The sequence below is a fragment of the Methylobacterium sp. J-076 genome (assembly GCF_022829405.1).
GTDB lineage: Bacteria > Pseudomonadota > Alphaproteobacteria > Rhizobiales > Beijerinckiaceae > Methylobacterium.
This window is the reverse complement of sequence record NZ_JAKSXW010000133.1, coordinates 1-226,158: the sequence shown is the minus strand read 5'-3', so window position 1 is coordinate 226,158 and position 226,158 is coordinate 1. Positions and strand designations below refer to the sequence as shown.

At 71.0% G+C, this 226,158-nt stretch carries 205 protein-coding genes and 2 tRNA genes (1 of these 207 only partly in view); 124 read left to right on the top strand and 83 right to left on the bottom strand.

Annotated features, from left to right (window positions below):
- The 13 genes from MKK53_RS16505 to MKK53_RS16445 form a co-directional block, all read left to right on the top strand.
- Positions 1-34: the end of an NAD(P)-dependent methylenetetrahydromethanopterin dehydrogenase gene (locus MKK53_RS16505; RefSeq protein WP_243929788.1), read on the top strand. It extends 860 nt beyond the left edge of the window; the window shows 34 of its 894 coding nt (coding positions 861-894); its start codon lies beyond the left edge, outside the window; the stop codon is at positions 32-34.
- A gap of 11 nt (positions 35-45) precedes the next feature.
- Positions 46-1,200, top strand: a complete 1,155-nt coding sequence (locus tag MKK53_RS16500; protein WP_243929787.1) for an ATP-grasp domain-containing protein — start codon at positions 46-48, stop codon at positions 1,198-1,200.
- Positions 1,197-2,171 carry a methenyltetrahydromethanopterin cyclohydrolase gene (mch, locus tag MKK53_RS16495; RefSeq protein ID WP_243929786.1) on the top strand — a complete coding sequence of 325 codons (975 nt, stop codon included), beginning with the start codon at positions 1,197-1,199 and terminating at the stop codon, positions 2,169-2,171. The genes MKK53_RS16500 and mch overlap by 4 nt, the downstream gene beginning before the upstream one ends.
- A 6-nt stretch (positions 2,172-2,177) precedes the next feature.
- Complete coding sequence (locus MKK53_RS16490) at positions 2,178-3,086, top strand: RimK family alpha-L-glutamate ligase (RefSeq protein ID WP_243929785.1); 909 nt, start codon at positions 2,178-2,180, stop codon at positions 3,084-3,086.
- Positions 3,087-3,292: 206 nt separating this feature from the next.
- Entirely contained in the window at positions 3,293-4,126 is an 834-nt protein-coding gene (locus tag MKK53_RS16485; RefSeq protein ID WP_243929784.1) for a triphosphoribosyl-dephospho-CoA synthase, read from the top strand.
- A 252-nt stretch (positions 4,127-4,378) separates the two neighbouring features.
- On the top strand, positions 4,379-4,891 hold the full coding sequence (gene fae / locus MKK53_RS16480) for a 5,6,7,8-tetrahydromethanopterin hydro-lyase (RefSeq protein ID WP_243929783.1): 513 nt from the start codon (positions 4,379-4,381) through the stop codon (positions 4,889-4,891).
- Between the two features lie 397 nt (positions 4,892-5,288).
- The gene (locus MKK53_RS16475) at positions 5,289-5,603 is read left to right on the top strand and encodes a polyhydroxyalkanoic acid system family protein (RefSeq protein WP_243929782.1); all 315 of its coding nucleotides are present in this window, start codon (positions 5,289-5,291) and stop codon (positions 5,601-5,603) included.
- 81 nt (positions 5,604-5,684) lie between these two features.
- On the top strand, positions 5,685-5,909 hold the full coding sequence (locus tag MKK53_RS16470) for a hypothetical protein (RefSeq protein ID WP_243929781.1): 225 nt from the start codon (positions 5,685-5,687) through the stop codon (positions 5,907-5,909).
- Positions 5,910-6,077: 168 nt separating this feature from the next.
- Complete coding sequence (locus MKK53_RS16465) at positions 6,078-7,889, top strand: ATP-binding cassette domain-containing protein (RefSeq protein ID WP_243929780.1); 1,812 nt, start codon at positions 6,078-6,080, stop codon at positions 7,887-7,889.
- Between the two features lie 72 nt (positions 7,890-7,961).
- Positions 7,962-9,863, top strand: coding sequence for a hypothetical protein (locus MKK53_RS16460; RefSeq protein ID WP_243929779.1), 1,902 nt, complete (start codon positions 7,962-7,964; stop codon positions 9,861-9,863).
- A 37-nt stretch (positions 9,864-9,900) separates the two neighbouring features.
- Entirely contained in the window at positions 9,901-10,170 is a 270-nt protein-coding gene (locus MKK53_RS16455) for a hypothetical protein (RefSeq protein WP_243929948.1), read from the top strand.
- Between the two features lie 47 nt (positions 10,171-10,217).
- Positions 10,218-10,499, top strand: a complete 282-nt coding sequence (locus MKK53_RS16450) for a hypothetical protein (RefSeq protein WP_313901560.1) — start codon at positions 10,218-10,220, stop codon at positions 10,497-10,499.
- A 47-nt stretch (positions 10,500-10,546) separates the two neighbouring features.
- Positions 10,547-11,209 (top strand): YidB family protein, encoded by a 663-nt coding sequence (locus MKK53_RS16445; RefSeq protein WP_243929778.1) that lies wholly within the window; start codon positions 10,547-10,549, stop codon positions 11,207-11,209.
- Positions 11,210-11,388: 179 nt separating this feature from the next.
- Here MKK53_RS16445 and fabF read toward each other — a convergent pair whose 3' ends face one another.
- The 4 genes from fabF to fabD all read right to left on the bottom strand — a co-directional run bounded on the left by fabF (position 11,389) and on the right by fabD (position 14,940).
- Positions 11,389-12,648, bottom strand: coding sequence for a beta-ketoacyl-ACP synthase II (gene fabF, locus MKK53_RS16440; protein ID WP_243929777.1), 1,260 nt, complete (start codon positions 12,646-12,648; stop codon positions 11,389-11,391).
- Positions 12,649-12,737: 89 nt separating this feature from the next.
- Positions 12,738-12,977: an acyl carrier protein gene (locus MKK53_RS16435; protein WP_066926221.1), complete on the bottom strand. Its 240-nt coding sequence runs from the start codon at positions 12,975-12,977 to the stop codon at positions 12,738-12,740.
- A 272-nt stretch (positions 12,978-13,249) separates the two neighbouring features.
- On the bottom strand, positions 13,250-13,987 hold the full coding sequence (gene fabG / locus MKK53_RS16430) for a 3-oxoacyl-[acyl-carrier-protein] reductase (protein ID WP_243929776.1): 738 nt from the start codon (positions 13,985-13,987) through the stop codon (positions 13,250-13,252).
- Between the two features lie 20 nt (positions 13,988-14,007).
- Positions 14,008-14,940, bottom strand: coding sequence for an ACP S-malonyltransferase (gene fabD / locus MKK53_RS16425; RefSeq protein ID WP_243929775.1), 933 nt, complete (start codon positions 14,938-14,940; stop codon positions 14,008-14,010).
- A 193-nt stretch (positions 14,941-15,133) separates the two neighbouring features.
- On the opposite strand from fabD, the gene MKK53_RS16420 reads away from it, so the two are divergent.
- On the top strand, positions 15,134-16,054 hold the full coding sequence (locus MKK53_RS16420; protein ID WP_243929774.1) for a bestrophin family protein: 921 nt from the start codon (positions 15,134-15,136) through the stop codon (positions 16,052-16,054).
- Positions 16,055-16,135: 81 nt separating this feature from the next.
- The gene (locus MKK53_RS16415) at positions 16,136-17,500 is read left to right on the top strand and encodes an NAD(P)H-dependent oxidoreductase (RefSeq protein ID WP_243929773.1); all 1,365 of its coding nucleotides are present in this window, start codon (positions 16,136-16,138) and stop codon (positions 17,498-17,500) included.
- Between the two features lie 64 nt (positions 17,501-17,564).
- Here MKK53_RS16415 and MKK53_RS16410 read toward each other — a convergent pair whose 3' ends face one another.
- On the bottom strand, positions 17,565-17,777 hold the full coding sequence (locus MKK53_RS16410) for a hypothetical protein (RefSeq protein ID WP_243929772.1): 213 nt from the start codon (positions 17,775-17,777) through the stop codon (positions 17,565-17,567).
- Between the two features lie 298 nt (positions 17,778-18,075).
- Positions 18,076-18,152: transfer RNA gene (locus MKK53_RS16405), tRNA-Pro, on the bottom strand.
- Positions 18,153-18,325: 173 nt separating this feature from the next.
- On the opposite strand from MKK53_RS16405, the gene MKK53_RS16400 reads away from it, so the two are divergent.
- From MKK53_RS16400 to MKK53_RS16365, 8 genes are all read left to right on the top strand, one after another.
- A complete protein-coding gene (locus MKK53_RS16400; RefSeq protein WP_243929946.1) occupies positions 18,326-19,606 on the top strand; it encodes a glycosyltransferase family 4 protein in 1,281 nt (426 codons plus the stop codon).
- 85 nt (positions 19,607-19,691) lie between these two features.
- The gene (locus MKK53_RS16395; RefSeq protein ID WP_243929771.1) at positions 19,692-20,012 is read left to right on the top strand and encodes a rhodanese-like domain-containing protein; all 321 of its coding nucleotides are present in this window, start codon (positions 19,692-19,694) and stop codon (positions 20,010-20,012) included.
- Between the two features lie 107 nt (positions 20,013-20,119).
- The gene (locus MKK53_RS16390) at positions 20,120-21,256 is read left to right on the top strand and encodes an efflux RND transporter periplasmic adaptor subunit (protein ID WP_243929770.1); all 1,137 of its coding nucleotides are present in this window, start codon (positions 20,120-20,122) and stop codon (positions 21,254-21,256) included.
- Positions 21,257-21,460: 204 nt separating this feature from the next.
- The gene (locus MKK53_RS16385) at positions 21,461-24,658 is read left to right on the top strand and encodes an efflux RND transporter permease subunit (protein ID WP_243929769.1); all 3,198 of its coding nucleotides are present in this window, start codon (positions 21,461-21,463) and stop codon (positions 24,656-24,658) included.
- A 13-nt stretch (positions 24,659-24,671) separates the two neighbouring features.
- Positions 24,672-25,175 (top strand): hypothetical protein, encoded by a 504-nt coding sequence (locus tag MKK53_RS16380; RefSeq protein WP_243929768.1) that lies wholly within the window; start codon positions 24,672-24,674, stop codon positions 25,173-25,175.
- Positions 25,176-25,200: 25 nt separating this feature from the next.
- On the top strand, positions 25,201-25,977 hold the full coding sequence (locus tag MKK53_RS16375) for a lysophospholipid acyltransferase family protein (protein ID WP_243929767.1): 777 nt from the start codon (positions 25,201-25,203) through the stop codon (positions 25,975-25,977).
- Positions 25,978-26,102: 125 nt separating this feature from the next.
- On the top strand, positions 26,103-26,549 hold the full coding sequence (locus MKK53_RS16370) for a hypothetical protein (RefSeq protein ID WP_243929766.1): 447 nt from the start codon (positions 26,103-26,105) through the stop codon (positions 26,547-26,549).
- Between the two features lie 103 nt (positions 26,550-26,652).
- The gene (locus tag MKK53_RS16365; RefSeq protein ID WP_243929765.1) at positions 26,653-27,768 is read left to right on the top strand and encodes a DUF2125 domain-containing protein; all 1,116 of its coding nucleotides are present in this window, start codon (positions 26,653-26,655) and stop codon (positions 27,766-27,768) included.
- A gap of 15 nt (positions 27,769-27,783) precedes the next feature.
- Here the strand turns inward: MKK53_RS16365 and MKK53_RS16360 are convergent, their stop codons facing one another.
- The 4 genes from MKK53_RS16360 to MKK53_RS16345 form a co-directional block, all read right to left on the bottom strand.
- Entirely contained in the window at positions 27,784-28,179 is a 396-nt protein-coding gene (locus tag MKK53_RS16360; protein WP_243929764.1) for a hypothetical protein, read from the bottom strand.
- On the bottom strand, positions 28,172-28,423 hold the full coding sequence (locus MKK53_RS16355; protein WP_243929763.1) for a prevent-host-death protein: 252 nt from the start codon (positions 28,421-28,423) through the stop codon (positions 28,172-28,174). Before MKK53_RS16355 ends, MKK53_RS16360 begins: the two co-directional genes overlap by 8 nt.
- 66 nt (positions 28,424-28,489) lie before the next feature.
- Positions 28,490-29,437: a prephenate/arogenate dehydrogenase family protein gene (locus tag MKK53_RS16350; RefSeq protein WP_243929762.1), complete on the bottom strand. Its 948-nt coding sequence runs from the start codon at positions 29,435-29,437 to the stop codon at positions 28,490-28,492.
- Positions 29,430-30,542: a pyridoxal phosphate-dependent aminotransferase gene (locus MKK53_RS16345; RefSeq protein ID WP_409564354.1), complete on the bottom strand. Its 1,113-nt coding sequence runs from the start codon at positions 30,540-30,542 to the stop codon at positions 29,430-29,432. The genes MKK53_RS16350 and MKK53_RS16345 overlap by 8 nt, the downstream gene beginning before the upstream one ends.
- Positions 30,543-30,858: 316 nt before the next feature.
- On the opposite strand from MKK53_RS16345, the gene MKK53_RS25460 reads away from it, so the two are divergent.
- The 3 genes from MKK53_RS25460 (at position 30,859) to metW (ending at position 32,996) form a co-directional block, all read left to right on the top strand.
- The gene (locus tag MKK53_RS25460) at positions 30,859-30,993 is read left to right on the top strand and encodes a hypothetical protein (protein WP_279599115.1); all 135 of its coding nucleotides are present in this window, start codon (positions 30,859-30,861) and stop codon (positions 30,991-30,993) included.
- A gap of 120 nt (positions 30,994-31,113) precedes the next feature.
- Positions 31,114-32,319, top strand: coding sequence for a homoserine O-acetyltransferase (locus tag MKK53_RS16340; protein ID WP_243929760.1), 1,206 nt, complete (start codon positions 31,114-31,116; stop codon positions 32,317-32,319).
- Positions 32,316-32,996: a methionine biosynthesis protein MetW gene (gene metW, locus MKK53_RS16335; protein WP_243929759.1), complete on the top strand. Its 681-nt coding sequence runs from the start codon at positions 32,316-32,318 to the stop codon at positions 32,994-32,996. The genes MKK53_RS16340 and metW overlap by 4 nt, the downstream gene beginning before the upstream one ends.
- 64 nt (positions 32,997-33,060) lie before the next feature.
- Here metW and MKK53_RS16330 read toward each other — a convergent pair whose 3' ends face one another.
- The gene (locus MKK53_RS16330) at positions 33,061-35,250 is read right to left on the bottom strand and encodes a transglycosylase SLT domain-containing protein (RefSeq protein WP_409564353.1); all 2,190 of its coding nucleotides are present in this window, start codon (positions 35,248-35,250) and stop codon (positions 33,061-33,063) included.
- A 229-nt stretch (positions 35,251-35,479) separates the two neighbouring features.
- On the opposite strand from MKK53_RS16330, the gene dapA reads away from it, so the two are divergent.
- The 3 genes from dapA to MKK53_RS16315 are packed head-to-tail and all read left to right on the top strand — an operon-like array spanning position 35,480 to position 37,497.
- Complete coding sequence (gene dapA / locus MKK53_RS16325) at positions 35,480-36,376, top strand: 4-hydroxy-tetrahydrodipicolinate synthase (protein ID WP_243929757.1); 897 nt, start codon at positions 35,480-35,482, stop codon at positions 36,374-36,376.
- A 27-nt stretch (positions 36,377-36,403) separates the two neighbouring features.
- On the top strand, positions 36,404-36,877 hold the full coding sequence (gene smpB / locus MKK53_RS16320) for an SsrA-binding protein SmpB (RefSeq protein ID WP_243929756.1): 474 nt from the start codon (positions 36,404-36,406) through the stop codon (positions 36,875-36,877).
- A 47-nt stretch (positions 36,878-36,924) separates the two neighbouring features.
- Positions 36,925-37,497: a peroxiredoxin gene (locus MKK53_RS16315; RefSeq protein ID WP_243929755.1), complete on the top strand. Its 573-nt coding sequence runs from the start codon at positions 36,925-36,927 to the stop codon at positions 37,495-37,497.
- Positions 37,498-37,513: 16 nt separating this feature from the next.
- Here the strand turns inward: MKK53_RS16315 and MKK53_RS16310 are convergent, their stop codons facing one another.
- The 3 genes from MKK53_RS16310 to rpoZ all read right to left on the bottom strand — a co-directional run bounded on the left by MKK53_RS16310 (position 37,514) and on the right by rpoZ (position 41,353).
- The gene (locus tag MKK53_RS16310; protein ID WP_243929754.1) at positions 37,514-38,149 is read right to left on the bottom strand and encodes an NYN domain-containing protein; all 636 of its coding nucleotides are present in this window, start codon (positions 38,147-38,149) and stop codon (positions 37,514-37,516) included.
- 298 nt (positions 38,150-38,447) lie between these two features.
- Entirely contained in the window at positions 38,448-40,670 is a 2,223-nt protein-coding gene (locus MKK53_RS16305) for a RelA/SpoT family protein (protein ID WP_243929945.1), read from the bottom strand.
- Positions 40,671-40,942: 272 nt separating this feature from the next.
- Entirely contained in the window at positions 40,943-41,353 is a 411-nt protein-coding gene (gene rpoZ, locus MKK53_RS16300; RefSeq protein WP_243929753.1) for a DNA-directed RNA polymerase subunit omega, read from the bottom strand.
- A 318-nt stretch (positions 41,354-41,671) separates the two neighbouring features.
- On the opposite strand from rpoZ, the gene rpoN reads away from it, so the two are divergent.
- The 5 genes from rpoN to MKK53_RS16275 all read left to right on the top strand — a co-directional run bounded on the left by rpoN (position 41,672) and on the right by MKK53_RS16275 (position 48,709).
- Positions 41,672-43,243, top strand: coding sequence for an RNA polymerase factor sigma-54 (gene rpoN, locus MKK53_RS16295; RefSeq protein WP_243929752.1), 1,572 nt, complete (start codon positions 41,672-41,674; stop codon positions 43,241-43,243).
- 214 nt (positions 43,244-43,457) lie between these two features.
- Complete coding sequence (gene glmU, locus MKK53_RS16290) at positions 43,458-44,831, top strand: bifunctional UDP-N-acetylglucosamine diphosphorylase/glucosamine-1-phosphate N-acetyltransferase GlmU (protein ID WP_243929751.1); 1,374 nt, start codon at positions 43,458-43,460, stop codon at positions 44,829-44,831.
- Positions 44,832-44,866: 35 nt separating this feature from the next.
- Complete coding sequence (locus MKK53_RS16285; RefSeq protein ID WP_243929750.1) at positions 44,867-45,682, top strand: aldolase; 816 nt, start codon at positions 44,867-44,869, stop codon at positions 45,680-45,682.
- Between the two features lie 216 nt (positions 45,683-45,898).
- A complete protein-coding gene (glmS, locus tag MKK53_RS16280; RefSeq protein WP_243929749.1) occupies positions 45,899-47,725 on the top strand; it encodes a glutamine--fructose-6-phosphate transaminase (isomerizing) in 1,827 nt (608 codons plus the stop codon).
- A gap of 135 nt (positions 47,726-47,860) precedes the next feature.
- Complete coding sequence (locus MKK53_RS16275) at positions 47,861-48,709, top strand: collagen-like protein (protein WP_243929748.1); 849 nt, start codon at positions 47,861-47,863, stop codon at positions 48,707-48,709.
- On the opposite strand, the gene MKK53_RS16270 is transcribed toward MKK53_RS16275, so the two are convergent.
- Positions 48,640-49,917, bottom strand: coding sequence for a TIGR03862 family flavoprotein (locus MKK53_RS16270; RefSeq protein WP_243929747.1), 1,278 nt, complete (start codon positions 49,915-49,917; stop codon positions 48,640-48,642). The genes MKK53_RS16275 and MKK53_RS16270 overlap by 70 nt on opposite strands.
- 186 nt (positions 49,918-50,103) lie before the next feature.
- On the opposite strand from MKK53_RS16270, the gene MKK53_RS16265 reads away from it, so the two are divergent.
- On the top strand, positions 50,104-51,141 hold the full coding sequence (locus tag MKK53_RS16265) for a TerC family protein (protein WP_243929746.1): 1,038 nt from the start codon (positions 50,104-50,106) through the stop codon (positions 51,139-51,141).
- Between the two features lie 74 nt (positions 51,142-51,215).
- On the opposite strand, the gene MKK53_RS16260 is transcribed toward MKK53_RS16265, so the two are convergent.
- The 3 genes from MKK53_RS16260 to MKK53_RS16250 form a co-directional block, all read right to left on the bottom strand.
- Positions 51,216-51,992, bottom strand: coding sequence for an N-acetylmuramoyl-L-alanine amidase (locus MKK53_RS16260; RefSeq protein WP_243929745.1), 777 nt, complete (start codon positions 51,990-51,992; stop codon positions 51,216-51,218).
- 153 nt (positions 51,993-52,145) lie between these two features.
- Positions 52,146-52,901: a TerB family tellurite resistance protein gene (locus MKK53_RS16255; protein ID WP_243929744.1), complete on the bottom strand. Its 756-nt coding sequence runs from the start codon at positions 52,899-52,901 to the stop codon at positions 52,146-52,148.
- A 103-nt stretch (positions 52,902-53,004) separates the two neighbouring features.
- A complete protein-coding gene (locus MKK53_RS16250; protein ID WP_238251715.1) occupies positions 53,005-53,274 on the bottom strand; it encodes a hypothetical protein in 270 nt (89 codons plus the stop codon).
- Positions 53,275-53,469: 195 nt separating this feature from the next.
- Here MKK53_RS16250 and MKK53_RS16245 point away from each other — a divergent pair, with 195 nt between their 5' ends.
- The 3 genes from MKK53_RS16245 to MKK53_RS16235 all read left to right on the top strand — a co-directional run bounded on the left by MKK53_RS16245 (position 53,470) and on the right by MKK53_RS16235 (position 55,435).
- Positions 53,470-54,102, top strand: a complete 633-nt coding sequence (locus MKK53_RS16245) for an urease accessory protein UreE (protein ID WP_243929743.1) — start codon at positions 53,470-53,472, stop codon at positions 54,100-54,102.
- Positions 54,092-54,880 carry a CDP-diacylglycerol diphosphatase gene (locus MKK53_RS16240; RefSeq protein WP_243929944.1) on the top strand — a complete coding sequence of 263 codons (789 nt, stop codon included), beginning with the start codon at positions 54,092-54,094 and terminating at the stop codon, positions 54,878-54,880. Before MKK53_RS16245 ends, MKK53_RS16240 begins: the two co-directional genes overlap by 11 nt.
- A gap of 66 nt (positions 54,881-54,946) precedes the next feature.
- Complete coding sequence (locus MKK53_RS16235; RefSeq protein WP_243929742.1) at positions 54,947-55,435, top strand: hypothetical protein; 489 nt, start codon at positions 54,947-54,949, stop codon at positions 55,433-55,435.
- A 19-nt stretch (positions 55,436-55,454) separates the two neighbouring features.
- Here the strand turns inward: MKK53_RS16235 and MKK53_RS16230 are convergent, their stop codons facing one another.
- Positions 55,455-56,321 (bottom strand): NAD(P)-dependent oxidoreductase, encoded by an 867-nt coding sequence (locus MKK53_RS16230; RefSeq protein ID WP_243929741.1) that lies wholly within the window; start codon positions 56,319-56,321, stop codon positions 55,455-55,457.
- Between the two features lie 646 nt (positions 56,322-56,967).
- On the opposite strand from MKK53_RS16230, the gene MKK53_RS16225 reads away from it, so the two are divergent.
- The 4 genes from MKK53_RS16225 (at position 56,968) to MKK53_RS16210 (ending at position 63,376) form a co-directional block, all read left to right on the top strand.
- On the top strand, positions 56,968-59,025 hold the full coding sequence (locus MKK53_RS16225) for a carbon starvation CstA family protein (RefSeq protein WP_243929740.1): 2,058 nt from the start codon (positions 56,968-56,970) through the stop codon (positions 59,023-59,025).
- 3 nt (positions 59,026-59,028) lie between these two features.
- Complete coding sequence (locus MKK53_RS16220) at positions 59,029-59,250, top strand: YbdD/YjiX family protein (RefSeq protein ID WP_243929739.1); 222 nt, start codon at positions 59,029-59,031, stop codon at positions 59,248-59,250.
- Between the two features lie 81 nt (positions 59,251-59,331).
- Positions 59,332-59,766: a tellurite resistance TerB family protein gene (locus tag MKK53_RS16215; RefSeq protein WP_243929738.1), complete on the top strand. Its 435-nt coding sequence runs from the start codon at positions 59,332-59,334 to the stop codon at positions 59,764-59,766.
- A 337-nt stretch (positions 59,767-60,103) separates the two neighbouring features.
- Positions 60,104-63,376, top strand: coding sequence for an efflux RND transporter permease subunit (locus MKK53_RS16210; protein ID WP_243929737.1), 3,273 nt, complete (start codon positions 60,104-60,106; stop codon positions 63,374-63,376).
- A gap of 60 nt (positions 63,377-63,436) precedes the next feature.
- Here the strand turns inward: MKK53_RS16210 and MKK53_RS16205 are convergent, their stop codons facing one another.
- From MKK53_RS16205 to MKK53_RS16190, 4 genes are all read right to left on the bottom strand, one after another.
- On the bottom strand, positions 63,437-64,654 hold the full coding sequence (locus MKK53_RS16205; protein ID WP_243929736.1) for a methyl-accepting chemotaxis protein: 1,218 nt from the start codon (positions 64,652-64,654) through the stop codon (positions 63,437-63,439).
- A gap of 175 nt (positions 64,655-64,829) precedes the next feature.
- Positions 64,830-67,787: a ribonuclease E/G gene (locus MKK53_RS16200; RefSeq protein ID WP_243929735.1), complete on the bottom strand. Its 2,958-nt coding sequence runs from the start codon at positions 67,785-67,787 to the stop codon at positions 64,830-64,832.
- Between the two features lie 553 nt (positions 67,788-68,340).
- Positions 68,341-69,672 (bottom strand): glycolate oxidase subunit GlcF, encoded by a 1,332-nt coding sequence (gene glcF / locus MKK53_RS16195; RefSeq protein ID WP_243929943.1) that lies wholly within the window; start codon positions 69,670-69,672, stop codon positions 68,341-68,343.
- 47 nt (positions 69,673-69,719) lie between these two features.
- Entirely contained in the window at positions 69,720-70,907 is a 1,188-nt protein-coding gene (locus MKK53_RS16190; protein ID WP_243929734.1) for an FAD-binding protein, read from the bottom strand.
- Between the two features lie 234 nt (positions 70,908-71,141).
- Between MKK53_RS16190 and MKK53_RS16185 the strand changes: the two genes are divergently transcribed.
- Positions 71,142-71,375 (top strand): hypothetical protein, encoded by a 234-nt coding sequence (locus tag MKK53_RS16185; protein WP_243929733.1) that lies wholly within the window; start codon positions 71,142-71,144, stop codon positions 71,373-71,375.
- 25 nt (positions 71,376-71,400) lie between these two features.
- Here MKK53_RS16185 and MKK53_RS16180 read toward each other — a convergent pair whose 3' ends face one another.
- Positions 71,401-72,000, bottom strand: coding sequence for a TetR/AcrR family transcriptional regulator (locus tag MKK53_RS16180; RefSeq protein ID WP_243929732.1), 600 nt, complete (start codon positions 71,998-72,000; stop codon positions 71,401-71,403).
- A gap of 172 nt (positions 72,001-72,172) precedes the next feature.
- Between MKK53_RS16180 and MKK53_RS16175 the strand changes: the two genes are divergently transcribed.
- From MKK53_RS16175 to MKK53_RS16155, 5 genes are all read left to right on the top strand, one after another.
- Positions 72,173-73,528 (top strand): HlyD family secretion protein, encoded by a 1,356-nt coding sequence (locus MKK53_RS16175; protein WP_243929731.1) that lies wholly within the window; start codon positions 72,173-72,175, stop codon positions 73,526-73,528.
- The gene (locus tag MKK53_RS16170; RefSeq protein WP_243929730.1) at positions 73,525-75,102 is read left to right on the top strand and encodes a DHA2 family efflux MFS transporter permease subunit; all 1,578 of its coding nucleotides are present in this window, start codon (positions 73,525-73,527) and stop codon (positions 75,100-75,102) included. The genes MKK53_RS16175 and MKK53_RS16170 overlap by 4 nt, the downstream gene beginning before the upstream one ends.
- A gap of 1 nt (position 75,103) precedes the next feature.
- Positions 75,104-76,702 (top strand): efflux transporter outer membrane subunit, encoded by a 1,599-nt coding sequence (locus MKK53_RS16165; protein WP_243929729.1) that lies wholly within the window; start codon positions 75,104-75,106, stop codon positions 76,700-76,702.
- Between the two features lie 98 nt (positions 76,703-76,800).
- A complete protein-coding gene (locus MKK53_RS16160) occupies positions 76,801-77,352 on the top strand; it encodes a sigma-70 family RNA polymerase sigma factor (protein ID WP_243929728.1) in 552 nt (183 codons plus the stop codon).
- Entirely contained in the window at positions 77,349-78,071 is a 723-nt protein-coding gene (locus MKK53_RS16155; protein WP_243929727.1) for an anti-sigma factor domain-containing protein, read from the top strand. Before MKK53_RS16160 ends, MKK53_RS16155 begins: the two co-directional genes overlap by 4 nt.
- Positions 78,072-78,258: 187 nt before the next feature.
- Here the strand turns inward: MKK53_RS16155 and MKK53_RS16150 are convergent, their stop codons facing one another.
- Positions 78,259-78,807: a fasciclin domain-containing protein gene (locus tag MKK53_RS16150; RefSeq protein ID WP_243929726.1), complete on the bottom strand. Its 549-nt coding sequence runs from the start codon at positions 78,805-78,807 to the stop codon at positions 78,259-78,261.
- A 192-nt stretch (positions 78,808-78,999) separates the two neighbouring features.
- Between MKK53_RS16150 and MKK53_RS16145 the strand changes: the two genes are divergently transcribed.
- The 4 genes from MKK53_RS16145 to MKK53_RS16130 all read left to right on the top strand — a co-directional run bounded on the left by MKK53_RS16145 (position 79,000) and on the right by MKK53_RS16130 (position 85,507).
- Positions 79,000-80,238: an exonuclease SbcCD subunit D gene (locus tag MKK53_RS16145; protein WP_243929725.1), complete on the top strand. Its 1,239-nt coding sequence runs from the start codon at positions 79,000-79,002 to the stop codon at positions 80,236-80,238.
- 2 nt (positions 80,239-80,240) lie between these two features.
- Positions 80,241-83,732, top strand: coding sequence for a YhaN family protein (locus MKK53_RS25455; RefSeq protein WP_279599077.1), 3,492 nt, complete (start codon positions 80,241-80,243; stop codon positions 83,730-83,732).
- A 429-nt stretch (positions 83,733-84,161) separates the two neighbouring features.
- The gene (locus MKK53_RS16135; protein WP_243929724.1) at positions 84,162-84,848 is read left to right on the top strand and encodes a class I SAM-dependent methyltransferase; all 687 of its coding nucleotides are present in this window, start codon (positions 84,162-84,164) and stop codon (positions 84,846-84,848) included.
- 47 nt (positions 84,849-84,895) lie between these two features.
- Complete coding sequence (locus MKK53_RS16130) at positions 84,896-85,507, top strand: hypothetical protein (RefSeq protein WP_243929723.1); 612 nt, start codon at positions 84,896-84,898, stop codon at positions 85,505-85,507.
- Positions 85,508-85,876: 369 nt separating this feature from the next.
- Here the strand turns inward: MKK53_RS16130 and MKK53_RS16125 are convergent, their stop codons facing one another.
- The gene (locus MKK53_RS16125) at positions 85,877-87,538 is read right to left on the bottom strand and encodes an aminotransferase class III-fold pyridoxal phosphate-dependent enzyme (RefSeq protein WP_243929722.1); all 1,662 of its coding nucleotides are present in this window, start codon (positions 87,536-87,538) and stop codon (positions 85,877-85,879) included.
- Between the two features lie 34 nt (positions 87,539-87,572).
- On the opposite strand from MKK53_RS16125, the gene asd reads away from it, so the two are divergent.
- From asd to phnE (MKK53_RS16090), 7 genes are all read left to right on the top strand, one after another.
- Positions 87,573-88,448: an archaetidylserine decarboxylase gene (asd, locus tag MKK53_RS16120; protein WP_243929942.1), complete on the top strand. Its 876-nt coding sequence runs from the start codon at positions 87,573-87,575 to the stop codon at positions 88,446-88,448.
- 127 nt (positions 88,449-88,575) lie between these two features.
- Positions 88,576-89,256, top strand: a complete 681-nt coding sequence (locus tag MKK53_RS16115; RefSeq protein WP_243929721.1) for a DUF1045 domain-containing protein — start codon at positions 88,576-88,578, stop codon at positions 89,254-89,256.
- Positions 89,249-89,866 (top strand): DapH/DapD/GlmU-related protein, encoded by a 618-nt coding sequence (locus tag MKK53_RS16110; protein WP_243929720.1) that lies wholly within the window; start codon positions 89,249-89,251, stop codon positions 89,864-89,866. Before MKK53_RS16115 ends, MKK53_RS16110 begins: the two co-directional genes overlap by 8 nt.
- A 202-nt stretch (positions 89,867-90,068) precedes the next feature.
- Positions 90,069-90,893 (top strand): phosphonate ABC transporter ATP-binding protein, encoded by an 825-nt coding sequence (phnC, locus tag MKK53_RS16105; protein ID WP_243929719.1) that lies wholly within the window; start codon positions 90,069-90,071, stop codon positions 90,891-90,893.
- Positions 90,894-90,995: 102 nt separating this feature from the next.
- On the top strand, positions 90,996-91,925 hold the full coding sequence (phnD, locus tag MKK53_RS16100) for a phosphonate ABC transporter substrate-binding protein (RefSeq protein WP_243929718.1): 930 nt from the start codon (positions 90,996-90,998) through the stop codon (positions 91,923-91,925).
- Positions 91,926-92,065: 140 nt separating this feature from the next.
- Positions 92,066-92,947 carry a phosphonate ABC transporter, permease protein PhnE gene (phnE, locus tag MKK53_RS16095; RefSeq protein WP_243929717.1) on the top strand — a complete coding sequence of 294 codons (882 nt, stop codon included), beginning with the start codon at positions 92,066-92,068 and terminating at the stop codon, positions 92,945-92,947.
- Entirely contained in the window at positions 92,944-93,813 is an 870-nt protein-coding gene (phnE, locus tag MKK53_RS16090) for a phosphonate ABC transporter, permease protein PhnE (protein WP_243929716.1), read from the top strand. The genes phnE (MKK53_RS16095) and phnE (MKK53_RS16090) overlap by 4 nt, the downstream gene beginning before the upstream one ends.
- Before the next feature lie 12 nt (positions 93,814-93,825).
- Here the strand turns inward: phnE (MKK53_RS16090) and phnF are convergent, their stop codons facing one another.
- Entirely contained in the window at positions 93,826-94,572 is a 747-nt protein-coding gene (phnF, locus tag MKK53_RS16085) for a phosphonate metabolism transcriptional regulator PhnF (protein WP_243929715.1), read from the bottom strand.
- Positions 94,573-94,703: 131 nt separating this feature from the next.
- On the opposite strand from phnF, the gene phnG reads away from it, so the two are divergent.
- From phnG to phnN, 8 genes are all read left to right on the top strand, one after another.
- Positions 94,704-95,162 (top strand): phosphonate C-P lyase system protein PhnG, encoded by a 459-nt coding sequence (gene phnG, locus MKK53_RS16080; protein WP_279599076.1) that lies wholly within the window; start codon positions 94,704-94,706, stop codon positions 95,160-95,162.
- A gap of 1 nt (position 95,163) precedes the next feature.
- Entirely contained in the window at positions 95,164-95,748 is a 585-nt protein-coding gene (phnH, locus tag MKK53_RS16075) for a phosphonate C-P lyase system protein PhnH (protein ID WP_243929714.1), read from the top strand.
- 3 nt (positions 95,749-95,751) lie between these two features.
- Positions 95,752-96,840, top strand: coding sequence for a carbon-phosphorus lyase complex subunit PhnI (locus MKK53_RS16070; RefSeq protein ID WP_243929713.1), 1,089 nt, complete (start codon positions 95,752-95,754; stop codon positions 96,838-96,840).
- Positions 96,837-97,808, top strand: coding sequence for an alpha-D-ribose 1-methylphosphonate 5-phosphate C-P-lyase PhnJ (locus tag MKK53_RS16065; RefSeq protein WP_279599075.1), 972 nt, complete (start codon positions 96,837-96,839; stop codon positions 97,806-97,808). The genes MKK53_RS16070 and MKK53_RS16065 overlap by 4 nt, the downstream gene beginning before the upstream one ends.
- Positions 97,809-97,863: 55 nt before the next feature.
- Positions 97,864-98,637 (top strand): phosphonate C-P lyase system protein PhnK, encoded by a 774-nt coding sequence (gene phnK, locus MKK53_RS16060; protein ID WP_243929712.1) that lies wholly within the window; start codon positions 97,864-97,866, stop codon positions 98,635-98,637.
- Positions 98,634-99,338, top strand: a complete 705-nt coding sequence (phnL, locus tag MKK53_RS16055) for a phosphonate C-P lyase system protein PhnL (RefSeq protein WP_243929711.1) — start codon at positions 98,634-98,636, stop codon at positions 99,336-99,338. The genes phnK and phnL overlap by 4 nt, the downstream gene beginning before the upstream one ends.
- 112 nt (positions 99,339-99,450) lie before the next feature.
- Entirely contained in the window at positions 99,451-100,587 is a 1,137-nt protein-coding gene (locus MKK53_RS16050) for an alpha-D-ribose 1-methylphosphonate 5-triphosphate diphosphatase (RefSeq protein WP_243929710.1), read from the top strand.
- The gene (gene phnN, locus MKK53_RS16045; protein WP_243929709.1) at positions 100,587-101,123 is read left to right on the top strand and encodes a phosphonate metabolism protein/1,5-bisphosphokinase (PRPP-forming) PhnN; all 537 of its coding nucleotides are present in this window, start codon (positions 100,587-100,589) and stop codon (positions 101,121-101,123) included. Before MKK53_RS16050 ends, phnN begins: the two co-directional genes overlap by 1 nt.
- A 352-nt stretch (positions 101,124-101,475) precedes the next feature.
- On the opposite strand, the gene MKK53_RS16040 is transcribed toward phnN, so the two are convergent.
- The 4 genes from MKK53_RS16040 to MKK53_RS16025 form a co-directional block, all read right to left on the bottom strand.
- Entirely contained in the window at positions 101,476-102,969 is a 1,494-nt protein-coding gene (locus tag MKK53_RS16040) for a carboxypeptidase M32 (RefSeq protein ID WP_243929708.1), read from the bottom strand.
- Positions 102,970-103,024: 55 nt separating this feature from the next.
- Entirely contained in the window at positions 103,025-104,614 is a 1,590-nt protein-coding gene (locus MKK53_RS16035; protein ID WP_243929707.1) for a gamma-glutamyltransferase family protein, read from the bottom strand.
- Between the two features lie 773 nt (positions 104,615-105,387).
- Positions 105,388-106,116 (bottom strand): acetoacetyl-CoA reductase, encoded by a 729-nt coding sequence (gene phbB, locus MKK53_RS16030; protein WP_243929706.1) that lies wholly within the window; start codon positions 106,114-106,116, stop codon positions 105,388-105,390.
- A gap of 133 nt (positions 106,117-106,249) precedes the next feature.
- Positions 106,250-107,434, bottom strand: coding sequence for an acetyl-CoA C-acetyltransferase (locus MKK53_RS16025; RefSeq protein WP_243929705.1), 1,185 nt, complete (start codon positions 107,432-107,434; stop codon positions 106,250-106,252).
- Positions 107,435-107,813: 379 nt separating this feature from the next.
- Between MKK53_RS16025 and phaR the strand changes: the two genes are divergently transcribed.
- Both phaR and MKK53_RS16015 read left to right on the top strand, forming a co-directional pair.
- Positions 107,814-108,401, top strand: coding sequence for a polyhydroxyalkanoate synthesis repressor PhaR (phaR, locus tag MKK53_RS16020; RefSeq protein ID WP_243929704.1), 588 nt, complete (start codon positions 107,814-107,816; stop codon positions 108,399-108,401).
- A gap of 91 nt (positions 108,402-108,492) precedes the next feature.
- Positions 108,493-108,783: a hypothetical protein gene (locus MKK53_RS16015; RefSeq protein ID WP_243929703.1), complete on the top strand. Its 291-nt coding sequence runs from the start codon at positions 108,493-108,495 to the stop codon at positions 108,781-108,783.
- A gap of 245 nt (positions 108,784-109,028) precedes the next feature.
- On the opposite strand, the gene rpmF is transcribed toward MKK53_RS16015, so the two are convergent.
- Both rpmF and MKK53_RS16005 read right to left on the bottom strand, forming a co-directional pair.
- The gene (gene rpmF, locus MKK53_RS16010; protein ID WP_003601373.1) at positions 109,029-109,217 is read right to left on the bottom strand and encodes a 50S ribosomal protein L32; all 189 of its coding nucleotides are present in this window, start codon (positions 109,215-109,217) and stop codon (positions 109,029-109,031) included.
- Between the two features lie 292 nt (positions 109,218-109,509).
- Positions 109,510-110,052: a PAS domain-containing protein gene (locus MKK53_RS16005; protein ID WP_243929702.1), complete on the bottom strand. Its 543-nt coding sequence runs from the start codon at positions 110,050-110,052 to the stop codon at positions 109,510-109,512.
- A 230-nt stretch (positions 110,053-110,282) separates the two neighbouring features.
- On the opposite strand from MKK53_RS16005, the gene MKK53_RS16000 reads away from it, so the two are divergent.
- The gene (locus tag MKK53_RS16000) at positions 110,283-110,639 is read left to right on the top strand and encodes a ComEA family DNA-binding protein (protein ID WP_243929701.1); all 357 of its coding nucleotides are present in this window, start codon (positions 110,283-110,285) and stop codon (positions 110,637-110,639) included.
- Between the two features lie 27 nt (positions 110,640-110,666).
- On the opposite strand, the gene MKK53_RS15995 is transcribed toward MKK53_RS16000, so the two are convergent.
- Together MKK53_RS15995 and MKK53_RS15990 are read right to left on the bottom strand one after the other, a co-directional pair.
- A complete protein-coding gene (locus MKK53_RS15995; protein WP_243929700.1) occupies positions 110,667-111,251 on the bottom strand; it encodes a hypothetical protein in 585 nt (194 codons plus the stop codon).
- The gene (locus MKK53_RS15990; RefSeq protein ID WP_243929699.1) at positions 111,248-111,505 is read right to left on the bottom strand and encodes a hypothetical protein; all 258 of its coding nucleotides are present in this window, start codon (positions 111,503-111,505) and stop codon (positions 111,248-111,250) included. The genes MKK53_RS15995 and MKK53_RS15990 overlap by 4 nt, the downstream gene beginning before the upstream one ends.
- Positions 111,506-111,627: 122 nt before the next feature.
- Here MKK53_RS15990 and MKK53_RS15985 point away from each other — a divergent pair, with 122 nt between their 5' ends.
- The 4 genes from MKK53_RS15985 (at position 111,628) to MKK53_RS15970 (ending at position 118,249) form a co-directional block, all read left to right on the top strand.
- Positions 111,628-114,498: a phosphoenolpyruvate carboxylase gene (locus MKK53_RS15985; RefSeq protein ID WP_243929698.1), complete on the top strand. Its 2,871-nt coding sequence runs from the start codon at positions 111,628-111,630 to the stop codon at positions 114,496-114,498.
- A gap of 405 nt (positions 114,499-114,903) precedes the next feature.
- Complete coding sequence (locus tag MKK53_RS15980) at positions 114,904-116,001, top strand: glycosyltransferase family 4 protein (protein ID WP_243929697.1); 1,098 nt, start codon at positions 114,904-114,906, stop codon at positions 115,999-116,001.
- A gap of 119 nt (positions 116,002-116,120) precedes the next feature.
- Entirely contained in the window at positions 116,121-117,212 is a 1,092-nt protein-coding gene (locus MKK53_RS15975) for a glycosyltransferase (protein ID WP_243929696.1), read from the top strand.
- On the top strand, positions 117,209-118,249 hold the full coding sequence (locus MKK53_RS15970) for a glycosyltransferase (protein WP_243929695.1): 1,041 nt from the start codon (positions 117,209-117,211) through the stop codon (positions 118,247-118,249). Before MKK53_RS15975 ends, MKK53_RS15970 begins: the two co-directional genes overlap by 4 nt.
- A gap of 150 nt (positions 118,250-118,399) precedes the next feature.
- Here the strand turns inward: MKK53_RS15970 and MKK53_RS15965 are convergent, their stop codons facing one another.
- Positions 118,400-118,579, bottom strand: a complete 180-nt coding sequence (locus MKK53_RS15965) for a hypothetical protein (RefSeq protein WP_243929694.1) — start codon at positions 118,577-118,579, stop codon at positions 118,400-118,402.
- 173 nt (positions 118,580-118,752) lie between these two features.
- On the opposite strand from MKK53_RS15965, the gene MKK53_RS15960 reads away from it, so the two are divergent.
- The 4 genes from MKK53_RS15960 (at position 118,753) to MKK53_RS15945 (ending at position 124,391) form a co-directional block, all read left to right on the top strand.
- Positions 118,753-119,949 (top strand): efflux RND transporter periplasmic adaptor subunit, encoded by a 1,197-nt coding sequence (locus MKK53_RS15960; protein ID WP_243929693.1) that lies wholly within the window; start codon positions 118,753-118,755, stop codon positions 119,947-119,949.
- 9 nt (positions 119,950-119,958) lie between these two features.
- A complete protein-coding gene (locus tag MKK53_RS15955) occupies positions 119,959-123,096 on the top strand; it encodes an efflux RND transporter permease subunit (protein WP_243929692.1) in 3,138 nt (1,045 codons plus the stop codon).
- An 83-nt stretch (positions 123,097-123,179) separates the two neighbouring features.
- On the top strand, positions 123,180-123,737 hold the full coding sequence (locus MKK53_RS15950; protein ID WP_243929691.1) for a DUF4337 domain-containing protein: 558 nt from the start codon (positions 123,180-123,182) through the stop codon (positions 123,735-123,737).
- Positions 123,738-123,860: 123 nt separating this feature from the next.
- A complete protein-coding gene (locus MKK53_RS15945) occupies positions 123,861-124,391 on the top strand; it encodes a phosphate-starvation-inducible PsiE family protein (protein ID WP_243929690.1) in 531 nt (176 codons plus the stop codon).
- A gap of 143 nt (positions 124,392-124,534) precedes the next feature.
- On the opposite strand, the gene MKK53_RS15940 is transcribed toward MKK53_RS15945, so the two are convergent.
- On the bottom strand, positions 124,535-125,053 hold the full coding sequence (locus MKK53_RS15940) for a TspO/MBR family protein (protein ID WP_243929689.1): 519 nt from the start codon (positions 125,051-125,053) through the stop codon (positions 124,535-124,537).
- A gap of 80 nt (positions 125,054-125,133) precedes the next feature.
- Between MKK53_RS15940 and MKK53_RS15935 the strand changes: the two genes are divergently transcribed.
- The 4 genes from MKK53_RS15935 to MKK53_RS15920 all read left to right on the top strand — a co-directional run bounded on the left by MKK53_RS15935 (position 125,134) and on the right by MKK53_RS15920 (position 129,712).
- Positions 125,134-126,339, top strand: coding sequence for a trans-sulfuration enzyme family protein (locus MKK53_RS15935; protein WP_409564347.1), 1,206 nt, complete (start codon positions 125,134-125,136; stop codon positions 126,337-126,339).
- Between the two features lie 86 nt (positions 126,340-126,425).
- Positions 126,426-126,902: a hypothetical protein gene (locus tag MKK53_RS15930; RefSeq protein ID WP_243929687.1), complete on the top strand. Its 477-nt coding sequence runs from the start codon at positions 126,426-126,428 to the stop codon at positions 126,900-126,902.
- Positions 126,903-127,446: 544 nt separating this feature from the next.
- Complete coding sequence (locus MKK53_RS15925; RefSeq protein ID WP_243929686.1) at positions 127,447-128,376, top strand: AEC family transporter; 930 nt, start codon at positions 127,447-127,449, stop codon at positions 128,374-128,376.
- 106 nt (positions 128,377-128,482) lie between these two features.
- Positions 128,483-129,712, top strand: coding sequence for an acyl-CoA dehydrogenase (locus tag MKK53_RS15920; RefSeq protein WP_243929685.1), 1,230 nt, complete (start codon positions 128,483-128,485; stop codon positions 129,710-129,712).
- Between the two features lie 293 nt (positions 129,713-130,005).
- On the opposite strand, the gene MKK53_RS15915 is transcribed toward MKK53_RS15920, so the two are convergent.
- The 5 genes from MKK53_RS15915 to MKK53_RS15895 form a co-directional block, all read right to left on the bottom strand.
- Positions 130,006-132,423, bottom strand: a complete 2,418-nt coding sequence (locus MKK53_RS15915) for a penicillin-binding protein 1A (RefSeq protein ID WP_243929684.1) — start codon at positions 132,421-132,423, stop codon at positions 130,006-130,008.
- Positions 132,424-132,562: 139 nt separating this feature from the next.
- On the bottom strand, positions 132,563-133,813 hold the full coding sequence (locus tag MKK53_RS15910; RefSeq protein ID WP_243929683.1) for an N-acetylmuramoyl-L-alanine amidase: 1,251 nt from the start codon (positions 133,811-133,813) through the stop codon (positions 132,563-132,565).
- Between the two features lie 214 nt (positions 133,814-134,027).
- Positions 134,028-134,519 (bottom strand): hypothetical protein, encoded by a 492-nt coding sequence (locus MKK53_RS15905; protein WP_243929682.1) that lies wholly within the window; start codon positions 134,517-134,519, stop codon positions 134,028-134,030.
- Positions 134,520-134,670: 151 nt separating this feature from the next.
- Entirely contained in the window at positions 134,671-135,024 is a 354-nt protein-coding gene (locus MKK53_RS15900; protein WP_243929681.1) for a phasin, read from the bottom strand.
- 379 nt (positions 135,025-135,403) lie between these two features.
- A complete protein-coding gene (locus tag MKK53_RS15895) occupies positions 135,404-136,633 on the bottom strand; it encodes a glycosyltransferase family 4 protein (protein ID WP_243929680.1) in 1,230 nt (409 codons plus the stop codon).
- Between the two features lie 103 nt (positions 136,634-136,736).
- Between MKK53_RS15895 and MKK53_RS15890 the strand changes: the two genes are divergently transcribed.
- Together MKK53_RS15890 and MKK53_RS15885 are read left to right on the top strand one after the other, a co-directional pair.
- Complete coding sequence (locus MKK53_RS15890) at positions 136,737-138,005, top strand: glycosyltransferase family 4 protein (RefSeq protein ID WP_243929679.1); 1,269 nt, start codon at positions 136,737-136,739, stop codon at positions 138,003-138,005.
- Between the two features lie 102 nt (positions 138,006-138,107).
- On the top strand, positions 138,108-138,284 hold the full coding sequence (locus MKK53_RS15885; protein ID WP_243929678.1) for a hypothetical protein: 177 nt from the start codon (positions 138,108-138,110) through the stop codon (positions 138,282-138,284).
- Between the two features lie 516 nt (positions 138,285-138,800).
- Here the strand turns inward: MKK53_RS15885 and MKK53_RS15880 are convergent.
- The 4 genes from MKK53_RS15880 to MKK53_RS15865 form a co-directional block, all read right to left on the bottom strand.
- A complete protein-coding gene (locus MKK53_RS15880; protein ID WP_243929677.1) occupies positions 138,801-140,483 on the bottom strand; it encodes an acyl-CoA dehydrogenase family protein in 1,683 nt (560 codons plus the stop codon).
- A 108-nt stretch (positions 140,484-140,591) separates the two neighbouring features.
- A complete protein-coding gene (locus MKK53_RS15875) occupies positions 140,592-140,798 on the bottom strand; it encodes a hypothetical protein (protein ID WP_243929676.1) in 207 nt (68 codons plus the stop codon).
- Between the two features lie 218 nt (positions 140,799-141,016).
- Positions 141,017-142,567 (bottom strand): FAD-dependent oxidoreductase, encoded by a 1,551-nt coding sequence (locus tag MKK53_RS15870; protein WP_243929675.1) that lies wholly within the window; start codon positions 142,565-142,567, stop codon positions 141,017-141,019.
- A 91-nt stretch (positions 142,568-142,658) separates the two neighbouring features.
- Entirely contained in the window at positions 142,659-143,555 is an 897-nt protein-coding gene (locus MKK53_RS15865; RefSeq protein WP_243929674.1) for a DMT family transporter, read from the bottom strand.
- 214 nt (positions 143,556-143,769) lie between these two features.
- Between MKK53_RS15865 and MKK53_RS15860 the strand changes: the two genes are divergently transcribed.
- The 6 genes from MKK53_RS15860 (at position 143,770) to MKK53_RS15835 (ending at position 148,348) form a co-directional block, all read left to right on the top strand.
- The gene (locus tag MKK53_RS15860; protein ID WP_243929673.1) at positions 143,770-144,687 is read left to right on the top strand and encodes a YihY/virulence factor BrkB family protein; all 918 of its coding nucleotides are present in this window, start codon (positions 143,770-143,772) and stop codon (positions 144,685-144,687) included.
- 54 nt (positions 144,688-144,741) lie between these two features.
- Entirely contained in the window at positions 144,742-145,611 is an 870-nt protein-coding gene (locus tag MKK53_RS15855; protein WP_243929672.1) for a dienelactone hydrolase family protein, read from the top strand.
- A gap of 432 nt (positions 145,612-146,043) precedes the next feature.
- Positions 146,044-146,490 carry a response regulator gene (locus MKK53_RS15850; protein WP_243929671.1) on the top strand — a complete coding sequence of 149 codons (447 nt, stop codon included), beginning with the start codon at positions 146,044-146,046 and terminating at the stop codon, positions 146,488-146,490.
- Positions 146,491-146,609: 119 nt separating this feature from the next.
- Positions 146,610-146,807 (top strand): hypothetical protein, encoded by a 198-nt coding sequence (locus MKK53_RS15845; RefSeq protein WP_243929670.1) that lies wholly within the window; start codon positions 146,610-146,612, stop codon positions 146,805-146,807.
- Positions 146,808-146,905: 98 nt separating this feature from the next.
- Positions 146,906-148,054 (top strand): chlorophyllase/cutinase-like alpha/beta fold protein, encoded by a 1,149-nt coding sequence (locus MKK53_RS15840; RefSeq protein ID WP_243929669.1) that lies wholly within the window; start codon positions 146,906-146,908, stop codon positions 148,052-148,054.
- 93 nt (positions 148,055-148,147) lie between these two features.
- Positions 148,148-148,348 carry a hypothetical protein gene (locus MKK53_RS15835; protein ID WP_243929668.1) on the top strand — a complete coding sequence of 67 codons (201 nt, stop codon included), beginning with the start codon at positions 148,148-148,150 and terminating at the stop codon, positions 148,346-148,348.
- A 311-nt stretch (positions 148,349-148,659) separates the two neighbouring features.
- Here MKK53_RS15835 and MKK53_RS15830 read toward each other — a convergent pair whose 3' ends face one another.
- The 7 genes from MKK53_RS15830 to MKK53_RS15800 form a co-directional block, all read right to left on the bottom strand.
- Positions 148,660-149,580 carry a YncE family protein gene (locus MKK53_RS15830; RefSeq protein WP_243929939.1) on the bottom strand — a complete coding sequence of 307 codons (921 nt, stop codon included), beginning with the start codon at positions 149,578-149,580 and terminating at the stop codon, positions 148,660-148,662.
- 44 nt (positions 149,581-149,624) lie between these two features.
- Positions 149,625-150,158 (bottom strand): SRPBCC family protein, encoded by a 534-nt coding sequence (locus tag MKK53_RS15825; RefSeq protein ID WP_243929667.1) that lies wholly within the window; start codon positions 150,156-150,158, stop codon positions 149,625-149,627.
- Between the two features lie 20 nt (positions 150,159-150,178).
- Positions 150,179-150,784: a DUF447 domain-containing protein gene (locus MKK53_RS15820; protein WP_243929666.1), complete on the bottom strand. Its 606-nt coding sequence runs from the start codon at positions 150,782-150,784 to the stop codon at positions 150,179-150,181.
- Positions 150,785-150,788: 4 nt separating this feature from the next.
- On the bottom strand, positions 150,789-152,342 hold the full coding sequence (locus MKK53_RS15815) for a DUF6513 domain-containing protein (RefSeq protein WP_243929665.1): 1,554 nt from the start codon (positions 152,340-152,342) through the stop codon (positions 150,789-150,791).
- Positions 152,339-152,914, bottom strand: coding sequence for a uridylate kinase (locus MKK53_RS15810; protein ID WP_243929664.1), 576 nt, complete (start codon positions 152,912-152,914; stop codon positions 152,339-152,341). The genes MKK53_RS15815 and MKK53_RS15810 overlap by 4 nt, the downstream gene beginning before the upstream one ends.
- Positions 152,911-153,609, bottom strand: a complete 699-nt coding sequence (locus MKK53_RS15805; protein ID WP_243929663.1) for a (5-formylfuran-3-yl)methyl phosphate synthase — start codon at positions 153,607-153,609, stop codon at positions 152,911-152,913. Before MKK53_RS15805 ends, MKK53_RS15810 begins: the two co-directional genes overlap by 4 nt.
- A gap of 280 nt (positions 153,610-153,889) precedes the next feature.
- A complete protein-coding gene (locus tag MKK53_RS15800) occupies positions 153,890-154,414 on the bottom strand; it encodes a DUF3280 domain-containing protein (protein WP_243929662.1) in 525 nt (174 codons plus the stop codon).
- 194 nt (positions 154,415-154,608) lie between these two features.
- Between MKK53_RS15800 and MKK53_RS15795 the strand changes: the two genes are divergently transcribed.
- From MKK53_RS15795 to MKK53_RS15755, 9 genes are all read left to right on the top strand, one after another.
- Positions 154,609-155,835 (top strand): ABC transporter substrate-binding protein, encoded by a 1,227-nt coding sequence (locus MKK53_RS15795; RefSeq protein ID WP_243929661.1) that lies wholly within the window; start codon positions 154,609-154,611, stop codon positions 155,833-155,835.
- Between the two features lie 131 nt (positions 155,836-155,966).
- Complete coding sequence (locus tag MKK53_RS15790) at positions 155,967-156,950, top strand: YVTN family beta-propeller repeat protein (protein WP_243929660.1); 984 nt, start codon at positions 155,967-155,969, stop codon at positions 156,948-156,950.
- A gap of 169 nt (positions 156,951-157,119) precedes the next feature.
- Complete coding sequence (locus MKK53_RS15785) at positions 157,120-157,506, top strand: hypothetical protein (protein ID WP_243929659.1); 387 nt, start codon at positions 157,120-157,122, stop codon at positions 157,504-157,506.
- Positions 157,507-157,703: 197 nt separating this feature from the next.
- Positions 157,704-157,940 carry a hypothetical protein gene (locus MKK53_RS15780; RefSeq protein WP_243929938.1) on the top strand — a complete coding sequence of 79 codons (237 nt, stop codon included), beginning with the start codon at positions 157,704-157,706 and terminating at the stop codon, positions 157,938-157,940.
- Positions 157,937-158,683, top strand: a complete 747-nt coding sequence (locus tag MKK53_RS15775) for an ABC transporter ATP-binding protein (RefSeq protein WP_243929658.1) — start codon at positions 157,937-157,939, stop codon at positions 158,681-158,683. The genes MKK53_RS15780 and MKK53_RS15775 overlap by 4 nt, the downstream gene beginning before the upstream one ends.
- 7 nt (positions 158,684-158,690) lie before the next feature.
- Positions 158,691-159,584, top strand: coding sequence for an ABC transporter permease (locus MKK53_RS15770; protein WP_409564346.1), 894 nt, complete (start codon positions 158,691-158,693; stop codon positions 159,582-159,584).
- Positions 159,581-160,201, top strand: a complete 621-nt coding sequence (locus MKK53_RS15765; RefSeq protein WP_243929656.1) for a hypothetical protein — start codon at positions 159,581-159,583, stop codon at positions 160,199-160,201. The genes MKK53_RS15770 and MKK53_RS15765 overlap by 4 nt, the downstream gene beginning before the upstream one ends.
- A gap of 227 nt (positions 160,202-160,428) precedes the next feature.
- Positions 160,429-162,981, top strand: a complete 2,553-nt coding sequence (locus MKK53_RS15760) for a TonB-dependent receptor (protein ID WP_243929655.1) — start codon at positions 160,429-160,431, stop codon at positions 162,979-162,981.
- 179 nt (positions 162,982-163,160) lie between these two features.
- The gene (locus tag MKK53_RS15755; RefSeq protein ID WP_243929654.1) at positions 163,161-163,520 is read left to right on the top strand and encodes a hypothetical protein; all 360 of its coding nucleotides are present in this window, start codon (positions 163,161-163,163) and stop codon (positions 163,518-163,520) included.
- A gap of 109 nt (positions 163,521-163,629) precedes the next feature.
- Here MKK53_RS15755 and glpX read toward each other — a convergent pair whose 3' ends face one another.
- Together glpX and MKK53_RS15745 are read right to left on the bottom strand one after the other, a co-directional pair.
- Positions 163,630-164,619 carry a class II fructose-bisphosphatase gene (gene glpX, locus MKK53_RS15750; RefSeq protein ID WP_243929653.1) on the bottom strand — a complete coding sequence of 330 codons (990 nt, stop codon included), beginning with the start codon at positions 164,617-164,619 and terminating at the stop codon, positions 163,630-163,632.
- A 134-nt stretch (positions 164,620-164,753) separates the two neighbouring features.
- Complete coding sequence (locus tag MKK53_RS15745) at positions 164,754-166,070, bottom strand: homoserine dehydrogenase (RefSeq protein WP_243929652.1); 1,317 nt, start codon at positions 166,068-166,070, stop codon at positions 164,754-164,756.
- 202 nt (positions 166,071-166,272) lie between these two features.
- Between MKK53_RS15745 and xth the strand changes: the two genes are divergently transcribed.
- Both xth and MKK53_RS15735 read left to right on the top strand, forming a co-directional pair.
- Complete coding sequence (gene xth, locus MKK53_RS15740) at positions 166,273-167,067, top strand: exodeoxyribonuclease III (RefSeq protein ID WP_243929651.1); 795 nt, start codon at positions 166,273-166,275, stop codon at positions 167,065-167,067.
- Between the two features lie 19 nt (positions 167,068-167,086).
- Entirely contained in the window at positions 167,087-167,710 is a 624-nt protein-coding gene (locus MKK53_RS15735) for a glutathione S-transferase family protein (RefSeq protein ID WP_243929650.1), read from the top strand.
- Positions 167,711-167,910: 200 nt separating this feature from the next.
- On the opposite strand, the gene MKK53_RS15730 is transcribed toward MKK53_RS15735, so the two are convergent.
- From MKK53_RS15730 to MKK53_RS15715, 4 genes are all read right to left on the bottom strand, one after another.
- Complete coding sequence (locus tag MKK53_RS15730) at positions 167,911-168,792, bottom strand: tetratricopeptide repeat protein (RefSeq protein WP_243929649.1); 882 nt, start codon at positions 168,790-168,792, stop codon at positions 167,911-167,913.
- Positions 168,779-170,509, bottom strand: coding sequence for a dihydroxy-acid dehydratase (ilvD, locus tag MKK53_RS15725; protein ID WP_243929648.1), 1,731 nt, complete (start codon positions 170,507-170,509; stop codon positions 168,779-168,781). Before ilvD ends, MKK53_RS15730 begins: the two co-directional genes overlap by 14 nt.
- A 1,116-nt stretch (positions 170,510-171,625) precedes the next feature.
- Positions 171,626-172,486, bottom strand: coding sequence for a transglutaminase-like domain-containing protein (locus MKK53_RS15720; RefSeq protein WP_243929647.1), 861 nt, complete (start codon positions 172,484-172,486; stop codon positions 171,626-171,628).
- Between the two features lie 230 nt (positions 172,487-172,716).
- Positions 172,717-174,249: a helicase HerA-like domain-containing protein gene (locus MKK53_RS15715; protein WP_243929646.1), complete on the bottom strand. Its 1,533-nt coding sequence runs from the start codon at positions 174,247-174,249 to the stop codon at positions 172,717-172,719.
- Positions 174,250-174,403: 154 nt separating this feature from the next.
- On the opposite strand from MKK53_RS15715, the gene MKK53_RS15710 reads away from it, so the two are divergent.
- Complete coding sequence (locus tag MKK53_RS15710; protein WP_243929645.1) at positions 174,404-174,799, top strand: DUF2267 domain-containing protein; 396 nt, start codon at positions 174,404-174,406, stop codon at positions 174,797-174,799.
- A gap of 207 nt (positions 174,800-175,006) precedes the next feature.
- Positions 175,007-175,225, top strand: coding sequence for a hypothetical protein (locus tag MKK53_RS15705; RefSeq protein WP_243929644.1), 219 nt, complete (start codon positions 175,007-175,009; stop codon positions 175,223-175,225).
- A 10-nt stretch (positions 175,226-175,235) separates the two neighbouring features.
- Here the strand turns inward: MKK53_RS15705 and MKK53_RS15700 are convergent, their stop codons facing one another.
- Both MKK53_RS15700 and MKK53_RS15695 read right to left on the bottom strand, forming a co-directional pair.
- The gene (locus tag MKK53_RS15700; protein WP_243929643.1) at positions 175,236-176,093 is read right to left on the bottom strand and encodes a hypothetical protein; all 858 of its coding nucleotides are present in this window, start codon (positions 176,091-176,093) and stop codon (positions 175,236-175,238) included.
- 195 nt (positions 176,094-176,288) lie between these two features.
- Complete coding sequence (locus MKK53_RS15695; RefSeq protein WP_243929642.1) at positions 176,289-178,364, bottom strand: M3 family metallopeptidase; 2,076 nt, start codon at positions 178,362-178,364, stop codon at positions 176,289-176,291.
- Positions 178,365-178,493: 129 nt separating this feature from the next.
- On the opposite strand from MKK53_RS15695, the gene MKK53_RS15690 reads away from it, so the two are divergent.
- The 3 genes from MKK53_RS15690 (at position 178,494) to MKK53_RS15680 (ending at position 181,164) form a co-directional block, all read left to right on the top strand.
- Entirely contained in the window at positions 178,494-179,333 is an 840-nt protein-coding gene (locus MKK53_RS15690; RefSeq protein WP_243929641.1) for an extensin family protein, read from the top strand.
- 82 nt (positions 179,334-179,415) lie between these two features.
- Positions 179,416-180,477 carry a L,D-transpeptidase gene (locus tag MKK53_RS15685; RefSeq protein WP_243929640.1) on the top strand — a complete coding sequence of 354 codons (1,062 nt, stop codon included), beginning with the start codon at positions 179,416-179,418 and terminating at the stop codon, positions 180,475-180,477.
- 297 nt (positions 180,478-180,774) lie between these two features.
- Entirely contained in the window at positions 180,775-181,164 is a 390-nt protein-coding gene (locus tag MKK53_RS15680) for a response regulator (protein WP_243929639.1), read from the top strand.
- A gap of 179 nt (positions 181,165-181,343) precedes the next feature.
- Here the strand turns inward: MKK53_RS15680 and MKK53_RS15675 are convergent, their stop codons facing one another.
- The gene (locus tag MKK53_RS15675; protein WP_243929638.1) at positions 181,344-181,727 is read right to left on the bottom strand and encodes a YraN family protein; all 384 of its coding nucleotides are present in this window, start codon (positions 181,725-181,727) and stop codon (positions 181,344-181,346) included.
- A complete protein-coding gene (rsmI, locus tag MKK53_RS15670; RefSeq protein ID WP_243929637.1) occupies positions 181,724-182,668 on the bottom strand; it encodes a 16S rRNA (cytidine(1402)-2'-O)-methyltransferase in 945 nt (314 codons plus the stop codon). Before rsmI ends, MKK53_RS15675 begins: the two co-directional genes overlap by 4 nt.
- Before the next feature lie 137 nt (positions 182,669-182,805).
- Between rsmI and MKK53_RS15665 the strand changes: the two genes are divergently transcribed.
- A complete protein-coding gene (locus MKK53_RS15665; RefSeq protein WP_243929636.1) occupies positions 182,806-184,020 on the top strand; it encodes a penicillin-binding protein activator in 1,215 nt (404 codons plus the stop codon).
- Positions 184,021-184,044: 24 nt separating this feature from the next.
- On the opposite strand, the gene MKK53_RS15660 is transcribed toward MKK53_RS15665, so the two are convergent.
- The 4 genes from MKK53_RS15660 to MKK53_RS15645 all read right to left on the bottom strand — a co-directional run bounded on the left by MKK53_RS15660 (position 184,045) and on the right by MKK53_RS15645 (position 188,936).
- Positions 184,045-185,565 carry an undecaprenyl-phosphate glucose phosphotransferase gene (locus MKK53_RS15660; protein ID WP_243929635.1) on the bottom strand — a complete coding sequence of 507 codons (1,521 nt, stop codon included), beginning with the start codon at positions 185,563-185,565 and terminating at the stop codon, positions 184,045-184,047.
- A gap of 117 nt (positions 185,566-185,682) precedes the next feature.
- A complete protein-coding gene (locus MKK53_RS15655) occupies positions 185,683-186,870 on the bottom strand; it encodes a glycosyltransferase family 4 protein (protein ID WP_243929634.1) in 1,188 nt (395 codons plus the stop codon).
- A 121-nt stretch (positions 186,871-186,991) separates the two neighbouring features.
- A complete protein-coding gene (gene trhA, locus MKK53_RS15650; RefSeq protein WP_243929633.1) occupies positions 186,992-187,675 on the bottom strand; it encodes a PAQR family membrane homeostasis protein TrhA in 684 nt (227 codons plus the stop codon).
- Positions 187,676-187,826: 151 nt separating this feature from the next.
- Positions 187,827-188,936, bottom strand: a complete 1,110-nt coding sequence (locus MKK53_RS15645) for a COX15/CtaA family protein (protein ID WP_243929632.1) — start codon at positions 188,934-188,936, stop codon at positions 187,827-187,829.
- A gap of 159 nt (positions 188,937-189,095) precedes the next feature.
- Between MKK53_RS15645 and MKK53_RS15640 the strand changes: the two genes are divergently transcribed.
- Both MKK53_RS15640 and MKK53_RS15635 read left to right on the top strand, forming a co-directional pair.
- Positions 189,096-189,299 carry a DUF2842 domain-containing protein gene (locus MKK53_RS15640; RefSeq protein ID WP_243929631.1) on the top strand — a complete coding sequence of 68 codons (204 nt, stop codon included), beginning with the start codon at positions 189,096-189,098 and terminating at the stop codon, positions 189,297-189,299.
- A 108-nt stretch (positions 189,300-189,407) separates the two neighbouring features.
- Positions 189,408-189,749 carry a hypothetical protein gene (locus MKK53_RS15635; protein WP_243929630.1) on the top strand — a complete coding sequence of 114 codons (342 nt, stop codon included), beginning with the start codon at positions 189,408-189,410 and terminating at the stop codon, positions 189,747-189,749.
- A 9-nt stretch (positions 189,750-189,758) separates the two neighbouring features.
- Here the strand turns inward: MKK53_RS15635 and MKK53_RS15630 are convergent, their stop codons facing one another.
- On the bottom strand, positions 189,759-190,820 hold the full coding sequence (locus tag MKK53_RS15630) for a polysaccharide deacetylase family protein (protein WP_243929937.1): 1,062 nt from the start codon (positions 190,818-190,820) through the stop codon (positions 189,759-189,761).
- A gap of 188 nt (positions 190,821-191,008) precedes the next feature.
- Between MKK53_RS15630 and MKK53_RS15625 the strand changes: the two genes are divergently transcribed.
- Positions 191,009-192,217 (top strand): GNAT family N-acetyltransferase, encoded by a 1,209-nt coding sequence (locus tag MKK53_RS15625; RefSeq protein ID WP_313901559.1) that lies wholly within the window; start codon positions 191,009-191,011, stop codon positions 192,215-192,217.
- Between the two features lie 129 nt (positions 192,218-192,346).
- Here MKK53_RS15625 and MKK53_RS15620 read toward each other — a convergent pair whose 3' ends face one another.
- Entirely contained in the window at positions 192,347-194,686 is a 2,340-nt protein-coding gene (locus tag MKK53_RS15620) for a GumC family protein (protein WP_243929629.1), read from the bottom strand.
- 184 nt (positions 194,687-194,870) lie between these two features.
- Here MKK53_RS15620 and MKK53_RS15615 point away from each other — a divergent pair, with 184 nt between their 5' ends.
- The gene (locus MKK53_RS15615; RefSeq protein WP_243929935.1) at positions 194,871-195,449 is read left to right on the top strand and encodes a polysaccharide biosynthesis/export family protein; all 579 of its coding nucleotides are present in this window, start codon (positions 194,871-194,873) and stop codon (positions 195,447-195,449) included.
- A 46-nt stretch (positions 195,450-195,495) separates the two neighbouring features.
- On the opposite strand, the gene MKK53_RS15610 is transcribed toward MKK53_RS15615, so the two are convergent.
- A complete protein-coding gene (locus MKK53_RS15610; RefSeq protein WP_243929628.1) occupies positions 195,496-196,113 on the bottom strand; it encodes a hypothetical protein in 618 nt (205 codons plus the stop codon).
- Positions 196,114-196,175: 62 nt separating this feature from the next.
- Positions 196,176-196,424, bottom strand: a complete 249-nt coding sequence (locus tag MKK53_RS15605; protein WP_243929627.1) for a hypothetical protein — start codon at positions 196,422-196,424, stop codon at positions 196,176-196,178.
- A gap of 261 nt (positions 196,425-196,685) precedes the next feature.
- On the opposite strand from MKK53_RS15605, the gene MKK53_RS15600 reads away from it, so the two are divergent.
- Positions 196,686-196,898 (top strand): hypothetical protein, encoded by a 213-nt coding sequence (locus MKK53_RS15600; protein WP_243929626.1) that lies wholly within the window; start codon positions 196,686-196,688, stop codon positions 196,896-196,898.
- 176 nt (positions 196,899-197,074) lie between these two features.
- On the opposite strand, the gene MKK53_RS15595 is transcribed toward MKK53_RS15600, so the two are convergent.
- A complete protein-coding gene (locus MKK53_RS15595) occupies positions 197,075-198,130 on the bottom strand; it encodes a hypothetical protein (protein WP_243929625.1) in 1,056 nt (351 codons plus the stop codon).
- A gap of 22 nt (positions 198,131-198,152) precedes the next feature.
- Positions 198,153-201,215 (bottom strand): penicillin-binding protein 1A, encoded by a 3,063-nt coding sequence (locus MKK53_RS15590; protein WP_243929624.1) that lies wholly within the window; start codon positions 201,213-201,215, stop codon positions 198,153-198,155.
- A 497-nt stretch (positions 201,216-201,712) separates the two neighbouring features.
- On the opposite strand from MKK53_RS15590, the gene MKK53_RS15585 reads away from it, so the two are divergent.
- The 3 genes from MKK53_RS15585 to gyrB all read left to right on the top strand — a co-directional run bounded on the left by MKK53_RS15585 (position 201,713) and on the right by gyrB (position 206,085).
- The gene (locus MKK53_RS15585; protein ID WP_243929623.1) at positions 201,713-202,357 is read left to right on the top strand and encodes an MBL fold metallo-hydrolase; all 645 of its coding nucleotides are present in this window, start codon (positions 201,713-201,715) and stop codon (positions 202,355-202,357) included.
- A gap of 4 nt (positions 202,358-202,361) precedes the next feature.
- Positions 202,362-203,330, top strand: a complete 969-nt coding sequence (locus tag MKK53_RS15580) for an aldo/keto reductase (RefSeq protein ID WP_243929622.1) — start codon at positions 202,362-202,364, stop codon at positions 203,328-203,330.
- Between the two features lie 310 nt (positions 203,331-203,640).
- On the top strand, positions 203,641-206,085 hold the full coding sequence (gene gyrB, locus MKK53_RS15575) for a DNA topoisomerase (ATP-hydrolyzing) subunit B (protein WP_243929621.1): 2,445 nt from the start codon (positions 203,641-203,643) through the stop codon (positions 206,083-206,085).
- Positions 206,086-206,697: 612 nt separating this feature from the next.
- Here gyrB and MKK53_RS15570 read toward each other — a convergent pair.
- From MKK53_RS15570 to MKK53_RS15550, 5 genes are all read right to left on the bottom strand, one after another.
- A complete protein-coding gene (locus tag MKK53_RS15570; RefSeq protein WP_243929620.1) occupies positions 206,698-208,047 on the bottom strand; it encodes an NTP/NDP exchange transporter in 1,350 nt (449 codons plus the stop codon).
- Between the two features lie 202 nt (positions 208,048-208,249).
- Positions 208,250-208,990 (bottom strand): NADPH-dependent F420 reductase, encoded by a 741-nt coding sequence (locus MKK53_RS15565; protein ID WP_243929619.1) that lies wholly within the window; start codon positions 208,988-208,990, stop codon positions 208,250-208,252.
- Positions 208,980-209,885 carry an aldo/keto reductase gene (locus MKK53_RS15560; protein ID WP_243929618.1) on the bottom strand — a complete coding sequence of 302 codons (906 nt, stop codon included), beginning with the start codon at positions 209,883-209,885 and terminating at the stop codon, positions 208,980-208,982. The genes MKK53_RS15565 and MKK53_RS15560 overlap by 11 nt, the downstream gene beginning before the upstream one ends.
- 32 nt (positions 209,886-209,917) lie before the next feature.
- Entirely contained in the window at positions 209,918-210,253 is a 336-nt protein-coding gene (locus tag MKK53_RS15555) for a hypothetical protein (protein ID WP_243929617.1), read from the bottom strand.
- A 30-nt stretch (positions 210,254-210,283) separates the two neighbouring features.
- The gene (locus MKK53_RS15550) at positions 210,284-210,706 is read right to left on the bottom strand and encodes a CHRD domain-containing protein (protein WP_243929616.1); all 423 of its coding nucleotides are present in this window, start codon (positions 210,704-210,706) and stop codon (positions 210,284-210,286) included.
- 127 nt (positions 210,707-210,833) lie between these two features.
- Here MKK53_RS15550 and MKK53_RS15545 point away from each other — a divergent pair, with 127 nt between their 5' ends.
- The 6 genes from MKK53_RS15545 to MKK53_RS15520 all read left to right on the top strand — a co-directional run bounded on the left by MKK53_RS15545 (position 210,834) and on the right by MKK53_RS15520 (position 218,809).
- Positions 210,834-212,819, top strand: a complete 1,986-nt coding sequence (locus MKK53_RS15545; RefSeq protein ID WP_243929615.1) for an OPT family oligopeptide transporter — start codon at positions 210,834-210,836, stop codon at positions 212,817-212,819.
- 93 nt (positions 212,820-212,912) lie between these two features.
- A tRNA-Met gene (locus MKK53_RS15540) sits at positions 212,913-212,989 on the top strand.
- A gap of 203 nt (positions 212,990-213,192) precedes the next feature.
- Positions 213,193-214,515, top strand: coding sequence for a tyrosine-type recombinase/integrase (locus tag MKK53_RS15535; RefSeq protein ID WP_243929614.1), 1,323 nt, complete (start codon positions 213,193-213,195; stop codon positions 214,513-214,515).
- Between the two features lie 126 nt (positions 214,516-214,641).
- The gene (locus tag MKK53_RS15530) at positions 214,642-216,483 is read left to right on the top strand and encodes an AAA family ATPase (RefSeq protein ID WP_243929613.1); all 1,842 of its coding nucleotides are present in this window, start codon (positions 214,642-214,644) and stop codon (positions 216,481-216,483) included.
- Positions 216,483-217,373: a sensor histidine kinase gene (locus MKK53_RS15525; RefSeq protein WP_243929612.1), complete on the top strand. Its 891-nt coding sequence runs from the start codon at positions 216,483-216,485 to the stop codon at positions 217,371-217,373. The genes MKK53_RS15530 and MKK53_RS15525 overlap by 1 nt, the downstream gene beginning before the upstream one ends.
- A gap of 2 nt (positions 217,374-217,375) precedes the next feature.
- Positions 217,376-218,809 carry a phosphotransferase gene (locus MKK53_RS15520; RefSeq protein WP_243929611.1) on the top strand — a complete coding sequence of 478 codons (1,434 nt, stop codon included), beginning with the start codon at positions 217,376-217,378 and terminating at the stop codon, positions 218,807-218,809.
- 82 nt (positions 218,810-218,891) lie between these two features.
- Here the strand turns inward: MKK53_RS15520 and MKK53_RS15515 are convergent, their stop codons facing one another.
- Positions 218,892-219,461, bottom strand: coding sequence for a tyrosine-type recombinase/integrase (locus tag MKK53_RS15515; protein ID WP_243929610.1), 570 nt, complete (start codon positions 219,459-219,461; stop codon positions 218,892-218,894).
- Positions 219,462-219,680: 219 nt separating this feature from the next.
- Between MKK53_RS15515 and MKK53_RS15510 the strand changes: the two genes are divergently transcribed.
- Positions 219,681-220,052 (top strand): DUF2958 domain-containing protein, encoded by a 372-nt coding sequence (locus tag MKK53_RS15510; protein WP_243929609.1) that lies wholly within the window; start codon positions 219,681-219,683, stop codon positions 220,050-220,052.
- Between the two features lie 307 nt (positions 220,053-220,359).
- On the opposite strand, the gene MKK53_RS15505 is transcribed toward MKK53_RS15510, so the two are convergent.
- The 3 genes from MKK53_RS15505 to MKK53_RS15495 form a co-directional block, all read right to left on the bottom strand.
- Entirely contained in the window at positions 220,360-220,707 is a 348-nt protein-coding gene (locus MKK53_RS15505; RefSeq protein ID WP_243929608.1) for a hypothetical protein, read from the bottom strand.
- A 171-nt stretch (positions 220,708-220,878) separates the two neighbouring features.
- Entirely contained in the window at positions 220,879-221,685 is an 807-nt protein-coding gene (locus tag MKK53_RS15500; RefSeq protein ID WP_243929607.1) for a hypothetical protein, read from the bottom strand.
- Positions 221,686-221,759: 74 nt separating this feature from the next.
- The gene (locus MKK53_RS15495) at positions 221,760-222,365 is read right to left on the bottom strand and encodes a hypothetical protein (protein ID WP_243929606.1); all 606 of its coding nucleotides are present in this window, start codon (positions 222,363-222,365) and stop codon (positions 221,760-221,762) included.
- A gap of 403 nt (positions 222,366-222,768) precedes the next feature.
- Between MKK53_RS15495 and MKK53_RS25735 the strand changes: the two genes are divergently transcribed.
- The gene (locus MKK53_RS25735; protein WP_409564352.1) at positions 222,769-223,314 is read left to right on the top strand and encodes an FAD-dependent monooxygenase; all 546 of its coding nucleotides are present in this window, start codon (positions 222,769-222,771) and stop codon (positions 223,312-223,314) included.
- Between the two features lie 152 nt (positions 223,315-223,466).
- Positions 223,467-224,342, top strand: a complete 876-nt coding sequence (locus MKK53_RS15485) for a transporter (RefSeq protein ID WP_243929604.1) — start codon at positions 223,467-223,469, stop codon at positions 224,340-224,342.
- Between the two features lie 283 nt (positions 224,343-224,625).
- Here MKK53_RS15485 and MKK53_RS15480 read toward each other — a convergent pair whose 3' ends face one another.
- Complete coding sequence (locus tag MKK53_RS15480; protein ID WP_243929603.1) at positions 224,626-225,621, bottom strand: aldo/keto reductase; 996 nt, start codon at positions 225,619-225,621, stop codon at positions 224,626-224,628.
- Positions 225,622-226,158 lie beyond the last annotated feature (537 nt).

The window sequence follows — 226,158 nt, the reverse complement described above, 5'->3', positions numbered from 1 at the left end:
CGCCTACCCCCTCGCGGTGGAGATCGCCGGCTGAGACCGGGCCGGATGGGCGGGGCACTCCTGATCGCGGCACAGTCCGGGCGTGCCCTCGCCCAGGCGGCCCGGCGGGCGGGCCTGCGCCCCTGCGTCGCCGACCTGTTCGGGGACGAGGACACCCGCACCCTGGCCGCCGCCTCGCGGGTGATGCCGGGGTGGTTCGGCCGCGGCATGGTCGCCGGGGCCGTCCTCGACGCCCTCGAGGCCCTGGCTTCGGAGGCCGGGGAAACGATCGGCGTCGTCCTCGGCAGCGGGTTCGAGGACGATCCCGCCCTCGTCGCGGAGATCGGCCGGCGGCACCGCCTGGTCGGGGCCTCGGCGGAGGCGGTCGCCGCCCTGAAGGATCCCTTCGCCTTCGCGCACCTGTGCGCCCGGCTCGGCGTGCCGCATCCCCCCGTCGCGGCGGGGCCGGTGGACGATCCCTCGCGCTGGCTGTCGAAGGCCGTCGGAGGCTCGGGCGGCGGGCATGTCGGCCCCGCCACCGGCCCGCTGCCGGAGCCCGGCCACTACCTCCAGGCGCGCGTGTCCGGGCGCCCCTACGCCCTCAACGTCCTGGCCGGGAGGGACGGCGTGCAGGTCCTGGCCGTGACGGCGCAATGGTGCGCCCCCTCCCCGAGCCATCCGTTCCGCTACGGCGGCGCGCTGGCCTATGCCGCCGCCGAGCCCCATCCTTTGCCGGCTTCGCTCATCGCCGACGTGGCCGCCGCCGCCGAGAGGATCGCCGGGGCGACGGGCCTGCGCGGCCTCGCCAGCGCGGATTTCCTCTGCGACGGGGCCGCGTGGTGGCTCACCGAGATCAACCCCCGCCCCGGCGCCACCCTCGACGTGCTCGACAGGCGCCCCGTGCCGCTGCTGGCGGCGCATGTGGAGGCATGCCTCTCCGCCGGGCCACCGATGCATCCCGGTGCGCCGCCGGTGGATGCGGCGGCTTCGGCGATCTGTTACGCCCGGATCGATCACGCGCCGGTGCCCGCCGTCGCGTGGCCCGAGCACATCCGCGACCGGCCCGCCGCAGGCAGCACCGTGCGGCGGGATGCGCCGCTCTGCACCGTCTTCGCGACGGGCGCCGACGGGCGATCCGCCCGCGCCGCCCTCGATGCACGGACGGGGCGGCTGCGGATGGCCCTCAACGAGAACACAAAGGACGAGGAAGCCCGAGTATGAGCGACAGCCAGAGCCTCCCGAGCATCAACGCGCTGAGCGCCCCCCTGGTCGAGCGCCTCGTCGCCGAGGCGGGGGCCCTGCGGCTCGCCGTGTCGCAGGCGCCCGGCGGCGCCCGGATGGTGGATGCGGGCTCGGCGGCCCGCGGCTCCATCGAGGCGGGCCGGCGCATCGCCGAGATCTGCCTCGGCGGCCTCGGCACCGTCACCATCGCCCCCACCGGCCCGGTCGCCTCCTGGCCCTACACCGTCACGGTCCACACCGCCGATCCGGTGCTCGCCTGCCTCGGCAGCCAGTATGCCGGCTGGAGCCTCGCCGACGAGACCGGCGGCTCGGGCTTCTTCGCCCTCGGGTCCGGCCCCGGCCGGGCCGTGGCCGCCGTGGAGGACCTGTTCGGGGAACTCGGCTACCGCGACACGGCCGCCGCCACCGCCCTCGTCCTCGAATCGGCCGGCGGCCCCCCGGAGAGCGTCGTCGCCAAGGTCGCCGAGGCGGCGGGCGTGCGCCCCGAGGACCTGACCTTCATCTTCGCCCCGACCCAGAGCCTCGCGGGCTCCACCCAGGTCGTCGCCCGGGTGCTGGAAGTCGCCCTGCACAAGGCGCACACGGTCGGCTTCGACCTGCATGCCATCCTCGACGGGATCGGCTCGGCGCCGCTCTCCCCGCCGCACCCCGACTTCATCAAGGCGATGGGCCGCACCAACGACGCCATCATCTACGGCGGCCGGGTGCAGCTGTTCGTGGATGCCGACGAGGCGGATGCCCGCCAGCTCGCCGAGCAGCTCCCCTCCAGCGGCTCGGCCGACCACGGCGCGCCCTTCGCCGACATCTTCTCCCGGGTGAACGGCGACTTCTACAAGATCGACGGCGCGCTGTTCTCCCCGGCCGAGGCCATCGTCACCTCGGTCCGCACCGGCGCGACCTTCCGCGGCGGCCGGCTGGAGCCGTCGCTGGTCGAAGCCTCCTTCGCCTGAGCCGCGATGCGCATCGCCCTCGCGGCCGATAACGGCAACTGGCACAAGGCCCGGCTCCTCGCGGCGCTCCGGGCGCAGGGCGTCGAGCCGGTGCTGTTCTCGCTGGCCGACGTCACCGTCGAGACCGGCGGCGGCGAGCCGTTGCGGGTGCCGGGATTCGAGGGCGCCCTGCCCGACGGGGTGCTCCTGCGCACCATCGCGGGGGGGACCTTCGAGGCGACGACGATGCGGCTCGGGGTGCTCCACGCCCTGGTCGCGGCGGGCTGCGTGGTGTGGAACTCGCCCTCCGCCATCGAGCGGTCGGTGGACAAGGCCGCGACCTCCCTCCTCGTCGCCCGCGCCGGGTTGCCGACGCCGCAGACCTGGGTGGTCTCCACCCGGGCCGCCGCCGCCGCCATCGCCGCGCGGGAGGCCCGGCCCGGCGATCCCCTCGTCCTCAAGCCGCTGTTCGGCTCGCAGGGGGAGGGGCTCGCCCTGATCGAACGGCCCGAGGACCTTCCCGACGAGGAGGCCGTGGCGCGGGTCTTCTACCTGCAGCGCTACGTCCCCCGCCGGGACGGTCTGTGGCGGGACTACCGGGTGTTCGTCTGCGACGGCCGGGCCGTGGCGGGCATGATCCGCGAGGGCGACGGCTGGATCACCAACGTCCACCGGGGCGGCCGCCCGCTGCCCTGGGCGATGCCCGCCGCCGCCGCCGAACTGGCCGAGGCCGCCGCCGCCGCGGTGGGCGTCGCCTATTCGGGGGTCGACCTCGTGGAGGACGGGGAGGGCGGTTTCGCCGTGCTCGAAGTGAACTCGATGCCGGCCTGGTCCGGGCTCCAGACGGTCTGCGAGGCCGATATCGCGGCGCTGGTGGTGCGCGGGTTCCTGGGGGCGGTGCGGGCGGAGACGCGCCCGCGCCTCGTCGTCGCCTGAGCGGCGCCCGCTGCCGGAACACGTCCTATCGGACCCCCTCATCCTGAGGGGCCCGCCCCAGCGGGCCTCGAAGGAGGGCTCCGGGGACCGCGGAGCCTTCTGGAACCCTCCTCCGAGGCTGCTTCGCGGCACCTCAGGATGAGGGGGTTCAGCGGGAAAGCTCTGTCGTCTTCCGCGAAGGATCCCAACGAAAGGCGCCGAGACCCATGCTTACCCCCGCCCGGATCGCCGGCCTCTACCGCGACGCCTGCCTCACCGAACTCGACGCGCTGAAGGTCGGCAACGTCCACGCCTATGCGGCGGGGCACCGGATGGAGGTGGCCGATTTCGTGCGCAGCGCCGAGGTCTCCGCCGGGGGGCTGGCCCGCGAAGGGGCCGGGATCGGGGCGCGGGTGCTCGAAGGCGTCGCCGCCACCCGCGAGGCGGTGGGGCAGAACACCAACCTCGGCATCCTGCTGCTCTGCGCCCCCCTCGCCGTCGCGGCCGAGCGTGGGGTCGGCCTCCGGCAGGCGCTGGATGCGATCACGCCCGAGGACGGGCGCGACGTCTTCGCCGCGATCCGCCTCGCCTCACCCGGCGGCCTCGGCCGGGCGTCCCGCTACGACGTGACCGCCGGGGAGGCCGAGGCGCCGCCCCTCGCCGCCGCCATGGCGGAGGCCGCCCCCCGGGACCGGATCGCCCGGGCCTACGTCACCGGGTTCGAGGATATCCGCGCGGTCGGCCTGCCGGCGCTGGCCGCCGCCCGGGCGGCGGGGCTCGACGCGGCCTGGACCGCGAGTGCGGTCCACCTCGCCTATCTCTCGGCCTTCCCGGACAGCCATGTCCTGCGCAAGCACGGCGCCGCGGTCGCCGAGCAGGTCCGGGCCCAGGCCGCCGCCCTGCGCGCCGGGCTCGACATGGCGGCCCGGCCGGTGGCTCCGCTCCTCGCCCTCGACGCAGATTTGAAGGGGCGGGCCATCAATCCCGGCACCAGCGCGGACTTCACCGTGGCCACGCTGTTCTGGCAGGCTTTGGCGCAGGATGGGGCGCGCCTGACCTGATCCGGCTACGCTTCCCACGTCATCGCGAATCACGGGCGATCCTTTCGCCGGCATAAGATAATCCTCAAAATCAGGGCGTTGCGCGCCTTGTGACAGCCAGGGGGTCGCTGTAGGGTCCGCCGCGCTATCCGGCCGAACCGGCCCGGCCCCGCCCCATGAGGGGCGTGCCGGGCGCCGATAACAAGGATGGCTTCCCGGCAGCGGCTTCGTCCGGCGCCGCAGCCACGTACGGATTCCAGGGAGAGACACCGAATGGCGAAGATCAACAAGGTCATGGTCGGCGAGGCCCTCGTCGGCGACGGCAACGAGGTCGCCCACATCGACCTGATCATCGGACCGCGCGGCTCGCCCGCCGAGACCGCTTTCTGCAACGGCCTGGTCAACAACAAGCACGGCTTCACCAGCCTGCTCGCGGTCATCGCGCCGAACCTGCCGTGCAAGCCGAACACGCTGATGTTCAACAAGGTCACAATCAACGACGCCCGCCAGGCGGTGCAGATGTTCGGACCGGCCCAGCACGGCGTGGCCAAGGCTGTGCAGGATTGCGTTGCCGAGGGCATCATTCCGGCGGACGAGGCCGACGACCTGTACGTGCTGGTCGGCGTGTTCATCCACTGGGAAGCGGCCGACGACGCCAAGATCCAGCAGTACAACTACGAGGCCACGAAGCTGTCGATCCAGCGCGCGGTCAACGGCGAGCCGAAGGCGTCCGTCGTCACCGAGCAGCGCAACACGGCCAAGCACCCCTTCGCCTCCAACGCTTAGATCGGGGACGGCCCTGGGCAGAGCGCACCTCCGCCCGCACCGCGGGGTCTGCTCCAGCGGCTGGCATCGATCTTCCTCGGTCGTTGAGGCGTGAGGCGGAACACCGGTTCCCGGTGATCCGCCGCGCCACGGCGAGGACAAGGACATGCCGCCGTCCGCACGGACGGCGGTTTGGTCCGGGCTATGCTCCGCCCGGGGCGTTTCTCGGTTGGGCCCAAGGCCCAGACGGACCACGATTGGACGGGGCGGCGCGAGCCGTCCCGTTTTTCGTTTCGGCCTTCGTTGCCGGACGCGCGGGACGACCCCATCTGGAGGGTCCGGCTGCCCCCGCCGCGGATCCCCACCACCGCACGCCCCTCCGCGCCCCTCGCGCAGCGTGCCCAGCCCCGGTCGTCCCATGCCGAAGCCCCTCATCGTCGACATCCCGCACGACCTCGGCCAGGCCGAGGCCAAGCGTCGCCTCGAGGAGGGCACCGAGCAGGCCCGCGCCATGCTGTCGAAGAGCGGCATCGCCATCGATCAGCTCGCCTGGACGGGAGACCGGCTGGATTTCGGCGTCTCGGCGGTGGCCCAGAAGATCGCCGGGACGATCGATGTCGGTCCCGAGAGCGTGCGGCTGGAGGTGAAGCTGCCGTTCCTGCTCGCGCTGTTCGCCGAGAAGATCCAGCGGGTGGCGAGCAAGGAAGGCAACCTGCTGCTCACCAAGAAGTAGGCGGAACATCCCGCCCCCGCGCGCCGTTCGCCTTGCCAAAGCGGCCCCGGTCCAAGGGGCCGCGCAGTGAGGAGGCCCGCCATGGCGAACCCGTCCGATCCCGGCTCCATCCCGGAAGTGCCGCAGCCGACGCCCGCCCCCGATACGCCCTACGATCCGCCGCAGGTGCCGGCCCCCGGTCCCTCGCCCGAGATCCCCGGCAACACCCCCTCCGAGGCCCCGGGCATCCAGCCGCCGGAGATCCCGGTGAACGATCCCGGCAGCCAGCCGATGAGCCCGCCCGGCCCCGCCAACCCGACGGCCTAGGGCCCACTCCCTCGTCCCGAGCTCCGGCCGTGCGGGCGACGCGAAGCGACCCGGGGAGGCGCGAGGTCCCGAAGGGGTCCGCTGCCCTGGGTTGCATCGCGCCGCCTGCGGTGACGAGGCCGGATCGGAGCGTTTGAAGAGCCGGCGCCGCGCTGCCATAAGCGCCCCATGGCCGCCCCCCCGCTTCTCACCCTTCAGGATGCCGCGCTGACCTTCGGCGGCACGCCGCTGATCAGCCGCGCCGACCTCACCATCGCCCCCGGCGACCGGACCTGCCTCGTCGGCCGCAACGGCTCGGGCAAGTCCACCCTGATGAAGATCGCCGCCGGTCTCGTGGAGCCGGACAAGGGCCGTCTCTTCGTCCAGCCCGGCACGACGATCCGCTACCTCGCCCAGGAGCCGGATTTCTCGGGGTTCACCACCACCCTGGACTTCGTGGAGGCCGGGCTCGCGCCGGGCGATCCCATCCACCGGGCCCGCTACCTGCTGGAAAGCCTCGGCATGACCGGCGAGGAGGATCCGGCCCGTCTCTCCGGGGGCGAGGGGCGCCGGGTGGCGCTGGCCCGGGCGCTGGCGCCGGAGCCCGACGTGCTGCTCCTCGACGAGCCGACCAACCACCTCGACCTGCCGGCCATCGAGTGGCTGGAGGCCGAGCTGAAGGGCGTCCGCGCCGCCCTCGTCCTCATCAGCCACGACCGGCGCTTCCTCTCGGCCCTGTCGCGGTCCACCGTCTGGCTCGACCGCGGTGAGACCCGCCGGATCGAGCAGGGCTTCTCCGGCTTCGAGGCGTGGCGCGACGCCTTCCTCGAAGAGGAGGAGCGCGACCAGCACAAGCTCGAACGCAAGATCGCCGCCGAGGAGCACTGGCTGCGCTACGGCGTCACCGCCCGGCGCAAGCGCAACGTCCGCCGCCTCGGCAACCTCCACGCCCTGCGCGACGACCGGCGGGAGCACCGCCGCCCCGTCGGGCAGGTGAGCATGCAGGCGGGCGATGCGGAATCCTCCGGGACGCTGGTGATGGAGGCGCGGGACGTCGCGAAATCCTACGGCGAGCGGCGGATCGTGGACGGGCTGTCGCTCCGGGTGATGCGGGGCGACCGCCTCGGCATCGTCGGCGCGAACGGGGCGGGCAAATCGACCCTGATCAAGCTCCTGACCGGGGAGATCGGCCCGGATTCGGGGGCGATCGTCCTCGGCACGAACCTCAAGCCGGTGATCCTCGACCAGGGCCGGGCCGCCCTGGAGCCCGGCATGACCGTCACCGACGTGCTCACCGGCGGCCGGGGCGACAGCGTCGTCGTCAACGGCCGCAGCCGTCACGTGGTCGGCTACCTGAAGGACTTTCTGTTCGCCCCCGAGCAGGCGCGCACCCCCGTCTCGGTCCTGTCCGGCGGGGAGCGCAACCGGCTGCTGATCGCCAAGGCCCTGGCGCAGCCCTCGAACCTCCTCGTGCTCGATGAGCCGACCAACGACCTCGACCTCGAAACCCTCGACCTGCTCCAGGAGATGCTGGACGATTACGAGGGCACCCTGCTCCTCGTCAGCCACGACCGCGACTTCCTCGACCGGGTGGTCGGCGGCGTGCTGGTGTCGGAGGGGGAGGGCCGCTGGGTGGAGTATGCCGGCGGCTATACCGACATGCTGACCCAGCGCGGCAAGGGCGTCGAGGCCCGGGCGGCGGCGGGCAAGAAGGGCGAGGCCCGGGGGGAGAAGGCCGAGCCGCGCGAGCGTGCCGCCCCCCCCGCCGGCAAGCCCAAGCTCGGCTTCAAGGACCAGCACGAGCTGAAGACCCTGCCGGCCCGCATCCAGAAGCTCGAGGCGGCGATCGTCCAGATCAAGGCCATCCTCGCCGACCCCGACCTCTACGCCCGCGACCCCGCCCGCTTCGAGAAGGCGAGCACCACCCTGGCCCAGGCGGAGACGGAGCTGTCCTCCGCCGAGGATCGCTGGCTGGAGCTGGAGATGCTGCGGGACGGCTGAGGGCCCGCTGCCTTCGTGCTGCCGGAAACGGGCTGTGCTATAGGGCGCCCTCCCTCACCTCGGACCCGATCCGTGCCGCGACCCGAGACGTCCGCCCGAGCCCTGCGCCGCGCCGGCTGGCTCGCCGGCCTGCTGCCGCTCGCCGGGATCTGGGCCGCCCTCGCCCTCTGGGCGGGGCCCGGCATCGCCGGGAAGGTGGCGGCCGCAGGGGAGGGCATCGCCGCATCGACCTCCGCCGCGAACGGCGAGCCCTGGTTGCGGATCGCGGCCAGGGGCCGGGATCTGGTGGCCCAGGGCGAGGCGCCCGACGCGGCCGGCCGCGCCATCGTCCTCGCCCGGCTCGCCGCCCTCGACGGCCCCCGGCGCATCGTCTCGGAGATCGGCCTCGTGGAGACCGCCGCCCCCTTCCAATGGGCCGCGACCTGGGCCGGCGGCGCGGGGGTGACCCTGGAGGGCAGCCGCCCCGTCGAGATCGGCCGGCGCGCCCTGGAGGTGGAGGTGACCGGGGCCATCGGCGCGGGCACGCCGCTCAAGGACGGCGCCCGCGCGGCCCGGGGGGCCCCGCCGGATTTTCCCGCCGCCGCCGCCTTCCTGGCCGCGCGCCTGCCGAGCCTCATCCCCGGCGGCAAGGCCGTGCTGACCGACACGGTCCTCAGCATCTCGGGTGAAGCGGTCGACCTCGCCGCCTACGATTCCCTGCGCGCCGCCCTCGCCCGGCCGCCGGAGGGTTACAGCCTCGGCCGGGTCGACATCCTGCCGCCGAGGATCTCCGATTACCGCTTCAGCATCGCCCGGGACGGGGCCGGCGCCGCGCTCGCCGGCTACGTCTCCTCGGAGGCCATCCGGCAGGAGGCCGTCACCCTTGCGGCGGGGCTGACCGAGGGCGGCCCGGTGGAGGACCGGCTTCAGGCCGCCCGCGGCCTGCCATCCTCCGTCGATCCCCGGGCGCTGGTGGCGTTCATGGGCCGGCTCGCCGCCCTGATCCAGCGGGGCGAGGTCTCCTACGCGGGCGGCGCCGTCTCGGTGGGCGGTGACGCCATCGACCCGCAGGCGATCCCGGAGGCACAGGCCCTCCTGCGCGACGGACGCCCGGCGGGCGTCGGGGCCGGCACGGTGGCGCTCGCCGCCAAGCCGCTCTCGCCCTACCGGGTGAGCCTGCGCCGGAGCCCGGAGGCGGTGACGGTGAGCGGCCACCTGCCCGACGAGGAGACCCGCCGCCGGGTCCTCGCCGCCCTGCGCCAGCGCCTCTACCGCGAGGCGGTGGTGGACCGCACGCGCCTCGCCGAAGGCGCGCCCGCCGGGCTCGCCGCCGCCCTGGAGGCGGGGGCGGGGATGCTCTCCACCCTCGCCACCGGCGAGGCGACGGTGACGGACCGCAACCTCGGCCTGTTCGGCGAGAGCCTCTATCCCGAGGCGGCCGCCCGCGCCCCGGACCGCCTCGCCTCCGTCCTCCCGCCGGGGTGGACCGGCGAGGTCGCCGTCGAGCCGAAGGATCCGGACACCCGGCGCGATGCGGATTCCTGCCGCCAGGGCGTCGCCGCCGCCACCGCCACGGCGGACCTGCGCTTCCCCGTGGGCAGCACGGGCCTGACCCCGGCCTTCTACCCCGCCCTCGACGCCCTGGCCGCCCTGGCCAAGGCCTGCCCCGATCTGCGCCTCGCCGTGTCGGGCCCCGCCGACCCGCCGGGGGCCAAGCCCCCGCCCTCCGCCGACGAGCCGAAGAAGCCCGCGCCGGTCGCGGACCGGAAGAAGGCCCCGGCCAAGCCGGCCAAATCCGACGAGAAGGCGCCGTCCAAGCCGTCCCCCGAACCCTCCGCCGAGGCCAAGCCGCCGGAGGAGGAGGGCGCCGGCCTCGCCCGCCAGCGGGCCCTGGCGCTGGTGGAGTATCTGCTGCAGGCGGGGATGCGGCCGGGTCAGGTGGCGGCGGGGCCCGACAGGGGGGCGGGGCCGGCCACGGTCGCGCTGGCGCCGTGACCGCCGGATCGCACCCCTCGGAGGCCCGACACCCGTGATGCTCCTCCTCGCCGCCTTCTGGCCCGGACTCGCCGGCGCGGTGGCGCTCGGCGGCCTCGTGGGCTTCCTGGCGGGCTGGCCCGGGGGAAGGGCGGTCCCCCTCGCCCTCGGCGGCCTCGCTGCCCTCGTGATGCTGCTGGCGCTCGCCCAGGCCGTGCCCGGCCTGCCGGGCCTGTGGCTCGACGGGGCGGCTTTGATGCTCCCCCTTTACCTCGCGGGCTGCGCGATCGGGGCGATGGGGAACCGAACGACCGACGCGGGACGTTGAACCGGCATTCGGGCGGCCATCGGAACCGCCCCGGCCGGAGACAGACCTTGCGCCAGCTCTCGATGACGATCGCCCTCCTCGCCGGCCTGGCGGCGGCTGGACCCGCCGCGGCGCAATCGGCCGCCAGCGCCATCGATCAGCCGACCGCCGGCACGCTGCCCGCCGGAACCTCGACCGTGAAGGGCACGGGAGGCTCCGCGGCGAGCGGCCAGGTCTCCCCGCCCAGCGCCCTGGCGCCGTCGACGGATGTCATGGCCGGCGGCAAGGGGAGCGGACAGAGGGTGGATCCGAAGGAGCACCTGCCGGATTCGATGCGCCGGACCAAGTGACGGGCTAGGATCGGGCACCACGCGAGTCGCGCAGGGGGGAGGGGCTGATGGGCATGCTGGAATCGGTGATCGGCGGGGTTCTCGGGCAGGTCTTCGGCGGCCGCCAGGGCGGGATGTCGCCGCTGGTGAAGGCGCTGCTGATGCTCCTCCTCGCCAAGGGGACGAGCGGCGGGTTCGGCGACATCTTCGGGCAGGGGCGGCAGGGTGAGCCCGGCCCCGAGGCCGACCGCTCCGGCGGCCAACCCTCCGGCCACCACGCGCCCGCGCCGAACCCGCAGGGCGATTCCGGCGATCTCGGCGGTTTCGATCAGCAGGGCGGGCGCCGGGACACCGGCCCCTCCGGCGCCGGGGCGTCCCCCGCCGACGAGTCCCTGCCCGGCAGCGGCTTCGATGACCTTTCCGGCATGCTCGGCGGAGACGGCCCCTCGCGCGGGGCGAGCCGGCCCGCGCCCGAGGAGGCCGGCGGCCTCGGCCCCCTGGTGGACAGTTTCCGGCAGGCCGGGCTCGGGGAGGTGATCGGCTCGTGGATCGGGCACGGGGCCAACCATGCCATCGACCCGGATCAGCTCGCCCGCGGCCTCGGGGGCGACACCGTCGCCGCCCTGGAGCGCGAGACCGGGATGGACCGCGGGGCGTTGCTTTCGGAGCTCGCCAAGGCGCTGCCGGAGGTGGTGCATCGGCTCACGCCGGAGGGGCAGCTGCCCCGCTGAGGGACGCGGCGCCGACGACGGAGTCGTCGCGGTACTCTCCCCGCAGGCGGGGAGAGGGGGACGGGCTGTGCGAGGACGAGGTCGGGTGTCCGGCTGGACACCGACGTGCCGCCGAACCGGCCTTCAGCCGTCGCCGAGAGCCGGCAATTCCAGGCTTCCGGGATCCTGCGGGCGGGGCGTCAGACCCGCCGCATCACCAACGACGCGTTGGTGCCGCCGAAGCCGAAGGAGTTGGAGAGCGCCACGTCCACGCGCTTGCGCTTGGCCTCGTGCGGCACGAGGTCCATCCGGGTCTCGACGCTGGGGTTGTCGAGGTTCAGGGTCGGCGGGATGACGCCGTCGCGGATGGTCAGGACCGAGAAGATCGCCTCCACGGCGCCGGCCGCGCCGAGCAGGTGGCCCACCGAACTCTTGGTGGAGGACATCGTCGCCTTCGCGGCGCCCTCGCCCAGCAGCCGCTCCACCGCCTTCAGCTCCAGCTCGTCGCCCATGGGCGTCGAGGTGCCGTGGGCGTTGATGTAGTCGATCTCGTCGGGCGAGATGCCCGCGCGCTTCACCGCCGCCGTCATGCAGCGGAAGGCGCCGTCGCCGTCCGGCGAGGGGGAGGTGATGTGGTAGGCGTCGCCCGACAGGCCGTAGCCGATGATCTCGGCGTAGATCTTCGCGCCGCGGGCCTTGGCGTGCTCGTATTCCTCCAGCACCACTACGCCCGCGCCCTCGCCCATGACGAAGCCGTCGCGGTCCTTGTCGTAGGGGCGGGAGGCCTTCTCCGGGGCGTCGTTGAAGCCGGTGGAGAGGGCGCGGCAGGCCGAGAAACCGGCGATGGAGAGCCGGTTCACGGGCGATTCGGCGCCGCCGGCCACCATCACGTCCGCGTCGCCCAGGGCGATCAGGCGGCTCGCGTCGCCGATGGCGTGCGCGCCGGTAGAGCAGGCGGTGACCACCGCGTGGTTCGGGCCCTTCAGCCCGTGCTTGATCGAGACCTGCCCCGCGGCGAGGTTGATGATCCGGCCGGGGATGAAGAACGGCGAGATCCGGCGCGGGCCCTTGTCGTGCAGGGTCACGGAGGCCTCGTAGATGCCCCCGATCCCGCCGATGCCCGAGCCGATCAGCACGCCGGTGGCGTAGCGCTCGTCCTCGGTGGCGGGCTTCCAGCCCGAATCCGCCAGGGCCTCGTCGGCCGCCGCCATCGCGTAGACGATGAACGGATCGACCTTGCGCTGCTCCTTCGGGTCCATCGCGGCGTCGGGGTTGAACGTCCCGTCCGTGCCGTCGCCGAACGGGATCTGGCAGGCGATCCGGCAGGGCAGGTCGGCCGATTCGAAGCCGCGGATCGGGCCGGCGCCGCTGTCGCCCGCGATCAGGCGGCTCCAGGTGTGCTCGACCCCGCTGCCGAGCGGCGTGACCATCCCCAGACCCGTGACCACAACCCGCCGCATCGTATCCGTCCCGTCAATCCTTCAAAACGCATAACGGCGCGGGGGCGAAATCGCCTCAACCGCGCCGCGTGGAACCTCGCGTCGGCCCCTCAGGCGGCCGAGTTCTTCTCCAGGAACTTCACCGCATCCCCGACCGTCTGGATGGTCTCGGCGGCGTCGTCCGGGATCTCGACGTTGAACTCCTCCTCGAAGGCCATCACCAGCTCGACGGTGTCGAGGCTGTCGGCACCGAGGTCGTCGATGAAGTTGGCGCCCTCGACCACCTTCTCGGGCTCCACGCCCAGGTGCTCGACAACGATCTTCTTCACGCGCTCAGCGATATCGCTCATCGGTCTTGCGTCCTCGTCCTTGTTGGTCTGTTCGCGTTTTCTTGTGCCGTGGCCCGCCTCGCCTGAGGGCACTGGAGGGCCGGTGTCCGATTGCGCGTGTTTCGAGGTGAACCGGGCTGGCCCCGAGACAGGGGCTTTGGACTGAAAACCCGCTGAACCGTCAACCCCCTGTACGGCTGCCGGGTTGGTAGCACAGGGTTTTCGCGCTGGCGAGAGGCCGTTCACAACCCGTTCAGAGGTGTGGTTTTTCAGTGCCTTGACGGCGTTGGACTTCAGATCATCGCCATCCCGCCATTCACGTGCAGCGTGTGGCCGGTGACGTAGCCCGCCTCCGCCGAGGCGAGGTAGAGGCACGCCGCGGCGACCTCCGCGCCCTCGCCGAGCCGCCCGGCGGGCACCCGGGTGAGGATGCCCTCGCGCTGCTTCTCATTGAGGGCGTCGGTCATCGGCGAGGCGATGAAGCCCGGCGCGATGCAGTTCACGGTGATCCCGCGGGAGGCGACCTCGCCGGCCAGCGCCTTGGTCAGGCCCACGAGGCCCGCCTTGGCAGCGGCGTAGTTGCCCTGGCCGGGATTGCCGGTCGTGCCCACCACCGAGCCGATGCCGATGATCCGGCCGTAGCGGCGGCGCATCATGCCCTTCACCGCCGCCCGCGACAGGCGGAAGGCGGCGGTGAGGTTCACGGCGATCACCGAATCCCACTCCTCGTCCTTCATCCGCATGAAGAGGTTGTCGCGGGTGATGCCGGCATTGTTCACGAGGATGTCGAGGGGGCCGATCGCCGCCTCGGCGGCGGGCACCAGCCCCTCGACGGAGGCCGTGTCCGCGAGGTTCGCCGGCACCACGGCGGCGCGCTCCCCGAGCTCGGCGGCCAGGGCCTCCAGGGATTCGGCGCGGGTGCCCGAGAGGGCGACCGTGGCGCCGGCCGCATGGAGGCCGCGGGCGATGGCCCCGCCGAGGCCGCCGGTCGCGCCGGTGACGAGGGCCTTCCGGCCGGTCAGATCGAACATGGGTCGGGTTCCGTTTGCGATCAGAGCGCGAAGGCGGCGATGTCGGCCGGGGTGCCGACCGAGCTGGCCTGCGCGCCGGGTGCGATGCGCTTGACGAGGCCCGCGAGGACCTTGCCGGCGCCGAGTTCGACGAACTGCCCGACCCCGGCCTGCGCCATGGCGGCGACGCTCTCGCGCCAGCGGACGGTGCCGGTGACCTGCGCCACCAGGGCGGCGCGGATCTCGTCGGGCCCCGAGACCGGCGCGGCGGTGACGTTGGCGTAGAGCGGGACCCGCGGCGCGGCCAGGCTCACGGCGGCCAGGGCCTCCGCCATGGTGCGGGCGGCGGGCGCCATCAGGCGGCAATGGAACGGCGCGGAGACGTTGAGCATCACCGCGCGCTTGATCCCCTTCGCCGAGGCGAGGGCGACGGCGCGCTCCACCGCGGCCCGGTCTCCCGAGATCACCACCTGTCCGCCGCCATTGTCGTTGGCGACGTCGCAGGCCTCGCCCTCCGCGGCCTCCTCGGCCAGGGCGTGGGCGGCGGCCACGTCGGTGCCGATGAGGGCGGCCATGGCGCCCGCCCCGGGGGCGACGGCGGCCTGCATGGCCTCGCCGCGGATGCGCAGGAGGCGCGCCGCGTCGGTGACGGAGAGGCTGCCCGCGGCGGCCAGCGCCGCGTATTCGCCCAGCGAATGGCCGGCGACGCAGGCCACGTCCCGGGCGAGGTCGAGGCCGCCCTCGGCCTCCAGCACCCGCAGGGCGGCGAGGCTGGCGGCCATCAGCGCGGGCTGGGCGTTGGCGGTGAGGGTCAGCTCCTCGGCCGGGCCCTCGGCCATGAGGTGCGAGAGCTTCTGCGACAGGGCCGCATCGACCTCGTCGAGCACCGCTCGCGCCTGCGGGAAGTGGGCGGCGAGGTCCTTGGCCATGCCGACGGCCTGGCTGCCCTGGCCCGGAAAGATGAGTGCGCGCATCGCTGCCGCGGCGCCGCGCGCCGCCCCCTTCAAGGCCTCCCCGCCGGGGTGGAGGCCGGCGCGGCGGAGGGACCCCCCGCCGTGAAGGCGGCGCAGTCGCACCCGTCGCGCCGCCTTGTCAACAACGCGGCGCACAATCGCGGGTCGCGCGGCGGAGGCTGTCTTCTTCCGGCGGCCATGGCAGAAACCGGCCATGATCGTCCGTCCGCGCCCCACGCTGCTCACCGTCATGTTCGCCCTGCGCGGCTCCATCCTGCCGCAGGTGGCCCCCACGGTGATCGGGCTCACCGTTTTCTCGGTGGGGGTGACGGCGGCCGAGCAGCGCTGGCCCTGGGCCTTCCCGGTGACGGCCGGCGCGGGGCCGTTCACGCTGATCGGCCTCGCCCTCTCGATCTTCCTGAGCTTCCGCAACAACGCCTGCTACGACCGCTGGTGGGAGGCGCGCAAAGTCTGGGGCTCGCTGATCGTGGAGGCCCGGGGCCTCGCCCGGACCATCCCCGCCCTGCTGCCGGGGGAGGAGCACGCCGCCCTGCGCCGGGCCTGCCTGCTGCGGGTGGCCGCCTTCACCAGCGCCCTGCATGCCGGCCTGCGCGAGGGCGACGAGGCGAAGGCCGCCGCCGCGTGGCTGCCGGGCGCCGACGAGGCCGCCCTCCGGGGCCGGCCGAGCCCGGCGGACGCGACCCTCGCCCTGATCCTGGCCGACCTCGCCGCGGCGATGCGGCGGGGGGCGCTCACGGACGTGCTGCTCGGGCTGCTCGAACGGAAGGTCGCCGACCTGTCGGCGCTGCACACCGCCTGCGAGCGCATCCGCCACACGCCGGTGCCCTTCGCCTACACCCTCCTCGTCTACCGCACGGCGTGGCTCTACTGCCTGTTCCTGCCGGTGGGCCTCTCGGGCTCCCTCGGCTGGGCGACGCCCCCGGCCGTGGCGCTGGTCGCCTACACGTTCTTCGGCCTCGACGCCCTGGGCGACGAGCTGGAGGAGCCGTTCGGCACCGCCCCCAACGACCTGCCGATGGATGCGATGCTGCGCACCGTCGAGCGCACGGTGCTCGACGCGCTAGGCGATCCGCTTCCCCCCGCCATCGCCCCCGACCGCTACTGGCTGCGCTGACGCGCCGAGGCGGCCGCCCGGGCTTGCCAAGGGCGCCGGGATCGTGCTGCACCGGTGGCAAAAATCCAGGGAGGTTCGGCCATGTCGTTGTTCGCGCAGTTGCAGCGTCGCGCGCAGGAGAAGCGGCCCGTGCGCGTCGGGCTGATCGGGGCCGGCAAGTTCGGCTCGATGTACCTGTCGCAGGCGCCGCGCACGCCGGGCATCCACCTCGTCGCCGTGGCCGACCTGTCGCCGCCGCGGGCGAAGGAGTCCCTGCGCCGGGTCGGCTGGGCGGACGAGCGCTTCGGCGCCGCCTCCCTCGAGACGGCCGCACGGGACGGCACCACCTGCGTCACCGACGATGCGGACGGCATGATCGCCAGCCCCTTCATCGACATCGTCATCGACGCCACCGGCAGCCCCGCCGCGGGCATCCATCACGTCCTGAAGGCCTGCCAGCACCGCAAGCACGTGGTGATGGTCAACGTCGAGGCGGACGTGCTCGCCGGCCCCTACCTCGCCCGGAAGGCCGCCGAGGCGGGCATCCTCTACAGCATGGCCTCCGGCGACCAGCCCGCGCTGATCGCCGAGCTGGTGGACTGGGCGCGCACCATCGGACTCGAGGTGGTCTGCGCCGGCAAGGGCACGAAGTACCTGCCGGTCTACCACGCCTCCACCCCCGACACGGTCTGGGGCCATTACGGCTTCAGCGAGGAGCAGGTGGCCGGCGGGGACTTCAACCGGCAGATGTTCAACTCCTTCCTCGACGGCACCAAGTCCGCCCTGGAGATGGCGGCGGTGGCCAATGCCTGCGGCCTCACGCCCCCGCGGGACGGCCTCGCCTTTCCGGCCTGCGGCGTGGACGACCTGCCCGACCTTCTGCGCCCGGTCGACGAGGGCGGCATCCTGGCGGAGAAGGGCACGGTGGAGGTGGTCTCGTCCCTGGAGCGGGACGGGCGCCCGGTCTTCCGCGACCTGCGCTGCGGCGTCTACGCGGTGTTCGAGGCCCCGAGCCGGTACGTGCAGGATTGCTTTGCCCAGTACGGCCTGAAGACCGACAGCACCGGCCGCTACGCCGCCACCTACAAGCCCTACCACCTGATCGGCCTGGAACTCGGCATCTCCGTCGCCTCCATCGCCCTCCGGGGCGAGGCGACCGGGGCCACCACCGAGTGGCGCGGCGACGTGGCGGCCACCGCCAAGCGCCCCCTGAAGGCCGGCGAGCGGCTCGACGGGGAGGGCGGCTTCACGGTCTACGGCAAGCTGATGCCCGCCGCCGACGCCCTGGCGCAGGACGCCCTGCCCATCGGCCTCGCCCACAACATGGTGCTGACGAACGACGTGCCCGCCGGGCGCCCGGTGCGCTGGAGCGACGTCGCCTTCGACGCCACCCATGAGGCGATCCGCGTGCGCCGGGACATGGAGGCGATGTTCCGGGCCGAACTCGGCGCCGCCCCCGCCCGATGACCGGGCGCCTCCTCCGGAATCGCCCGATCCCGGAGGAGGCGTCGTCGCCGGCCGCGCGGTGCCGCTACTGGCGCCACCGGTAGATGTCGAAGTCGCTCTTCTTCAGTTGGAACCATCGGCGCCCCGTCGCGGGGTCGTGGCCGTTCACGCGGAACGACTTCGCGATGCGGCGGACCAGGCGGTTCGCCAGGGAGATGCTGTCGATATCGTAGGCTACCAGTTCCGGCGGCCGTTGTTGTCCGTCTTTGCGCTCTCGGATGAAGATCGAATGAGGCATTGCCGCCACCAATCGCGAGTTGCTGATGGCGACTAACGGTCAAACACAGGTGGTGTTCAGATCGGATAAAGGGTCGGTTAATGAATACAAATGTGTTGAGCCGGACCCGACCGCCGAGACCATCAAATTCATTGAATTTCGGACGGTCAGCTTCGCGCTAGGGGGCTGCGGCGGATGTCCACGGCAGGGCGACCGGCGCCCATGGGCACGGAAAGCGGCCTTAGCCGCGACGCCGACGATGGTAAATGGATGGCGGTGTTCCGCCGGCCGGTTCGGGGCCCGGCCCTTCGGGAATGAATGGTCGGAGTGGCCGGACTTGAACCGACGACCCCCTGTCCCCCAGACAGGTGCGCTACCGGGCTGCGCTACACTCCGATGCCCCGAAGGGTCCGTGGCTTTTAGCGTCTCCGGACGGGACAAGGCAAGCCCTGAAACGCACGGAACCCCATGGGCACGGCCGCCGGGTGCGCCGATGCTGGCCGTGGGCGGCGGCGGCGGGTAGGCAGGGGGCCTGTTCCCCCGATAGGCGAGGCTAAGCCCAGCCCGTGATCACAGAGCGCCCCACCGCCTTCGACCTCACCCGCCTCGTCACCCGCCTGCGGCATACGAGCCCGTCCGGGATCGACCGGGTCGACCTCGCCTACGCCCATGCCGTCCTCGGCGGACATGCGCGGAGCGTCGGCGTGGTCTCGACGGCCCTCGGTCCGCGGGTGCTGCCCCGGGACGAGGCGCTGGCCATCGTGGCCGCGGTGGAGGCCGGCTGGGTCGAGGATCGCCCGGCGGGAGAGGATCCGGCGTACCGGCGCCTCGCCGGGCGCCTCGGGGCATCGGCCGGCGGCGAGGCGCCGGCCGCGCCGGGCGGAGCGCGGGCGCGGGACCGGAGGCTCATCCAGGCCCGCGCCGCGGCGCGGATCCTCGCCCGGTCGCGGCCGGTCTCGGCGCTCCCGCGGGACAGCCTCTACCTCCACACCTCGCACCTGCGCCTCGACCGCCCCGGCCGGTTCGACTGGCTCTACGACCGCCGGGACGTGCGGGCGGCCTTCTTCGTCCACGACGTCATCCCGATCACCCATCCCGAATACGGCCGCGCGGGCGAGGCGGCCCGGCACGAGGCGCGGATGCGCACGGTGGGGCGGCACGCGGCGGCGATCCTCGTCAATTCCGAGGATACGGGCGCGCGCACCCTCGGCCTCCTCGACGCCTGGGGCTTTCCCCGTCCGCCGGTGGCGGTGGGGCATCTCGGCGTCGAGCCGGCCTTCGGGCGGGAGGGGGCGCGCCTCACCCTGCCGCGGCCGACCTTCCTCGCCTGCGGCACCATCGAATCGCGCAAGAACCACCTGCTGCTGTTCCAGCTCTGGCGGGTGCTGGCGGAGCGGCACGGGGCGCGCACGCCCCGCCTCGTCGTGGTCGGCCGCCGGGGCTGGGAGGCCGAGAGCGCCATCGACATGCTGGAGCGCTGCCCCGGCGTGCGGGCGCACGTGATCGAGGCATCAGGCCTTTCGACGCACGGGCTCGCGGCGCTGATGCGCTCCTGCACCGCCCTGCTGATGCCGTCCTTCACGGAGGGCTACGGCATCCCCGTGGTCGAGGCCGCGGCCTCCGGCCTGCCGGTCGTCGCCTCCGACATCCCCGCCCATCGCGAGATCGCCCAGGGCCTCGCCCTGTTCCGCGATCCCCTCGACGGGCCGGGCTGGCTCGCGGCGATCGAATCGCTGGCGGAGCCGGGCTCCCCCGGGCGCGCCGCCCTCGCGGGCCACCTCGACGGCTACCGGCCGCCGGACTGGGCCGGGCATTTCACGGCGGTGGGGCCGACCCTCGCCGCCCTCTGAGGCGACCCCGAGTTGCGTCGGGGGACACTGACGAATATGGAAAAGCGTCAGTGCCTGAATTGCACAGTGCGGGGAGCGACGTCGGATGAAGGTGGTCGACCTCGATCGCGAGACGGTCAAGCAAGGTCTCGCGGATGGGTCGATCCTCCTGATCGACGTGCGCGAGGAGCACGAATTCGAGGCGGGCCACATTCCCGGCTCGGTCTCGCATCCCCTCTCGGAATTCGACCCCGCCGCCCTGGCCGAGATGGTCCGGGCGGACGGAAGGCGGCCCGTCCTCTCCTGTGCCGCGGGGGTGCGCTCGGCCAACGCCCTCGTCGTGGCGCAGAGGGCGGGCGTGGATCTCTCCGAGCATTACCGGGGAGGCTTCAAGGATTGGTATTCCGCGGGCGAGGATATCGCCTAGAGTTTCCGGCGCGTTCGCGGCGCGGACGCTGGCATGTGTGCCCGCGCACAAGCGTTTTGGCCGGTGCGGGAGTAGCGCGCCATTGCCAAGGGACCAGAAAAAGATCGATGCGCAGCCCGCTCGCACGCTACCTTCCGCTCCTCGTCGGCCTCGCCGCGGCAGCGACATCCGCCCACGCCCAGGCCCCCGGCGGTCCGCCGCCGAAGGTGACGGTGGCCAAGCCCGTCGTCCGTGAGATCGTCGAGAAGGACCAGTATACCGGCCGCTTCGACCCCATCGAGTACGTCGAGGTCCGCGCCCGGGTGACCGGCTACCTGGAGAAGATCAACTTCTTCGACGGGCAGACGGTGAAGAAGGGCGACGTGCTGTTCGTGATCGACCGGCGGCCCTACAAGGCCGCCCTGGAGCAGGCCCAGGCCGCCGTCACCTCGGCCAAGGCCCGGCAGAGCTTCTCGGTCACCGACCTGGAGCGCGCCCAGACCCTTTCGAAGAGCGGCAACATCTCGGAGCAGGTCACCGACCAGCGCCGGCAGGCCTCGCAGACCGCCCAGGCCGACGTCGACAGCGCCCAGGCCGCCTTCGACAATGCCCAGCTCAACTACAACTTCACCGAGGTGAAGTCGCCAATCGACGGGCGGATCAGCCAGCGCAACGTCACCGAGGGCAACATCGTCATCGCGGACCAGACTCTGCTGACGACCATCGTGTCCCTCGACCCGATCTATTTCAGCTTCACCGTCGATGAGAAGTCGTTCCTGAAGTACCAGAACTCCATCGGGATCGGCATGGGGCAGACCCAGCGCGGCAAGGGCGTTCCGATCCTGATCGCCCTCTCCGGCGAGGCGAAGCCGACCCGCAAGGGCACCCTCGACTTCGTGGACAACCGGGTCGACAACGCCACGGGCACGATCCTGCTGCGCGCCACGGTCGACAACGGGGACAAGTTCATCAAGCCCGGCCTGTTCGGCATCGTCTCGATGCCCGCCACCAAGCCGGCCCAGGGCGTTCTGCTGCCCGACGAGGCGGTGGCCGCCAACCAGGACAAGCGGATCGTCTACGTGGTGGGGCCGGACGACGTGATCCAGCAGCGCGACGTGAAGCTCGGGCCGAAGGTCGACGGTTACCGGGTGATCCAGGACGGCCTGAAGGGCGACGAGCGCGTGGTGGTCAACGGCCTCGCCCGCGTCCGCGCCGGGGTCAAGGTGGCGCCGGAGACGACCGAACTCCCTCCGAGCAAGACCTGAGCCGGGACGACTCGAACGAGGGCGCCGCCGCCGGTGGCGCCGCATGGACGATGCGGGGCGGAGGTCCGGGGGTGAGCCCCGGGCTGCGCCCCGGTGCGGTCCCCCGGCTGCGGAGCCCGCTCCGGCGCCGGGGAGCGCGAGGCAGAGACTGACGAGGCGCACCCGGTCCGCGAGGGCCGCTTGCGACTCCATGAGGTTCGACCGATGCGTTTCGCCCATTTCTTCGTCGACAGGCCGATCTTCGCGTCCGTCACGTCGATCGTGTTCCTGATCCTGGGCTTCGTGGCCTACGAGAGCCTGCCGGTCTCCCAATATCCGGAGATCGTGCCGCCGACCGTGACCGTGCGCGCCTCCTACCCGGGCGCCAACGCCGAGACCGTGGCCGCGACCATCGCGACGCCGATCGAGCAGGAGGTCAACGGCGTCGACAACATGCTCTACATGACGTCGTTGTCGACCAACGACGGCAACATGCTGCTGACCGTGACCTTCAAGGTCGGCACCAACCTCGATATCGCCAACGTGCTGGTGCAGAACCGCCTGTCGGTCGCCCAGCCGCGCCTGCCGCCGGACGTGCGCAACCTCGGCGTCACCGTGCGCAAGGCCTCGCCCGACCTGATGCTGGTCGTGCACCTGCTCTCGCCGAACAAGACCTACGACCAGAATTACCTCGCCAACTACATCTACCTGAACATCCGCGACGAGCTGCTGCGCCTCGACGGCGTCGGCGACATCACGATCTTCGGCGGCAACGAGTACGCCGAGCGCATCTGGGTCGATCCGAACAAGCTCGCCGCCTACGGCCTCTCGGTCACCGACGTCACCACCGCCCTGCAGGAGCAGAACGTCCAGGTGGCGGCGGGCCAGCTCAACGGGCCGCCGGCCGCCAAGGGCGAGGCGTTCCAGCTCGTCGTGCAGTCCCAGGCGCGCTTCAAGACGCCCGAAGAGTTCGCCGAGGTCATCATCAAGGCGCAGAACGGGCGCCTCGTGCGGGTGAAGGACATCGCCCGCGTCGAGATGGGCCAGAAGGACTACACCACCAACTCCTACCTCAACGACACGCCGGCGGTGGGCATCGGCGCGTTCCAGCGGCCGGGCACCAACGCCCTCGATGCCGCCGCCTCGGTCAAGAAGGTGATGGAGGTCGTCAAGGCCAAGTTCCCGCCGGACGTCGAGTACCGCATCGCCTACAACCCCACCGAATTCATCGAGGAATCGATCCAGGAGGTCTACAAGACCCTGTTCGAGGCGGTGGGCCTCGTCGTCATCGTGGTGCTGGTGTTCCTCCAGAGCTGGCGCACCGCGCTGATCCCGGTCATCGCGATCCCGGTGTCGCTGATCGGCACGTTCGCGGCGATGGCGGCTTTCGGCTTCTCCCTCAACAACCTGACGCTGTTCGGGCTGGTGCTCGCCATCGGCATCGTGGTCGACGACGCCATCGTGGTGGTGGAGAACGTCGAGCGCAACATGGCCGAGGGGCTCTCGGCGGGCGATGCCGCGCACAAGACCATGGACGAGGTCGGCGGCGCGGTCATCGCCATCGCCCTGGTGCTGGCGGCGGTGTTCGTGCCCACCGCGTTCATCCCCGGCATCTCGGGCCAGTTCTACAAGCAGTTCGCCCTGACGATCGCGGCCTCGACGCTGATCTCGGCGTTCAACTCGCTCACCCTGTCGCCGGCGCTCTGCAAGCTGCTCCTCGTGCCGCACCACGCGCGCAAGGAGCCGAAGTTCTTCCTCACCCGGTTTATCGCGTGGCTGGCCAACGGCTTCAACCGCGCCTTCGACGCCACGTCGAACGCCTACGGCCGCATCGTGCAGGTCCTGACGGGCGGGTTCGTCGGCCTCGCGGCGATGCTGCTCGTGTACGCCGCCGTGATCGCCGGCACGCTGCACCTCGCCAGCACGACGCCGACGGGCTTCATCCCCGACCAGGACCAGGGCTACCTGATCGGCGTCGTCCAGTTGCCGTCCGGCTCGTCCCTCGACCGGACGACCGCGGTGATCCTACGCGCGGCCAAGCAGGCGCGGACGGTGAAGGGCGTGGCCAACGCGGTGATCATCGCCGGCTTCGACGGGGCGACCTTCACCAACACCACCAACGCCGGCGTGATGTTCCTGACCCTGACGGGGGCGAAGGAGCGCGCCGGCGAGGGGCGCAGCGCCGGGGTGATCACCGGCGAGGTGCTGAAGGCGACTTCGGACATCCAGGAGGCGCGGGTCATCGTGATCCCGCCGCCGCCGGTCCGCGGCCTCGGCAACGGCGGCGGCTTCAAGATGCAGATCGAGAGCCGCCAGTCCTCCGAGATCGGCCCGCTCATGGCAGCCGCCGGCCAAATGATCGCCCAGGCGAACCAGAGCGCGGACGTGCAGCGCGTGTTCACCACCTTCGACAACGCGACGCCGCAGCTGTTCCTCGACATCGACCGCACCATCGCGCGGATGCTGAACGTGCCGCTGGCCAACGTGTTCTCGTCGGTCCAGGCCGATCTCGGCGGCACCTACGTGAACGACTTCAACACGTTGGGCCGCATCTATCAGGTGCGCCTGCAGGGCGACGCGGCCTTCCGCAGCTCGATCCAGGACATCTCCCAGATCAAGGTGCGCTCCTCCACCGGGGCCCTGGTGCCGATGGGCACGCTCGCCTCGGTGCGCGACGTCACCGGCCCGCAGATCGTGCAGCGGTTCAACCTGTACTACTCGGTCCCCGTGCAGGGCGTGGCCAAGCCCGGCGTCTCCACCGGCCAGGCGCTGACCGCGATGGAGGAGATCGCCAAGAAGGCCCTGCCCGACGGCTACGCCTACGACTGGACCGAGATCGCCTTCCAACAGAAGGCCGCGAGCGGCACGGCGGGCGCGGTCTTCGCCCTGGGTGTGCTGCTGGTGTTCCTGGTGTTGGCGGCCCAGTACGAATCGTGGGCGCTGCCGCTGGCGATCCTGCTGGTGGTGCCGACGGGGGTGCTCGCCGCCCTGGGCGGGGTGCAGTTCCGCGGGCAGGACAACAACATCCTCACCCAGATCGGCCTGATCGTGCTCATCGGCCTCGCCGCCAAGAACGCCATCCTGATCGTGGAGTTCGCCCACGACATCGAGCAGCGCGAGCATCGCGGCCCGGTGGCGGCGGCGGTGGAGGCCTGCCGGCTGCGCCTGCGGCCGATCCTGATGACCGCCTTCGCCTTCATCCTCGGCACGCTGCCCCTCGTCATCGCGACGGGGCCGGGTGCCGAGATGCGACAGGCACTCGGGACGGCGGTGTTCTTCGGGATGATCGGCGCGACGTTCTTCGGCCTGTTCCTCACCCCGGTCTTCTACGTGGTGATCCGCCACTTCTCGCTCTGGGTCGGCCGCCTGCGCCGGAAGAAGGACGACCACGGCGGGGGAGGGGCCACGCCCGCCCATTCGTGACGCGCCCGACCTGATGCGCCTCGTCGGACGGCTCCTGCTCGGTGCCTTCGCCCTGCTCCTCGCGGTCTCCGCGGGGGGCGTGGCCCTGGCCGTGGCGCTCCTCGTCGATCCGGGGGCGAATGCGTGGCTGACGAACGGCGCCCTCGCCGGGTTGAACGCGGCCCTCGGCGACGTCGCGGCCGGGCTCCCGCCCGAGGGGTTCGCGATCCTCGTCGCCGGGCTCGCCTGGGCGATGTTCCTCCTGCTCTTCGTGCCGCCCGCGCTGACGGCCCTCGTGGGGGAATTCCTGGGGCTGCGGGGGCTCCTCTGGTACGGCGGCGGTTGCGGCCTGCTCACCGCCTCCCTGCCCTGGCTGGTGCGCGGCGCGGCCCGCCCCGGCGCATCGCACCACACCGCCGCCGAGGCGCGGCTCACCCTCATCCTGTTCGTGGTGGGGGGCTGCGCTGGCCTCGTCTACTGGCTCGTCGCCGGCCGAAGGGCCGGGAAGGCCTTGGACCCCGGGCGGCCGTCGCGCTAAAGGGGTCGCCCACGGAACGGTCCCGATGCTCGCCCTGCGCTCCTTCGTCTTCAACATCTCCTTCTATGTCGCCACCGGGCTCATCGCCGTGCTCGGATCGCCGTGCCTGGTGGCGCGGCCCTCGGTCCTGCGCGTCGCCGGGTTCTGGGGGCGGGCCTGCCTGTGGCTGCTGCGGGTCCTGGCCGGGACGAAGGTCGAGTTCCGCGGCTTGGAGAACATCCCCGCGGGCCCGCTCCTCGTCGCCGCCAAGCACCAGTCGGCCCTGGAGACCCTGGCGCTGTGCACGGTGTTCCCGCAGTTCGCCTACGTCCTCAAGCGCGAGCTGCTCTCGATCCCGGTGGTCGGCTGGTACTTCTCCCGCGGCGGCATGGTGGCCATCGACCGCTCCAAGGGCGCCCGGGCCATGGCCCTGATGAACGTCGCCGCCGTCGAGTCCATCCGCGACGGCGCGCAGCTGATCGTCTTCCCGGAGGGCACCCGCCGGGCGCCGGGGGCGCCGCCGGCCTACAAGCAGGGCCTGTCGCACCTCTACACCTCCCTGAAGGTGCCCTGCGTGCCGGTCGCCCTGAACACCGGCCTGTTCTGGTCGCGCGACGGGTTCGTCCGCCTGCCGGGGAAGGCGGTCATCGAGTTCCTGCCGCCGATCCCCCCCGGCCTGCCCCGGGCGGAGTTCCAGGCCCTCGTGCAGGAGCGGATCGAGACGGCCTCCGACGCCCTGGTCGCCGCCGGCCTCGCCGACCTCGCGGAGGCCGGTTACGCGGTGTCCCCCGCCGAGGCGCCGGCCGCCGCCCCGCGCGCCTGAGACGCCCCTGGGCGGGGGTCGCGGACGCCCCCGCGACCTTGTGGATAACTCGCCGCGAACCCACATTCCGTCCAACGGCACAGCGTCCTTGACGCCTGTGGATAATGCCGGCTAGAAGAGAACAAATGACGAACAGACGTGCCCTGTCCTGGTCGGCCGCGCTCCGCGACCTGAAGGACGATCGCTTACGGAGGCAGGACGTGCGTGAGGAACGCCTGAGGACGGCCCAGGGCCTGCGGGGCTCCCCCGCCTTGGCCCTGTCTGCGTGGCGGGGGCGCTCGGGACGGCGCTACGTCGTCGGCGTCCACCCGGCCGTCGCGCTGGATCCGGAGGAGCTGTCCGACTCGGTGACCATCGCCGTGCGGCGGGATGCATCGGGCATCGCGCAGATGGTGTCGGTGGCCAGTTCGGGCGAGAGCCCCCGGGACCATCTGCGCCGGGTCTGGCTCGACCGGGCCCGCCGGAGCGGCGCGACGGAGGTCCATATCCACCGCCTCGCCGAGGACGAGCGCGAGCGCGGCGTCATCGTCGAGGACCTTCGCCCCGAGACGGCCGAGCCCCGTCAGATCTGACGACCCCTGCGGCGTGACCTGTTTGCCGTAGCCCTTGCGCCGCGGTGGGTCGCCGGGATAGGGCCGCGGGCCGGGTGAGGCGGCCCTCGGAGGGACGGCACGCATGACGCAGGGGATGGACGGCCGGAACGGGGCCGTGGGCGGGGCACCCCGGCCTGGAACGCGCCGGGGCCGGATGGGGCTGTTCCTGCCCTACATCCTCCTCGCCCTCGTGGTGGTGGCGTGGTCCGGCGCGTGGTTCTGGATCCGCGGCCGGGCGGAGTCCGAGATGGACGCCTGGATGGCCCGCGAGGCCGCCGCCGGCCGCACCTGGACCTGCGAGGACCGCAGCCTCACCGGCTATCCGTTCCGCATCGAGCTGCGCTGCGCCTCCCTCGCCCTCAGCCGCGCGGATGGCAGCTTCCGCCTCGGTCCGACGACCGCCGTCGCGCAGATCTACCAGCCCCGCCTCGTGGTGTTCGAGAGCCGGGGGCCGTTCCATGCGGAGCAGGGCGACCTGACCGGGGACGCCTCGTGGAAGGCCCTCCAGGGCAGCTTCCATGGCGCCGCCGAGGGCTTCACCCGCGCCTCCCTGGTGGTGGACGGGCCGACGGTGAGCGTGTCCGGCGCGGGGCCGCAGCCCATCGCCATGGCGGGCCGGCATCTGGAGCTCCACGCCCGGCCGTCTCCGGCCCGCTACGAGAGCGACGGCGCCGTGGACGTGAACCTGCAGCTCGCCGAGACCGCCGTCCCCGCCCTCGACGCCCTGACCGGCAGCGCCGCCCCGGCGGATGCCGCCCTCGACGCCACGGTGACACGGGCCACGGTGATCGGCACCGGCGCGGTGCCGAAGGAGCTGGAGAAGTGGCGGCAGGCCGGCGGCCTTCTGGAGATCGCCGCCCTGTCCCTCGCCAAGGGCGACCAGCGCATCCAGGCCAAAGGGCAGGTCGCCCTGGACGCGATGCACCGGCCCTCCGGCCAGATCGACCTGCGGGCGGCGGGCATCGATGCCGTGATCGGCACCGTGGTCGGGCAGCGGTTCGGCTCGAAGGAGGGGGCACTGGTGGGCCAGCTCGTCGGCGGCCTGCTCGGCCTCGGCCGCGGCCCCGCCCGGGCGGATCAGGCCACGCCGGGCTCCGGCCCGCCGCTGAAGCCGCTGCCGCCCCTCAAGCTGGTGGACGGCCAAGTGCTGTTCAGCGGCTTCCCGATCCCCAACCTACGGGTGCCGCCGCTGTATTGACGCTCCCCGCGCAGGTCACCGCCGTGTCACGGCGCGCAGCCGTCGGCTCTGGGCGAGGTCCTTCACCGAAGCGGCGACCTTGCGCAGGAAGCTGCCGCTGAACGCCCCGATCGGTTCCGGGGCCTCCAGGTCGAAGGCTTCGGTGACGAGGAAGCGGTTGTACTCGTCCAGAATGAGGAAGGACGGGCCGCCGAGACCCCCACGCCGACACTCGATCTCCGGGACCGACAGAAAGGCGCGGTCCGGGCCCGGATGCTGGGAGGTCAGCGGGAAGACGAAGAGGCAGGCGGGATCCGCCGGCGTGCGGACGACGATGCAGGCGGGTCGGGCCTTGCGGCCGGATTCTTCGCCCTGAGCGGCTTCGCGCGCCCAAAGGTAATGGTAGCGGATCAGATCGCCGGGCTTAAGCATTCCGGGGTTCGTCCGCGAGGATGCTGTCGAGCCCTTCCATGAGTTCGGCATGGACGGTGTCGGGGGCATCCTCGAGCGTGAAGGCGGTCTGCGGCAGACGACCGGTGAGACTCCGGTACCGGTCGGCGGGGATGATCACCAGCCGCTCCTTGCCGTATTTGGTCAGGGCCACGGGCTCGGACAGGGCGGTTTCGAGGATCTCCCCGGACAGGCGATTCATGTCTGAGAACGAATAGCGCTTCATCGCCTGCTCCTGCGTTGTACCTAGGTTAGGTAACCTGCATGGTTCCAGCAAGGCGGCGTCGAACCCTCATCCCCCATCCTCCGCCGGCCGCGGCCGGCCGAAATCCGGGGCCGCCGTGTCCTGGCCCAGGGCGACGATGCTGCGCCGGATCGCCCGGGTGCGGGTGAACATCGCGTGCAGGGCGTCGCCGTCCCCCCAGCGCACGGCCTTCGCCAGGGCGGCGAGGTCTTCGTTGAAGCGGCCGAGCATCTCCAGCACCGCGTCGCGGTTGTTCAGGAAGATGTCGCGCCACATGGTCGGGTCGGAGGCGGCGATGCGGGTGAAGTCGCGGAAACCGCTGGCGGAGAACTTGATCACCTCCGATTGCGTCACCGCCTCCAGGTCCGCGGCGGTGCCGACGATGTTGTAGGCGATCAGGTGCGGCACGTGGCTGGTGATGGCGAGCACGAGGTCGTGGTGCTCGGGGCTCATGGTCTCCACCAGGGCGCCCATGCCCTCCCACAGGGCGCGCACGCGTTCGGCGGCCTCGTCCGGCGTGCCCTCGGGCGGGGTGAGGATGCACCAGCGCCCGGCGAACAGGGTCGAAAAGCCGGCATCCGGCCCGGAATACTCGGTGCCCGCGATGGGGTGGCCGGGCACCAGGGCGACGCCCGCCGGCAGGTGCGGCTGGATCGCCGCCACCACCGAGCCCTTCACCGACCCCACATCGGAGACGACGGCGCCGGGCTTCAGCCGGGGCGCCATGGCGGCCGCGACCGCGGCCATGGCGCCCACCGGCACGCAGAGCACGACGAGATCGGTGCCCGCGGCGCCTTCGGCCGGATCGCCGGTCACGTGGTCGGCGAGGCCGAGTTCGCGGACGCGCTCCCGCACCGCCGGGTCGGCATCGACGGCGACGATCTCCCGGGCGAGCCCGTAGCGGCGGGCGGCGCGGGCGATGGACGAGCCGATCAGCCCGAGGCCGACGATGGCGAGCCGCTCGACCGGCGGCGTGGTGCGGGCGGTCTCAGGCACGCGCGCCCCGCACGAACTCGCCCAGCGCCGCCAGGAACGCGGTGTTGGCCTCCGCCCCCGCCACGGTCACGCGCAGGGCGTTCGGCAGGCCGTAGGCGGTGACGCGGCGGGTGATGAGCCCGCGCTCGGTGAGGAAGGCGTCGGCATCCTCCGCCGAGCGGCCGGGCTCGTCGGGGAAGTGAATCAGCACGAAGTTCGCCACGCTCGGGGTGACGGTGAGGCCGAGCGCCCGCGCGCCTTCGGTGAGCGTCTGCAGCCATTCGGTGTTGTGGGCGGCGGCGGCGGCCATGTGCGCCTCGTCGGCGATGGCGGCGGCGCCCGCGGCGATGGCCGGGCCCGAGACGTTGAACGGCCCACGGATCCGGTTGACGGCATCGACCACGTGGGTGGGGGCGAGCATCCAGCCGATCCGCACGGCGGCGAGGCCGTAGATCTTCGAGAAGGTCCGCGTCATCACGACGTTCTCGGCCTCGAGCGCCAGCTCGAGCCCGGCCGTGTAGTCGTTCGCCCGCACGTACTCGGCATAGGCCCCGTCGATGACGAGGAGGACGTGCGGCGGCAGGGCCGCATGCAGCCGGCGGATCTCCTCGTAGGGGAGATAGGTGCCGGTGGGGTTGTTGGGGTTGGTGACGTAGACGATCCGCGTGCGCGGGGTGACGCGGGCCAGGATCGCGTCCACGTCCGTCGTCAGGTCGCGCTCGGGGGCGACCACGGGGGTGCCCCCCGAGGCGAGGATCGCGATCCGGTACACGAGGAACCCGTGCTCCGAGTAGATGCCCTCGGCCCCGGGCCCGCAATAGGCGTAGGCGAGCAGCGACAGCAGCTCGTCCGAGCCGGCGCCGCAGACGATCCGCTCGGGGTCGAGCCCGAACCGCTTGGCGATGGCGGTGCGCAGCGCGGTCGCGCGGCCGTCCGGATAGGTTTCGAGCTTGGCGGTGGCCTCGTGCAGGGCGGCGACGGCGGCGGGGCTCGGGCCCAGCGGCGTCTCGTTGGAGGACAGCTTGTGGACCTTGCCGCCGCCGGGGCGCCCGCTCTTGCCGGGGACGTAGAGGTCGACCGCCATCACGCCGGGGCGCGGTTCCGGGCGGGGGGAGGGCGTGGGCATAGGGCTGGAAGACATGGGGCGCGTGCCGATCGGCGGTTCGGATGCGACGATGCGGTCCCTGTACAGCATTTCGCCCGACGGTGAAGCTGCGCCGGTTGTCCCAACAGGGTTGCCCTTCGGTCCCGTCGCGAAACGCCGCGGCGTCGGCGCGGTGCCTGACAGGCAAAGGTTGGCCCGGAACAAATGTCGCGGGGCACCGTCCACTATCCGGCCGGTTTAGTCTCTGTAATGCCCTCTGCATGGCCGCTCCCTATGGCGGCCGACCTGTCGGGATTCGTGCACGATGCTGAATGGTGTGCTTCCAAGCAGCCTTTTCGTGGTTGGAATTCTGGTATCCGTCGCCGCCGACTTACGCCTGCGGCGGACGGATACCGGTTCGTTCTCGAACGGCTGCATCACGGTGGCGGGGGCGGGGCTCGTCTTCATGGCCTGTGCGGCCGCGATCCGCTGACCGGACGGGACGATCCGCGTTGACGCTGCCGGGGCGGGCCATTACCTCCGGCCGGTGCCGCACGGTGGTACGCTGCCCGCGGCACCGCCGGACCATGCGGTGCACCGCCGAAGACCCGCGATGGATACCCGACTGGACACGGCCCCCCGGCAGGACGACCCCGAACGGACCGCCCCGCGCGCCGTGGAGCCGTCCCAGTCCCTCGATCCGAAGAGCCCCGTGGCGCGCTTCGGGCCCGACAGGCCGCTCCTGACGGATGCGGGCGTGCGCCTCGCGCCGTTCCAGATCGCCTACCAGACCGCCGGCACCCTGAATGCCGACCGCTCCAACGCGGTGCTGATCTGCCATGCGCTGACGGGCGACCAGCACTTCGCCCACACCCACCCGCTCACCGGTAAGTCCGGCTGGTGGGAAACCCTCGTCGGCCCCGGCAAGCCTGTGGATACGGACCGGTACTTCGTCGTCTGCTCGAACGTCGTCGGCTCCTGCATGGGCACGACGGGCCCGGCCTCGATCGACCCCGCGACCGACCGGCCCTACGGCCTCGACTTTCCCATGGTGACGATCCGCGACATGGTGCGGGCGCAGGCGATGCTGCTCGACCATCTCGGGATCGACAGCCTGTTCCTGTGCATCGGCGGCTCGATGGGGGGGATGCAGGTGCTGCAATGGGCGGCGCTCTACCCCGAGCGCGTCTTCGCCGCGATGCCGATCGCGACCGGGGCCCGGCACTCGGCTCAGAACATCGCCTTCCACGAGGTCGGCCGTCAGGCGATCATGGCCGATCCCGCCTGGGCGGACGGGCGCTACCTCGAGGAGGGCACGCGGCCCGCCAAGGGCCTCGGCGTGGCGCGCATGGGCGCGCACATCACCTACCTGTCGGAGCCGGCGCTCCACCGGAAGTTCGGCCGCCGCTTCCAGGGCGGCTCGGCGCCGACCTTCTCGTTCAACGCCGACTTCCAGATCGAGAGCTACCTGCGCCACCAGGGCCTGAGCTTCGTGGAGCGGTTCGACGCCAACGCCTACCTCTACCTGACCCGCGCCATGGACTATTTCGACCTCGCAGAGGACCATGGCGGCGCCCTCGCCAATGCCTTCCGCGGCACGAAGACCCGGTTCTGCGTGATCTCCTTCACCTCCGACTGGCTGTTCCCCACCGCGGATTCGCGGGTCATCGTCCACGCCCTGAACGCCGCCGCCGCGCCGGTCGCCTTCGTGGAGGTGGAGACCGACAAGGGCCACGACGCCTTCCTGCTGGACGAGCCGGCGATGTTCGCCGCCGCCCGGGGCTTCATCGACGCCGCCGCCCGGGCCCGCGGCCTGTGAGCGCCCGGCAGAACCACACCCATCCCTGGGAGGCGGCCGAGGCGGCGCCGCGGGAGAATACCGGCGCCCGCGTCGACCATCTCCTGATGCTCGACCTCGTGCCGGCCGGCGCCCGGGTCCTCGACATCGGCTGCGGCGACGGCGCCCTGCTCGCCCTCCTGCGGGACCGGCGGGGCGTCGACGGGCGCGGGATCGAGCTGTCCCGCGAGGGGGTGAACGCCTGCCTCGCCCGGGGCCTGCCGGTGATCCAGGGCGACGCCGACACCGACCTCGAGAACTATCCCGACGGCGCCTTCGACGTGGTGTTGATGTCGCAGACCATCCAGGCGACGCGCCAGCCGCGGGAGGTGCTGGAGCATCTCCTGCGCATCGGGCGGCACGTCATCATCTCGTTCCCGAATTTCGGGCACTGGCGCGTGCGGACCGAACTCGCCCTCCGCGGGCGGATGCCGGTGACGGACCTGATGCCGGACGCGTGGTACGAGACCGCCAACATCCACCATTGCACGATCCGGGACTTCGTCGGCCTGTGCCGGATCCTCGGCGCGAAGATCGAGACCGCGGCGGCCCTCGATTCCCGCGGCCGGGCCATGCGTTTCGCCCTGCCGTGGTGGGTGTGGAACATGTTCGGCGCGCAGGGGGTGTTCCTGCTGAGCAAGGAGGGGCGGGAGGGCTGACGCCTCCGCCGTCCTGGCTTCGCTGCGCGCCACGACGGGTGGGAGAAGGGCGGCGCGGACCGCCCTACTTCGCCCCCCGGTGGAGATCCCCCTCGATCAGCAGCGCGCTGCGGCTGTCGAGGCGGGTGCGGTAGACCTGAAGGTTCTCCATGACCCGCTGGACGTAGTTGCGCGTCTCGGTGAACGGGATCCGCTCCACCCAGTCGAGCACGTCCACCTCGCCCTTGCGCGGATCGCCGTAGGCGTCGATCCACTTCTTCACGTTGCCGCCGCCGGCGTTGTACGAGGCGAAGGCCAGCACGTAGGAGCCGCGCCAATCCTCCATCAGCTCGCCGAGATGGGCTTGGCCGAGCTTGGCGCAGAAGGCCGGGTCGCTCGTCAGCCGGTCCGGGTCGAAGGCGGTGGAGACGCGCTTGGCGGTGCGCAGGGCGGTGGCCGGCATCATCTGCATCAATCCGCGGGCGCCGACGCCGGAGCGCGCCCGGGCGTCGAACTGGCTCTCCTGCCGGGCGATGGCGTAGACCATCGCCCGCTCCACCTGCGGCACGGCGGTGAAGGTCTCGTAGGCGGGGATGCCGATGGTCGGGAAGGCGTGGGCGTCCAGCGGCAGGCCCCGGTGCAGGGCGAGCTTGCCCACCGCCACGAGGGCGCGGGCGTCCCGGGTCTCCGTGGCGACGTCGCCCAGGGCCTGCATCTCCCGGGCATCGGTCAGGGCGCGGGCCGAATCGATGTAGAGGGGCAGCGCGAGGTCCGTCAGGCCCGCCTGCTCCAGCAGGCGCAGGGCCCGCACGGAGAGCCGGTCGTCGAAGGCCTGCCGCCCGGCGCCTTCGAGGGCGGGCACGGCGCGCAGGGGGAGGCTGGTCTGCCCGAGCTTGGCGCGGGCGACCTGCCCGTAATAGGCGATGGGCTGGGCGGCCGCCTTCTCGTAGTAGCGCCGCGCCTCGTCCGTCCGCCCCAGCGCCTCGGCGGCCCGGCCCTGCCAGTAGGCGCCGCGGGAGAGCGAGTTCGGCCCCTCGGCGAGCGCCGCCACCTGCGCGAAGTGGCCGGCGGCCTTCTCGGGGTCCGAGAGGAAGCGGAGCGCGATCCAGCCCGCGTGGAACTCGGCCTCGATCCGCTTCTCGGGCGTGCGGGCGGAATGGCCGCTCACCACCGCGTAGGCGGTCTTGGCATCGCCGGCATCGAGGAGCTTGCGGGCGACGATCCGGCGCTCCACCCACCACTCGTCGCCATCGACCAGCACGTCCGGGTTAGTCGGCGCGGTGGCGAGGACGGCGGCCGCCTCCACCGCCCTGTCGGCCCGGCGATGGAACTGCGCCCGCGAGAAGATGTAGGACGAATCGTTGCGGAGCGAGGGCGGCACCGCGGCCAGGGCCGCGGCGGCGCCGGCGCTCTTGTCCTCCACCGCCCGGCGGGCGCGGACGAGGCTCGCATAGGCGCCGCCGGCATAGCCCGCGGCCCGGCCGGCGGTGTCCCAGTCCTCCTTGAGGAGCGCCCGCTCCATCCGGTAGCGATGGTCGGGGCGGGTGAGCACGCCGGGGAAGGCGTCCTGCACCTTCGCCTCGAGGCTGCGGCCGAAGCTCTCCGTCCGCCACAGGTCCCGGACGAAGTCGGCGGCGTCGGCCTCCAGCCCGTCCGCGCGCAGGGCCAGCGCCAGGGCGAACTTGCCCGGCGCGCTCGCCGGCTTGGCGGTGGCGAAGAAGCTCCGCACGGTGGCGGGCGCCTTGCGCTCGCTCAGCAGCGTCTCCTCCGCCCGGCGGCGCAGGAGCGGGCCGCCCGGCCAGTCCGGGTTGGCGCGGGTGAAGGCCACGGTGCGCTCGAAACCGATGCCGGCTCCGGCGCGGATCGCCACCCATTGCAGCAGGGCGCGGGCGGCGGGGTCGGTGAAGGTCTCGGCCATCCGGTCGGCGTCGGCGACCTTGCCCTTGCGGTAGAGGTCGATGGCCCCGCGCAGCAGGGTGAGGTCGGTGTCGCCGGAGGCCTTGGGCCGGGCGAGGTCGGGCACCTCCGGCACGGGGGCGGCGGGCGCCACCGCGGCCTCGGGCATCGGGAAGGCGATCGCCGCGTCGGGGTCGGCGGAGGCGTAGGCCGAGGCGGCGGCGGGCTTGTGATCCGAGTCGTCGGCCCGGACGGCATCGGCCCTCAGGGCCTCGCCGCCGGGCTCCGCGGAGTCCTGCGCCGGCACGGGGGCGGGCGGGGCGGCGTCCGGCCCGGCCGGACCCGCGAGGGCCGCCCCGGCCCCCGCCGCCAGGGCGATGAGCGTGAGATGCGGGCGCTTCCAGGCGATGGCTCGGATCACGACCTCACCTCTCCGCAACGGGTGCGTGAAGGACACAGCTTGGGCGGGGACTGGTGAAGAGCGCGTTAACCGTGTCCGTGATCCGTTTGCGCGAGGCCGCACGAACCCCTATGTCTGCGCGCTCGCGCCGAGACAGCGCGGGTGAATGGCGGCGACGCGACCGCACGACTCCCCTGGGACGCCTGAAATGACCGAGACGACCGCCCGCCTGCGGGGCTCGATGACCGCGCTGGTGACCCCCTTCCGGGATGGCGCTTTCGACGAGCAGGCCTTCCGAAAGTTCGTGCGCTGGCAGATCGAGCAGGGCAGCCACGGCCTCGTGCCCACCGGCACCACCGGCGAGAGCCCGACCCTCACCCATGCGGAGCACGACCGGGTGGTCGAGGCCTGCATCGACGAGGCGGGCGGCCGGGTGCCGGTCGTGGCGGGGGCGGGCTCGAACTCCACGGCCGAGGCCGTCGAGCGGGCGCAGCACGCCGAGCGGGCCGGCGCCGACGCGGTGCTCGTCGTGACGCCCTATTACAACAAGCCGACGCAGGGGGGGCTCTACGCCCACTTCAAGGCCGTCAACGATGCCGTCGGCATTCCGATCATCATCTACAACATCCCGCCCCGATCCGTCGTCGACATGAGCGTCGAGACGATGGCCCGGCTCTTCGAGCTGAAGAACATCGTCGGCGTGAAGGACGCGACCGCGAAGATCGACCGTGTCAGTCAGCAGCGACTGGCCATGGGCGAGAGCTTCGTCCAGCTTTCGGGCGAAGATGCGACCGCCATCGGCTTCAACGCGCAGGGCGGCCGTGGCTGCATCTCGGTGGTGGCCAACGTCGCCCCGCGGCTGTGCGCCGACCTGCAGGAGGCCTCCCTGGCGGGCGACTACGCCAAGGCGCTGACGATCCAGGACCGCCTGTTCCCGCTCCAGGTCGGCCTGTTCGCCGAGGCCAATCCCGGCCCGGTGAAGTACGCCCTGTCGCGCCTCGGCCATATGGGCGAAGAGTTGCGCCTGCCCCTCGTCGGGATCTCCGACGAGACGCGGCGAATCGTGGACGGCGCCCTGCGCCATGCCGGCCTGCTCGAAGGCTGACGCGACAGAAAGAGAGACCGCACCGACATGGCGCCGAAGACGGAGCCCGGACGGCGCGTGGTGGCCGACAACCGGGCCGCGCGCTTCCACTACTCGATCGAAGACACCCTCGAGGCCGGCATCTCGCTCACCGGCACCGAGGTGAAGTCCCTGCGCGGCGGCAAGGCGACGATCGGGGAGGCCTATGCCGGGCCCTCCGGCAGCGACCTGATGCTGTTCAACGCCTACATCCCGGAATATCTCGAGGCGAACCGCTTCAACCACGACACGAAGCGGCCCCGCCGCCTGCTGCTGCACCGCCGCCAGATCGACAAGCTGATCGGCGCCACCCAGCGCCAGGGCTACACGGTGGTGCCTCTGAAGATCTACTTCAACGACAAGGGCCGGGCGAAGGTGGAACTCGGCCTCGGCCGGGGCAAGCAGGCCCACGACAAGCGCGAGGCCGCCAAGGAGCGCGACTGGCAGCGCGACCGGGCACGCCTGCTCCGCGACAGGGGATAAGCGACTGGAAGGGGCGTTCCGCCCCCTTCGCCGGGAGGGAGCACACCGTGACCACCAACCTGCTGAGCCTGCCGGAGGACCTCCCGGTCCCCGAGGATGACGGCGCGGCCGACCACCTGCGCGGCGCCCGCCTGCCCGACGTGGCCCTGCGAGCGACGGACGGGAGGACCGTGTCCCTCGCCCGCCTGACGGGCCGCACGGTGGTCTACGCCTATCCGCGCACGGGCGAGCCGGGCAAGGCGGCCCTCACGGCGGATTGGGACGCCATCCCCGGCGCCCGGGGCTGCACCCCGCAATCCTGCGACTTCCGCGACCATTTCAGCGCGCTGAAGGCCCTCGGGGTCGATCACGTCTTCGGTCTCTCGACGCAGACGGGCGAGTACCAGAAGGAGGCCGCGGAGCGCCTGCACCTGCCGTTCCCGCTGCTCTCCGACGCCCACCGCGCCCTGGCGATGGCGGCCCGGCTGCCGACCTTCGAGGCCGGCGGCCTGACCCTGCTGCGGCGCCTGACCCTGGTGATCGAGGACGGGGTGGTGACCCACCTGTTCTATCCGGTCTTCCCGCCGGGCGAGAGCGCCCGGCAGGTCGTCGCGTGGCTGGAAGCGCGCGGCCGGGCCTGACCCCCGGCCGGGCCGCCTACTCCTCGTCCTGGTCCGGCTGGCGGATGCCGTAGCGGTTCTCGAGGTTCGGGCGGCTCTCGGCGCGGTGGCGCGTCGGGGTCTCGCCGGCCGGGCGCGCCGAGCGCTCGCCGGGCTCGCGGCCGATCCGTGAAGCGAGGCTCGACAGGTCGACGAACTCGTCGGCCTGCCGCCGCAGCTCGTCGGAGATCATCGCCGGCTGGGTCTGGATCGTGGAGATCACCGTGACGCGCACGCCGCGCCGCTGCATCGCCTCCACCAGCGAGCGGAAATCCCCGTCGCCGGAGAACAGCACCATGTGGTCGAGGCGCGGGGCGAGCTCCAGGGCGTCGATGGCCAGTTCGATGTCCATGTTGCCCTTGAACCGGCGGCGGCCGGCGGGATCGGTGAATTCCCGTGCCGGCTTGGTCACCACGCGGTAGCCGTTATAGTCCAGCCAATCGACCAGTGGCCGGATCGAGGAGTATTCCTGGTCCTCGATCATCGCAGTGTAATAAAAGGCGCGGATCAGTGTCTCGCGCGACTGAAAATCCTTCAAAAGTTTTCTGTAGTCGATATCGAAGCCGAGGGCCTTCGTGGTCGCGTAAAGGTTTGCGCCGTCGATGAAGACGGCGCAGCGCTGCGTAGACTGCATGAACAATGTTCCGTAAAACCAGAGATATCAAAATCGAACGATTTATGCGTGGCGCATCGCCGTCAGCGGATCATCGGGTAACATCTTTCACAATAACAATAAGAAACGTCTTTATTGACGATCAATAAAGGATTCAGAAATTTCGGCGCCGAGGGCAGGCGCGCAATCGCGAGCCGTCGGAGACCTGTACAGGATCGCGGAGGGGCGTTGCGAAGTCAAGGCGAGTTGAAGATCGCTTGGTCGCACCGGCACAATTGGCAACCTCAAGTATCACCGGGGTCGATCGGCCGGGCCGACCTCAGCCGTTCACCCGCTGGACGCTGCTGACGGGCCTCTTGCTGCGCAACTCGGCGACGATGGCGTTGAGATGCTGAAGATCCCAGACCGACAGGTCGAGGGTGATGTCGGTGAAGTCCTGGGTGCGGCGCTTCATCGAGATGTTGTCGATGTTGCCGTCGTGGTCGGCGATCACCTGGGCGATCTGCGCGAAGACGCCCGGCTCGTTGATCGATTGCAGCGACAGGCGGGCGGGGAACCGCTCCATGCTCGACGCCTCGGTGTCCCAGCGGACGTCGAGCCACCGCTCGGGCTCGTTGTCGAAGGCGGCGAGCGCGGCGGACTGGATCGGGTAGACCGTCACGCCGACGCCGGGCGTGAGGATGCCGACGATCCGGTCCCCCGGCACGGCCCCGCCGTTGGGGGCGAAGGTGACCGGCAAATCCCCCGCGAGGCCGCGGATCGGGATCGCGTCCAGGGAGGCCTCGTCCCCCCCGTTGAAGGTGAGGCGCATGGTCTGGTCCGGCGAGCGGACGAGGCGGCCCGCGCCGTTGACCGGCGCCTGCCCCGCGGCGGGGCGGCGCTCGTCCCGGTGGTCGGGATAGACCGCCCGCACGACGTCGCCGGAGAACATCTCGCCGCGCCCGACGGCGGCGAACACGTCCTCCGTGGTGGACCGGGCGAGGCGGGGCAGCGCCCCGCGCAACTTGTCCTCGGAGAAGCTCTTGGCCGCCCGCTCGAAGGCCCGTTCCAGGATCTGCCGGCCGAGCCCCGCGTATTGCCGCCGCACGGCCGCGCGGGTCGCCCGGCGGATCGCCGAGCGCGCCTTGCCGGTCACCACCAGGGATTCCCAGGCGGCGGGGGGCGAGGCGCCGTCCGAACGGCTGATCTCCACCTCGTCGCCGTTCGCCAGCTCATGCAGCAGCGGCGCCATGCGGCCGTTGATCTTGGCGCCGACCGCCGAGTTGCCGACATCGGTGTGCACGGCATAGGCGAAGTCGATGGGGGTCGCGCCCCGGGGCAGGGCGATCAGCCGGCCCTTCGGGGTGAAGCAGAACACCTGGTCCTGGAAGAGTTCGAGCTTGGTGTGCTCCAGGAACTCCTCGGGGCTGTCGCCCTCGGCCAGGAGCTCGATGGTGCGCCGCAGCCACTGGTAGGCGCCGCTCTCCGTGGCGAGCGTCGGGTGGATGCCGCCCTCGGTCCCACGGCCCTTCACGTCCTTGTAGTGGGCATGGGCGGCGATGCCGTACTCGGCGATGTCGTCCATGGCCTGCGTGCGGATCTGAAGCTCGACGCGCTGGCTCTGCGGGCCGATCACCGTCGTGTGGATGGAGCGGTAATCGTTCTGCTTGGGGGTCGAGATGTAGTCCTTGTAGCGACCCGGCACCATCGGCCAGCTGGTGTGGACGACGCCCAGCGCCGCGTAGCAATCCTCCAGGGCGTTCACGATCACCCGGAAGCCGAAGATGTCCGACAGCTGTTCGAAGGCGAGCGACTTGCGCTCCATCTTCGACCAGATGGAATAGGGCCGCTTCTGCCGCCCCGTCACCTCGGCCTCGAGGCCCCGGGCCGAAAGCTTGTCCGACAGGACCTGCTCGATGTCCTCGACCATCCGGCCCGACTTGGCGGTGAGCCGGGACAGGCGCTCGGTGATCGTCGCGTAGATCTCGGGTTCGAGGAAGCGGAAGCCCAGATCCTCCAGCTCCTCGCGCAGCTCCTGCATGCCCATCCGGGCGGCGAGCGGCGCGTAGATGTCCAGGGTCTCCTGGGCGATGCGGCGACGCTTGTCGTCGCGCATGTGCTCCAGGGTGCGCATGTTGTGCAGCCGGTCGGCGAGCTTCACGAGAAGCACGCGCACGTCCGCCGCGACGGCCAGCAGCAGCTTGCGGAAGTTCTCGCCCTGGGCGGCCTGTTTTGAGACGAGGTCGAGCCGCTTGAGCTTGGTCAGCCCATCGACCAGGGCGCCGATCTCGTCGCCGAACAGGCGCCGGATCTCCTCCAGGGTCGCCTCGGTGTCCTCCACCGTGTCGTGCAGGACGGCGGCGATGATCGTCGCATCGTCGAGGTGGAGATCGGTGAGGATCGCCGCGACTTCGAGGGGGTGGGCGAAGAACGGGTCGCCCGAGGCCCGCTTCTGCGTCCCGTGGGCCTGCATCGCATAGACGTAGGCGCGGTTGAGCAGATCCTCGTTCGCTGCGGGGTTGTAGCGCTTGACCCGCTCGACGAGTTCGTACTGGCGCATGATCCGCCGGGAAATCGTGGCCTCCTGAACGCTGCACGCGCCGCTGTTGGGTGGGAAAGTCTCCCGCAATGCGGCGGTGAACACCAGAGGCATGGCGCCGCAATCGGCGTACGGATGGGATTTTTCTCGACCGGGCGACGTCACGGCGAACGCGAGCGACGGCGACGCGATCCCGGGAGGCGCCCCGTCCTGAGACGGGCTGCTGCCCCGGATCGCGTCGCCGTCGCTCGCGGTGGCGGTGGGAGTGAGCGGGGCTGGGCGAATCGCCCGGCCGGTCACTCGCTCTCTTCGTCGGTCTCGACCGGCGGGGCGAGGTTCTCGAGGCCGCGGAGGAGGTCCTCCTCGCTCATGCGGTCGAACTGCACGCTGGCGTCGTCGCTGGAGGATTGCGGCGCGTGCGCGGCGGCGGCCGGCGAGCTCGACAGGAGCGGCACGGTCTCGGCCTCCGGCTCGTCCACCTCGACGTACTTCTGGAGCGAGTGGATCAACTGCTCCTTCAGGTCCTCGGCGGTGATGGTGCCGTCGCCGATCTCGCGCAGGGCCACGACGGGGTTCTTGTCGCGGTCGCGGTCCACGGTGAGGGGGGCGCCGGCGGCCAGGAGGCGCGCCCGGTGGCTCGCCAGCAGGACCAGCTCGAACCGGTTCTCGACCTTCTCGATGCAATCTTCGACGGTGACGCGCGCCATGCCTGACGGCTCCTTCGCGGAACGAATTCTCTTGGGATTGGCGTCCTCTTACACCGGAAGCCGTGTGGCAACAAGGCGAGACCCTTGACGGCGCGCCGCCCGGTTCCAGGCCCCCCGCCCCGCGCGCAAACCTTCGTTAAGGACGAGCCCCGACACTGGCGCCATTCGCCCCGCTGCCGCTGCACACGGGACCGGTCGATGCCGGGCTTTGACGCGCCGCGGCATCCGGGTTAAAGAATGGGCAAAACCAACAAGCAAGAATCGTGCCGGGGCCTCCTGCCCTGGCGGTGCCGGACCATGGATTGATCGGGGCTTGGTATGAGTCTGCTGCAAAGGCTGGAGGTGCGTCAGGGCCAAGCCCTGGTCATGACGCCTCAGCTCCTGCAAGCGATCAAGCTCCTTCAGCTGTCGCACCTCGATCTCGCCGCCTACGTCGAGACGGAGCTGGAGCGGAACCCCCTCCTGGAGCGGGCGGAGCCCGAGGCGCCCGGCGCGCAGGACGGCCCGGAGGCACCCGCCGCCGAGGACGGCCCCGGCGGTGACGGGTTCGAGGCCGCCGACGCCGATTCGTGGTCGCCGGAGGAGCTGCATCCCGGCCGCGGCGAGATCGACGGCGACATCGACGCCCGCCTCGACAACGTCTTCCAGGACGAGACCCCCACCCGCATCCGTGAAGCGGAGGCGGGGGACACGCTGAGCCTCACGCCCGCGCCCTACGGCAACACGGGCGGCAGCTTCGACAGCGAGGCCCCCGACTTCGAGGCGACGCTGACCGCCGAGGTGAGCCTGCGCGAGCACCTCGTGGCGCAGCTCGACCTCGCCACCCGCGACCCCGTCGAGCGGCTGATCGGCGGTTTCCTGATCGATGCGGTGGACGAGGCGGGCTACCTGCGGGAGACGGTGGAGGCCGTGGCCGACAGGCTGGCGGCGCCGCCCGCCACCGTGGCCCGGGTGCTGGGCCTCGTGCAGAGTTTCGACCCGGCCGGCGTGGCCGCCCGGGACCTCGCGGAATGCCTCGCCATCCAGCTGCGGGAGCAGGACCGGTTCGACCCGGCGATGGAGGCCCTGGTCTCCCGCCTCGACCTCGTGGCCAAGCGCGACTTCGCGGGCCTGCGCCGGCTCTGCGGCGTCAACGACGAGGACCTCGTGGACATGCTGGCCGAGATCCGGCGGCTCGACCCCAAGCCCGGCCGCGCCTTCGGGTCGAGCGCCGTCGAGGTGCTGGTGCCGGACGTGTTCGTCCGCGCCGCGCCGGACGGGTCGTGGCTGGTGGAGCTCAATGGCGAGGCCCTGCCGCGGGTGCTCGTGAACCAGAGCTACTACGCCCGCGTCTCCCGCACCGCCCGCGCCGAGGGCGACAAGGCGTTCCTCTCCGAGGCCCTGCAGAACGCCAACTGGCTGACCCGCAGCCTGGAGCAGCGGGCGCGGACCATCCTGAAGGTCGCCACCGAGATCGTCCGCCAGCAGGACGGGTTCTTCGCCCACGGCGTCGCCCACCTGCGGCCCCTCAACCTGAAGACGGTGGCCGAGGCCATCGGCATGCACGAATCGACCGTCTCCCGCGTGACCTCCAACAAGGCCATCGGCACCAGCCGGGGCACCCTGGAGATGAAGTACTTCTTCACGGCGGCGATTCCCGGGGCGGCGGGGGCGGCAGCCCATTCCTCCGAGGCGGTGCGCCACCGGATCAAGCAGCTCGTGGACGTCGAGACCTCCGACAACGTCCTTTCGGACGACGCCCTGGTGCAGAAGCTGCGGGACGAGGGCGTCGACATCGCCCGCCGGACGGTCGCCAAGTACCGGGAATCCCTGCGGATCCCCAGCTCCATCGAGCGGCGCCGGGAGCGTTCCGCCCAGGCGGTCCAGCACGGTGCCCTGGCCCTGGGCTGAGCGTTCGGTCCAGCCCCGCCGTGCGATTCGGGGATGCGGGACGATTGCGGGGTGGGTGGCGGCCCCGGGCTGTGTCGCCGCCCCCGCGGGGACGGGCGGGCGCTGGTCCATGCCGGCGGGCGGAAGGGAATCGTATCGCCCTCCGCCCATCCCGGTGCTTGCGTGAACGCCGCGTTCGGCCCAATCACGCCCGCGACCCAGACCGGACCACGCGATGACCTCCTCCCCTTCGCCGCGCAGCCTGACTGCCATCGTCCTCGCCGCCGGCAAGGGCACGCGGATGCGCTCCGACCTGCCGAAGGTGCTCCACAAGGTCGCCGGGCGGACCATGCTCGGCCATGTCCTCGCCGCCGTGCAGGCGGCCGGCGCGACGCGGGTCGGTGTCGTCGCCGAGCCCGGCCGGGCGGACGTCGCCGCGGAGATCGAGCGGCAGGCCCCCGGTGCCGGAATCTTCGCCCAGGCCGAGCGCCTCGGCACTGCCCACGCCGTCCTCGCCGCCCGTTCCCTGCTCGTGGCGTGCGGGGACGACGTGATCGTCGCCTTCGGGGACACGCCCCTCGTCACCCCCGAGACCTTCACCCGCCTGCGCGCGCCCCTCGCCGCCGGGGCGGGCGTCGCCGTGCTGGCCTTCGAGACCGCGAACCCCACCGGCTACGGACGGGTCCTCACCCAGGGCGACCGGGTGTCGGCGATCCGCGAGGAGAAGGATGCGAGCCCGGACGAGCGACAGGTCCGCCTGTGCAACGCCGGGCTGATGGCCCTCTCCGGCGCCCACGCCCTCGCCCTGCTGGAGCGGATCGGCAACGACAACGCCGCGGGCGAATACTACCTGCCCGACGCGGTGGCGCTGGCGGTGGCGGACGGGCTCTCCGTCGCCGTGGTCCCGGTGGACGAGGCCGAGGCCCAGGGCGTCAACGACCGGGTGCAGCTCGCCGCCGCCGAGGCGGTGGTCCAGGGCCGCCTGCGCCGGGCGGCGCTGCTCGGCGGCGCCACCCTCGCGGCCCCCGAGACGGTATTCCTCAGCCACGACACGGTGCTCGGCCGCGACGTGATCGTGGAGCCGCACGTGGTCTTCGGCCCCGGCGTCGTCGTCGCCGACGGCTGCACCGTGCGCGCCTTCTCCCACCTCGCCGACGTGCGGCTCGGCGAGACGGTGAAGGTCGGCCCGTTCGTGCGGATGCGCGGCGGCGCGGTGCTGGAGCCCGGCGCCGAGATCGGCAACTTCGTGGAACTCAAGAACACCCGGATGGGCCCCGGCGCCAAGGCCGCCCACCTCACCTATCTCGGCGATGCCGAGGTGGGGGCGAAGGCCAATGTCGGCGCCGGCACCATCACCTGCAATTACGATGGGGTGTTCAAGCACCGCACCACCATCGGCGCGGGGGCCTTCATCGGCTCGAACTCGGCCCTCGTGGCCCCGGTGACGGTGGGCGCCCAGGCGATCATCGGCGCGGGTTCGGTGATCACGCACGACGTGCCGGAGGGCGCCCTCGCCGTCGCCCGGGGCCGTCAGGTGATGAAGGCCGGCTGGGCGGTGCGGATGCGGGCGCAGCTGCTCGCGCTGAAGGAACGTCGCCGGGGCCAGTGACGGATCCGTCGGGGACATGAAGGGGGGGCATCGAGATGGCTCATGAATTCCGCGTCCTGGAGGGCGGCAAGTCGGAGGGGGGCAAGGCGGAGGGTGGCAAGGCGGAGGCCGGTGCCATCGACCGCGAGGCCCTGTGGCAGGCGCGCGTCGACCTCGCCGCCTGCTTCCGCATGGCGGCCCGGCTCGGGCTGGAAGAGGGGATCTGCAACCATTTCTCGGCCCTGGTGCCGGGCCGGGACGACCTGTTCCTCGTGAACCCCTACGGGCTCGCCTTCTGCGAGGTCACGGCGTCGAGCCTGTTGGTCTGCGACTTCCACGGCCGGGTGGTGGAGGGGGACGGCCAGCCGGAGGCGACGGCGTTCTTCATCCACGCCCGCCTGCACAGGCATCTGCCCCGGGCGCGGGCGGCCTTCCACACGCACATGCCCTACGCCACGGCGCTGAGCATGACCGAGGGCGAGCCCCTGGCCTATGCCGGCCAGACCTCGCTGAAGTTCTACGGCCGCACGGCGGTGGACGACGCCTATAACGGCCTCGCCCTGGACGAGGCCGAGGGCGACCGCATCGCCGCGACCCTCGGTGACGCCGACATCGTGTTCCTGCGCAACCACGGGGTGATGGTCACCGGCCCGACCATCGCCGAGGCCTGGGACGACCTGTATTATCTGGAGCGCGCCGCCGAGGTGCAGGTGAAGGCCCTCTCCACGGGCCGCAAGCTCCTGCCGGTGGCCCCCGCCATCGCCAAGGCCGCCGCCGCCCAGATGCGCGAGGGCGACCCGGAGAGCGCCCGGCTGCACCTCGCGAGCATCAAGCGGGTGCTGACGCGGGATGGGGAAGACTTCGCGGTGTAGCTTCACCGCGTCGCGTTCATCCCATCCCGGACCTCAGAGCTCGACCGCGACGGTTGCGACGGCGCCTCATACCTCGCCGTCATTGCTTCGCTCCGCCCGCAATGACGAGGTGTGCCGAGCGGCCGGGGCTGTGACCGCCTGGTGCGATGCGGTAACTTCGACCGCATATAAGGGCCTGGTCCCGGCCGGGCGGACCTTTCGAATGGAAGACGGATCATGTGCGGCATCGTCGGCATCGTCGGGCGCGACGCGGTGGCGGGACAGGTGGTCGAGGCGCTGCGACGCCTCGAATACCGGGGCTACGATTCCGCCGGCATCGCCACCCTTGAGCACGGCAGCCTCCAGCGCCGCCGCGCCTCGGGCAAGCTCGTCAACCTCGAGGCCAAGCTCGCCGAACAGCCGCTGACCGGCACCATCGGCATCGGCCATACCCGCTGGGCCACCCACGGGCGCCCCACCGAGGCTAACGCCCATCCCCACGCCACGGCCCGGCTCGCCGTCGTCCATAACGGCATCATCGAGAACTTCCGCGAATTGAAGCGGGACCTCGAAGGCCAGGGCGTCCGCTTCGAAAGCGAGACCGACACCGAGGTCGTCGTCCAGCTCGTCAGCAGCCTGATGGACGGCGGGATGGGCCCGGTCGAGGCCGTGGCCGCCGCCCTGCCGCGGCTGCGGGGCGCCTTCGCCCTGGGCTTCATCTTCGCGGGGGAGGAGAACCTGCTGATCGGCGCCCGGCACGGCGCGCCGCTGGCGGTGGGCTACGGCCACGGCGCCACCTATCTCGGCTCGGACGCCCTGGCGCTCGCCCCCTTCACCGACGCCATCGCCTATCTCGATGAGGGCGACTGGGCGATCCTCACCCGCGAGGGCGTCGAGTTCCGCGACGCCTCGGGGGCCGTGGTGCAGCGCCCGCGCCAGACCATCGCCACCCAGGCGTTCCGGGTCGACAAGGGCGAGTACCGCCACTTCATGGCCAAGGAGATCCACGAGCAGCCGGAGGTGGTCGGCCGCACGCTCGCCCACTACGTCGACATGGCCGAGGGCCGGGTGATGCTGCCGGAGGCGCTGCCCTTCGATTTCGCCAAGCTCAGCCGGGTCTACATCACCGCCTGCGGCACGGCGTTCTACGCCGGCCTCGTCGCCCGCTACTGGTTCGAGCAGATCGCCCGCCTGCCGGTGGAGATCGATGTCGCCTCCGAGGCCCGCTACCGGGAGGCGCCCCTGGAGCGCGACGGGCTGACGCTGGTCATCTCGCAATCGGGCGAGACCGCCGACACCCTGGCCTCCCTGCGCTACGCCAAGTCGCAAGGGCAGCACACGCTGAGCGTCGTCAACGTGCCGACCTCCACCATCGCCCGGGAATCCTCCGTGGTGATGCCGACGCTCGCCGGGCCGGAGATCGGCGTGGCCTCCACCAAGGCGTTCTCGTGCCAGCTCACGGTGCTGCTCTGCCTCGCCATCGCGGCGGGCCGGGCGCGGGGCACCCTCGATGCGGCGGGCGAGCGGCGGCTGATCGACGGGCTCATCAAGGCGCCGGGCCTGATGGCCGAGGCCCTGGCGCAGGAGCCGGACATCGAGGGGCTGGCCCGCGAGGTCGCCAAGGCGCGGGACGTGCTCTACCTCGGCCGCGGCACCAGCTACCCCATGGCCCTGGAAGGCGCCCTGAAGCTCAAGGAAATCAGCTACATCCACGCCGAGGGCTACGCGGCCGGCGAGCTGAAGCACGGGCCGATCGCCCTCATCGACGAGACCGTGCCGGTCATCGTCATCGCCCCGCACGACGCGGTGTTCGAGAAGACCGTCTCCAACATGCAGGAGGTCGCGGCACGGGGCGGGCGCATCGTGCTGATCGGCGACGCCGCGGGGGCGGCCGAGCACGGGCTCGACACCCTGGCGACCTTCACCATGCCGGCCCTCGACCCGGTGGTCGCCCCCATCGTCTACGCGGTGCCGATCCAGCTCCTCGCCTACCACGTCGCCGTGGTGATGGGGAAAGACGTCGATCAGCCGAGGAATCTCGCCAAATCCGTCACGGTGGAGTGAGGCGGGGCCGCTCCCGGCTGCCGCGGTGCTTCTACCAGGGCGTGTCGGACTACGGACTTTGCAATTGACCTTCCCCCGGAGCCGACGCCAATGTCCGCCGCCGCCCGACAGGGGCGGTGGAAATCCGGGTGGAGCATGCGCGCAGCCCTCGTCCTGCCTCTGCTGATTGGCCTCGCGGCGCCGGCCGTGGCGCAACCGTCGCCCCCGGATCCCGGCTTGGCGTCGCCCGCGCCCCGCGCGGCGCGCCGGCCCCACCGCCGCCCGCAGAACCCCGCCCAGCCGATCACCGTCTACGATGCGAGGATCGAGGCGGGCGACCTGCGCCTGTCGGGCTCGGTGCGCAAGCCCGGCACCATCGTGGAGATGGACGGCGACGTCTCGGTGCAGGCCGACAGCCGCGGCCGGTTCCTGTTCAAGCTGCCCTACCGCTCCGCGACCTGCATCGTGACGCTCAAGAACGGCGAGGACGAGCGCGAGGCGGCCATCGCCAACTGCGCCCCCGAGGGCGCCCCCGGACCCGCCGGGCCCCAGGGCGTGCCCGGCCCCGCGGGCGAGAAGGGCGCGACCGGCGAGACCGGCCCCCGCGGCGAGGCGGGCGCGCCGGGCGAACCGGGGCCGCGCGGCGAGGCGGGCCCCCGCGGCGAGCAGGGATCCGCAGGGGCGAAGGGCGAGGCGGGCGTGCCCGGCCTCCCCGGCCCGCGGGGGGAAACCGGCCCCGCCGGACCGGCCGGTCCTTCGGGGGCCGCCGGCCTCCGGGGCGAGACCGGTGGGGCGGGCGCCGCCGGCCAGCCGGGCGCCACGTCCCCGGGCCTGCGCACCCTGCGCAAGACCGGCTGCACGGGGGGCTGCACCATCACCTGCGAGGGCGAGGAGGCGATGGTGGCGGCCCGCTGCCTCGGGACGGGGGCGCCGGCCTACGAGGCCGAGGGCGCGTCCTGCCCGCCGGAGGCGACGGGCATCGTCGGGTTCTGCACGAAGCCCTGATCCGACCCCAGCCAGCGCAGCAGGCCCTCCGCGGCGGCCCGGCCGCCCGCGATGGACCCCTGGAGGAGGTAGCCGCCGGTCGGCGCCTCCCAGTCCAGCATCTCGCCGGCCAGGAACAGGCCGGGCCGGGCGCGCAGCATGGCGTTGCCGTCGAGGGCCGCCAGGGCGACGCCCCCGGCGGTGGAGATCGCCCGGTCGAGGCCCATCGTGCCGGTGAGGTCGAGGGCCGTCGCCTTGATCAGGCGGGCGAGGGCGGCGGGCTCCGAGGGCAGGGCGGGGCCCGCGGATTCCCGCAGCAGGCCGATCGCCACCGGCGACAATCCGGCGGACTTCCGCAGCCGCGCCGAGAGGGTATCGCCCTTCCGGCCGCCACCGAGCCGGGCCGCCAGCGCCTCCTCCGCGAGGTCCGGGCGCAGGTCGAGGACGAGCCGCGCCGCGCCCCGCGCCGCCACCGCGTCGCGCAGGGTCCGTGACAGGGCGTAGACGGCCCCGCCCTCCAGCCCCGCCCGGGTGACGACGGCCTCGCCGCGCACGGTCTGCCCGGCGAAGGTGAGGGCGATGCGCTTGAGCGGCGTCCCGGCATGGCGCTCCCGGAACGGCGCCGACCACGCCACCGTGAAGCCGGCATTGGCCGGGCGCAGGGGCGAGACCGCCGCGCCGAGCCCTTCGAGGAGGGGCACCCAGGCCCCGTCCGACCCGAGACGCGGCCAGCTCGCCCCGCCCAGGGCCAGGAGCGTGGCCCCGGGCCGCACCGCCAGGGGGCCGTCGGGCGTGTCGAAGGTCAGTCCCTCCGCACCGAGGCCGGTGAGGCGGTGGCGCGTGCGGATCGCGACGCCGAGCCGGTCGAGGCGGGCGAGCCACGCCCGTAGCAGCGGCGAGGCCTTGAAGCTCTCCGGAAACACCCGCCCGCTCGATCCGACGAAGGTCGCCTCGCCCAGGTCGGCGCACCACGCCCGCAGGGCGGCGGGGGGGAACGCCGCGACGGCGGCGGCGAGGCTCCCCTCCGGATGGTAGCGGGCCAGGAAGGCGGAGAGCGGCTCGCTGTGGGTGAGGTTCAGGCCCCCCCGTCCGGCCATCAGAAGCTTGCGGCCGAGGGAGGGCATCCGGTCGTAGACCGTGACCGCGCGGCCCGAGCCCGCGAGGATCTCGGCCGCCGCCAGCCCCGCCGGGCCGCCGCCGACCACCGCGATGGGGATCTCCTTCACCATGGCGCCGAGAGGCCCGCCGCCGGGGGGCATGTCAAGCCGAGGGGCCGGCGCCTCGCCCTTGATTCGCCCGCTTCGGGGTCTTACGTCGCCGCCATCGACTGCGGGCCCCTCTGGCGGACGCTCCTTGAAGCGTTCGTGATGTCGGAGTCGATGCTTTCCTCCCGGAAGGAACATCAGGTCCCGCCTATGGTCGATTTTCTGTATGTCGAATGGCTCGGCAAGCCGCTGTGGATGTGGCTCGGCTTCCACGTCCTCATCGCCGCTCTGCTCGCCTTCGATCTCGGGCTCCTGCACCGGGACAAGGACCACGAGATCGGCGTGCGCGAGAGCCTCGCTCTCACCGCCTTCTACTTCACCCTGGGCATCGCCTTCGGCGGCTTCGTGTGGTGGCAGCTCGGCTGGTCCTCGGCCGAGGAATACGTCACCGGCCTCGTGGTGGAGAAGTCGCTGTCCATGGACAACGTCTTCGTCATCGCCATGATCCTGACCGGGCTCGGGGTGCCCCGCACCGCCCAGCACAGGGTGCTGCTCTGGGGCATCCTGGCGGCGGTGCTGCTGCGTGGCCTGATGATCGGCCTCGGCGCGGCCCTGGTGCATCAGGTGCACTGGATCCTCTCGGTGTTCGCGGCCTTCCTGATCTATGCGGGCCTGAAGATCCTGTTCTCCGGAGAGGAGGAAGCGGGCGACTTCGGCAACAGCGCCACGGTGCGGTGGTTCAAGCGCACCTTCCGCGTCACACCGGAGCTGCACGGGCAGAAGTTCGCGGTCCGCAAGGCCGATCCCAAGACCGGCCGCAAGGCCCTTTGGTTCACGCCCCTGGCGCTCGCCCTGGTGCTGGTGAACGGCGCCGACGTGATCTTCGCCGTAGACAGCGTGCCGGCGATCTTCGCGATCACCACGGACACGTTCGTGGTCTACACCTCGAACATCTTCGCGATCCTCGGTTTGCGCGCCCTGTACTTCGCCCTCGCCGCGATGGTGGACCGGTTCGCCTACCTGAAGACGGCGCTCGCCTTCATCCTGATCTTCATCGGCACGAAGATCGTGCTGGCGGACACGTTCGGGCTGCTCGACGTGCCACCGTGGGTCTCGCTGATCGTCACCCTCGTCCTGCTCGCGGGGGGCGTCGCCTACAGCCTGTGGCGCACCCGCGGCGAGGCGGCCGCCGCGCTCCCGCAGACGCCGGCCCGGCCCGAGCGGGAGGCCCGGGCGCACCGGGCCTAGGGGCTTTGCCGGCGCCGTGACCGCACCGGGACGATCCGGGGATGCGCGGGTCGCGCCGGCCCTGGGCCGCTCGGCTACCCCCGCGACGAGGGGTCCGTCGCCGGAGGCAGGGCGGCCAGCAGGTCGCGCAGGGTGGTGATGGTGGAGCTGTCGGCGACCCCATCGACCCGCGCCTGCCGGAAATGGCGCTGGAAGGCGGTGACCACCGCCGCCGTGCGGGGGTCGAAGGTCCCGGTCACCGGCACGGCGTAGCCGTAGAGGGCGAACATCGCCTGGAGCGCCTCCACCGGCGGGCCGGAATCGCCCTGGGCGAAGAAGCGTCCGTCGCGCAGGGGGGCGGGCGGCACGCAATGGCCGAGGCCCGCCGCCGCCAGCCGCAGCCAGGGAAACGTCTCGCCGGGGTCCTCCTTGCGCTCGGGCGCGATGTCCGAATGGGCGAGCACCCGCTCCGGCGGGATGCCCCAGCGCCCGGCGATGTCCCGCCCGAGGGCGGTCACCGCCGCGACCTGCGCCTCGGGATAGGGCGGCAGGCCCCCCGCATGGCCGGGATGGACGATCTCGATGCCGATGGAGCGCGAGTTGATGTCGGTGGCCCCCTTCCAGGCCCCGGCCCCCGCGTGCCAGGCCCGCGCGCTCTCCGGCACGAGCTGGAGGGTGCCGCCATCCTCGAACACGACGTAATGGGCCGAGACCTCGCTCAGGGGATCGCGCAGCCGCGCCAGCGCCGCCGCCCCGCTCTCCATCCCGGTGTAGTGGAGGATCAGCATGTCCGGCCGCAGGCCCCGCCGCTCCCCCTGGTTCGGGGAGGGGGCCACCTTGCGGGCGAGGGGGGTGTCGGGGGTGAGGGGCATCGGCGCGTCTCGAGGGGGCGATGCCCCATATCATGTTCGCCCCCCGCCGGGACCGGCCGGCGCGCCTCGCCCCACGGGATGCGCGCGCCGCGCGGGTGCCCTACGGCCGAACCGGCGAAAGCCCGGCCGGCCGCATCCGGGGCCGGCGGCGCCTCACCGCAACCCCCGCTCCGCCGCGATGAGGTCGTAGGCGGCGTTGATCGCCGCGAGGCGCTTGCTCGCGATGGCCACCGCCTCGGGGGGCAGGCCGCGGGCGAGCGCCCGGTCGGGATGGTGTTCCAAAGCGAGGCCGCGGTGGCGGGCCTTCACCGCCGCGTCGTCGGCCGTGCGGTCGAGGCCGAGCACTTCGTACGGGTCGTCCTTCAACCGGACGTGCCGGGCCGCGATGCGCCGGAACGCCGCCTCGTCGAAGCCGAAGATCGCTGAGACCGCGCGCAGGTAGCGCTCCTCCGCCTCGTGGATCGCCCCATCGGCCCCGGCGATCTGGAACAGGCCGTCGAGCACGTCCTCCAGGAGCGCCGGCTCGTCGCCGAAGGTGGTGGCGAGCTGGTGGGCGTAGGCCTCGTAGCCGTCGGTGGTGCGCTTGGCGAGGTCGAACAGGCGGGTCACGCCCGCCTGCGCCGCGGGCTCGACATGCACCACCCGGGCGAAGGCCTCGACCTCCGAGGGCAGCACCACGCCGTCGGACTTGGCCATCTTCGCCGCGAGTGCGACGAGGCCGGTGGTGAAGATCACGTCGCGGGGGGTGGGGCCGAACGGGGCGCCCTTGCGATCCACCAGGAAGTGGCCGGCCACGCCGCCGATCAGGGCGCCGAGGGGGCCGCCGACCGCGAGCCCGATGCCGGCGCCGCCGAGCTTGCCCCAGATCCCGGAGGCGCGGGGCGAGTGCGTCCGGATATCCTGATTCATCGGGCGGCTGTGCGGTCATCCGCCGGGACGCTCCGGCCGCCACCGGATAGACCGGCTGCGGCCGGGGTGGAAGGGCCGGGATCGCCTCCCGGCCCGCCGGATCTTAGCGGCAGTACACGTTGCCGTAGGGGTCGCGGTAGGTGCCGTAGGGGCAGCGCGGCGCGGTCGAGGCGCCGACGATGGCACCGCCGGCACCGCCGATGGCCGCACCCGCGAGGGCGCCGCCGGCCCGGCCGGTGGCGGCACCGCCGATGGCCGCACCCGCCAGGGCGCCGAGGCCGGCGCCGCCGAGGGCCCGGTCCTCGGGGGTGTTGCAGGCGCCGAGCGACAGCGCCGCGAGGCCGGCGAGGGCTGCCGCGATGGTCTTCTTCATCTCTCTACAACTCCCTTGTGCATCCGTGTGGCTTATGCCGTTTTGGGTGCGGATCGAGCTTAGCAGGAGAGCAACGCCGCCTGAATGGCTAAGGTTCCGGCGCGGCGTGAGGCAGTTGCGTCCCGTCATCCTCCGGCCCTATGCCACCCCCCTGAGGCGACACGGCGCGTGCCGCCCCCGGAATCCGAGGCGTCCATGCTGAAAGCCACCACCATCGTCCGCCGCCCGGCCGTGCGCGCCGACCGCGTCGCCGATACGGTCGAACTCGACCACGGCGGCCGGGCCTCGCCGCCGGAATCCCTCACGGCCCTGGGCGGCCTCGCCTTCGCGGTGGCCCTGCCGAAGGCCGGCACGCTGGAGGACGGCGACGCCCTGCGCCTGGAGGACGGCCGGCTCATCGCCGTGAAGGCGAGCGCCGAGGATCTCCTGGAGGTGCGGGCCGAGAACCCCGCCCGGCTGATGCGCCTCGCGTGGCAGCTCGGCGGCAACCATGTCGAGGCCGAGATCGGCGCCGACGTGCTCCACATCCCCGCCTCCCCCGCCAATGCCGAGCTGGTGCGCGGCCAGGGCTGCCTCGCCACCCCGGTCGCCCGCGCCTTCCGCCCCGAGAAGGCCGCCCACGACCACTCCACCTGCGGCCACGACCACCATGACCACGATCATGGCCCCGGACACGAGCACGGGCACGAGCCCGCGCACGACCATCATGCGCACGACCATCATGCGCACGAGCACGGCCATTCCCACGAGCACGGCCACGATCACGATCACCATGACCACGCGCACGGACACAGCCACGGCCATTCCCACCACGGGCATGAGCACTGAGCCGCGGACCTCGCGCAGGGCTGCGCTCTCCGCGGGACTGATCGGCCTCGTCCTGGCCTTTCCCGCGGCGGCGGGGCCGGATCCGACCCGCGACGTCCTCTGGGTCGCGCTGAAGACCTGTGTCCTGGCGAAGAGGGTCGCCGACCGCACCTTCCCCTGCCTCGCCGTCGATCTCGGCGAGGGCGCGCGTCCGGGGACGGCGGTGATGCGCGCCCCCGGCGAGCCGACGCACATCGTCGTCATGCCCACCGAGACGGTCTCCGGCCTCGAATCCTCGCCCCTGCGCGGCCCCCGCGGCACGGCCTATTGGCGGGCGGCGCTGGCGGCCCGGCATTTCGTGTCGGATGCCCTGCAGGACCGGGTGCCGGAGGGCGAGGTCGCCCTGGCGGTGAACTCCGCCCGCGGCCGCAGCCAGGACCAGCTGCACATCCACCTCGATTGCCTGCGGCCCAGGGTGGTCGAGGCCCTGGACCGGCATGGAAGGCAGGTGCGGCGGCAATGGGCGCCGTTCCCGGTGCCCCTGGCGGGGGACAGGTTCCAGGCGATGCGGGTGCGCGCCACCGAGGCGGACGCCTTCAACCCCTTCGCGGCCCTCACGGCACTGCCCGGCCGCCGGGACCTCAGCCGCACCAGCTTCGCCGCCGTGGCGACACGGCCAGACGACCCGGAGCCCGGATACATCCTGTTGGCCTACCGCGCCCCCGGCGCCAGCGCCGAAGACGTCATGGACCACGGCTGTGCCATCGCCGGCCCCCGGCCCCCGCGGGCCTCGGGTTAGCCAGCACATCCGCCGCCACGATGCAAGCGAAGCGGAACCGTGAGCTTGGCGGCACGTTCTGCTGCCATGGAACACTTCAAGTCCACCATCGCCACGGCAGCGATTGCAGCTTTCGGCCTCATCGCCGCAGCGCATGTCCTGCATCCGGGCAACTACGAGCGCACGACATACCCTTCGCGTCCCGTCGCGGCGGTGGCCCCCAAGGCCGTGAGCTGGATCAACCCGCCGGCCATGTCGACGCTCGGCCCGGAGGCCCGCCTGGCCGTCGCGGCGCGGGCGGAGACCATGCCCGAGTCCGTGCCCGTGGCCTGGACGTCGGCCCGCGCCGAGGCACCGGCCCCCGCACGGACGGCGGAGGCCGCCCCCGAGCCTAGCCGGAAGGCGGGTACCCACCGCCGCAAGCTCGCGCAGCGGCCGGCCCCCGTCCGTCAGGCCGCCCTCGACCACACGGCCCCGCCCGCGGCCGAGGCCGTTCCGGCCCCGAAGCCCCAGGCGGGCAAGATCGACCCGATCGGCGACATCATCCGCGGCCTCGGGCTCGGCAGCGACAGCTGAGCCCGGGCCGGGACGCCCGTCAGCGTTCCAGGCGGGCGACGAGGCTCGACGTGTCCCAGCGGCGGCCGCCCATGGCCTGCACCTCGGCATAGAACTGATCGACCAGGGCCGAGACGGGGAGCTTCGCCCCGTTGCGCCGGGCCTCGTCGAGGAGGATGCCGAGGTCCTTGCGCATCCAATCGACCGCGAAGCCGAAATCGAACTTGCCCTCGTTCATGGTCTTGCCGCGGTTCTCCATCTGCCAGGAGCCGGCGGCGCCCTTCGAGATCACCTCCAGCACCGCCTCGACGTCGAGGCCCGCGCGCTTGGCGAAGTGGACGCCCTCCGACAGGCCCTGCACCAGCCCGGCGATGCAGATCTGGTTGACCATCTTGGTGAGCTGGCCCGATCCGACGGGGCCCATCAGCCGGCAGGCCCGGGCGTAGGCCTTGATGGCCTCCTCGACCTTCGCGTAGGTGCCGGCCTCGCCGCCGCACATCACCGTCAGCACGCCGTTCTCGGCGCCCGCCTGCCCGCCGGAGACGGGGGCGTCGATGAAGCCGAAGCCCTTCTCCGCCGCCGCCGCGGCGAGTTCCCGGGCGACCTCGGCCGAGGCGGTGGTGTGGTCCACGAAGACCGCGCCGGACTCCATGCCGGCGAGGGCGCCGTCATCGCCGAGGACCACGCTGCGCAGGTCGTCGTCGTTGCCGACGCAGGCGAAGACGATCGTCGCCCCGCGCACCGCCTCGCGCGGGGTCGAGGCGTGGGCGCCGCCATGGGCCTTCACCCAGGCCTCCGCCTTGGCGCCCGTGCGGTTGTAGACCGTGACGTCGTGGCCCTTCTTCGCGAGATGCCCGGCCATCGGGCCCCCCATCACGCCGAGTCCCAGAAAAGCGACCTTGGCCATCATCCGTCTCCACCCGAACGCCGGGGGCCTGCGCGAAGCGGCCCGCGATTTTTCGCCGCCGGTCCGCGGCGGGCGCCCGACCTATAGCGCAAGGTGCGGGGAGCGACACGGGAGGGGAGGGCGCCGGGGGGGAGAAATTGCGCGCCCCCGTCGCCGGGTGCCCCCTCCGCATCCCGAGCGTCGAGGGGGAAAAAGGCCCGGCGGAATGGACCGCCCGTCGTGGTCCGACCGCGTCCTTGCGAGCATAGCGGCGCCATCCGGGGGCAGGCTCCGTCTTGAAGTGTCCCGCCGCCCTGGATGGCGTCGCTGTGCGCGCCAAGACGGATGGGGGACGGACTTCCCGATCGGACTTCGGGATGCGAAGCTGCCCTCCTTCGAGATCCGCACACACGGGACCTTCAGGACGAGGGGGCGGGCGGGACGACACTGAGCGTCCGGCCTCACTCGCTTGACGAACACCTGGGGCAGAGGGCTTCAACCGGTTGTTTGCCCCGGCGCCGAAGAAGCCGGGCGACAACGCCCCGTGCTTTGTCCGATGCCCCCCGGGCGACAATCTTTGCAGGGCGCGGATTTTCCGGCAGAACGCGGATCAGAGCACAGGCCCTGTCAGGGCCGGACCGCGCCGCGGGCCAGGGGAGGCCACGCCATGACCGCATTGCAGAAGCACGGGCCCTGGGCCCTCGTCGGGGCGCTCGGCGCCGCCGCCCTGTCCATCGTCGCGGTCGAGCGCGGCGAGGCCGTGAACGCCCTCTGGATCGTGGTCGCCGCGGTCTGCGTCTACCTGATCGCCTACCGCTACTATTCGAAGTTCATCGCCGAGAAGGTGATGCAGCTCGATGCCCGGCGCGCCACCCCGGCCCTGCGCCACAACGACGGGCTCGACTACGTCCCCACGAACAAGAGCGTGCTGTTCGGCCACCACTTCGCGGCCATCGCGGGCGCAGGCCCGCTGGTGGGCCCGGTGCTCGCCGCGCAGATGGGCTATCTGCCTGGCATGCTGTGGATCCTGGCCGGCGTGGTGCTGGCGGGGGCGGTGCAGGACTTCATGGTCCTGTTCGTCTCCATGCGCCGGGACGGCCGGTCCCTCGGCGAGCTGATCCGGGCCGAGCTCGGCGCGGTGCCGGGCGTCATCGCCCTGTTCGGCACCTTCCTCATCATGGTCATCCTGCTGGCGGTGCTGGCGCTGATCGTGGTCAAGGCGCTCGCCGAGAGCCCTTGGGGCACCTTCACGGTGATGTCGACGATCCCGATCGCCATCCTCATGGGCGTGTACACTCGCTACATCCGCCCCGGTAAGATCGGCGAGGTCTCGGTCGTCGGCTTCGTGCTGCTCATGGCGGCGATCTTCGGCGGCGGGCAGGTGGCGGACAGCCCGGTCTGGGCCCCGGCCTTCACCTTCACCGGCACGCAGCTGTGCTGGATGCTGATCGGCTACGGCTTCGTCGCCTCGGTGCTGCCGGTGTGGCTGCTGCTGGCCCCGCGCGACTACCTCTCGACCTTCCTCAAGATCGGCACCATCGCCGGCCTCGCCCTCGGCATCGCCTTCGTGGCGCCGCACCTCCAGATGCCGGCGATCACCAAGTTCGTGGACGGCACCGGCCCGGTCTGGGCGGGCAGCCTGTTCCCGTTCCTGTTCATCACCATCGCCTGCGGCTCGGTCTCCGGCTTCCACGCCCTCATCTCGTCGGGCACCACGCCGAAGCTCATCGCCAACGAGCGCGACGCCCGCTTCGTGGGCTACGGCGCGATGCTGATGGAATCCTTCGTGGCGATCATGGCCCTGGTCTCGGCCTGCGTGATCGACCCCGGCGTGTACTTCACCATGAACTCCCCGGCCGCCCTGGTGGGCACCACGCCGGAGACGGCCGCCGCCGCGGTCACGAAGCTCGGCTTCGCCACGACCCCCGAGGTCATCACCCAGACCGCCGCCGATGTCGGCGAGCACACCATCATCTCCCGGGCCGGCGGCGCGCCGACCCTGGCGGTGGGCATGGCGCACATCATCTCCTCCGCCATCGGCGGCAAGGCGATGATGGCCTTCTGGTACCACTTCGCCATCCTGTTCGAGGCGCTGTTCATCCTCACCGCGGTGGATGCGGGCACCCGCGCCTGCCGCTTCATGGTGCAGGACCTCGTGGGGCTCGTGGCCCCGGGCTTTAAGCGCACCGATGCCTGGGTGCCGAGCATCCTCGCCACGGCCATCTCGGTCGGCGCCTGGGGCTACTTCCTGTACCAGGGCGTCACCGACCCGCTGGGCGGCATCAACACCCTGTGGCCGCTCTTCGGCATCTCGAACCAGATGCTCGCGGCGGTGGCGCTGACGCTCTGCACCGTGGTGATCTTCAAGATGAAGCGCGAGAGATACGCCTTCGTCACGATCATCCCGACGGCGTGGCTGTGCATCTGCACCCTGACGGCCGGCTACCAGAAGATCTTCTCCGCCGACCCGAAGATCGGCTTCCTCGCCCATGCCGACCGCTACGCCTCGGCCGCCGCCGAGGGCAAGCTGCTGGCGCCCGCCAAGAACGCCGGCCAGATGAGCCAGATCGTCCTCAACGACCGGATCGATGCGGTGCTGGCGGCCCTGTTCATCGCCCTCGTGGTGGCGATCGCGGTGTTCGGCATCATGGCCTGCGTGAAGGCGCTGCGCGCCGACCGCTGGACGGCGCTGGAGACCGAGCCCACGCTGGTCCCCGCGGAGTAGGCCATGGCATCGACGCGGGGGTTTCGCGACCAGATGCGGACGCTGACGAAATGCGTCTGCGACGGCGCCCGGCTGATGGTGGGGCAGGGGGATTACGGCGCCTACGCCGAGCACATCCGCCGCACCCACCCCGACCGGGAGCCGATGACCGAGACGGAGTTCTTCCGCAACCGGGAGAACGCCCGCTTCGGCGTCGGCAACACCTCGGGCTTCCGCTGCTGCTGATCCGGGCGGTTCGTGCGCACGGGGCCACGTCTTGACTCGGCCGGCCCTTTTCCCGCCATCTTGATCTGACGGGAGAGTGGCATGAGCATTTTTCAGGACGCGATCCTCCGTTTCGGCCGGACCATCATGTCGTATGCCGGCGACGCCCTGTTCCTGCAGGCGGCGGTCTCGGCGGCGGCCAACGTGATCGTGGCGGACGGGGATGTGGCGGAGGAGGAGGTGGAGGCGGCCATCGTCGGCATCCGCGCCAACCCGATCCTCGAGAAGTCCTACGACACCCTGCGGGTGGAGCAGGAGCTGTACGAGGCCATCACCCGCGCCAAGAGCCGCGCGGGCCGCATCGAGAACCTGCGCGCCGCCTCGGCCATCGCCGAGCGGCCCGTCGAGCAGCGGCAGGACGTGTTCCTGATCGCCGCCGACGTCGCCGATTTCGGCGGCATCAGCGCGGTGGAGCACACCGCCCTGGACGAGATCGCGAATGCGCTGGAAGTCGAGAAGTCGGCGCTGCTGCGCTGAGCGCCCTCGTCGTCGCGTTCAGCCCCCACCCGTCATTGCGAGGAACGAAGCAATCCCGGGGCGGGAGGGCCGTTTCCGAGCGTGGCGCGTCCCTGGATTGCATCGTTCCTCGCAATGACGGTGCAAGATCAAGGGGCCGCCCAGACTTCCCGGCCGGACACTCAGAACGCGGCGCGTCCCTCGATTCCTTCACCCCGCCCGCGATGACGACAGTGTTTCCGTGGGAAACAACTTAATCCGGCCTGCGGCAACGCGCGTCCGATCCTTGCGGATGCGGGCGCGCTAGGACAATCCTCGTGGCCGTCGCATCGGATCGGGTCGCGGGCCGGGAGATCGCATGGGCCTCGTCCTCTATGCCCTGAAGTTCCGCATCACGACCTACGTGCTGGCGGTGCTGATGATGCTCGGCGGCCTGGGCGCCATCGTCGTCACGCCCAAGGACGTGCTGCCCGTCGTCAACATCCCCGTCGTCGTGGTGGTCTGGACCTATACCGGGCTGTCCACGCCGGAGATGGAGACCCGCGTCACCACCTATGCCGAGTTCGGCATCTCCAACAACGTCAACAACATCCGCCGGATGGAATCGACCACGCTCCAGGGCACGGCGGTCCAGCGGATCTACTTCGACCCCAGCGTCAGCATCGACCTCGCCATCGCGCAGGTCGTGTCCTCCACCAACTCGATCCGCGCGGCGATGCCCCCGGGCATCCAGCCCCCGGTGATCGTGCGCTACTCGGCCTCCTCCGTGCCGGTGATCCAGCTCGCCCTGTCCTCGGCGCGCCAGAGCCTCAACGAGATCTACGACTACGCCCAGTACCGCATCCGCCAGACGCTGGCGCAGGTGCCGGGCTCGACCCTGCCCGCGCCGTTCGGCGGGGCGCCGCGGCAGATCATGGTCGACCTCGACCTCGACGCCCTCCAGGCCCTCGGCCTGACGCCGCTCGACGTCACCAACGCCATGACGGCGCAGAACCTGACGGTGCCCTCCGGCCTCGCCAAGATCGGCGAGCAGCAATACCCGATCCAGCTCAACGCCACCCCTCCCTCGATCGAGACCCTGAACCTCGCCCCGATCAAGATCGTCGCCGGCCAGCCGGTGCTGGTGCGGGACGTGGCCTACGTGCGCGACGGCGGGCCGCCGCAGATCAACGTGGTCCGCGCCGACGGCAGCCAGGCCGTGCTGATGCAGGTCATCAAGAACGGCAACGCCTCGACGCTGAGCGTCGTCGACAACGTCAAGGCGGCGATGCCGACGATCCACGCCGCCGCCCCCGAGGGCATGAACATCAAGCTGCTGTTCGACCAGTCGATCTTCGTGTCGAACGCCATCGAGGGCGTCCTGCACGAGGCGGCCACCGCCGCCGCGCTCACCGGCCTCGCGATCCTGCTGTTCCTCGGCTCCTGGCGCTCCACGGTGGTGGTGCTGATCTCGATCCCGCTCTGCGTGATGACCTCGCTCGCGGTGCTGGCGGCGTTGGGCGAGACCATCAACGTGATGACGCTCGGCGGCCTCGCCCTGGCGGTGGGTATCCTCGTGGACGACGCCACGGTGGCCATCGAGAACACCTACCGGCTGTTCGAGGAGGGCGAGGAGTTCCGGGAGAGCGTCGTCCACGGGGCGGCGGGCATCGCCAAGCCGGCCCTGATCTCGACGCTGTCGATCTGCGCCGCCTTCACCGCGGTCTTCGCCCTCACCGACACGCCGAAATACCTGTTCACCCCGCAGGCGCTCGCGGTCGTGTTCGCGATGCTGACCTCCTACCTGCTGTCGCGGACCCTGGTGCCCCTGCTGATCGACGTGATCGTGGCGCCGGAATACGCGCAGAAGCACGCCAAGGACCGGCCGCAGGAGGGCGAGCCCCGGCGCGGCACGCGGATCGGCCGGGCCTTCGGCACGGTGGCGGCGCCGCTCCTGAGGCTCGCGGGCGCGTTCCACCGGGGCTTCGAGCGGCGGTTCACCCGCTTCCACCGGGGCTATGTCGGGCTGCTGCACGCCGCCCTGCGCCACCGGTTCGTCACCGTCGCCGTCACCGCCGGCGTGCTGGCGCTGGGCGGCACGCTGTTCCTGTTCACGGGGCAGGACTACTTCCCCGAGATCGAATCGAGCCAGATGACGATGCACCTGCGCGCCCGCGCCGGCCTGCGCATCGAGACGACCCAGCAGGTCTTCGCCCAGGTCGAGGACGTGGTGCGGGAGGTGATCCCCGAGGGTGAGATCGAGCAGATCCTCGACAACATCGGCGTGCCGTCGATCAACTACAACTTCGCCTTCTCGGACGGCTCCTTCGTTTCCTACAACGACGGCCAGATGCTGATCAGCCTCAAGGAGGGGCACGGGTCGGTGGCGGGCTACAAGAAGCGCCTGCGCGAGGTGCTGATGCAGCGCTTCCCCGACCTGATCGCCTATTTCCAGCCGGCGGACATCATCACGCAGATCCTGAACTTCGGCGTCATCACGCCGATCGACGTGCAGGTCTCCGGCCGCCACAGGGAGAAGGACCTGGAGGTCGCCCAGAGCATCGTCCGCCGCCTGCGCGAGACGAAGGGCCTCGTGGACGTGCATCTCCAGCAGATCGTCAACGTCCCGCAATTCTACGTGGACGTGGACCGGCGGCTCGCCTCCGAACTCGGGCTCACCGAGCAGTCGGTGGCGCAGAACATGAACATCTCCCTGTCGGGCAGCTATCAGGTCACGCCGAACTTCTGGCCGGACCCCAAGACCGGCATCCCCTACCAGCTCTGGGTGCAGACGCCGGAATACCGCAACGCCTCCCTCACCGACCTGCGCAACACGCCGCTCTTCGTGCGGGCCGCCGCCACGCCGGGCTCCGGGCCGGGGGTGCTGACCCTGCTGTCGAGCGTCGCCGACATGCGCCGGGTGCCGACGCAGACGGTGATCAACCACGTCAACATCCAGCCGACCTTCGACGTCTTCGCCTCCGTGCAGGACCGCGACCTCGGTTCGGTCGCCCGGGAGATCGACGCGATCGTGCAGGACGAGCAGAAGAACCTCGAGGCCCCGGACAAGATCACCGTCCGCGGGCAGATCGAGAACATGCGCTCGGCCTTCCTGCGCCTGGGCATCGGCCTCGCGATCGCGCTGATCGCCGTCTACCTGCTGATGGCGGTGAACTACCAGAGCTGGGGCGACCCCTTCGTGGTGATCGCGGCGCTGCCCATCGCCTTCTGCGGCATCACCGCCGGCCTGTTCGTGACGGGCACCACCTTCTCGATCCCCTCGATCTTCGGGGCGATCATGTCGGTGGGCATCGCCTCGGCGAACTCGATCCTGCTCGTCACCTTCGCCAAGGAGCACCGGGAGGCCACCGGCTGCAGCGCGGCCGAGGCCGCCATCGCGGCGGGGGAGACGCGCCTGCGGCCGGTGCTGATGACCGCCTCGGCGATGTTCCTGGGGCTGATCCCGATGGCCCTGGGCTCGGGGGAGGGCGGCGAGCAGAACGCGGCGCTGGCCCGGGCGGTCATGGGCGGCATCGCCTTCGCGACGCCCGCCACCCTGCTGCTGGTGCCGTTCCTCTACACGCTCCTGCGCGGGGGCGCGGCGCAGCCGGTGGAGGATTACCTGCCGCCCGAGGACGCCAAGGCCGCCTGAGACGCCGCCCCGTGATGGCGGGGAGCCGCCCGTGCGGCCCCCCGCGCGGGAGGGGGAGGCTCAGGCCGCGGCCTGGGCCTCGGCGATGGCGCCCTCGAAGGCCTGGAAGGCGGCCGTGGCCTCGTTCCAGCGGGACGCCTGGATGTGGCCCAGCATCGCCCGGCAGTCGCCCCGCGCCTTGGCGAGGGCGGCTTCCACGGGGGCGGGGAGGGCCGGGTGCGGGGCGACCTCGCCCTGGTCGAGGTCGGCGGCCCGCATCCCGACCAGCACCGCCGCGAGGCGGCGGCGCCAGGCGGCGCAATCCGCCGGCAGGCGGGCGAGGCGATGCTCCCGGGCGTCGCCGCCCTGGCGGTCGAGGAGCGTCTGGCTCAGGGTCTCGATCCGGTCGATCCGGTCGATGGCATCGCTGATCTCCTGCCGCGCCTTGTCGGCCCCGGCGGCGACCCGCCCGACGCTGTCGGCGATCTCGCTCGTGGCTTGGATCTGCTGGTCGAGGAGGCCGGAGGCGGCCCGCATCTCGGCCGCCACGGTGGCGACCTTGCCGCTCTCCGTCCCGACGCGGTCGCTGGCCCGGGCCATGGCCTGGGCACCGGTCTTCACCGCCTCGCGGCTCTGGCTCACGGCCTCCCGCATGGCGGACATCTCGTCGCGCAGGTGCTTGATGCGCTGGTGGATCTCGTCCGTCGCCCGGGCGGTCTGGGCCGACAGGGCCTTCACCTCGGCGGCGACCACGGCGAAACCCCGCCCCGCCGCGCCGGCACGGGCGGCCTCGATGGTCGCGTTGAGGGCGAGGAGATTGGTCTGCCCGGAGATGGCCGCGATGGCGCCGGCCATCTCCTCGATGCGGGCGGCGGCCTGCGAGAAGCCATCGAGGCGCCGGCCGATCTCGTCGGTGCCGCCCTCGATCTGGCGCATCCCGTCGGAGGCCCGGTGGATGTCCTCGGCGCAGGCGGCGATGCCGGTGCTCGCCGCCTCGGCGCCGCCGGAGACGTCCGACGAGCGCGAGGCGATCTCGCGGGTCGTCGCCGCCAGCTCTTCCGTCGCCGCCGCCATCAGCCGGGCCTGCTCGGCCGTGCCCGTGGCATCGTAGGCCATCCAGCCGAGGGACGTGCCGGCCTCGGAGGCCGCCGCCGAGAGGCGGCCGGGGAGAGCGAAGACCTCGTGGTCGATCAAAGGGGCGGGGGGGACGAGCGTGATGGCCGGCTCGGCGACCGCGGCCACCGGAGCGACGGTGGGGGCCGCGTTCGCCATCGGCTTCTTCTTGGAAAGGCTGAACATCCGGCGGCTCGGCAGTGTTTCGGGTACGCGGCCCCGATTCTGGCCGACATCCTTAAACAAACCGTCCACGCACAGGTTGTTACCCCACTTCCGCGGCTACCGTGCGGTGATGGGTCTTCGTTCTTTTCCCCGGGATCGCCACCGGAGGCGGACTGTGCCTCCGGCGGCCGGGTGATTACTCGCCGGTCAGGGCGGCCTTGGTCCGCGACCACCAGCCGGCCCGCTTCGGACGGCTCGGATCGGAGGGCGGCGTCAGGACGACGGCGACGGGCTCGGCCGGCCGCTCGACGGGGGCGGGCTCGGCGGGTTCGGCGGCCTGCGCCACCTCTTCCGCGGTCACCGGCTGCTCGGCGGTGGGCTCGACGGGGCGGGTCAGCATCGGCTCGGCCTCGACGGCTTCGAGGGTCTCGGCCGAGACCGGCTCCTCGGAGGCGAAGTGCACGGCAGTCTCCCCGTGGTCCGGGACCTCGGTCGCCGTGGCCTCGACCGTCATCACCTCGTCGGCGGAGGCCTCGTCGGCGGAGGTCTCGTCCGCGGACGACTCGTCCGACTGTCCCTCGTCCTCCCGCTGGCCGGTGCGCTCGGTGCGGCCGCGGCCGCCCCGGCGACCGCGACGGCGGCGGCGGCCCTTGTCGCCATTGCCGTTCGCGCCGTCCTCACCCTCCGTGGCGGCGACCTCGACGGCCTCGCCCGCCTCGTCCTCGCCTTCGGAGGCCGTGGGCTCGGTGGTCTCGTCCTCGGATTCCTCGTCGCCCTCGTCGGAGCCCGCCTCACGGGTCTCCGAACCCTCGGGGCGACCGCCCCGGCGGCGGCGGCGACGGCGGCGGCGCTTGCCCTCGCCGTCCTCGCGGGTCTCGTCCCCGGCGGTCTCGACGGCGGCGGTGTCGGCCTCCGGCGCCTCGACGGCCTCCAGCTCCTCGGTCTCGTCCTCAGCCTCGTCCTCGAAGTCCGTGGTCGGGGAGATCGCCGTGGCGCGCACGCCGGTCACCGGGCCCTCGGCGCGCTGGGCGGGGTCGCCCCGGTCGAGCTGGAAGGCCGAGGTGGCGGGCAGGCGCTCGTCGGCGGCGATGGTCACCGTCACGCCGAAGCGCATCTCGATCTCGTGCAGGTGCGCCCGCTTCTGGTTGAGGATGTAGAGCGCCACCTCGGTGCGGGTGCGCAGGATCAGGTTGTGGCTCGCCGACTTGAGCAGCGCCTCCTCGATCGAGCGCAGGATGTGCAGGGCCACCGACGAGGTCGCCCGGACGAAGCCCGAGCCGCCGCAATGCGGGCAGGGGATCGAGGAGGATTCGAGCAGGCCGGTGCGGATGCGCTGGCGGCTCATCTCCATCAGGCCGAAGGGCGAGATCCGGCCGACCTGGATGCGGGCGCGGTCGCTCTTCAGGCAGTCGTTCAGCTTCTTCTCGACGGCGCGGTTGTTGCGCTTCTCCTCCATGTCGATGAAGTCGATGACGATCAGGCCCGCGAGGTCGCGCAGGCGCAGCTGCCGGGCGACCTCCTCGGCGGCCTCCAGGTTCGTCTTGAGGGCGGTGTCCTCGATGTCGTGCTCGCGGGTGGCGCGGCCCGAGTTCACGTCGATCGAGACCAGGGCCTCGGTCGGGTTGATGACGAGGTAGCCGCCCGACTTCAGGGAGACGTGGGTGGAGAACATCGCGTCGAGCTGGGCCTCGACGCCGAAGCGGGCGAAGACCGGGGTGGTGTCGCGGTAGGGCTTCACGACCTTCACCTGGTCGGGCATCAGCATCCGCATGAAGTCCTTGGCCTCGCGGTAGGCGTCTTCGCCCGCCACCAGGACCTCATCGAGTTCCTTGTTGTAGAGGTCGCGGATCGCCCGCTTGATGAGCGACCCCTCCTCGTAGACCAGCGACGGGGCGATGGAGGTGAGGGTCAGCTCCCGCACCGATTCCCACAGGCGCATGAGGTATTCGAAATCGCGGGCGATCTCGGGCTTCGAGCGCGAGGCGCCGGCCGTGCGCAGGATGACGCCCATCCCCCCCGGCACGTCGAGGTCGGCCACGACGTCCTTGAGCCGCTTGCGGTCGGCCGCCGAGGTGATCTTGCGGGAGATGCCGCCGCCGCGCCCGGTATTGGGCATCAGCACGGAGTAGCGGCCGGCGAGCGACAGATAGGTGGTGAGGGCCGCGCCCTTGGTGCCGCGCTCCTCCTTGACCACCTGCACGAGGATGATCTGGCGGCGCTTGATGACCTCCTGGATCTTGTAGTGGCGGCGCGGCGCGCGGGGGCGCTCGGGGATCTCGGCCAGGGCATCGCCGTTGCCGCCGATCTGGGCGATCTTCGGCTCGGCGTCGGGATCGTCGGAGTCGTCCTCGCCCTCGTCCTCCTCGTCGCCGTCCTCTTCGTCCTCGTCCTCTTCGCCGTCGTCCTCGTCCTCGTCGTCTTCGGACTCGTCGTCCTCGTCGGCGTCGAGTTCCTCGTCGGTCTCATGCTGCCCGGCGACGTCGGACGCGGCGTCGGCCGACAATTCCTCCGGCTCAGCCGCCGAGGTCAGCTCCTCGGTGAGGGCGATCCGGGCCTCGGCGGGCACTTCGGAATCGAGTTCGGTGGAGGCGGCGACGGGCTCGCCCGCCGTCTCAGGCGTGAACGCGCCGTCCTCGGCGGCGTGACCCTCGGTGGCGAGTTCCTCACGCACCGCCTCGGCGTTGTCGGCGAGGGTGTCGGGCAGCGCCGCGGACAGGATCTCCTCGCCCTCGACGGCGGCCCCGGCGCCGGCCGAGTCCTCCGTGCTCACGGTGTCGTCCCGGCGCGACCTCGCCTCCGCCCGGCGACCGCGGGAGCGGCGGGGCGAGCGGCGGCGGCGCTCCTCGCGCTCGCGGAATTCCTCGGCCTCGCGGGCCTCCTCCTCCAGCAGCGCCTGCCGGTCGGCCAGGGGGATCTGGTAGTAGTCGGGGTGGATCTCGTTGAAGGCCAGGAAGCCGTGGCGGTTGCCGCCATATTCCACGAAGGCGGCCTGGAGCGAGGGCTCCACCCGCGTGACCTTGGCGAGGTAGATGTTGCCGCGCAGCTGCCTGCGGTTGGCGGCCTCGAAGTCGAATTCCTCGACCTTAGACCCTTGGACCGTGACGACCCGGGTCTCCTCCGGGTGCATCGCGTCGATGAGCATCTTGTTGGCCATGACGAACTTTCGGCATGGCGGCCGACGTCGCGTTCCGTGCCCGGACCCCCGGCGGCGCCCCGCCCGGGGGGGAAACCGCCGGGCATGGTGCCGGCCTCGTCACCGAGGCCGCGGGGGGGAGGGGTGGGATTGTGCCGTCAACCGCCTTCTGGCGCCCTGGGCGCCTGGGGTTGAAAATGGTCGGGCGGATAGAGGGGACGGCGCGGCGCGTCGTGCGTGCGCGCGGGGCACGAGCAGCGGCAAGCGGTGCTGTGCGTCCCTCCATCTTCTCCCGACCTCGCGAAAGCATCTCGACCGGTCTCAGGGGCCGGCCGTGAAATCCTGTGCGGCGGAAATCGCCGCGTCGTCCGACACCTGTCCGGTCGGTTGAGTGGTCCGCCGTCGCCCGCGCGGGCAAAATGCCCGCTGCGACGCCGCGTCCGTCTTCTCAGCAGAATTCGGCCGCGTCCGCGGGCCGCAGTTGCGACCGGCGGGACCGGAAAGGGGTCGGTATCATTACAAACCGCGGCGGCGGTTTGGCAAGGGCCGCCCGCGCCAAGACGTCACGCAAATGTCATTCCGCCGCCGCGAGGCGGGGCCTGACGGCCTCCAGGGCCGCCGGCTTCGGGCCGCCGGTCGCCCAATCGAGCAGTTCCACCGTATGGACGATCGGGATGGCCGTCCCCTTCCCGATCTGCGTCGCGCAGCCGATGTTGCCGGTGGCGATCACGTCGGGGCGGATCCGCTCGATGTTGCCCACCTTGCGGGCGCGCAGCTTCTCGGCGATCTCCGGCTGGAGGATGTTGTAGGTCCCGGCCGAGCCGCAGCAGATGTGGCCCTCCGGCACCTCCTTCACCGTGAACCCGGCCCGGGTCAGCAGCGCCTTCGGCTCGGTGCGGATGCCCTGGCCGTGCTGCATCGAGCAGGCGGAGTGGTAGGCGACGACGAGGTCGCTCTCCACCACCGGGGCCATCAGCGGCAGGGTGGCGGCGAACTCGGTCACGTCCTTGGCGAGCGCCGAGACCCGGGCCGCCTTCTCGGCATAGGCCGGGTCGTCCCGGAACATGAAGCCGTAATCCTTGATGGTCGTGCCGCAGCCGGAGGCGGTCACGAGGATCGCGTCGAGGCCCCTGGCGATCTCGGCGTCCCAGGCGTCGATGGCCTGTTTCGCGTGGGCGTGGGAGGAGTGCTCCTTGCCCATGTGGTGGGTGAGGGCGCCGCAGCAGCCCTCCTGCGCGTGCACGACCTCGACGCCGTGGCGGTTGAGGAGGCGGATCGCCGCCTCGTTGAAATCCGGCCGCAGGACGCTCTGGGCGCAGCCGCGCAGCAGGGCGACGCGCTTGGCCGCCCGGCCGCCCTGAGGCGGGAAGGTGCCGGGCCGGTTCGTCCTGTTGGGGGCGGGCATCGCGGCGGGGGCGAGGTCGAGCATCGCCGCGAGGCGGTTGCCGACCTGCGGCAGGCGGGCGACGAGGCCCTTGAACGGCTGCCCCAGCTTGGCCGCCCGGAGGGCGAGGCGGAACCGGGCCGGGTAGGGCAGGACCATCGCCAGGACCGCCCGGAGGAGCCGGTCCCCGGCGGGCCGGGGGTAGGTCTTCTCGATATGCGCCCGGGCATGGTCGACGAGGTGCATGTAGTGCACGCCCGAGGGGCAGGTCGTCATGCAGGACAGGCAGGAGAGGCAGCGGTCCACGTGGCGCACCACCTCGGGGCTCGCCGGCTTGCCCCCCTCCAGCATGTCCTTAATCAGGTAGATTCGCCCGCGGGGGGAATCGAGCTCGTCGCCGAGCAGCAGGTAGGTCGGGCAGGTGGCGGTGCAGAAGCCGCAATGCACGCAGGTCCGCAGGATCTTCTCGGACGCCGCCATGGCGGGGTCGGCGAGTTGGGCGAGGCTGAAATTGGTCTGCACGGTCTGATCCTGCATCCTCTCCTCCCCGCCAGGGGGAGGGGACAAACTCACACGCCCGCGTACATCCGGCCCGCGTTGAAAATCCCCGCCGGGTCGTGCGCCGCCTTGATCCCGGCCGTGACCCGCATCAGCGGCTCCGCCAGGGGCTCGAAGACCGGGACCGCCGCCCGCACCGCGTCCGGCGCCCGCACCAGCGTCGCGTGGCCCCCCTGGGCCCGGACGGCGGCGCGGATCGCCCCCGCCCCGGCATCGCCCTCGGCGGAGGTGGCGAGCCAGATCAACCCGCCGCCCCAATCGTAGAACCAGCGCGCCGCCCGGCCCGCGGCGATGGCGGCCACGAGGGCGGGGCCGTGGGACGGCGCCGTCGAGATCCGCCACAGGGCGTCGGTGCGGGGCTCGGCGAGGGGCGAGGCGTCGCGCACGGCGTGCCAGAGGGCGGCGCCGGCCTCGCCGTCGAGGGTGTCGGGGGCGCCGAACCGCTTCAGGAGGCGGCGCAGCTCTTCCAGCCGATAGGTGATCGAATCCGAAAAGCCCTCGATGCGGATGAGGGTGCGGGCCTCCGCGGCGCCGGTCCCCGCGGGCAGGTGCGCCGCGCCGGTGGGCTCGAAGGGCGAGCCCAGGGCCGCCGCCAGGGCCCCGATGGCGCGGGCGTCGTCGAGGCCGGCGAAGACCAGGGTCGCCACCCGCTCGTTGGCGGGCAGGACCTTGAAGGTCACTTCCGTCAACAGGCCGAGGGTGCCATGGGCGCCGGCCATCAGCTTCACGAGGTCGAGGCCGGTGACGTTCTTCATCACCCGCCCGCCCGACTTGATCGCCTCGCCCTTGCCGTTGACGAAGCGCACGCCGATCAGGCTGTCGCGGGCGGCGCCGGCATTGATGCGCCGGGGGCCGGAATTGTTGATCGCCGCCACGGCGCCGATGGTCGGCTCGCCCTGGGTGCCGAACAGGCCCCGGTAATCCATCGGCTCGAAGGTCAGCATCTGCCCCCGGGAGGCCAGCAGCGCCTCGACCTCGGCCAGGGGCGTGCCGGCGCGGGCGCCGATCACCATCTCCGCCGGCTCGTACAGGGTGACGCCGGTCAGGCCCCGCGCCGACAGGCTCGCCTCGTCCTGCGGGGGGCGGCCGAAGCCCGCCTTGGTGCCGCCGCCGACGATCCGCAGGCGTTCCGCCCGGCCCGCCGCCGCCCGCACGCGCTCGCACGCCTCCGCCTCGGTGCCGGGCTCCGTGCCGCCCATCGTCTCCCGCCCCATGTGCTTGTTTGGATCAAGTCCAGGAACGGGTGTCGCCGGAACGGCAGGAGGTTTCAAGCCGGGCATCCGGCCGCGCCTGTCAGCCGGCGCACTTTCTCGCATCGTCCCCGGCTCCACCCCGCGTCGGCCGGTCTCCGCCCGCATGGATGGACGGCCGCCCAGGGGCTGGCGCATAAGGAGTGCCGGTGAACCTTCAGGAATCCCCGGCCGGACCGTCCCGTGGACAAGATCGCAGCCAGTATCGCGCAGATTGCCGCGGAGGCTCTGGAGAGGGAGGGCGCGGATCCGCGCGCCTCCGCCGACCTGCCGGCCCCGGTGATGGACGCGCTCAAGGCCTGGATCGCCGACCAGCCCGAGCCCCGGCCTTCGGTGTCCGAGGCGGTGCGGCTAGGCCTCGGCGAGTGGCTGTCCGGGAAGGGCTACGGGCCCGCCGCAGGATCGTCCGGGGAGTGAGTGGCGGGCGTCCGCCCGCCGACCTTCATCCGTACCGGGCGAGGAACAGGGCGACGGCCTCCTCCACCCGCGCGTCGATGTCCCCGGCGCTCAGCGGGCGCTCCGGCGGCCGCAGCAGGTTGAGGAGCATCGCGTTGCCGAGCACCGAGCCGATATAGAGCGAGGCGGCGAGCGCCGGATCCTCGCCCCGGAACGTCCCGCGTCGTTTCGCCGCTTCGAGATGCGCCGTCAGCAGCCGGTGGGTCCGGTCGGGCCCGGCGGTGAACAGCGACATGCCGAGATCCGGATTGCGCACCGTCTCCGTGACGACGATGCGCAGCAGCGGGATCACCTCCGGCCCCCCCATCGCCTGGAGCAGGTTGCGCCCGAGGTCGCGCAGCACCGTCGCGGTGTTCTCGCCGCTCTCGAAATTCGCATCGAGCGCCGCCCGCAACTTCGCCGTCCGCGCCAGGACGATCTCGATCAGCAGGTCGTCCTTGCTCCTGAAGTGCCGGTAGAGCGTCTCCTTCGAGGCGCCGGCTTCCTCTGCCACGCGCTGCATCGTCGTCTCGGCGAGTCCGTGTCGGAGCAGGATCCGCTCGGCCACCGCGAGGATCTGGCAGCGGCGGCGTTGCCCCCTCGGCACGGGGTCGCCACTGCGCCTATGAGTTGTGTCGTCTCCAATTGACATATTAAGAGTTGCCCCTCTTATAAGCGTACCTAACGGTTCGCTTGTGCCAGGGCAATTGTCGCCCGCCGGGCGGGCCGTCCCCGCGTCGGGCCGCCCACGGTCCGGGCCCAGGATCGAGCTGCCGAGAATGCGTGACAACGACGACGACGCGTTCGGGCCGCGGCCGGGCCGCGGCCGCTCGGGCACAAGACGTCGCGACTACCTCGACATCGGGGGGCCGCGCGACGACGGCGACGACCGCGACGGGGACGGTTCGGCCTCGCAGGGGCGCCGGGCGGAGGGCGAGCGCGCCGAGTCCGGCGACCGGAAGTCCGGCGATGGCAAATCCGACCGGGGCAAATCCGACCGGGGCCAGTCCGACCAGGACAAGGCCGGGGCAGACACATCCGGCGGCGACAAGGGATCCGACCAGGCCGACGGCGAGCAGGAAGGCCAGGAGCGGCGCAAGAAGCGCCGGCCCCTCGTCCTCGGCATCGCCGCGGTGGTGATCCTGCTGCTGATCGGCGGCGGCGTCTATTACTGGCTCACGACCCGGGGCAAGGCCTCCACCGACGACGCCTATACGGACGGCAACATCGTCACCATCGCGCCGCAGGTCTCCGGGCAGGTCGTGAGCCTCGACATCACGGACAACCAGTTCGTCCACAAGGGTGATCCGCTGTTCCACATCGACGACCGGCAATACGTGTTCAATCAGGAGCAGGCGCAGGGCCAGCTCGACACCACCAAGGCCCAGGCGGCCAGCCAGAAGCTCGGCGTCGAGATCGCCAGGAAGAACTTCCCCGCCGCCCTCGAACTCGCCAAGGCGAACCTCGAGTCCGCCAAGGCGAACCTCCAGCTCCAGCAGGCGAACTACGACCGGCAGAAGAGCCTGCCGAAGCTCGCCACCACCCAGCAGGAGGTCGACACCACGGCGGCGAACCTCGCGCAGGCCAAGGCGCAGGTGGAGCAGGCCCAGGCCCGGGTCATCCAGGCCGAGCCGGTGAAGCAGAATATCGGCCAGTCCGAGGATCAGGTCAGCCAGATCGAGGGGCAACTGGAACAGGCGCAGGGCCGCCTCGACCAGGCCAAGCTCAACGTGGAGTGGACGGTGGTCCGCGCGCCGCAGGACGGCTGGGTGACCCGCCGCAACGTCAACGCGGGCAACTACGTCTCGTCCGGCCAGCAGGTGTTGTCGCTGGTCACGACCGACGTCTGGGTGACGGCGAACTACAAGGAGACCGAACTCGACGGGATGCGCCCCGGCCAGAAGGTGGCGATCACCGTCGATGCCTATCCAGACCTCGACCTGCACGGCCACATCGACTCGATCCAGCGCGGTTCCGGCTCGAAGTTCTCCGCCTTCCCGGCCGAGAACGCCACGGGCAACTTCATCAAGATCGTCCAGCGGGTCCCGGTGAAGATCGTGATCGATTCCGGGCTCAAGCCCGAGGAGCCTCTGCCGCTGGGCATCAGCGTCGAGCCCACGGTGATGCTCAAGTGAGCGGCGGGGCGGAACAGACCTGGACGCCGCGCTACAACCCGTGGCTGATCGCCATCGTCGTGACGATGGCGGCCTTCATGGAGATCCTCGACACCACCATCGTCAACGTCGCGCTGCCCTACATCGCGGGTTCGCTGGCCGCCTCGAACGACGAGGCGACCTACACGCTCACGGCCTACCTCGTGGCCAACGGCATCGTGCTGACCATCGCCGGGTGGCTCTCGGACACGATCGGGCGCAAGCGCTACTTCATCATCTGCATCGGCATGTTCACGGTCTCGTCCCTGCTCTGCGGCCTCGCCCAGAGCCTGGGGCAGATCATCCTGTTCCGGCTGATGCAGGGGTTCTTCGGCGGCGGGCTCCAGCCGAGCCAGCAGGCGATCATCCTCGACACCTTCCCCCCCGCCAAGCGCGGGGCCGCCTTCGGCGTCACGGCGGTGGCGACCATCGTGGCGCCGGTCCTCGGGCCGACGCTCGGCGGCTACCTCGTGGAGCACCTCGACTGGCGCTGGATCTTCTTCGTCAACGTGCCGGTGGGCATCCTGGCGGTGATCCTGAACTCGATCCTGGTGGAGGATCCGCCCCACGAGCAGGCGAAGAAGAACCGCAAGCGCGGGATCGACTATATCGGCCTGTCCCTCATCGTCGTCGGCATCGGCTTCCTGCAGATCGTGTTCGACCGGGGCGAGGACGACGGCTGGTTCGGCTCACCCTTCATCGTCCTCATGACGGTCATCGGCGGGCTCGGGGTGTTCTTCGCCATCTGCTGGCTGCTGACGGCCAAGAAGCCGATCATCGACCTCGACGTGTTCCGCGACAAGAACTTCACCATCGGCTGCATCCTGATCGGCGCCATGGGCTTCGCCCTCTACGCCAGCGCCGTGATCATCCCGCAATTCGCCCAGAACGTGCTCGGCTACCCGGCCCTGCAATCGGGCCTGATCCTGTCGCCCGGCGGCGTGGTGGTGATCGTCCTCATCCCCATCGTCGGGCAGCTGATGAAGGTCGTGCAGACCCGCTACCTCGTGATGTTCGGCTTCTCGCTGATGGGCGTGGCGCTGATGTATTCGAGCAAGCTCGCCCCCGACATCGACTTCCGCACCCTCGTCATCATGCGCTCCATGCAGACGGCGGCCCTCGGGTTCCTGTTCGTGCCGATCTCGACCATCGCCTACCTCACCCTGCCGCAGAGGTACCGCAGCGACGGGGCGGCCCTGTTCTCGATGTTCCGCAACGTGTTCGGCTCGCTCGGGATCTCCCTCTCCACCGCCGCCGTCACCGAGCGGCGGCAGGCCGACCAGGCGCACCTCTCCGGGTTCATGACGCCGCTGCGGCAGGGCTACAACACGTTCATCCAGGAGAGCGAGCACACGCTCCGCTCCCTGGGGCGCGCGGCCGGCGCCGTCCATCAGGAGGCGGTGTCGCACACCTACCAGACGTACATGCAGCAGGCGCAGATCCTCGCCTACGGCAACGTCTTCCAATACACGGCCGTCATCGCCTTCCTCGTGGTGCCGTTCTGCTTCCTGATCTCGGCGAAGACCGCTTCCGGCGGCGGCGGCGGAGGGCACTGACATGGCGATCCGCCTCCTCGACACCATCCTGGCCGGCGTGGCCGCCCTGGGCCTCTCGGACATGCTCGGCGGCTGCGTCGTCGGGCCGGATTTCGTCCGGCCCGTGCCAGCGGTCACCGCCGCGGCGACCTATGTCGAGCCCGCACCGGGGAGGCCGGTCCACACCGCGCTGCCGCTCCTGCGCGGCACCTCCGGCGCGCCGCCGGACGTGGAGTGGTGGCGCGCCTTCCGCGATCCGATCCTCGACGGGCTCGAAGCCCGGATCGCCGCCGAGAACCTCGACGTGCAGACCGCCTCCGCCCGGCTGCTCCAGAGCCGCGCCCAGCTCGGGACCAGCGCCGCCGCGGCCCTGCCGACGCTGAGCGGCCAGGGCTCGGCCTACCGGCAGCAATACAGCAAGAACGGCACGATCGGCCTGCTGTCGAACTCCCTGGGCGGGCTGACGGGGGGAACCGACCCCACCGCGCCCCTGACCAACGGCTTCGAGAGCTACACGCTGGGCTTCGACGCCTCGTGGGAACTCGACCTCTGGGGCCGGGTGCGCCGCTCGGTGGAATCGGCCCAGGCCCAGGCCGAGGCGTCGGCCGAGCAGCGCCGGGGCGCCCTGGTCTCGGCGCAGGGCGAGCTCGCCCGCGCCTACGTGCAGCTCCGGGGCACGCAGGACCTCGTCCGCATCTATCAATCCTACGTCCGGGTGAACCAGCAGATCCTCGACGTGGTCCGCATCCGCCAGCAGAAGGGCCTCGTCACCGGGCTCGACGTGGCCAGCGCCGCCTCGCAGGTGGAGGCGATCCAGGCGCAGATCCCGCAACTGCAGCAGCAGGAGATCCAGCAGATCAACGCGATCTCGCTGCTCCTCGGGGAGGCGCCGCTGGCCCTGTCGCAGGACCTGACCGGCGGGCGCGGCATCCCGCCGGTGCCGCCCAAGGTGCCGGTGGGCATCCCCTCCGAGCTGATCCGCCGCCGGCCCGACATCCGCCAGGCGGAGGCGAGCCTGCACGCGGCCATCGCCGATATCGGCGAGGCGGAGGCCGAGTTCTTCCCGCGGGTGACGTTGACCGCGAGCCCGACCGTCAACGCCATCGACCCGGCCAAGATCTTCCGCGGGTCGTCGCTGCAATACATGAATATCGGGCCGTCCTTCTCGATCCCGCTGTTCGAGGGCGGGCGGCTGCGCTCGAACCTCGTGCTGCAGCAGGCCCGCCAGCAGGAGGCGGCCATCGCCTACCAGAAGGCGGTGCTTCAGGGCTGGCACGACGTGGTCAACGCGCTGGCCTCCCTGCAGGGCGACGCGAACCGCCGGGGCCGCCTCGCCCGGCAGGTGGGCGACGCCCGCCGGGGCCTCGACCTCGCCAGGGCGCGCTACACCCAGGGCGTCGAGATCTTCACCACCGTGCTGCAGAACGCGCAGGTGGTGCTCCAGGCCGAGACCAACCTGTCCCAGGCGACCGCGGGCATGTCGACGGATTTCGTCGCCCTGTCGAAGGCCCTCGGCGGCGGCTGGGAGGGGAGCTTCCCGCCCCAGCCGGTCCCGCCCGGTCCGCCGGACGTGGCGCAGGTGCCCGTGGCCGAGATCATCCCCCGGCCGGTCCTGCCGTAGGGAGCCGGCCTCCGGCGCGGGACGGCCCGGGATATGGTAGAGGCGGTGTCGGCCCGGCCGACGCGGAAGACGCGGCCGAAGGACGGGGGGACGGTGCCGTGGGAAGCGCCCAGCGCGATGGGGAACTTGCCCGGCTGATCGGGGCCGTCGCCCGCGGCGACGACGCCGCACTCCGCGCCCTCTACGAGGCGATGGCTCCGAAACTTCTCGGGATCATCCTCCGTATCCTTCGGGATCGGGCGGCGGCGGACGATGCGCTGCAGGAGGTCTTCGTGAGCATCTGGCAGCGGGCAGGGAGCTACGATCCGCGGGCCGGCGCCCCCCACGTCTGGCTCGTCGCCATCGCCCGGCACCGGGCGATCGACCGGCTGCGGCAGGACAGGTCCTCCCGCCTGACGCAGACCGAGGAGGGCTGGCTGGAGCGCTTGGCCGACACCCGCGACGACGAGGCCGACCTCGCCCGGCGGGATGCCCTCAGCCATTGCCTCGGCGCGGTGGAAGCGCCCCAGCGCGAATGCATCGTGCTCGCCTATTGCGAGGGCTGGTCCCGCGAGGAGCTGGCCGCCCGTTACGGTTGCCCGGTGAACACCGTGAAGACGTGGCTGCGCCGGGGGCTGATCAGCCTGCGCGGCTGCCTGGAGGCGGCATGAGCACCCCGCAGCCCTGGGCCGACGACCCCGACGGCGCGGCCGGCGAGTACGTGCTCGGCACCCTGCCGGAGGACGAGCGGGCGGCCTTCGCCCACGCGCTGGAGCGGGAGGCGGGCCTGCGCGCCGCGGTGTCGGCGTGGGAGGCGCGGCTTTCCCCGCTCGCCGGCGCGATCCCCGCGGCGACGCCCGATCCGGGAAACTGGGCGGCCATCGCGGCGCGGATCGGCCGGCGGCCGGACGCGGCGGGCGGCGCCCGCATCGTCCGTCTGGAGCGTGGGCTGCGGCGCTGGCGCCTCGCGGCGGGGATGGCGGGCGCGCTGGCGGCGGGGCTCGCCCTGTGGATCGCCGCCGGGCCGCGCCCGGCCGCCGAGGGAACGCAGTACCTCGCCGTGGTCGACCGGGGCGGGGCGCTCCCGGCGCTTATCGTGCGCGTCGATCTCGGGTCCGGGATGGTGCAGGTGCGCAGCCTCGCCGCGGAGGCGCCGCCGGACCGCAGCCTGGAGCTCTGGTACGTGGGCGCGGGGGCAGCGCCCCGCTCCCTCGGCCTCGTCACCGATGCGGGCGCCCGGCTGCCCGTCCCGCCCGCCCTCCGGGCGGGGGCCGAGGGGGCGAGCCTCGCGGTGTCGGTGGAGCCGAAGGGCGGCTCGCCCACCGGCGCCCCCACCGGGCCGGTAATCTATTCGGGCAAGCTGGTGCGCGACGGGGGACGCGCCCGCTGAGGCGGATGCCGGCCGAGCCGGCGCGGCGGCCCCCCGTCTTCGCGGGAGGGCGGCAGCCTGCGAGCCGGGGGCCGACGAGGCTGGGATCGGGCTTTGACGGGTCGATGCGCCCTCCCCCCGCAGGGCGGGGAGAGGGGAAGCGCCGGACCGCGCCGACGGGCGGCGGCGGTCCGGATGGGGGTCGGAATCAGGGCATCAGCACGGTGTTGATGACGTGGATCACGCCGTTCGACTGCATCACGTTGGCGATCGTGACCTTGGCGGTGTTGCCCTTGGCATCGGTGACCATCACGGCCTTGCCCTTGGTGGTGACCGTGAGCGGCTCGCCCTGGACGGTCTTCAGCTCGGCCTGGCCGCCGCCCTGGCGCACCGCGGCCATCAGCTCCTTGGCCGTGTAGACGCCCGGCACCACGTGATAGGTGAGGATGCTGGTGAGCTGCGCCTTGTTCTGCGGCTGGACCAGGGTGTCGACGGTGCCCGGCGGCAGCTTGGCGAAGGCGGCGTTGGTCGGCGCGAAGACGGTGAACGGCCCGGGGCCCGACAGGGTGTCCACGAGGCCGGCGGCCTTCACGGCGGCCACCAGCGTGGTGTGGTCCTTCGAGTTCACGGCGTTCTCGACGATGGTCTTGTTCGCGTACATCGGCGCGCCGCCGACCATCGGGTTCTTGGCGAGGGCCGGGCCGGCCGCGGCGGCGAGGCCGAGGGCGAGGCTGAGGCGGAGAAGCGTCTTGGACATGGTGGCTCCCTTGGGATGCGCCCCAATCCGAAACGGGGGCGTCGTCAGCCTCTACGGACCGGACGGGCCGGGAAGTTTCAGCGGCGTGGGGCCGGACCCCGAAAAAACACGCGGCGGTGGACGGCGCGCCCGCTCCCTTGAGCCACCGCACCGGAACGTCCTAAGAACACCGGCCGCCTGCGCAGGACCCGGATGTCGCGTTTCCAGTTCGTCCACGCCGCCGACCTTCACCTCGGCAGTCCGCTGACCGGCCTCGCCGGGCGGGATGCGGACCTCGCCCGGCGCCTCGCCGCGGCCGGGCGCCGGGCGTTCGAGGACCTCGTGACCTTCGCCATCGACAAGGCGGTGGCCTTCGTCGTGGTGGCCGGGGACATCTACGACGGCGACTGGGCGGACGCCTCCATCGGCCTGTTCTTCGCCCGGCAGGTCGGGCGCCTCGACCGGGCCGGCATCCCCGTCGTCATGGTGCGCGGCAACCACGATGCCGAGAGCGTCATCACCCGCTCGATCACCCTGCCGCCCTCGGTCCACGTCTTCCCCTCGAACCGGGCGACGACCCACACGCTCGACGGGTGGAAGGTCGCCATCCACGGGCGCAGCTTCCCCAACCGGGCGGTGGAGGAGAACCTGTCGCTGACCTACCCGGCCGCGATGCCCGGCTGGTTCAACCTCGGCGTGCTGCACACCTCCTGCAGCGGCTACGCCGCCCACGCCACCTACGCCCCCTGCTCGGTGCCCGACCTCGCCCGGCGGGGCTACGCGTACTGGGCGCTCGGCCACATCCACGAATACGAGGAACTGTCCCGCGACCCGTGGATCGTCTTCCCCGGCAACCTCCAGGGGCGGAGCGTGCGCGAATGCGGGCCCCGCGGGGCCGTGCTCGTGACGGTCGAGGATGCGCAGGTGCGCGAGGTCGAGCGGCTGATCTTCGACCGCGCCCGGTTCGAGCGCCTCTCCGTCGATCTCTCGGGCGTGACGGAGATCGGGGCGGCCCATGCCCGGGTGGAGGAGGCGCTGCGGCCCCTCGGGGCGGTGGCCGCCTCGCGCCTCGTGCTGGTGCGGGTCCACCTCACCGGCGAGAGCGCCGTCCACGACCGTCTCTGCGCCGACCGGGACGACCTCGCCGCCGAGGTCCAGGCGGCGGCCCACCGGGTGCACGAGGAGATCTGGCTGGAGCGCCTGAAGGTCGAGACCCGCCGCCCCCGCGCCGCGGAGGCGGTCTCCACGGCGGCCATCGACCCCACCGCCCTCCTCGCCGACCTCGAGCGCGAACCGGAGTTCCGCGAGCGCGCCGTGGCGGCGCTGGCCGAGATCGTCCGCAAGATGCCCTCCGGCGTCGCGGAGGAGGCCGGCATCGAGGCCGAGTTCGAGGCCCTCTGCACCGAGGCGCAGGCCCTGGTCCTCGGCCGCCTCTCCGGCCGGGCCTGCTGACGATGCGCCTGCTGAGCCTCCACCTCGAGCGCTACGGAGCCTTCACCGACCGAACGCTGGCCTTCCGGCCCGATGCGCGGCTCCACGTGGTGCTCGGCGCCAACGAGGCCGGCAAGAGCACCGCGCTCTCGGCCGTCACCGACCTGCTGTTCGGGTTCGGCAAGACCACGGCTTACGCCTTCCAGCACGAGATGCCGCTCCTGCGGATCGGCGCCGAGATCGCATCGGCCGACGGGCGGCGCCTCGCCTTCCGCCGCCGGAAGGGCAACGCCCGCACCCTGATCGACGCCGACGAGGCGCCCCTGCCGGACGATGCGCTGGCCCCCTTCCTCGGCGGCCTCGTCCGCCCGGTCTTCTGCCGGGCCTTCGGCCTCGACGCCGAGGCCCTGCGCCGGGGCGGGCGGGAGATGGTCGATGTCGAGGGCGAGGTGGGGGCGAGCCTGTTCGCCGCCGGCTCCGGCCTGCGCGGGCTGACCGAACTCCAGGCCCGGCTCGACGGCGAGGCGGAGGCGATCTTCACCCCCCGGAAGGCCGGGCACCGGACCTTCTACCAAGCCCTCGACCGCTGGCAGGACTCCCGCAAGACCGAGCGGGAGACGGGGATCTCCACCGCCGACTGGCGCCAGCTCAACGAGGCCATCGCCGCCGCGGGGGCGGACCTCGACGCGCTGCGCGCCGAACGGGGCCGCCTCGCCGCCGCCCGCGCCCGGCTGGAGCGCCTGAAGCGGGCCGGGCCGGTGCTCGCCGAGATCGACGCCCTGGAGGCGCGCCTCGCGGAGGATCCCCTCGCCGTCGAGGCGGACGGCGCCTGGGTCGCCCGCCTCGGCGAGGTCCTGGCCGAATGCCGGGCGGCGGAGGCGGATTCCACCCGCGCCGGGGCGAGCCTGTCCCGCGCCCGGGCGGAGGTGGAAGCCCTGCCGCAGGTGGCGCCCCTCGCGGAGCGGACCGAGGAGATCCTGGAGGCCTTCCGCGGCATCGGCCGCTTCGAGAAGGACGGGACCGACCTCACCCGGCTGCGCGGCGAGGCCGAGCGGGCCGAACAGACCCTCGACCGGCTCTGCGCGAGGGTCGGCGTGCGGGGCCGCGACGCGCTGGCCGACATCCTGCCCACCGACGCCGCCCGGGCCGGGATCGAGCGCCTCGTGCGCGAGGGCCGCGCCCTCGACGCCGCCGAGACCCAGGTGACGCGGGAGGCCGAGACCGCCCGCGCCGAGCGCGACCGGCTGATCCGCGAGGGCGAGGCTGCGGGCTCCGTCCTCGACCCCGCCCCCTTGCGCGAGATGCTGCGCCCGTTCGGGCGCCTGCGCGAGACCATCGCCCGGCACCGGGAGTTCGAGGACGGGATTCGCCGGGCCGTCGACTTCCTGCGCGACCGGGCCGGGCGCCTCTCCCCCGCCATCGCCGACCCCGCCTCCCTGGCCCGGACCCCGCTGCCCTCTGCCGAAGCCATCGGGCGGTTCCAGGCCCTCCTGGACGAGGCGGCGCGGGAGCGAGGGCGGGTCGCCGACCGCCTCGCCGCCGCCCGCCGCCGGGTCGCGGAGATCCGCGCCCGCCTGGACGAGCGCGAGGCCGCCGGGCCGGTGGCGACGCAGGAGCGCCTCGCCGCCCTGCGCGCCGCCCGGGCCGGGGCCTTCGCCCCCCTGCGCGATGCCCTGGTCGCCGGCACGGGGGCTTCCCCCGACGCCGTGGCCGCCTTCGAGCGGACGGTGGAGGCCGCCGACCGCCTCGCCGACGCCCGTGCGGACGACGCGACCCGGGTCGCCGCCCACGCCGCCGACCAGCTCCGCCTCGCGGCGGCCCTCGCCGAGGTGGCGGAGGACGAGGAGTCCCTGACCGCCCGCGAGGCCGACGTCGCCGAGGGCGAGGCCGCCTGGCAGGAGGCGTGGCGCGAGGCGGGCATCCGCCCCGGCCCGCCCGTGGAGATGACCCGCTGGCTGGCCGAGGCGCAGGCGGTGATCGGCGCCGAGCAGGACCTCGCCGACGAGCGCATCAGCCGGGACCGCTACGCGGCCGAGATCGCGGCGGCGCGGGAGCCCCTGGCGGCCCTCTGCGTCCGCGCCGGGATGGAGGTGCTGCCGGGGCTCGACCCCGCCGCACTCCTCGACGGGCTGGAGGGGCACCTGCGCGCCCTCGCCACCCGATGGGAGGCCGGGCGGGAGGCGATCGGCCGGCTCGGCGCTGCCCGGCAGGCGGCCGAGCGCCAGGAGGCGGCGCTCACCGAGACGGCGGCGCGGCGCGCCGTCTGGCGGGAGGCGTGGGCCGGGGCGGTCACCGTCCTGGCGCTCCCCGCCACCGCCGGACTGGAGGAGGCGGAGGGGGCCCTGGCCGCCTGGCGGGAGGTGCCACAGGCCCTGGCGCAGCACGCCGACCTCACCCGCCGGGTGAAGGGCCTGATCCGGGATCGGGACCTGTTCCAGTCCGCCGCGGCGTCCCTGGTGGCCGACCTCGCCCCCGACCTCGCCGACATGACGCCCGGCGCGGGCATCCGTACCCTGCACAACCGCCTGCAGGCGGCGCAGGCGGAGGCGGTGCGCCGGACCGAGCTGTGCCGGTTGCAGGAGGCCGCAGGGCAGGCCGCGGCCGAGGCCGCCCGGGGGGGCGAGGCGGCCCGAGGCCGGCTGGCCGCCCTGGTCGGCGAGCGCCTGCCGGAGGCCGCGGGCGCCTCGCCGGACGAACTCGTCTCCCTCCACGGGAGGCTCGATGCCCGGGAGCGGCTTCGGGCGGACCTCGCCCGGTTGCGGATGCGGGGCCTCGCCGTCGCGGGCGACGGCCTGCCGGAGGCGGAGCTGCGCGCCGGCCTCGCCGAGACGCCGCCCGAGGCCATCGAAGCCGGTCTGGCGGCGCTCGCCGCCGAGGCCGAGGAGGTCGAGGACCGCAGCAGGGTCGTCTATTCCGACCGCGAGCGGGACATCGGCCGCCGGGCCGAGCTGGAAGGCGGCACGGGGGCCGAGCTGGCGCTGGCCGAGCGCAAGGGCGCCGAGGCGCAGATGCAGGAGGCCGCGCGCTCCTGGGCGGTGTTGCGCCTCGCCGGGCTGATGCTCGGCGCGGCGGTGGCCAAGCACCGGGCGGGCCAGCAGGACCCGATGCTCGCCCGCGCCGGGACCCTGTTCCAGCGCCTGACCGGCGGCGGCTTCGAAGGGCTCGCTCAGAGCTACGACGAGGCGGACACGCCCCGGCTCGTGGGCCGGCGCGCCTCCGGCCCGGCCGGCGGCGGCCTCGTTTCCATCGAGGCGATGAGCGAGGGCACCCGGGACCAGCTCTATCTCGCCCTGCGCCTCGCGCATCTCGAAGACTATGCCGGCCGGGCCGAGCCGGCGCCCTTCGTCGGCGACGACCTGTTCTCGACCTTCGACGACGCCCGCACCGCGCACGGCCTCGAAACCCTGGCCGAGATCGGCGGCTCGGTGCAGCCGATCCTGTTCACCCACCACCGCCACGTCGCCGACATCGCCGCCGCGCGGCTCGGCTCCGCCGTGGACGTGCTGACGCTGTAGGGCCCGCGCCGCCGCGCCCTCTCCGGCACCACCCCCACCCCTCCCCGCAAGGGGGGAGGGGAGCGGCACCGAGGCGCGGGAACGCCTGATCCAAGGTCGGCACAAAACGCTGCAGATGCTCAGGTGTCAGTCCGTGCCATCGGCCGGGCTCTCAAGTATTTTGCCGGCTTTCGCGCTGCATTCGTTTGTCGAGTGGGGTCATTCGACGGGTGGGATGGTCGGTCGATCTCCCATCTTTTCAGTGAGCCGGCTCAGCGAAACTTGCAACGCGCGATCCAATAGTGGGCGTGTCGTGCACGGTGTCACAGAAAATTCAAAAATCAACCATACACCTCATGCCGGCTTCGCCATCCGGGGACACGGCGCCGGCATCCGCGCGGCGGGTGGGCCCGAAGCCGGACGCCAGCGCCTGAGGGAAGGTTTCAAGACTTGGCCATCGGATTGGACAGCCGGGATTCCGCCCGGACGGGCGCGTCCGGCGCGGCCCTCGACCGTGACGGGGTCGCGCGGGCCTACGGGCGCTGGGCGCCCGTCTACGATTTCGTCTTCGGGCCGGTCTTTGCCCGCGGGCGCAGCCTCGCCGCCACGGCGGCGGAGCGCATCGGCGGCCGGGTGCTCGAAGTGGGCGTCGGCACCGGCCTCTCGCTGCCGGCCTACGCCCGCTCCCGCAGCGTCATGGGCATCGATATCTCCGCGCCCATGCTGGAGAAGGCGCAGGCCCGCGTGAAGCGGCTCGGCCTGCGCAACGTCGAGCGCCTCGCCGTGATGGACGCCGAGCGGCTCGAACTGCCCGACGCATCCTTCGACGTGGTGGTGGCGCAGTACGTCGTCACCGCGGTCCCGAACCCGGAGGTCGCCCTCCACGAGTTCGCCCGCGTGCTGCGGCCCGGCGGCGAGATCATCATCACCAGCCGCATCGGTGCCGAGCGCGGCCTGCGCCGGGCGATCGAGCACGCCCTCGCCCCCATCACCGGCCGCCTCGGCTGGCGCACGGAGTTCCCGTGGGCGCGCTACACGGACTGGGCCGCCTCGGCGCCCGGCATCGAGATCGTGGAGCGGCGCGCGCTGCCCCCGCTCGGGCACTTCTCCCTCATCCGCATGCGCAAGACGGCCTGACCCGGCCGCCCCGCCCCCATCGCCGCGACGACACGGAGTTTCGACCCATGGCCAGTTTCCGGGAGGCGCTGCGCATCCAGCGCTGGGACGACCATCGCTACTACCACCACAACCTGATCAACCAGAGCCTGCATATGGTCAGCGCCATCTGCTTCCTGGTGGCCTACGTGCTGGCCTTCATGGACCCGGCGAAGGCCGCCCTGGTCGGCTGGCTCCTGGCGATGACCAGCCGGCAGGCGGGCCACCTGTTCTTCGAGCCGAAGGGCTACGACCACGTCAACCACGCCACCCACGAGCACAAGGAAGAGATCAAGGTCGGCTACAACCTGCAGCGCAAGGTCGTGCTGCTGTCGATCTGGGTGCTGTCGCCCGCCCCGCTCTACTGGGATCCGAGTTTCTTCGGCCTGCTCACCCCGGCGCCGGACCTCTCCGGCGTGATCCACAATGTCGGCTGGATCTGGCTGTGGCTCGCCATCGGCGGCCTCCTGTTCCGCGTCGGCCAGCTCTGCATCCAGCAGAGCCCGAAGACCGGCATCGTCTGGGCGACCAAGATCCTCACGGACCCCTTCCACGACATCAAGCTCTACCACAGGGCACCGCTCAAGCTCCTGCAGGGTGAGATGATCGACGAGGAAGAGCAGGCCGAACACCACGCCTGATCGGTTCCCTGTTCCACACGCGCCCCCTCTCCCGGTCCGCCGGGGGAGGGGGCGCGCTGCGTTTGGGGGCATGGTGTTTCAGGCCCGGCATGTCCCGCGCCGTCATGGCGAACGCAGTGACGCCATCCGGGGCAGCGGGCCGCCTCAGACCGTGACGCCTCCCTGGATGGCTTCGCTTCCCTCGCAAAGACGGGGTTGGCCGTTCTCCGGCTGCTCCCCACGCGCCACGCCTCCCTCCCCCCCTGCGGGGGAGGGGGGAGGGCATGCGGCGCCTCCGGTGTCTCCAGCACCACACCCGTCAGGCCGCTCACTCCAACCGAGGTGATGACGGCGGTGCCGACCCGGGCGCCCTGCCGGAGCGGGGGGGCGTCACCCCCGCGGCGACAGCCCGAATCGCACCCGCGCGGCCTCCTTCAGCACCGCGCGGCGGATCGCCTTGTCGGTGGTCTCCGGGCCGTCCCACCAGCCGTCGGCCTGCATCGCCGCGCAGGCGGCGACGAAGCGGTCGGCCACCGCGGCGAAGTCGGCCTGCGTGTAGGCGAGGCTGAAGATCAGCCGGCCGGTGCCGACCCAGGACAGGTGGAGCCCCGCCGCCCGCAGGTAGAACTGCAGCATCCAGTTGTAGCGGGACGGCCGGGTGTAGAGCACCGTCCACACGGTCGAGAAGTTGGCGACCCGCACGGGCAGGCCCTCCGCCTCCAGGCGGGCGTTGAGGGCGGCGGCCCGCCCGTCCCAGGTGGCGTCGAGCCCGTCGTAGAGGGCGGCGACCTCCGGCGTCTCCAGCCGGTCGAGGAAGGCGCTCATGGCACCCATCACCTGCGGGTGCGCGTTGAAGGTGCCCCGGGCGAAGCAGATGTCCACCGGCCGGTCGTCCCGGAAGCGGCGCATCAGGTCGGCCCGGCCGCAGAGCACGCCCACCGGCAGGCCGCCGCCGAGGGACTTGCCGTAGGTCACGAGGTCGGCCCGCACGCCGAAATACTCTTGCGCGCCGCCCTTCGCGAGGCGGAACCCCAGGAACACCTCATCGAGGATCAGGACGATGCCGCGCCGCGTGCAGACCTCCCGCAGGCGGGCGAGCCAGGCGGTGTAGGCGGCCCGGTCGAACCGGGTCGTGCGGGCGCTGTCGATGAGCGCCGAATCGGACGGGGCGCCGGCATTGGGGTGCAGGGCCTGGAGCGGGTTCACGAGGACGCAGGCCACGTCCTTCCGGGTGGCGAGGACGTGCAGCGTCCGCTCCGACATCTCCGAGAGTGTCAGGGTGTCGTTGGCGGCGACGGGGTTGCCGATGCCCGGCTGCACGTCGCCCCACCAGCCGTGATAGGCGCCGCAGAAGCGCACGATCCGCCGCCGGCCGGTGTGGTAGCGGGCGAGCCGCACCGCCTGCATCACCGCCTCGGTGCCCGACATGTGGAACGACACCTCGTCCAGCCCGGACAGGTCCCTCAGCCGGGCGACGTTCCCGGCCACCACCGGATGGAGCGAGCCGAGCACCGGCCCGAGGGCGGCGACCCGGGCCGCGCCCTCCGCCATGCACCGCTTGTAGAAATCGATCCCGAACAGGTTCACGCCGTAGGAGCCGGCGAGGTCGTGGAAGGTGTTGCCGTCGAGGTCGGTGACGCTGACCCCGTTCGAGGCGGCCATGAACGCCCCCGCGCCGAGATTGGCCCGAACCGGCCCGGCGAACTGGAACGGCACCCGGTAGAGGCCGGTGAACTGCAGGTCGGACAGGCCGGCGCGCACCGCCTCGGTCTCGGCCCGGCTCCGGGCGAAGCGGGTGCGGAACAGCTCCGACAGGCGGGCGAAGGCGGCCTCCCGGGCCGCGGCCACCGAATCGGGCGGGTCGTCGGCGCGGAAGAACTGTCGCGAATCGTAGGCATAAGCCGGAATCGCCCTGGCGATTCGCCGGGCCATCCGGGCGTGTCCGGTCAGCGACGGGTGCTTCGCCCGGGAGAGCTGAAGGCGCCGGACGGCCGGCGGCAGGGCGAGGGCGGCCGCCGCGGCGGCCGACAGGGAAGTGAGAAGCGCGTCCATGGGGTCGCGGCTAACGGGAACGGTTCACGGGATGATGACGCTCCGCGCAACGCTCGGCCGTATCGGCGCCCAGGAGGATCTGAACTTCCTCCTGACCAACCGGCTGCCCCGCCGCCTCGCGACCCAGGCCATGGGCCGGATCAGCCGGATCGAGCAGCCGTGGGTGCGGGATGCCTCCCTCTTCCTGTGGCGGCTGTTCTGCGACGTGGACCTGACCGACGCGAAGGAGACGCGCTTCCCGAGCCTGCACGCCGCCTTCGTCCGCGAACTGCGCCCCGGCGCCCGGCCGCTCGAGTCCGATCCCGCCGTGCTGGTCAGCCCATCGGACGCCATCCTCGGCGCGCACGGCACCGTGGCGGCGGGGCAGGTGTTGCAGGTGAAGGGCAGCGCCTACCGCTTGGCCGACCTCGTGCAGGACGAGGCCCTCGCCCTCGCCCACGAGGGCTGCGCCTACGCGACCCTGCGGCTCACGGCGGGGATGTACCACCGCTTCCACGCCCCCGCCGACCTGCGGGTGGATTCGGTGCGGCACCTCTGGGGCGACACGTGGAACGTCAACCCGATCGCGCTGAAGCGGGTCGAGGCCCTGTTCTGCCGCAACGAGCGGGCGGTGATCCGGGTGCGCCTGTCGGACGGGGCGGCGATGACCCTGGTGCCGGTGGCGGCGATCCTCGTGGCCGGGCTGAAGCTCGGCTTCCTGCCGGAGGGGGGCGACCTGCGTTCGACCGAGGGGCGCACGCTCCCCTGCCTCGCCGCCCTGCCCAAGGGGGCCGAGATGGGCTGGTTCGAGCACGGCTCGACCATCGTGGTGCTGGCGCCCCCCGGCTACACCCTCGATCCGGGCTTGCACGAGGGCGCCCGGCTGCGCATGGGCGAGGCGCTGCTGCGGGCGCCGGCCCTGTCCTCTTGAGGGGCCGTCATCGCGAGGCCCGCGACGCGATTCAGGGACGCGCGAGGCTCGGACAGCGGCCCTCCCCCTTTGGATTGCGTCACCGCGTTCTCCATGACGGTGTGAACGAATCGATGCTGGGAACGACATGAGCGAACCGCGCTACGCGATCTATGCCTTGCCGGAGCCCGGCTCGGCGCTCGAGGGCTTCGGCCGGGCGGTGCTCGGCTACGACAACGTGTCGGGCGAGGCCGTGCCACAGGAGCCCGGCCTCGCGGAGGTCACGGCGGGGGCGCGGGTCTACGGCTTCCACGCGACCCTGAAGGCGCCGATGCGCCTCGCCGCCGGGGTGGACGAGGCCGCCCTGGTGGCGACGGCCGAACGGCTCGCCGCCGCGCATCCGCCGGTCGCGGTGGGCGCGCTGGCGGTCGCGGCCCTCGGGCGGTTCCTCGCGCTGGTGCCCGTGGCCCCTCCGCCCGATCTCGGGCTCCTCGCGGCGGAATGCGTCGCCGCGTTCGAGCCCCTGCGCGCGCCCCTCACCGAGGCCGAGCGGGCCAAGCGCCGGCCGGAGCGGCTGAGCCCCCGCGCCCGCGCGCTCCTCGACGCCTGGGGCTACCCCCATGTCTTCGAGGAATTCCGCTTCCACATGACCCTCACCGACGCCCTGCCGGAGGAGGCACAGGCCGACTGGCACGCCCGCCTGACGCGGGCGTACCGGGACAGCGGCGCCGGGCCGCTGACGATCCACGCCCTCGGCATCCTGCGCCAGGACGGACAGGCGCCGTTCCGGTTGCTGGCGCGCATCCCCTTCGGAGGCCACCATGGCTGAGCGACTGAGCGAGACCCCGACCATCGACCCGAGCGCGCGGGTCACCGCCTGCCGGCTCGGCCGCTACACGGAAGTCGGCGCCCGCACCCGCCTGACCGAGACGGATCTCGGCGATTACTCGTACATCGTCGAGGACGGGGAGGTGATCTACACGACCGTCGGCAGGTTCACCTCCATCGCCGCGAGCGTGCGCATCAACCCCGGCAACCATCCGATGGAGCGGGCGAGCCAGGCGCACTTCACCTACCGCGCCCGGGCCTACTGGCCCGAGGAGGCGAACGAGGACGGCTTCTTCGACCGGCGCCGGGCGAGCCCGGTCACCATCGGCCACGATGTCTGGATCGGCCACGGCGCGATCATCCTGCCCGGGCGAACCATCGGCACCGGGGCGGTGGTCGGCGCCGGGGCCATCGTCACCCGGGACGTGGCGCCCTACGCCATCGTCGTCGGCAACCCCGCCCGGCCGGTGCGGGAGCGGTTCCCGGCGGCCATCGCCGAGCGGCTCCAGCGCCTCGCGTGGTGGGATTGGGATCACGAGCGCCTGCGCCGGGCCCTGCCGGACTTCCGCAGCCTCGCCATCGACGAGTTCCTGGATCGGCACGGGGGGTGAAGAAGGGCGCCACGTCCTTGTGAGCAAAGCGAAGCAATCCGGGGCGGCAGGACGTCGGAGAACACGGCGGATCCCCGCATTGCTTCGCCGCCCGCGCGATGACGGGGGAGGGCGGTGAAGAGCCAAAATACTTCGCCGGCAATCGTCATTCAAACGTCGTGCAAGCTGTGTCTACGGGGTCCATTCATCTTCGGACCCTCGAATGCTCGTCACCGAGAACCTGACGCGTCAGTATGGTGATCGCCGCGCCCTCGACGGCGTGTCCCTGCGCATCGAGCCGGGGAGCTTCGTCGGGGTGATCGGCCGGTCCGGTGCCGGCAAGTCGACCCTGCTGCGCCTGCTGAACCGCCTCGCGGAGCCGACTTCCGGGCGCATCCTGCACGGCACGACAGACGTGACGGCCCTCACCGGGCGCCGCCTGCGGGACTGGCGGGCGCGCTGCGCCATGATCTTCCAGCAGTTCAACCTCGTCGGCCGCCTGGACGTGATGACCAACGTCCTGATGGGCCGGCTGAGCCATTGCCCCAGCCACCGCTCGCTCCTGCGGATGTGGTCGGAGGCCGACCGGGCCATGGCGCTCGCCGCCCTCGACGGGTTCGACATGGGCCAGTTCGCCGCCATCCGGGCGGACCAGCTCTCCGGCGGCCAGCAGCAGCGGGTCGCCATCGCCCGCGCCCTGGTGCAGGAGCCGGAGATCATCCTGGCGGACGAGCCCGTCGCCTCCCTCGACCCGCGCAACACGCGGCTGGTGATGGATGCCCTGGCGGACGTGAACAAGCGCTACGGCATCACCGTCGTCTGCAACCTGCATTCCCTGGACCTCGCCCGGGCCTACTGCGACCGCCTCGTCGGTCTGGTGGCCGGGCGCGTGGTGTTCGACGGGCGCGGCTTCGACCTCACCGAGGACGTGGCCCGCCGCCTCTATGGCCTCGAAGCCGGCGAGGTGCTGGACGACGAGCCCGCCCTGCCGGTGGGGCCGATGCCCATCCCCACCGGCCCGATCCGCGAAGCCGCGGTCGTCGCCTGAGCGGGGCAAGCCGGCCGCAGATGCCGGTGCCGATTCCCGAGGACACGCCCCGTGATGCGCCCGGCGGTCGCCGGCGCGCCGACTTGCGAACGGAGACTTGCGATGATCACGAGACGGATTCTGGCCGGCGCCCTGGCGCTCGGGCTGTTCGGCGGCGCGGCCCATGCGGCGGACGACTGGAAGAAGCAGTATCCCGAGCTGACCCTGGCCGTGATCCCGGCCGAGAACGCCTCGGGCACGAGCGACCGCTACGCGCCGCTCACCGACTACCTCACCAAGAGCCTCGGCGTGCCGGTGAAGCTACGGGTCGCCAACGACTACGCCGCGGTGATCGAGGGCCAGCGGGCCGGCAACATCCAGATCGGCTTCTACGGCCCGGCCTCGTTCGCCCGCGCGGTGATGACCGGCGTGAAGATCGAGCCGATCGTCAACCAGAAGCACGAGACCGGCGCCTCCGGGTATTACTCGGTGATCTACGTGAAGGCCGACAGCCCGTACAAGACCATCGAGGACCTGAAGGGCAAGAACCTCGCCCTGGTGGACCCGAACTCCACCTCCGGCAACCAGGCGCCGCGCTTCTTCCTGAAGCGGGCGGGCTACGAGGTCGACAAGTTCTTCGGCAAGACCTTCTTCGCCGGCAGCCATGAGAACGCCGTCCTGGCCCTGACCCAGGGCACCGCGGACGCCGCCGCCAACCTCTACAACTCCGACGACGACACCATGGTCACCCGCATGACCGCCAAGGGCATGCTGAAGAACGCCGACGGCAGCCCGATGAAGCAGGCGGACTTCCGGGTGGTGTTCAAGTCGGACTTCCTGCCCGAGGGCCCGTTCGCCATGCTGGAAAGCCTGCCGGACGACCTGAAGGCGCAGATCCGCGCCGCCTTCGAGGCGCTGCCGACCAAGGACAAGGCCACCTTCGACAAGCTCTCCGACGGCAAGGACAAGGGCCTGACCCCGGTGACGCTGAAGGACTACCAGCCGATCATCGAGATGCTGAAGTTCAACGACGAGCAGCGCCGCAAGTCGTAACGGGCTTCGGGCGTCCGGCCCCACCCCGGAGCATCCGCTTCGGGACGGGGCCGGACCGTCCGATCCGCCCCATGAGTTCCGCTCGCAATGACGGGAGCGTTGGCGAGAACCGTGCCGGAGCCGATACCGATGAGCGAGCCTTGCGCCGCCTGACCCTCCTTCCGCCCCAACGGGCCGCCGCCCTGGTCGGGCAGTATGCGGCCGAGCGGGCCAGCGCCCGGCGGCGGCTCCTCGTCACCGCCGCCGTGATGGCGGTGCTGCTCGGGCTCGCCTCCTACGCCGCCGAGGTCCGGCCGTTCGTCCTGGCGGCCAATATCGGGAAGTTCACGGCCTATCTCCGGGAGATCATGCCGGTGCTCCGGCCCAGTCATCTCGGCACCGATCTGGCCGAATGGTACTGGGCCCTGCCGAGATGGCTCTCGCTGCTCGGCGAGACCCTGCTGATGGCCTATCTCGGCACCCTGCTCGGGGCGGTGGGCGGGTTCGTGCTGTGCTTCGTGGCGGCGGGCAACCTCGTGAAGAGCGCGGCGCTGCGGTTCGTCGCCAAGCGCTTCCTGGAGGTCTGCCGCACGGTCCCCGAGATCGTCTTCGCGCTGATCTTCGTCATCGCCTTCGGCCTCGGCCCGATGGTCGGCGTGCTGGCCCTGGCGATCCACACCACCGGGGCGCTGGGCAAGCTGTTCTCCGAAGTGGTCGAGAACATCGACATGAAGCCCGTCGAGGGGCTGACCGGCACCGGGGCGAGCTGGGTCGGCACCGTGCGCTTCGCCGTGCTGCCGCAGGTGCTGTCGAACTTCGCCTCCTACGCGCTGCTCCGTTTCGAGATCAACGTCCGCGGTGCGGGGGTGATGGGCTTCGTCGGCGCCGGGGGGATCGGACAGGAATTGCTGATCGCGATCCGCAACTTCTACTACTCGGACGTCAGCGCGATCCTGCTGATGATCGTGCTGACGGTCTTCGCCATCGACTTCGGCACCGAGAGGCTGCGCCATCACCTCATCGGCGCGGAGGGCGGGCGATGACCGAGCGGACCCGTCCGAGCCTGCGCCGGACCGCGCTGGCCGACCTCGACGCCCTGCGCGCCCGTCATCCCGGGCAGTTCCGCACCGATTGGGCCGGGCGGCTGCGGGTGGCGGCCGTCCTGGCGGGCCTCTTCGGCCTCGCCGCCTACGGGATGTGGGCGCTGGACTTCTCCCTGGGGCGCATCGTCCACGGCCTCGGGCGCCTGGGCGGCTTCGCCCTGGAGATGCTCCCGCCGAGCGCGGGGGGGCGCTTCGGCGTGTTCCTCCAGGCCCTGGGCGAGACCCTGGGCATCGCCTTCCTCGGGACGCTCACGGCGGCGGTGTTCGCCTTCCCCGTGGCCTTCCTGGCTGCGCGCAACGTGGTGCCGAACCCCTTCGCCCGCTTCGCCGTGCGCCGGGGGCTCGATGTCGTGCGCTCCGTGGACGTGCTGATCTGGGCGCTGATCTGGATCAACGTCGTGGGCCTCGGCCCCTTCGCGGGGGCGCTCGCCATCGCGTGCTCGGATTTCGGGGCCTTCGGCAAGCTGTTCTCGGAGGCGATCGAGACCTGCGACCGCAGGCCCGCCGAGGGCATCGCCGCCGCGGGGGGCTCGTCGCTGCACCGCATCCGGTTCGGGCTCATCCCCGGCGTCCTGCCGGTCCTGGCGAGCCAAGTGCTGTACTTCTTCGAATCGAACACCCGCTCGGCGACGATCATCGGCATCGTCGGGGCGGGCGGCATCGGCCAGTACCTCACCGAGCTGATCCGGGTGCTGGAACTGAAGCAGGTCGCCTTCCTGGTGCTGATGATCCTCGTCACCGTCGCGGCGATCGACTGGATCTCGGGCCGCCTGCGCCGGGCGGTGATCGGCGGGGCGGGGCGGTAGAGGGCGCCCGCGTCAGGGGGCGACCATCAATTCCACCCGGTCGGCGGCGAAGACGGCGCGGTTGGCCTGGACGGGGGTGCCTGCGCCATCGACGTTGACGCTCGACACCACCATCACGACCCGTCCCGGCGCGATCTCGAGCCGGGCCGCCTCGGCCGGGTCGGCCGGGCGGGCGCGGATGCGCGTCGAGGCGCGGGTGTAATCGGGCACGCCGCAGGCGGCCAGCGCCCGGGTGATCGAGCCCGACGCCCCGTAGGCCGCCGCGAAGCCGGCGAAGCCGGCGAAGCGGGGCAGGGGCAGCCATGTCCGCGCCGTCGAGAGGGGGATGCCGTCCGCCCGGTGGACGGTGATGAGTTCGAGGAGCGGCGCCTCCTCGGGCAGCACCAGCATCGCCCCCCGCTCCGGGCCGGCCGCGATCTCGCGATGGGAGATCAGGTCGCCCCAGGGCTCGCGGCCCGCGCCGGTGACGATCTCGGAGAAGCGCGTCCGCCGGCCGATCGGGTAGGCGAGGGGCGCCGCCTCCACGAAGGTGCCCCGGCCCTGGCTGGCGCGCACCAGCCCGCGCTCGGCCAGCGCCGCCAGCGCCCGCCGGACGGTGTGGCGGTTCACGCCGAAGCGTGCCGCCAGCACCGCCTCCGTCGGGAGCTGGGCCCCCTGCGCCAGCCGGCCCGCCGCGATCTCCCCCTCCAGGGCGTCCGCGATCTGCCGCCAGGCCGCGAGGCCCGCCCCGCGGCTCAACGCTTCGACCGGCTCGCTCACCCATCCTCCTCGCGCGACGCGACATCCGCACCGGGTCGATGCCGCCGGCACCGCCGCCCCGCCGTCATACAAACTTCATTTGCGCCGACGGCGCCAGTTGTCTATGCAATTAGACAACTGCGGAGGCGGCGATGCCGGATGTGAGTCGAGGGTCGGGGACGGAGGCCCGCAGGGCGGTGATGGCCCTCTGCGCCGCCGCCACGGGGGCCGAACTCGCCGGGGCGCTGGCGGGGCTCGGGACGCCGGAGGCGGAGGATATCCGCGCGCCGGAGGTCGGGCTGGTGATGGCCACCGGCCGGATCGGCGGGGACGGGCGGCCCTTCAACCTCGGGGAGGTCACCGTCACCCGCGCCGCGGTGCGGCTGGCGGACGGGCGGACCGGCTTCGCCTACCACCTCGGCCGGGACCGCCGCCGCGCCCGCCACGCGGCGATCCTCGATGCCCTGTGGCAGGGCGAGGCCGACCGGCGGGGCGTCGAGGCGGCCCTTGGTGCCGTGGCCCGGCGGGCGGCCGACGAGGCGGCGGCGCAGGCCCGGCGCACCGCCGCGACGCGGGTCGACTTCCTGACCCTGGCCCGTGGGGAGGACTGACATGTTGCGCGCCGGGTTCGCCGATCCCGTCCATGACTCGCAAGGGGTCTTCCGTGCCGTCCTCGATGCCCTGGCGCGGCCGGGCACGATCCACGCGATCGCGCCGCGGCTCGATCCCCCCGGGCCGCTGACGCCGGAGCTCGCCGCCGTCGCCCTGGCGCTCACCGACCGCGACACGGCGGTCTGGCTCGATCCGGCGCTCGCCGCCGCGCCGGAGGTGGCGGCCTATCTGCGCTTCCACACCGGCGCGCCCCTCACCGCCGACCCGGGCCGGGCCGCCTTCGCCCTGGTGCGGGAGGCGGGGCGCTGCCCGCCGCTCCACACCTTCGCCCGCGGAACGCCGGCCTATCCCGACGGCTCGACCACGCTGGTCCTGGCGCTGGACTCCCTCGCGCCCGGTGCCGGCCTGCGCCTGTCGGGGCCGGGCATCCGCGGCACGGCGGACCTCGCCCTGGCGCCGCTGCCGCCGGGCTGGCCGGCGGCGCTCCGGGAGAACCATGCGGGCTTCCCCCTCGGGGTCGATTGCCTGCTGACCGCCCCCGGCCGCGTCGCCGGATTGCCCCGTTCGACCCTCGTGGGGAGTTGAGCCATGTATGTGGCCGTGAAGGGCGGGGAAGCCGCCATCGACAACGCCCACCGCCTGCTGGCGGAGGTCCGCCGGGGCGATCCCGCGGTGCCGGAACTCACCGTCGCGCAGATCCGCGAGCAGATGGCCCTGCTGGTCGACCGGGTGATGGCCGAGGGCTCGCTGAACGACCCCGACCTCGCGGCGCTGGCGCTCAAGCAGGCGAGGGGCGACGTGGTGGAGGCGGTGTTCCTCGTGCGGGCCTTCCGCACGACGCTGCCGCGCTTCGGCGCCTCGGTGCCCCTCGACACCGGCCGGATGACGCTCTCCCGGCGGATCTCGGCGACCTTCAAGGACCTGCCGGGGGGGCAGGTGCTGGGGCCGACCTTCGATTACACCCACCGCCTCGTGGATTTCGCCCTCGCCGCGGAGGGCGCGCCGGAGCCGGCGGCCGAGGCCGAGCCCCGGGAGGATGCCGCCGCGACCCCCCGGGTCACCGACCTCCTCGGCCGGGACGGGCTGATCGAGCCCTCGCCGCCGGACGACGGGTCGCCCCTCGGGGACATCACCCGCGAGCCGGTCGACTTCCCCTGCGACCGGGCGACGAGGCTCCAGGCCCTGGCCCGGGGGGACGAGGGCTTCATCCTGGCGCTCGGCTACGCGACGCAGCGCGGCTACGGGCGCACCCACCCCTTCGTGGGCGAGGTGCGGGTCGGCACGGTCGCGGTCGAGTTCGTGCCCGAGGAGCTGGGCTTCCCGGTGCCGCTCGGCGCCGTGCAGGCCACCGAATGCCAGATGGTCAACCAGTTCCACGGCTCCCGCACGGTGCCGCCGCAATTCACCCGGGGCTACGGGCTGGTTTTCGGCCAGAGCGAGCGCAAGGCCATGGCGATGGCCCTGGTGGACCGGGCGCTCCGGGCGGGGGAGCTGGGCGAGCCCCTGGCGAGCCCGGCCCAGGACCAGGAATTCGTCCTCGCCCATTGCGACAGCCTCCAGGCGACGGGCTTCGTGGAGCACCTGAAGCTGCCCCACTACGTCGACTTCCAGGCCGAGCTGGAGCTGGTCCGGCGGATGCGCGCCGAGTTCGAGGACAGGCGGGAGGTGGCGGAATGAGCGACATGCGTGAATTCCGGCCCGGCGCAGATCCCTCTTCTCGGCTGCCGCCTCGCTCCGGCGACGACGGGGTCGCCGGAGCCCTCCCCCCGCAGGCGGGGCGAGGGGATGAGGCGTCCGCCTACAACTTCGCCTACCTGGACGAGGGCACGAAGCGGATGATCCGCCGGGCGCTGCTGAAGGCGGTGGCGGTGCCGGGCTATCAGGTGCCCTTCGCCTCCCGCGAGATGCCGATGCCCTATGGCTGGGGCACCGGCGGCGTGCAGGTGACGGCGGCGATCCTCGGCCGGTCGGACGTGCTCAAGGTCATCGACCAGGGCGCCGACGACACGACGAACGCCGTCTCGATCCGCCGCTTCTTCGCCAAGACCGCCGGGGTCGCCACCACCACGCACACCGCCGAGGCGAGCGTGATCCAGACCCGCCACCGCATCCCGGAACGGCCCCTCACCGAGAACCAGACGCTGGTCTATCAGGTGCCGATCCCCGAACCCCTGCGCTTCCTCGAACCGCGGGAGACCGAGACGCGGCAGATGCATGCGCTCGCCGAGTACGGGCTGATGCACGTCAAGCTCTACGAGGACATCAGCCGCCACGGGCATATCGCGACGACCTACGCCTACCCGGTCGAGGTCGCCGGCCGCTACGTGATGGACCCATCCCCGACGCCGAAGTTCGACAACCCGAAGATGGACGATTGCCCGGCCCTGCAGCTCTTCGGGGCGGGGCGCGAGCGGCGGATCTACGCGGTGCCGCCCTACACGAAGGTCCGCAGCCTCGATTTCGAGGACCACCCGTTCCGGGTGCAACGCTTCGACCAGCCCTGCGCCCTGTGCGCCGCCGAGGGCGTGTACCTCGACGAGATGCTCATGGACGACAGCGGCCGGCGGATGTTCATCTGCTCGGACACCGACCATTGCGAGGAGCGCCGGGCGGCGGGCCATGTCGGCACGGAGGGCGTGGCATGAGCGCGCCCATCCTCCGCCCGGATCTCCCCATCGCGCCAGACGCCGAGGTGCTTCGATGAGCGACGCCCTGCTCCAGGCCCGCGGCCTGACCAAGCGCTACGGCGCCCGGCTCGCCTGCGCCGACATCTCGTTCGACCTCGACCCCGGCGAGGTCCTGGCGATCGTGGGGGAATCGGGTTCCGGCAAGTCGACCCTGCTGTCGCTGATCGCCACCGAGCTCGCCCCCGATGCCGGGACGGTCTCCTACCGGATGCGCGACGGCGTGATGCGTGACCTCGCGGGCCTCAGCAAGGCCGAGCGCCGGGCGCTGATGCGCACCGACTGGGGCTTCGTCCGCCAGGACGCGACCCAGGGCCTGCGCATGGCGGTCTCGGCCGGAGGCAATGTCGGCGAGCGGCTGATGGGGCTCGGCGAGCGCCATTACGGGCAGATCCGCGCCCAAGCCATCGACTGGCTCGACCGGGTGGAGATCGCCGCCGACCGGATCGACGACCCGCCCACGCGCTTCTCCGGCGGGATGCGCCAGCGGCTCCAGATCGCCCGCAACCTCGTCACCACCCCGCGCCTCGTCCTGATGGACGAGCCGACCTCGGGGCTCGACGTGTCGGTCCAGGCCCGCCTCCTCGACCTCATCCGCCGCCTCGTGGCCGAACTCGGTCTCGCGGTGATCATCGTCACGCACGACCTCGCCGTCGCCCGCCTGCTGTCGCACCGGGTGATGGTGATGCGCGCCGGCCGGGTGGTGGAGACCGGCCTGACCGATCAGGTGCTCGACGATCCCGCCGACGCCTACACCCAGCTCCTCGTCTCCTCGGTGCTCGCCGCATGAACGCCGCCCTCGAATTCCGTGACGTCTCCAAGAGCTTCACCCTGCACCTGCGCGGGGGCACGGTGCTGCCGGTGGTCGCCGGGGCGAGCTTCGCCGTGGCCCCGGGCGAGTGCGGCGTGCTGTGGGGACCCTCGGGCACCGGCAAGTCGTCGCTGCTGCGCATGGCCTACGGCAACTACCGCTGCGACGGCGGGGCGATCCTGGTCCGCGACGGCGGGCGGGTGATCGACGTCGCCCGGGCCGCCCCCCGGGAGGTGCTCGCCCTGCGGGCGCGGACCATGTCCTACGTCTCCCAGTTCCTGCGGGTGATCCCCCGGGTCTCGGCCCGGGACGTGGTCGAGGCGGCGGGCCGGGAGGGCGGGATGTCCGAGGCGGCGGCCCGGGCGCGGGCGGGCGACCTGCTCGCCCGGCTCAACCTGCCGGAGCGGCTGTGGAACCTGCCGCCCGCCACCTTCTCCGGCGGCGAGCAGCAGCGGGTGAACATCGCCCGCGGGCTGATCGCGCCCCGGCCGATCCTGCTGCTGGACGAGCCCACCGCCTCCCTCGACGCGCAGAACCGCGCCGTCGTGGCCGAGCTGGTCGAGGAACGCCGGGCGGCGGGGGCGGCGATCCTCGGCATCGTCCACGACGCCGCGATGCGCGAGGCGATCGGCGGGCGGATCATCGACGTGACGCGGTTCGGCACCGCGCGGGCGGCGTGACACGCCGTCATCGCGAGCCACGCGAAGCGGCGGGACGCCTCAGGACGTGGCGCTTCCCTGGATCGCTTCGGTGCCCTCGCAAAGACGTTGAGAAAGGGAGGACGGGAGTCCGATGCAAGATTTCATGATCGAGAACGCCACCCTCGTCCTGGCAGACCGGGTGCTGCACGGCTGGCTCGCGGTGGCGGATGGGCGGATCGCCGGGATCGGCGAGGGCAAGGCGCCCGAACGCGGCCTCGACATCGGCGGCGACCACCTGATCCCCGGCCTGATCGAGCTGCACACCGACCATCTGGAGAGCCACTACGCCCCCCGGCCGAAGGTGCGCTGGCATCCGCTGGGCGCGGTGCTGGCCTACGACGCGCAGATCGCCGCGTCCGGCATCACCACGGTGTTCGATTCCCTGCGGGCGGGCAGCGACCCGGACGGCAGCGGGCTCGGCCCGGAACTCGACGCCCTGGCCGGCGCCATCGACACCGCCCGGCGGGGCGATCTGCTCCGGGCCGAGCACCGCACCCACCTGCGCTGCGAGCTACCCTCGGCCGACGTGATCCCCACCGTCGAGGCGTTCAGCGCCCGCTACGGCATCGACCTGATCTCGCTGATGGACCACACGCCGGGCCAGCGGCAGTTCCGGGACATCGGCAAGTACGAGACCTACGCCACCCGCGGGGGGCGGTCCCTCGAGGAGATCCGGACGGCCACCGCCCGCAAGATCGCCGAGGGCACGGCCCTCAACGCGGCCAACCGGCCGGCGCTGGTCGCCCTGGCGAGCGCGAAAAGGATCCCGCTGGCGAGCCATGACGACACCACCCTCGCCGATGTCGACCTCGCCGCCGGCGAGGGCGTGGTGCTGGCCGAGTTCCCCACCACCCGCGAGGCGGCGGAGGCGGCGCACGGGCGGGGCATGACGGTGATGATGGGGGCGCCGAACCTCCTGCGCGGCGGCTCGCATTCCGGCAACGTCGCGGCCCAGGACCTCGCCGAGGCCGGGTTCCTCGACATCCTGTCCTCGGATTACGTCCCGGCGAGCCTCGCCATGGCGGCCTTCCTCATCCCCGAGCGGGTGCCGGGCATCGGCCTGCCCGCGGCCATCGCCACGGTGACGGCCAACCCCGCCCGCGCCACCGGCCTCACCGACCGGGGCGAGCTGCGCGTGGGCCTGCGTGCCGACCTCGCCCGTGTGCGCCTCGCCGACGGGGTGCCGGTGATGCGCGAAGTCTGGCGCGCCGGGATCCGGGTGGTCTGATGCCCTTCGTCCTCGTCGTCGGCCCCAGCGGCGCGGGCAAGGACACCCTGCTCCGCATGGCGCGGGAGGCGCTGGCGGGGGAGGCGCGCATCGTCTTCCCCCGGCGCCTCGTGACGAGGCCCCCCTCGGCCGACGAGGACAACGTGCCGGTCACGCCGGAGGAGTTCGAAGGGGGCGAGGCGGAGGGGCGCTTCGCCCTGTCCTGGCGGGCGCATGGTCTCGGCTACGCCCTGCCCGAGGAGGCGGGGCGGCTCTCCGGCGACGGGTGGGCGGTGGTGTGCAACGTCTCCCGCCGGGTCGTGGCGGAGGCGCGGGCGCGCTACCCCGGGACGCAGGTGGTGGAGATCACCGCCCCGGCGGAGATCCTGGCGCAGCGCCTTGCCGCGCGGGCACGCCCCCAGGACGGCGACCTCTCCGCCCGCCTCGCCCGGCGGCAGGTGGTGGTGCCCGACCTGACCATCGACAATTCCGGTTCGCCCGACGAGGGCGCGGGTCTGCTGATTCGATTCTTGCGGGACTTGCAGGGCGGTCCGTAAGCGGAATCATGGGGGGCAAGACATCCTCCCCATCATGCAACTCAATTGGATCGCGTTGCATGACGGGTCTGGTGCCGCGGATATCCGTGGACGCCGCATTCCCTCCCCCCTCTGCGGGGGAGGGTGGCCCCCGAAGGGGGTCGGGAGAGGGGAGCGACGGCGCAGGAGAGGGCACCGCCCGGCGTCCCGCGGCTCGTCCTTTCCGGCAGCGTCGCTCCCCGCTCCCCCCCTGCTGCGCAGGGTACCCTCCCCCGCAGAGGGGGGAGAGGAGCGTGGGGACCGGCCAGTGAATGGCCAACCCCGTCATTGCTTCGTCGCCGCCTCGCGATGACCGCGGCCGTGGGGGAGGCGACTAAGCGTCCCCCAGGTAGCGCGCCTCCAGATGCGCCCGGAACGCCGCCGCGCCGAGGGGAGCGCCCGTCGCCCGTTCGAGGAGGGCGTCGGTGGAGAGCAGGGAGCCCTGCTCGTGGACGTTGGCCCGGAGCCAAGTGCGCAAGGGGGCGAAATCCCCCTGTGCGAGGCACCCCGGCAGGGCCGGTGCGGCCGCCTTCGCCGCCCGGAACAGCTGCGCTGCCGCCAGGGCGCCGAGGGTGTAGGTCGGGAAGTAGCCGAAGGCGCCGCTCGGCCAGTGGATGTCCTGGAGGCAGCCGAGGCGGTCGTTCGGCACCGTCAGACCCAGCAGCTCGCCCATGCCCTCGTTGAAGGCCCCCGGCAGGTCGGCGATGGCGAGGTCGCCCGCGACCATGGCCGTCTCCAGCCGGTAGCGGAGCAGGATGTGCGCCGGGTAGGTCGCCTCGTCGGCATCGACCCGGATGAAGCCCGGCGCCACGCGGGTGTAGAGGCGGAACAGGTTGTCCGTCTCCCAGGCCGGGCCCGAGCGCCCGAACGCCTCCCGCAGGAGCGGCGCGAGGTACGAGACGAATTCCCGGCTGCGGCAGGCCTGCATCTCCACGATCAGGGACTGGCTCTCGTGCAGGCTCATGCCGCGCGCCGCGCCGACGGGCTGGTGGCGCCACGCGGCGGGGCGGCCCTGCTCGTAGAGGGCGTGGCCGGTCTCGTGCAGCACGCCCAGGAGCGCGCGGGAGACATCGCCCTCGTCGTAGCGGGTGGTGATGCGCACGTCGTCCGTCGCGCCGCCGCAGAACGGGTGAAGGCTGATGTCGAGCCGGCCGCGGGTCTCATCGAAGCCCAGCGCCCGCATCAGCGCCAGCCCGAGCTGCCGCTGGGTCTCGACGGGGAACGGCCCGTCGAGGGGCAACGGCTCGCCCGCCGCCGCCTGCCTCTCCCGTGCCGCCGTGATCAGGCCCGGCAGCCACGAGGTCAGGTCCGAGAAGAGCGGGTCGATCACCGCCCGGCGCATCCCCGGATCGTAGCTGTCGAGCAGGGCGTCGTAGGGGTCGAGGCCCAGGGCCGCGCCCTTGGCCTGCCCGATCTCCCGTTCCAGGCGCAGCAGCTCCGCGAGATGGGGGGCAAGGAGGGCGAAGTCCGCGTCCCGCCGGGCCTCCCGCCACACCATCTCCGAGCGGGACCGCGCCCGCGATTCCGCCTCCACGAGGTCCCGGGGCACGGCCGCCGCGTGGATGTAGGCCCGGCGCATCTCGTGCAGGTTGGCCGCGGGCCACGGCGCGAGCCCGCCGGTTTCCTCGACCGCGGCGAGGGTGTCGGCGGTCTCGGGGGCGGTCAGGATCTCGTGGGCGAGGCCGCGCAGCGCCGCGAGCTGCTCGCCCCGGGTCTCGGCGGCGCCCTCCGGCATCAGGGTCTGCGCGTCCCAGCCGAGGATGCCCGACGCCCCCTCGATCGCCGAGAGCCGGGCAAAGCGCGCTTCGAGGGAGGCGTAGGCCGTCATGGAACTCTCACCTTCAATATTTCTACCGCCGTCGCTCGCAAAGACGGCGCTGGGTCTAATAGCCCAGCGCGCTGCCATCCTTGCGCGGGTCGGAGCCCGCAGAAAGGGTGCCGGCCCGCCGGTCGATCCAGATGACCTGTCCGCCGCCGAGGGGCAACGGCGCCCGCAGCACCGGATGGCCGCGCTCCGCGAGGCCCGCCATCACGGAATCCGGGATGGCGGCCTCCAGTTCGAGGCCGCCGCCGTAGGCGAAGCTCCGGGGGGCGTCGAGGGCCTCCTGCACGTCGAGGCCCCGGTCGAGGAGGCCGGTCAGCAGCTCGACATGGCCCATGGCCTGGTAGTGCCCGCCCATCACGCCGAACGGGGCCACCGCCCGCCCGTCCTTCATCACCATGCCGGGGATGATCGTGTGCATCGGCCGCTTGCCGGGGCCGATGCTGTTCGGGTGGCCGGGCTCGGTGCGGAAGGACAGGCCGCGGTTGTGCAGCAGCACGCCGCTCTCCGGCGCCAGGATGCCCGAGCCGAAGCCCTGGAACACCGAGTTGATCAGCGACAGGGCGTTCCCGTCCCTGTCGACCACGCAGAGGTAGACCGTATCCTTGTGGGCCACCGCCTCGGCGGCCTCCGGGTAGAGCACCGGCCCCCGGGCGCGGGCCATGTCGATGTCCCCCCGCGCCGCCGCGTGCCACGCCTCCGACAGCAGGTGCGAGACCGGCACGCGGGCGAGGTCGAAATCGCCGAACAGCGCGTCGCGGTGGTGGTAGGCCTGCTTGCACGCCTCGGCGAAGAGGTGCAGCCGGTCGAGGTCCGACAGGGAGCCCACGTCGTAGGGCGCGAGCACGTTCAGCATCATCAGCGCGGCGAGGCCCTGGCCGGCGGGGGGGCACTCGTAGACGTCGTAGCCGCGATAGCGCGTCGAGACCGGCACCACCGTGTCGGCGCGGGCGCCCGCGAAATCCTCCAGGGTGTGCAGGCCGCCGAGGCGGGTGAGCTTGCCCACCATGTCCCGGGCGACGGGCCCCTCGTAGAAGCCCTTCGGCCCCTCCTGCGCGATCCGGCGGAGGGTGGCGGCTAGGCGCGGCATCCGCATCACGCTGCCCACCGCCGGGGCGCGCCCCTCCCGCAGGTAGATCGCGGCGGCATCCGCATCCCCCGCGACCCGGGGCACGCATCGCGCCCAATCCCAGCCGACCCGCGGCTGGACCACGAACCCGTCCTCCGCGTAGCCGATGGCGGGTTGCAGGAGTTCGCCGAGGGGCTTCGTCCCGTGCGCCCGCACCAGCGCGTCCCAGGCTGCGACGGCGCCGGGGATGGTGACGGCGTGGGGCGAATCGGGGGCGATGCCGAGGCCGCGCTCCGCGTACCAGTCCGGTGTGGCGGCGGCGGGCGCCCGGCCCGAGCCGTCGATCGCCACCGGCACGGGGGCCCCCGCCGGGGCGTAGAGGCAGAAACAGTCCCCGCCGATCCCGGTCATCAGCGGATCGACCACGCATTGCACCGCCACCGCCGCGATGCCGGCGTCCACGGCGTTGCCCCCCGCCCGCAGCACCTCGATGGCCGCGAGCGTCGCGAGCGGGTGCGAGGTCGCCACGGCGGCGTGGGCGGCGTGGACGGCGGAGCGGCCGGGGCGGGAGAAATCTCTCACGGGGGGTCTCGTTGCGATTGCAGGCATCGGAGGGCATCCCCCGGGAGCCTCCCGCCGCCTGCGGACGGGGGCGGATCGTGGTCCCGTGGGGTGCCGGATGCAAGGCACGAGGCGTGCCGCACGCACCGGCATCGCCGGAACGGGCCGCTTGCCCCCGGCGCGCTACTTCGGAGAACTTTGCCGAGCGCCCTGGAGAACCCACATGGCGACGATGACCGTCCCCCTCCCAGCCCCGATGAGGGAATGGGTGCAGGCCCAGGCCCGGAGCGGCCGACTGAGGTGCCCGCATGGGCGGGCCTCGAAGGAGCCCTCCAGGGATCGTGCGGCAGGCTGGAGCCCTCCTTCGAGGCGGCTCCGCCGCACCTCAGGATGAGGTGAAGGGTGGGGGCGAGGGCGAAAGCCAACCCCGTCATGGCGAGCGCCGTGAAGCAATCCGGGGCGGCGCTACGGCCAGCCCAGTGGGCGAACGGGTCGAGGTGATCCCCGCCTCCACCTCATCCTGAGGTGCCCGCGTGAGCGGGCCTCGAAGGAGCCCTCCAGGGATCGCGCGGCAGGCTGGAGCGCTCCTTCGAGGCGGCTCCGCCGCACCTCAGGATGAGGTGGAGTGTGGGAGCGAGGGCGAAAGCCAACCCCGTCATGGCGAGCGCCGTGAAGGTATCCGGGGTGGTGCGACGTCCGGAGGCGGCCTGCTTCCCCTCGTTCGCAATGACGGTGGCGTCGGGTGTCCTGACGACGATGGGTGGGCGGGGGCGCCGGGCCCCCGCCCCGGGGCGTCACACGAAGTGCTGGCCGCCGTTGATGGTGAGCGTCGAGCCGGTGACGAAGCCCGCCTCGTCGCTGGCGAGGTACTCGACCGCGTGGGCGATCTCGTCGGCCTCGCCGAGGCGGCCGGTGGGGATGGTGGAGATGATCTTGTTCCGGATCTCCTCCGGCACCGCCATCACCATCTCGGTGGCGATGTAGCCCGGCGCCACCACGTTCACGGTGATGCCCTTGGAGGCGCTTTCCTGCGCCAGGGCCTTGGCGAAGCCGACCACGCCCGCCTTGGCGGCGGAATAGTTGGTCTGCCCGGCCTGGCCCTTCTGGCCGTTGATCGACGAGATGATGATGATGCGCCCGAAGCCGCGGGTGCGCATGCCGTCGATGAGCGGACGGGTGCAGGTGAACATCGAGTCGAGGTTGGTCCTGATGACCTGCTGCCACTTCTCGAAGGTCATCTTGTGGAAGGCGCCATCGCGGGTGATGCCGGCGTTGTTCACCAGCACGTCGATCGGGCCGACCTCGGCCTCGATCGCCTTGATGCCGGCTTCGCAGCTCGCCATGTCGCCGACGTCGAACTTGAACACCGGGATGCCGGTCTCGTCCTTGAACTTCTGGGCGGCCTCGTCATTGCCGCCGTAGTTGGCGGCGACCTTGTAGCCCTTGTCCTTCAGCCGCTTCGAGATCGCCGCGCCGATGCCGCGGGTGCCGCCGGTGACGAGGGCGACGCGTCCTTGAGCCATGATGTTTCCTCCTGTCTTCACGACGTGATGCTGCGTGCGGATGACGTCCGCACGTCATTTTTTTGATGATGCTCTTCAAGAAGACTTTTGAGGGCCCCTCGAACAGTGTCGAGGGGCCCTTGTTACAAAAGCGTCAGGGACGCTCGATGCACATCGCCACGCCCATGCCGCCGCCGATGCACAGGGTCGCGAGGCCCTTCTTGGCGTCGCGGCGCTTCATCTCGTGCAGCAGGGTGACGAGGACGCGGGCGCCGGAGGCGCCGATCGGGTGGCCGATGGCGATGGCGCCGCCGTTGACGTTCACCTTCTCGTCGTCCCAGCCCATGTCCTTGTTCACGGCCAGCGCCTGGGCGGCGAAGGCCTCGTTGGCCTCGATCAGGTCGAGGTCGGAGGGCTTCCAGCCGGCCTTCTCGAGGGCCTTGCGCGAGGCCGGGATCGGCCCGGTGCCCATGATCTTGGGATCGACGCCCGCGGTGGCCCAGGACTTGATCTTGGCGAGCGGGGTGAGGCCCCGGCGCTCGGCCTCGGAGGCCGACATCAGCACGATGGCGGCGGCGCCGTCGTTGAGGCCCGACGCGTTGGCGGCGGTGACGGTGCCGTCCTTCGAGAAGGCCGGCTTCAGCTTGCCCATCGCCTCCATGGTGGCGCCGTCACGGATGTACTCGTCCGTGTCCACGATGGTGTCGCCCTTCCGGCCCGGCACGGTGACGGGGACGATCTCCTCGCGGAACCGGCCCTCCTTGCGGGCGGCCTCGGCCTTGTTCTGCGAGCGGGTCGCGAACTGGTCCTGCTGCTCGCGGGTGAGCTGGAAGGCCTGGGCGACGTTCTCGGCGGTGGTGCCCATGTGGTAGCCGTTGAAGGCGTCCCACAGGCCGTCCTTGATCATCGTGTCGATGAGCTTGATGTCGCCCATCTTCTGGCCAGCGCGCAGGTACTGGCAGTGGGGCGAGAGCGACATGCTCTCCTGGCCACCGGCCACGATCACCTTGGCGTCGCCGTTCTGGATCTGCTGCATGCCGACCGCGACGGTGCGCAGGCCCGAGCCGCAGACCTGGTTGAGGCCCCAGGCGGTCGCCTTCTCGGGGATGCCGGCCTTGATCGCCGCCTGACGCGCCGGGTTCTGGCCGGCACCGGCCGTGAGCACCTGCCCGAAGATCACCTCGTCCACGTCGTCGGCCGGGACGTTCGCCCGCTCGAGGGCGGCCTTGATCGCCGTCGCGCCCAGCTCGTGGGCCGGCACCGCGCCGAATGCTCCGCCGAACGAGCCGACCGGGGTGCGCGCAGCCCCGACGATGACGATCTCTTCGCTGCCTGCCATGACGTTCTCCTCTCGCGGCCGGCGCGTCGCATTAAGGGGCGGGCGCGCTTCCGGAAGCCGTTCGAGGGATGAAGAGCGGGGAACCATTGAAGTCAAGCAGCCCATCGGGCGGAGGCGGGTGAGCTTGCCCTCCCATCGGCCCTGAATCCCCCTCGGATGACCCCGCCGCGGACGCCCCGGGGCCGGGTTCCGTCGGGGCGCCGCCCGCCACTGCGCACCGCAAATGCAATATTCTGCACGGGACGGAAGCAGTTTGCTGTTTTCTGCGGTTGTGGAAGGCCTTATGCTTGTGTGCGGGCGCGAGATCGCGACTGCGATGTGAACCGGCGGCGCAAGCCGCGTCGCCCAGGTTGTTCGAGTTCAGAAAGGCCGTTCTGCGATGGCGGATACCGTCAAGACGCCTCAGACCGTCATCAAGAAATATGCGAACCGGCGTCTCTATCATACCGGCACATCGACCTACGTCACGCTGGAGGACCTCGCGACGATGGTCCAGAACGGCGAGGATTTCGTCGTGTACGATGCGCGCACCGGGGACGACATCACCCGTTCCGTGCTGACGCAGATCATCTTCGAGCAGGAGAACAAGGCGGGCGCCGAGAACCTGCTGCCGGTGGCCTTCCTGCGCCAGCTCATCCGCTTCTATGGCGACAGCATGCGCTCCATGGTGCCGAGCTTCCTCGAATTCTCGATGGCGAACTTCGCCCGGGATCAGGACGGGCTGCGGGAGAAGTTCGCGCACAGCTTCGGCCCTTCGGCGTTCCAGCACGCCATCGAGCAGCAGGTGCGCACGAATATGGGCTTCTTCGGCGACGCCATGAAAATGTTCACGGGTTTCGGCGCCCCGGGCTCGGCCATGGCTCCGCCGGTCAGCGCCCCCGTCGCCGTCCCCGGCACCGAGCTGGACGACCTGAAGAAGCAGATGCTGGAGATGCAGGCGCGGCTGGAACAGCTCGCCCGGAAGTAGCCGGCGGCCGTTAACCGCGAAAGGTTGACGAAACGTTAGCGGCGGCCCCACGTTTGCACCTGTAGCCATCGGGGCGGACAGGGGTGCTGCGATGGAACGGATCGGGCCGGTCGGGAGTGTCAGAACGGGACGGGTCGAGGCGATCCGTCCGTTGGCCTCCGGTGAGGCGGCGCAGGCGCAGCTCTCGCGCGCCCTCGTCGTGGTGGAGGGCGGCCGGGGGGAGGAGCCGCGCCCCACCGCGATCCTGAGGGACGGCCGCCCGGAGGCGGGCTTCGTCACCCAGTTGCTCGTCGGGGCGGACCCGACCCTTCGGACATCCCGGCCCGCCCGCGCCATGCAGGCGGCGGAGCGCTACGCGGCGACGGCGCGGCTGTTCGGCTGAGCCGGCCCCGGCCCCTCGTGCGGGGCCTTGAGAATCACCCCCGCCATCGCGCGCAGTGACGCGATCCGAGACTTCATCCCGTCCGGCGAGGTCCCGCTGCCCTGGGGCGCGGCGCCCGGCGCGCGACACCGGCGTGGGGCACCCGCACCACCGCCGTCCCGGCGCGCGGGAACGCGAAAAGGGCGCGAGCCTTGGAAGGCCGCGCCCGTCGTCTCGCCGGTGTCTCAGATGTCCGTGCGGGAGGCTTACGCCTCGGCCGACTTCACCTTCAGGACCTGACGGCCACGGTACATGCCGGTCTTCAGGTCGATGTGGTGCGGACGGCGCAGCTCGCCCGAATCCTTGTCCTCGACGTAGGTCGGCGCCTTGAGGGCATCGGCCGAGCGGCGCATGCCGCGGCGGGAGGGGGAAGTCTTTCGCTTCGGAACGGCCATGGCGGGGGTCCTTCAGGTCTGCCGGCGGACAACGCGATGCGCGGGCAGTTCCCAGTCATGGGCCGCCGCCGCGCACACCGCAGGATACGGATGAGGGTGGGCTTATAGCGACGCCGCCCCGTCCTGGCTAGAGCCGTTCCCGCCCGTGTCGAGATGGGGCGGCCGTGGCCCGGCAGCGATCTTTTTCTCGAACCTCGCCCCCTCGCGCGCGACGTGTCGGGCGGGGAGGGGGCGCCCGGTGGCGAAGACCCCCGGCCGGGGGCGGCCCATTACGGACACGAAGGACGGGGGCTCAATGCCGTCTTTCCTGGGCCGCGGCCTCGTTCATGGTTTCCTCGGCCAGATCTTCGCCGAGCCGGCGCAGCGCCCCCTCGACGGCATCGAGGGTCTCGCTGCGCCCGGACCGGGCGATCAGGCTGTGGGCGGCCAGGAGATAGTCGGCGGCGCGCTCCAGGGTGGAGCCCTGGTTCCAGGGAGGTTCGGGCGGCCGGAGGCTGCCGCTCGCCCGGGCGACATCCTCCGGCGGGGTGTCGAGCGGGCTCAGCGAACCGAGGAAGCCGAGGAAGGTCCGCCCCGGCGGCCCGAAGGACGGGACCGCGCCGGACATGACCCACAGGTAGTCGTCCTCCGCCGAGCGCAGGCGGAAGCGGACGGCGAAGCTGCTGCGGGTCTCGATCGCCTCGCGCACGAGGCCGCGCACCGTGTCGCGGTCCTCGGGATGGAGCACGCGGATCCAGCCGAAGTTGCGCGCCTCGGCGAGGGTTTGCCCGGTCAACCTCGTCCATTGCCGGCCGAGATGCGTGACGAGCCCCTCTGCATCGGTGACGAACACCATCCACTCGGCTTTCCGTATCGAAAAAGGGTTCGGCCCGATCCAGGGAGCTTATCAGACAATACGACCGGGTGTTTAGGCGAAGAAAGTATCAGCTAGAGTCATTAGTTGATGCGCGGGCGCTAATCCATGCGCTGGAAACAGGCTTTTCCGTTAAGCACGGGTTCAAATCAGAAGGCGCAAACGGGGAATCGACGGTGCCGCGACGCGGGCCGGACCTGAAGGAGAACCCCATGGCTTCCTCCAAGACGTTGTCGGCGCTGCGTGCCCTCGCCATCCTTTCGGCCCTCGCCGCTGCCCCGGCCCTGGCCCAGGCCCCTGCGCCCGCCGCGCCGACGGCCCCGGTCAAGCCGATGGCGCCGAGCGCCCCCGTGGCCGGCGCGCCCAATGCCGCCAAGTCGCCGCTCCTCGACCTGAACAGCGCCAGCGCCGAGGAGCTCGACAAGCTGCCGGGCATCGGCACGGCCCGGTCGGCGGCGATCATCAAGGGGCGGCCCTACAAGGGCAAGGACGACCTCGTGCAGAAGAAGATCATCCCGCAGAACGTCTATGACGGGATCAAGGACAAGGTCATCGCCCGGCAGAAGTAGCCGGCAGGCACCCCGGCGCCGGGGTGCCTACTCGCCGATGGCGCCCTGGGGCATGCTGAAGCCGCCGGGCGTCTTTGCCGCAGGCTTCGGCCGTGCCTTGGCTGCCGGAGCCGTCCCGTCCCCCGTGGCGGCCGCGCCCCGCGCCTTGCCCCCCTTGCGGGCGGCCTGCGGCACCGGCTCCGGCGCGACCGCCGGCCGGGTCTCGCAGGTGCGGAAAGTCAGCTCGGCCAGGGGCGCGCCGTCGTCGGCGACGATGCCGAGGGAGTCCGGGAGGGGCGGCAATGCCGCTTCCCAGGTGATCGGCGCCCCGAGGGAAGCCTGGATCGCCCCCGGCGGGCCGCCCCGGCGCAGGCTGGTGAAGTCCGGCCCGTAGGCGGTGGCGCGCTTGTCGCCGATCACCACCTCCAGCACCTGAGTGACCTCGGGGGTCAGCGGGCGCAGGGGGTTGACGATCCGCACCTCGCCCGCCCGGATCACCGACAGGGTGAAGCCCTTGCCGTTCTCGTAGCGGGCGGCCAGGGCGCCGCAGGCCCCGGCGGTGCCGGCCGGCTGCTGCGCCCCCGCCGCCCCCGCCACGAGGACGAGGCAGGCCGCGGTCACGAGGGTCCTCATCGCCCACCCTCCCGGGGGGCGGGGGCAGGGGAAGGGGGCTTCTCCCCCGGTTCGCCGGACGGGGCGATGTCGATCACCTCGGCCGTGCGGTCGATGGGGCTGACCCGCCCGCGGCCGACCGGGCCGATCAGCAGGTCGGTGTCGTCAGCATGGAATTCGCTGTCCATGTGCAGGGGAGGGCGTCGCCCGCGCGAGGCCATCGCGACGACCATCGTCCCGGCCGCGATGAGCACAAGGACGGCAAGGAAGATCAACAGTCGCTCCATCAGGGGCGCAGTGATAACGCGATGTGCGCTGCCCGTCACCCGAGCCCGGCGCCGGAACGCTCCTTGCGTCCCCCCGGCGCACGCAAACGGGCGCTCGGCGAGGACACATCATGCAACAGCAGGTCGGCCGCGGCCCCGAGGAGCTTGAGGCGTATCTCCTCGGCCTCATCGACTCGGCGCGGGAGCAGGCGAGCGAGGATCCGTTCCGCAACCCCGTCCTCGCGGTGACGCTCGCCATCACCCGCGCCTTCGACCGGGACGAGATCGCCGAGGGCGACCTCGACGGCCTGTTCGCCCGGCTGCGCGCCGAGGCCCTGGAGGCCCGGGCGCAGCGGCTCCGGGACTATGTCGGGCTGACCGGCCACGCCGACACCTCGGTCGCCGCGGCCCTGGTGGCGGCCGTGCCGGACAGGACCGGCGCCTTCGAGGACTTCGCCACCTTCGTCCACCGCACCGCCTTCGCGGTGGTGTTCACCGCCCACCCGACCTTCGGCATGCCCCGCGCCGTGGCCGACCTGCTGGCGCAGGCCGCCTGCCTCCCCGGGCCGGCGGAGCGCGCCGGCCCCATCGGCGAGGCCGCCGCCCACTCCACCCGGCCCGATTCCCCCGTCACCCTCGACCTCGAATTCGAGCAGGCCTGCGCCGCCGCCAACAATGCGCGGCTCGCCCTCGACGCCTTCAACGGCACCCTCCTCGACGCCGCCCGCGGGCGCTGGCCGGACAGGTGGACGGAGCTGCGGCCCCGCCCCTTCGCGGTGGCGAGCTGGGTCGGCTGCGACACGGACGGCCGCACCGATATCGGCTGGTGGGACACGGTGCGCTACCGGCTGATCTCCAAGCGCATGCAGTTCGACCGGGTGATGCGCGACCTGCCGGACATCCCGGCCGCCCGCGCCGCCCGGGCCCTCGCGCAGGAGGCGCTCAGCGCGGTCAACCGGCAGCTCGCCGTCGCCCCCCGCCTGGGCGACAAGCCCTCCCTGGAGGCGGTCCACCGCTTCGCCCTGGCCCTGATCATCGAGCGCGAGCGGGCGCAGACCGACGCGGCGCCCCTGGTGACGGCCCTCACGGCGGCGCTGGACGGGGCGGGCGGGGAGGATGACCGGCGGGCCATCGCGGTCCTGCGGGCGGGGGTCGAGACCCACGGCCTGTCGAACGCCCTGCCGCATTTCCGGCTCAACGCCTCGCAGATCCACAACGCCGTCCGCCGGGTGATCGAGCTGGAGGGCGAGCCCACCGACGCGGCCCAGCGCCGCTCGCACCTCGCCACGATCCACACCCTGTTGAACGACGTGACCCCGGTGGCGGTGGATTTCGGCGCGCTCGCCGCCGAGCGCGCCTCGGCCGCCCGGCTGATGATGACGATCGCGCAGATCCTCAAGCACGTGGACGGTACGCACCCGGTGCGCTTCCTCATCGCCGAGACCGAGACCGGCTACACCCTGCTCGCCGCCCTCTGGCTCGCCCGGCACTACGGCATCGCCGACAAGCTCGAGATCACGCCGCTGTTCGAGACGGCGAGCGCCCTCGAACAGGGCATCAAGGTGCTCGACGACGCCCTGCGCAACCCGCACTGGCGGGCGTATGTGAAGCGCATCGGCCGGCTCACGGTGCAGTTCGGCTACTCGGATTCGGGCCGCTACGTCGGCCAGCTGGCCGCCACCTTCTGGATCGAGCGCCTGCGCCTGCGCATCACCGAGATGCTGGTGCAGAACGGCCTGTCCGACGTGGAGCTCGCCATCTTCGACACGCACGGCGAGTCGATCGGCCGGGGCGCGCACCCGACCTCCCTGCGGGATCGCCTCGCCTACCTCGCCCCGGAGGATGCCCGCGACCGCGCCCGCAAGGCGGGACTGAAGGTGCGCCTGGAATCGAGCTTCCAGGGCACGGACGGCTACCTGCTGTTCGGCACCCGGGCGCTGGCGCAGGCGAGCCTCGCGCGGATCGCCGAGCACGTCTACGCCCTCGACGTGGCGGAGGAGGACGCCTTCGCGGGCTACAGCCTCGACGAGCCGGGCAAGGGGGCCGCCGCGCCCGAGGACCCGATCTATTCCGAGCCGGACTTCGCCCTCGAATTCTTCACCGTGGTCCGGCAGGACATGGAGGCGCTGGTCGGCGAGGCCGGCTACGCGGCGCTGCTCGGCACCTTCGGCCCAAGCCTCCTCGACCGGACGGGCTCGCGGCCCGTCGCCCGGCAGACCGATGCCGGCGGCCCGGCGCGGATCACCCATCCGCGCCAGATGCGGGCGATCCCCAACAACGCGATCCTGCACCAGCTCGGCTTCCTGGCGAACTCCCTCCACGGCCTCGGCCGGGCGGCGGGGCGGGGGCCGGACCTGTTCCGGGAGATGCGGCGCGATTCGCTGCGCTTCTCCCGCGCCTTCCGCCTCGTCCAGCACGCCGCCTCGGTGGGCGACCTCGACGTGCTGCGCGCCTACATCGACACCCTCGACCCGGCGGTCTGGCTGGAACGGGCCCGGCGGACGCAGAAGGATTTCCGCCGCGACGAGCTGGTGGTGATCGCCGGGGCGCTGGAGCGGCTCGACCTCGCCTCCGACCTGCGGCGCCTGTTCGGCCGGCTCACCCGCGACTGGCTGGCCCTGCGCGCCGCCGCCCCGGACCTCACCGGTATGTCCGCGCGGCTCACCCTGCTCCACGCCCTGCGCCTCGCCCTGATCCACCGGATCTGGTTCCTGGCGGTGCACATCCCCGGCTTCCGGCCCCAGGCGGGGATCACCCGGGAGCAGATGCTCGAACGGTTCCTGCGCCTCGACATCGACGGCTGCCTGACGATCCTGGACGAGATCTTCCCCAACCAGCCCGACCCGACCCTCGGCCTCAACTTCGGCGAGCCGGCGGGCCCGCGCGACACCGGGACCTACGAGGCCGAGCACGCCACCTTGTTTCAGCCGATCCGCCAAATGTTTGCGCAGGTGCGGGAAATTTCGGGGATGATCCAGCACGAGGTGGGCGCGTTCGGGTGAGGGCGGGCCGCCGTCGGCGCGTGCGGAGCGAAACGACCCAGCGAAACGCGGCCTGAGGCGGCGTGGCGCCACGGGTCGTTTCGCTCCGCGCTCCACGACGGCCGGAGGGGAGATGAGGAGCGCGGGCCGGGGCCATTCGCCCCCGGCGTCGAGGCCGGGCTGCGCCGCGATCCGGAGGCGCACACCTGAATGATCGCTTTACCGGTATGATCATCCTTCGTTCAGACCGGACCGGATAGACCGGTGGCGCGTGCTTGCCGTGCGCCGGTGCGAAGGTTCCGGCGGCGGCGGGACCGCCCACAAGAACATGTGCGTGATAACCGCCGAGTCCGCCACAGACCTACCTCTCGTCCCGTACGACCGGCAGGCCCGTCGTCGTCCGTCCACAACCGTATCGGTGCGCGCGTGAAGATCGCTGTCCTCGCCCATCTCAAGTATCCGATCGGTCAGCCCCATGCCGGCGGACTGGAGATGCACACCCATCTCCTCACGGCGGCGCTGCGCCGGCACGGACACGACGTGGTTCTGTTCGCCAGCCGCGGCTCGGATCCCGCCCTCGACCCGGTGATGCTGTGCGAGCCGACGGGCGACGCCCTGGCCGACCCGGAGCGCGAGGAGGAGATCGACCGCACCGAGGCCGCCGCCTACCGCCGGATGATGGACATGGTGGCCGAGGGCGGGTTCGACCTCGTGCACAACAATTCCCTGCACGCCCTCCCGCTGCAGGAGAGCGCGCGGCTCGGCCTCCCGTGGGTGAGCGTGCTGCACACCCCGCCCTTCGACGCCCTGACGAAGGGCATCGTGCAGGCCGATCCCGACATGGCGTTCCTGGCCGTCTCCCCCTCCCTGGCGCAGGAATGGGCGGACCTCGTGCCCCAGGCCCAGGTGGTGGGCAACGGCGTCGATCTCTCGACCTTCGCCTACGGCCCCCGGTCGGACGAGCCGCCCTACGCCTTCTGGTCCGGCCGGATCGTGCCGGAAAAGGGCCTGCACCTCGCCATCGACGCGGCCCGGGCCGCCGGGATGCCCCTGGTCTTCGCCGGCCCGAAGATGAACCCCGGCTACTGGGATCGGGAGATCGCGCCCCGCGTCGGGCCGGACCTGACCCATCTCGGCCATCTCACCCACCGGGACCTCGCCCGCCACCTCGGCCGGGCGAAGGTGGCGATCGTGTCCCCGCGCTGGGAGGAGCCCTTCGGCCTCGTCGTCGCCGAGGCCCTGGCCTGCGGCACCCCCGTCGCCGCCTTCCGCCGGGGGGCCCTGCCCGACATCCTGGACGAGACCTGCGGGCGCCTCGCCGAGCCGGACGACGCCCTGAGCCTCGCCGAGGCGATCCGCGGCGCGGCCGGTCTCTCCCGCCGCGCCTGCCGCGACCGCGCCGAGGCCCTGTACGACGCCGAGGAGATGTTCGGCCGCTACCTGGAAATCTACGAAGCGGTGATCGCCCGCGCCTCGGAGCGCGCCCGGCCGAGCCTGCGCCGGGTCGCCGGCGGACGCGGCTGAGGAGGGGCGGGGAAACTGTCCGGAAGGGGTCGCACCGGTCCCCGTCCCCGAAGGGACCCGGAGCCCCCCGTTCGGCCCGAACCCCTGAACCGTTGAACCGAACACGAGTGGAAAGGACGATGATGAACCGTCCCTGCGTCGTCTGCGTGCCGGCCCGGAACGAGGCCGCCCGCCTGCCGCTCCTCCTTGAGACCCTGGCGAGCCAGGACGCCGCGGCCCCCGTCCGGGTCGTCGTGCTGGCGAACAACTGCACCGACGACACCGTCGCGGCGGTGCGCGCCGGGCAGGAATCCGGGCGCTTCGGCCGCCTCGACCTGCGCGTCCTTGAGGCCATCCTGGAGGCGCCGGACGCCCATGTCGGCACCGCCCGGCGCATGGCCCTCGATGCGGGCGCCGCGTGGCTGGACGAACTCGGCGGGGAGGACGGCGTCCTGTTGACCACCGATGCCGATGCCCGCCTGCCGGAGACGTGGCTCTCCGCCAACCTCCGGGCGCTGGAGAACGCCGAGATCGTCGGCGGGCGCCTCGTGATCGACGGCGACGACACCCTCGCCCCCGCCGTCATCGCCCTGAACGCCCGCGTCGAGCGCTACTGGGCCGGGGTCCGCCGGCTGGAGGAACTGCTCGATCCGGCCCCGCACGACCCCGCCCCGCGCCACGGCGACCATACGGGGGCGAGCCTCGCCTTCCCCGTCTCCCTCTACCGCGCGGTGGGCGGCCTGCCGCCGCTCCCCTGCGGCGAGGACAACGCCCTGGTCGGGCTGATGCGCGACGGCGGAGCGCGGCTGCGCCATTGCCCGGATGTCACCGTCCTCGTCTCGGCCCGGCGGGACGGGCGGGTGGCGGGGGGCATGGCCACCGAGATGGAGCGCCGGGCCCGGGTCGCCGCGGGCGAAGCGTATCTGCTGCCGGAGGCGACCTTCTGGGAGGCGCTGGTGCGGCGCCGGGCCGCCCTGCGCCGGGCCTACGGCCTGCCGGAGGCGGAGCGTGAGGCGGCCTGCGCCACCCTCGGCCTCGGCGCCGGCGACCTCGCGGCGGTGCTCGCCACGGGCTGCCCGAACGCCATCGCCTTCGTGGAGCGGGCGGACCGCCTGATGGCCACGCGCTCGGAGCCCGCCCCGGTCTGCGACCTCGACGACGCCCTCGCGGCCCTCGCCGCGCTGGCGGACACGATCGAGTCCCGCGGCGGCGAGGCGAGGGAGGCCGCGTGACCGGCGGTATCGGCTGGTACGTCCACCACCAGGGCGCGGGCCACCTCCAGCGCGCCCGGGCCGTGGCCGCCCACCTGTCGCGCCCCTGCACGATCATCGGCACCCTGGCGGGTTTCGAGACCGGGGGCGCCCCCATCCTCGACCTGCCGGACGACCGGCCCCTCGACGGGGCTTCCGCGTTCGCCGGCCTCGACGGAGAGGCCGCGCGGCCGGAGGCGTTCCACTACGCGCCCCTGCGCCATCCGGGCCTGCGCCGCCGGATGGCCTTGATCGCCGACTGGGTGGCGCGGACGGACCCCGCCCTCCTCGTGGTCGACGTGTCCGTGGAGGTGGCGCTGTTCGCCCGGCTCCTGTCCGTGCCCACGGTGGTGGTGCGCCTCGCCGGCGACCGGACCGATCGGCCGCATTGCGAAGCCTTCCGCAGTGCCAGCCGGCTGCTCGCCCCGTTCCCCGCCGAACTCGACGGGCCGGACGTGCCCGGCTGGGTGAGGTCGAAGACGTTCCATGCCGGCTTCCTCGGCGGCGGCCCGCCCGCGACGACGCAGGACGGCCAGGACATCGTCGTGGTGTTCGGACGGGGCGGGGAGGGCGGCGACCTGCCCGCCATCGCCGCGGCGGCGCGGGCGGTGCCCGGCCGGCAATGGCATGTCCTCGGCCCGGTCTCGGGGGAGGGCGACCGTCCGGAAAACCTGCACCTGCACGGCTGGGTCTCCGATGTCGGCGCCTTCGTCGGGCGGGCGGCCCTCCTCGTGGGCGGCGCGGGCGACGGCCTCGTGGCCCTCGCGGCCTCGCACGGAAAGCGCTTCCTCTGCCTGCCGGAGCCCCGGGCCTATGGCGAGCAGACGGTGAAGGCGAACGCCCTCAGCCACCTCGGCGCCGCCGTGGTCCGGCCCGCCTTCCCGGCGGCGGAGGAATGGCCCGCCCTCGTGGCCGAGACGCTGGCGTTGGACCCGGCGATCATGTCCGGGTTGCACGATGTGGGTGGTCTCGCCCGCTGCGCGGCGTTCCTCGATGGGCTCGCCGGGGACGGACGGTGACTCGCCGTCTCAGGCCATGCTCGCCTGATACGCGGTCGTGATGTTCTCGGACCGGAAGGCGTCGCGCGACGCCCGAACGAAACGACGTTCGGGCGGAACGCGTCTCAAGTGACGGCGCGGCGCACGGGGCGACGCGCCGGGGAATGTGCCTCAGGCGATGTCGAGGCGGTCGGCCTGGACGCCGTCGGCCCGCAGGGTGTCCGAGAGGGCGGCGAAATCGCGGTAGCCGGCCTCGCGCGCCATGGCGTCGAGGGCGGATTGCTCGTCGGGCGCCGAACCCGTCCAGAGAACCGGGCCGTTGTTCTTCTGCCTGATCTGAAAGATGCTCATGGAATCTTCTCCCTCGACTGTTCAGGCTCTCGCACGCTCAACGCGCCCACGCCCCCGCGGTTTCAGCTTGGCCGTATCGACGCGACGTTGAGGCGGGCGCCGCCATCAAAACGCCGGGCTACCGGGTGCTATAAGGGGCGGTGAATCCGAACCGGCGCCAGCGAGTGCTTGCCTTGACGCGTTCCTCCTCGCACGCCGCGTGCATCCTCGCCCTGGCGCTGCTGGCCGGCCCGGCCCTCGCCGTAGAGCCCGCCTCGGTGCCCGAACCGGCCGCCATCGCCCCGGCCGTCACCGTCATTCCCGCCGAGCGGCGGGAGATCGTGGAGAGCGCCGTCGTCACCGGCACGCTGGTGCCCCGCGACGAGATCCTGGTCGCCCCCGAGGTGGAGGGGCTGCGCATCACCGAACTGCTGGTGGAGGAAGGCGACCGGGTCGCCCAGGGGCAGGTGCTGGCGCGCCTGTCGAGCGAGATGATCGCCACCCAGGAGGCCTCCAACGTGGCCGCCGTCGCCCGCGCCGAGGCCGCCATCGTCCAGGCGCAGAGCCAGATCGTCCAGGCCGAGGCGGCCGAGACCGAGGCGCGGCTCTCCCTGGAGCGGGCCCAGGCCCTGAGCAAGACCGGCAACGCCACCGCGGCGGTGATGGAGCAGCGCGCCTCCGCCGCCCAGGGCGCCACCGGGCGGCTCGCCTCCGCCAAGGGCGGGCTGAAGGGCGCGGAGGCCGACCTCGCCACGGCGAAGGCCGCGGGGGCGGAGATCGCCCTGCGCCGGGCCCGCACCGCCATCCGCGCCCCCGAGGCCGGCATCGTCAACCGCCGCACGGCGCGGGTCGGCGCCACCGCCACCGCGGCGGCCGAGCCCCTGTTCCGCCTGATCGCCCGCGGCGAGATCGAGCTGGAGGGGGAGGTGCCCGAAACCTGGCTCGCCCGGATGACGGTGGGCGATCCGGCCCGCCTCATCCTGGACCAGGGCCGCGCCGTGACGGGATCCGTCCGCCGGGTCTACCCGGAGGTCGACCGCATGACCCGCCTCGGCAAGGTGCGCATCCGCCTCGCCGACGATCCGGGCCTGCGGATCGGCGCCTTCGCCCGCGGCACCGTCGAGGTCGCCCGGCGGGAGGGCATCGCGGTGCCGGTCTCCAGCCTGATCTACGGGGCCGACGGGCGGGCGAGCCTCCTCGTCGCCCGGGACGGCCGCGTCGAGGCGCGGAAGGTGACGCCCGGCCTGTCGGCGGAGGGCTTCACCGAGATCCGCGAGGGCGTCTCGGCCGGCGAACGGGTCGTGGCCCGGGCCGGCAGCTTCCTGCGGGACGGGGACAGGGTGCGGGCGGTCGAGGCCGCCCGCGCCAACTCCGTCGCCGACGCGCTCTGAGGGCCGGCGATGCGCCTCAACGTCTCCGCCTGGGCGATCCGCAAGCCGCTGCCCTCCATCGTCCTGTTCCTGGTGCTGATGGTGCTCGGGCTGGTGAGCTTCCGCTCCCTGCCGATCACCCGCTTCCCGAACATCGACATCCCCATCGTCTCGGTGACGATCACCCAATCGGGCGCGGCCCCGGCCGAGCTGCAGACCCAGGTGACGAAATGGGTCGAGGATTCGGTGGCCGGGGTGAAGGGCGTGAAGCACGTCCTCTCCACCATCACCGAGGGCACCTCCACCACCACCATCGAGTTCCGGCTGGAGATCAACCAGGACCGGGCCGTCAACGACGTGAAGGATGCGATTGCCAAGATCCGCATGAACCTTCCCCGGACCATCGATGAGCCGATCATCTCCCGGGTCGAGATCGCCGGCCTGCCGATCATGATCTACGGCGCCTCGGCGCCCGCCATGACGCCCGAGGACCTGTCGTGGTTCGTGGACGACGTGGTCGCCCGCGGGTTGCAGTCGGTAAAGGGCGTCGGCGGCGTCGAGCGCCTGGGCGGCGTGGCCCGGGAGGTCCGCGTCACCCTGAAGCCCGACCGGTTGCTCTCCCTCGGCATCACCGCGGCGGACGTGAACCGCCAGCTGCGCCTCACCTCCGCCGACATGGCCGGCGGACGCGGCGAGATCGGCGGGCAGGAGCAGTCGATCCGCGCCCTCGCGGCGTCCGCGAGCCTCGACACCCTGGCGGCCACGTCCATCGTCGTGCCCGGCAACCGCAAGGTCCGCCTCGACGAGCTGGCGACGCTCGCCGACACCGCCGAGGAGCCGCGCACCTTCGCCCGGTTCAACGGCGAGCCGGTGGTGGCCTTCGCCATCTCCCGCGCCACGGGGGCGAGCGACGCCGACGTCTCCGTGGGGGTGGCGAAGAAGATCGAGGCCCTGCACGACGCCAACCCGGACGTGCGCTTCGACCTGATCGACACCAGCGTCACCAACACCATCGGCAACTATCACTCGGCGATGATGGGCCTCATCGAGGGCGCGGCGCTCGCCGTGATCGTCGTGTTCCTGTTCCTGCGCGACTGGCGGGCGACGGTGATCGCCGCCGTGGCGCTGCCGCTCTCGGTCATCCCGACCTTCTGGGCCATGGGCGCCATGGGCTTCTCGCTCAACGCCGTGAGCCTGCTCGCCATCACCCTGGTGACCGGCATCCTCGTGGACGACGCCATCGTCGAGATCGAGAACATCGTCCGGCACATGCGGATGGGCAAGTCGCCCTACCGCGCCTCCCTGGAGGCCGCCGACGAGATCGGGCTCGCGGTCATCGCCATCACGGCGACGATCATCGCGATCTTCTCCCCCGTGTCGTTCATGGGCGGCATCGCCGGGCAGTACTTCAAGCAGTTCGGCCTCACCATCGCGGCGGCGGTGTTCATGTCGCTGCTGGTGGCGCGGCTCATCACGCCGCTTCTGGCCGCCTACTTCCTGCGCGACCACGGCCCCGACCACAGCCACGAGGGGCCGGTGATGCGGGGCTACACCCGCCTCGTGCGCTGGTCGGTGCGGCACAAGTACATCACGCTGGTGCTCGGGCTGGCCTGCTTCGTCGGCTCCATCATGTCCACCGGCCTGCTCCCCGCCGGCTTCCTCCCGGCCGAGGATCAGGCCCGCACCCTGTTCGTGGTGGAGCTGCCGCCGGGCGCCCGCCTGCCCGATACGGTCCGCGTCGCCGACCGGCTGGTGGACGAGATCCGCAAGCTGCCGGAGGTGAAGAGCGTCTTCGTGGACGGCGGCCGGCAGTTGCCCGGCAAGAAGGAGGTGCGGCTGGCGAGCCTCACCATCAACCTCACCCCCAAGAACACCCGCCACCGCACGCAGAAGCAGGTGGATGCCGAGGTGGCGGCGCTCCTGCGCGAGGAACCGGACATCCGCTTCTGGGCGCTGCGCGAGGGCGGCCAGCGGGATCTCGCGCTCATCGTCGCCGGCCCGGACAAGGCGGTGGTGGCCGATGTCGCCGCCCGGCTCCAGCGCGAGGCGGCGTCGGTGCCCCACCTCGTCAACGTGATGTCGACGGCGCCCCTCGACCGCACCGAGATCCGCATCCGCCCGAAGCCGGCGGTGGCGGCCGACCTCGGCGTCTCCACCGACACCATCGCCGAGACGGTGCGCGTCGGCACCATCGGCGACATCGGGCTCAACCTCGCCAAGTTCAACGCCGTCGACCGGCAGATCCCGATCCGGGTCCAATTGCCCGAGACCCTGCGCGGGCAGCTCTCCGAGATCGGCGCCATGAAGGTGCCGGTGAAGGGCGGGCAGGCGGTGCCGCTCGCCACCGTGGCCGACATCTCCCTCGGCCAGGGCCCCACCGCCATCGACCGCTACGACCGGGCCGTGCGCGTCGCCATCGAGGGCGACATGCAGGGCTCGGACGCGCTGGGCGAACTCATCGCGCAGGTGCTGAAGCTGCCGGCGGCGAAGGACCTGCCGCAGGGCGTCACCATCAAGCAGACCGGCGATGCCGAGGTGATGGGCGAGGTGTTCGAGGGCTTCGCCCTGGCCATGGGCGCCGGGCTGATGATGGTGTTCGGCGTGCTGATCCTGCTGTTCGGCAACTTCCTCCAGCCGCTGACCATCCTGTTCTCGCTGCCGCTCTCCATCGGCGGCGCCATCCTGGCGCTGCTCATCGTGCAGAAGCCGATCTCGATGCCGGTCGTCATCGGCATCCTGATGCTGATGGGCGTGGTGACCAAGAACGCGATCATGCTCGTGGACTTCGCCGTCGAGCAGAACCGCGAGGGCGTCGACCGGACGACCGCCATCGTCGAGGCGGGCCGCAAGCGCGCCCGGCCCATCGTGATGACCACCATCGCCATGGCCGCCGGCATGATCCCCTCGGCCATGGCGCTGGGGATCGGCGGCGAGTTCCGCTCGCCCATGGCGATCGCGGTGATCGGCGGCCTGATCGTCTCCACCGGCCTGTCGCTGGTGTTCGTGCCGGCGATCTTCGTGCTGATGGACGACCTCTCGCGGCTCTCCGGGCGCCTCCTCGGGCGGTTCATCGGCGAGCGCGACGACCCCCTCGACGCACCGGATTACGGCCACCCGCCCGCCTCGAACGACGGGCGCGGGATCCCGCCCCGCGTGGCGGCGGAGTAGGGCCCGCCCCTCCGCCGCGGCCCTTGCGCTTCCCGCCGCGATGGGGTGTCTCCCGCTCCGGGACTCAAAGGGAGCGGGTGGCGATGTCGGGCGGTCACGGGGCGGTGGAAGGTTCGAACAAGCGCGTGGCGCTGCTGATCTCGGTGCTGGCCCTGTTCCTGGCCTTCAGCGAGACCATGGGGAAGGCGTCGCAGACGGAGGCGCTTGGCTCCAACGTCGAGGCATCGAACCTCTGGGCGTTCTTCCAGGCCCGGACCATCCGCATGACGGTGATCAAGACCGCCGACGACGCCGTCGCCCTCCTGCCGCCCGGCACCAGCCCGGAGGCGATCAAGGCCAAGCGGGACGAGTGGGCCAAGACCATCGCCCGCTACGATTCCGAGCCCGGCACGGGCGAGGGGCGCAAGGAACTCTCGGCCAGGGCCAAGGTGGCGGAAGAGCGGCGCGACCTGTCCCTGCTGCGCTACCACCATTACGAGCTGGCCTCGGCGGCGTTCCAGATCGGCATCGTCCTCGCCTCCGCCGAGGTCATCACCGGCATCGCGGCCCTGGTCTTCGCGGGCGGGGCGCTCGGGATCGCCGGGGCGGCGCTGCTCGGGTTCGGCTATCTCGCCCCGCATACGCTGCCGTTCCTGCACTGACGGGCGGCGGCGGACCCTCCCTCGCCGCAGTCGCGGGGACGGGGGGCTTTTCCGCGGGTTCGGTGCACCGGTATTCCCTTCGGCCCGCCACGCTCTACACAGGAGGAAGAGCAGGGGGATACGATGGCCGAGCGGGACGACGACCAGGGCCGCCTGACGCGGGCGGCGAGCTTCATCTTCCTGCACACCGAGCACGCGATCTACGCGGCGCTCGGCATCCTGCTCGCCCTCACGGCGCTGGCCGCCCTGGTGGAGGCGGTGATGCTGACCTGGGGGGCATTGCGGTCCCTCGGCGGGGCGGAACAGATCCTGGAGGTCGTGGACCGCCTGCTGTTCCTGCTGATGATCATCGAGATCCTGCACACGGTGCGGGTCTCCATGCGATCGGGGAAGCTGACCGTCGAACCGTTCCTGATCGTGGGGCTGATCGCCTCGATCCGGCGGGTGCTGGTCATCACCCTGCAATCCTCCGAACTCACCCACGCGAAGGACATGACGCCCGACAAGTACGCCCTGTTTCAGGCGGCGATGATCGAGCTCGGTGTGCTGGCAGGCCTGATCATCGTGATGGTCTTCGCCATCTTCCTGCTCCACCGCGCCCGGGGCGACGGCAAGCCCGCTGGGGAAGAATCGCACGAGCATGCGGGGGCGTGACGGACGGCCCGCGCCGTCGGGCGCACGGGCCCCCGCCCTCCGGCCTCCGCGGCCCGCCCCCTGCACGCCGCAGCGTTCTCCAGGGGCAGGCGGGGCCGTGAGCATCGCCCCCGGTGGAGGGTCTCCACTGATCGCGCCGCTCCTCAGTTCAGCCGCAGCACCGCCGCGTTGAGCATCGTCGCGAAGGCGACCCAGACGGCATAGGGCACGAGCAGCCACGCGGCGGCCCGGTCGAACCGCCATGTCAGGCGGATCGTCCACAGCACCATCACCAACAGCGCGGCGACGACGACCAGCCCCAGGCCGATGGCGTGGGCGGTGAAGAAGACCGGCGTCCAGGCCGCGTTCAGGGCCATCTGGACGAGGAAGGCCGCCATGGCGAGGCGCCAGCCCTCCCGGCTCGGCCCCGTCACCGGGCGCGCCCCGAGCAGCCGCCACAGGGCGACGGCGATCATCGTGTAGAGCAGGGTCCAGGCCACCGGGAACACCCAGTCGGGCGGGTTGAACCAGGGCTTGTTGAGGCCGGCATACCAGCCTCCGATCTCCGCCTGGGTCGATACGGAGCCGATGGTCGCCGTGGCGGCGATGGGGAGGGTAGCGCAGGCGAGGCGCAGCCAGGGCCGCAGGGCGGGGCCTTCGGGGACGTGCGTGGCGGCGGGCATGACGGCTCGTCTGGATCTGTGGGTTGCGGCCTCCCCGCCGCCGTGGCAGCGCAGGGGCATGCCGGGCGAGGGACTCGCGGATGTCACGGACTAACGCATCAGGGGGACCGGGCGGCATGCCCGACGCGACTTCAGCGGTGGATTTTTCCCGCCGGACCCTCGCCGCGCAGGCGATGGGCAAGGTCGATCCTGCGACCCGCGCCGTGGTGATGCCCCTGCACGTGGCCACCACCTTCATCCGCGACCCCGACAACGGGTACAGCTCCGGCTTCTCCTATGCCCGGCCCGACAACGCCACCGTCCGCGAGGCGGAGGCGGTGCTGGCGATGCTGGAGGGGGCCGAGGCCGGGGCGATGCTGTTCGGCTCCGGCATGGCGGCGGCGACCGCCGTGTTCGGCGCCCTGGAACCGGGCGACCACGTGGTCGCCGGCACGGTGATGTACTGGGCCCTCAAGCGCTGGCTGCGCGAGGAGATGCCCCGCCGCGGCATCGCGGTGGATTTCGTCGGGACCGACGATCTCGACGCCCTCCGGGGGGCGGTCCGCCCGGGCGCCACCAAGCTCGTCTGGATCGAGACGCCGGGCAATCCGCTCTGGACCGTCACCGACATCGCCGCGGCGGCGGAGATCGCCCACGCGGCCGGCGCCCGGCTGGCGGTGGATTCCACCGCGGCCTCGCCCTTCCACACCCGGCCCCTCGCCCTCGGCGCCGACCTCGTGATGCATTCGGCCACCAAGATCCTCAACGGCCATTCCGACGTGGTCGCCGGCGTCCTCGCCGGGGCGACGGCGGACCCGTTCTGGGGGCGGATCGGCGGCATCCGCGCCGGGAGCGGCGGGATCCTCGGGCCCTTCGAGGCCTACCTGCTGATGCGCTCCCTGCGCACCTTCCACCTGCGGGCCGCCGCACAATCCGCCGGGGCCGGGCGCCTCGCCGGGCGGCTGCAGGGCCACCCCCACGTCGCCCGGGTGCTTTATCCCGGCCTGCCCGACGATCCCGGCCACGCCGTCGCCGCCCGGCAGATGCGGGACGGCTTCGGCTTCATGCTGTCCATCCGCGTCGCCGGGGGCGAGCCGGCGGCCATCGGGACCGCGGCCCGGGTCAGGCTGTGGAAGCGGGCGACCTCCCTCGGCGGCGTCGAGAGCCTCATCGAGCACCGGGCCTCCGTCGAAGGGCCGGGCAGCCCCTGCCCGCCGGACCTCCTGCGCCTCTCGACGGGAATCGAGGACACGGACGACCTCTTCCACGACCTCGATGCCGCCCTGCGGGGCGCGCACGCGGGGTGAACGGCGCGGGCCGTGCCGCTGGTGCCGAAAGTGGGGCTGGTGCGTTGTCGCGCACAACCCCATCCCCCACCAGCGAGACACGTCCCATGCGACCGCTCCTCTTCCGATCGCTCCTCCCCGGCGCCGCCCTCCTCCTCGGCCTCGCCGCCGGCCAAGCCGTCGCCGATACGGTGCCCGACCTCGACGTGGAGAAGACCTGCCGCTCCGCCCAGACGGCGGATTCCGGCGTCAGCGACCGGGCGAGCTACGACGGCTGCCTCCGCTCCGAGCGGGACGCCAAGCGGCAGGCCGCCGAGCACTGGGGCAGCTACAGCCCGGCCGCCAAGCGCCAGTGCGAGGCGCAGTTCAAGGCCGGCGGCTACCCGTCCTATGTCGAGATGATCACCTGCCTCGAACTCGCCTCCGGCACGGTGCCCACCGGGAACCCGGACAAGGACACTGCCGTCGGCGGCAATGGCACGGACAAGGCGGCCCGGACGCAGGGCGAGGGCAGCAAGAACCTCACCCGGGAGCCGAGCGCCAGCCAGCGCACCGATCCGATCAAGGTCCTGCGGAACGACTGACGCGTGAGTCTCGCAACTTCAGACAGTAATGGTCGCGCAGGCCGCCATGTGTGCTTGAAACATCGCCGGGTGTGGCGAATGAAAGCCACGAAAGCCTGAGCGTTCTACTTGCTCATGCCAGACGGGCTGCGTGATCGCGCGGAAACGCCAGGGTGTGGAAGGCCCCGTGCCCGGTGAGCCGCCGGGCGCCTGCGGGCGACGGCATCGCCCGGTCACAGGGAGACGCCGACCATGTGGTTCCTGCCACGGATCAGCGTTCTGGTGGTGTTTAAACGAGTGCGGAGGACCAGCTTCCATCTGGCCCTCCGCGTAACGCTCGGGTAATCACCGAATGAAGGGTCGGGGCGTTCTACACCGCCCCGACCCGCTCCCGAGATATGGGATCAGGCACGAATATCGGTCAAGGCCCGACCGCGCGCCGTTCCAGATCTTTCTGGCGCCCCCGTTGGTCTTCGCAGGGCAGGTCTGCACACGCTCGCGCGTCCCGCCGTGCTATGCGCCGGCAAAGCTTCCTGCCGAGCATGTGCGCAAGATCGACGGACCCGTGAACGCCCTCCTCCTCATCGCTCCGATCTTCGGGATCGTCCTGATCGGCTGGGGCGCGGCGCTGGCGGGGCTGATCTCCGACAAGGTGAGCGACGGCCTGTCGGAATACGTCTTCGCGGTGGCGGTGCCCGCCCTCATCGTGGCGACGCTGACGCGGCCGGGCATGAGCGGCGAGGTCGCGTGGTCGTACTGGGTGGCGTATTTCGGCGGGGCCGCCCTCTCCTGGCTGGCGGGGACGCTGATCGCCCGGCGCCGGGCCGGCGTGGAACGCCGGGGCACGATCCTGCACGGGTTCGCGGCCAGCCAGTCGAACACGGTGTTCGTCGGCGTGCCGATGATCCTGCAGGCCTACGGGGAGGAGGGGGCCTTTCCCTTGTTCATGCTCCTCGCCGTCCACCTGCCGCTGATGATGGGCAGCGCCACGTTCCTCATCGAATACGATTCGGACAAGCCGCTGCGCGCGCGGTTGCGCGGCCTCGCCCTGGTGCTCCTCAGGAACCCGATTTTCATGGCGCTCCTCGTGGGCATGGCGATGAAGGCCACGGGGATCACCCCCGCGGGCATCCCGAAGGCGCTGATCGATGCCTTCGCGGGGACGGCCTCGACCTGCGCCCTCGTCGCCCTCGGCGCGGGGCTGAAGCAGTACCGGGTGCTGTTCGACCTGAAGGGCGCCGTGGTGATCGCCCTGCTCAAGAACATCCTGCACCCCCTCGCCGTCTGGCTGCTGGCCTTCCACGTCTTCTCGATGCCGGCCGCCTATGCGGGGGTCGCGACGCTGTTCGCGGCGATGCCGGTGGGCATCAACGCCTACCTCATGGCCGTCCGCTACCGGACCGAGACGGGGATGATCGCCGCCTCGGTGCTGGTCTCGACGCTGCTGGCGCCGCTGACGGCCCTGTTCTGGCTAACCATCCTCGGGAAGGCCTGACGGCCGGACCCGCCCGTCACCCGCCGCGTTGGCCGTGGGCCACCACGGGTCTAGGGTCAGCGCCATGAGAGCGGGCGCCGAGACCCGCGCCGATCGCGAGGAATCCATGAACGCTCCGATGCGCCCTCCGGGCAGCGCCTCCCCCGCCGCCCCGGCCTCCGCCCGCTTCGTGTGGGACGACCCGTTCCTCCTCGATGAGCAACTGACCGAGGACGAGCGCGCCATCCGCGACGCCGCCCAGGACTTCGCCCGCGAGCGGCTCCTGCCCGGCATCGTCGAGGCCTATGCGCAGGAGAAGACGGATCCGGGCCTGTTCCGCGAGATGGGCGAGCGCGGCCTCCTCGGCGTGACGCTGCCCGAGGAGTACGGCTGCGCCGGCGCCTCCTACGTGGCCTACGGCCTCGTGGCGCGGGCGGTGGAGGCGGTCGATTCCGGCTACCGGTCGATGATGAGCGTGCAGTCGTCGTTGGTCATGTACCCGATCCACGCCTACGGCTCCGAGGCGCAGCGGCGGAAGTTCCTGCCCAAGCTCGCCTCCGGCGAGCGGATCGGCTGCTTCGGCCTCACCGAACCGGATGCGGGGTCCGACCCGGCCGGCATGAAGACCAGGGCGGTGCGGACGGAGGGGGGCTACCGCCTCTCCGGCGCCAAGATGTGGATCTCGAACGCGCCCTTCGCGGACGTGTTCGTGGTCTGGGCGAAGTCGGACGAGCACGACGGGGCGATCCGCGGCTTCGTGCTGGAGAAGGGCATGAAGGGCCTCTCGACGCCGACGATCAAGGGCAAGCTCTCCCTGCGCGCCTCCACCACCGGCGAGATCGTGATGGAGGATGTCGAGGTCGGCGAGGACGCCCTGCTGCCCAACGTCTCAGGTCTCAAGGGGCCGTTCGGCTGCCTCAACCGGGCGCGCTACGGGATCTCCTGGGGCGCCATGGGCGCCGCCGAGGATTGCTGGCGCCGCGCCCGCGACTACACCCTGGAGCGCAAGCAGTTCGGCCGCCCCCTGGCCCAGACCCAGCTCGTCCAGAAGAAGCTCGCCGACATGCAGACCGAGATCGCCCTGGGGCTCCAGGCCTCGCTCCGCGTCGGCCGCCTGATGGACGAGGGCAAGATGGCGCCCGAGATGATCAGCCTGATCAAGCGCAACAACTGCGGCAAGGCCCTCGACATCGCCCGGGTCGCCCGGGACATGCACGGCGGCAACGGCATCATGGGCGAGTACCACGTGATGCGGCACGCCCAGAACCTCGAGACGGTCAACACCTACGAGGGCACCCACGACGTCCACGCCCTCATCCTCGGGCGGGCGCAGACGGGGCTGCAGGCGTTCTTCTAGACCGGGGACCGTCGGTCCTAACCCTCCACCTCATCCTGCGGTGCCCGCGTGAGCGGGCCTCGAAGGAGCCCTCCAGGGATCGCGCGGCAGGCTGGAGCCCTCCTTCGAGGCGGCGTCGCCGCACCTCAGGATGATGGGGCGGTCTGGAGAACGCGGGCTGAACCCGCTCGTTCTAGTGCAGCTCAAGGCCGCACTCAGGCCGTTCCCGAAGGTGCGCGTCCCTGGATCGCTTCACGGCGTTCGCCATGACGGGTTGGGGGCGGCGCCCCAACCCGTTCTGGGAAAGCCCGCCCTCAGTACACCCCGCCGGCCTGGGCCGCGGCGTCGGCATCCGGCGCGGCGGCTGCGGCCGGGGCGCTGTTCGCCGGCGGGACGTAGGCGTCCGGCGGGGCGGTGCCAGGCTTGAACGCCTCCAGGATCGTCCCCGCGCCTTCGCCCGAGCCGGCGCGGGTGCCGGAGCCGAGGTTGACGCGGATCAGCTTGATCCCCGGCGGCACCCGGAACGGTGTCGGCGGCTTGTCCTTCAGCGCCTGCTTCAGGAAGTCGAGGGCGATGGGGGCGGACAGGCCGCCGCCGGTCGCCCGGTCGCCCAGGGAGCGGGGCTTGTCGAAGCCGATATAGATCCCCACCGCGAGGTCCGGCGAGAAGCCGACGAACCACGCATCCTTCGCGTCGTTGGTCGTCCCGGTCTTGCCGGCCAGCGGCTTGCCGATCTGCTTCAGGATGGTCGCCGTGCCGCGCTGGACGACGCCCTCCATGATCGAGACCATCTGGTAGGCGGTGAGCGGGTCGAGCACCTGCTCCGAATCGTCCACCAGCTTCGGCTCGTCCTGGCCGGACCACTTCTCCGCGTCGCAGCCGATGCACTTGCGGTTGTCGTGCCGGTAGATCGTCTCGCCGACCCGGTCCTGGATCCGGTCGATCAGGGTCGGGCGGATCCGGCGCCCGCCGTTGGCGAGCATCGAATAGGCGGTGACCATCCGCATCACCGTGGTCTCACCCGCGCCGAGCGACATCGGCAGCACCGGCAGCATGTCGTCGTAGACCCCGAAGCGCCGGGCGTACTCGGCGATCAGCGGCATGCCGACATCCTTGGCGAGCCGCACCGTCATCAGGTTCTTCGAATGCTCGATCCCGTAGCGCAGGGTGTGCGGGCCGCCGGACTTGCCGTCGTAGTTCGAGGGCGTCCACGCCTCCTGGCCGGGCCCTGCCTCGATGGTGATCGGCGTGTCGAGGACGATGGAGGAGGGCGTGTAGCCGTTGTCGAGGGCCGCCGAGTAGACGATCGGCTTGAACGACGAGCCGGGCTGGCGCATCGCCTGGGTGGCGCGGTTGAACTCGGATTCGTCGTAGGAGAAGCCGCCGACCATGGCGTGCACGCGGCCGGTATTCGGGTCCATGGCGACGATGGCGCCGGAGACCTCGGGCCGCTGGCGCAGGCGGAACTGGTTGCGGCCGCCCTCCATCGGCTCGACGTAGACCATGTCGCCGGGCCGCAGGTTCGGCCGGCCGGCCCAGCGCATCCCGTCGGGGGTGATCACGCCGGTGTCGCGGTCCTTGGAGAACTGGCCCGACGCCTCGCGGCGGGGCTGGAGCCCGACCTGGATGCCGCCCGCGCCGGAGCCGAGCACCACGGCGAGCCGCCAGGGCGCCACGTCGCCGAGGGCCGGCACTTCCGAAGCCGCCTGGCCCCAGTCTCGGCCGCCGAGGTCGACATGCGTCACCGGCCCGTGCCAGCCGCGGGCCTGATCGTAGCGGACGAGGCCGTCCACCAGGGCCTTGCGCGCCCAGCCCTGCATCTTCGGGTCGAGGGTGGTGCGCACCGAGAGGCCGCCCTCGTAGAGCTTCTTCTCGCCGTAGCGCTCGGAGATCTCGCGGCGGACCTCCTCGGTGAAGTAGTTGGCGTTGCTGGCGTTCGCGAAGGCGACGCGGGGGTTCACGCCGAGCGGCTGCTTCTTGGCATTCTCCTCCTCCTCGCGGGTGATGTACCCGTTCTCCCGCATCAGGCGGATGATCTCGTTGCGCCGGTCGAGCGCCGCCTGGGTCTTGCGGTAGGGGTGGTAGTTGTTCGGCCCCTTGGGCAGCGCGGCGAGGTAGGCCGCCTCGTTGATCGTCAGCTCGTGGACGGACTTGCCGAAATAATCCAGCGCCGCCGCGGCCACGCCGTGCAGGTTCCGGCCCGGCACGATGGTGCCGAGGAAGATCTCGTTGAGGTAGAGTTCGAGGATCTTGTCCTTCGAGTATGCCGCCTCGATGCGCAGGGCGACCAGCGCCTCGCGGATCTTGCGGTCGAAGGTCTGCTCGGACGAGAGCAGGAAGTTCTTGGCCACCTGCTGCGTGATGGTGGAGGCGCCCTGGCGCTTGCCGCTCTTGGCGTTGGTGAGCGCGGCGCGGACGATGCCCTCGGGGTCGATGCCGCCGTGCTTGTAGAAGTTCTTGTCCTCGGCCGAGAGGAAGGCCGCGACCACGATCTTCGGCATGGCCTGGATCGGCAGGTACAACCTGCGCTCGCGGGCATATTCGGCCAGCAGCGAGCCGTCCGCGGCGTGGACGCGGGTCATCACCGGCGGCTCGTAGTTGGCCAGCGCGGCGTGGTCCGGCAGGTCCTGGCTGTACTTCCAGTAGAAGTAGCCCGCGACGACGGCGCCGACGCAGAACAGCACCGCACCGGCACTGAACAGAATCCCGAAGAAACGAAGGATCAGACGCATCCGGTTGTCCGCTCTAGCCCGGAACCGCGCCCGATCTCAGCGCAAGAGGCTCCCGGACGCTGCCCTCGGGAGCCCCGCGAGACGCCGCTTTGCAACCTTGCGGGCCGGGGCATCCGAATGCCCCGTATCCACACCGGATCTATGGTGAAACTGGGGCGATGGCGGCCGAGCGGCGCGTGGCCGTCTCCGGCCTGCCGATACTCGTGCGGGTTGCAAAAAACTGTTCGATGGCCTTGGCCATCGAGCCCGTCACCCCCGCGCGCCATTCGGGGTCCTGGAGCTTTTCCAGGTCGCGCTTGCTGGACAGGTAGCCGAGTTCCACCAGCACGCTCGGCACGTCGGGGGAGCGCAGCACCACGAAGCGCGCCTCCCGGTGGGGCTTGGTGCTCATCTCCATCACCGGGGTGAGCTGGCCCATGAGGGAGCGCGCGAAGGTCGAGGAGAAGCCTCGGGTCTCCCGCAGGGTCAGTTCCTGGAGGATGTCGGCGATGTCGGGCGTGGCCTCCGCCGCCTCCGCCCCGGCGGCGGCGTCGGCGCGGTTCTCGCGCTCGGCGAGCTTGGCCGATTCGGCGTCGGTCGCCTTCTCCGAGCCGGTGTAGATCGTCGCCCCGCGGACCTGGGGCGCCGAGGAGATCGAATCGGCGTGGATGGAGATGAACAGGTCGGCCTTCGCCTCGCGGGCGATGCGGACCCGCTCGCCCAGGGGCACGAACACGTCCCGGTCGCGGGTCATCTGCACCCGGTAGCGGCCGGCGGCGTTCAGCTTGCCCGCCAGATCCTGGGCGTAGCCGAACACGATATCCTTCTCGAAGACGCCGGAGGAGGCGATGGCGCCGGGGTCGGTCCCCCCATGGCCGGCATCGATGACGATGAGCGGGCGCGGATCGCCCGTCGCGGCCGCGGCGGCCCGCGACGGGGCGGGGCTCGGGTCGGCCGCGGCGGAGGCCTTGCGGAAGGCCTCCCGGTCGACCCGCTGGAGCGGGATGGTCATCAGCACCGCGCCGTCCTTGGCGCGGGTGACGGTCTCGATCCGGCCCACGGTGGCGGGGGCGGCGAGATCGACCACGATCCGCGAGCGGCCGGGGGCGAACAGCCCGTAGCGGAAGGATTGGACCACCCCGTCCCGGCGCCGTCCGGCCTCGGCATCGAGCTGGAAGTTCACCTCCGGCAGGTCGATCACCGCGCGGTCGGGCCGCTCCATCACGAAGGCGCGGGCATCGACCCGCTTCGAAAGGGTGAGGGTGAGCTTGCTCTGCGAGCCCTGGCTCGACAGCTCGGCGGCGATGGCGATGGCGCGCTCGCTGTCCTGGGCATGCAGGGGCAGGAGCGCGCCCGCGAACGCGGCGAGGCCGAGGACGGCGGATCGGATCAGGTGTGCGCGGCCAAGCATCGGACCATGTCGTTTCCCACGCGCTTCGATAGGCAATAGGAGCGCGATGGTTAACCGAAGCTTTCCACCGCCGGTTCGATGGGGCCGCCGTTGTTGCCGCGAAGCGACAGGGGCCCGCCGTGGCGCGTCCCTGGTGTGTTTCAATTCGTTCGCAGGGGCGGAGGGGACGGGGGGAGGGCGGCCTCGTCCAGCCGCGTTCGTCCAGGGCCGTGGTTCAGCGGGCGGTGGCGGTGCGGGCGGCCGAGACGGTGAGCGCGCCCCAGCAGGTCAGCGTCGCGTCGGCGGCGCGTTGGAACTCGCCGATCTGGAGGCGGACGAAGTCGCCCATGGTGCGGGCGCCGGCCAGGGCGCGCAGATGGGCGGCGAACGCCTCACCCTCGCCGATGAAGTAGTTCATCACCGTGGTGCCGACCGCTTCCGCGCCGAGCTGCGCCGGGGGGATCCGGGCAGGCGTCGTCTCAGCAACCGTCGCGGCCGGCTCGGGAGCGGGTTCCGCGATAACGACCGATTCGACCGGGGCGGGCTGCACCCCGGTGTCCCGTGCGATGGGGATGGGCTCCGCCGCGAAGGCGATGGGCGCGATGGGGCTTCCGATGGCTTTGTCATGCGCCGTGGCCTCGGCCGGCGCGGTCTTCCGCGCCGTCAGCGCGGGCGGGAAGGGCGGGTTGGGGTAGCGCGGGCGTCTCGGTCGGCGCGGCTTCGACATCGCAGGGATCCCTCATCGCTCGGAGACGTCGCCCCGGGGGGCGCCGGCCCGTGCCGGCGGCGCGACCCCGGTGAGGGCCGGGCGGCGTGCGGTGCGTCCCCGCCCGGGGAGACGCACCCTCTGTGGGCCCGCCGGGGGCGGGCCGCCTCGATCAGCGGGCGGTGTTCTGAGCCAGCGCGCCGAATTCCTTCGCCTGCGACTGCAGGGCGGCGAACTGGCTGCGGACGAACTCGGACTGCAGCGCGATGGCCTCGCGCATGTCACGGGTGCGGACGAGCTTCTGGGCGTAATCGAACGCGGCGTTGGCGTTGTTCTGGGCGTGATCGAAGCTCTTCACCATGGCGGTGGTGAAGGTCGAATGGAAGGTATGGCCGGCGTTCTGCATCTGCTCGCTGGCCTTGATGGCGTTGGACATCATGGTCCCGACGGCGGTGCGCGCCTGATCCACACTCTTCTCGGCGAAGTCGCGCATTTCGTTCGGGATCTCGAAGTTCGGGGTCTGCATCGCGGTCTCCAGCAAGAAGGGCATCGAGCGGGAGCCATCAGGCCCCCGCCGCTGACGAGATCGATTTATGTTGCGATGCAATAAAAGTCAATCGACCGCGCGATAGGCGGTGTTGTGCCTTCTCCCTCCCTATCGCGCAACCCCCGACGCCCGAGCGAGCCCCGGAGTCTAGACCAGGGGGAAGTGGCGCCGCCCACTGGATTGAATCCGCGCCGTGAGACGTCCGGAGTGTGCTGGCGAACGCGCAGTCGTTGCGCGGACACCGCAAGCATGCGGTGGATGGGGCCAAGCTTATCTATAGATCGTGACTGTCCGGTGGGGCAGTATTCAGCCTGCCGGAAATCTCATCGAACCGTGCCGCCGGCCCTCGGAGTGCCCCTTATGCTGCAGCGCAGCAGCGTCCCGGCCCGCCGATCCGTGCGTAGAGGTCGAGGAGCTGCCCGGCATGGGCGGCGAGACTGAGGGGCGAGGCCTGGAAGCGGGCGCGGGCCGCCACGCCCATGGCCGTGACGGTGGCGTCGTCGCGCAGGGCCGCGAAGGCGTTGGCCAGGGGCGCCATCTCGGGCGGGACGACGAAGCCGGTCTCCCCGTGGCGGACCTTCTCCGCCGCGCCCGACCGGTCTGAGGCCACCACCGGCAGGCCGGCGGCCAGGGCCTCGTACACCGTGAGCGGGCCGGTCTCGTACCAGCGGGACGGTGCGGCGAGCGCCCTGGCCCGCCGCCGCAGGATCGCCCAGACCTCCTCGGGCGCCTGCCAGCCCGTCACCTCGGTGCCGGGCATGGCACGCAGCGCGTCCTCCAGGGGGCCGGCCCCGACGAACAGGGCCTTCAGGCCGGCGGCGTGGGCCGCCCCGGCGACGAGGTCGGCCCCCTTCTCCCGGGTCAGGCGGCCGACATAGGCGATGGCGTCCCCCCGGGCCGGTTCGGCGCCCGGCCCCGCCACGGGGCGGATCGGGTTGTCGATCCGGTGGTGGGTGAGGGGCAGGTGCCCGAGCATCCCGCCGATCCGGCCCAGGCTGGCATCGCAGACATGGACGACGTGCAGCGGCCGTCCCGCCAGTGCGCGGCCGAGCAGGCCGGTGCGCGCGACGCGCACCACTTTGTGCAGGCGGCTGCGCGGGTCGCAGGGCGCGGCGAGGCAGGCCCCGGACATCGGCCGGAGGGCGCAGGGCTCGTTCCGGTCGAAGCGGTAGTAGACGCCGTTCGGGCAGGCCAGGAAGTAGTCGTGAAGGGTCGCCACCACCGGGGCGCCGTGGCCGAACAGCACCGGCATGATCGCGGGCGAGAAGGTCCGGGTCCACTGGTGGAGGTGGAGGCAGGCGATCCCCGGGGGCAGCGCCGCCAGCGCCCCGGCGAGGCGCCGGGCCGCCGCCCGGTGCCACAGCCCGGCGGCGGCGGCCTTCGCCGCCCCGAGGGACCAGATGTCGGGCAGCCCGAGAGCCACCCGGGTGATTCTGGCATGGTCGAGGAGCGGGTCGGCCGTCCCGGCGATCCCCTGGATGTAGGTCACCCGCGCCCCGGCCTCGGCGAGGCCCCGGGCCGATTCCAGGGCGACCTTCTCCGCCCCGCCGCTGGCGGTGGCGAATTCGGCGAGGATCACGACGTGCATGCGGTGCCCCAGTGTCGATCAGACACTAGGGGTGGCAGGTTTACGTGGGCTCAACCGCTGATGAGCTAGAGACGGCGCGCATCCCCGGGCTGGGAGGACTGACGTGCGGATCGTGATCGTCGCCGACCACGGCGCCATCAATGGCGGGCAGGCCAAGGTCGCGATCGAATCGGCCCTCGGGCTGGCCGCGCGTGGCTATGCCGTGACCCTGTTCGCCGCCGTCGGGCCGGTGGATCCGCGCCTGGAGCCGGCGGGCATCCGGGTGGTCTGCCTCGATCAGGACGACGTCACGACCACGCGAAACCCCTTCGCCTTCGCCGCCCAGGCGATCTGGAACGGGCGCGCGGCCGAGGCGCTGGCCGCCGAGCTGGCGCGCGACGAGGTCGGCGAGACGCTGGTCCACGTCCACGCCTTCGCCAAGGCGCTCTCGCCCTCGATCGGCCGGGCCCTGCGCGGGTCGGGGCATCCGTGCCTCTACACGATGCACGAGTTCTTCCTCGTCTGCCCCACCGGCGGCTTCTACGATTACCGGGCGGGGGAGATCTGCCACCGGGTGCCGATGTCGGCCTCCTGCATCGGCACCAATTGCGACGCCCGCAGCTACCCCCGCAAGGTCGCGCGGATGATCCGGCACGTGGGCCTGTCCCACGTCGCGCGGCTGCCGCAGCTGTTCGAGCATGTGGTGACGATCAGCGCCCTGCAGGAGAACGTGGTGCAGCCCCTCCTGCCCCCGGGCACGGTGATGCACCGCATCGACAACCCGGTCTCCGTGGCGCGGACGCCGCTGCATGAAGCCCCCCCCGGCGACTTCCTGTTCGTCGGCCGGATCTCCACCGAGAAGGGCGCCCCGATCTTCGCCGAGGCGGCCCGGCGGGCGGGGGTGAAGGCGGTGTTCGTGGGGGACGGCCCGAACCGGGCGGAGCTGGCGGCGCGCTATCCCGAGGCGACGATGCTCGGCTGGCGCGATCCGGCCGGCGTCGCGGAGATGATGCGCACGGCCCGCGCCCTGGTGTTCCCGAGCATCTGGTACGAGGGCCAGCCGCTCACCGTGCTGGAGGCGCTGGCCTGCGGCACGCCGGTCGTCGTCAGCGATGCCTGTGCCGGCCGCGAGGCGGTGGTGGACGGCGAGACGGGCTTCTGGTTCCGCTCCGGCGACCCGGAGGCCCTGGCCGCGCACCTGCGCCGCCTCGCCGACGACACCCTCGCCACGCGGATGGCCCGGGCCGCCCACGCCCGCTACTGGACGGCGCCGCTCACCCTCGACGCCCATCTCGACCGGCTGACCGCGGTCTACGATACGGTGATGCGCCCGGCCGCCGCCCGGCGCCGGACGGGCCGGGGCGGCAGGGTCGCCGCGCCGATGCCGGCGTGAGCGCGGCGGGAATCCGCCCCGCGTCCGGAAACACCGGCCGCCCCTCGCGTTGACCGGCACCCGCACCCCGCGCGGTGCCCCCGTCACGGCAGAGGATCGACCATGGCCGACGATACCGAGAAGAACCGCGATGAGGCCCGCGTCCAGCAGCGCGGCGCCAAGCCCGGCGACAAGACCAATCCCGAGAACAAGCAGGACAAGATGAGCGAGCGCCTCGACGAGGCCCTCGAAGAGACCTTCCCGTCGAGCGACCCGGTCTCGGTGAAGATCACGAAGTAATTTTTCGGGTTCCTCACACCGCGTCCGCGATGGCGGCGCGGGTTTGCGATGACGCCGAGGGTCGTCGTAGCCCAACCCCGTCATTGCGAGCGAAGCAACCTAGGGGAGCGCCTCGTTTCGGAAGCGTCCCGCTGCCCTGGATTGCTTCACTGCGTTCGCAATGACGGTGCGGGTTTGCAGAGGGACGGGGAGGGTGGTCACAAGCCAACCCCGTCATTGCGAGCGAAGCGAAGCAATCCAGGGATCCGCCTCGTTCGGAGGCGTCCCGTTGCCTTGGATTGCTTCACTGCGTTCGCAATGACGGAGCGGGTTTGCAGAGGGACGGGGAGGGTGGTCGCAAGCCAACCGCGTCTTTGCGAGCGAAGCGAAGCAATCCAGGGATCCGCCTCGTTTCGGAAGCGTCCCGCTGCCCTGGATTGCTTCACGGCGATCGCGATGATGCCGAAGGCACCGCGCGGGTTCGCCATGTCCGTCAGCGGGCGACTGGGCGGCCCCGTGCCGCCCGGCCCTCGACCCTTACGCCGCGTCGAGCAGACGCCGGGCGATGACCTGCGCCTGGATCTCGGCCGCGCCCTCGAAGATCGAGAGGATGCGGGCGTCGCACAGAAGGCGGCTCACCGGATACTCCAGGGCGAAGCCGTTGCCGCCGTGGATCTGCAGGGCGTTGTCCGCCGCCGCCCAGGCGACGCGGGCGCCGAGCAGCTTGGCCATGCCGGCCTCGAGGTCGCAGCGCCGGCCCTCGTCCTTCCGCCGGGCGGAGAAGTAGGTGAGCTGGCGGGCGATGTTGATCTCCACCGCCATCATCGCGAGCTTGTCGGCGACGCGGGGGAAGCTCACCAGCGGCTTGCCGAACTGCACCCGCTCCTCGGCGTAGCGCAGGCCCACGTCGAGGGCGGCCTGGGCGACGCCGATGGCGCGGGCCGCCGTCTGGATGCGGGCCGATTCGAAGGTCTGCATGAGCTGGGTGAAGCCCTTGCCCTCGACCTCGCCGAGGAGGTTGGCGGCGGGCACCGCAAAGTCCTCGAAGGCGAGCTCGTACTCCTTCATGCCCCGGTAGCCGAGCACCTCGATCTCGCCCCCCGACAGCCCCTGCACCGGGAACGGATCCTCGTCCGTGCCCCGGGGCTTCTCGGCGATCAGCAGGGAGAGGCCCCTGTGGCCCTTCTCCTCGGGGATGGTGCGGACCAGCACCGTCATGATGTCGGCGCGGACCGGGTGGGTGATCCAAGTCTTGTTGCCGGTGATCTTCCAGGTGTCGCCGTCCTTCACCGCGCGGGTGCGCAGGGAGGCGAGGTCGGAGCCGGTGTTCGGCTCGGTGAACACGGCGGTGGGCAGGATGTCGCCCGAGGCGATCTTCGGCAGGAAGCGCTGCTTCTGCTCCTCGGTGCCGCCGCAGAGGATCAGCTCGGCGGCGATCTCGGAGCGGGTGCCCAGCGAGCCGACGCCGATATAGGCCCGGGACAGCTCCTCCGAGACCACGCACATGGCGGCCTTCGGCATGCCCATGCCGCCGTATTCCTCGGGGATCGTCAGGCCGAACACGCCGAGCTCGGCCATCTTCTCGATCACCGACATCGGGATGTAGGCGTTCTGCAGGTGCCACTCGTGCGCGTGGTCGGCGACCTCGGCCTTGCCGAAGCGGCGCATCTCGGTGCGGATCGCCTCCATGTCCTCGTCGAGGCCGGAGATACCCACCGTCGCGGCGCCGCCGCCGTCGCGCATCCGGGCGACCAGGGCGGCCCGGTTCTCCGGGGTGTTGCCCCCGGCGATCAGCGTCTCCACAGCCTCGGTGCGGAACTCCGCGACTTCCTTGGCCGAGAGGCCGAGCGAGCCGATCGGGCGCACCATCTCGCCCTGGCTCATGGGGATGCCGGAGAACAGCTGCTCGAGGTACTCGCCAGCGCCGATCCGGACCAGCAGATCCTCGGTCTCGCCGAACTGGCCGGCTTCCGTCAGGCGGCCGGCGTAATCGCCGAGCTCGTTCACCGCCTCGGCGTAGGTCGCGAGCCATGCGAGGCCGTGGGCGGCATGCTGCTGCGCTTCGAGCTTGGCACTATCGATCCGGCCGTCGGCGCCGATGATCCGGGCGCGGACCCGGCGCACGGCCTCGTCGCTCAGGCGTTTGGCGGCCTGGCCGGCGGCCTTCGTCGTGGCGACGAGGTCGAACGGCTCGGTCTGGATGGCGGGGGATGCGGACATGGCATTCACTCGCGTCTGGCGTTTGTTATGGGGCTCTTCTAACCGCAAGGCGGCCCGCGCCGAAATAGATTCGGTTGCCGGATCCTTGAACCAAAGTTCAACGTCGGCTCAGTGCTTCACCTCGCAGCGGGTCTTCAGGTAGGCGCCGTCCTCGCCCTTGAAGCCGGAGCTGGCGGCGAGCACCGGCCCCTGGATCAGGCATTCCTGAAGGGAGTGCGCCGGCCCGGTGATCACGTCGAGGGCGGTCTCGCGGGAGCAGTCCTGGCCCTGCACGGTGGAGGCGCAGATCAGCGCGATGACGAGGATCTGGTCCATGGCCTTCTCCGGCGCGCAGGATGCGGCGCGAACAGGATGAAGCGCACGGCCCGCCCCTCCGTTCCGTGCCGTGCTGACGCAGGGGGGCTCCCCGCCCGGAGCCGAGGCGGCCTGCCACCCCTTCCCCCCTCTCGCGGCGATATCCCCGACTGCCGGGCCGGACAGCTCCGGAAGACAGGACTGACGAGACGGCCAGGCTCGGAGAGCGAGCCCGCGCGTCACGCCCGCTTGGCGAGGGCCCGAAGGTCCGCCCCGGCCTCGATCTCCGCGGCGGAGGGGAGGCGGTCCTCGCCCAGGAGGTGCAGGAAAGCGGTGAAGGCCGGGTTGCGGCCGATGCTGCAGGCCGCCGTCGCCCGCCCGTCCTTGACGTAGAAGGCGATGAAATCGAGGGCCGCCGCATCGCCCTGCAGGACGATCCGGTCGAAGTCCGGCGCGTAGCCGCCGTAGTCGAGGCGCTTGTCGCCCTGGTTGCTCCAGAAGAACGGCGCGCCGGAGAAGGCGCCGCCCCGGCCGAGGATGGCGTGGGCCACGTGGGTGCCGTGCTGCTGCGCGAGGCGCCAGTGCTCGATCCGCGCGTGCAGGCCGCTCGTCGCCTCCGGGAAGGCCGCGATGTCCCCGGCGATCCAGACGCCGTCCGCGAGCCTGAGGTCTCCGCCCACCGGCAGGCCGCCGCTCTCGTCGGGTGTGACGCCCGCCACGATCCCGGTCTCCGGCTTCGCCCCCGCGCCGATCAGGACGAGGTCGGCCGGCAGGCTGCGCCCGTCCTCGGTCTCCACCGCCGCGACGGACCCGTCGCCGACGATGCGGGCGACGGAGCCCGCCTCGAACTTCACCCCGTTGCCGGCGTGGTACTGTTTCAGCGCCGCGCCGACCGCCTCGCCGAACCGCTTGGCGAAGGGCACCTCCTCGCGGGCCAGCACCGTCACGGACAGGCCGCGCTTGGTCAGGAAGGCCGCGGCCTCCAAGCCGATGAAGCCCGCACCGATTACCACCACGCGCTTGCCCCCGGCCGCGGCCTCACTGATGCGCACGGCATCGTCCAGGCTGCGCAGGGTGAACACCCCGTCGAGGTCCCTGCCGGGGAAATCGGGCATCGCCGCCCGGCTGCCGGTGGCGACGAGGAGGGCGTCGGCGGTGAGCGTGCGGCCGTCGGCCAGCGTCACGACCCGCGTCGCCGGATCGACCCGCACCACCTCGGCCGTCACCCGCTCGACCCCGTGGACTTTCGCGAAATCGGGCTCGATCAGCGTCTTCTCCGGCGGGGTGGGCTTGGCCAGGAACTGCTTCGACAGCTTGGTCCGGTCGTAGGGCGGGTGCGCCTCGCGCCCGACCATGGTGACGGTGCCGGAGAAACCCTCCCGGCGCAGGGTCTTCACGCAGGCCACCGCCGCCGCCCCCGAGCCGACCACGAGGACGCTCTCCGCCGCCGCTTCTGCCGTCCTGCGCGGAGCCTCCTCGGGGGTGAGCGTGGCCACCGCCTCCCCACCCTCGATGCGGACGGGGTAGCGCGTCAGCCCGTCGAGGGCCGGCGGCTCCTCCAGGCTGCCGTCACCCACCGCGAAGGCGGCCTTGTGCCAGGGGCAGTAGAGCCGCCCGCCGCAGATCTCGCCCTTCGCCAGGGGCGCGCCGAGATGCGGGCACTTGGCCTGGAACGCCCGCACGCCGTCGGCGTCGCGCACGAACAGCACCTTGTCCTCCCCGGCCGAACCCTCCTTCATGCCCCCCATCGGGATCGAATCGAGGGCGAGGCGGATCTCGGTTCCGGGCATGGCTGACGTCGCTCCTGGCAGACGCCCCCCGGCGTCACGGCGGACAAGTCGCGCCGGGCCGTCCGGTTGCCGGGCGCGACGATGCGGTCCCTCAGCCCCGGTTCGCCACGGCGACGCCGAGGGCCGCGACCCCCATTCCCGCGACCTGGACCCAGGTCAGCGTCTCCCCGAACAGGACGTAGCCGAACGCCGCGGAGACCGGCGGCACGAGGAAGAACAGCGCGGCGACGCCCGCCACGGCCCCCCGCCGGATCAGGTAGAGGAACAGCAGCACCCCGGTGACGGAGTTCACGAGCACCGCCCAGCCGAGGCTCAGCCACAGGGGCGCCACCGGGTCGAACCCGCCATGGCCGAACAGCAGCGCCAGGGGTACGGCGCAGGCCGTGCCGCCGAGGAACTGGAGCACCGCGTTCGCCAGCAGGTCGCCGCCGCCGCCCGTGCGCTTCTGCCAGAGGGTGCCGAGCGTCAACGCGGCGACGCAGGCGAAGGAGATGGCCAGCGCCGTCGGCGGGATGCCGGACGGGTCCGTGGCGCCGAGCTTCGGCGCCAGGACCAGCCCGGCACCGACGAAGCCCACGGCGATGCCCGCCGCGCGGCGCCGGCTGACCCGCTCGCCGAGGAACGGCCCGGCCAGGGAGGCGGTGAGCAGGGGCTGCAGGCTGCCGACCAGGGCGGCGATCCCCGCCGGCAGCCCCAGGCTGATGGCAACGAAGGTGCCCGAGAGGTAGACGCCCTGCATCAGGAACCCGGCGACCAGGGGCCCGCGCCAGCCCCTCCAGCCGGCCGGGAACCGCGCCCTCGCGGCCACGGCGATCAGCCCGAGGATGAGCGCCACGCAGCTGAACCGGATGGCGGTGAACAGCAGCGGGTCGGCATGGGGCACGGCCCCCCGGGCGGCGATGAAGCCCGTCGACCAGATCAGGACGAACAGGCCCGGCACGAGGGCGGCCGCGCGCGGCGGCGGGGACGGGGGACGCGACGGGCTCACTTGCGCTCGCGGTGCGGAGGGGCGAAAGGCCCGCAAGCGCCAAGCATGGCGGGCGCGTTCGGGCAACCGCCAAATCCGCGGGGCAGCCCATCCCGGCGTTGCGCGAAGGCGTCACCCTGTGGCCAAAGGCCGTGCACGGGGCCGGCGGCGTTGACGTGGGCCGCCCCGCCCCGCCATCGACGGCGCGGAAATGCGGTGAGGGCGGCCCGAACCCGTGAGCAGACTTCGCAAAGGTCTCGGCGTCGCGGGTCTGGCCGCACAGCGCTTCGTCTCCCATGACGGCTGGGCGATCGCGAGCCACATCGCCCTGTCGATCCTGACCTCGCTGTTCCCCTTCCTGATTCTGCTGGCGGCGCTGGCCGGCCTGTTCGGCACGGCCTCCCTCGCCGACGAGGCCGGGACGCTGATCTTCGAGGCGTGGCCGCGGGAGATCGCCGCGCCCATCGTCGCGGAGGTTCACCGGGTGCTCACCACCCAGCGCGGGGGCGTGTTGACCCTGGGCGCCCTGTTCGCCCTCTACTTCTCGTCCTCCGGGGTGGAGAGCCTGCGGGTCGGGCTGAACCGGGCCTACGGCCTGCGCGAGAGCCGCCCCTGGTGGCTCACGCGCCTCGAATCCATCGGCTACGTGATCTGCGGTGCCTTCGCGATCCTCGCCTTCGCCCTGCTCGTGGTGCTCGGCCCGCTGATCTGGAGCCAGCTGATCCTCGTGGCGCCGGGGCTCGAGCCTCTGGGCCTGACGGTCGCCATCGGGCGGATCGGGGTGACGGCCCTGCTGCTCGCCTTCGTGCTGGTCATCGCCCACAAGTTCGTGGCGGCGGGGCGCCGGTCTATCGTGTCGGTCCTGCCGGGGATCGCTGTCACGCTCGTGCTGTGGTTCCTCGCCGGCCTCGGCTTCGGCTTCTACCTGGAGCGATTTTCGAACGCCTACGCCTCGACCTACGGTGGGTTGGCCACGGCCATGGTGTTCCTGGTGTTCCTGTACTGGCTCGCCGCGATGTTCCTGTTCGGCGGCGAGATCAACGGCACCGCCATCGCCGCCCGCCGCAGCCACCTCCAGGCCCGGATGCGGGCGCGGCAGGCCGCCGCCCTGGAACGGTCGGCGGAGGGCGCCCGGGCGACCCCGCCCGTTTGACCGCACCCGCCCCGGCCGGCTAGCCCTTCCCGTTTAGGACAACCGAGGGTTGATATGCGGGACGATGCCAATGCCGGTCTCGACGGTCTCGTCGGCTCGCCCCTGTCGCGGCGGGGCTTCGTGATGACGAGCCTGATGAGCGGCCTGACCCTGGCCACGACGCGGGTCGAGGCGCAGGTGATCCACACCGACGCGGACGGGATCGAGGCCGGCGAGGTGGCGATCCCGGCCGGCGACGGGCCGATGCCCGCCTACCGGGCGATGCCGAAGGGCCAGGGGCCTTTCCCGGTGATCCTCGTCGTCGAGGAGATCTTCGGGGTCCACGAGTACATCAAGGACATCTGCCGCCGGCTCGCCAAGGCCGGCTACTGCGCCGTGGCGCCGGAACTCTACGCCCGGCAGGGCGACCTCTCGACGATGACCGACGTCAAGCAGATCATCGCCGACGTCATCTCCAAGACGCCCGACGCCCAGTGGATCGGCGACCTCGACGCGACGGTGGTCTGGGCGACCTCCGCGGCCAAGGGCGACCCGCGGCGCCTGGCGGTGATGGGCTGGTGCCGGGGCGGGCGCGCGGCATGGCTCTACGACGCCCACCGCACCGACCTGAAGGCGGCGGTGGCGTGGTACGGCCCCCTCGGCGGCGAGCGCACGGCGATCCAGCCCCGCACCGCGGGCGACGTGGCGGGGGAGATCCATGCGCCGCTTCTGGCCCTCTACGGCGGGGCCGATACGGGGATCCCGGTCGCCTCCGTGGAGGCGGCCCGCGACGCGGCGAAGGCCGCCGGCAAGGAGGTGGAGCTGGTCGTCTATCCCGAGGCGCCGCACGGCTTCCATGCCGACTACCGTCCGAGCTACCGCAAGGACGCCGCCGGGGATGGCTGGAACCGGGCGCTGGCCTTCCTGAAGGCGCACGGGGTCTGAACCCGGCCGGGGCGAATTGGCCGCACCGGCTCCTTCGCCCCGGCCACGACGAGGCGGAGGGCTGTCGAAAGACGCCGACGCTCCTTGCGCGGCATGGCCCAAGCAATTCGGCCGTGGCGCGCCCGTCCACGATCCGTCGCCGGGAATCGCCCCGTCGCGCTCACGATGACGAAGTGCCGAACGACCGGTGGCGACGGCGACGTCCAACCAACGTGGACTTTTCGAAGCAGCGATTTCACGCGAGCACTTCAAGCGCAGCGAAGTTGTTCGGCCGTTGGATGGCGGCTGTGTTCTGAATGACACGGCCGTATCCTGTCGTTTGTGCGATGGAACAGGGAGGATCTGTGCCTGCGCGGGTCCGGCGGGTGCGACGAATCCCGTGATGAACCGATCGTCGCCTCCACCGTTCAGACCTAGTGGATTAGCGGCTCGATGAGCGACGCGCGACAGCCTGGACGAAAGCCCGTCATCCTCGTCGTGGAGGACCAGCCCGACGAGCGCTTCCTCGCGGCCACCTTGCTCGAGGATACGGGCTTCACGGTGATCGAGGCGGAGACGGCCGACCGGGCCCTGTCGATCCTCAACGACCGCGGAGACGAGGTCAGCGTCGTCTTCTCCGACGTGCGGACTCCCGGCCCGATCGGCGGCTTCGAGTTGGCGCGCATCATCGGCGTCACGTGGCCGAAGGTGCGGGTGCTCCTGACCTCGGGCGATGCGGGCGACCAGCCGAGCGACCTGCGCGTCTCCGCGACCTTCATCCCCAAGCCCTGGCGCGCCGAGGACATCCTGGCCTGGGTGCAGGAGGCGGCTGGGCACCCGCCGACCGCGGGCGGGCCGGAGGTGATCGGCCCCGGCGGCAAGGTGCAGCAGCAGGCTTGACAGACGGCGCACCCGGTCACGGTGGCGTGAAACTTTCGCGCCGGTCCCGCGTTCGTGGCTTTCCTTCACCGGCCGACGCCCTCCGGTCATCAGACCGCACGCCCTGAACATCGAATGCCATGAACATCGTCGCTGAAAACCACGCCGATTCCTTCGGCCACCTGGGCGCCCAGTCCCAGGACGCCCTGATCGCCGCCGCGATCGGGGAGAGGCTGCGCGACGATTACGGGCAGCCGGGCGACGAGACGCCGGAGGCGATCCTCGTCCTCCTGCGGACCCTGGACCAGGCCGGACTGGATCGCCACGCGATCACTTGACGAAGTCCGGGGGCGCTCCATCGCCAAAGGCGGCGAATCTGTTATGGGGACATCCACCGGTCCAATCCGGCCTGGAAGTACCGTCAACCGAGGCCGTCATGCGTCTTAATGTCCTCCGTGCAACGCTCGCAGCCGGCGTCTTCGCCGTCGCCGCGTCCGCTGCCCAGGCGGCCAGTCCCCCGGTGCAGCCCGGCGACGGGCCGGGCGGGATCGGAGACCGCAAGGCGACCGTCGTCAAACGCGCCCTCGGCCGGCCGAGCGCGCCGACCTATGCCTTCTACGCCGAGGGTCCCGCGCCGGAAGCCGGGCGGCCGGTGGCGGTGTTCCTGCACGGCTGGGGGGCGGTCAACCCGCAGAGCTACGGGTCCTGGATCGATCATCTCGCCCGGAAGGGCTGGGTGGTGCTGTTCCCACGCTTCCAGGAGCTGAACCGCACCCGCCCCTCCGACGCGCCGGCCGTGGCCGGGGCGCTGCTGAAGGCCGCCTTCGGGGAGATCGCCGCGGACAAGGACGCGAAGCCGGACCTGTCGAAGGTCGCCATGATCGGCCATCTGGCCGGCGCGCCCCTGGCGATGGACCTGGCCGCCGACGCCGAGAAGGACGGGCTGCCCACCCCGAAGCTGATCTTCGCCGCGGTGCCCGGCGGCATCGCCACGGGGCCGAAATCCCGGGGCATCGTCCTCGACGACCTGGGGCGGATCGCGCCGCAGACGCTCCTCGTCGCCATGGTGGGGGACAAGGACGCCCGCGCCGCCGACATGGCGTCGCGGCGGCTCCTGCGCGAGGCGAGCGCGGTTCCCCCGGAGCGCAAGCTGTTCGTGCGCGCCCTGTCGGACGACCACGGGTTCCCGGCCCTGACGGCGACGCTCGCCGCCCCCGCCGGCCTCGACACCGCCTACGATGCCGGCGCGATCAAGATGCCGCCGGAGCCCAAGGACGCGCCCAAGCCCCCGCCGTTCCGCTGGTCCGCCGAGATGGCCCTGACCGGCGAGCAGCAGACCCTGGTCTCGCAGATCAACATCGCCCGGGCCGACGCCCTCGACTACCTCGGCTTCTGGAAGACCTTCGACCTCGCCGCCGCGGCGGCCTTCTCCGGGGCGGATGCCGTGTCGCTGAAGGCCAACCCCCGCCTCGCCGACATGGAGCGGTGGAGCGACGGCTGGCCGGTGAAGCGGCTCGCCGTCGAGATCCCGAAGCCCCCGAAGGCGCCCGCCGTGGCCAACGGGGGCGAATCCGGCCGGCGCTGACCCCCTCTGGTCTCTGGCCCGGGCTTTGCTAAGCTCACCCGGCATGGCGGCACGGGCCGCCCATGCGTGACCGTGCCTTCAGGGGGACGCGCCATGCCGGAATTCGTCGCCACGCTGCTCGCCGCCGCCGCCTTCTGCCTCACGCTCCTGTTGCTGAACGCCGCGACGCGGTGGCTGCTGCAGGCCCATCTCGGCCCGCAGATACTCTGCGAGAACAGCGTCCTCCAATATGGCGGCGCCCTGGTCCTGGCCCGTGCCGCCTACCGCCGGGCGCCGCAGCGGCATCCGGTGTAGCGCGCTTCCCGGACAAGCTGGGTCGTCAGGCTCGAGGCGCCGTCCTCCCCCTTGCGGGGAGCTGGGGCGGTTCGGGAGGCACCGGGGCGCTTCGTCCGGCGGCCACCCCCAATCCCTGCCCACAGGGGGGAGGGGGCGCGCACGGAGCCGCGGGAACGCCTGATCCAAGGGGTGGGGGAAACGGCTCAGCCGTCTTCCCCGCGAGCGCCGCCGTCATCGCGTTCGGGGCGAAGCGATCCGCCGCCGCCGTGGGGGGAGACGGCCCGGTGCCCCGGTTCGCTGCGCCCGCGACGGCGCGCGGGGTGAAGCCCTCAGCGCAGGAAGTCGCCGAAGGCCCGGGGTCCGTTGCCCGTGGCGACCTGCGCCACGACCTTCAGGCTCGCCCCGTCGATCACCGTCAGCCTGTTGTCCCCCCAGTCGGCCACGTAGAGGCGCCCCGTCGCGGCGTCGGCGGCGATGCCTTCGGGATGGTCCCCCACATCGATCTCGGCCAGGGGCTTGAGGGTCGTCAGGTCGAAGGCGGTCACGCTGTCGGCGTACTGGTTGGTGACGAAGCCCCGCCCGTTCAGCAGGGCGACCACGTAGGGCCGCCGCCCGGTCGGCACCCGGCCGACCTCCTTGCCCGCCGCCACGTCGATCACCGACACGTCGTCGCCCGTGACGTTGGCCGTGTAGGCCCGCCCCGCCGCCGCATCGAGGGTGACGCCGAACGGGTGGCCGCCGACGGGGATGACCCTCGTCTCCTTCCGTGAGGCCGCATCGACCACGGAGACCGTGTCCGCCTCCCGGTTGGCGACGTAGAGGGTGGCCCCGTCCGGGCTGACGGCGATGCCGGAGGGGGACTGCCCCACCGCGATCTCGCCGTCGGCCGCGAGCGTGCCGTTCCGTTCGGTGAGCACGAAAACCCGGCTGCCGTACCAATCCGCCACGTAGACCGTCCCGCCGCGCGGGTCGGCCGCCACGCCGAGGGGGCCGCCGGGCAGGGGGATCTCCGCGAGGATCGTGCCCGCATCGAGGTCGAGCACGGCGAGGCCGTGGCCCTCGGGGCGGGTCACGTAGGCCCGCCTCCGGTCGGGGGAGAGGGCGATGCCGGCCGGCGCCCCGTCCACGGGGATGCGGCGCACCACCCGGTTCGCGGCGAGGTCCACCACCTCCACCGCGTTGGCGAGCTGCACGGTGACGATGGCCTCCCGCGCCGGCCCCGCCTGGGCCGGCGCGAGGGACAGGATCATCGCCGCGAGCCCGGCGGCGAGCGCCGGGCGGGGGGTGATGCGGCTCAAGAGCCCTTCTCGACCTTGTTCTTCAGGTTCTCGAGGCTGCCCTTGACCCAGTCGCTGACGCCCTTCTCGGACGCCTCGTCGTTCAGGTCCGGCGGCGGGTCGTTGTTCATGTAGCCGCGGTAGAACGCCGACTTCCACTCCACCTTCGACTTGCCGTCGCCGGCTGGTTCGACCGTGATCGTGCCGGAATAGTCGTTGGCCGGCAGGTCCTTCACATCGACCTTGTCGATGTAGAACATGAACAGCTTGTCGTCCGGCTTATACTTGCCACCGGTCTCGTTCATGGTGTTGCCGCTCTTGAGCGTGAGCACGCGCTTGGACTTCGACGGATCGTCGCCCTGGGTCTCGGTCTTCGTGACGTTCTGAACCCAGTTCGCATCCTTCCAGTCGCCGACGACGGCCCAGACCTTGTCGGCCGGGGCGTTGATCTCGATCGACTCGGCGACCTTGCGACGGGTCGGCCCGTGCGCCTGTGCCGTCACCGCCACCAATGCGGCGGCGGCCGCCGTCGCCAGGGTCATCTTTCTCATGTGCGTTCTCTCCTCCAGTCTCAGTCGTTCTTCCGGCCGAGGATCCGGGCGTCCGGGCCGAGGGCTCCGGCGACCTTGTCCTCGATCCAGCCCCAGGCTTCACGCTCGCGGGGACCCGCCGTCTTGCCGATGGCGATCGCGAGGTAGGCCATCTCAGATAGGATCTTCTCCGGCTCCAGCATGTGCAGCCGGGTCGAGAGCACCGCCGCCTCCAGCACCGCGGCCTGCGCCCGGTTGTAGCCGATGAACGGCGCATGGGCCGCGAGGTGGCGGATGCGGGCGCGGTAGCGGGGCCGTTGCGCGTCCTCCTCCACCGCGGCCACCTCCAGCTCCGCGTGGCCGAAGCTGTCGGCGAGGCGGCGGCCGGGAATCGTCTCGCAGGGCTCCGTCGGCCAGTCCCTCCGGCCGGTGACGGCGCCCGCGATCACCCGGATGTCGCGCGGGCTCGAGGCGGCGAAGTACGGGCTGGCGTTCAGGTTGTCGATGGTCGGCGAGGGCCGGAACGGGGCGAGCACGTAGGTGTCCTCCCCCGCCGGGCCGTCCTCCCGGATCAGCCCGAAGGGCACGAGATGGAGCGCCCCCTCGGGGGAGAGGGTCGTGACGATGGTCTCGAGGATCAGCGGCATCGCCTCACGCCCCGTCGGAGGGAACGAGGCGGCCGCAGACGATCCGCTCGCCGCGTGGCGCGGGCGCGGGATCAGTCTCCGCGCGGGCCTGGGTGTCGGTGACGGTCTCGGGCGGGGAGGCGTCCGCCTCCGGGGCGCGGGCGTCGCGGGTGATCCGCGGCGGGGCGTCGGGGCCGGAATGCTTGGTGTGGCCGGCTTTCTTGAAGGCGGTGGTGTCCTCGTCCACGGCGTCGGCGGCGCAGCCCCATTCCAGCGGCTCGTCCTGCACGTAGCGCTTGCCCAGGCGCCACGCGGTCTCGGCCTTGGCAAGCTCGGCGCCGAGGTAGAAGGCGTGCGCCCCGTCGCTCCTCACGTCGAGATCGGGGAAGAAGGCCATCGCGTCGGTGCCGACCCTGTGGATGTCGCGGTTGTAGACGTGGATGCCGTCCTCGGCCACGGCAATCCGGTAGTTCGGGTCGCGGACGTCGGCGGCGGCCTGGGCGATCTCCTCGGGCGTCTGCACGAACGGGCGCTTGTCGTGAAGGGCCAGGAGTGCCCGGCCGTAGCCCTTCGGCAGGGCGGCGTCGGCCTTGGCCGCGTGCATCACCCGGCGGGCGGCGTCGTGCTCCTCGACGGTGCGGCGGGTGTGGTTCGAGACCTGCACGATCAGCACGTTGCGGATCGCCAGTTCCGAGCACATCCCCATCAGCAGGGCGGTGACGCCGAGGCTGTCGGCCTCGGTGAGTTCGGTGAGGTTGCCGGTGCCCATCATCATCTCGATGTCGGGCCAGCGGGCGCGGGTGTCCCGGTAGCGGGCGACCGAGTCCACGAAGCCGTGGTGGATCGGCTCCAGGATCGGGTCGGCGAGGAACGGCTTCCCGGCCTTCAGCATCCGCGCGATCGCCCGGTCGAGGGAGGGCAGGTCCTCCGGCCGGGTCGGCACGAGGACGGGCACCGCGTCGGTCTCGAAGGCGAGGTCGAGGGTGTCCTCGTTGAGGCTGAGCAGGAAGTCGGCCCCGGCCTTCGCCCCCCGGGCCAACTCGTCCCGGGAGAAGGAATCGACGCTGACCCGCAGCCCCGCGTCCTTCAGCGCCCGCACCGAGGCTTCCAGGTGGGGGAACGGCGTATCCGGCAGGCCGCCGAGGTCGATGACGTCGGCGCCCCGCCGGGCGAGGTCCAGGCCCTTGGCGCGGATCTGGTCCGGGGTCATCTTCGAGGCATCGACGATCTCGGAGAAGATGCGCACGTCGTAGCCCGACAGGTCGAGGCTGCGCCCCGCGAGCCCGAGCCAGGCCGGCAGGTCCACGATCTCGTCGGGCCCCCGCTCCACCGGCAGGCCGAAATGCGCCGCCAGCGCCTCCGGGTTCGCCCGGCAGCGGCCGGGGAGGACGATCCGGCTCGCCCCCTCGGGCATCGCCACGCGGCGCTTGATGATCTCCTCCGTCATCAGCGCGGCGACCTTCACGCCGGCATCGGCGATGCTCCAGCGGAACGTCTCCGGCAGGCTGGCGGCGATCTTCTCCAGGCGCGGCCGGGCGAGGCGGCCGGTGACGAAGACGATGTGATCAGGGGCGCTCATGCCGCTCTCCTGCGCGGGACCGGGACGTGGCCGCCGGGCCCGCGGACCGCGATCGTCCCGCAGAAGACCCGCGCGAAGGACGGGAAGGCGGCGTCCACCAACCCGCTGCGCGACAGCGCCTCCGCATCGGAGCCGGGCGGGGCGTCGGCGGATTTGACCAGGATGCAGGCCGGCGCGCCGATCCGCGCGGCGAGCCACAGGGCGAGGCTGTCGGAGGTGACGTCCCAGGTTTCGGGGATGGCGGGATGGCCGTCGCGGAGCAGGGCCGGGTCCCAGACGAGGGCCGTCGCCGCCGAGGTCTCGTCCCAGGGGGCGAGGGACGGGGAGAGCCCCGGCGCGACGGCGCGAAACCGTGCCGCGGTCGCCCCCATGGCGCCGAGGGCGCGGCGATGCGCCTCGGCATCGGAGAACCCTTCCTCCGCCTGGGCCGTGCGCACGGTGTCGGCATCCCGGCCGCCCCCCGGCACGACCACGCAGGGGCCCTCCGCCCCGTCGGCGAGGGCCGTTAGCACGGCGCGCAGCCGCGCTTCGTCCGCGAGGAGGCTTCCCCCGACCTTGACGACAACCCTCACGCCGCGTCCTGCGCGTGCGGGCGCAGCGCCCGCACGGCCTCCGCCACCCGGAGGGGGTCGATCCCGTTCGTGCGGTCGAAGCCGCGGCAGAGGCCGCCCCGGAAGCCGAGATAGTCCGGCCCCGCCGCCGAGAGGGCGGGGATGTCGGCGATCCTGAGGGAGCCGGCGAGGCCGCAGAGCAGGGACTGGGCGCGGCAGGCCGAGACGAAGGCGGCCAGCGCCTCCGGCCCGAGCAGGTCCGGCAGGCGGACGCCGTCCTTGCCCGCGGTGTCGATCATCGCCCCCGCGAAGCCCGCCGCCTTCAGGGCCGGGACGCAATGGGCGCCCGGCTCGTCCTCGGCGAACAGCACCGCGATCACCCGGCCGGGCACGGAGCCGGCGATGCGCGCCAGGTGGGCCTCGTCCCGCCAACCGCTGCGCGGCACTCCGTGCTTGACCCAGCGCGCCCCGCTGCGCGCCATGGCGACGAGGCTCTCGGCGGAATCCGCCACCGCGCTCGTCTCGACGCCTTCGTCCGGCAGGCGGGCCATGATTGCGGCGACCGTCTCCGGGGCGAGGGCGCCGAGCGCCCCCCGGTCGGGATCCTTGGCGTCGATCAAGTCGGCGCCGGCAAGCAGCGCGGCCTCGGCTTCGGCCGGATCGCGCACGCTCACGAGGAGGCGAGGGAGGGGAACAGCTGACACGGTGGGACGCATTCCGGAACGACAGCCCTGGGCTAGCCCAGAGCGGGCCGGAGGGAAACACGTTTCGTGACCGGCCGGTGGATCCCACCCGCCCCTCGTGCCTGGGAGGCTGGCCGGAAAGGTCGGGCAGGAGGGATCGGCGGCCGTCATCCGAGCCCGTCTTCACGCGCGCAGACGGAAGGGCGCGCGGGCGTCTCGATCCCCGAGGGATTCGCATCCCCCGGCGGCCGCCATCCTCGGGACGACGGTGAGGGCCCGTTCGCGCCGGGGCCGAGGGACGGGGCGGCCTCGATCACTGTTTCGTGGGCAGGGGCTCGGCCAGCAGCCGGTTCTTCACCAGCCAGCGCATGGCATGGGCCCAGGTGTTGTCGTCGTCGGCGCGGATCGTCACCTGCCCGCCGCGGATCAACTTGCCGGTGCCGACCTCGGCGATGGTGACGTTGAGGTTGAAGATCTGGTTCGCCCCGCGCTCCGCATAGCCCGTCACCACCAGGTCGGCGCCGAGTCCCTTGGCGATGTCGCCCGCGCACCCGTTGCACTTGTAGAGCGGACCCTGCTGCTCGACCTCCTTGGCCGCCGGGGCGGTGTCGATCACGTCGAGGCCGCCCTGGCTCTTGAGGGAGGTCCGCAGCTCGTCCGTCACGAGGGTGAGCTTCTTGGCGTCCAGGGGGCGGAGGCGGCTGCCATAGGCCGCGGACGGGTCGTGCAGCTCGATGGGGAAGACCGCGGCCTTCTCGGTCGCCGCGATGGCGGCGCCGGTCCAGCCGGCGGCGGCGAGCCCTGCGAGGGCGGCCAGTAGCCGGGTCGTCGGTCGCATCGGGCGTCTCCTCCGGTCGCCGGCCCCCGGGGCCGTGCATCTTGTGCGCGGTGAATTCGTTCGCTGGGACGTTTTGGCAATGGACGAGCCGTGGGACGCGCCCCAACTCCCGACACTCAGACGCGTTTTTCCCGGCCGAGTTCCCCGCCGGACGGGTTGAGCCCTCCCCTCCGATGCTGATACAGGCCGCCTGCATGCAAGATCGTGCATCCCATTCCGGTCCCGGCCCGCTGCTCGCCGCCCTCGCGCTGCTCACGGCCGGCGCCGGCCCGGCCCTGGCCCAGGAGCCCGCCCGGCCACCGGTGCAGGCGCCGATCGAGACGCATATCGGCGTGATCTACCGGCCCCAGGAGGCGCCCGCCTCCTACGATGCCGAGGCCGTGCCCGAGGACGAGGGGGTGGCCGGCGCCCGGATGGGCATCGCCGACGACAACACCACCGGCCGGTTCATGAAGCAGAGCTTCGTGCTCGACGAGAAGGCCCTCGCCGCCGACGCGGACCCGGTGGCGGCGGCCAAGGATCTCGTGGCCAAGGGCGTCCACTACCTCGTGCTGACCCTGCCGGCGGATCAGGTGCTGAAGGTCGCCGACGCGGTGAAGGAGTCGGGGGCCGTGGTGTTCAATGCCGGGGCGCCCGACGACCGCCTCCGCGGGGCGGATTGCCGGGCCAACGTGTTCCACGTCCTGCCCTCGCGGGCGATGCTCACCGACGCCCTGGCGCAGTACCTGACCGTGATGCGCTGGCGGAAGGTGTTCCTGATCGTCGGCCCGACCGAGGCCGACAAGGCGTATGCCGACGCCATGCGCCACTCGGCGCGGAAGTTCGCCCTGAAGGTCACGGCGGACAAGCCCTGGACCTTCGGGCCCCTGGCCAAGGCCCGGGGCGACACGCCGACCCGGGCGGAGGCGATGGTGTTCACCCGGGGGCTCGACTACGACATGGCCGTGGTCGCCGACGAGGAGGGCGATTGGGGCGACTACGTCCCCTACCGCACGGTCGATCCCCGCCCGGTGGGCGGCACCCAGGGGCTCACCCCCACCACGTGGTCGCCCGTGCTGGAGACCTGGGGCGCCGCGCAGGCGCAGAACCGGTTCCGGCGCTTGGCGGGGCGGCTGATGCGGCCCCTCGACTATCAGGCGTGGATGGCGGTGCGGACGGTCGGCGACGCCGTCACGGCCAAGAAGGCCAACGACCCCGCCACCATCGCCCCGTTCCTGACGGACCCGGCCTTCGGCCTGCCGGCCTACAAGGGCACGTCCCTCAGCTTCCGCCCCTGGGACCACCAGATGCGCCAGCCGGTCATCGTGGTGCAGCCGAAATCCATGGTCTCGGTGGCCCCGGAGCAGGGCTTCCTGCACCAGCGCAGCCCCCTCGACACCCTGGGGACCGACCTGCCGGAGACGACCTGCAAGTTCCCGTAAGGCAAGGTCTTCGAAGGCAAGTTCCCGTGAGAGGCGGCCCTGCGGCGCCGTTCGGCCTCGCATCTCCGGGCGAGAATACTACAATCCATCGCGAGAAGCGTCCCTCGAGGGCGCCCATGGGAGGAGCAGGGATGGGCCGCAAGCATGGGGCAGGGTGGGGAGCGACCGCCCTCGGGCTCTGGCTCGCCTCGGGCGTGCCGGCCTTCGCCTTCACGGCGTACGTGACCAACGAGAAGGGCAACTCCGTCAGCGTCATCGATTCCGCGACGATGGCGGTGACCGCGACGTGGAAGGTCGGCCGCAGGCCCCGGGGCGTCACCCTTTCGAAGGACGGCAAGGAACTGTTCGTCTGCGCCAGCGACGACGACCGGATCGACGTGCTCGACACGAGCAACGGCAAGGTCGTGCGCTCGCTCCGCTCGGGGCCGGACCCGGAGCAGTTCATCCTCGCGGCCTCCGGCAACCCCCTCTACGTCGCCAACGAGGACGACAGCCAAGTCACGATCATCGACATCGAGAAGAACAAGGTGCTCGCCGAGGTGCCGGTGGGCGTCGAGCCGGAGGGGATGGGCCTGTCGCCCGACGGGACGATCCTGGTCAACACTTCCGAGACGACCAACATGGCCCACTTCATCGACACCAAGACCTTCCAGGTGATCGACAACGTGCTGGTGGATGCCCGCCCGCGCTTCGCGGAGTTCTCGGCCGACGGGAAGTATCTCTGGGTCTCGGCGGAGGTCGGCGGCACGGTGAGCGTGATCGACGTCGCCGCCCGGCGGGTGGTGAAGAAGATCACCTTCAAGATCCCGAGCGTGAACGACGAGGCCATCCAGCCCGTCGGCATCCGCATCACCAAGGACGGCACGAAGGCCTTCGTCGCCCTCGGGCCGGCGAACCGCGTCGCGGTGATCGATGCCAAGACCTACGAGGTCCAGAAGTACCTCCCCGTGGGCCAGCGCGTCTGGCAGCTCGCCTTCACCCCGGACCAGAAGCAGATCTTCACCACCAACGGCACGTCGAACGACGTCTCGGTGATCGATGTCGAGGCGGAGAAGGTGGTCAAAAGCATCCCCGTGGGTCTGCTCCCGTGGGGCGTGGCGATCTCGCCGAACTGAGTCTTTGGGACTCTTGCCGCCCGCTTTCGACGGAGTGCGAATGCCTTTTCTCGGACAGTTCTTGCGAACTCGCCGTCATTGCGAGCAGCGCGAAGCGATCCAGCGGCGCCAGGGTCGGAGGCGGCCCGCTGCCCTGGAGTGCTTCGCCGCGCTCGCAATGACGGGAGTGATGATCGCGCCGGCCTCGGCCACCGACCTCACGCGCAAGCGCGAGAACCTACCCGACCTCGTCCTCGGCAACGACCAGGGCAACGACTTCGTGGTCGAGAACAAGGACATCGAACTCGAATCCGGCAAGGCCTATCGCCTGCGGATCGTCGCCAAGGGTGGGCAGGAGTACAAGTTCTACGCGCCGGAGTTCTTCCGCTACATCTGGCTCAACCAGATCGTCATCGAGCACAAGGAGATCCATGGCGGCGGCCCGCCCGATCACCTCGAATTCGATGAGCCCGGCGAGATCGCCATCGAGTTCGTCGCCATCAAGCCCGGCGCCTACAAGTGGGAGGCGCGGGGGCTCGAGGCGAAGGGCATGACCGGCACCCTGACGGTGAAGTGATGGACGGTTTCACCACGACCACCACCACGCCTTCTCCCTCCCCCCTCTGCGGGGGAGGGTGGCCCCCGCGTCAGCGGGGGTCGGGAGAGGGGAACGACGGTGCCGGATGTGGCATCGCGCGTGACAACTCTGGAACCGTCGCTCCCCTCTCCCCCCCTGCTGTGCAGGGTACCCACCCCCGCAGAGGGGGGAGGGGGATCGCGCTCGTCATCCTCGGCCTGCTGATCGCCACGCCCGCCTTCGCGGGAGACGATGCCTCGTCCTGCGCGGAGGGGATCACGATGATCCGCGACGCCCTGGCGACCGATCCGCCCGAGGTCGCCGTGCCGAAGCTGAAGAAGGCCCTGCGCAACGCCGAGCGCGAGCAGCGCGAGGGCGAGTTCGAAGAGTGCCTCGACGCCGTCGCCGACGCCCGGAAGGCGCTCGGCCGATGACCGCCGAGGCGCCGGCCCTCCTCGTCGCCAATGTCGGCCACCGCTTCGGGACGCGGGCCGCCCTGGACGACGTGTCGATGACTGTCGAGCGCGGCCGGTTCACGGCCCTGCTCGGCCCCAACGGAGCGGGCAAGACGACCCTGTTCTCGGTGATCACCCGGCTCTACACCAACCAGAGCGGCCGGGTGGCGATCTTCGGCCACGGCCTCGACCGGGAGCCCTCGCGGGCGCTGGCCCGCCTCGGCGTGGTGTTCCAGGCCCGCACCCTCGATACCGACCTCACCGTGGAGCAGAACCTGCTCTACCACGCGAGCCTGCACGGCATCCCCCGCAGGGCCGGGAAGGCGCGGATCGCCGAGCTGCTCGACCGGGTCGGCCTCGCCGACCGGCGCGGCGAGAAGGTCCGCACCCTGTCGGGCGGCCAGTCCCGGCGCATCGAGATCGCCCGTTCCCTGGTCCACCGGCCGGATTTGCTCCTGCTCGACGAGCCGACCGTGGGCCTCGATCTCGAATCCCGGGCCGGGATCGTGGCGATCGTCCGCGCCCTGGTCCGCGAGGAGGGCCTGTCCGTGCTCTGGGCGACGCACATCTTCGAGGAGATCCGCCCCGAGGACGACGCGGTGGTGCTCCACCTCGGCTGCATCGTGGGGCGCGGCACGGCGGGCACCATCGCCCAGGGGGCCGAGAGCCTGGAGGACGCCTTCCGCCGCCTCGTGGCCGAGCGTGGGAGGCAGGCGGCGTGAAGGTGGGATGCCCATGACCTCGTCGTCTCGCGTCGTCGAACTCGACACCAAGACCCACGCCGCCTCGCGCCAGCTCGGCCGGCTCGATGCCGTCGGCTACCTGATCTGCCTCGGCGGCATCGTCCGCCGGGAGTTGCTGCGCTTCTTCAACCAGAAGGAGCGGTTCTTCTCGGCGCTGGTGCGGCCGCTGGTGTGGCTGTTCATCTTCGCCGCCGGGTTCCGCAACACCCTCGGCGTCTCCATCGAACCGCCCTACCAGACCTACGTGCTCTACGAGGTCTATGTGGTGCCGGGGCTGGCGGTGATGATCCAGCTGTTCAACGGCATGCAATCCTCCCTCTCGATGGTCTACGACCGCGAGGTGGGCTCGATGAAGGTGCTGCTGACCTCGCCCTATCCCCGCTGGATGCTGCTGCTGGCCAAGCTGATCGCGGGCGTCTCCGTGTCCATCGTCCAGGCCTACACGTTCCTCGCGGTGGCGTATTTCTGGGAGACCGACATCCCGGCGCTCGGCTACCTGACGGCCCTGCCGGCCTTCCTCGCCGCGGGGATGATGCTCGGGGCCATCGGCCTGTTCCTGTCGTCGCTGGTGCGGCAGCTGGAGAATTTCGCGAGCGTGATGAACTTCGTGATCTTTCCGATGTTCTTCGCCTCGTCAGCCCTCTACCCGCTGTGGCGGATCCGGGAATCGTCCGAGACGCTGTACTGGATCTGCGAATTGAACCCGTTCACCCACGCCGTGCAGCTTGTGCGCTTCGCGCTCTACGAGCAGCTGGAGCCGGTGTCCTGCCTCGTGGTCGTGGGGACCACGCTCGCCTTCTTCGCGATGGCCGTGATCGCCTACGATCCGGGCCGCGGCCTCATGGCCCGGCGCGGCGGGCCGGCCGGAGATACGCCATGATCAGACACGCTGCCCTCGCCCTCCTGCTCTCCGCCACCGCCGCGGCGGCCCAGCCCCGGCCCGATTCGGACTGGCCCTGCGTCCAGCGCAAGGTCGAAACCTTGAGTCCCGGCCAGTTCTGGACCGGGCCCGACATCGCCGCGGCCGGGGATTGGGGGGACGACAACGACGCCGCCGCGCTGGCGCAGAAGATCGCCTCCCGCCGCACCGACCTGTCGCAGGTCGATCCGCTGATCGACGCCTACGTCGCCAAGCTCGGCACCGACAAGGACGCCAAGGACAAGGCGCTCACCCGCGTCTACGCCGGGGTGTTCGAGGTCATCAACGGCGAGCGCAACAAGATCATGGGCGGCATCGCCCGCTACGCCCAGGGCCAGCGCCGGATGGCCGAGCGCATCCGCGACGAGGCGGACAAGGTGAGCCAGGTGAAGGACGCGCCCAGCACCGGCGACGCCACGGAACTGCCCAAGGACCAGACCGACCTCGAGACCAAGTTCGCCTGGGACCGGCGGATCTTCCAGGAGCGGAACCAGTCCCTCACCTACGTCTGCGAGGTGCCCCAGCTTCTGGAGCAGCGCCTCGGGGAGATCGGCAAGCGGATACAGGCGCACCTCTGAGCCTTGCCGAATCGTCCCGGAAAAGCTTGCCGAATATCCCCTAAGTCATTGGTTTTGCGCAATAAAACTGTGGCGATCGGGTCACGTCAGGCACGATAGTGCGCCCCCCGGCCGAATGATGGGCACCCAGGGCCGGGGGACGATTGCAGTCTCCCGCCCACCCCGACATCAGTGCATCGAAGCCCGCATCGAACGGGCTCGTGATCTTGGGTGTCGAGGGGTACGGGATGTCTTTGCGGGCGCTCAGGGGGTGCTTGACGGCATCGGCATCGGTCCTTGCGGGATCGATGGTGGTGAACGCTGCATGGGCGCAGCAGGCTGTGACCCTCGGGGAAATCAGCGTCGTGGCGACCTCGCCGGTCGGCTCGGGCGGCGGCAATTCGAGCGCGGTCCAGAACTTCAACCAGCTGGCGCCGGTGGCCGCCGTGTCCGCGCCGCGCCTGCGGGGCAGCGAGCAGCCGCTCTACAAGATCCCGAGCACCGTCGAGACGGTGACGGCGCAGGACATCCGGGCCGACCTCGGCACCGACAACGTCGTGGCGACGCTGGCCCGCCGCACCCCCGGCCTCAACATCTCGGATTCGCAGGGCAACTCCAACCGGCCCGACGTGACGTATCGCGGCTTCACCGCCTCGCCCGTGCAGGGCGTGCCGCAGGGGCTGGCCGTCTACCAGAACGGCGTGCGCATCAACGAAGCCTTCGGCGACATCGTCAACTTCGACCTGATCCCCCCGCAGGCGATCCAGCGGATCGACGTGGTGACCGGCAACCCGGTCTTCGGCCTCAACGCCCTCGGCGGCGCGGTCAACATCCAGATGAAGAACGGCTTCACCTGGCAGGGCACCGAGATCAGCGCCTGGGGCGGCTCCGACGCGCGCACGGCGGGCTACCTCGAATACGGCAAGGTCTCCGGCCCCTGGAGCTTCTACTTCACCGGCGACGGGCTGAACGACCGCGGCTGGCGCTACGAGAGCCCGAGCACGATCGGCCGGATGTACGGCGACATCGGCTACCGCTCGCAGGATGCGGAGTTCCACCTGATCGGCCTCGCCGCGCGCAGCTTCTTCGGCGCCGCCGCCGCCACGCCGGTGGATTTCACCCACTCCGACCCCCGGGCGATCTTCACCTACCCGCAGACCACGACGACCGATGTCGGCACCCTGCAGCTCACCGGCCGGGTGGACATCTCCCCGACCTGGGACCTCGCCGGCAACGCCTATTTCCGCCGCTTCAGCCAGACCTACGTCGATGGCAACGACGGCAATTTCGAGCAGTGCAGCCGGCAGAGCAGCTTCCGGGGCTCCCTCTGCTTCGAGGATGACGGCTTCAGCCCGGCCGCCGGCCAGACGCAGCTCGCCTTCCGCAACCAGTTCCTGATCCTCGGCCAGCAGAACCGGGCCATCCCGTTCACGGCGAACGTGCCCTACGGCACCTTGGACGTGACGCGGACCGAGGCCACCGGTTACGGCGGCTCGCTGCAGGCCGCCAACCGCGACCGCGTCTTCGGCTTCAACAACGCCTTCATCGTCGGCGGCAGCATCGACGCGGCGAACTACTCGTTCAAGTCATCGAGCACCCTCGGCGTCATCAACCCGAACCTGTCGATCACCACCGATCCGAACAACCCGTTCTACGGCACGATCCCGGGCCTGGGCACGCCCTACCTGCGCACCGCCGGGGCGCTCGGCATCGCGCCGAGCTCGGTCAACGGCTCGAACCTGTATCTCGGCCTCTACACCCAGGACACGGTGGACCTGACCGACCGGCTCTCCCTGACGGCCGGGGCGCGCCTGAACTTCGCGCGCATCCAGAGCATGGACCTCACCGGCTTCTCGCCGGACGTGACGGGCACGCACTACTACAACAAGATCAACCCGGTGGCGGGCCTGACCTACCGGTTCTTCGACGCGCTGAACCTCTACGGCAGCTACTCGGAATCGAACCGTGCGCCGACGCCGCTGGAACTCGCCTGCGCCAACCCGAACCAGCCGTGCCTGCTGCCGAACTCCCTGGTCGCCGACCCGCCGCTGAAGCAGGTGACCGGGCAGACCTACGAGGTCGGCTTCCGCGGCCAGCTGCCGAACACCTATGACGGCGGCGTCATCACCTACAAGATCGGCGCCTTCCGCACCGACCTGTCGAACGACATCCTGTCGCTCGCCACCCCGGGCAACACCGCCCGCGCCTACTTCGTGAACGTGCCCGCCACCCAGCGGCAGGGCATCGAAGTCGGCGGCGAGTACACGGCGGACTACCTGCGGGTCTACGCCAACTACGCCCTGATCGACGCGACCTTCCAGTTCAACGGCACCCTGTCCTCGCCCAACAACCCCCTCGCCGACGACGGCGCGATCCAGGTGCGGCGGGGCAACGTCGTGCCGCTGGTGCCCACGCACCAGATCAAGGCCGGCTTCGACTACTTCATCACGCCGGAGTGGCAGGTGGGCCTCTACCTCCAGGCCTTCTCCTCGTCCTTCTACCGGGGCGACGAGTCGAACCTGAACCGGAAGCTGCCGCCCTACTACGTCCTGAACCTGCAGACGAAGTATCAGGTCACGAAGAACCTGGAGGTGTTCGGCCTGATCACCAACCTCACCAACAACCGCTACGCGACGTTCGGCACGTTCGCCGAGCCGGGTGCGGTGGCGGGCAACCTCTCGATCAACGATCCGCGGACCACCACGCTGGCGCAGCCGCTGTCGATCTATGGCGGCTTCAAGTACGCCTTCGGCGCCGACCCGGTGCCGATGTCCCCCGAGCCGATCATCCGCAAGTACTGATCCGCCCGCACGCCGAAACGGGGCCGCGCACCGCAGGGTGCGCGGCCCTTCTGCGTTCGGGGCCGCGGCCGGCGCGGCGTCCTGTCTCGGGAACAGCCTCGTCCGCTACCGCGTCAGCATCCCGCAGGCGAGCCGGCGCCGTCCTTCACTGCCGAGCCGCCACCTGGGAGTCCGTCCTGATGAAGTTTCGCCTCGTTCTCGCCCTCGCCGCCGTGGCGACCGCTGCCGCCGGCCCGGCCCTGGCCACCCCTTGCGCCGACGAGGTGAGCACGCTCGAGAAGCGCCTCAACAGCGCGGGCGCGGCGGAGGTCACGGGCACCACGCCGCCGGGCGGCGTCACCTCGTCCCATTCCGACAAGGCCCTCGCCACCCCGCCGAAGCTGACCCCCTCGGACAAGGACGTGAAGCCGACCGCCTCGGGCGTCGAGGAGGCCAAGAAGCTCGTCGCCCAGGCCCGCGAAGAGGACAAGGCGGGCAAGGCCGACGCCTGCCGTCAGACGATCATGAAGGCCAAGGAGAAGGCCGGCGCCCTGCCGTAGTCGCCACGAGGCGACCCAGGGCTGCACGGCGGACGGAAACGTCCCTCAGCCCTGGGTCGCCGCCTGCGTGTAGCCGGCACCGGGGCGGGACGTCCGCGTCCGACGCCGATCAGGCCCGGCCGAAATCGCGCCGGTGCTCTCCGAGGATCCGGCGGATCGTGCCCGCTTCCGAGCGGTAGACCAGAGTCTCCGTCTGGATCCTGTCCTGGCGGAAGCGGACGCCCCGCAGGAGCGAACCGTCGGTGACGCCGGTGGCGGCGACGATGACGTCCCCGCCCGCGAGGTCGTTCAGCTCGTATTTCCGGTCGAAGTCGCGGATCCCCATCTCCTGGGCCCGGCGGCGCCGCTCGGCCGTGTCGAGGATCAGCCGCCCCTGCATCTGGCCGCCCATGCAGCGCAGGGCCGCCGCGGCCAGCACGCCCTCGGGGGCGGCCCCTGTCCCGAGATAGATGTCGACGCCGGTCTCCTCCGGGCTCGCCGTGAAGATGATGCCGGCGACATCCCCATCGGTGATGAGCCGCACCGAGGCCCCCGCCTCGCGGACGTTGGCGATCAGCCCGGCATGCCGGGGCCGGTCGAGGATCAGCGCGGTGATCTGGTCCGGCGGGCACGCCTTCGCCCGGGCCAGGGCGCGGATGTTCTCCGCCGGGCTCGCATCGAGGTCCACGAGGCCGGACGGATAGCCCGGCCCGATGGCGATCTTCTGCATGTACACGTCGGGCGCGGCGAGGAGCGAGCCGCGCTGGGCCACGGCCATGACGGCGATGGCGCCGGGCATGTCCTTGGCGCAGAGGGTCGTGCCCTCCAGCGGATCGACGGCGATGTCCACCTCCGGCCCTTCGCCGGAGCCGAGGCGCTCGCCGATGAACAGCATTGGCGCCTCGTCGCGCTCCCCCTCGCCGATGACGACGGTGCCGCGGATCGGGAGCCCGGCGAGCTCGGCGCGCATGGCATCGACCGCCGCTTGGTCGGCGGCCTTCTCGTCGCCCTTGCCGCGCAGGCGGGCCGCGGCGATGGCGGCGCGTTCCGTCACCCTGGCCAGTTCGAGGGCGAGCGTGCGCGGCACGGGCTGCGGACGCGGCGTTCCGGTCTCGATCATCGTTTCCTGTCCCTCGGCCGAGCCCGATCTTCAGGTCGGATCCCGGTGCGCCTGTTCCCGTCGCGGCCACCCCTGCCGCCGTCCATGCTAGCGACGCTGGACCTGAATGTTTCCTGTAGGGCGGCCTTAGCGTTCTACTCCCGCTCGATACGAATCAACTGCGGCGATTCCGCCAGGAGCCCGTCCTGCGCGATGGCGTCGAGGGCCTCCCGGATGGCGCCCTCCGTCGCGGCGTAGGTGATGAGCACCAGGGGCACCGGACGCCCCGAGCGCCCGTGCGGGTCGCTGTCGCCGCCCGCCACCCGGCGCTGCAGGATGCTCTCCAGCGAGATCTCGCGCTCGGCCATGCGGTGGGCGACGCCCGCCGCGACGCCGGGCCGGTCATGCACCGTCAGGCGGATGTAGTAGCCGCCCTCGTGGCGCTGCATCTCGGCCCGGGGGGGCGGGGCCATCGAGGCTGCGGCGACGCCGAAGGTGGGGCGGACGATGCCGCGGGCCACGTCGGCGATGTCGCCGAACACCGCGGAGGCGGTGGCCTCGCCGCCCGCGCCGGGGCCGATCAGGGTCAGTTCGCCGACCGCGTCGGCATCGATGGTGACGGCGTTGGTGACGCCCATCACCTGCGCGATGGCGGAGGATTTGGGCACCATGGTCGGGTGGACGCGCTGCTCGATCCCCGCCGGGGTCGCCTGCGCGACGCCGAGCAGCTTGATCCGGTAGCCGAGCTCGTCCGCCATCCGCAGGTCGAGGGGCTGCACCCGCGAGATGCCTTCCACGGAGACGCCCTCCGCATCCACCTGCGTCCCGAAGGCGAGGCTCGTGAGGATGGCGAGCTTGTGGGCGGTGTCGAAGCCCTCGACGTCGAAGGTCGGGTCGGCCTCGGCGTAGCCGAGCGCCTGCGCGTCCTTCAGGCAGGCCTCGAAGGTCAGCCCCTCCCGCTCCATCCGGCTGAGGATGTAGTTGCAGGTGCCGTTGAGGATTCCGTAGACCCGGGCGACCGCGTTGCCCGACAGCCCCTCGCGCAGGGCCTTGATCACCGGGATGCCGCCCGCGACCGCCGCCTCGTAGGTCAGCGCCACGCCGGCCCGCTCGGCGGCGGCGGCCAGGGCCGCCCCGTGCTTGGCCAGGAGCGCCTTGTTGGCGGTGACGACCGCCTTGCCCGCGGAAAGGGCCGCCTCCACCGTGTCCTTGGCCGCACCCTCGGCGCCGCCCATCAGCTCGACCACGCAATCCACCGCCCCGGAACGGGCCAGGGCGACGGGATCGTCGAACCATTCGGCCCCCGCGAGATCGAGGCCGCGGTCGCGGGTCCGGTCCCGGGCGGAGATTGCGGTGACGGTGATGTCGAGGCCGGAGGCGAGGAGCGCCTCCCGGCGGCGGGCGATCATGCGGACGACGGCCGCGCCGACGGTGCCGAGACCGGCGACGCCGATGCGAAGAGACTGCGACATGGGACCTTCCGTGGCCGCGGGCGGCGGCTCCCGTGCCGCGCCTCCCGCGATGCGAGGCTCATCGCCCGTGGCGCGGAAATCTGCAAGCTTTCCCGCGGATTCGCCAGGGTTCTCCCGGGCCGGCCGGGCGCCCCGGCGCCGGTTGCGGCTTGTCACCCGGCCGCGAAGGCCCGATGACGGGCGCGCCTGCCGGAAGGGGCCGATGCGCATCACCACCTGGAACGTCAATTCGATCAAGCAGCGGCTGCCGCACCTGCTCGGCTTCCTCGACGAGGCGAAGCCGGACGTGGTCTGCCTGCAGGAGCTGAAGTGCCAGGACGAGGCCTTCCCCCGCGCCGAGGTCGAGGCGGCGGGCTACGCCGTCGAGACGCTGGGCCAGAAGGCCTATAACGGCGTCGCCCTGCTGGTGCGGGCGCCCCTCGCCATGGCCGAGATCCGCCGCGGCCTGCCCGGCGACGCCGCGGACGAGCAGGCCCGCTACATCGAGGCCGTGGTGGCGGGGGAGGGCACCGCGCCCGTGCGCGTCGCCTCGATCTACCTGCCGAACGGCAACCCGGTCGACAGCCCGAAATACCCCTACAAGCTCGCCTTCCTCGAGCGGCTGCGCCGCCACGCCCGAACGCTCGCCGAGGCGGAGGTGCCCGTCGTGCTGGCCGGCGACTACAACGTCATCCCCGATCCCGCCGACGCCGCCGACCCGGAGGCGTGGCGCGCCGACGCCCTGTTCCTGCCGGCGTCGCGGGCGGCCTTCCGGGCGCTGCTGACCGAGGGCTACACCGATGCCGTCCGCGCCTGCGACCCGCGGGACGGGCTCTACACCTTCTGGGACTATCAAGCCGGCTGCTGGCCGCGGAATCAGGGGATCCGGATCGACCACTTGCTGCTTTCCCCCCAGGCCGCCGACAGGCTGGTCTCGGCCTCGGTGCAGAAGCATCTGCGCGGGTCGGACAAACCCTCGGACCACGTCCCCGTGACCGTGGAGCTGAGCGCGCACTGAAGAAGGGATAGCGGATACGATGATCGTCTACGGCACCAGCGTCTCGCCCTACGTGAGGAAGGTCCTCGTCGCCCTCTACGAGAAGGGCGTCGCCTTCGACCACAAGCCGGTTCCCTTCCACGCCGACGATGCCGGTTTCCAGGCTGCGAGCCCCACGGGCAAGATCCCCGCCCTCGAAGACGACGGCTACCTCCTCGCCGATTCCACCGCGATCCTGCACTACATCGAGGCGAAGCACCCCGAGACGCCGCTGATCCCCACCGAGGCGAAGGCCCGCGGCCGCGCCGTGTGGTTCGACGAGTACGGCGATGCGGAGCTGTTCCCGACGCTCATCATCCCCTTCGTCGAGCGTTTCATGAAGCCCCGGCTGATGCAGCAAGAGGGCGACGAGGCGCGGGCGCAGAAGGCCATCGCCGAGAAATTCCCGCCGCTGCTCGACTATCTGGAGAGCCAGATCCAGGGCGACTACCTCGTGGGCAACGCATTCAGCATCGCCGACATCGCGGTGGCAACGAACTTCCACAACCTGCGCTTGGCGAAGTTCGAGGTCGATTCGGGCCGTTGGCCGAAGCTCGCCGCCTGGGTGAACAAGACCCTGGAGCGTCCGTCCTTCGTGTCCGCCATCGCGGCGGCGAAGAACTGACCGGTTCGCGTCCCTCCCCCTCTGCGGGGGGAGGGGCGGGATTGGGGTGAGAACCGACACCCTCGCCGTCCTTGCGAGCGACGCGAAGCAATTAAGGGATGCGCTGCGTTCCGAGGCGTCCCGCTGCCGTAGATTGCTTCGCCGCGCTCGCAAAGACGGCGTGGGCATCCGGCGCCGGTGCGGGCCGCCCGGGCAGCCCCTCACCGCCGCTTGATCGACCCCACGGTCTGCAACTGCGTCTGCGCCTCGTTGCGGTCGTCCAGGGAGGCGGCCGTCCAGTTCTTGTCGTAGAGGCCGAGGATCCAGTCGTCCTTGCGGCCCTGAGCCCCGTCGCGGGCGAGGGAGAGCCAGACGAGGCCCTTCACCCGCTGCTGCGACAGGCCGCCCGCACCGTTGACCAGCATGTCGCCGAGCAGCGCCTGGGCCGGGTGGTGGCCCTTCTCCGCGGCGAGGTTGAGCCACCGCGCCGCCTGGCGGGGATCGGCCTCGACGCCGTTGCCGTCGAGGTAGAGCCGGGCGAGGTTGTACTGCGCGTTCGGGTCGCCGTAATACGACGCCGCGTAGTTGAACATGTCGTAGGCGCGCTCGGGGTTCGGGCGCACGTAGGTGCCCTTGATCCCGTCGAGGAAGTACGAGCCCAGCGCGGTGAACGCGCTGCCCGTCACCGCAGCGTTCTGCGTGTCGCCGACGTCGTCGGTGCTGGCATCCGCGAGCCGCGAGAAGAACTCGAACGCCTTCAGGTCGTCATGGGGCACGCCGTCGCCCTCGGCGTACATGCGGCCGAGCTTCCACAGGGCGAGGGCGTGGCCCTGGCCCGCGGCGTATTCGAGGGCGCGGGCGGCACCCTCCTTGTCGCCCGCGTTGTACTCACGCACGCCCGCCCGGAGGGCGTCCCGCGCCGAGCGGTAGCTCTTCTCCGCCGCCGCCGGCACCGGCGTCCGCATGAAGGCGTCCAGCGCCTTCGGTGCCGGGCCCTGCACCAGCAGGGCACCGGCCACGGCGGCCAGGACGATCACCCGAAGCCGGCGCGGGGAGACCCCGGCCGGTCCACACCGGCTGAGGGCGACCCTAGACGTCAGCATAGCTCTCCGTCTCCTGCGCCCCACCCGGATGGGTGACGGCGCCGTACAGAGCGGAGCCGACCCCCTGCGCGTACTTCCAGAGATAGCCCGAGGTGGCGGCGTTGCCCCGTGGCGCCCACGCCTTGCGGCGTTCGGCCAGCTCCTCGTCGCTCAGCGCCACCGACAGCGTGCCGTTGATCGCGTCGAGGGTGATCATGTCGCCGTCCTTGAGCAGGCCGATCGGCCCCCCCACCGCCGCCTCCGGCCCGACATGGCCGACGCAGAAGCCGCGGGTGGCGCCGGAGAAGCGCCCGTCGGTGATGAGGGCGACCTTCGAGCCCATGCCCTGGCCGTAGAGGGCGGCCGTGGTGGAGAGCATCTCGCGCATGCCGGGGCCGCCGCGCGGACCCTCGTAGCGGATGACCAGCACGTCGCCTTCCTTGTAGGAGCGGGACTGCACGGCGGCGAAGCAGGCTTCCTCGCCGTCGAACACGCGGGCCGGGCCGGTGAAGACCTGCGCCTCCTGCGGCATGCCGGCGACCTTCACGATGGCACCCTCGGGGGCGAGGTTGCCCTTCAGGCCGACGACGCCGCCGGTGGGGGTGATCGGCCGGTTGGCCGGATGCACCACGTCCTGGTCCGGGTTCCAGGCGACCTTCTCGAGGTTCTCGGCGATGGTCCGGCCGGTGACGGTCAGGCAGTCGCCGTGCAGGAAGCCGTGGTCGAGCAGGGTCTTCATCAGCAGCGGGATGCCGCCGACCTCGAACATGTCCTTGGCGACGTAGCGCCCACCGGGCTTCAGGTCCGCGATGTAGGGCGTGCGCCGGAAGATCTCGGCCACGTCGAACAGGGTGAACTCAATGCCGCATTCGTGGGCGATGGCCGGCAGGTGCAGGGCCGCATTGGTCGAGCCGCCGGAGGCCGCCACCGTGGCGGCGGCGTTCTCCAGCGCCTTGCGGGTGATGATGTCCCGGGGGCGGATCTGCTTGGCGAGCAGCTCCATCACCATCTCGCCGGCGGTGGCGCAGAACTTGTCGCGGATCTCGTAGGGCGCGGGGGCGCCGGCCGAGTAGGGCAGGGCGAGGCCGATCGCCTCGGAGACGGTGGCCATCGTGTTGGCGGTGAACTGCGCGCCGCAGGCGCCAGCCGAGGGGCAGGCGACCTGCTCCAGCTCGTCGAGGTCTTCGAGGCTCATGTCGCCCACGGCGACCTTGCCCACCGCCTCGAACAGGTCCTGCACGGTGACCGGCTTGCCGCGGAACGAGCCGGGCAGGATCGAGCCGCCGTAGATGAAGATCGACGGCACGTTCAGGCGCACCATCGCCATCATCATGCCGGGCAGGGACTTGTCACAGCCGGCGAGCCCGACCAGGGCGTCGTAGGCGTGGCCGCGCATGGTCAGCTCGACCGAGTCGGCGATGACCTCGCGGGAGGGCAGCGAGGCGCGCATGCCGCCATGGCCCATGGCGATGCCGTCGGTGACGGTGATGGTACAGAACTCGCGCGGGGTGCCGTGGGCGGCGGCGACGCCCTTCTTCACCGCCTGCGCCTGGCGCATCAGCGAGATGTTGCACGGGGCGGCCTCGTTCCAGCATGAGGCGACGCCCACCAGCGGCTGGTGAATCTGCTCACGGGTCAGGCCCATGGCATAGAGATACGAACGGTGGGGAGCCCGGTCCGGCCCCTCGGTCACGTGGCGGCTCGGCAGCTTCGACTTGTCGTTCACACGCGCGTCCATGACCCACACCGCAGCTTTGCTTGCCCTGACGGAGGGTGCGGCGCGGCGCAGCCCATCGCTCCCGGCGATGTGCCGATACAGTGCCCGCTCTCTCCGGAGGCTGACGTTTGTACTCGGTAAATCTTTGGCAAGACTGCCGTTTACCGCAGGCGTCGAAGTGGGCTTGGACTATGGCGGGATCGCGGCGCGGAGACGCTGGATCGGGGGCGGTCCCGGGATGCTTTTGCGGTGTTGCGACCCCGCCACAGCCACGCTTCGCGGGGCGGGGCGACCCCGCCGCCCTCCGCCGGGGCGCGATCCGCGATAGGATCGCCCGCCTAGGACCGGACGGGGCGGTGCGCGACACCGGGGGTCGGGAGACCCCTCATACGACGGTTTTTGGCGGGACGTCCCGCCGCCCTGGGTCGCTTCGCTTCGCCCGCAAGGACGGCAGAGGGGCGCGGGACGCGCGCCCGTCTTTGCGAGCGCAGCGAAGCAATCCCGCAGCGCCGCGTTCGGGTGGCGTCCCGCCGCCCTGGGTCGCTTCGCTTCGCCCGCGAGGACGGCCGAGGGGCGCGGGACGCGCACCCGTCCTTGCGAGCGCAGCGAAGCAATCCAGCGGCGCCACGTTCGGGGGCGTCCCGCCGCCCTGGGTCGCTTCGCTTTGCTCGCGATGACGGCGGAGGGGCGCTGGACGCGCGCCCGTCTTTGCGAGCGCAGCGACGCAATCCAGCGGCGCCACGTTCGGGGGCGTCCCGCCGCCCTGGGTCGCTTCGCGTCGCTCGCGATGACGGCGGAGGGGCGCGAGACGCGCGCCCGTCTTTGCGAGCGCAGCGAAGCAATCCCGCGGCGCCACGTTCGGGGACGTCCCGCCGCCCTGGGTCGCTTCGCTTCGCTCGCGATGACGGCAGAGGGGCGCTGGACGCGCGCCCGTCTTTGCGAGCGCAGCGAAGCAATCCAGCAGCGCCACGCCAGGAAAGGTCCCGCCACCCTGGGTTGCTTCACTTCGCTCGCGATGACGGCGGGGGCGCGCGGGACGCGCACCCGTCCTTGCGAGCGCAGCGAAGCAATCCAGGGACGCGCCACCTTCGCGGGCGTCCCGCGCCTGCCGTCGCCTCGCCCGCGAGGATGGGGGGCTTACGACGCGCCGGCGTGGGGGGCGGGCACCTCGGTGGAGATGGCATCGACGGTGCGCGGCATCGGGCTGCCCATGCCGTCCGAGCGCTGGATGCGGATCTGCTGGTTGACCGGCTGCATGTTGCCGTAGGGCGTCGAGAAGGCGATCTCGGCCGCGTCGCGCCCGACGCCGATCCGCACGAGGCCGTCCGGGTCCGCTTGGCGGGTGGCGTCGAACAGCCACCACCGCCCGTCGAGATAGGCCTCGAACACCGCGTGGAAGTCGCTCGGCACGAGGCCGTGGGCGTAGCAGCTCACGAAGCGCGCCGGGATGCCCAGCGCCCGGCAGAAGGCGGTGCCGAGATGCGCGAAGTCCCGGCACACGCCGGCCCGCTTCAGCAGGCTCTCGTCGGCGGTGGTCTGCTCGTCGCTGGCGCCGGGCTGGTAGGTCAAGTGGTCGTGGATCCAGTTGCAGATCGCGTTGACCCGCTGGTGGCCCTTGGGCAGGGCGCCGAACTCCGCCTGGGCGAAGGGCGTCAGCCGGTCGGAGGAGACGAAGCGGCTCGGCAGCAGGTAGGGCAGGATGTCGATGGGCAGCGTGGCGATGGGCGTCTCGTTGATCGTCGCCGGATCGGCCCGGTGGACGGTGAGATCGACCTCCGCCGTGTATTCCAGGGAGAACGGCCCGGTCGGCACGTTCACCCCGAGGTAGCGGTTCTGCGCGTCGGGATGGATGTAGACCTCGCGCTTGAGGTCCGGGGCGAGGGTCAGCGTCTCGCTGAGGATCTCGACGCTCCGCAACCGTGCGACCTCGAGGTTGAAGATGAACGTCGTGTCCGAGAGGATGTTGTAGGACAGGCTGCAACCCAGCGTGTAGCGCATCGCGTAATCTCTGCCGGCATGGTCTTGCCATAGCGCCAAAGCCGCCGCTGCGGCCACGGTTCCGCGTGTCCCTGCCCGAAAAAACGCCGCCGGCTCAGCCTTTTGCCCGCGGCGGGAGCACGGCCGCCGGGGGCACGCACGCGGCGGCACCGGGTGGGAAGCCACGCCGCATTCCGGCCCGCGGCGGGCTGCCTGAACCTTGGGCAGGGCGTCGGCGGGGGCGGGCGCCGCTACCGCTTCGTCAGCCCGCCCAGCACGTTGCGCAGGATGGCGTTGCCGACCTCCCGCCCGACGCTCCGGGCCATGGAGCGGGCGGCGTTGCCGATGACCTGCTCGGCGAGGCTCTGGGGCGCGCGGCGCTGGCCTTTCTTCGGCGCGGGCGTCCCGAACACGCTGCCGATGACCCCGCCGAGCATCCCCGACAGGCCGCCCCCGTCCCCGGCCGCCTCGCCGCCGCCCGCATCCAGACCCTTGCGCTTGGCAAGCATCTCGAAGGCGCTCTCGCTGTCGACCGCCTCGTCGTACTTGCCCCGCAGGGGGCTTTTGGCGATCAGGTCCGCCCGCTCCTGCGGCGTCAGGGGGCCGACCCGGCCCTGGGGCGGGGCGACGAGGGTGCGCTCCACGATGGAGGGCGTGCCCTTGGCCTCGAGAAAGCTCACCAGCGCCTCGCCGACGCCGAGTTCGGTGATCGCCGCGGCGACGTCGAAGCCGGGATTCTGCCGGAAGGTCTCGGCGGCGGCGCGCACCGCCCGCTGGTCGCGGGGGGTGAAGGCGCGCAGGGCGTGCTGGACGCGGTTGCCGAGCTGGCCCAGCACCGTCTCCGGCACGTCCAGGTGGTTCTGGGTGACGAAGTAGACGCCGACGCCCTTCGAGCGGATCAGGCGGACCACCTGCTCCACCGCGTCCAGCAGCGCCTTCGGCGCGTCGTTGAACAGCAGGTGCGCCTCATCGAAGAAGAACACGAGCTTCGGCTTGTCGAGGTCGCCGACCTCGGGAAGCTGCTCGAACAGTTCGGAGAGCATCCACAGCAGGTAGGAGGCGTAGAGCTTCGGCCGCTGCATCAGCTTGTCGGCGGCCAGGATGTTGACGACGCCGCGCCCGTCGCGGTCCGTGCGCATGAAGTCGTTGAGGTCGAGGGCGGGCTCGCCGAAGAACGCGTCGGCCCCCTGGTTCTCCAGCATCAGCAGCTGCCGCTGGATCGCGCCGACCGATGCGGCGGAGACGTTGCCGTAGGTGCCGGAAATGTCCTTCAGGTTCTCCGAACAGAAGGCGAGGAGGGCGCGCAGGTCCTTCAGGTCGATGACGGGCCAGTGGTTCTCGTCCGCGACCCGGAAGGCGATGTTGAGCACGCCGGTCTGGGTGTCGTTCAGCTCCAGAAGCCGCGACAGCAGGAGCGGCCCCATCTCGGTGACGGTGCAGCGGATCGGGTGGCCCTGTTCGCCGAACAGGTCCCAGAACACGGTGGGAAACCGGTCGGGCTCGTAGGTGGTGCCGATCTCCTCGGCGCGCTTCACGAAGGCCGGCTTGGCCTCGCCCGCGGCGGCGATGCCCGACAGGTCGCCCTTGATGTCGGCGGCGAAGACCGGCACGCCCGCGTTGGAAAAGCCCTCGGCCAGCATCTGCAGGGTCACCGTCTTGCCGGTGCCCGTGGCGCCGGCCACGAGGCCGTGCCGGTTGGCCAGCCGCAGGGTGAGCACCTCCGGCTTGCCGGGGCCCGAGGGGGGCACGCTCTTGCCGACCAGGATCGTCCCGTCGCCCGCCATCGCCCGCTCTCCCCGAATCCGCAACGGTTATGCAGGCCGCCCGCCGGCCCTTCAAGCACGGCTCCGGTTCACCCGCGCCGCCGGGCCGAAGCTTGATTTCCCGTGTGGCACGGACGATGGACACACTGGACCTTCTCTAATCGAGACATCTCCCATGGAAGAACTGCTCGCCCGCGTCTGTGCCCGCACCGGGCTCGATGCCGCGACCGCCCAGACCGCCGTCGGGCACATCCTCGCCTTCCTGCAGAAGGAGGGGCCGGAGGCGCAGGTGAGCCAGCTGATGGCGGCCCTGCCGGGTTCCGAGTCGCTCGTGGCCGAGTCGAATGCGGGCGAGGGCGGCGGCGGTGGCGGCCTGATGGGGATGCTCGGCGGCATGCTCGGCGGCGGCGGCGTCATGGCCCTCGGCCAGAAGCTGATGGCGGCCGGCGTTCCGATGGGTCAGATGCAGCCGCTCGGCCAGGAGCTGTTCACGGTCGGCCGTGAGAAGGCCGGCGAAGACGTGATGGGCCCGATTGTCGGGTCGATCCCCGGTTTGAATCAGTTCGTCTAAAAACGAATGTAGTTTTCGCGATGCGCAAATCTGTGCATCGCGGAACCTGTGCGATATCGCACTGCGGGATGGGCCGGCCTGGCCGAAGATGAAAAAACCGTTCCCGGGTGAAAGCTTGACGGAACCGGTTCACACAATCCCCGTTGTGAGGGTGTGCAGCCAGGCTCGAAGGTGAGAAGCCAGCCGCCCAAGTCCCGCAGGCCGACCATGCCCGTCTTCGACGCCAAGAATCTGGACAGGGAATTCGAAGGCCAGGCTCTCCTCGGGGCGATCCTTCACCCCACCCGCAGTGCCCGCACCCGGGCGCTCCGTCTGGGTCGCCTGCGTGCGGAGCGGAACTCGCTGATGGCCGACCCCTTCGCCATCGAGCCCCGCTTCCCGATGGCGGGCGATGACCTCACGCCGGTGAGCGCCCCCTCCAGCTGAGGGGCGCCCCTCACCATTCCTGGGGCGTGACGACCCCCTGCCGGGTCACGACCACCCACTGACGCCCGCGGCGTTCGATCGCCTCGACCCGTCCGGCCCCCGGCAGCGTGTCGCCGGGCGCGACCTGGAACAGGCGACGCCCCCGGTTCTCGATGATCGCGGCGCCCTCGAAGATGTCGCGCAGGGCGTAGGCCTCCAGCACGGCCGTCTTGGACGGTGCGGCGGGCTTGGCGGCCTCCGGCGGCTTCACCTCGGCCTGCTTCACCTCCACGGGTTTGGTCTCGACCGCTTTGGTCTCCTTCGGCTCGGCGAGGCTGCCGGTCTGCGCCGGCTCGGCCTTCGCCGCGGTGGACCGGGCGGTGAGGGCCGCGATCCGCGCCGCGTGCTCCCGCTCCGCTTGGTCGAGTTTCTCGGTGAGGCTCGCGAGCTTGGCCGTCAGGCTGCGGTCGAGCTGGGCGATCTTCTCGTTGAGGCTGTTGCCCTTTGCACCCTCCTTGCGGGCGCTCTCGGAGGCCGTCCGCAGGTCGCCGACCGACTGGTCGAGCTTGGCGAGGGTGGCCGAGAGCTTCGCGGTGTCGCTCCGGCCGGAATCGATGGCCGCGGCGAGGGAGGCGATGGCGGTGGCCGACCCCTGATCGCGGGAGGCGGCGCCGAAGCCGAGCATCGCCCCGAGGGCGAGCGCACTCCCCGCCACGGCGACGAGGCGCGATTCGGCGCGCATCAGGGTCTGAGCGAAGCGGCGGGGCGCGGCCAGGATCGCCGGCTTGGCGCGGCCGGTCTCGACCGCTTTGTCCTCCGCCGCGGGCTTGTCGGCGACGTCAGTCTTCGGCGTCTCGTCCGTCGATGTCGTCGGCTTGGCTTCAGTCATCGTCCTCGCCCCTGCTCGCGGCCTGTGCTGTAAGCAGTCGTTAAGGACGTTTGTTTACAAATTCCTTACCGGTCGGGCCGGGCCTTCCTTCACCCTTCTGGCCGACGCGTCGGCGGGCGCGACATGTCCCTCGGGTGGCGTCGCTCGCCGGGCAGGGACGGGGGGGCTCGCCGTTTCCGCCGCCCCCGCCGCCGATCAGGCCGCCAAGCCGCGCTTCTTCAGGAGGGGCGCGATGCTGGGCAGGCGGCCGCGGAAGGCGGTGTAGGCCTCGCGCGGGTCGCGCAGGTTGCCGGCGGCGTAGACGAAGGTCCGCAGCCGCTTGGCGGTCTCCGGGTCGAAGATGTCGCCGGCCTCGCGGAACGCGTCGAAGGCGTCCGCGTCGAGCACCTCGGACCACAGGTAGCTGTAATAGCCCGCCGCGTAGCCCTCGCCCCCGAAGATGTGCGCGAAGTGCGGCGAGCGGTGGCGCATGCCGATCTCGGCCGGGATCGCGATCCGCCGGAGGGCGTCCGCCTCGAAGGCCTTCACGTCGAGCCCCGCCTCGGCCTCCGCCGAGAGGTGCAGGGTCATGTCGACCAGCGCCGAGGCGGTGTACTCCACCGTGGCGAAGCCCTGGTTGAAGGCCCGGGCCGCCAGCAGCTTGGAAAGGAGCGCCTCCGGCATCGGCGCGCCGGTCTCGTGGTGGCGGGCATGGGCGCGCAGGATCTCGGGCTGCTCCAGCCAGTGTTCGTAGAGCTGCGAGGGCAGTTCCACGAAATCCCCCGAGACGGAGGTGCCCGCCAGCAGCGGGTAGGTGACGTCCGAGAGCAGCCCGTGCAGGCCGTGGCCGAACTCGTGGAACAGGGTGCGGGCGTCGTCGAAGGAGAGCAGCGTCGGCTGGCCCTCCGGCGCCTTGGCGAAGTTCATCACGTTGACGATGATCGGCGTGACCACGCCGTTCAGCTTCTCCTGGGAGCGGAAGGCGCTCATCCAGGCGCCCGAGCGCTTCGAGGCCCGGGCGAAATAGTCACCCAGGAACAGCCCCACCTCCGCGCCGCCGGCATCGCCCACCCGCCAGACCCGGACGTCCGGGTGGTAGCGGGGGACGTCGTGCAGCTCCGCGAAGGTCAGGCCGAACAGGCGGGAGGCTGTGTCGAAGGCCGCCTCGATCATCCGGTCCAGGGGCAGGTAGGCCTTGATCTCGCCTTCGTCGAGGTCGTGCTCGGCCCGGCGCAGCTTCTCGGCGTAGTGGCGCCAATCGTGCGCCCGCAGCGAGAAATTATGCCCCTCGTCCTGAACGATGGCCTGGAGCCGGTCCCGCTCCTCGATGGCCCTGGCCCGGGCCGGGGTCCACACGTCGCGCAGCAGCTCCATGGCCGCCTCGGGGGTCGCGGCCATGGTGTCGGCGAGCTTGAAATGGGCGAAGCTCTCGAAGCCGAGCAGCCGCGCCCGCTCGGCCCGGAGCTTCACGATCTCGGCCATCACGGCGCGGTTGTCGGTCGCCCCGCCGGATTCGCCCCGGCGGATCCAGGCCTCGTAGGCCCGCTCGCGCAGGTCGCGCCGGGTGGAGAAGACGAGGAACGGCTCGATGAGCGAGCGCGAGAGGGTGATGACGTGCCCGTCCAACCCCCGCTCCCGGGCGGCGCTGGCCGCGGCGGCGCGCAGGAAGGGCGGCAGGCCGGCCAGGTCGTCCTCGCCGGTCAGGGGCAGGGTGAAGCCGCTCTCGTCCGCCAGCAGGTTCTGGCTGAACTGGGTGCCGAGTTCCGACAGGCGCTCGGCGATGGCCGCCATCCGCGCCTTGGCCTCCGGGGCGAGCTCCGCCCCCGAGCGGCGGAAGCGGATGCGGTAGCGTTCCAGCACCCGGCGCTCCTCCGCGCCGAGGTTTTCCGCCTCCGGGTCGATGGCGGAGAGGCGCGCCCAGAGCTGCGGGTTCAGGTAGATGGCGCTGCCGTGCCGGGCGAGCTTCGGGCCCACCGCGCGCTCGATGGCCTGGAGGTCCGGGTTCGTGTGGCTGCCGGTAAGGTTGTAGAAGACCCCGGCGACCCGATCGAGGGCGACGCCGGCCCCCTCCATCACCGCCACGGTGTTGGCGAAGGTCGGCGGCGAGGGGTCGGCCGCGATGGCGGCGACCTCCGCCTCGTGGCTCGCCAGGGCTGCCTCGAAGGCGGGGAGGTAGTGCTCCGGCCGGATCGCCTCGAAGGGCGGCAGGGCGTAGGGCGTGTCCCAGCGCGCCTGGGCGAAGGGGTTGTCCTGCGGAAGGCGGTCGAGCCCGGCGGCGAGAGTGTCCGGCATACGCATCCCCAAGGGGCGCTCCGCCCCGCGCGCCTGTTCTGGTCCGATCCGGCGTCGGCGGCAACCGGCACGCGCGATCCGAATGCCGGCTCGGCCGTTAAGAGCGGGTGGGGGAACGGCCGAGGTCCGATGTCGAGAGTTGTCGCGTGGTCCGCCGGGTGTGGCGTGGTCCTACTCCTGGGCGCCGCCGCCGCGGCACAGGCGATCCCCCCGGACACGGCGCCGAAGCCGCCGGAGCGCCCGGCCGGTCTCGTCCCCGCGCCGCCCATCGCCGACGCGCCGGCCCCGCCCGAGCGCCCCGCCGAGCTGACGCCGGCCCCCGCGCCCAAGCCCGATGCGGGGGCGGCGATCCCGGTCCCGCCCCCGGTGCCGCCGGAGCGGCCCGCCGACCTCTCCGGCGAGGCCGCCCTCGCCCTGACGGTGGCGCCCCCCGACGACGAGGCGTGCCGGACCCGCCTGAAGCGCCTCGGCGCCGCCTTCGAGCCCCTCCCGCCCATCGCGGAGGGGCAATGCACCGCGCCGCTGCCGCTGAAGGTCACGGCCCTCGCCGACTCCATCGCCCTGCGCCCGGCCGCGACCCTCACCTGCCGCTCGGCCGAGGAGCTGGCGCGCTGGGCCACGGAGGTGCAGGTCGAGGCCCAGCGCGCCCTGGGCAAGCCCCTCGCCGCCCTCGACCTCGGCGGCACCTATGTCTGCCGCGGACAGAACCACGACGTCGATGCCAAGCTCAGCGAGCACGCCTTCGCCGACGCCATCGACGTGATGGGTTTCACCTTCGCCGGTCGGCCCCCCATCGTGGTGCGCGAGGCGCCGGGCGAGGCTGCGGAGGTGGCGTTCCTGAAGGCGGTGCGGGGGAAAGCCTGCGCCTACTTCCGCACGGTCCTCGGGCCGGGCTCCAACGCCGCCCATGCCAACCACTTCCACCTCGACGAGCGGGAGCGGCAGGCCGGGCACCGGCTCTGCGAGTGACTGCGACAGAAGGGGGCGGAACGCAGCCGTGGCGCCGAAGCTTGTGCGCGTGGGAGCCGTCCGCTCCCGGAGCGACAGGTCGATGACGAGTTCGTGGCTGAGGGTCCCCATGATCCTGGCGGTGCTGGCCCTGCCGGGCGTGGCCGCCGCCGCCGAGAAGGACAAGGACAAGGATAAGGACGCCCCGGCCAAGCCCCTGACGGAGGAGGTGGTGAACGCCGAGACCTTCCCGCCGCAGGATGCCGACCGGACGGACAAGGCGGCGCAGCCCCTCACCGTGAAGGCGCAGGTGCTCCTCGACCGGGCGCGGTTCTCCCCCGGCGCCATCGACGGTCGCGAGGGCGACAACTACCACCGGGCCATCGCCGCCTTCGCCGCCGCGAAGCACCTTCCGACCACGGACCACCTCACCAAGGAGGTGTGGGACGCGCTTCAGCCGGGGGATCAGGCCGCGGCGGTGAAGGGCTACACCCTCACGCAGGCGGATGTGGACGGTCCCTATGTCAGCCGCATCCCGCCCAAGATGGAGCAGCAGGCCGACCTCGACGCCATGGGCTACACCGGCGCCCAGGAGATGCTCGCCGAGCGGTTCCACATGAGCCGCGACCTCCTCGGCGCCCTCAACCCCGGCCAGGCGTTCGACAAGGCGGGCACCACCATCGCCGTCGCCGCCGTCGAGCCGATGGGCACCGACAAGATCACGGGCAAGGACCTGCCCCAGGATCCGAAGGTCACGCGCGTCACCGTCGACAAGACGACCCGGGACGTGCGTGCTTTTGGCGCGGACGGGCAGCTGCTGGCCTATTATCCGGCCTCCATCGGCAGCACCGAGAAGCCCGCCCCGAGCGGGGAGACGACCGTGAAGGGCGTCGCCTTCGACCCGGTCTACACGTACAACCCCAAGTATGGTTTCAAGGGCGTGAAGACCAAGCGGAAGTTCTCGATCCGCCCCGGCCCCAACAACCCCGTCGGGCTGGTCTGGATCGACTTGGCCATCCCCAGCTACGGCATTCACGGGACCCCCGAACCGGAGCGGGTGAGCAAGACCGAGTCTCACGGTTGCATCCGCCTGACGAACTGGAGCGCCCGAGACTTGGCCAAGCACGTCACCCGGGGCGCCAAGGTCGCGTTCAAGGACGAGTAGGCCGCCCCGTTCGCAGTCTTTTGAAGCCGCCGCGGCGGACCGGGATCCGCCGATCCCGGTTGCATCTGCGCCTCAGGTCGCCCAAAATGTATCTGCACTTAACATGGTGGGGGTCGCGGTGCTCCAACGTGGCGTGCTGTCGCTTGACACGCCCGCGTGAACGGGCGACCCACCTCAAGGTCTCGCTGGATCTCCCACGGCGGCGCGTCGGTCACGGCGCCCTCCCGAGATCCGAAGGACCGAAGTTATCGCGCGGAAACGACCCCGTCGGGGGCAGCAAAGGGAAGACAGCCCGGCGTGAGTGCTGACCTCAACGACGAATTGCTCAACGGAGTCCGTGTTCTCGTCGTCGAGGACGAGGCAGCCATCTCTATGCTGCTTGAGGATATGCTGCTCGACTTCGGCTGTACGGTCGTGGGACCGGCGGCCCGTCTGTCGACGGCCCTCGAGATGGCGGCTCGGGAGGTGTTCGATGTCGCCATCCTCGACGTGAATGTGGCCGGCGAGCCGATCTATCCGGTGGCCGAGGCCATCGTCGCCCGGGACCGGCCCCTGGTCTTCTCCACGGGCTACGGCGGCGCGGGCATCCGCGAGCCGTTCCGCGACCGCCCGGTCGTCCAGAAGCCGTTCAGCCAAGCCGACCTGAAGCGCACCCTGCTCGGCGCGATTCGCAAGGTCGAGGGCTGATTTCTTCGGCTTTCGGGCGAGGGGCGTCCGCCCGTCGCCGGGCCCATGCCGTAAGTCGCCCTAGCGTCGCTGCGCTCCCCATGCCGGGAAGGGTCGTGGTCCCTCCGGTCTGGCTCCAAAGCGCCGCGTCGGCGGCCGCGACGAAGCCCTCCGGGGATCGCCTGTTCCGTTGGGCCGCCCTACAGCCGCTCGATCTCGAAGGCGGCCGGGCAATGCTCCGGCCAGCCCCGTCCGCCCACGAAGACCGCATCGGCGCGCAACGTCAGGTTGGCGGACCAGGGGTGGCGGCCGATCCAGGCCCGCACGGCCCGGGAGAATCGCTGCCGCTTGACCGCGCCGATCGCCGTCCGCGCCTCGCCGAGCCGCGCCCGCGCCTTCACCTCGACGAAGACGAGGGTGCGGCCCCGGCGCACGATCAGGTCGATCTCGCCCCCCGCCAGGGACACCCGCCGGGCCACGGGCCGGTAGCCGCGCAGCATCAGCGCCCCGAGGGCCAGCCACTCGGCCCGGTGGCCGAGGCGGTGGGCCGCCTGCCGGCGGGCACGGGCGAGGTGAGCCGTCACGCATCCTCCCCATCGCCCTCGCGGGCGAGCGCCAGGGCGCGGGCATAGACCTGCCGGCGGGGCTGGCCGGTCTCGTCGGCCACGAGGCTCGCCGCGTCCTTGATCGAGTGGCGGGCGAGGGCGGCGCGGATCGCCGCGTCGAGGGCGGCGTCGTCCTCCGGCCCGGCGGCCTGGGCGGCGGCGGGGCCGACCACCACCACGATCTCGCCCTTGGGCGGCCCCTCCGAGGCGAAGCGCTCCGCGAGGTTGCCGAGGGTGTCCCGGCGCACGGTCTCGAACAGCTTGGTGAGTTCGCGGGTCACCGCGGCGGCCCGGTCGGCCCCGAGGATCGCGGCGGCGTCGGCCAGCATCTCGATCAGCCGGTGCGGGGATTCGAACAGCACGAGGGTGCCCGGCACCTGGACCAGCGCCTCCAGCCGGTTGCGCCGGGCGCCGGCCTTCTGCGGCAGGAACCCTTCGAAGAAGAACCGGTCGGTGGGCAGGCCCGCCGCGACGAGGGCGGTGGTCACCGCCGAGGGGCCGGGCACCGGGACGATGCCGATGCCCGCCTCGATCGCCGCCTGGACGAGCTTGTAGCCGGGGTCCGACACCAGGGGCGTGCCCGCATCGGAGACCAGGGCCAGGGCCTCGCCGGCCTTCAGGCGGGCGACCATCCGCTCGCGCACCGCCTCGCTGGAATGCTCGTGGTAGGCGATCAGCGGGGTGGTGATCCCGTAATGGGCCAGCAGGGTGCGGGTGACGCGGGTGTCCTCCGCCAGCACCGCGTCGGCGGCGGCGAGCGTCGCGAGGGCGCGGATGGTCACGTCGCGCAGGTTGCCGATGGGCGTGGCGACCACGTGGAGGCCGGGGGCGAGGGGCTCCGCCTCGCTCGCGAGGCCGAAGGCGGTGAAGGTGGCGCTGCGGGCGGAAGCCGGCCGGCCGGGTTCGATTCTGCGGTTCATCGATGGCGAGATTGCCACAGGCGGGCCGCCGCGTCGCTGCCGGGATGGTGGAGAACGGGGGAAGAGATGCGCCCGGCATTTACAACCTCCGGCGGGACCGACAGGCTTCCTCCGGAATTGCTGTAGGAGATCCTCCGATGGCGCAGGCATCGCGCTCGCGGGGTGTGCTCGTCCCCATCGTGCTCATCGGCACGACGGCGCTGTCCGGCTGTGTCGGCAGCGAGCGGACGGCCCGGAGCCGCCCCCCACCCGCCGCGGCGTCGGTGCCGGCCGAGCCGGCGGCGGCGCCCGACGGCCCGGCCGAGCGCATCGGCGCCGGCACGGTGAAGGTGGCCCTCGTGGTGCCGCTGACGGGGCAGGGAGGCGCGGTGGGCACGGCCATGCGCAACGCCGCGCAGCTCGCCTACGAGGAGGGGCAGCAGCCCGACCTCACCATCCTCGTGGAGGACGACCACGGCACCCCGGCCGGCGCCGCGGAGGCCACGGAGCGCGGCCTCAAGGCGGGGGCGGACATCGTGCTCGGCCCGCTCTTCGCGGGCAACGTCCGCGCCGCCTCGGTGGCGGCCAGGGCGGCGGGCAAGCCGGTCATCGCCTTCTCGACGGATGTGAGCGTCGCCGCCCGCGGGGTGTACCTGCTCAGCTTCCTTCCGCAGCCGGAGGTGGCGCGGATCGTGGAGGAGGAGGTCGCCACCGGCCGCCGCTCCTTCGCGGCGCTGATCCCCGAGACTGCCTACGGCAACGCCGTCGAGGCTCAGTTCCGCGAGGCGGTGACGAACCGCGGCGCCCGGATCGCGGCCATCGAACGCTACCCGGCCGGGGCACCGGAGGCCGCGGTGAAGCGGCTGTCCGGGGTGATCACCGGTTCCTCCGCCACCGCCGACGCGGTGTTCATCCCCGAGACGGCGGACGGGCTGCCGGCGGTGGCCGCCGCACTGGCGGGGGCGGGGTTCTCGCCCGCCCGGGTCCGTCCGGTGGGCACGGCGCCCTGGAACGAGCCCGCCCTGTTCGCCCTGCCGGCCCTCCAGGGTGGCCGCTTCGCCGCCCCCGACCGGGCTGGCTTCTCCGGCTTCAGCGCGCGGTATCAGGCGCGGTTCGGCGCGGTCCCGCCCCGGGTCGCCTCGCTGGCCTACGATGCGGTGATGCTGTCCGCGACGCTCTCGCGCCAGTTCGGCTCCCAGCGCTTCGCCGAGCCGACCCTCACCAGCGGCGCGGGGTTCGCGGGCATCGATGGGACGTTCCGGTTCAGCCCCGAGGGCACCAGCGACCGGGCGCTCGCCGTCTACGAGATCCGCAACAACGCGGTGAGCGTCGTGAGCCCGGCGCCGAGGGTGCTCGGCAAGCCGGGGTTGTAGCGCTCCCCCCGCCGCCGCCCCGCCTCAGTAGGCGTTCTCGGTCTTGAGCAGGGCGAAGGGCGTCGTCAGCAGGATCTGCAGGTCCAGCAGCACCGACCAGTTCTCGATGTAGTGGAGATCGTGCTCGATGCGGCGCTGGAGCTTCTCCGACGTGTCGGTCTCGCCGCGCCAGCCGTTGATCTGCGCCCAGCCGGTGATGCCGGGCTTCACCCGGTGGCGGGCGAAGTAACCGTCCACCACCTGATCGTAGAGGGTGTCCGCCGCCTTGGCCTGGAGGGCGTGCGGGCGCGGGCCGACCAGCGAGAGGTCGCCCTTCAGCACGTTGAACAGCTGCGGGAGCTCGTCCAGGGACGTCTTGCGGATGAACCGGCCCACCGGCGTCACCCGCGGATCGCCCTTCGTCACCATCTTGTTCGCGGTGGCGTCGCACTGATCGACGTACATCGAGCGGAACTTGTAGATCTCGATCAGCTCGTTGTTGAAGCCGTGGCGCTTCTGCCTGAACAGGATCGGCCCCCGGGAGGTGAGGCGCACGGCGAGGGCCACCGCGAGCATCAGCGGCGACAGCGCGGCGACGGCCAGCAGCGCGGCGCAACGGTCGAAGGCCGCCTTCACCACCACGTCCCAGTCTGCGATGGGCTTGTCGAACACGTCGAGCACCGGCACCGAGCCGAGATACGAATAGCTCCGGGGACGCAGGCGCAGCTTGGCCGCATGGGCGGAGAGCCGGATGTCGATGGGAAGGACCCACAGCTTGGCGAGCATCTGCAGGATGCGCCCCTCGGCCGAGATCGGGATCGTGAACACCACCAGGTCGAGGCGGTGGGTGCGGGCGTAGGCGACGAGGTCATCGACGTTGCCGAGCTTCGCCACGCCGGCCACGGTGTCCGTCGAGCGGTCGTCGTTGCGGTCATCGAACACGCCGACGACGCTGATGCCGGAATCGGGCTGGGTCGAGAGGGCCGCGATCAGCGCTTCCCCGGCTTCGCCGCCGCCGACGATGGCGGTGCGGCGGTCGAACCGGCCGGCCCGGGTCTGGGCCTCCACGAAGCGGGCGAGGGCGACCCGCCCGCCCAGAAGCAGGGCGAGGCCCCCGGCATAGTAGGTGCCGAGCCACAGGCGCGAGGTCTGGTCGGCGAGCTTGGCGAAGACCAGCAGGGCCGCGAGCACGAGGAAGGTCGTGGTCCAGGCCGCGATCATGCGGAGCGCCGTGCGGACGAAGGTGCGCATGGCCTGGAGCCGGTAGGCCCCCGCCGCCTGGGCGATGCCGACCGTCGCCACGGGGACGAGGCCGATCGCCCCCGCATAGGTCGCCACCGAGGCGACGTTCCCGTTCAGCATCACGCCGTAGAGGAGGGCGCCCAGGCCGAACAGCGACGTCCCTTCCAGCATGCGCACGAGGCCGCACAGCACCAGGGGCGACATGGTCGTCGGCCGGGCCACCGCCGCCGGCCTGTCCTGCCGCTGGGTGCCGGAACTGGGAATCGCGTAGGCCGATGCGGGGCCTGCCGCCTTCAAGATGTCGCGGACGTCGAAAGCACTCATCGCGCTGTCTTCCAGCCCCGTGGGAACGAGCGTATCCCCCGAGGCTCGCACGGTTGTTTCTCTGAATGCTTAAAGCTGCTGGTTGTGGTCCTTTCCCAGGATGACAAGCCTGACGGGTCAGGCCGTCTCCGCCGCGCCGACGGGGATGGCCGTGCGGGACTTGGCGCGGAGGGCCGCCGCGTAGCCGGAGAGCACCTCGGCGCCCATCCGCTCCAGGGAGAACCGGAGGCGCACGGACTCGCTCAGGGCCCGGAACCGCGCCTCCCGCGCCTGGGGGGCCTCGTCGAGGACGGCGGCGACGGCGGCGGCGAGGGCCCCCACGTCGCGGGCCGGGACGAGGCGGTCGGCGGCGGCGCCGAAGATCTCCGGCATGCCCCCGACATCGGTGGCCACGAGGGGTTGCGCCGCGGCGGCGGCTTCGAGGACGACGTAGGGCAGCGATTCCGCGAAGGAGGGCACCACCAGGATCTTGCCCCGGGCGAGGACCGAGCGGATCGGCTGGGCCGGCTCGAACGCCACGGCGTCGGCGATGCCGAGCTGCTGCGTGGTCGCGCGCAGGGCCGCCTCGTCCGGGCCGGACCCGACCATCAGGAGGCGGAGGGCGCGCCCCTCCCGCTGCAGGCTGGCGAAGGCCTTCAGCAGCACCGGAAGGCCCTTGGCCTCGCGCAGTTCGCCGACATAGAGCAGGTCGAACCGGTCGGCGGCCGGGGTGAGCGGCGCGAACTCGGATTCGCCGATGCCGTTGTGGACGATCCGGGTGGTCCGCTCGGGCCCCCCGACGAAGGTCCGGTGGCAATCGGCCACGTAGTGGCTCTCGAACAGGAACACGTCCGTCCGCCGGGCCAGCAGGCCCTCGGCCGCCATGTAGAGCCGGTGCAGGGCGCTGCCCGGCCGGTAATTGTAGCTCCCGCCATGGGGGGTGTAGGCCCGGATCACCGGGTGCCGGGACGGGGCGATCCGGGCATAGACCCCGCCCTTGGCCCCGTGGCCGTGCAGCACGTCGGCGCCGACCTCGGCCGCCCGGTCGCGGACGGCCAGGAGCGCAGTGCGGTCGGAGAGGTGCGGGTTGCGCCGCATCGGCAGGCGGCGCACGCCGAGCGAGAGGTGCGGCGCCAGGGCGGCGAGCGCCCGCTCGGCCTGGGCACCGCCGGTCGTGGCATCGCAGACGAGGCCCACGGCATGGCCCGCGGCGGCCTGGAGACGGGCGAGGTCCGAGACGTGGCGGAACAGCCCGCCCACGGGCGCCCGGAACACGTGCAGGATTCGCAGGGGCGCGGAGAAATCGCTCGAATTCGCTACCGCCACGACAGGCTCCTCGGCGTGATGCCGCGAAATCTGCTCTCGTGCCGATGTGCAGGGTATTAAGGCGTCTCTGGCCGTGCCGGCCTTTCGATGCGGAGAGTTAAACGCCGCTAAACGGCATCGCTCAACTCATCGGGACGCTCTGCAGGCTCGACCAGATCGTGCCGTAGTGGCAGACCGTGGCGATGAGGACGAAGGCGTGCCAGATGGCGTTCTGGAACGGCAGGGTCCGCCAGACGTGGAACACCACGCCCACCGAATACAGCGCGCCGCCGATGGCCAGGAGGCACAGGGCGGTGGGCTGGAGGGCGGCGATCACCGACTCGTAGGCGAACACGCCGCTCCAGCCGAGGATCAGGTAGAGGGCGATCGAGAGCCGGTCGAACCGGCCCGGAAGCAGCAGCTTCACCGCGATGCCAACGAGGGCGACGATCCAGATCACCGCCAGCAGCCCGTAGGCCACGGGGCCGGACCCCACCAGCGCCACCAGGGGCGTGTAGGTGCCCGCGATCATCAGGTAGATCAGGGCGTGGTCCGCCCGGCGCAGGAGCCATTTGCGCGGCCCCACGGGGTGAAGGTTGTAGGTCGCCGAGACCCCCAGCATCAGGACCAGGGCCAGCGCGTAGACGAACACCGCGGCCTGCGCCCCGAAGGCGAGGTGGGCGCTCACGGCGGTGAGGATCAGGGTCGCCGCGCCGGCGACACCGAAGGCGACCCCGAGGCCGTGCACGATGCCGTCGGCCAGGATTTCACGGGGCGTGTAGTTCCACGTCAGGGTAAGTGGACGACCGTCTTCCGCCAGAGACATCGCGGAGCCTCCCGCACACCGTGCTGGAGAGTAAGCCCGAGATGCCGGTCCCGTTCCACGGAAAGACTGCGCAATAGGAGTCTGTCCTGGGATTTCCGTGGATAAGCAGTGATTTGTGCCCTGCGTCATGGAATGCCGCAGGGCGAAAAGCTTACGCGCCCCGGGGCGCGAGGCCGGGATAGGGCCGTGGCGCCGCCCGCGCGGGCGCGCCCGCCGGCACGCCGCGGCTGAGGCGGGCGTGGACCGTGGCCGCCGTCAACACCGCCATCGCCATCACCTGATGCGCCAGGGCGGCCCAGAGGGGCACCGCCAGGAGCAGGGTCGCGATGCCGAGCCCGGCCTGCCCGACCACGAAGGCCGCCACCACCAGCGTCCGCCGGGCGGTCGCCGTGCCGCGGGCCGAGACCGCGGCGTCGGCGGCGTGCAGGAGGGTGAGGGCGAGGAGCAGGTAGGCGGCGAGGCGGTGGTCGAACTGCACGAGGAGGTGGTTGTCGACGAAGTTCTCGATCCAGGGGCGGACGGCGAACAGGCTGTCGGCGGAGGGCAGGAGCACGCCGTCCATGTCGGGCCACGTGTTGTAGACGAGCCCGGCATGGGAGCCGGCGACGAGGCCGCCGAGGAAGATCTGCGCCAGCACCAGGGGGGGGAGCAGGAGGGCCGTGGCGCGCAGGCGCGCCGGGGCGGGGGCGAGGGTGCCGGGGCGTTCGCCCGCGGCGAGCCAGACCAGCAGGGCCAGGATCAGGCTCGCGGTGGTGAGGTGCAGGGCAAGCTTCAGCGGGGCGACGGCGGTCATGCCCGGCTGGAGGCCGGAGGCGACCATGATCCAGCCGATGGCGCCCTGGAGCCCCCCGAGGATCCCAAGCGCCAGCAGGCCCCAGCCGAGGCGGCGCCGGATCATCCCCTTCCACCAGAACACCACGAGGGGGAGGAAGAAGACGAGGCCGAGCAGGCGGCCGAGGAACCGGTGGCCCCATTCCCAGCCGTAGAGCACCTTGAAGGCCGGCAGGCCGATGCCCTGGTTGAGGATCGCGTATTGCGGCGTGTCGCGGTACTTGGCGAACTCGCTCGCCCAATCGGCCTCCGACAGGGGCGGGACGATGCCGGTCACCGGCCGCCACTCCGTGATCGACAGGCCAGATCCGGTGAGCCGCGTCGCCCCGCCGACGGCGACCATGGCGATCACCAGCGCCGCGACCACCGCGAGCCACAGGCGCACCGCGGAGGAGGCGCCCCCCGCCGTCCGGTCCGTGATTGCGCCCATCCCGATCCTCCGCGCCGCCCGATGCCGGTGGGTTACGGGAACGCCGGGGCGGGGGCAACGCGCGCGGCGCCGCATGAGGTGCCGGGCAGCGGCGATGCGGCGGTTGCCTCGGGGGCGTCCGGGCGGTAGCCCCTGGCAAACGGACGAGGAGAAGGGGCGATGCCGCGACGCATCCGCGTGCTGATCGGGACGGTGGGCATGCTGGCCTTCGTCTGCCTCTATGCGCCCATCGCCATGGCCCTGGCCGACAGCCGCATCGCCGAGACCCCCGCGGCGATCCAGGCCATCCTCTACTCGATCCTCGGCATTGCCTGGGTCCTGCCGCTGATGCCGCTGATCCGCTGGATGGAACGGCCCGACTGAGCGTGGCCGTGCGTCCCCTCGTTTTCGCCGTACTCGCGGCCGAGACAGGAGCTTGAGCGATTCGCTTTGCCGCGGTCGCACCTCACCGTTCCCGCGAGTCCCGGCTGCATGTCTCCCACGCGTCTCGTTGCGTCGATCCTGTGCGTCGTCCCGTTCGCTGCCCTCGCGCAGGGGACGCCCCGCAGCATCGGCGATTGCGAGCGCCTGAAGAACGACCTCGCCTACAACCAGTGTCTGGCGATGTTCGGCCCGGCCGCCAAGAACGTCGCGGCGGGCTATGCCTCGGTCGATGCCGCCGCGGCCCCGGCCCTGCCGGAGGCCACCCCCGCGGAGCTGCAGCAGCAGGAGGCCGACGCCACGCCCCGCCGCGGGCGCCGCTACCGCCGCCACGGGCGCCAGTTCGCCATGTTCACGGCCGGCGGCGAGTCCCGCCGCCACCGCCGCCGGTAAGGGACGGGGTCAGGCCACGTTGAGCCGCCGGCCCCTGTTCCAGGCCAGGAACGGCACGCCGGAGAGGAGCCCCGCCAGGGCGGCCTGGGACTGGTGGCAGCCGTTCACCGAAACCCGCGGCAGGGCGTGCAGGTGCTCCGCGTGGCCGGCGAAGAGATGGCCCGGCCGGGTCGTCACCGCCGTCGCGAATCCCTGGTGCTTCGCCAGGGCGAATTCCCGCGGCCCCGCCGAGCCCGCATCGCCCACCGGGTAGGAAAGGTGCCGGACAGGCCGGCCCAGCTCCGCCTCGATCCGCCCCCGCCCATCGGCGATCTCGCGGGCGGCGTCGGCCGGGGGGTGCTTGGCGAGCATCGGGTGGCTCACCGTGTGGGCGCCGATGGTCACGGCGGGATCCTTCGCCAGATCCCGCAGGGCGTCCCAGCCCAGGCACAGCTCCGCCGCCAGATCGCCCGGCGCCAGGCCCGCCGCACGGCAATGGCCGGCGATCTCGTCCAGCAGGCGCGCCTCGCTGCCCCCGCGCAGGTCGCGGTACAGGGCCTCGAAGGCCAGGGCCTTCTCCTGCGGGCTCCGGCACGGCAGGTCGAGGGACCGTCCGCCCAGCGGCACGCGCACCCGGTCGAGCCGGGCCACCGCCCGTTCCAGCTCCACCCACCAGAGGCGCCCGCACCCGTCGGCGAAGCCGCTCGTCACGAATAGCGTCCACGGCACCCGGTGGCGCGCCAGCACCGGGCGGGCATGGGCGAGGTTGTCCCGGTAGCCGTCGTCGAAGGTCAGCACCGCGAAGGGGGGGCCGTAATCCCGCCGGCCCAGCCGCTCCGGCACCTCGTCGAGGCCGATCACCTCGAAGCCCCGGGCATCCAGTTCGGTGAGGGTCGCGTCGAGGAAGTCGGGGGTGATCGACAGGAGGCGGTTCGGCGCGAAGGCCTCCGGCGGCGCCGGATCGACCCGGTGGAAGGTCAGGATCACCCCGAGCCCCCGGGCCGCCGGGGCGAGCCAGCGGTCGGCCCCGGTCGCCGAGACCGCGCGGAAGCCCGCCTCGAACATGCGGTGCTTGGCGCGCGAGGAGAGCATGGTGAAGGCGTCCAGGCGCCGGAACATCCCCGGCCCGCCGCGACTGTCCCGCCACCGCGTAAAAAATTCCGCAACTTTGCATTACCCAAGTCGCGCGATTGCAGCCCTCGGATTGGGGCGCACGACCTTCGGTAAAGTCTCGCTTCAGGGGCTCCACCTCAGATTGGAAGACCTTGGCGGAGGGGACGATGACGGCGGTCGTATATGGGCAGCGTGAGCGAAGGGCCGGTGGCGCACCCGCCAGGGCCATGCCGGGCCGGCATCCGATGCTGACCGCCGAGATCCTGCCGGGCCTGTCCGACGCCGAATCCCTGTGGCGTGCCACGGAGGCCGCGCCCGACTGCGTGGCGACGCCCTACCAGCGGTTCGCCTGGGTGTCCGCCTACCTGCACGAGACGGGGGAGGCGGCCTCCGCCCGGGTCGCGGTGCTGCGCGACCCGGCGGGGCGGGTGCGGATGCTCCTGCCCCTGACGGTGCGGCGGCAGAACGGCCTCGTCCTCGCCCGGACGGTGGGGGATACCCACGCCAACTACCACCTGCCGTTGTTCACCCGCGACGCCGCCGCCGTGCCGGGGGAGGAGATCCGCGCCGCCCTGGTCGCGGCCGGGCGCCGCGCGGGGATCGACGCCTTCGCCTTCTCGCACCAGCCGCGGATCTGGGAGGGCGCGCCCAACCCGCTGGCCCTCGGCGGCGAGCCGGAGGCCAGCGACGCCTACGGCCTCGTCCTCGGGCCCGACCCGGACGCGACGGCCAAGCGCGTCTTCAGCGCGGATGCCCGCAAGAAGCTGCGCTCCAAGGAGAAGCGGCTGACCGAGGCCCTGGGCCCGGTGGAGTACCGCATGGCCGGCGACGGCGAGGAGGCCCGGACGTTCCTCGCCGCCTTCTACCGGCAGAAGGCGGCCCGCTTCGCCGGCATGGGCGTCCGCGACCCCTATGCCCCGGAGGCGATCCGCCGGTTCCTCGACCGGGCCTCCTCGGGCCCGGACCCGGCCATGGAGGTGCACGGTCTGCGCGTGGCGGCGACGGGGCGGATTCTCGCCGTGTTCGGCGGGGCGGTGAACGCCACCCGCTACAGCGGGATGATGACGTCCTTCGACGCGGACCCGGAGGTCGGCCGCTACAGCCCCGGCGACCTGCTCCTCCACCACCTCGTGCGGGAGCAGACGGGGCGGGGCCGCCTCGGCTTCGACCTCGGGGTCGGCGAGGCCCGCTACAAGGCGAGCATCTGCGACGAGACCATCGCCCTGGTGGAGAGCGTGTGGCCGGTGACGGTGCGCGGCCATGCCTTCGCCCTCGTCCGCCAGGGGCTGACACGGCTGAAGCGCCGGGTGAAGGGCGACCCCCGCCTCTTCGCCGCCGCGTCCCGCGTCCGCTCGCTCCTGAGGCGGGGGGGATAGGGGCGCGGGCGGAGGCACGGCCCACCCGTCCGACAGCGCCGCGGCGCCCCACGACGCAGAGAGGGCGCCCTCCGGGTGGGAGGACGCCCTCTCTGCGTCGTGCCAGGCTCCGCGCCGCGAGCCGTGCCGTCAGGCCGCCTTGAGGTGGAACTCGGAGAAGTCCACGGCGACCTCCTCCACGGGGGCGACCCCGGCGGTCGGGCGGTCCTGCGCGATCAGCACCTGGCCCGCGCCGGCTTCCATCGCGGTGGCGTAGAGGTCGGCCAGCATGTCGTCGGCCGGGTCCGCGTTCGAGGCGATCACGACGCTGTCGGCAAGGGTCGCCACCCGGGACAGCATCTCGGCGGCCTCCGGCTGCGGGTGGAGGCGGCAGATCACCCACTCATAGGCCTCGGCCATCGCCTCGAGGGTGAAGGCGAGGGCGCGGGGCTCCTCGAGCAGGACGCCCGGCGCCGCGATGCCCGTGGCGACGTGGTGCGCGCCGCCGGGGCCGTCGGCCTGGATCACCTCCACGAAGTCCGCATCCCCGCCGACGACATCGGTGAGGCCGGGCACGGTGGAGCGGGAGGCGGGGGCGGCGAAGTCGACCACGAGGACGCTGCCGGTCCGGCCGAAGGCGTCGGCCAGGGCCGGGGTCAGGCCGTCCGGGGCATTCGCCTCGGTCTCCATCATCACGATGGTGCGGCCTTCCGGAGCGCCGGCGATCACCGGCCGCTGGGACAGGCGGGCGATGAGCGGCGCGAGGTCGAAACCGTCTCCCTTCACCGCCCTCGGCGCCGTCGCCACGGGCGCGCCGACGGCGTGGACCACGGCCGGTCCGGCATCGGCCACATCGGCGGCAGGCTTCACCTCGGCGGGCTGCGCCGGGGCGACCGGCCCGGCCCATTCGGCGGTCGTCTCCGGGGCCGCGGCGATCGCCGGCCCGCTCCAGTGGGTCGTCGGCATCGCTTCGGGGAACAGGAACGGGTTGGCGTCCGGGGCCGGCACGGCGGCCTCGTCCACCGCCTCGGCCTCCCTGCGGCCCTCGCCCGACCGGGCGGCCACGCGGCCCGGCTCGGTCAGGAGGGCGCGGGCGAGCACCCCGCCGATGGCGAGCAGCAGGGTGACCAGGGTCGCGAAGCCGACGATCGGCAGCTTCTTCGGGAAGGAAGCCACCGTCGGCGTGACCGCCCGCGAGACGATGCGCGCGTCGGCCGGGGCGGCGCTCTCCGCGTCGCGGGCCGAGGCCTCGCGGAACCGGCCGAGGTAGGATTCGAGCTGCTCGCGCTGCACCTTGGCCTCGCGCTCCAGGGCGCGGAGCTCGATCTCGCTGGCGTTGCCCTTCACCACCACGTCCTGCTGGCCATCGACGGCGGCCTGCAGGCTCGTGACCCGGGCGTCGGCGACCTTGGCGTCGTTCTCGAGGATGCGCACGGCGCGCTCGGCGGCGATCTTGATCTGCGCGTCGAGGTCTTCGAGCTGGGCCTTCAGCTCCTTGATGCGCGGATGCGCCGGAAGGAGCGTCCGGGATTCCAGGGCGAGCTGGGCGCGCACGGTGATGCGGTTGTCCACGGTGCGGCGGAGCACCTCGTTGTTGGCGATGTCGGTGATCTCGACGGAGCGCCCGTCCTTGATCATGTCCCTGATCGCGATGAGGCGGCCGGCGATGTCGGCGCGCAGGACGCGGGCCTGGGACAGCTGGCTCGACAGCTCCCCGAGCTGCTGCGCCGTGAGCGGCTGGCCGGTGGCCCCCGTGGTGGCGACGAGGCCGTGCTTGGCGCGGTAAGCCTCGACCTTCCCCTCGGCCTCCGCCACCTTGCGGCGCAGGGCGGTGATGTTGCTGCCGAGCCAGGAGGAGGCGTAGCGGGCCGTGTCGACCTTATCCGCCTCCAGGGATGCGATGTAGAGCTGGGCGACGGTGTTGGCGGCCTCGGCGGCGAGCTTGGCGTCCCTGGCGCGGAACTCCACGGTGATGATCCGCGACTTGCCGGCGGAGTAGACCAGCAGGTGATCGAAATACGATTCGATCACCCGGTCCTCGGCGGGCCGGTCGAACGGGTTGGGGCCGATGCCCAGGAGGATCATGGCCTGCTGGACCGGGCCGATCCCGTCCGCCGTGGCATCGAATTCGGGGTTGCCGACGAGCTTGAGCCGCTTGACCGCCTCGCGGGCGATGTCGCGGGACATCATCACCTGCACTTGGCTCGCCACAGCCTGCTCATCGATCGGGGCGTTGACGTCCGGCCGCTCCTGCGCCGTGCGGGTGAATGCCGGCTCGCGGCTTTCAAGTATCACCTTCGCCTCACCCGTATAACGCGGCGACACGACGTTCACGAATACGCCGGCCCCGAGGGCGACGACGGCAGTCGGCACGACGATCCAGGCAATCGACCGGCGCAGGATCTGAGGAACCTGCGCGACAGTCACGCCTTCCGTGTGCCGCACTGCCCGGAATGCGGGGGGAGTTGAGCGCATTCTAATCCGGGACATGGGCAGCTCTTTACGCAGAAGTGTTGCGGTCGGTGGCGAAGCCGCAACCCACATTTGAAAGCGTTAAGGTTGCTTGACCGTTAAGCGTGTCGTGAATTCTTGCGAGACTGGTCTTCGCCGGCTTGGATAGGGTTCGTTAACCTTAACCACGTACCGAGAGTTGTATCGTATCCACAGCACGGCGATGGTGATGAACCGACGCGCACTCATCTTCGCACTCGGCACCAGCCTGGCCCTCGGCGGCTGCCTGCGTCCGGATTTCCGGACGCACGAGCTCGACGCCACAGGGACCGGCTCGATCAGTGCCCGTTACACCCTCGCGGCGGGTGACCGCCTGCGGGTCATCGTGTTCGGACAGGACAACCTGTCGAACATCTACACCGTCGATGGGGCGGGCAAGATCGCGATGCCCTTGATCGGGGCCGTCCAGGTCGGCGGCCAGACCACGGGTCAGGCGGCCCGGTCCATCGAGGGCAAGCTCTCGTCGGGTTTCGTGCGCGAACCGCACGTGACGGTCGAGATGGATGCCTACCGGCCGTTCTACATCCTGGGCGAGGTCACGACCTCGGGCCAGTACGCCTACGTCAACGGCATGACGGTGGAGACCGCGGTCGCCATCGCGGCGGGCTTCGGCCCCCGGGCCGCCCGCGACTACGCGGTGCTGACCCGCAGCACGCCCCAGGGTCTCGTCTCCGGCATCGTGCCGATGACCTATGCCGTCCGCCCCGGCGACACCCTCGTCGTCAAGGAGCGGTTCTTCTAGGGGTGTCCCCCGCCTCGACGGGGCGCGGGGCGCGGGGCGCCGGCGGTCAGGGGGTCGTCCGCCACGGGCTGATCACGCGGACCTCCGCGGATTTGGCAACCTCCATCGGGGCCGGCATGGTCTTGCGCAGGCGGGAGACCATGCGCCGGGCCTCGTCGGCGGGGAGGGCGCCCGCGGGCTGGGTCATGGCGGCCAGCAGCTTGCGGGTCTTGCCATCGAGCAGGGCCGAGCGCCGCACCGGCTCGAAGTCGGCCATCGTGTGCGGCCGGTCCGTGCGGCCGGCGAAGACCTGCGCGCCCGTCTTGAACACCACGATGTCGCCGGGGCGCAGCGTCTCGTCCTTCAGGAACGCGGCGGCAGGGCCGGCGGACATGTCGAGGGGCGTCTGCCGCTCGCTGACATGGATCCGCACCGGCAGGGCGGCGTAGCGCGTCTTGAGTTTGTGGCGGCCGTAGCCGAGGTGGCGGGAGCGGGCCGCCTGCTGCGGGAAGGCGCCGGGGAGTGGGGCCGCGGCCTGAGCCTGGGGCTGCGGCGCCGGATGGACGCCGAACAGCATCTCCAGAAATCCGCCCTCGGCGGCATGGACCTGCGCCACCTGCACCGTGCCACAGGCGATGGCCGCGATCGCGGCGATGCACGCCGCCCTTGACGTCCGTGATGGCATCCGCCCCGCTCCGGTTGCGCTGTTACGCCGCTACAACCTAGACGGGAGTATAGGGTTCCGGATCAGGCCGGGGCGACCTGCTCACCCTCGCCGATACAGTCGAGGGCCCGCTCGACCGCGGAGACCGCATCGAGGAGATGCTGGACCGTGCGCTCGACTTCGAGGGGAGGGCGGCCGGTCGCGGAGGCGCGGGCGCTCACATCCTCGAGCTGCTCCAGCAGGGTGAGGAGATCTCCGGCGACGGCCACCACCTCGCAGCGGGCGAGGGTGGTGATGGCCGGACGTCGGCGGAAGGGCAGGACATTGCTCATCGCCGGCTCTTTTCGCCCAGAACCGCCCCCGTTCGCCAGGGGGGAGGGCGCCCCCTTCAACACATTGCCGCGCCGGGGCGGCCTGAAAGCCGCGGGTTGGTGTGTTTTCCGTGGCCGCGGTGCCTCGCACATCGCCGAACCGCTTCACCGGATGGGAAGAAGCCTTGACGGAGCGTCCCCCACCCTGACCTTGACGGCTCCACGGGTCGCCGCCCACCGCACGCGGTCGAGGGGCGCCCGCCTGCTCTGTCGGGATTCGCGATGCGTCTTCTCCACCTCACCCTCGCCGCCGCCGCGGTCACCGGCCTCGGCGCCTGCTCCAGCACGGATGGGAGCCGCAGCAGGCTCGCGGAGTCGTTCAGCCTCGACAACTACCGGGCGTCCAGCGACACCAACGGCACCCAGACCCGCCGGGACGTGAACCGCACCTACACGCAGCCGTCGCTGCCGACGATCTCCAACCGCGGGATGTGATCTCCGCAACGGGCCGGCGGCATCCGATCCCGTCCGCTCCCTCGTCCTGACGATCCGCGCCTCCCTCCGCCTTGCGCGCGAGGACGGGGGTCGGATCACATCGGTCGCTCCCGCCTGCCCGACCCTTCGGGCCGGACCGCGAGGCGGGGAGAGGGGGACGCCGCCGCCTTGGCGCCCTATCGCTTGGCCACCGCGTCGGCGAAGGCGGCGATGCGGTTGCGGGCGTAGACCGGCAGGCCGGCGCTGATCGAGGTGCCGGTGTTGAAGGTCGAGTTGCCCATCAGCACCTGCGCCGGCAGCAGGTTCTTCAGCACCGGCACCCGGGCGTATTCGGCCTTGCGGTCGAGCACGTCGCCCTTGATCGCCAGGGCGACGTAGGCGGTGACCACCGTCTTCTGCGGATCGTTCGGCATGGGCTGGAGCACCGCCAGGAACTTGCCGAAGCGCAGGATCTGGTTGACCCAGAAGATCGTCTGCTCGAGCCCGCCCACGGGGGCGGTGTCGATCTTCGTCAGGGCCGTCAGCGGCGCGGCCTGGGCCGCATCGAGCTGGCGCAGCTCGCTCTGGAACGACACGAACTCGGCGATCTTCTTGGCCGAGCCCTCCTCGAGCTTGTTGGCGAGGCGGACGCCGAGCGGCAGCTTGCCTTCGAGGTCGTAGCGCGACTCGATGCAGGCGGTCGCGCCCTCGCACCACGGGCGGTCCGGCCGCCGGGCGAAGGCCGCCGCCGGGTCCTTGGTCGGCGTCACATCCGCCGGATCGAGGGTGCGGTGCTTGATGGCCGGGTCCATCGCCTGGATGAAGGCGAGGCTGGCGAGGTCCTTGAGGTCGATGGCCTCGGCCGGGCGCGCCACCACGAAGCGCCCTTCCGCGACGTAGACCTTCAGGGTCTCGTGCCGGGGCTTGGTCACCCCGTTCAGCGTCACCGTGTAGTCGGGCTCCTTGTAGCCCGGATAGGGCGAGAGCGCCTGCGCCTCGGCGGGGCGGGCCTTCAGCCAGTCCAGGTAGGGGATCAGCCCGTTCTCCGGGGCGCTCGGGTTGTCCCGGTGGTCCGTGAACAGGATCTCGCCGGGCTTCAGCCCCGCCGGGTCCACCGCGGCCACCGAGGGGACCTCGCGCACCCGCGGGGCCGGGGCGGTGTGGGCGGCCGGCGTCTGGGCCAGGGCGGGGGGACAGGCCGCCCCGAGGCACAGGGCGAGGACCAGGGTGGCAGGACTCTGCGGGCGGGGCATCGGGGTCTCGACAGGTTGGGTGTCAGTAGCCGGGATCGTCGCCGAACAGGTAGTCGGGATCCCGGCGCCGGGGGCGGCGGACGGCGGCGTCGTCGCCGAAGGGCGAGCGGCTGGTCTGGCCCGGCCAGGGGCGATACGGGTCGGCCCCGCCACCGTCGCCGTAAGGGTCGGCGCCGGCCCGGCGGCTGCGCTGGGCGGGGCGGTCGCCGAACGGATCGAGGAGGTCGGGCCGGCCGCGCTCGCCGGTGAGGTTGCCGAACAGGTCGCCCTGGGCGTCGGCCCCGTCCTCGGCCCCGGCGAGGTCGCCATCCGCGGAATCGGGCCGCATGGCGTAGAGGGTCTCGCGGGGGACCAGCGTGTAGCGGGTGTCGGCCACCTGCCCGTTCCCGCCCGCGCGGAAATGCTCGATGAAGCTGCCCGCGCCGGGCGTCCCGCTGCGGGGGTCGATGGCGATGTCGGCGATGAGGGGCCGCGCCTCGGGGGAAGGGCCGCGCAGGGGCGTGCGCGGCACGCCGTTCGCCCAGGCCGCCTGGAAGATGGCCCCGGCGATCGGCACCGAGACGTGGCCGCCGGTCTGGCCGCGGCCGAGGGTGCGGCGGGTACCGTCGGCGTTGTCGTAGCCGACCCAGACCACGACGGTGATCTCGTTGGAGAAGCCCGCGAACCACGCGTCGTTCTCGTTCTCGGAGGTGCCGGTCTTGCCCGCGACGCTGGTCGAGACCTTGGCCAGGGCCGCGGCGGTGCCGTGCTGGGTCACGCCCTGGAGCATCGTCTTGAGCTGGTAGAACGCCACCCGGTCGGCCGAGCCGATCCGCGCCGGCTCCCGGGCGGGGTGGGTGAAGACCGGCTTGCCGTCGCGCTCGACGGATTGCAGGGCGTAGGGCGTCGGCCGCACGCCCTCGTTGGCGACGGCGGCGTAGAAGCCCGCGAGGTCGATCATCCGCACCGGCTGGGCGCCCAGGACGAACGGGTAATAGGGCTCGCACTCCGCGTAGATCTGCGCTTCGAGGGCGATGTCGCAGACGCGCTTGAGGCTGGCGGGCGCCTTGGGGGCGATGCCGCCCTGCAGCAGGCGGGCGGTGACGAGGTTCTTCGAGAATTCGAGGCCCCGGCGCAGGGTCGTCGGCCCGGAACCGCCGCCCTCGTAGTTCTTCGGCGACCAGGATTCCCCGACCCCGCCGATGGGCGGAAGGGTCACCGGCGCGTCGAGCACCAGGGTGTTCGGCTGCAGCCCGGCATTCAGGGCGGCGAGGTAGGTGAGGGGCTTGAGGGTCGAGCCCGGCTGGCGCACCGACTGGGTCACCCGGTTGAGCTGGCTGACGGGATAGGAGAAGCCGCCGGCCATGGCGAGGATGCGCCCGGTCCTGTTCTCCAGCACCAGGGCGGCCCCCTGGACGGTGGGCTTGACCCGGACCTGGGCACGGGGCGCCCCGCGCCCCTCCGAGAGCTTCACCCGCACCACGTCGTAGGGTTGCAGGCGCCCCCGGGCGATGCCGGGGTCGAGGGCCGCGATCCGCCCGTCCTCCAGGCCGACCCTCAGGCCTCCCCGGCCCGCGTCCAGCACCACGGCCAGGGGCCAGTGGACGTCGTAGAGGGTCGGCCGGGCGCTCTCCAGGGCGCGCAGCCATGCGGGTTTGCCGGCCACCAGCGCCGGGGCGGACCTGCCGGCCTGGGCGCCCTTGCCCGCCACGCCCTTGCCCGCCGCGACCTTGCCGGCCACAGGCCTTGCGGCCTCGGGCTTCGCCCCGGTGACGGCCGGCGCCGCCTGGGTCGAGGCCTCGGGGGCGGCCGCGGCGGTCTCGATCCGGCGGACGCTGTCGGCGATATTCATCTCCGGCCCGGTGAAGGTCTGCCTGCCGGTGGAGCGCTCGTAGGTCGCGAGCCCGTCCTGGAGGGCGGTCTCCACCGCCCGCTGCAGGGGGGCATTCACCGTCGCGCGCACGGTGAAGGAGGCCGAGGTCAGCGATTCGAGGCCCGCGACGGTGCGGGCCTCGCGGGAGAGGTAGTCCACGAGGTAGAAGCCGGAATCGCGCCGGGCCGTCTCGACCGGTTTCAGCCCCAGATCGGCGGCGTTGGCCTGGGCCATCTCGGCGTCGGTGATGGCGTTCTCTTCCCTGAGCCGCGCGAGGACGTAGGCCCGGCGCTCCCGGGCGCGCTCGGGGTACTTGTCCGGGCTGTAGAAGTTCGGCCCCTTCGGCATGCCGGCGAGGAGGGCGGCCTCGGACAGGGTGAGCTGGCCGACCGGCTTCCCGAAATAGCTCTGCGCCGCCATCTCGATGCCGTAGGCGCCGCGCCCGAGGTAGATGCCGTTGAGGTAGAGGCCGAGGATCTGCGGCTTGGTGAGGATCTTCTCCAGCCGCGCCGCGACGATCATCTCGCGGATCTTGCGCTCGTAGGTGACGTCGTCGCCCACCGAGAGGTTCTTCACCACCTGCTGGGTGATGGTGGAGCCCCCCGCCGGCCGCCCCGGCGAGGCGAGGTTGGCGATGAAGGCGCGGATGACGCCGCGCTCGTCGATGCCGTGGTGGCTCTCGAAGCGCTTGTCCTCGGCGGCGATGAACGCCTTCTGGACGAGGGGCGGCACCGAGGCGATGGGCACCACGAGACGCCGGGCGTTGGTCTCGAAGGTCTCGGCGAAGGGCTTGCCCGAGGCGTCCAGGATGCGGCTCATCCCCGGCAGGGCCTTGTCCCGCAGGGTCTCGGCGGCGGGCAGGTCCTTGGTGGCGTTGTCGTAGAACTCGATGACGGCCCGGGCGTCGAAGGGCGAGTTCGGCGGGTCCTCACCCTTGCAGAACTGCTTGTAGCTCGTGTTCAGCTCGTTGATGTCGAGGCCGTGCAGGATCTTCGGTGCCGTGGGGCCGGCGACGGTGGTGGGATCCTCCATCGCCGTCGAGATCAGGTCGTCGAGGTTGATGTCCTCGATGTCGAACGCCTTGCGCATGTGGGCGCAGCCGTCACGCAGGATGCGCACCACCTCCGGGCCGTCCGTGGCGGGGTCGAACTGCGTGCGCAGGGAGTCGGGCCGGGTGGTGACCTGGCTCAGCGTCAGTGCGGTCGCGAACAGCTTGATGAGGATGATGTTCATACAGGCCGGGGCGGCGGGACGCGAAGGGTCGAGGGGGACGATGGGGCGTCCGGCCTGAACAGGGCGTGCACAACGCGGCTGATTTATGGACGCGACGCAGGCGCCCGCTCGGTCGCGCCTTGCCCCGGGATGCCGGTACTCCACCACGGCCGGCGGAGACTTGTGGCCGCCCGACGCGCCGTCTAGCGTCCGCGTCCCGGACAGAAAAAAGGCCACCCCCGAAGGAGTGGCCCGAAGTCTAGGGAGGAAACGCCCAAGAAGGGCAACAGGACCGCGACGCCATCGCGTTCCTGCGATGCAGCAAGTACGTTGACGCGGTGCAGCAAGCAAGGCGCGTGGCGTCGCTCCCGCATTGCACTGTGCGCATGGCTCGCCCCCTTTACGGCCTCTGCCCCCCGATTAGCGTCCGGCGCTCGCCCGGCCACCCGGGCGGGGTGCGGCCGGGGCTCCGGCGCGTTAGAGAGGGTGACAGACCCGTCCACCCACGAGCCCGCCCCATGCCAGGAACGCCCCGCGCCGGAATCATCCCGGTCACGCCCTTCCAGCAGAACTGCACATTGATCTGGGACGACGCCACCAAGGTCGGCGCCGTGGTCGATCCCGGGGGGGACCTCGACCGGATCGAGGCGGCCATCGCCGAGCAGGGGGTGAGGGTGGAGAAGATCCTCCTCACCCACGGCCATGTGGATCACGCCGCCGGGGCCGACGAACTCCGCGAAAAGCTCGGCGTGCCGATCGAGGGGCCCCATCTCGCCGACAAGTACCTCCTCGATTCCCTGCCCGCGACGGCGGCCCAGTACGGGCTCGACCCGGCCCGGCCGGTGACCCCCGACCGCTGGCTCGACGGGGGCGACGTGGTGCGGGTGGGCGAGCTCACCTTCGACATCCTGCACTGCCCCGGCCATTCGCCCGGCAGCGTGGTGTTCGTGAGCCGCGACGCGCGCTTCGCCCTGGTGGGCGACGTGGTGTTCAAGGGCTCCATCGGCCGCACCGACCTGCCGGGGGGCAACCACGAGCAGCTGATCCGCGCCATCAAGGAGAAGGTGCTGCCGCTCGGCGACGACATCGCCTTCATCCCCGGCCACGGCCCCACCGGCACGCTCGGCGAGGAGCGCGTCTCCAACCCATTCCTGCAGGGCTGACACCATGGACAAGCGCCGCATTGGCCGCTCCGGCCTCACCGTCGCCCCGTTCTGCCTCGGCGGCAACGTCTTCGGCTGGACGGCGGACGAGGCCACCTCCTTCGCGATCCTCGACCGGTTCGTGGAGCAGGGCTTCGACTTCATCGACACCGCCGACGTCTACAGCCGTTGGGCGCCGGGCCATTCCGGGGGCGAGTCCGAGGCGGTGATCGGCCGCTGGCTCGCCGCCCGCCCGGGCGCCCGGGAAAGGATCGTCCTCGCCACCAAGGTCGGCATGGACATGGGCGAGGCCGGCAAGGGCCTCTCCGCCGCCCATATCGAGCGGGCCTGCGAGGCCTCGCTGCGCCGGTTGCAGACCGACCGGATCGACCTCTACCAGTCGCATCTGGACGATGCCGACGTGCCGTTCGAGGACACCCTGGCGGCCTATGACCGGCTGGTCAAAGCCGGGAAGGTGCGGGCCATCGGCGCGTCGAACTACGACGCGGGGCGCCTGTCCGGGGCGCTGGCGGTGTCGGCGGAGAAGGGCCTGCCCCGCTACGACTGCCTCCAGCCGGAATACAGCCTCGCCGCGCGGGACTACGAGGCCGCGCTGGAGCCCCTGTGCCGGTCGGAGGAGGTCGGCGTCATCGGCTACTTCTCCCTGGCGGCGGGGTTTCTCACCGGCAAGTACCGCGAGGCGGGGTCGGCCTCCGGGCGGGCGCGGGAGAACCGGGTCGCCCCCTACCTCAACCCCCGCGGCTTCGCCCTCCTCGACGTGCTGGACGCGGTGGCCCGCGCGCACGGGGCGAGCCCGGCCCAGGTGGCGCTCGCCTGGATCATCGCCCGGCCGGGCATCACCGCGCCCATCGCCAGCGCGACCTCGGTGGCCCAGCTCGACGAGCTGCTCGGCGCCGTGCGCCTCACCCTGTCGCCGGACGCCATCGCACGGCTCGATGCGGCGAGCGCGGGGGGAATTTCGGACAAGGGGTGACGACCGCGCGCCGTCATCGCGGGGGCAGTGGAGCGGCCCGGGGGTGCGGACCGTCTCAGGCGGTGGCGGCGCCCTGGATCGCTTCGCTTCGCTCGCGGAGACGGTGGCGTTCAAGGCGATGGGGCGTTTGCGAAAGACGGTGTCCACAGGCTGCCGAAAGCCCGTGCACGGGCCGGTCCGGGACGGCCATAAGTGCGTGCATCGGCAGCACAAAACACCTATATTGGGGCGATAGGAAGCATGAGCAGGCTAGCGCCCTCGCCGCGTACACGCTGAGCGCGAGAAGTCCGCAGCCTGCCCGAGGACATTCATGGCCGATACACCCGAGACCCAGCCTGCCGAGTATGGCGCAGAATCGATCCGCGTCCTCAAGGGGCTCGATGCCGTCCGCAAGCGCCCCGGAATGTACATCGGCGATACGGATGACGGCTCCGGCCTCCACCACATGGTGTACGAGGTGGTCGACAACGCCATCGACGAGGCGCTGGCCGGCCATGCCGACCTCGTGACGGTGACGCTGAACGCCGACGGCTCCTGCACCGTGACCGACAACGGTCGCGGCATCCCGGTGGATATCCACAAGGAGGAGGGCGTCTCGGCCGCCGAGGTCATCATGACCCAGCTCCATGCCGGCGGTAAGTTCGACCAGAATTCCTACAAGGTCTCGGGCGGCCTGCACGGCGTCGGCGTCTCGGTGGTCAACGCCCTGTCGCAGTGGTTGAAGCTGCGGGTGTGGCGGAACGACAAGGAACACGCGATGGAGTTCCGCCACGGGGACGCCGTGGCGCCGCTCAAGGTGGTCGGGCCCGGCGAAGGCCGGCGGGGCACGGAGGTGACCTTCCTGCCGTCCACCAACACCTTCACGATGATCGAGTTCGACTATCCGACGCTGGAGAAGCGCCTGCGCGAGCTGGCCTTCCTCAATTCCGGCGTGCGGATCATCCTGACCGACGCCCGCCACGCCGAGAAGAAGCGCGAGGAGCTCTACTACGACGGCGGCATCGAGGCGTTCGTGCGCTACCTCGACCGCTCGAAGAAGCCGATCGACGGCATGGCCAACCCGGTGGTCGTGCGCGCCGAGCGCGACGGCATCCGCGTCGAGGTGGCGCTCTGGTGGAACGACTCGTTCAACGAGACGGTGCTGCCCTTCACCAACAACATTCCCCAGCGGGACGGCGGCACCCACATGGCGGGCTTCCGCTCCGCCCTGACCCGGCAGATCACCGGGTACGCCGACAGCTCGGGCGTCTCGAAGCGCGAGAAGGTCTCGCTCACCGGCGAGGATTGCCGCGAGGGCCTGACGGCGGTCATCTCGGTGCAGGTGCCGGACCCGAAGTTCTCGTCGCAGACCAAGGACAAGCTCGTCTCCTCGGAGGTGCGCCCGGCGGTGGAGAACGTGCTGAACGAGGGGCTCTCGACCTGGCTCGAAGAGAACCCGCAGCAGGCCCGCGTTGTGATGAGCAAGGTGGTGCTCGCGGCTTCGGCCCGCGAGGCGGCCCGGAAGGCCCGCGAGACCGTCACCCGCAAGGGCGCGCTGGACATCGCCTCCCTGCCCGGCAAGCTCGCCGACTGCCAGGAGCGCGATCCGTCGAAATGCGAGATCCTGCTGGTCGAGGGCGACTCGGCCGGCGGCTCGGCCAAGCAGGGCCGGGACCGGGCGTTCCAGGCGGTGCTTCCGCTCCGGGGCAAGATCCTCAACGTCGAGCGCGTCCGGGCCGACCGGATGCTCTCCTCCGCCGAGATCGGCACGCTGATCACCGCGCTCGGCGCCGGGATCGGCCGGTCCTCCACCGACCGCGAGGGCTTCAACCCGGACAAGCTGCGCTACCACCGCATCATCATCATGACCGATGCGGACGTGGACGGCTCGCACATCCGCACCCTGCTGCTGACCTTCTTCTTCCGGCAGATGCCGGAGCTGATCGACCGCGGGCACCTCTATATCGCGCAGCCGCCGCTCTATAAGGCCGAGCGCGGGCGCCGGGCGATCTACCTGAAGGACGAGCGGGCGCTCGAAGACTACCTGATCGAGCAGGGCGTCGAGGGCGCGGTGCTGCGCCTCTCCACGGGGGCCGAGTTCACGGGCCCGCAGCTGCGGGCCCTGGTGGACGAGGCCCGGGGCTTCCGCGGCGTCATCCAGGGGCTTCACACCCGCTACGACCGGTCGGTGGTGGAGCAGGCGGTGCTGGCCGGCGCCTTCGACCCCGAGATCGACAACCGGCCCGGCGAGGCCGAGGTGCTGGCGGACGTGACCGCCAAGCGCCTCGACCTCATCGCCGACGACATCGAGCGCGGCTGGGAGGGGGAGGTGGCCGAGGGCGGCTACCGCCTCACCCGGACGTTGCGCGGCGTGAAGCAGGTGGCGACGCTGGATGCGGGCCTCGTCACCTCGCAGGAGGCCCGCCGCCTCGCCGAGCGCGCCGACGCCTTCCGCGAGATCTACGGCGAGCCGGTGACCCTCGTCCGCAAGACCGACGAGACGGTGCTCCACGGCCCGGTCGGCCTGTTCGAGGCGGTGATGGCCTTCGGCCGCAAGGGCCTCCAGCTCCAGCGCTACAAGGGGTTGGGCGAGATGACCGCCCAGCAGCTCTGGGAGACGACGCTCGACCGCGACGTGCGCTCCCTGCTGCAGGTGAGGGTGAAGGACGCGACCGATGCGGGCGACCTGTTCGTGAAGCTGATGGGCGACGTGGTGGAGCCCCGGCGGGAGTTCATCCAGGAGAACGCGCTGAGCGTGTCGAACCTCGACGTGTGAGGCGGCGCGCGCCGTCCGGGTGCTCGCCTGGAAAGATCAGGACGAGCGGCCTGCCCGTCGTGATCCAACGCCGTCCCTGCGAGCAAAGCGAAGCAACGCAGGGACGCGCCATGTCCTGAGACGTCCCGCTGCCCTGGATTGCTTCGCTGCGCTCGCAATGACGGGGAGGGCGTGGACTGTGCGGCCGGACGCTCGGCGTCTGCCGAGAAGCCGGCTCGATCGCTTCCATCCCCTCATCCCGATTGGATGGCCGTCGTGATCCAACCCCGTCATTGCGCGCAAAGCGAAGCAATCCAGGGACGCGCCATGTCCTGAGGCGTCCCGCTGCCCTGGATTGCTTCGCTACGCTCGCAAGGACGGGGAGGGCGTGGACTGTGCGGCCGGACGCTCGGCGTCTGCCAAGAAGCCGGCTCGATCGCTTCCATCCCCTCATCCCGCTTGGATGGCCGTCGTGATCCAACCCCGTCCTTGCGCGCAAAGCGAAGCAATCCAGGGACGCGCTACGTTCTGAAGCGGCCCGCTGCCCTGGATTGCTTCGCTGCGCTCGCAATGACGGGGAGGGCGTGGACTGTCCGGCCGCACGCTCGGGATGGCGGGGTGGGAGGTCGGGCGTTACGGCTCCCGTCCTTCGGGCCGCGGGGCGGCACCCCGCTCCGTGGCCACCTCCGCTGCCCGCCGCCGGTCCTGCGCCCGGCCGAGCCATAGGCTGTTGAAGAACCACAGCACCGACAGGGGCACCGCGACGACCGAGACGCCCGCCACCCCGAGGCCGAGCGCCCCGAGGCCGGTGAAGGACCATGCCCCGGCCTGGTCGCCCAGGCGGTAGACCACCGTGTCGATGAAGCTCTTGGCCTTGTAGCGGTCCTCCCGGGGGACCACCGTGAACAGCACCTCGCGGATCGGCCGGGCGATGGCGAAGTTGCCGGCCCGGCGCAGCACCTGGAAGGCGACGATCACCGCGATGGTCGGCGCGAAGGCCAGGGCCGCGAAGCCGAGGATGCTGAAGGCCGGCAGGAGAGCGAGCGTCGCCGCCACCCCGATCCGCCCGACGATCCGCCCGGTGAGGAACAGCTGCACCCCGAGCGTCAGCACGTTCACCGCGAGATCGACGCTCGCGAAGAACGCCGTCTGCGATTGGCGATCGGGGAAGCTGCGCTTCGCGATGCCCGCCTGCTCGAAATACAGGAAGGTCGAGGTGATCGAGAACAGGAGCAGGAACAGGGCGATGTTCAGGAGGTAGGGCGAGGCGAGGGTGCGGGTGATGCCCGACCAGATGCTGCCGCCGATGGCGGTGTCCCGGGTCGTGCCCTCGTTGCCGCCGCCCGGCACCTCGTGAAGCTGCTGCGCCAGCCGGGCGAGGCCGCGCATCGAGACCACCGCCGCCTCCAGCAGCACGACGGCGCAGAGCATCAGCCCCCAGGTCGGGACGTTCCTCGCGAGCACCGCGGTGGTGGCCGAGCCGGCGATGGCGCCGAGCGTCGCCCCCGCCGCGATGAAGCCGAACAGCCGCCGGCCCTGCTCGTTCGAGAACACATCGACGATGGTGGCCCAGAAGATCGAGACCACGAACAGGTTGAAGATCGACAGCCAGATGAAGAACACCCGGCCGATCCACACGTCCCACTCCGGCGGGGCGAGGAAGAGCGCGGCGGCGAAGCCGACGATGTTGAGGGCGAAGAACCGGTAGGTCAGCGGCACGAACCGCGCCCGGGGCAACCGCTTCACCAGCCACGCGAACGGCACGTTCAGGGCCAGCATCCCGACGAGGGTGGCGGTGAACAGCCAGGGCAGGTTCTCGATGCCCCCCGCCACGCCCATCTGGTCGCGGATCGGCCGCAGCACGTAGTAGGCGGCGAGGATCGAGAAGATGTAGGCCCACGACCACGCCAGCGCCGGCCCTTCCCCGGGCCTGATGTCGATGAGCCGTGCAAGGGGGCTGCGGGCGGGGGTCGGGTCTGGCATGGGGCCGTGTCGGTTCCGAAAGGGCGCCTTGCCCCGCTGCACCCGCGCCGTCATCGCGAGCGCAGCGAAGCGACCCAGGGCGGCGGGACGGCTCAGGATGGGGCGCGTCCCTGGGTCGCTTCGCTTCGCTCGCAAAGACGGTCCGGGCCGGGCCTCGATCCGGGAAAGCCGCGGCGTGCCGCGGCCTCCCGGCGGCGGCCCGTCATTTCGTCAGCCCGAGCTTTTCTTTCAGCTCCGGCGCGGTGACGTCGTGCCCGAAGCCGGGGGCGCCGATGGCGACCTTGTCCGCGTCCTTCAGGCCGCCGATCACCACCGGGTCGAACCCGGCATCCCGCACCAAGCCCTCGGCCACCTTGAGCGCCTGCGGGTCGTCGCCCGCGATCGGGATCGCCATGCGCCCGCCCGCGCGGTCCTTGCCGCCGTTGGCGCCCTCCTTCGCGAAAACCTTGTAGTTGGCCGAGTTGAACGCCCGCACCAGCTTCGCCTCGGGGAAATACTTCGCGGAGGTCACGCCGAGGCCGTTCTTCTGCACCTCGTCGTAGAGTTCGCCGTCGCGCTTCTGGGTGGCGTTGCCGGCATCCAGGAGGACCTTGCCCTTCAGCAGGGGGCCGACCTCCTTCGACAGGGCGGGATAGGCGCCGTAGGGCACCGCCAGGAACACCGCGTCGGCGAACTTGATCGCCTCCTCCGGCGTCCCCGCCTTGGCCTTGGGGCCGAGCCCGTCCACGAGGGGCTTGAGGTTTTCCGGGTGGCGCGAGGCGAACATCACCTCGTGCCCGTCCTTCACCCACAGGCCGCCGATCGTGCTGCCGATATTGCCGCCGCCGATCACGCCGATCCTGATCTTGCCGGCCGCGTCCTGGGCGAGGGCGGGGGAGGCGGTGAGCGCCAGGGCGGCGGCGAGGGTGAGCGCCGCGCGGCGCGAGAGGGTGTCAGAGCGCATCGATAAAGGCCTCCATCTGCTTGCGCTGCCCGGCATCGGGCAGCGGATCGTGGGCGGCGCCGAGGTTGTCCTCGACATAGGCGGCCTTGGCCATTCCGGGGATCGGGCAGGTCACCGCCCGGTGGCCGAGGACGTATTTCAGGAAGAATTGCGGCCAGCTCACGCAGCCGATCTCCTTCGCCACCGGGGGCAGGTCCTTGCCCTGCACCGCCTTGAACAGCCGGTCGCGCCCGAAGGGCACGTTGACCATCACGGCGATGCCCTTGTCCGCGGCGAGCGGCAGGATGCGCTCGGCGGCGGCCCGGTTGTCGATGGCGTAGTTCACCTGCACGAAGTCCAGGGGCTCGCTGCGCATCACCGGCTCCAGCCCGTCGAACTGGTTGTCCTTCCAGACCGTGACGCCCAGGTAGCGGATCGCCTTCTCCCCCTTCAGGTCGCGCAGGACGGCGAGGTTGTCAGTCGTGTCGATGAGGTTGTGGACCGCCACCAGATCGAGGCGGTCCGTCCGCAGCCGCTTCAGGGAACGCGCGAAGCCGGCCCTGGTCTCGTCACGCCCGCGTGTGTCGACCTTGCTCGCCAGGAACACCTTCTGCCGCAGGTCGCCCTCGGACAGGATCAGGCCCAGCACCTCCTCGGCGGTGCCGTAGCTCGGGGCAGTGTCGATCACCGTGCCGCCGAGGCGCACGAAGGTCTCCACCGCCTCCCGCAGGGGCTTCACCTGCTCCGGCGTGGGCTCGACCTCGTAGCGCCGGGAGGTGCCGATGCCGAGCGCGGGCAGCAGCTCGCCGGAGGAGGGGATCGGCCGCCGGATCAGGCCGGGTTCCGCCTTCGCCCCGCGGAGCGCGACCGGCGCGAGGGCGGCGGCGGCGAGGAGGGTGCGTCGGGATACGGGCATCGGGCTGGTCTCCTGGCGATGGGGCGGGCCGCTCAGTCTTCCTCGGGCGGGTCCTCGAACTCGGCGCCCTCCGTGTCGGGGGCGATGCGGTAGCGGTACTCGTCGATGGCAAGGAACGCCCGGTGGGCGGCCTGGACGGCGATCCCGTCGCGCACGACGAGGGTCTGGAAGTCGATGAACAGGCGGGCGATCCGCCCCTCCTCGGACAGGGTGGCGAGGGCGGAGGAACTCGCCCCCGCCCGCATGGCGAAACGCTTGGCCGCCGCCGCCTCGGCCAGGGGCAGCACGGCCACCTGCCCGGCGGTGTCCGGCCGCAGGTCGGCCCAGCGGGCCGGCGTCCAGGCGATGATGGCCTCAAGTTGCTTCATTGTGTCGGGCGTCTCGCGTGGGGGCCGGCCTCAGCGCGCCGGCTCGACCTGGCCGCGGATCTCGCCTTTCGGATTCGCCGCGGTGTGCAGGTTGAAATACATCTTTCCGGCTTCGAGATCCGCCGCCTTGGCCTCGTCCAGGGTCGCCTCGCCGGAGAACGGACTCGCCTTGGCATCCACGGGGATCAGGACCCCCGCGTTCTCGCCGGCCTTGGCGGGGCCGTGGAAATGCGCCGCCGTCACCGGGCCGGTGAGGCCGCTGTAGCTGCCCTTCCAGCTCAGGCGCTTGGTGGCGGCATCGTAGCTGGCGGTCACCTCGCCCGTGCCCTTCGACTCCGTGGCCGGCACCTCGGACGCGCCGGTGAGCGCGGCGCGGAAGCCCTCGGCCGCCTGGGCGCCGGTGACGGTGAGGAACGCGAGGCCGAGGCCGAGCAAAGCGATGCGGTGGGTCATGGAGGTCTCCCAGGCGGGCCCCCACGGGACCCACCTGGGCAGATAGGGGCATCTGCCGCGGCGGCCATCACGTTGTCGTCACGGCCGGGACGTGGTGTCCTGCGGTCTCGGCGACCGGCGAGGGACGATGGACGCGAGGAACGAGATCGCCGCCACGGCGGGCCGGCACGGGCGCGAGATCACGGCACGGGGCCTCGTCCTCGGCGCGGCGATCACCGTCGCGTTCATGGCGGCCAACATCTACATGGGCCTCAAGACGGGGATGACGTTCTCGTCCTCGATCCCGGCGGCGCTGCTCTCCATGGGGGCGCTGCGGCTGGTCGGCGGCGGCATCCTCGAGAACAACATCGTGCAGACCCAGGCCTCGGCGGCCGGCACCCTGTGCAACGTCATCCTCGTCCTCCCCGGCCTCGTGCTGATCGGCTACTGGCACGGCTTCCCGTTCTGGGAGACGAGCCTCGTCTGCCTCGTCGGCGGCTGGCTCGGCGTGGCGTTCTCGATCCCCCTGCGGCGGGCCCTGGTGACCGGCAGTGCGCTGCCCTATCCCGAAGGCATCGCCGCGGCCGAGGTGCTCAGGGCGGGGCACACGGAGGAGGGGAGGGGCGGGCTGACGACCCTGCTCGCCGCCGCCGCGGGCTCCGGCCTCGTCGCCTTCCTCACCAACGGCGTGCGGCTCCTGGCGGACGGGGTGCTGACGGCCTTCGCGGTGGGCGGCGCGGCGTTCAGCGTCGGCAGCGGGTTCTCCCTGGCCCTCATCGGGGTCGGCTACCTCGTGGGCATCGGCGCCTGCCTCGCCCTGCTGACCGGCGTCGCCATCGCCTGGGGGATCCTGGTCCCGCTCCTCACCGCCCTCGGCCCGCCGGCCGGGGTGAGCCCGGGGGAGGCGGCCCAGGCGGTGTGGGCGGGGCAGGTGCGCCTCGTCGGCGCCGGCATCATCGCGGTGGGCGGGTTCTGGACGGTGGCGGCCCTGGCGCGGCCGATCCTGGCCAGCATCGGGCAGGCCGCCGCCGCCGCCCGCCGCCCGGCCCGGGACCTGCCCCGGCACGAGCGCGACCTGCCGATCCTCTGGGTGGGGGTCGGCGCGCTGGCCCTCGCCGTGCCGCTGGCCGCCCTGTTCCAGACCTTCGGCCTCTCGGCCGGACTCTCCGGCTCGACCGCGGCGTGGGTGACGGCGGCCTGCGTGCTGTTCTGCTACGTGTTCGGCGCGGCGATGGCGGCGGTGTGCGGCTACCTCGCGGGCCTGCTCGGCTCGTCCACCAGCCCGATCTCGGGGATCGGCATCCTGGCCGCGATGGTCGGCGCCGTGGCGGTGCCCCTGGTGGTCGGCGTCGCGGCCCCGCCCGACACGCAGCGTTTCGCCATGGCGGCGGTGCTGCTCGCGGCCTCGGTGGTGGTGACGGCCTCCTCCATCGCCAACGACAACCTGCAGGACCTGAAGACCGGCCAGCTGGTGGACGCGACGCCCTGGCGGCAGCAGGCGGTGCTGCTGCTGGGCGTGGCGGTGGGCTCGCTGGTGATCGTGCCCCTGCTCTCGCTCCTCTACGGGGCCTACGGCTTCGTCGGCGCCCTGCCGCGGCCGGGCATGGACCCGCGGGAGGCCCTGGCGGTGCCGCAGGCCGCCCTCGTCACGCAGATCACCGACGGAATCGTCCACGGGACGCTGCCCTGGCCGATGCTGCTGCTCGGCGGCGTGCTGGGCCTGGGCGCCGTGGGCCTCGAACGGGTGCTGAAGCGCCGGGGGGTGAGCTTTCCGGCCCTGACGGTGGGGATCGGCATGTACCTTCCGCTCTCGGTGGAGATGACGATCGGCCTCGGCGGGCTCCTCGGCTTCGTCTGCGAGCGGGCGTTGCGGCGGCGCGACCCCGGGGGGCTCGTCCAGTCCCGCCGCCGGGGCATCCTGATCGCCTCGGGGCTGCTGGTGGGAGAGAGCTTCGTCGGCGTCGGCCTCGCGGCGGTGGATGCGGCCGGCGGCCGGACGGGATCGCTGTCGCTGGCGGGCACCGTAAGCGACGGAACCGCCCTGTGGCTGGGTCTGGGGGTGTTCGGCCTCGCCCTCGGCATCATCGCCGCAGCCCTGATGCGCCCCGCGCCGCCCCTGACCCGCGGGAATTGACGCGGAACCGGCGCGAGGCCCGTTGACACCGAGCGCCCCCTCTCCCTATACCCCGCCCGTCGCGCGCAGCCCCCAGGGCCGGCGGCGCTTTGGGGCGGGGTAGCTCAGTTGGTTAGAGCAGAGGAATCATAATCCTTGTGTCGGGGGTTCAAATCCCTCCCTCGCTACCAACAATTCCCAAGCCCCGCCAAGCACTTAGCGGGGCTTTTTGTTTGCCTTGCTCTCAGCAGATTTCGGCTTTAAATCCTAGAACAGCGCTAGCGCAGCGGGAAAATTGTCGTGTGGGCGTAACGGTTTGCTGGGGGCTCTGGGAGCAGCCTAGCGCACTTCTAGCGCAGTCCGCCGCACCGCAGTAACCAGACAGGGACGCATCTTGAGCACCCCTGGCAACGACCAAGCCGAGCGCTACCAGCTGTTTCAGCGCGCCGGCAGCACCCGATGGCAGGTGCGCTTCAGCATCCGGGGACAGGGCCAGTTCAAGCGATCCCTCGACACGGACGACCTCCGGGAGGCCGAGAGACGCGCCGACGCCATTTGGTACGAGGCTACCTACCGCGCCAAACAGGGGCTCACGGCCAAGACGCACACCTTCGAGGGCGTGGCCGAGGAGTACATCACCCAGATCCAGCGCGAGGTGGAGCGCGGAGAGCGGCGAGCAGATCAGGGCAAGAGCGAACCGGCCTTGATTCGCCGCTACTTCGTGGGCTTCTTCGGTGCCAAGCCCGTGGATGCGGTTAGCGAAGCGGATATGGAGCGCTACGCGGAGTGGCGGCGCACCTACTGGACCGAGGGGCCAGGCAAGCTCATCACGCACATCGAGTACGAGCGTGACGGCCATCGCCTGCGCCGGCCCGTGCGGCGCGCGGCACCGTCCCTGAGCCGCCAGCGTGGGGAGACCGTGGTGCTGCGCGCGCTGCTGCGCTGGGCCTCGCGCCAGGGTTACCTCAAGACCCCGCCGGAGATCACGATCAAAGCCCGGCGTGCGCCAGACAATCGGCGGCCCAGCTTCGAGCCCCATGAGTTCGCCCGGCTGGAGGCTGTGAGCCTCAACCGGTTGGTGGATCCCATCATGGATGGCACGGGTGCAGAGGTGCGCGCCAGCGATAAACGGGCATGGCGCATCAAGCGTTTGGACGACCATACTCGACGTGATCGCACCGTGCTGCATGCGTACGTGATGATCGGCGCGTTCTCAGGCCTACGGCCGACCGAGATGTACAACCTCACCTGGGGCGACGTGCTGGGCTACCGCGCCGGCAGGGGCAAGAGCGTGCATGATCGAGACATCCGGCTGCAGGTGCGAGGCAAAGGCAAGAGCGGCAAGGCCATCCCGCAGAAGGCCGCGATCCCGTGGTTCGACACGTTGTGGATGCTGTTCGACCGCAGCATGGGTCGAGAGCCAGCTGATTCGGACCCAGTGTTTGCGAGCGAGCAGGGCAAACGCATCAGCTCGGTCGCCAATGGCTTCACCGAACTGGTGAAGGCGGCCGGGCTCGAGCGGGACCACAGGGGCATCAAGCGCACACCGTACTCGCTGCGCCACTTTTACATTAGCGAGCAATTGGCAAACGGGGCCGAGGTGCTCGACGTAGCCCGCAACTGCCGCACGTCCCTGGCCATGATCGACAAGCACTACGGCCAGGTGCGGCTTGAGCGTGTGGTGGATCGGCTCAGGCCCGAATGGGTGCGGACATAAGCTATTGATCTTGCATATATGGTGGGCGACGATAACGCACGTTATGCGAACCGAAGATTAAAAAACGTTCCAAGGACCTTCCTGTACACACTATCAGGAACCACCACGTGTCGCATTGACGGAGGAGTGCCATTGTACATTAAGCGAGTTCAAATCGAAGAAGGCTTTCTCGACGGTCTAGATACCTACTTTGAGCCGGGGCTCAACGTAGTTATTGGTGCTCGTGGAACAGGCAAAACTTCTCTTATAGAACTTATAAGATACGCTCTGGGTGTGAGCGGTTTCACAACGGAGTCAACAAAAAAAGCGACTGAGCATGCGACTTCAGTACTGGGGTCTGGACAGATCACAGTCACGCTTCAGGATGGTAACACTCAGATAATTGTATCGCGGACCGCGACAGACAAATCTCCGAGGACGACAGCCCCATTCCTGCCCCCTCTTGTGTTCTCCCAGACTGAGATCGAAACAGTTGGTCTGCATGCAAGTGGTCGCCTTAGATTAATTGACAGTTTCTTGAAAAAAATCGAATCTTCCAAACAGGCAGAGAACGAACAAATTGCAAAAATCAAGAAATTGACGGTCGATGTAGAGACAACATCAAGAGAAATCATACAATTACAGGAACAAACGAAGCATTTGCCTCAGCTCGCGCAGATGCTGAAGGAAGTATCTGTCAAAGAAAGAGAGTTCGCGAAAAGCTCCGCGTCTGTTGCTTTAAAACAGCAAGCATTAGGCCGTCTTGCTTCGCAGACAGCATCTTCCGCTGTCGCTCAAGCTAGCATTGAAAGGTTCCAAAACTCAATTCGCGCTTGGTCTACTCAAATACAGCAGCTCCAACAATCATCTCCGACCACAGAAACGTGGCAAAACCCAAATAGCGACGATCCGCTATCAGGCCTCAGACCCAAATTAACTGCTATCATCGACAAAATTGTCGGAACTCAGTCGGAATTCTACCAGCTATATACCGAGGCGGCAAAAGTACTTGAAGGTGTGATCGAGAAAAGGGTCGCGTTCGACGAGCAGGCACGCCAGCTTAGAAGAGAAATTGAAACGATCAAAGAAGGTGCCGGCGCGGTTGCTCGTCAGAGTTCGAGCCTAAAGGAACAACAAGCTCAACTTAATTCTCTGCGAGATCTATTGTCTGATAAGTCAATTCATTTTGCTCAGCTCCGAGAACTCCGGAACAATCACTTAGATATACTTGAAACTTTAAGAGAAGAGAAGTTTCAAGATCGTCAGAATGTTTCGCAAATCTTAAACAAAGAGCTAGGCCCGAGAATACGGGTCGAAGTGCAACGAGCTGGACAAATTGACGGATACTTCCAGGTTATACTCGCGGCGTTGCGAGGGAGTGGCTTGCGTTATAACGATATTGCACTTCAGCTATCGGAAAGCGTAAGCCCTCGCGAGCTACTCGAAGCCGCAGAAAATAACGACTACGCCTCGATTGCCGACATAACAAATATGACGAAAGATCGAGCGGCGCGGGTGTTAGCACAATTTAGAGAGCGGAGTATGGGAGACTTGGCTACATGCCTTATCGAAGACAATGTTGTGATGAAATTATTGGATGGGCAGGACTTTAAAGACATTTCCGAGCTGTCAACTGGACAGCGTTGCACGGTGATATTACCAATCTTGTTGAATCATAGAGGTAAAGTCCTCATTGTTGATCAACCAGAGGATCATATCGACAACGCGTTCATAGCCGAAACTGTCATAAAGGCGGTCGGGAACAGGTCCAAAGATACGCAAATGATTTTTTCTACCCACAACGCAAACATTCCCGTTTTGGGTAATGCTGAAATTGTCACACAAATGGGCTCCGACGGGAAGAGGGGTTTCGTTGTACTACGTGATAACCTCCAAGCTCAGCCAGTTGTGGGCGCGATCACCGGAATGGAGGGTGGGAAAGAGGCCTTCGATCGTCGAGCGGCATTCTATTCACGGCATACGAGCTGATGGAAAACGACGAAGCTAGATTGCTGATTAGGTCCTCGTCACCGCACGAGCGCCTAACTGCAGCCCGGCATATTCGACGCTCTGTTACGACCAAAGATCTCCCTCTGCTCAGAGCCGTTCTGCGAGATGAGACAGTAGTCTGGGTTCGAAAGGCTCTTATAGCTGCCATCGGGAAAGCCGAAGATTCCCTGCCTCCGCAGGTCGCGCCTGCAGCGCAAAGCGAAGAGGATGCCACTGCTAAAAATGTCAAACAAATTCATGCGCGAGCGGTCGAGGAAGTCGCTGCCACTCTTTTGCATGAATTCCAGCCTATAGTAGGCGTCCTTCGCTTGCGAGCCCAGGAAGAAGTTCCAGCCTTTGACAAAAGTGGAGTCAAAGTACAGCTAGATCGTCTTGATAGCTTATTTACCGCAATTGAGACTTTGAAGATCGCAGCCTCAACGCCTAGACGACGTCAATTCGATCTTGCGATGCTGGTGGACGACGTAGCGAGAGAAGAAGGCGCAAATTATGAGATTAAAATTTCGACTACTGGTCCGCGACCTTTTATCATAGAAAGCGATCCTAGCCTCATAAAATTGGTCATCAGCAACGGTTTAAGAAATGCTTTGGAAGGTGTTGTGACTGTGCCGCAACACGAAGACTCTCATCCCGTGATCATCAACTGGGGGGCCACCGATATCGAAATTTGGCTTGCGATAATGGATCGAGGGCCAGGGCTGGGAACTAATATGGAAGGTGCGTTCAATGTGGGTTCCACCACAAAGAGAGGCCACAGCGGGATGGGGCTTGCCATCGCTCGGCAAGCGATGGACTCTCTCGAAGGTGAGATTGCGCTGCGTCCCTCGAGAGACGTGGGCGCGCACTTCGAAATCAAGTGGTTCAAATAAATATGCGCATTTTGTTTGTAGAGGACGATGAGACATTTCTCCCCGAGATAATTCCAAGGTTACAGCTCGTGGCCCATCCTCATGAATTGGTCGTTGCCAAAAGTCGAGATAGTGCGCTTACTGCATTGCAAGACGGATTTTACGATCTAATATTGCTCGATTTGAAAATACCCACCACGGACGGTGCACTCGACGAAGCAGTCGAGCATGGACAAACAGTGTTCTATCAGGCGCGATCTACAGCACAAGGTACTCCTATTTATTTCCTGACCGGCTCTTCCGCTGATGAATTTGTGACTGATCTATTTCGTGATTATGCAGACCGAGATGATGTTTGGGGAGATCGAATCCCGATACCTTTGATTCAGATGCTACGAAAGACTCGCGTTCCGGAAATGTTGAACGAATTGCGAGTGACGGCGGCTTGCGTGGCGGTAACAGACGAAATTGAGCTGCCCAGTCACGGACAGCAACTTGATCTTACTCCAGAACAAAAGCGAATTTTGAGAATTTTTGCACGACGGCGCAACGGGCATTCCTGTCATGTTGCTGCTCTTACTGGCGGTCTATCAGACTCCAGGGTATTTAGAATTACGGTTGAGGATAGTAACGGTGCTCAGCGAATTACTGCGGTAGGGAAGATTGCTGATGTTTCAGAAGTGGACGATGAAATATCGCGCTACGACCGGGATGTAGTAAGGCTGCGAGCAGGCGCGTTTCCGCAAAAGGTCGAAGTCGTAAGGTCTGGAGCAAAAAATTCGGCTGGCGCTTTCTATCGCTTGCTTGACGGATTTAACGATAGTTTATTTGGATTGCTCGAGCGAGATTCAGAGAAGGCCGCAGCTGCCGTAGATCAGGTTCGGCAGCTCATGGTACCCTGGACAATCGCGGTTCCAAATTCTCTTAGGACTGTCGCGCAAATTCGGCAAAGATTGCTGAAGGATGATAAGGCGTTGGAGCTGATCGAGACGTACGGTTTGTCTTGGGCCAAAGAGATGGAGTCGAAAAGAATTCAAACTAAATGGGCCTGTCTTCATGGCGATCTGCATGGGGGAAACATACTTGTAGAAGGCGACGGTACGCCGATACTTATCGATTTCGGCGATGTTGGCGACGGCGCGGCGGCTATAGATCCAATTACGCTCGAATTTAGTATTCTATTCCATCCAAAATTTCAACACATTCGAAGGGAATGGCCGCCGGAAATAGTTGCAACCCGTTGGCCTGAGGTGGAAGGCTTTATCGAGGGTTGTCCTTGTGCGAATCTAATTCGCTCTTGTCGTCAATGGTGCCACAACGTAGCTGCCGGCGATCGGGAGGTATATGCGTCCGCTTATGCTTATCTTCTTCGCCAGCTTAAGTATCAAGAAACTGACAAGAAACTGATCCTTACTCTAATTGAGTCGGTAAGGAGGTCGTTCGATGCGACTTATTAATCGGCATTGACTTGATATTCCAATGGTTACAATCTATAAAATTAATCAAAATACTAGGCTGATGAACGTCTATGACGAATATTCATAAGACTTCGACAGCAGCACGCATCATTTCGTCGTTGACATCGATATAGCGCTGCGTGGTCGAAAGATGCCGATGGCCAGCGAGCATCATAATGGCTTTGGGTGAAATACCCGCGTGAGCGAGGCGTGTGATAAACCAGCGCCGGCCGCTGTGGCTTGATCCGCCATCCAAACCAGCGAGGTCGTACCAGCCCCGCATAAGCTGGCACAACGTGTTCGCGCTGAACGCAGAACGCTTGTGGGTGATCAAAAGTGGCTGCAGCAGGTCAACGGGCTGAGCGAGGGTGCACTGGTACTGCTCCACCTCCTTACGAAGCCGAGCGTTCAGGAACACCACTCGGGCATGCCCTCCCTTAGTGACAGCCGCGCTGAGCCGGAGTTGCTCCCGGACCTTGCCATCGCCATCAAGAAGGTCGCTCCGCCGAAGCGACGCAATCTCTCCCACCCGTAGCCCGGCCAAGTAGCTGAGCATGAGCGCCATGCGGTTCCGCGGCCCGAGCTTACCCTGGCTCACCACTGCCACCAGCCGGCGGAACTCTGCCTCCGTGGGCACGCGCGCCTGCTTCACTAGAACCTCACACTCTGCACTATTTGCAGCAAAGGATGATGTTTCCAGAGATGCGTGAGGGCGAGTGTTTAGTGGATCGCAGCTAAATCAACGACTTAGCGCAGAACATCATAAAAGTAGTATTTTATGATGTTTTGGATCTGGCCATCATTTGCACTGGTTTGCTCGCCCTCGCGCTCCTACGGCTGCACGCTCCTCGCCTCACACGCGAGGATGCTCATGCTGCCCCTGATTGACGCTGCGACGCGCGAGCTGCTCCTGGCCAATGGTCGGGATCAGGAGTGTGACCATCACCCAGTGCTCAAGCTGTTCAACCCCACCGGTCCGGCCACTTGGCTGATCTGCGCGATGGACCCCGATGGGGATACCCTGTACGGGCTGTGCGACCTCGGCTTCGGCGAGCCCGAGCTGGGTTATGTGAGCTTGGAGGAGCTTAAGGAGGTCAGCGCTGGCCTCGTGATAGGGCTGGAACGCGATCTCTCCTTCCGGCCCATGCAGCCCATCTCAGCCTACGCACGCGCAGCGCGAGCCGCTGGTCGGATCGTGGAGCTGGGCCAACCAACAACTAACATCTCGGGCAACCGACGCTGAACCCAGGGAAGCGCGGTCGGTAGACGGGACGTTCGCCTCGTTCTGCGGAGCGTCGACCACGTCAGGCACTCGGAAGACCGTGTGAATCACGGACGGCTCCGTTTGCATAGCCGATCAGGACCCCGTCTTTCCAAATCCCTGACATCGTACTCAAAAGCGGACGTTGAGCTTGTCCGCTCTAGATGACCGAGATTCGCCGTAAGTAGAACGTCTGCTTAGGAGACGGGCTGCTGAAAAAGCGGACGGCCTCATATCGACCCAACCCAGTCGCCCCGGTAAGCCTACGAGCTACCCGAAAGCAGCCATCCTACCGGCCTTCCCTCGCCTCACGACGAAGCGCGGTCATCGCTACTTCGGGATCAGCCGCGCATCCGGCAGGCATCGTCAGCTTCACGGCCAGCGTGTCCCGTCCTCCGACACCGTCCAGACTAAGGATCGATACACCCCGCCAGATGAGATGCCGGATGATCAGTTCCAACCCGGCAAACCGGCCCCCGAACACCCAGCCGTGAAAGGCATAAAACACCCGGTCTTCCGCGTTCGTCGGACCGGCTACGGACGTATCGGTGCCGTGGGGAGAGGGCTCTACGAACTCAACGGGTATTGGTGTCCAGCACGCGCCGATCAGCACGTCGCGGGGGGGCAGTTGCGGCACCGGTCAGGATGATGCCTTCCCCGAGGTCTACGGCCCTAGCCCCATCGGCAGGACTGGGCTCGGTCGTAGCACTGTCGTGAGTTAGCAAGCGGGTCGCCACCGAGAGTGCGAGAAGCACACACAGGGCGGCGACCGCGAGACGTTTCCCCCACCCCCGAAGCTGCTCGACCATCACGCCTGTCGCTCCAGGCGGATCATGATCGGCAGCACCGAGGCCGCGAGCGACACCAGCGCGACGAAGGCTGCCCCGGACCCGTCGTGCCAGAACGCATAGGCGTCCTTCGAGGGCACCATCGCTAGGATACGGGCCACGTTGATCGCAACGATGAGGACGGCGCTGATCGCGAGGCTCGCGAACGCCCCCCGGTCCGCCCGGCGCCCGGCGATCTTGAGCACGCACAGCCACAGCAGCGTGGCGAGCGCGAGGTTGTGGAAGGCCGAGCAGCCCTCCAGGATCACAATCGACCAGTCCGCCTGGGTGCTGAGTTGGAAGCCGGATCGCGTCAGGCCGGGGAACACCCACTGGCCGATCCGCGCCATCAGGCCGACCTCGTAGGGTTCGATCACCACATAGAGGACCTTGAACGCGAGCTTCCCCCACAACTGGCACAGCGACAGGGCGAGCCAGACCTGCCCGATTTCCCGCAGCGCGCTCCCCTGGGACTGCCGGAAGAACAGCCAGAGCCCGGCCAGGGTCATGCCGAGATAGACGGCGTGGAACTCCGGCAGGAACCAGGACAGGGCGCAGAGGACGAGAAGGCCAAGGTCGCGAAGGTTGAGGTCGGGCCGGGTAGGGGAAGCCAGGAGCAACGACAGGATGGCGGCGGATGCGAAGGCTTCACCGAGATCTAGTTCGATGAGCGGCTGGGCGCCCACGGTCGGGTCGAGGTGGCGTTGCAGTTCAGCCGAGAGGGCGGTGCCGAGGGTAAACACCAGCACCGCCCAACTGGCGGCGCTGGCTGAAAGGTAAGCGGTCATACGGGCAACCCAGACCGAGAGCGGTCTGAGTGCCAGAGTGCGTGGCGATGCGGCCGGATCAGCCACCGGGAGGGTCAGGCGGCCGTCAGCTCATGCCGTGTGCCGCGCTTGCGCCGAAGGAAGGCGAAGGAGGCACCGGCCAGAAGCACGCCGAGGCCCGCGTTCACCTCGGGCGTGGGGGCGCCGCCGGATCCACCACCGCCGCCGCTCGGTGCGGAGGATAGGAATGCTTCAAACAAGCCTGTACCGGCCCCCTCAAAACGAGGGGAGTTCGGCGCTGAAACTGTTTCGCTAGCGAACACTTGCGCAGTGAAACTGCCATTTTTTCCGTATGTAATTGGAGAAGCTGATCGAAACGATGTTGTAATGTATGATACGCTGCTAAATACATTGATGCTGGTCGGACTAACTGAACTGCCATAGTATCCGTTAAAACCAGCTAATCCGCCATTATAGGTCGTACCAGAAACATTGTAGCTAAAAGTTCCGGAGTTTATGTTGGTAGATGTCATAGGGTTGATAAGAGTACTTGTGAAGAAAGTTCCTGTTTCAGCAGTAAGATTGCCACTGAGTGGCGTGATCATGAATGTGTAACTGTAATCGGCGTGTGCTACCGAGGATGCAGTGAGGGCTAAGCAAGACAGTGTGATAGCTGCTGCAAAGTTTTTCGTATGACCCATCCACCCAGACCATCTCATCGCCATCTTTCCTCCAGGGACGTTCGAGCGTCGCCGTTCGGCCGGTACCGGTACGCTAGAGATTTAGCAATAATTCGGAATGCGGATTAACCTCGACCATTGCTCAATGGCAACTGCCGTCAGAGCAAGTGCACCTAATAGGCCGAATGGTATCGTTAAGGAGTAAAGTTCAGCAGAGACAGTATGTTGGAGGCATTCATGCGGCTCATTGCTGGCGCCGCTGGAATGTGAAACGCAGCCTTTTTGAGCTCAGCTGTGACAAAGCGACCGTAGCTCCTTGGAGTTCGTTCCTAGGGCATGACTAGGTCCCGCAATGGGACACCAACTCCAAGTTGCGCCGCGGCCGTTTTGATAGCCTGAGCGGCGACCCTCTCTCGGAAACCCACTGGACCCCCGGCAAGGCGTCGGAGAGCAAGGCTCATCTCTCACCTGTGACCGGCACCGCGATCCCGCAGGACAAGTTGGAGCCGATCCTGCGCGAAGCCGCGCGCGGGGCGCCGACTTTCGGCTGAATGTCGATCTGCTGAACTTCAGCCAGTACACCGAGGTGAGTGATCGGACGACCGGTCAGACGCAAACAATCCGCGCGCGCTACCTGATCGCCGCTGACGAGGCCACCAGCCCGATCCGCGAACAGCTCGGCATCCCTCGGCACGGCGTTGGGCATCTGCGTATGTTGCGCAGCGTGCTGTTCCGCTGCCCGGAGGCTGACGAGGCCCTACGCGATGTCCGCTTCTATAGTTTGCTGCCCGAAAGCGGACAGGCAGAAATCCACCCAACCCAGTCATGTGAGCGGTCGTCGGCACTTCCCATAAGCGGTCATTGGTCGGCCATCCGGCAATCTTGGCTAGGGGTGGTGAACGGACCTCGGCCCGGCGCTTCAAACCAGACGCCCTGCTACGCACCGAGCTTCACTGTGGACGTGGTTTGAAGCATCTGGGGAAGCGAGCCTTCGACGTGATGGCTGTTGCCCAACGGCTACGCTCGTGTCGCAACTCTGCAGCCCACGCACGGGAACGCCACTTAATCCGTGCTGGCATGCAATAACGGCCGATCCGACTACGGAGAGGCTTGGACTGCGGAATGACGACAGCTGGGCTTATCCGACCGATCCATATCGCTGCCATCTCAGCCTCTCTCACCTACGGGTTGGCCGGCATCCCCGTGCAGGCCGGCTCATCGGCACAACCTGGACAGACCGTGGGGCAAGCCCCGGGTGCGCCATTGCCGATGGGGCTCTACCTCATTGACACGTCCAGTTTCGGCTCGCGGGACATCACCCCGCGCGGGACCGACTCGAACATCAATCTGCCGTCCTTCATCTGGGCGACACCGGCAGAGGTGGTCGGCGGACGGCTGCAACTTGTCGTGCTACAGCCGATCACAGCTTCGAGCACACGGGGCGCGGCGTACCAGAGCGGGTTCGGCCAGACGCTGCTCGCTGCGCAGGTGGCCTGGAAGCTCGGTAACAATATCAACTTCAGCTACCTGCTCGGGGCCTACCTACCCAGCGAGACCAAGATCGTCATCCAAAATCCGGTTCTGCATCAACGTTTCGCCATCACATACAATGGCGATGGCTGGAACCTGACAGGCAACTTCCTGTACGGCACCTTCTTCGATACGCGATCGGCCAGCGGTACCTTTTACTCCGACTTCCTCAACCTCGACCTCACGGCCACCAAGCATTTTGGCAAGTGGGAAATCGGGCCGGTAGCCTTTGGATCGACCGACCTTCCGACCAACAATCCGTCCTATGCTCGGCAAGGCCAGTTCGCAGTGGGCGGCCTCGTGGGTTACAACTTCGGCCCGGTCAATCTCCAGGCCTACGTTACGCGGGACGTTGTTCAGCGCAGTTACGCAGGACTTGAGACACGCGGCTGGTTGCGCGTAACTGTCCCGATCTACCAGGATAAAGGCGAGGCACCTCAGCCTAGCCCGATCCTACGCAAGTTCTGAAATCGTTTTGGACATGCGGGATGAGAGGCGTTCTCACCTGCGATGGATGCGCGAACGTCCCTTGCCGGATCCTGCATGTCTGAATGGATCGGATCAGCCAGGACTCAGGGCGGGTCGTGAGCGGGAGCGGCGACCATGTTCGCTTTTACGCAGTGTCGCCCAGAAGCGGGCCAGCCGAAATCCACCCGACCCGGTCGTCTGGCATCCAAATCGACTTTGATGTGCGGACATACCCGAACCATGGTAGGCTGGGCGATCCCCGACTCTCGAGTACGCCGAACCGTCACTCGATGCCTACGACGGGGTGCGGGATATAGGGGACTTCCAGAGCAGCGACCTCGCCGCCGCTCAGGTTCAGCGATAGCGCCGCCACTGCATCGGCCAAGTGGCTTGGCTTCGTGGCGCCGATGATCGGCGCCGAGACGCCCCGCTTCCCTGCCACCCAGGCGAGCGCGATCTGTGCCCGGGGCACGCCCCGCGCGGACGCAACCTGCGCCACCGCCTCGACCACAGCGCGGTCCGCCGCCTCGCTCGCCGCGTAGAGCTTCGTGGCGTAGCCGTCGCTGCCGCTACGGTTGGTACCCGCCTCCCAATCCCGGGTGAGGCGTCCGCGGGCGAGCGGGCTCCACGGGATCAGGCCGACGCCCTGGTCGAGGCACAACGGGATCATCTCCCGCTCCTCCTCGCGGTAGAGCAGGTTGAGGTGGTTCTGCATGGTCACGAACCGAGTCCAGCCGTTGGCCTTCGCGACCTGCTGCGCCTTGGCGAACTGCCACGCGAACATGGAGGACGCACCGATATAGCGGGCCTTGCCGGTCTTCACGACGTCGTGGAGCGCCTCCATCGTTTCCTCGATGGGCGTTCCGTAGTCCCAACGATGGATCTGGTAGAGGTCGACGTAGTCGAGCCTGAGGCGGGTGAGGCTGTTGTCGATGCCGGCTAGGATCGCCTTGCGCGACAGGCCTTGGCGGTTCGGATGCTTCTCACCGCCGCCCGCACCCTCGGGGAAGTACACCTTCGTGGCCACGACGGCCTCGTCACGCCGCATGAACTCCTCAAGGTAGCGGCCGACCTGACGCTCGGAGGTACCCGCCGAGTAGCTGTCGGCCGTGTCGAAGAAGTTGATGCCGGCTTCGACTGCCGCGCGGAAGATCGGCCGCCCGGCCGCTTCGTCGAGCGTCCAGGGGTGGGCGCCGGCCTTCGGATCGCCGAAGGACATGCAGCCGAGGCAGAGCGCCGACACGTCGAGACCGGTCGTCCCGAGCTTCCTGAACTGCATGCTCTCATCCTTTGGCGATCCCGAAGCGGTGATCACTGCTCCGTGGCGAAGCCGATCGGGAGCACTAGAGCGGAAACCCGCCCCAGTTAGGTTTAGTCACCAACGCCGCACCGGGTGTGCAATCGAAGAAGAAGCCTCCGGTCGGCCTAGAAGCGTCCTGGTCGGCAAGCTAGACGATGCCGGCCGCCGACTGCTCGACCGTCCGGTAGCCTGCGTGGTTGTTGAAGTCGGTGGTGGTGTACGCTCCAAGCTTGTCGTTCACAACGGTGTCGGCGCTTCCTGTAAGCAGCTGTTCGTCGGCCTCATCACGACTTTGGTTCGGAGTCAAAAGCGGGCATCATAGCCCGGCGGAGGAGCAATCCCTCGGCGACCACTCAGGGCGCGTGTGCCATAAGAGGGCATGGCCCCTGAAATGTCCTCGGTAAGCCGAAGCGCGCGATCACGTCTTTCGGCGACTTCGAAAATTACGACTGCACGGTCTTCGACACGCTCGATGAGAGGTCTCACCGATCCAGCGACAAGACGTCCAGGTGCAGC

Coding starts and splice junctions, on each gene's coding strand:
- MKK53_RS16500 (WP_243929787.1), top strand. CDS start 46: ATGGGCGGGGCACTCCTGATCGCGGCACAGTCCGGGCGTGCCCTCGCC.
- mch (WP_243929786.1), top strand. CDS start 1,197: ATGAGCGACAGCCAGAGCCTCCCGAGCATCAACGCGCTGAGCGCCCCC.
- MKK53_RS16490 (WP_243929785.1), top strand. CDS start 2,178: ATGCGCATCGCCCTCGCGGCCGATAACGGCAACTGGCACAAGGCCCGG.
- MKK53_RS16485 (WP_243929784.1), top strand. CDS start 3,293: ATGCTTACCCCCGCCCGGATCGCCGGCCTCTACCGCGACGCCTGCCTC.
- fae (WP_243929783.1), top strand. CDS start 4,379: ATGGCGAAGATCAACAAGGTCATGGTCGGCGAGGCCCTCGTCGGCGAC.
- MKK53_RS16475 (WP_243929782.1), top strand. CDS start 5,289: ATGCCGAAGCCCCTCATCGTCGACATCCCGCACGACCTCGGCCAGGCC.
- MKK53_RS16470 (WP_243929781.1), top strand. CDS start 5,685: ATGGCGAACCCGTCCGATCCCGGCTCCATCCCGGAAGTGCCGCAGCCG.
- MKK53_RS16465 (WP_243929780.1), top strand. CDS start 6,078: ATGGCCGCCCCCCCGCTTCTCACCCTTCAGGATGCCGCGCTGACCTTC.
- MKK53_RS16455 (WP_243929948.1), top strand. CDS start 9,901: ATGCTCCTCCTCGCCGCCTTCTGGCCCGGACTCGCCGGCGCGGTGGCG.
- MKK53_RS16445 (WP_243929778.1), top strand. CDS start 10,547: ATGGGCATGCTGGAATCGGTGATCGGCGGGGTTCTCGGGCAGGTCTTC.
- fabF (WP_243929777.1), bottom strand. CDS start 12,648: ATGCGGCGGGTTGTGGTCACGGGTCTGGGGATGGTCACGCCGCTCGGC.
- MKK53_RS16435 (WP_066926221.1), bottom strand. CDS start 12,977: ATGAGCGATATCGCTGAGCGCGTGAAGAAGATCGTTGTCGAGCACCTG.
- fabG (WP_243929776.1), bottom strand. CDS start 13,987: ATGTTCGATCTGACCGGCCGGAAGGCCCTCGTCACCGGCGCGACCGGC.
- fabD (WP_243929775.1), bottom strand. CDS start 14,940: ATGCGCGCACTCATCTTTCCGGGCCAGGGCAGCCAGGCCGTCGGCATG.
- MKK53_RS16420 (WP_243929774.1), top strand. CDS start 15,134: ATGATCGTCCGTCCGCGCCCCACGCTGCTCACCGTCATGTTCGCCCTG.
- MKK53_RS16415 (WP_243929773.1), top strand. CDS start 16,136: ATGTCGTTGTTCGCGCAGTTGCAGCGTCGCGCGCAGGAGAAGCGGCCC.
- MKK53_RS16410 (WP_243929772.1), bottom strand. CDS start 17,777: ATGCCTCATTCGATCTTCATCCGAGAGCGCAAAGACGGACAACAACGG.
- MKK53_RS16395 (WP_243929771.1), top strand. CDS start 19,692: ATGAAGGTGGTCGACCTCGATCGCGAGACGGTCAAGCAAGGTCTCGCG.
- MKK53_RS16390 (WP_243929770.1), top strand. CDS start 20,120: ATGCGCAGCCCGCTCGCACGCTACCTTCCGCTCCTCGTCGGCCTCGCC.
- MKK53_RS16385 (WP_243929769.1), top strand. CDS start 21,461: ATGCGTTTCGCCCATTTCTTCGTCGACAGGCCGATCTTCGCGTCCGTC.
- MKK53_RS16380 (WP_243929768.1), top strand. CDS start 24,672: ATGCGCCTCGTCGGACGGCTCCTGCTCGGTGCCTTCGCCCTGCTCCTC.
- MKK53_RS16375 (WP_243929767.1), top strand. CDS start 25,201: ATGCTCGCCCTGCGCTCCTTCGTCTTCAACATCTCCTTCTATGTCGCC.
- MKK53_RS16370 (WP_243929766.1), top strand. CDS start 26,103: ATGACGAACAGACGTGCCCTGTCCTGGTCGGCCGCGCTCCGCGACCTG.
- MKK53_RS16365 (WP_243929765.1), top strand. CDS start 26,653: ATGACGCAGGGGATGGACGGCCGGAACGGGGCCGTGGGCGGGGCACCC.
- MKK53_RS16360 (WP_243929764.1), bottom strand. CDS start 28,179: ATGCTTAAGCCCGGCGATCTGATCCGCTACCATTACCTTTGGGCGCGC.
- MKK53_RS16355 (WP_243929763.1), bottom strand. CDS start 28,423: ATGAAGCGCTATTCGTTCTCAGACATGAATCGCCTGTCCGGGGAGATC.
- MKK53_RS16345 (WP_409564354.1), bottom strand. CDS start 30,542: ATGCCCACGCCCTCCCCCCGCCCGGAACCGCGCCCCGGCGTGATGGCG.
- MKK53_RS16340 (WP_243929760.1), top strand. CDS start 31,114: ATGGATACCCGACTGGACACGGCCCCCCGGCAGGACGACCCCGAACGG.
- dapA (WP_243929757.1), top strand. CDS start 35,480: ATGACCGAGACGACCGCCCGCCTGCGGGGCTCGATGACCGCGCTGGTG.
- smpB (WP_243929756.1), top strand. CDS start 36,404: ATGGCGCCGAAGACGGAGCCCGGACGGCGCGTGGTGGCCGACAACCGG.
- MKK53_RS16310 (WP_243929754.1), bottom strand. CDS start 38,149: ATGCAGTCTACGCAGCGCTGCGCCGTCTTCATCGACGGCGCAAACCTT.
- rpoZ (WP_243929753.1), bottom strand. CDS start 41,353: ATGGCGCGCGTCACCGTCGAAGATTGCATCGAGAAGGTCGAGAACCGG.
- rpoN (WP_243929752.1), top strand. CDS start 41,672: ATGAGTCTGCTGCAAAGGCTGGAGGTGCGTCAGGGCCAAGCCCTGGTC.
- glmU (WP_243929751.1), top strand. CDS start 43,458: ATGACCTCCTCCCCTTCGCCGCGCAGCCTGACTGCCATCGTCCTCGCC.
- MKK53_RS16285 (WP_243929750.1), top strand. CDS start 44,867: ATGGCTCATGAATTCCGCGTCCTGGAGGGCGGCAAGTCGGAGGGGGGC.
- glmS (WP_243929749.1), top strand. CDS start 45,899: ATGTGCGGCATCGTCGGCATCGTCGGGCGCGACGCGGTGGCGGGACAG.
- MKK53_RS16275 (WP_243929748.1), top strand. CDS start 47,861: ATGCGCGCAGCCCTCGTCCTGCCTCTGCTGATTGGCCTCGCGGCGCCG.
- MKK53_RS16270 (WP_243929747.1), bottom strand. CDS start 49,917: ATGGTGAAGGAGATCCCCATCGCGGTGGTCGGCGGCGGCCCGGCGGGG.
- MKK53_RS16265 (WP_243929746.1), top strand. CDS start 50,104: ATGGTCGATTTTCTGTATGTCGAATGGCTCGGCAAGCCGCTGTGGATG.
- MKK53_RS16260 (WP_243929745.1), bottom strand. CDS start 51,992: ATGCCCCTCACCCCCGACACCCCCCTCGCCCGCAAGGTGGCCCCCTCC.
- MKK53_RS16255 (WP_243929744.1), bottom strand. CDS start 52,901: ATGAATCAGGATATCCGGACGCACTCGCCCCGCGCCTCCGGGATCTGG.
- MKK53_RS16250 (WP_238251715.1), bottom strand. CDS start 53,274: ATGAAGAAGACCATCGCGGCAGCCCTCGCCGGCCTCGCGGCGCTGTCG.
- MKK53_RS16245 (WP_243929743.1), top strand. CDS start 53,470: ATGCTGAAAGCCACCACCATCGTCCGCCGCCCGGCCGTGCGCGCCGAC.
- MKK53_RS16240 (WP_243929944.1), top strand. CDS start 54,092: ATGAGCACTGAGCCGCGGACCTCGCGCAGGGCTGCGCTCTCCGCGGGA.
- MKK53_RS16235 (WP_243929742.1), top strand. CDS start 54,947: ATGGAACACTTCAAGTCCACCATCGCCACGGCAGCGATTGCAGCTTTC.
- MKK53_RS16230 (WP_243929741.1), bottom strand. CDS start 56,321: ATGGCCAAGGTCGCTTTTCTGGGACTCGGCGTGATGGGGGGCCCGATG.
- MKK53_RS16225 (WP_243929740.1), top strand. CDS start 56,968: ATGACCGCATTGCAGAAGCACGGGCCCTGGGCCCTCGTCGGGGCGCTC.
- MKK53_RS16220 (WP_243929739.1), top strand. CDS start 59,029: ATGGCATCGACGCGGGGGTTTCGCGACCAGATGCGGACGCTGACGAAA.
- MKK53_RS16215 (WP_243929738.1), top strand. CDS start 59,332: ATGAGCATTTTTCAGGACGCGATCCTCCGTTTCGGCCGGACCATCATG.
- MKK53_RS16210 (WP_243929737.1), top strand. CDS start 60,104: ATGGGCCTCGTCCTCTATGCCCTGAAGTTCCGCATCACGACCTACGTG.
- MKK53_RS16205 (WP_243929736.1), bottom strand. CDS start 64,654: ATGTTCAGCCTTTCCAAGAAGAAGCCGATGGCGAACGCGGCCCCCACC.
- MKK53_RS16200 (WP_243929735.1), bottom strand. CDS start 67,787: ATGGCCAACAAGATGCTCATCGACGCGATGCACCCGGAGGAGACCCGG.
- MKK53_RS16190 (WP_243929734.1), bottom strand. CDS start 70,907: ATGGGCGGCACGGAGCCCGGCACCGAGGCGGAGGCGTGCGAGCGCGTG.
- MKK53_RS16175 (WP_243929731.1), top strand. CDS start 72,173: ATGCGTGACAACGACGACGACGCGTTCGGGCCGCGGCCGGGCCGCGGC.
- MKK53_RS16165 (WP_243929729.1), top strand. CDS start 75,104: ATGGCGATCCGCCTCCTCGACACCATCCTGGCCGGCGTGGCCGCCCTG.
- MKK53_RS16155 (WP_243929727.1), top strand. CDS start 77,349: ATGAGCACCCCGCAGCCCTGGGCCGACGACCCCGACGGCGCGGCCGGC.
- MKK53_RS16150 (WP_243929726.1), bottom strand. CDS start 78,807: ATGTCCAAGACGCTTCTCCGCCTCAGCCTCGCCCTCGGCCTCGCCGCC.
- MKK53_RS16145 (WP_243929725.1), top strand. CDS start 79,000: ATGTCGCGTTTCCAGTTCGTCCACGCCGCCGACCTTCACCTCGGCAGT.
- MKK53_RS25455 (WP_279599077.1), top strand. CDS start 80,241: ATGCGCCTGCTGAGCCTCCACCTCGAGCGCTACGGAGCCTTCACCGAC.
- MKK53_RS16130 (WP_243929723.1), top strand. CDS start 84,896: ATGGCCAGTTTCCGGGAGGCGCTGCGCATCCAGCGCTGGGACGACCAT.
- MKK53_RS16125 (WP_243929722.1), bottom strand. CDS start 87,538: ATGGACGCGCTTCTCACTTCCCTGTCGGCCGCCGCGGCGGCCGCCCTC.
- asd (WP_243929942.1), top strand. CDS start 87,573: ATGACGCTCCGCGCAACGCTCGGCCGTATCGGCGCCCAGGAGGATCTG.
- MKK53_RS16115 (WP_243929721.1), top strand. CDS start 88,576: ATGAGCGAACCGCGCTACGCGATCTATGCCTTGCCGGAGCCCGGCTCG.
- MKK53_RS16110 (WP_243929720.1), top strand. CDS start 89,249: ATGGCTGAGCGACTGAGCGAGACCCCGACCATCGACCCGAGCGCGCGG.
- phnC (WP_243929719.1), top strand. CDS start 90,069: ATGCTCGTCACCGAGAACCTGACGCGTCAGTATGGTGATCGCCGCGCC.
- phnD (WP_243929718.1), top strand. CDS start 90,996: ATGATCACGAGACGGATTCTGGCCGGCGCCCTGGCGCTCGGGCTGTTC.
- phnE (WP_243929716.1), top strand. CDS start 92,944: ATGACCGAGCGGACCCGTCCGAGCCTGCGCCGGACCGCGCTGGCCGAC.
- phnG (WP_279599076.1), top strand. CDS start 94,704: ATGCCGGATGTGAGTCGAGGGTCGGGGACGGAGGCCCGCAGGGCGGTG.
- phnH (WP_243929714.1), top strand. CDS start 95,164: ATGTTGCGCGCCGGGTTCGCCGATCCCGTCCATGACTCGCAAGGGGTC.
- MKK53_RS16070 (WP_243929713.1), top strand. CDS start 95,752: ATGTATGTGGCCGTGAAGGGCGGGGAAGCCGCCATCGACAACGCCCAC.
- MKK53_RS16065 (WP_279599075.1), top strand. CDS start 96,837: ATGAGCGACATGCGTGAATTCCGGCCCGGCGCAGATCCCTCTTCTCGG.
- phnK (WP_243929712.1), top strand. CDS start 97,864: ATGAGCGACGCCCTGCTCCAGGCCCGCGGCCTGACCAAGCGCTACGGC.
- phnL (WP_243929711.1), top strand. CDS start 98,634: ATGAACGCCGCCCTCGAATTCCGTGACGTCTCCAAGAGCTTCACCCTG.
- MKK53_RS16050 (WP_243929710.1), top strand. CDS start 99,451: ATGCAAGATTTCATGATCGAGAACGCCACCCTCGTCCTGGCAGACCGG.
- phnN (WP_243929709.1), top strand. CDS start 100,587: ATGCCCTTCGTCCTCGTCGTCGGCCCCAGCGGCGCGGGCAAGGACACC.
- MKK53_RS16040 (WP_243929708.1), bottom strand. CDS start 102,969: ATGACGGCCTACGCCTCCCTCGAAGCGCGCTTTGCCCGGCTCTCGGCG.
- phbB (WP_243929706.1), bottom strand. CDS start 106,116: ATGGCTCAAGGACGCGTCGCCCTCGTCACCGGCGGCACCCGCGGCATC.
- MKK53_RS16025 (WP_243929705.1), bottom strand. CDS start 107,434: ATGGCAGGCAGCGAAGAGATCGTCATCGTCGGGGCTGCGCGCACCCCG.
- phaR (WP_243929704.1), top strand. CDS start 107,814: ATGGCGGATACCGTCAAGACGCCTCAGACCGTCATCAAGAAATATGCG.
- MKK53_RS16015 (WP_243929703.1), top strand. CDS start 108,493: ATGGAACGGATCGGGCCGGTCGGGAGTGTCAGAACGGGACGGGTCGAG.
- rpmF (WP_003601373.1), bottom strand. CDS start 109,217: ATGGCCGTTCCGAAGCGAAAGACTTCCCCCTCCCGCCGCGGCATGCGC.
- MKK53_RS16005 (WP_243929702.1), bottom strand. CDS start 110,052: ATGGTGTTCGTCACCGATGCAGAGGGGCTCGTCACGCATCTCGGCCGG.
- MKK53_RS16000 (WP_243929701.1), top strand. CDS start 110,283: ATGGCTTCCTCCAAGACGTTGTCGGCGCTGCGTGCCCTCGCCATCCTT.
- MKK53_RS15995 (WP_243929700.1), bottom strand. CDS start 111,251: ATGAGGACCCTCGTGACCGCGGCCTGCCTCGTCCTCGTGGCGGGGGCG.
- MKK53_RS15985 (WP_243929698.1), top strand. CDS start 111,628: ATGCAACAGCAGGTCGGCCGCGGCCCCGAGGAGCTTGAGGCGTATCTC.
- MKK53_RS15975 (WP_243929696.1), top strand. CDS start 116,121: ATGATGAACCGTCCCTGCGTCGTCTGCGTGCCGGCCCGGAACGAGGCC.
- MKK53_RS15965 (WP_243929694.1), bottom strand. CDS start 118,579: ATGAGCATCTTTCAGATCAGGCAGAAGAACAACGGCCCGGTTCTCTGG.
- MKK53_RS15955 (WP_243929692.1), top strand. CDS start 119,959: ATGCGCCTCAACGTCTCCGCCTGGGCGATCCGCAAGCCGCTGCCCTCC.
- MKK53_RS15950 (WP_243929691.1), top strand. CDS start 123,180: ATGTCGGGCGGTCACGGGGCGGTGGAAGGTTCGAACAAGCGCGTGGCG.
- MKK53_RS15945 (WP_243929690.1), top strand. CDS start 123,861: ATGGCCGAGCGGGACGACGACCAGGGCCGCCTGACGCGGGCGGCGAGC.
- MKK53_RS15940 (WP_243929689.1), bottom strand. CDS start 125,053: ATGCCCGCCGCCACGCACGTCCCCGAAGGCCCCGCCCTGCGGCCCTGG.
- MKK53_RS15935 (WP_409564347.1), top strand. CDS start 125,134: ATGTCACGGACTAACGCATCAGGGGGACCGGGCGGCATGCCCGACGCG.
- MKK53_RS15930 (WP_243929687.1), top strand. CDS start 126,426: ATGCGACCGCTCCTCTTCCGATCGCTCCTCCCCGGCGCCGCCCTCCTC.
- MKK53_RS15920 (WP_243929685.1), top strand. CDS start 128,483: ATGAACGCTCCGATGCGCCCTCCGGGCAGCGCCTCCCCCGCCGCCCCG.
- MKK53_RS15915 (WP_243929684.1), bottom strand. CDS start 132,423: ATGCGTCTGATCCTTCGTTTCTTCGGGATTCTGTTCAGTGCCGGTGCG.
- MKK53_RS15910 (WP_243929683.1), bottom strand. CDS start 133,813: ATGCTTGGCCGCGCACACCTGATCCGATCCGCCGTCCTCGGCCTCGCC.
- MKK53_RS15905 (WP_243929682.1), bottom strand. CDS start 134,519: ATGTCGAAGCCGCGCCGACCGAGACGCCCGCGCTACCCCAACCCGCCC.
- MKK53_RS15900 (WP_243929681.1), bottom strand. CDS start 135,024: ATGCAGACCCCGAACTTCGAGATCCCGAACGAAATGCGCGACTTCGCC.
- MKK53_RS15895 (WP_243929680.1), bottom strand. CDS start 136,633: ATGCACGTCGTGATCCTCGCCGAATTCGCCACCGCCAGCGGCGGGGCG.
- MKK53_RS15885 (WP_243929678.1), top strand. CDS start 138,108: ATGGCCGACGATACCGAGAAGAACCGCGATGAGGCCCGCGTCCAGCAG.
- MKK53_RS15880 (WP_243929677.1), bottom strand. CDS start 140,483: ATGTCCGCATCCCCCGCCATCCAGACCGAGCCGTTCGACCTCGTCGCC.
- MKK53_RS15875 (WP_243929676.1), bottom strand. CDS start 140,798: ATGGACCAGATCCTCGTCATCGCGCTGATCTGCGCCTCCACCGTGCAG.
- MKK53_RS15870 (WP_243929675.1), bottom strand. CDS start 142,567: ATGCCCGGAACCGAGATCCGCCTCGCCCTCGATTCGATCCCGATGGGG.
- MKK53_RS15855 (WP_243929672.1), top strand. CDS start 144,742: ATGCGGGACGATGCCAATGCCGGTCTCGACGGTCTCGTCGGCTCGCCC.
- MKK53_RS15850 (WP_243929671.1), top strand. CDS start 146,044: ATGAGCGACGCGCGACAGCCTGGACGAAAGCCCGTCATCCTCGTCGTG.
- MKK53_RS15845 (WP_243929670.1), top strand. CDS start 146,610: ATGAACATCGTCGCTGAAAACCACGCCGATTCCTTCGGCCACCTGGGC.
- MKK53_RS15840 (WP_243929669.1), top strand. CDS start 146,906: ATGCGTCTTAATGTCCTCCGTGCAACGCTCGCAGCCGGCGTCTTCGCC.
- MKK53_RS15835 (WP_243929668.1), top strand. CDS start 148,148: ATGCCGGAATTCGTCGCCACGCTGCTCGCCGCCGCCGCCTTCTGCCTC.
- MKK53_RS15830 (WP_243929939.1), bottom strand. CDS start 149,580: ATGATCCTGTCCCTCGCGCCGGCCCAGGCGGGGCCGGCGCGGGAGGCC.
- MKK53_RS15825 (WP_243929667.1), bottom strand. CDS start 150,158: ATGAGAAAGATGACCCTGGCGACGGCGGCCGCCGCCGCATTGGTGGCG.
- MKK53_RS15820 (WP_243929666.1), bottom strand. CDS start 150,784: ATGCCGCTGATCCTCGAGACCATCGTCACGACCCTCTCCCCCGAGGGG.
- MKK53_RS15815 (WP_243929665.1), bottom strand. CDS start 152,342: ATGAGCGCCCCTGATCACATCGTCTTCGTCACCGGCCGCCTCGCCCGG.
- MKK53_RS15805 (WP_243929663.1), bottom strand. CDS start 153,609: ATGCGTCCCACCGTGTCAGCTGTTCCCCTCCCTCGCCTCCTCGTGAGC.
- MKK53_RS15800 (WP_243929662.1), bottom strand. CDS start 154,414: ATGCGACCGACGACCCGGCTACTGGCCGCCCTCGCAGGGCTCGCCGCC.
- MKK53_RS15795 (WP_243929661.1), top strand. CDS start 154,609: ATGCAAGATCGTGCATCCCATTCCGGTCCCGGCCCGCTGCTCGCCGCC.
- MKK53_RS15790 (WP_243929660.1), top strand. CDS start 155,967: ATGGGCCGCAAGCATGGGGCAGGGTGGGGAGCGACCGCCCTCGGGCTC.
- MKK53_RS15785 (WP_243929659.1), top strand. CDS start 157,120: ATGATCGCGCCGGCCTCGGCCACCGACCTCACGCGCAAGCGCGAGAAC.
- MKK53_RS15775 (WP_243929658.1), top strand. CDS start 157,937: ATGACCGCCGAGGCGCCGGCCCTCCTCGTCGCCAATGTCGGCCACCGC.
- MKK53_RS15770 (WP_409564346.1), top strand. CDS start 158,691: ATGCCCATGACCTCGTCGTCTCGCGTCGTCGAACTCGACACCAAGACC.
- MKK53_RS15765 (WP_243929656.1), top strand. CDS start 159,581: ATGATCAGACACGCTGCCCTCGCCCTCCTGCTCTCCGCCACCGCCGCG.
- MKK53_RS15760 (WP_243929655.1), top strand. CDS start 160,429: ATGTCTTTGCGGGCGCTCAGGGGGTGCTTGACGGCATCGGCATCGGTC.
- MKK53_RS15755 (WP_243929654.1), top strand. CDS start 163,161: ATGAAGTTTCGCCTCGTTCTCGCCCTCGCCGCCGTGGCGACCGCTGCC.
- glpX (WP_243929653.1), bottom strand. CDS start 164,619: ATGATCGAGACCGGAACGCCGCGTCCGCAGCCCGTGCCGCGCACGCTC.
- MKK53_RS15745 (WP_243929652.1), bottom strand. CDS start 166,070: ATGTCGCAGTCTCTTCGCATCGGCGTCGCCGGTCTCGGCACCGTCGGC.
- xth (WP_243929651.1), top strand. CDS start 166,273: ATGCGCATCACCACCTGGAACGTCAATTCGATCAAGCAGCGGCTGCCG.
- MKK53_RS15735 (WP_243929650.1), top strand. CDS start 167,087: ATGATCGTCTACGGCACCAGCGTCTCGCCCTACGTGAGGAAGGTCCTC.
- MKK53_RS15730 (WP_243929649.1), bottom strand. CDS start 168,792: ATGCTGACGTCTAGGGTCGCCCTCAGCCGGTGTGGACCGGCCGGGGTC.
- ilvD (WP_243929648.1), bottom strand. CDS start 170,509: ATGGACGCGCGTGTGAACGACAAGTCGAAGCTGCCGAGCCGCCACGTG.
- MKK53_RS15720 (WP_243929647.1), bottom strand. CDS start 172,486: ATGCGCTACACGCTGGGTTGCAGCCTGTCCTACAACATCCTCTCGGAC.
- MKK53_RS15715 (WP_243929646.1), bottom strand. CDS start 174,249: ATGGCGGGCGACGGGACGATCCTGGTCGGCAAGAGCGTGCCCCCCTCG.
- MKK53_RS15710 (WP_243929645.1), top strand. CDS start 174,404: ATGGAAGAACTGCTCGCCCGCGTCTGTGCCCGCACCGGGCTCGATGCC.
- MKK53_RS15705 (WP_243929644.1), top strand. CDS start 175,007: ATGCCCGTCTTCGACGCCAAGAATCTGGACAGGGAATTCGAAGGCCAG.
- MKK53_RS15700 (WP_243929643.1), bottom strand. CDS start 176,093: ATGACTGAAGCCAAGCCGACGACATCGACGGACGAGACGCCGAAGACT.
- MKK53_RS15695 (WP_243929642.1), bottom strand. CDS start 178,364: ATGCCGGACACTCTCGCCGCCGGGCTCGACCGCCTTCCGCAGGACAAC.
- MKK53_RS15690 (WP_243929641.1), top strand. CDS start 178,494: ATGTCGAGAGTTGTCGCGTGGTCCGCCGGGTGTGGCGTGGTCCTACTC.
- MKK53_RS15685 (WP_243929640.1), top strand. CDS start 179,416: ATGACGAGTTCGTGGCTGAGGGTCCCCATGATCCTGGCGGTGCTGGCC.
- rsmI (WP_243929637.1), bottom strand. CDS start 182,668: ATGAACCGCAGAATCGAACCCGGCCGGCCGGCTTCCGCCCGCAGCGCC.
- MKK53_RS15665 (WP_243929636.1), top strand. CDS start 182,806: ATGGCGCAGGCATCGCGCTCGCGGGGTGTGCTCGTCCCCATCGTGCTC.
- MKK53_RS15660 (WP_243929635.1), bottom strand. CDS start 185,565: ATGAGTGCTTTCGACGTCCGCGACATCTTGAAGGCGGCAGGCCCCGCA.
- trhA (WP_243929633.1), bottom strand. CDS start 187,675: ATGTCTCTGGCGGAAGACGGTCGTCCACTTACCCTGACGTGGAACTAC.
- MKK53_RS15645 (WP_243929632.1), bottom strand. CDS start 188,936: ATGGGCGCAATCACGGACCGGACGGCGGGGGGCGCCTCCTCCGCGGTG.
- MKK53_RS15640 (WP_243929631.1), top strand. CDS start 189,096: ATGCCGCGACGCATCCGCGTGCTGATCGGGACGGTGGGCATGCTGGCC.
- MKK53_RS15635 (WP_243929630.1), top strand. CDS start 189,408: ATGTCTCCCACGCGTCTCGTTGCGTCGATCCTGTGCGTCGTCCCGTTC.
- MKK53_RS15630 (WP_243929937.1), bottom strand. CDS start 190,820: ATGCTCTCCTCGCGCGCCAAGCACCGCATGTTCGAGGCGGGCTTCCGC.
- MKK53_RS15625 (WP_313901559.1), top strand. CDS start 191,009: ATGACGGCGGTCGTATATGGGCAGCGTGAGCGAAGGGCCGGTGGCGCA.
- MKK53_RS15620 (WP_243929629.1), bottom strand. CDS start 194,686: ATGTCCCGGATTAGAATGCGCTCAACTCCCCCCGCATTCCGGGCAGTG.
- MKK53_RS15615 (WP_243929935.1), top strand. CDS start 194,871: ATGGTGATGAACCGACGCGCACTCATCTTCGCACTCGGCACCAGCCTG.
- MKK53_RS15610 (WP_243929628.1), bottom strand. CDS start 196,113: ATGCCATCACGGACGTCAAGGGCGGCGTGCATCGCCGCGATCGCGGCC.
- MKK53_RS15605 (WP_243929627.1), bottom strand. CDS start 196,424: ATGAGCAATGTCCTGCCCTTCCGCCGACGTCCGGCCATCACCACCCTC.
- MKK53_RS15600 (WP_243929626.1), top strand. CDS start 196,686: ATGCGTCTTCTCCACCTCACCCTCGCCGCCGCCGCGGTCACCGGCCTC.
- MKK53_RS15595 (WP_243929625.1), bottom strand. CDS start 198,130: ATGCCCCGCCCGCAGAGTCCTGCCACCCTGGTCCTCGCCCTGTGCCTC.
- MKK53_RS15590 (WP_243929624.1), bottom strand. CDS start 201,215: ATGAACATCATCCTCATCAAGCTGTTCGCGACCGCACTGACGCTGAGC.
- MKK53_RS15585 (WP_243929623.1), top strand. CDS start 201,713: ATGCCAGGAACGCCCCGCGCCGGAATCATCCCGGTCACGCCCTTCCAG.
- MKK53_RS15580 (WP_243929622.1), top strand. CDS start 202,362: ATGGACAAGCGCCGCATTGGCCGCTCCGGCCTCACCGTCGCCCCGTTC.
- gyrB (WP_243929621.1), top strand. CDS start 203,641: ATGGCCGATACACCCGAGACCCAGCCTGCCGAGTATGGCGCAGAATCG.
- MKK53_RS15570 (WP_243929620.1), bottom strand. CDS start 208,047: ATGCCAGACCCGACCCCCGCCCGCAGCCCCCTTGCACGGCTCATCGAC.
- MKK53_RS15565 (WP_243929619.1), bottom strand. CDS start 208,990: ATGCGCTCTGACACCCTCTCGCGCCGCGCGGCGCTCACCCTCGCCGCC.
- MKK53_RS15560 (WP_243929618.1), bottom strand. CDS start 209,885: ATGCCCGTATCCCGACGCACCCTCCTCGCCGCCGCCGCCCTCGCGCCG.
- MKK53_RS15555 (WP_243929617.1), bottom strand. CDS start 210,253: ATGAAGCAACTTGAGGCCATCATCGCCTGGACGCCGGCCCGCTGGGCC.
- MKK53_RS15550 (WP_243929616.1), bottom strand. CDS start 210,706: ATGACCCACCGCATCGCTTTGCTCGGCCTCGGCCTCGCGTTCCTCACC.
- MKK53_RS15545 (WP_243929615.1), top strand. CDS start 210,834: ATGGACGCGAGGAACGAGATCGCCGCCACGGCGGGCCGGCACGGGCGC.
- MKK53_RS15525 (WP_243929612.1), top strand. CDS start 216,483: ATGGAAAACGACGAAGCTAGATTGCTGATTAGGTCCTCGTCACCGCAC.
- MKK53_RS15520 (WP_243929611.1), top strand. CDS start 217,376: ATGCGCATTTTGTTTGTAGAGGACGATGAGACATTTCTCCCCGAGATA.
- MKK53_RS15510 (WP_243929609.1), top strand. CDS start 219,681: ATGCTGCCCCTGATTGACGCTGCGACGCGCGAGCTGCTCCTGGCCAAT.
- MKK53_RS15500 (WP_243929607.1), bottom strand. CDS start 221,685: ATGACCGCTTACCTTTCAGCCAGCGCCGCCAGTTGGGCGGTGCTGGTG.
- MKK53_RS15495 (WP_243929606.1), bottom strand. CDS start 222,365: ATGGGTCATACGAAAAACTTTGCAGCAGCTATCACACTGTCTTGCTTA.
- MKK53_RS15485 (WP_243929604.1), top strand. CDS start 223,467: ATGACGACAGCTGGGCTTATCCGACCGATCCATATCGCTGCCATCTCA.
- MKK53_RS15480 (WP_243929603.1), bottom strand. CDS start 225,621: ATGCAGTTCAGGAAGCTCGGGACGACCGGTCTCGACGTGTCGGCGCTC.